The 228197-nt window shown below is 64.2% G+C and carries 202 protein-coding genes, 2 tRNA genes and 1 riboswitch; of the genes, 87 read left to right on the forward strand and 117 right to left on the reverse strand.

Features of this window, described 5'->3' with window-relative positions:
* Window positions 1–40: 40 nt before the first annotated feature.
* The 3 genes from BLT66_RS21150 to BLT66_RS21160 all read right to left on the reverse strand — a co-directional run bounded on the left by BLT66_RS21150 (window position 41) and on the right by BLT66_RS21160 (window position 2770).
* Complete coding sequence (locus BLT66_RS21150; RefSeq protein ID WP_092760904.1) at window positions 41–784, reverse strand: acetoacetate decarboxylase; 744 nt, start codon at window positions 782–784, stop codon at window positions 41–43.
* Between the two features lie 13 nt (window positions 785–797).
* Window positions 798–1568 (reverse strand): 3-hydroxybutyrate dehydrogenase, encoded by a 771-nt coding sequence (locus tag BLT66_RS21155; protein WP_092760906.1) that lies wholly within the window; start codon window positions 1566–1568, stop codon window positions 798–800.
* Window positions 1569–1702: 134 nt separating this feature from the next.
* A complete protein-coding gene (locus BLT66_RS21160; RefSeq protein ID WP_255407030.1) occupies window positions 1703–2770 on the reverse strand; it encodes a 3'-5' exonuclease in 1068 nt (355 codons plus the stop codon).
* Between the two features lie 231 nt (window positions 2771–3001).
* On the opposite strand from BLT66_RS21160, the gene BLT66_RS21165 reads away from it, so the two are divergent.
* Entirely contained in the window at window positions 3002–3970 is a 969-nt protein-coding gene (locus BLT66_RS21165; RefSeq protein ID WP_092760908.1) for a Bug family tripartite tricarboxylate transporter substrate binding protein, read from the forward strand.
* 12 nt (window positions 3971–3982) lie between these two features.
* Here the strand turns inward: BLT66_RS21165 and BLT66_RS21170 are convergent, their stop codons facing one another.
* The 5 genes from BLT66_RS21170 to BLT66_RS21190 form a co-directional block, all read right to left on the reverse strand.
* Window positions 3983–4654, reverse strand: a complete 672-nt coding sequence (locus tag BLT66_RS21170) for a methyl-accepting chemotaxis protein (RefSeq protein ID WP_092760910.1) — start codon at window positions 4652–4654, stop codon at window positions 3983–3985.
* 87 nt (window positions 4655–4741) lie between these two features.
* Window positions 4742–5728, reverse strand: coding sequence for an aldo/keto reductase (locus tag BLT66_RS21175; protein WP_092760912.1), 987 nt, complete (start codon window positions 5726–5728; stop codon window positions 4742–4744).
* 61 nt (window positions 5729–5789) lie between these two features.
* Window positions 5790–8873 (reverse strand): efflux RND transporter permease subunit, encoded by a 3084-nt coding sequence (locus BLT66_RS21180; RefSeq protein ID WP_092760914.1) that lies wholly within the window; start codon window positions 8871–8873, stop codon window positions 5790–5792.
* Window positions 8870–10099, reverse strand: a complete 1230-nt coding sequence (locus tag BLT66_RS21185) for an efflux RND transporter periplasmic adaptor subunit (RefSeq protein ID WP_176955127.1) — start codon at window positions 10097–10099, stop codon at window positions 8870–8872. Before BLT66_RS21185 ends, BLT66_RS21180 begins: the two co-directional genes overlap by 4 nt.
* Window positions 10096–10551, reverse strand: a complete 456-nt coding sequence (locus BLT66_RS21190; protein WP_092760918.1) for a MarR family winged helix-turn-helix transcriptional regulator — start codon at window positions 10549–10551, stop codon at window positions 10096–10098. Before BLT66_RS21190 ends, BLT66_RS21185 begins: the two co-directional genes overlap by 4 nt.
* A 338-nt stretch (window positions 10552–10889) precedes the next feature.
* Between BLT66_RS21190 and BLT66_RS21195 the strand changes: the two genes are divergently transcribed.
* The gene (locus BLT66_RS21195; protein ID WP_092760920.1) at window positions 10890–11291 is read left to right on the forward strand and encodes a hypothetical protein; all 402 of its coding nucleotides are present in this window, start codon (window positions 10890–10892) and stop codon (window positions 11289–11291) included.
* A gap of 108 nt (window positions 11292–11399) precedes the next feature.
* Window positions 11400–12068: a glutathione S-transferase gene (locus BLT66_RS21200; RefSeq protein WP_092760922.1), complete on the forward strand. Its 669-nt coding sequence runs from the start codon at window positions 11400–11402 to the stop codon at window positions 12066–12068.
* Window positions 12069–12085: 17 nt separating this feature from the next.
* On the opposite strand, the gene BLT66_RS21205 is transcribed toward BLT66_RS21200, so the two are convergent.
* The 8 genes from BLT66_RS21205 to BLT66_RS21240 form a co-directional block, all read right to left on the reverse strand.
* Window positions 12086–13045: a Gfo/Idh/MocA family oxidoreductase gene (locus BLT66_RS21205; protein ID WP_092760924.1), complete on the reverse strand. Its 960-nt coding sequence runs from the start codon at window positions 13043–13045 to the stop codon at window positions 12086–12088.
* Window positions 13045–13899, reverse strand: a complete 855-nt coding sequence (locus BLT66_RS21210) for a class III extradiol dioxygenase subunit beta (RefSeq protein WP_092760926.1) — start codon at window positions 13897–13899, stop codon at window positions 13045–13047. Before BLT66_RS21210 ends, BLT66_RS21205 begins: the two co-directional genes overlap by 1 nt.
* Before the next feature lies 1 nt (window position 13900).
* Window positions 13901–14344 carry a protocatechuate 4,5-dioxygenase subunit alpha gene (ligA, locus tag BLT66_RS21215; protein ID WP_092760928.1) on the reverse strand — a complete coding sequence of 148 codons (444 nt, stop codon included), beginning with the start codon at window positions 14342–14344 and terminating at the stop codon, window positions 13901–13903.
* A 1-nt stretch (window position 14345) separates the two neighbouring features.
* Window positions 14346–15251, reverse strand: coding sequence for an amidohydrolase family protein (locus BLT66_RS21220; RefSeq protein ID WP_092760930.1), 906 nt, complete (start codon window positions 15249–15251; stop codon window positions 14346–14348).
* 31 nt (window positions 15252–15282) lie between these two features.
* The gene (locus BLT66_RS21225) at window positions 15283–16269 is read right to left on the reverse strand and encodes a Bug family tripartite tricarboxylate transporter substrate binding protein (protein ID WP_092760932.1); all 987 of its coding nucleotides are present in this window, start codon (window positions 16267–16269) and stop codon (window positions 15283–15285) included.
* 100 nt (window positions 16270–16369) lie between these two features.
* Window positions 16370–17065, reverse strand: coding sequence for a 4-carboxy-4-hydroxy-2-oxoadipate aldolase/oxaloacetate decarboxylase (ligK, locus tag BLT66_RS21230; protein ID WP_092760934.1), 696 nt, complete (start codon window positions 17063–17065; stop codon window positions 16370–16372).
* Between the two features lie 20 nt (window positions 17066–17085).
* Entirely contained in the window at window positions 17086–18114 is a 1029-nt protein-coding gene (locus tag BLT66_RS21235) for an amidohydrolase family protein (protein ID WP_092761326.1), read from the reverse strand.
* A 36-nt stretch (window positions 18115–18150) separates the two neighbouring features.
* A complete protein-coding gene (locus BLT66_RS21240) occupies window positions 18151–18840 on the reverse strand; it encodes a substrate-binding domain-containing protein (RefSeq protein ID WP_176955128.1) in 690 nt (229 codons plus the stop codon).
* A 148-nt stretch (window positions 18841–18988) separates the two neighbouring features.
* On the opposite strand from BLT66_RS21240, the gene BLT66_RS21245 reads away from it, so the two are divergent.
* From BLT66_RS21245 to BLT66_RS21270, 6 genes are all read left to right on the forward strand, one after another.
* Window positions 18989–19894 carry a LysR substrate-binding domain-containing protein gene (locus tag BLT66_RS21245; RefSeq protein WP_092760938.1) on the forward strand — a complete coding sequence of 302 codons (906 nt, stop codon included), beginning with the start codon at window positions 18989–18991 and terminating at the stop codon, window positions 19892–19894.
* A 91-nt stretch (window positions 19895–19985) separates the two neighbouring features.
* Window positions 19986–20792, forward strand: coding sequence for a basic amino acid ABC transporter substrate-binding protein (locus BLT66_RS21250; protein ID WP_092760940.1), 807 nt, complete (start codon window positions 19986–19988; stop codon window positions 20790–20792).
* A 24-nt stretch (window positions 20793–20816) separates the two neighbouring features.
* The gene (locus BLT66_RS21255) at window positions 20817–21569 is read left to right on the forward strand and encodes an amino acid ABC transporter permease (protein ID WP_092760942.1); all 753 of its coding nucleotides are present in this window, start codon (window positions 20817–20819) and stop codon (window positions 21567–21569) included.
* 16 nt (window positions 21570–21585) lie between these two features.
* On the forward strand, window positions 21586–22560 hold the full coding sequence (gene mmuM / locus BLT66_RS21260; protein WP_092761328.1) for a homocysteine S-methyltransferase: 975 nt from the start codon (window positions 21586–21588) through the stop codon (window positions 22558–22560).
* Window positions 22557–23312, forward strand: a complete 756-nt coding sequence (locus BLT66_RS21265) for a hypothetical protein (protein WP_143029255.1) — start codon at window positions 22557–22559, stop codon at window positions 23310–23312. Before mmuM ends, BLT66_RS21265 begins: the two co-directional genes overlap by 4 nt.
* Window positions 23313–23377: 65 nt before the next feature.
* Window positions 23378–24478 (forward strand): DUF3616 domain-containing protein, encoded by a 1101-nt coding sequence (locus tag BLT66_RS21270; RefSeq protein ID WP_092760946.1) that lies wholly within the window; start codon window positions 23378–23380, stop codon window positions 24476–24478.
* Here the strand turns inward: BLT66_RS21270 and BLT66_RS21275 are convergent.
* The 3 genes from BLT66_RS21275 to BLT66_RS21285 form a co-directional block, all read right to left on the reverse strand.
* Window positions 24475–25026 (reverse strand): hypothetical protein, encoded by a 552-nt coding sequence (locus BLT66_RS21275; protein ID WP_092760948.1) that lies wholly within the window; start codon window positions 25024–25026, stop codon window positions 24475–24477. The genes BLT66_RS21270 and BLT66_RS21275 overlap by 4 nt on opposite strands.
* Before the next feature lie 10 nt (window positions 25027–25036).
* Window positions 25037–25819: a PEP-CTERM sorting domain-containing protein gene (locus BLT66_RS21280; protein WP_092760950.1), complete on the reverse strand. Its 783-nt coding sequence runs from the start codon at window positions 25817–25819 to the stop codon at window positions 25037–25039.
* A gap of 105 nt (window positions 25820–25924) precedes the next feature.
* Complete coding sequence (locus BLT66_RS21285; RefSeq protein ID WP_092760952.1) at window positions 25925–26734, reverse strand: IclR family transcriptional regulator; 810 nt, start codon at window positions 26732–26734, stop codon at window positions 25925–25927.
* Between the two features lie 233 nt (window positions 26735–26967).
* Between BLT66_RS21285 and BLT66_RS21290 the strand changes: the two genes are divergently transcribed.
* The 6 genes from BLT66_RS21290 to BLT66_RS21315 all read left to right on the forward strand — a co-directional run bounded on the left by BLT66_RS21290 (window position 26968) and on the right by BLT66_RS21315 (window position 33797).
* The gene (locus BLT66_RS21290) at window positions 26968–28530 is read left to right on the forward strand and encodes a sugar ABC transporter ATP-binding protein (RefSeq protein WP_092760954.1); all 1563 of its coding nucleotides are present in this window, start codon (window positions 26968–26970) and stop codon (window positions 28528–28530) included.
* Window positions 28531–28551: 21 nt separating this feature from the next.
* Window positions 28552–29547, forward strand: coding sequence for an ABC transporter permease (locus tag BLT66_RS21295; protein ID WP_092760956.1), 996 nt, complete (start codon window positions 28552–28554; stop codon window positions 29545–29547).
* 54 nt (window positions 29548–29601) lie between these two features.
* Window positions 29602–30549: an ABC transporter substrate-binding protein gene (locus BLT66_RS21300; RefSeq protein WP_092760958.1), complete on the forward strand. Its 948-nt coding sequence runs from the start codon at window positions 29602–29604 to the stop codon at window positions 30547–30549.
* 70 nt (window positions 30550–30619) lie between these two features.
* Complete coding sequence (locus BLT66_RS21305) at window positions 30620–31897, forward strand: L-fuconate dehydratase (protein ID WP_092760961.1); 1278 nt, start codon at window positions 30620–30622, stop codon at window positions 31895–31897.
* Window positions 31898–32133: 236 nt separating this feature from the next.
* Window positions 32134–33006, forward strand: coding sequence for an L-fucono-1,5-lactonase (locus BLT66_RS21310; RefSeq protein ID WP_092760963.1), 873 nt, complete (start codon window positions 32134–32136; stop codon window positions 33004–33006).
* A gap of 14 nt (window positions 33007–33020) precedes the next feature.
* On the forward strand, window positions 33021–33797 hold the full coding sequence (locus tag BLT66_RS21315; RefSeq protein WP_092760965.1) for an L-fucose dehydrogenase: 777 nt from the start codon (window positions 33021–33023) through the stop codon (window positions 33795–33797).
* Between the two features lie 82 nt (window positions 33798–33879).
* Here BLT66_RS21315 and BLT66_RS21320 read toward each other — a convergent pair whose 3' ends face one another.
* The 12 genes from BLT66_RS21320 to smc all read right to left on the reverse strand — a co-directional run bounded on the left by BLT66_RS21320 (window position 33880) and on the right by smc (window position 48479).
* Window positions 33880–34845: a dipeptidase gene (locus tag BLT66_RS21320; protein WP_092760968.1), complete on the reverse strand. Its 966-nt coding sequence runs from the start codon at window positions 34843–34845 to the stop codon at window positions 33880–33882.
* Window positions 34842–35609 (reverse strand): ABC transporter ATP-binding protein, encoded by a 768-nt coding sequence (locus tag BLT66_RS21325; protein ID WP_092760970.1) that lies wholly within the window; start codon window positions 35607–35609, stop codon window positions 34842–34844. Before BLT66_RS21325 ends, BLT66_RS21320 begins: the two co-directional genes overlap by 4 nt.
* Complete coding sequence (locus BLT66_RS21330) at window positions 35606–36445, reverse strand: ABC transporter ATP-binding protein (RefSeq protein ID WP_092760972.1); 840 nt, start codon at window positions 36443–36445, stop codon at window positions 35606–35608. Before BLT66_RS21330 ends, BLT66_RS21325 begins: the two co-directional genes overlap by 4 nt.
* The gene (nikC, locus tag BLT66_RS21335; protein ID WP_092760974.1) at window positions 36442–37356 is read right to left on the reverse strand and encodes a nickel transporter permease; all 915 of its coding nucleotides are present in this window, start codon (window positions 37354–37356) and stop codon (window positions 36442–36444) included. Before nikC ends, BLT66_RS21330 begins: the two co-directional genes overlap by 4 nt.
* Window positions 37353–38402 (reverse strand): ABC transporter permease, encoded by a 1050-nt coding sequence (locus tag BLT66_RS21340; protein ID WP_092761330.1) that lies wholly within the window; start codon window positions 38400–38402, stop codon window positions 37353–37355. Before BLT66_RS21340 ends, nikC begins: the two co-directional genes overlap by 4 nt.
* Window positions 38403–38425: 23 nt before the next feature.
* The gene (locus tag BLT66_RS21345; protein ID WP_092760976.1) at window positions 38426–40027 is read right to left on the reverse strand and encodes an ABC transporter substrate-binding protein; all 1602 of its coding nucleotides are present in this window, start codon (window positions 40025–40027) and stop codon (window positions 38426–38428) included.
* A gap of 75 nt (window positions 40028–40102) precedes the next feature.
* A complete protein-coding gene (gene ddpX, locus BLT66_RS21350) occupies window positions 40103–40669 on the reverse strand; it encodes a D-alanyl-D-alanine dipeptidase (RefSeq protein ID WP_092760978.1) in 567 nt (188 codons plus the stop codon).
* Window positions 40670–40788: 119 nt separating this feature from the next.
* Window positions 40789–41262 (reverse strand): hypothetical protein, encoded by a 474-nt coding sequence (locus BLT66_RS21355; RefSeq protein ID WP_092760980.1) that lies wholly within the window; start codon window positions 41260–41262, stop codon window positions 40789–40791.
* A gap of 24 nt (window positions 41263–41286) precedes the next feature.
* Window positions 41287–41826, reverse strand: coding sequence for a peptide deformylase (gene def, locus BLT66_RS21360; protein ID WP_092760983.1), 540 nt, complete (start codon window positions 41824–41826; stop codon window positions 41287–41289).
* Entirely contained in the window at window positions 41823–43913 is a 2091-nt protein-coding gene (gene ligA, locus BLT66_RS21365) for an NAD-dependent DNA ligase LigA (RefSeq protein WP_092760985.1), read from the reverse strand. The genes def and ligA (BLT66_RS21365) overlap by 4 nt, the downstream gene beginning before the upstream one ends.
* Window position 43914: 1 nt before the next feature.
* Window positions 43915–44955: a cell division protein ZipA C-terminal FtsZ-binding domain-containing protein gene (locus BLT66_RS21370; protein WP_092760987.1), complete on the reverse strand. Its 1041-nt coding sequence runs from the start codon at window positions 44953–44955 to the stop codon at window positions 43915–43917.
* Entirely contained in the window at window positions 44952–48479 is a 3528-nt protein-coding gene (smc, locus tag BLT66_RS21375; protein WP_092760989.1) for a chromosome segregation protein SMC, read from the reverse strand. Before smc ends, BLT66_RS21370 begins: the two co-directional genes overlap by 4 nt.
* A gap of 319 nt (window positions 48480–48798) precedes the next feature.
* Here smc and BLT66_RS21380 point away from each other — a divergent pair, with 319 nt between their 5' ends.
* The 4 genes from BLT66_RS21380 to BLT66_RS21395 all read left to right on the forward strand — a co-directional run bounded on the left by BLT66_RS21380 (window position 48799) and on the right by BLT66_RS21395 (window position 52865).
* Window positions 48799–49959 carry an AAA family ATPase gene (locus BLT66_RS21380; protein ID WP_092760991.1) on the forward strand — a complete coding sequence of 387 codons (1161 nt, stop codon included), beginning with the start codon at window positions 48799–48801 and terminating at the stop codon, window positions 49957–49959.
* 201 nt (window positions 49960–50160) lie between these two features.
* Window positions 50161–51177, forward strand: a complete 1017-nt coding sequence (tauA, locus tag BLT66_RS21385; protein WP_092760993.1) for a taurine ABC transporter substrate-binding protein — start codon at window positions 50161–50163, stop codon at window positions 51175–51177.
* Between the two features lie 9 nt (window positions 51178–51186).
* Window positions 51187–51978: a taurine ABC transporter ATP-binding protein gene (locus BLT66_RS21390; RefSeq protein ID WP_092760995.1), complete on the forward strand. Its 792-nt coding sequence runs from the start codon at window positions 51187–51189 to the stop codon at window positions 51976–51978.
* Window positions 51975–52865 carry an ABC transporter permease subunit gene (locus tag BLT66_RS21395; RefSeq protein WP_092760997.1) on the forward strand — a complete coding sequence of 297 codons (891 nt, stop codon included), beginning with the start codon at window positions 51975–51977 and terminating at the stop codon, window positions 52863–52865. Before BLT66_RS21390 ends, BLT66_RS21395 begins: the two co-directional genes overlap by 4 nt.
* A 50-nt stretch (window positions 52866–52915) precedes the next feature.
* On the opposite strand, the gene BLT66_RS21400 is transcribed toward BLT66_RS21395, so the two are convergent.
* Together BLT66_RS21400 and BLT66_RS21405 are read right to left on the reverse strand one after the other, a co-directional pair.
* On the reverse strand, window positions 52916–56077 hold the full coding sequence (locus BLT66_RS21400) for an efflux RND transporter permease subunit (RefSeq protein WP_092760999.1): 3162 nt from the start codon (window positions 56075–56077) through the stop codon (window positions 52916–52918).
* An 18-nt stretch (window positions 56078–56095) separates the two neighbouring features.
* The gene (locus BLT66_RS21405) at window positions 56096–57352 is read right to left on the reverse strand and encodes an efflux RND transporter periplasmic adaptor subunit (RefSeq protein ID WP_092761001.1); all 1257 of its coding nucleotides are present in this window, start codon (window positions 57350–57352) and stop codon (window positions 56096–56098) included.
* A gap of 213 nt (window positions 57353–57565) precedes the next feature.
* Here BLT66_RS21405 and BLT66_RS21410 point away from each other — a divergent pair, with 213 nt between their 5' ends.
* Window positions 57566–59125: a methyl-accepting chemotaxis protein gene (locus BLT66_RS21410; protein WP_176955129.1), complete on the forward strand. Its 1560-nt coding sequence runs from the start codon at window positions 57566–57568 to the stop codon at window positions 59123–59125.
* A gap of 24 nt (window positions 59126–59149) precedes the next feature.
* Here BLT66_RS21410 and BLT66_RS21415 read toward each other — a convergent pair whose 3' ends face one another.
* From BLT66_RS21415 to purL, 7 genes are all read right to left on the reverse strand, one after another.
* A complete protein-coding gene (locus BLT66_RS21415; protein WP_176955130.1) occupies window positions 59150–59875 on the reverse strand; it encodes an ABC transporter ATP-binding protein in 726 nt (241 codons plus the stop codon).
* On the reverse strand, window positions 59868–60671 hold the full coding sequence (locus BLT66_RS21420; RefSeq protein WP_092761005.1) for an ABC transporter ATP-binding protein: 804 nt from the start codon (window positions 60669–60671) through the stop codon (window positions 59868–59870). Before BLT66_RS21420 ends, BLT66_RS21415 begins: the two co-directional genes overlap by 8 nt.
* Window positions 60668–61651 (reverse strand): branched-chain amino acid ABC transporter permease, encoded by a 984-nt coding sequence (locus BLT66_RS21425; RefSeq protein ID WP_255407031.1) that lies wholly within the window; start codon window positions 61649–61651, stop codon window positions 60668–60670. The genes BLT66_RS21420 and BLT66_RS21425 overlap by 4 nt, the downstream gene beginning before the upstream one ends.
* Entirely contained in the window at window positions 61648–62520 is an 873-nt protein-coding gene (locus BLT66_RS21430; protein WP_092761009.1) for a branched-chain amino acid ABC transporter permease, read from the reverse strand. The genes BLT66_RS21425 and BLT66_RS21430 overlap by 4 nt, the downstream gene beginning before the upstream one ends.
* A 157-nt stretch (window positions 62521–62677) precedes the next feature.
* Window positions 62678–63850 (reverse strand): ABC transporter substrate-binding protein, encoded by a 1173-nt coding sequence (locus BLT66_RS21435; RefSeq protein ID WP_092761011.1) that lies wholly within the window; start codon window positions 63848–63850, stop codon window positions 62678–62680.
* A 205-nt stretch (window positions 63851–64055) separates the two neighbouring features.
* Window positions 64056–65693, reverse strand: a complete 1638-nt coding sequence (locus tag BLT66_RS27445) for a methyl-accepting chemotaxis protein (RefSeq protein ID WP_092761013.1) — start codon at window positions 65691–65693, stop codon at window positions 64056–64058.
* A gap of 202 nt (window positions 65694–65895) precedes the next feature.
* Window positions 65896–69933 carry a phosphoribosylformylglycinamidine synthase gene (gene purL, locus BLT66_RS21445; RefSeq protein ID WP_092761015.1) on the reverse strand — a complete coding sequence of 1346 codons (4038 nt, stop codon included), beginning with the start codon at window positions 69931–69933 and terminating at the stop codon, window positions 65896–65898.
* 85 nt (window positions 69934–70018) lie between these two features.
* Between purL and map the strand changes: the two genes are divergently transcribed.
* Together map and BLT66_RS21455 are read left to right on the forward strand one after the other, a co-directional pair.
* On the forward strand, window positions 70019–70834 hold the full coding sequence (map, locus tag BLT66_RS21450; RefSeq protein ID WP_092761017.1) for a type I methionyl aminopeptidase: 816 nt from the start codon (window positions 70019–70021) through the stop codon (window positions 70832–70834).
* A gap of 19 nt (window positions 70835–70853) precedes the next feature.
* The gene (locus BLT66_RS21455) at window positions 70854–73487 is read left to right on the forward strand and encodes a [protein-PII] uridylyltransferase (RefSeq protein ID WP_092761018.1); all 2634 of its coding nucleotides are present in this window, start codon (window positions 70854–70856) and stop codon (window positions 73485–73487) included.
* A gap of 24 nt (window positions 73488–73511) precedes the next feature.
* On the opposite strand, the gene BLT66_RS21460 is transcribed toward BLT66_RS21455, so the two are convergent.
* Window positions 73512–75944 (reverse strand): DUF3772 domain-containing protein, encoded by a 2433-nt coding sequence (locus BLT66_RS21460; protein WP_176955131.1) that lies wholly within the window; start codon window positions 75942–75944, stop codon window positions 73512–73514.
* Window positions 75945–76017: 73 nt separating this feature from the next.
* Window positions 76018–76094 (reverse strand) — tRNA-Pro (locus BLT66_RS21465).
* Between the two features lie 123 nt (window positions 76095–76217).
* Here BLT66_RS21465 and BLT66_RS21470 point away from each other — a divergent pair.
* Window positions 76218–76850 carry a LysE family translocator gene (locus tag BLT66_RS21470; protein WP_092761022.1) on the forward strand — a complete coding sequence of 211 codons (633 nt, stop codon included), beginning with the start codon at window positions 76218–76220 and terminating at the stop codon, window positions 76848–76850.
* A 59-nt stretch (window positions 76851–76909) separates the two neighbouring features.
* Here the strand turns inward: BLT66_RS21470 and BLT66_RS21475 are convergent, their stop codons facing one another.
* The 3 genes from BLT66_RS21475 to dinG form a co-directional block, all read right to left on the reverse strand.
* Window positions 76910–77971 carry a S1C family serine protease gene (locus BLT66_RS21475; protein WP_092761332.1) on the reverse strand — a complete coding sequence of 354 codons (1062 nt, stop codon included), beginning with the start codon at window positions 77969–77971 and terminating at the stop codon, window positions 76910–76912.
* Between the two features lie 76 nt (window positions 77972–78047).
* Window positions 78048–78935 carry a methylglyoxal synthase gene (locus tag BLT66_RS21480; RefSeq protein WP_218922641.1) on the reverse strand — a complete coding sequence of 296 codons (888 nt, stop codon included), beginning with the start codon at window positions 78933–78935 and terminating at the stop codon, window positions 78048–78050.
* Between the two features lie 27 nt (window positions 78936–78962).
* On the reverse strand, window positions 78963–81137 hold the full coding sequence (dinG, locus tag BLT66_RS21485) for an ATP-dependent DNA helicase DinG (RefSeq protein ID WP_092761024.1): 2175 nt from the start codon (window positions 81135–81137) through the stop codon (window positions 78963–78965).
* A gap of 504 nt (window positions 81138–81641) precedes the next feature.
* On the opposite strand from dinG, the gene BLT66_RS21490 reads away from it, so the two are divergent.
* Window positions 81642–83111: an ATP-binding cassette domain-containing protein gene (locus BLT66_RS21490; protein WP_218922642.1), complete on the forward strand. Its 1470-nt coding sequence runs from the start codon at window positions 81642–81644 to the stop codon at window positions 83109–83111.
* Between the two features lie 66 nt (window positions 83112–83177).
* Here BLT66_RS21490 and BLT66_RS21495 read toward each other — a convergent pair whose 3' ends face one another.
* Together BLT66_RS21495 and BLT66_RS21500 are read right to left on the reverse strand one after the other, a co-directional pair.
* The gene (locus BLT66_RS21495) at window positions 83178–85079 is read right to left on the reverse strand and encodes a phosphatase PAP2 family protein (RefSeq protein ID WP_092761338.1); all 1902 of its coding nucleotides are present in this window, start codon (window positions 85077–85079) and stop codon (window positions 83178–83180) included.
* A 165-nt stretch (window positions 85080–85244) separates the two neighbouring features.
* Window positions 85245–86021 carry an IclR family transcriptional regulator domain-containing protein gene (locus tag BLT66_RS21500; protein WP_092761026.1) on the reverse strand — a complete coding sequence of 259 codons (777 nt, stop codon included), beginning with the start codon at window positions 86019–86021 and terminating at the stop codon, window positions 85245–85247.
* A 123-nt stretch (window positions 86022–86144) separates the two neighbouring features.
* Between BLT66_RS21500 and pobA the strand changes: the two genes are divergently transcribed.
* The 4 genes from pobA (at window position 86145) to BLT66_RS21520 (ending at window position 90356) form a co-directional block, all read left to right on the forward strand.
* On the forward strand, window positions 86145–87332 hold the full coding sequence (gene pobA / locus BLT66_RS21505; RefSeq protein ID WP_092761028.1) for a 4-hydroxybenzoate 3-monooxygenase: 1188 nt from the start codon (window positions 86145–86147) through the stop codon (window positions 87330–87332).
* A 195-nt stretch (window positions 87333–87527) separates the two neighbouring features.
* Entirely contained in the window at window positions 87528–88166 is a 639-nt protein-coding gene (locus BLT66_RS21510; RefSeq protein WP_092761030.1) for a DUF1294 domain-containing protein, read from the forward strand.
* 127 nt (window positions 88167–88293) lie between these two features.
* Window positions 88294–88941: a hypothetical protein gene (locus BLT66_RS21515; RefSeq protein ID WP_092761032.1), complete on the forward strand. Its 648-nt coding sequence runs from the start codon at window positions 88294–88296 to the stop codon at window positions 88939–88941.
* Window positions 88926–90356: a S1 family peptidase gene (locus BLT66_RS21520; protein ID WP_092761033.1), complete on the forward strand. Its 1431-nt coding sequence runs from the start codon at window positions 88926–88928 to the stop codon at window positions 90354–90356. Before BLT66_RS21515 ends, BLT66_RS21520 begins: the two co-directional genes overlap by 16 nt.
* Before the next feature lie 85 nt (window positions 90357–90441).
* Here the strand turns inward: BLT66_RS21520 and BLT66_RS21525 are convergent, their stop codons facing one another.
* The gene (locus tag BLT66_RS21525) at window positions 90442–91395 is read right to left on the reverse strand and encodes a LysR family transcriptional regulator (protein WP_218922643.1); all 954 of its coding nucleotides are present in this window, start codon (window positions 91393–91395) and stop codon (window positions 90442–90444) included.
* 86 nt (window positions 91396–91481) lie between these two features.
* Between BLT66_RS21525 and BLT66_RS21530 the strand changes: the two genes are divergently transcribed.
* Window positions 91482–92351 (forward strand): DMT family transporter, encoded by an 870-nt coding sequence (locus tag BLT66_RS21530; protein ID WP_092761035.1) that lies wholly within the window; start codon window positions 91482–91484, stop codon window positions 92349–92351.
* A 136-nt stretch (window positions 92352–92487) separates the two neighbouring features.
* Here BLT66_RS21530 and BLT66_RS21535 read toward each other — a convergent pair whose 3' ends face one another.
* On the reverse strand, window positions 92488–94830 hold the full coding sequence (locus BLT66_RS21535; RefSeq protein ID WP_092761037.1) for a YgiQ family radical SAM protein: 2343 nt from the start codon (window positions 94828–94830) through the stop codon (window positions 92488–92490).
* A gap of 135 nt (window positions 94831–94965) precedes the next feature.
* Here BLT66_RS21535 and BLT66_RS21540 point away from each other — a divergent pair, with 135 nt between their 5' ends.
* Window positions 94966–96291, forward strand: coding sequence for an HD-GYP domain-containing protein (locus BLT66_RS21540; RefSeq protein WP_092761039.1), 1326 nt, complete (start codon window positions 94966–94968; stop codon window positions 96289–96291).
* Window positions 96292–96374: 83 nt separating this feature from the next.
* Here the strand turns inward: BLT66_RS21540 and BLT66_RS21545 are convergent, their stop codons facing one another.
* Window positions 96375–97535 carry an acyl-CoA dehydrogenase family protein gene (locus tag BLT66_RS21545; RefSeq protein WP_092761041.1) on the reverse strand — a complete coding sequence of 387 codons (1161 nt, stop codon included), beginning with the start codon at window positions 97533–97535 and terminating at the stop codon, window positions 96375–96377.
* A 173-nt stretch (window positions 97536–97708) separates the two neighbouring features.
* On the opposite strand from BLT66_RS21545, the gene BLT66_RS21550 reads away from it, so the two are divergent.
* Together BLT66_RS21550 and BLT66_RS21555 are read left to right on the forward strand one after the other, a co-directional pair.
* Complete coding sequence (locus BLT66_RS21550; RefSeq protein ID WP_092761043.1) at window positions 97709–98311, forward strand: chromate transporter; 603 nt, start codon at window positions 97709–97711, stop codon at window positions 98309–98311.
* On the forward strand, window positions 98308–98892 hold the full coding sequence (locus BLT66_RS21555) for a chromate transporter (RefSeq protein WP_092761045.1): 585 nt from the start codon (window positions 98308–98310) through the stop codon (window positions 98890–98892). Before BLT66_RS21550 ends, BLT66_RS21555 begins: the two co-directional genes overlap by 4 nt.
* 150 nt (window positions 98893–99042) lie before the next feature.
* Here the strand turns inward: BLT66_RS21555 and rlmB are convergent, their stop codons facing one another.
* Entirely contained in the window at window positions 99043–99777 is a 735-nt protein-coding gene (gene rlmB, locus BLT66_RS21560) for a 23S rRNA (guanosine(2251)-2'-O)-methyltransferase RlmB (RefSeq protein WP_092761342.1), read from the reverse strand.
* A 100-nt stretch (window positions 99778–99877) separates the two neighbouring features.
* Window positions 99878–100564: an ABC transporter ATP-binding protein gene (locus tag BLT66_RS21565; RefSeq protein ID WP_092761047.1), complete on the reverse strand. Its 687-nt coding sequence runs from the start codon at window positions 100562–100564 to the stop codon at window positions 99878–99880.
* 15 nt (window positions 100565–100579) lie between these two features.
* On the opposite strand from BLT66_RS21565, the gene BLT66_RS21570 reads away from it, so the two are divergent.
* Window positions 100580–101212 carry an arylesterase gene (locus BLT66_RS21570; RefSeq protein WP_092761049.1) on the forward strand — a complete coding sequence of 211 codons (633 nt, stop codon included), beginning with the start codon at window positions 100580–100582 and terminating at the stop codon, window positions 101210–101212.
* A gap of 37 nt (window positions 101213–101249) precedes the next feature.
* Here the strand turns inward: BLT66_RS21570 and BLT66_RS26860 are convergent, their stop codons facing one another.
* From BLT66_RS26860 to BLT66_RS21675, 22 genes are all read right to left on the reverse strand, one after another.
* Window positions 101250–101420: a hypothetical protein gene (locus BLT66_RS26860; protein WP_165830886.1), complete on the reverse strand. Its 171-nt coding sequence runs from the start codon at window positions 101418–101420 to the stop codon at window positions 101250–101252.
* A 68-nt stretch (window positions 101421–101488) separates the two neighbouring features.
* Window positions 101489–102700, reverse strand: a complete 1212-nt coding sequence (locus BLT66_RS21575; protein ID WP_092761051.1) for a PLP-dependent transferase — start codon at window positions 102698–102700, stop codon at window positions 101489–101491.
* Window positions 102701–102723: 23 nt separating this feature from the next.
* Window positions 102724–103248: a phosphoribosyltransferase gene (locus BLT66_RS21580; RefSeq protein ID WP_092761053.1), complete on the reverse strand. Its 525-nt coding sequence runs from the start codon at window positions 103246–103248 to the stop codon at window positions 102724–102726.
* Window positions 103249–103326: 78 nt separating this feature from the next.
* Complete coding sequence (locus BLT66_RS21585; protein WP_092761055.1) at window positions 103327–104670, reverse strand: adenylosuccinate synthase; 1344 nt, start codon at window positions 104668–104670, stop codon at window positions 103327–103329.
* A 13-nt stretch (window positions 104671–104683) separates the two neighbouring features.
* Complete coding sequence (locus BLT66_RS21590; RefSeq protein ID WP_092761057.1) at window positions 104684–105832, reverse strand: ATP phosphoribosyltransferase regulatory subunit; 1149 nt, start codon at window positions 105830–105832, stop codon at window positions 104684–104686.
* A 172-nt stretch (window positions 105833–106004) separates the two neighbouring features.
* The gene (locus BLT66_RS21595) at window positions 106005–106193 is read right to left on the reverse strand and encodes a DUF2065 domain-containing protein (protein WP_092761059.1); all 189 of its coding nucleotides are present in this window, start codon (window positions 106191–106193) and stop codon (window positions 106005–106007) included.
* Window positions 106194–106195: 2 nt separating this feature from the next.
* On the reverse strand, window positions 106196–107107 hold the full coding sequence (hflC, locus tag BLT66_RS21600; protein ID WP_092761061.1) for a protease modulator HflC: 912 nt from the start codon (window positions 107105–107107) through the stop codon (window positions 106196–106198).
* 9 nt (window positions 107108–107116) lie between these two features.
* Entirely contained in the window at window positions 107117–108496 is a 1380-nt protein-coding gene (gene hflK, locus BLT66_RS21605) for an FtsH protease activity modulator HflK (protein ID WP_092761063.1), read from the reverse strand.
* 41 nt (window positions 108497–108537) lie between these two features.
* Window positions 108538–109695 carry a GTPase HflX gene (hflX, locus tag BLT66_RS21610; protein WP_092761065.1) on the reverse strand — a complete coding sequence of 386 codons (1158 nt, stop codon included), beginning with the start codon at window positions 109693–109695 and terminating at the stop codon, window positions 108538–108540.
* Window positions 109696–109803: 108 nt separating this feature from the next.
* Window positions 109804–110058 carry an RNA chaperone Hfq gene (hfq, locus tag BLT66_RS21615; RefSeq protein ID WP_092761067.1) on the reverse strand — a complete coding sequence of 85 codons (255 nt, stop codon included), beginning with the start codon at window positions 110056–110058 and terminating at the stop codon, window positions 109804–109806.
* 105 nt (window positions 110059–110163) lie between these two features.
* Entirely contained in the window at window positions 110164–111504 is a 1341-nt protein-coding gene (der, locus tag BLT66_RS21620; RefSeq protein WP_092761069.1) for a ribosome biogenesis GTPase Der, read from the reverse strand.
* Window positions 111505–111534: 30 nt separating this feature from the next.
* Window positions 111535–112671: an outer membrane protein assembly factor BamB gene (bamB, locus tag BLT66_RS21625; protein ID WP_092761072.1), complete on the reverse strand. Its 1137-nt coding sequence runs from the start codon at window positions 112669–112671 to the stop codon at window positions 111535–111537.
* Window positions 112671–113369 (reverse strand): YfgM family protein, encoded by a 699-nt coding sequence (locus BLT66_RS21630; RefSeq protein WP_092761074.1) that lies wholly within the window; start codon window positions 113367–113369, stop codon window positions 112671–112673. Before BLT66_RS21630 ends, bamB begins: the two co-directional genes overlap by 1 nt.
* Window positions 113370–113382: 13 nt before the next feature.
* Complete coding sequence (gene hisS, locus BLT66_RS21635) at window positions 113383–114672, reverse strand: histidine--tRNA ligase (RefSeq protein WP_092761076.1); 1290 nt, start codon at window positions 114670–114672, stop codon at window positions 113383–113385.
* Between the two features lie 79 nt (window positions 114673–114751).
* Window positions 114752–116029, reverse strand: a complete 1278-nt coding sequence (ispG, locus tag BLT66_RS21640) for a flavodoxin-dependent (E)-4-hydroxy-3-methylbut-2-enyl-diphosphate synthase (RefSeq protein ID WP_255407033.1) — start codon at window positions 116027–116029, stop codon at window positions 114752–114754.
* Complete coding sequence (locus BLT66_RS21645; RefSeq protein ID WP_176955132.1) at window positions 116029–116910, reverse strand: helix-turn-helix domain-containing protein; 882 nt, start codon at window positions 116908–116910, stop codon at window positions 116029–116031. Before BLT66_RS21645 ends, ispG begins: the two co-directional genes overlap by 1 nt.
* The gene (gene pilW / locus BLT66_RS21650; RefSeq protein WP_092761080.1) at window positions 116903–117778 is read right to left on the reverse strand and encodes a type IV pilus biogenesis/stability protein PilW; all 876 of its coding nucleotides are present in this window, start codon (window positions 117776–117778) and stop codon (window positions 116903–116905) included. The genes BLT66_RS21645 and pilW overlap by 8 nt, the downstream gene beginning before the upstream one ends.
* A 3-nt stretch (window positions 117779–117781) precedes the next feature.
* Window positions 117782–118930, reverse strand: a complete 1149-nt coding sequence (gene rlmN, locus BLT66_RS21655; protein WP_092761082.1) for a dual-specificity RNA methyltransferase RlmN — start codon at window positions 118928–118930, stop codon at window positions 117782–117784.
* 18 nt (window positions 118931–118948) lie between these two features.
* Window positions 118949–119374, reverse strand: a complete 426-nt coding sequence (gene ndk, locus BLT66_RS21660; protein ID WP_092761084.1) for a nucleoside-diphosphate kinase — start codon at window positions 119372–119374, stop codon at window positions 118949–118951.
* Window positions 119375–119506: 132 nt separating this feature from the next.
* Window positions 119507–120844, reverse strand: a complete 1338-nt coding sequence (locus BLT66_RS21665) for a pseudouridine synthase (protein ID WP_092761086.1) — start codon at window positions 120842–120844, stop codon at window positions 119507–119509.
* 8 nt (window positions 120845–120852) lie between these two features.
* On the reverse strand, window positions 120853–121509 hold the full coding sequence (scpB, locus tag BLT66_RS21670; protein ID WP_092761088.1) for an SMC-Scp complex subunit ScpB: 657 nt from the start codon (window positions 121507–121509) through the stop codon (window positions 120853–120855).
* Window positions 121510–121642: 133 nt separating this feature from the next.
* Complete coding sequence (locus tag BLT66_RS21675; protein WP_092761346.1) at window positions 121643–122581, reverse strand: RluA family pseudouridine synthase; 939 nt, start codon at window positions 122579–122581, stop codon at window positions 121643–121645.
* Window positions 122582–122664: 83 nt separating this feature from the next.
* Between BLT66_RS21675 and BLT66_RS21680 the strand changes: the two genes are divergently transcribed.
* A complete protein-coding gene (locus tag BLT66_RS21680) occupies window positions 122665–123471 on the forward strand; it encodes an outer membrane protein assembly factor BamD (RefSeq protein WP_092761090.1) in 807 nt (268 codons plus the stop codon).
* Here the strand turns inward: BLT66_RS21680 and BLT66_RS21685 are convergent.
* Together BLT66_RS21685 and BLT66_RS21690 are read right to left on the reverse strand one after the other, a co-directional pair.
* Window positions 123440–125449 carry an ATP-dependent DNA helicase gene (locus BLT66_RS21685; protein WP_092761092.1) on the reverse strand — a complete coding sequence of 670 codons (2010 nt, stop codon included), beginning with the start codon at window positions 125447–125449 and terminating at the stop codon, window positions 123440–123442. The genes BLT66_RS21680 and BLT66_RS21685 overlap by 32 nt on opposite strands.
* Window positions 125449–125652, reverse strand: a complete 204-nt coding sequence (locus tag BLT66_RS21690; protein ID WP_092761094.1) for a YdcH family protein — start codon at window positions 125650–125652, stop codon at window positions 125449–125451. Before BLT66_RS21690 ends, BLT66_RS21685 begins: the two co-directional genes overlap by 1 nt.
* Before the next feature lie 128 nt (window positions 125653–125780).
* On the opposite strand from BLT66_RS21690, the gene BLT66_RS21695 reads away from it, so the two are divergent.
* The 5 genes from BLT66_RS21695 (at window position 125781) to BLT66_RS21715 (ending at window position 131662) form a co-directional block, all read left to right on the forward strand.
* Window positions 125781–126536 carry a PP2C family protein-serine/threonine phosphatase gene (locus tag BLT66_RS21695; protein ID WP_092761348.1) on the forward strand — a complete coding sequence of 252 codons (756 nt, stop codon included), beginning with the start codon at window positions 125781–125783 and terminating at the stop codon, window positions 126534–126536.
* 727 nt (window positions 126537–127263) lie between these two features.
* On the forward strand, window positions 127264–127851 hold the full coding sequence (locus tag BLT66_RS21700) for a GGDEF domain-containing protein (RefSeq protein ID WP_176955133.1): 588 nt from the start codon (window positions 127264–127266) through the stop codon (window positions 127849–127851).
* 142 nt (window positions 127852–127993) lie between these two features.
* On the forward strand, window positions 127994–129757 hold the full coding sequence (locus BLT66_RS21705; protein ID WP_176955134.1) for a sensor histidine kinase: 1764 nt from the start codon (window positions 127994–127996) through the stop codon (window positions 129755–129757).
* A gap of 143 nt (window positions 129758–129900) precedes the next feature.
* Window positions 129901–130311: a response regulator gene (locus BLT66_RS21710; RefSeq protein WP_092761100.1), complete on the forward strand. Its 411-nt coding sequence runs from the start codon at window positions 129901–129903 to the stop codon at window positions 130309–130311.
* 4 nt (window positions 130312–130315) lie between these two features.
* The gene (locus BLT66_RS21715) at window positions 130316–131662 is read left to right on the forward strand and encodes a sigma-54-dependent transcriptional regulator (RefSeq protein ID WP_092761102.1); all 1347 of its coding nucleotides are present in this window, start codon (window positions 130316–130318) and stop codon (window positions 131660–131662) included.
* A 59-nt stretch (window positions 131663–131721) separates the two neighbouring features.
* Here the strand turns inward: BLT66_RS21715 and BLT66_RS21720 are convergent.
* The 11 genes from BLT66_RS21720 to BLT66_RS21770 all read right to left on the reverse strand — a co-directional run bounded on the left by BLT66_RS21720 (window position 131722) and on the right by BLT66_RS21770 (window position 141070).
* A tRNA-Val gene (locus BLT66_RS21720) sits at window positions 131722–131796 on the reverse strand.
* Window positions 131797–131823: 27 nt separating this feature from the next.
* A complete protein-coding gene (gene dnaQ / locus BLT66_RS21725) occupies window positions 131824–132537 on the reverse strand; it encodes a DNA polymerase III subunit epsilon (RefSeq protein WP_092761104.1) in 714 nt (237 codons plus the stop codon).
* 58 nt (window positions 132538–132595) lie between these two features.
* Window positions 132596–132934, reverse strand: a complete 339-nt coding sequence (gene fdx, locus BLT66_RS21730) for an ISC system 2Fe-2S type ferredoxin (RefSeq protein ID WP_092761106.1) — start codon at window positions 132932–132934, stop codon at window positions 132596–132598.
* Window position 132935: 1 nt separating this feature from the next.
* Window positions 132936–134792: a Fe-S protein assembly chaperone HscA gene (gene hscA / locus BLT66_RS21735; RefSeq protein WP_092761108.1), complete on the reverse strand. Its 1857-nt coding sequence runs from the start codon at window positions 134790–134792 to the stop codon at window positions 132936–132938.
* Window positions 134793–134824: 32 nt separating this feature from the next.
* The gene (gene hscB, locus BLT66_RS21740) at window positions 134825–135352 is read right to left on the reverse strand and encodes a Fe-S protein assembly co-chaperone HscB (RefSeq protein WP_092761110.1); all 528 of its coding nucleotides are present in this window, start codon (window positions 135350–135352) and stop codon (window positions 134825–134827) included.
* Between the two features lie 62 nt (window positions 135353–135414).
* Window positions 135415–135738, reverse strand: a complete 324-nt coding sequence (iscA, locus tag BLT66_RS21745) for an iron-sulfur cluster assembly protein IscA (RefSeq protein ID WP_092761112.1) — start codon at window positions 135736–135738, stop codon at window positions 135415–135417.
* A gap of 1 nt (window position 135739) precedes the next feature.
* A complete protein-coding gene (gene iscU / locus BLT66_RS21750; RefSeq protein ID WP_092761114.1) occupies window positions 135740–136138 on the reverse strand; it encodes a Fe-S cluster assembly scaffold IscU in 399 nt (132 codons plus the stop codon).
* A gap of 23 nt (window positions 136139–136161) precedes the next feature.
* Window positions 136162–137382, reverse strand: coding sequence for an IscS subfamily cysteine desulfurase (locus tag BLT66_RS21755; RefSeq protein WP_092761117.1), 1221 nt, complete (start codon window positions 137380–137382; stop codon window positions 136162–136164).
* A gap of 85 nt (window positions 137383–137467) precedes the next feature.
* Window positions 137468–138004 (reverse strand): Fe-S cluster assembly transcriptional regulator IscR, encoded by a 537-nt coding sequence (iscR, locus tag BLT66_RS21760; RefSeq protein WP_092761350.1) that lies wholly within the window; start codon window positions 138002–138004, stop codon window positions 137468–137470.
* Between the two features lie 233 nt (window positions 138005–138237).
* A complete protein-coding gene (uvrB, locus tag BLT66_RS21765) occupies window positions 138238–140340 on the reverse strand; it encodes an excinuclease ABC subunit UvrB (RefSeq protein WP_092761119.1) in 2103 nt (700 codons plus the stop codon).
* A gap of 64 nt (window positions 140341–140404) precedes the next feature.
* Complete coding sequence (locus BLT66_RS21770) at window positions 140405–141070, reverse strand: ion channel (protein ID WP_092761352.1); 666 nt, start codon at window positions 141068–141070, stop codon at window positions 140405–140407.
* A 251-nt stretch (window positions 141071–141321) separates the two neighbouring features.
* Here BLT66_RS21770 and BLT66_RS21775 point away from each other — a divergent pair, with 251 nt between their 5' ends.
* Window positions 141322–142518 (forward strand): amino acid aminotransferase, encoded by a 1197-nt coding sequence (locus BLT66_RS21775; protein ID WP_092761122.1) that lies wholly within the window; start codon window positions 141322–141324, stop codon window positions 142516–142518.
* 84 nt (window positions 142519–142602) lie between these two features.
* Here the strand turns inward: BLT66_RS21775 and BLT66_RS21780 are convergent, their stop codons facing one another.
* Together BLT66_RS21780 and BLT66_RS21785 are read right to left on the reverse strand one after the other, a co-directional pair.
* Entirely contained in the window at window positions 142603–143250 is a 648-nt protein-coding gene (locus tag BLT66_RS21780) for a PEP-CTERM sorting domain-containing protein (protein ID WP_092761124.1), read from the reverse strand.
* A 73-nt stretch (window positions 143251–143323) separates the two neighbouring features.
* A complete protein-coding gene (locus BLT66_RS21785; protein WP_092761126.1) occupies window positions 143324–144991 on the reverse strand; it encodes an AbfB domain-containing protein in 1668 nt (555 codons plus the stop codon).
* Between the two features lie 295 nt (window positions 144992–145286).
* Between BLT66_RS21785 and BLT66_RS21790 the strand changes: the two genes are divergently transcribed.
* Complete coding sequence (locus BLT66_RS21790) at window positions 145287–146468, forward strand: low temperature requirement protein A (protein WP_218922644.1); 1182 nt, start codon at window positions 145287–145289, stop codon at window positions 146466–146468.
* 60 nt (window positions 146469–146528) lie between these two features.
* On the opposite strand, the gene BLT66_RS21795 is transcribed toward BLT66_RS21790, so the two are convergent.
* Complete coding sequence (locus tag BLT66_RS21795) at window positions 146529–147704, reverse strand: aminotransferase-like domain-containing protein (RefSeq protein ID WP_092761357.1); 1176 nt, start codon at window positions 147702–147704, stop codon at window positions 146529–146531.
* 214 nt (window positions 147705–147918) lie between these two features.
* Here BLT66_RS21795 and BLT66_RS21800 point away from each other — a divergent pair, with 214 nt between their 5' ends.
* The 3 genes from BLT66_RS21800 to BLT66_RS21810 all read left to right on the forward strand — a co-directional run bounded on the left by BLT66_RS21800 (window position 147919) and on the right by BLT66_RS21810 (window position 150798).
* Complete coding sequence (locus tag BLT66_RS21800) at window positions 147919–148725, forward strand: HDOD domain-containing protein (RefSeq protein ID WP_092761128.1); 807 nt, start codon at window positions 147919–147921, stop codon at window positions 148723–148725.
* Window positions 148726–149020: 295 nt separating this feature from the next.
* Entirely contained in the window at window positions 149021–149659 is a 639-nt protein-coding gene (gene nth, locus BLT66_RS21805; protein WP_092761130.1) for an endonuclease III, read from the forward strand.
* Window positions 149660–149661: 2 nt separating this feature from the next.
* The gene (locus BLT66_RS21810) at window positions 149662–150798 is read left to right on the forward strand and encodes a GGDEF domain-containing protein (RefSeq protein WP_092761132.1); all 1137 of its coding nucleotides are present in this window, start codon (window positions 149662–149664) and stop codon (window positions 150796–150798) included.
* A gap of 78 nt (window positions 150799–150876) precedes the next feature.
* On the opposite strand, the gene BLT66_RS21815 is transcribed toward BLT66_RS21810, so the two are convergent.
* From BLT66_RS21815 to cobT, 3 genes are all read right to left on the reverse strand, one after another.
* Window positions 150877–152397, reverse strand: a complete 1521-nt coding sequence (locus BLT66_RS21815) for a diguanylate cyclase (RefSeq protein WP_092761134.1) — start codon at window positions 152395–152397, stop codon at window positions 150877–150879.
* A 22-nt stretch (window positions 152398–152419) separates the two neighbouring features.
* Window positions 152420–154666, reverse strand: a complete 2247-nt coding sequence (locus BLT66_RS21820) for a sensor domain-containing protein (RefSeq protein WP_255407035.1) — start codon at window positions 154664–154666, stop codon at window positions 152420–152422.
* Between the two features lie 192 nt (window positions 154667–154858).
* The gene (cobT, locus tag BLT66_RS21825; protein ID WP_092761136.1) at window positions 154859–155893 is read right to left on the reverse strand and encodes a nicotinate-nucleotide--dimethylbenzimidazole phosphoribosyltransferase; all 1035 of its coding nucleotides are present in this window, start codon (window positions 155891–155893) and stop codon (window positions 154859–154861) included.
* A gap of 242 nt (window positions 155894–156135) precedes the next feature.
* Between cobT and BLT66_RS21830 the strand changes: the two genes are divergently transcribed.
* The 6 genes from BLT66_RS21830 (at window position 156136) to BLT66_RS21855 (ending at window position 161778) form a co-directional block, all read left to right on the forward strand.
* Window positions 156136–156906, forward strand: coding sequence for a lysine/arginine/ornithine ABC transporter substrate-binding protein (locus BLT66_RS21830; protein ID WP_092761138.1), 771 nt, complete (start codon window positions 156136–156138; stop codon window positions 156904–156906).
* A 103-nt stretch (window positions 156907–157009) separates the two neighbouring features.
* Window positions 157010–157696 carry an ABC transporter permease gene (locus BLT66_RS21835; RefSeq protein ID WP_092761140.1) on the forward strand — a complete coding sequence of 229 codons (687 nt, stop codon included), beginning with the start codon at window positions 157010–157012 and terminating at the stop codon, window positions 157694–157696.
* 10 nt (window positions 157697–157706) lie between these two features.
* Window positions 157707–158420, forward strand: coding sequence for an ABC transporter permease (locus tag BLT66_RS21840; protein ID WP_092761142.1), 714 nt, complete (start codon window positions 157707–157709; stop codon window positions 158418–158420).
* Window positions 158421–158434: 14 nt separating this feature from the next.
* On the forward strand, window positions 158435–159547 hold the full coding sequence (locus tag BLT66_RS21845) for a succinylglutamate desuccinylase/aspartoacylase family protein (protein ID WP_092761144.1): 1113 nt from the start codon (window positions 158435–158437) through the stop codon (window positions 159545–159547).
* Window positions 159548–159568: 21 nt separating this feature from the next.
* Window positions 159569–160345, forward strand: coding sequence for an ABC transporter ATP-binding protein (locus BLT66_RS21850; protein WP_092761146.1), 777 nt, complete (start codon window positions 159569–159571; stop codon window positions 160343–160345).
* A gap of 71 nt (window positions 160346–160416) precedes the next feature.
* Window positions 160417–161778: an esterase-like activity of phytase family protein gene (locus BLT66_RS21855; RefSeq protein WP_218922645.1), complete on the forward strand. Its 1362-nt coding sequence runs from the start codon at window positions 160417–160419 to the stop codon at window positions 161776–161778.
* A gap of 4 nt (window positions 161779–161782) precedes the next feature.
* On the opposite strand, the gene BLT66_RS21860 is transcribed toward BLT66_RS21855, so the two are convergent.
* Together BLT66_RS21860 and BLT66_RS21865 are read right to left on the reverse strand one after the other, a co-directional pair.
* Window positions 161783–164173 (reverse strand): putative bifunctional diguanylate cyclase/phosphodiesterase, encoded by a 2391-nt coding sequence (locus BLT66_RS21860; RefSeq protein ID WP_092761150.1) that lies wholly within the window; start codon window positions 164171–164173, stop codon window positions 161783–161785.
* 47 nt (window positions 164174–164220) lie between these two features.
* Window positions 164221–165681 (reverse strand): cobyric acid synthase, encoded by a 1461-nt coding sequence (locus BLT66_RS21865; RefSeq protein ID WP_255407036.1) that lies wholly within the window; start codon window positions 165679–165681, stop codon window positions 164221–164223.
* Between the two features lie 265 nt (window positions 165682–165946).
* Here BLT66_RS21865 and BLT66_RS21870 point away from each other — a divergent pair, with 265 nt between their 5' ends.
* Together BLT66_RS21870 and BLT66_RS21875 are read left to right on the forward strand one after the other, a co-directional pair.
* The gene (locus tag BLT66_RS21870) at window positions 165947–168154 is read left to right on the forward strand and encodes a phosphocholine-specific phospholipase C (protein WP_092761154.1); all 2208 of its coding nucleotides are present in this window, start codon (window positions 165947–165949) and stop codon (window positions 168152–168154) included.
* A gap of 41 nt (window positions 168155–168195) precedes the next feature.
* Window positions 168196–168849 (forward strand): choice-of-anchor R domain-containing protein, encoded by a 654-nt coding sequence (locus BLT66_RS21875; protein WP_092761156.1) that lies wholly within the window; start codon window positions 168196–168198, stop codon window positions 168847–168849.
* Here the strand turns inward: BLT66_RS21875 and BLT66_RS21880 are convergent.
* Together BLT66_RS21880 and BLT66_RS21885 are read right to left on the reverse strand one after the other, a co-directional pair.
* Entirely contained in the window at window positions 168846–169529 is a 684-nt protein-coding gene (locus BLT66_RS21880; protein ID WP_092761158.1) for a nucleoside/nucleotide kinase family protein, read from the reverse strand. The two genes, BLT66_RS21875 and BLT66_RS21880, sit on opposite strands and share 4 nt — an antisense overlap.
* A 9-nt stretch (window positions 169530–169538) precedes the next feature.
* The gene (locus BLT66_RS21885) at window positions 169539–170495 is read right to left on the reverse strand and encodes a TIGR01777 family oxidoreductase (RefSeq protein ID WP_176955135.1); all 957 of its coding nucleotides are present in this window, start codon (window positions 170493–170495) and stop codon (window positions 169539–169541) included.
* A 39-nt stretch (window positions 170496–170534) separates the two neighbouring features.
* Between BLT66_RS21885 and BLT66_RS21890 the strand changes: the two genes are divergently transcribed.
* From BLT66_RS21890 to BLT66_RS21910, 5 genes are all read left to right on the forward strand, one after another.
* Complete coding sequence (locus tag BLT66_RS21890; protein WP_092761162.1) at window positions 170535–171077, forward strand: DinB family protein; 543 nt, start codon at window positions 170535–170537, stop codon at window positions 171075–171077.
* 66 nt (window positions 171078–171143) lie between these two features.
* Window positions 171144–171965 carry a helix-turn-helix transcriptional regulator gene (locus BLT66_RS21895; RefSeq protein ID WP_092761164.1) on the forward strand — a complete coding sequence of 274 codons (822 nt, stop codon included), beginning with the start codon at window positions 171144–171146 and terminating at the stop codon, window positions 171963–171965.
* A 73-nt stretch (window positions 171966–172038) separates the two neighbouring features.
* The gene (locus tag BLT66_RS21900) at window positions 172039–172596 is read left to right on the forward strand and encodes a YbhB/YbcL family Raf kinase inhibitor-like protein (protein WP_092761166.1); all 558 of its coding nucleotides are present in this window, start codon (window positions 172039–172041) and stop codon (window positions 172594–172596) included.
* A 144-nt stretch (window positions 172597–172740) separates the two neighbouring features.
* Window positions 172741–173943, forward strand: a complete 1203-nt coding sequence (locus tag BLT66_RS21905; protein ID WP_092761168.1) for a YjgN family protein — start codon at window positions 172741–172743, stop codon at window positions 173941–173943.
* Window positions 173933–174997, forward strand: coding sequence for a M48 family metallopeptidase (locus BLT66_RS21910; RefSeq protein WP_176955136.1), 1065 nt, complete (start codon window positions 173933–173935; stop codon window positions 174995–174997). The genes BLT66_RS21905 and BLT66_RS21910 overlap by 11 nt, the downstream gene beginning before the upstream one ends.
* Before the next feature lie 72 nt (window positions 174998–175069).
* Here the strand turns inward: BLT66_RS21910 and BLT66_RS21915 are convergent, their stop codons facing one another.
* Window positions 175070–175987, reverse strand: a complete 918-nt coding sequence (locus BLT66_RS21915) for a LysR family transcriptional regulator (protein WP_092761361.1) — start codon at window positions 175985–175987, stop codon at window positions 175070–175072.
* A 101-nt stretch (window positions 175988–176088) separates the two neighbouring features.
* Between BLT66_RS21915 and metE the strand changes: the two genes are divergently transcribed.
* Entirely contained in the window at window positions 176089–178431 is a 2343-nt protein-coding gene (gene metE, locus BLT66_RS21920) for a 5-methyltetrahydropteroyltriglutamate--homocysteine S-methyltransferase (protein ID WP_092761172.1), read from the forward strand.
* A gap of 66 nt (window positions 178432–178497) precedes the next feature.
* Here metE and BLT66_RS21925 read toward each other — a convergent pair whose 3' ends face one another.
* On the reverse strand, window positions 178498–179367 hold the full coding sequence (locus tag BLT66_RS21925) for a LysR family transcriptional regulator (protein ID WP_092761174.1): 870 nt from the start codon (window positions 179365–179367) through the stop codon (window positions 178498–178500).
* Window positions 179368–179458: 91 nt separating this feature from the next.
* Here BLT66_RS21925 and BLT66_RS21930 point away from each other — a divergent pair, with 91 nt between their 5' ends.
* From BLT66_RS21930 to BLT66_RS21950, 5 genes are all read left to right on the forward strand, one after another.
* Window positions 179459–180391 carry a DMT family transporter gene (locus tag BLT66_RS21930; protein WP_143029256.1) on the forward strand — a complete coding sequence of 311 codons (933 nt, stop codon included), beginning with the start codon at window positions 179459–179461 and terminating at the stop codon, window positions 180389–180391.
* 166 nt (window positions 180392–180557) lie between these two features.
* On the forward strand, window positions 180558–180788 hold the full coding sequence (locus tag BLT66_RS21935) for a hypothetical protein (RefSeq protein ID WP_092761176.1): 231 nt from the start codon (window positions 180558–180560) through the stop codon (window positions 180786–180788).
* 180 nt (window positions 180789–180968) lie between these two features.
* Window positions 180969–181358, forward strand: a complete 390-nt coding sequence (locus BLT66_RS21940) for a VOC family protein (RefSeq protein WP_092761178.1) — start codon at window positions 180969–180971, stop codon at window positions 181356–181358.
* 216 nt (window positions 181359–181574) lie between these two features.
* The gene (locus BLT66_RS21945; RefSeq protein WP_092761180.1) at window positions 181575–181904 is read left to right on the forward strand and encodes a TfoX/Sxy family protein; all 330 of its coding nucleotides are present in this window, start codon (window positions 181575–181577) and stop codon (window positions 181902–181904) included.
* A 6-nt stretch (window positions 181905–181910) separates the two neighbouring features.
* Window positions 181911–182303: a VOC family protein gene (locus BLT66_RS21950; protein WP_092761182.1), complete on the forward strand. Its 393-nt coding sequence runs from the start codon at window positions 181911–181913 to the stop codon at window positions 182301–182303.
* Window positions 182304–182416: 113 nt separating this feature from the next.
* Here the strand turns inward: BLT66_RS21950 and BLT66_RS21955 are convergent, their stop codons facing one another.
* Window positions 182417–183319: a LysR substrate-binding domain-containing protein gene (locus BLT66_RS21955; RefSeq protein WP_092761184.1), complete on the reverse strand. Its 903-nt coding sequence runs from the start codon at window positions 183317–183319 to the stop codon at window positions 182417–182419.
* Between the two features lie 100 nt (window positions 183320–183419).
* Here BLT66_RS21955 and BLT66_RS21960 point away from each other — a divergent pair, with 100 nt between their 5' ends.
* The gene (locus BLT66_RS21960) at window positions 183420–184412 is read left to right on the forward strand and encodes a tripartite tricarboxylate transporter substrate-binding protein (protein WP_092761186.1); all 993 of its coding nucleotides are present in this window, start codon (window positions 183420–183422) and stop codon (window positions 184410–184412) included.
* Between the two features lie 27 nt (window positions 184413–184439).
* The gene (locus tag BLT66_RS21965; RefSeq protein WP_092761188.1) at window positions 184440–185528 is read left to right on the forward strand and encodes a tartrate dehydrogenase; all 1089 of its coding nucleotides are present in this window, start codon (window positions 184440–184442) and stop codon (window positions 185526–185528) included.
* 60 nt (window positions 185529–185588) lie between these two features.
* Here BLT66_RS21965 and BLT66_RS21970 read toward each other — a convergent pair whose 3' ends face one another.
* Complete coding sequence (locus BLT66_RS21970; protein ID WP_092761190.1) at window positions 185589–186512, reverse strand: LysR family transcriptional regulator; 924 nt, start codon at window positions 186510–186512, stop codon at window positions 185589–185591.
* A gap of 89 nt (window positions 186513–186601) precedes the next feature.
* On the opposite strand from BLT66_RS21970, the gene BLT66_RS21975 reads away from it, so the two are divergent.
* The 3 genes from BLT66_RS21975 (at window position 186602) to BLT66_RS21985 (ending at window position 190836) form a co-directional block, all read left to right on the forward strand.
* The gene (locus tag BLT66_RS21975; RefSeq protein WP_176955137.1) at window positions 186602–187627 is read left to right on the forward strand and encodes a Gfo/Idh/MocA family protein; all 1026 of its coding nucleotides are present in this window, start codon (window positions 186602–186604) and stop codon (window positions 187625–187627) included.
* A gap of 22 nt (window positions 187628–187649) precedes the next feature.
* Window positions 187650–188537, forward strand: coding sequence for a VOC family protein (locus tag BLT66_RS21980; RefSeq protein ID WP_092761194.1), 888 nt, complete (start codon window positions 187650–187652; stop codon window positions 188535–188537).
* A 79-nt stretch (window positions 188538–188616) separates the two neighbouring features.
* A complete protein-coding gene (locus BLT66_RS21985) occupies window positions 188617–190836 on the forward strand; it encodes a molybdopterin-dependent oxidoreductase (protein ID WP_092761196.1) in 2220 nt (739 codons plus the stop codon).
* A 20-nt stretch (window positions 190837–190856) separates the two neighbouring features.
* Here the strand turns inward: BLT66_RS21985 and BLT66_RS21990 are convergent, their stop codons facing one another.
* Entirely contained in the window at window positions 190857–191675 is an 819-nt protein-coding gene (locus BLT66_RS21990; protein WP_092761198.1) for an amidohydrolase family protein, read from the reverse strand.
* Between the two features lie 165 nt (window positions 191676–191840).
* Here BLT66_RS21990 and BLT66_RS21995 point away from each other — a divergent pair, with 165 nt between their 5' ends.
* From BLT66_RS21995 to BLT66_RS22050, 12 genes are all read left to right on the forward strand, one after another.
* Window positions 191841–192770 (forward strand): ketopantoate reductase family protein, encoded by a 930-nt coding sequence (locus BLT66_RS21995; protein WP_092761200.1) that lies wholly within the window; start codon window positions 191841–191843, stop codon window positions 192768–192770.
* 21 nt (window positions 192771–192791) lie between these two features.
* Window positions 192792–193196: a VOC family protein gene (locus BLT66_RS22000; RefSeq protein WP_092761202.1), complete on the forward strand. Its 405-nt coding sequence runs from the start codon at window positions 192792–192794 to the stop codon at window positions 193194–193196.
* Between the two features lie 9 nt (window positions 193197–193205).
* Window positions 193206–193685 (forward strand): MaoC family dehydratase, encoded by a 480-nt coding sequence (locus BLT66_RS22005; protein WP_092761204.1) that lies wholly within the window; start codon window positions 193206–193208, stop codon window positions 193683–193685.
* 56 nt (window positions 193686–193741) lie between these two features.
* Window positions 193742–194965: a CaiB/BaiF CoA transferase family protein gene (locus BLT66_RS22010; RefSeq protein ID WP_092761206.1), complete on the forward strand. Its 1224-nt coding sequence runs from the start codon at window positions 193742–193744 to the stop codon at window positions 194963–194965.
* The gene (aroE, locus tag BLT66_RS22015; protein WP_092761208.1) at window positions 194962–195777 is read left to right on the forward strand and encodes a shikimate dehydrogenase; all 816 of its coding nucleotides are present in this window, start codon (window positions 194962–194964) and stop codon (window positions 195775–195777) included. Before BLT66_RS22010 ends, aroE begins: the two co-directional genes overlap by 4 nt.
* 145 nt (window positions 195778–195922) lie before the next feature.
* On the forward strand, window positions 195923–196459 hold the full coding sequence (locus tag BLT66_RS22020; RefSeq protein ID WP_092761210.1) for a TRAP transporter small permease: 537 nt from the start codon (window positions 195923–195925) through the stop codon (window positions 196457–196459).
* Between the two features lie 21 nt (window positions 196460–196480).
* Window positions 196481–197758, forward strand: coding sequence for a TRAP transporter large permease subunit (locus tag BLT66_RS22025; protein WP_092761212.1), 1278 nt, complete (start codon window positions 196481–196483; stop codon window positions 197756–197758).
* Between the two features lie 88 nt (window positions 197759–197846).
* Complete coding sequence (locus tag BLT66_RS22030) at window positions 197847–198854, forward strand: TRAP transporter substrate-binding protein (protein WP_092761214.1); 1008 nt, start codon at window positions 197847–197849, stop codon at window positions 198852–198854.
* Window positions 198855–198940: 86 nt separating this feature from the next.
* Window positions 198941–199387, forward strand: coding sequence for a type II 3-dehydroquinate dehydratase (gene aroQ / locus BLT66_RS22035; protein ID WP_092761216.1), 447 nt, complete (start codon window positions 198941–198943; stop codon window positions 199385–199387).
* Window positions 199388–199459: 72 nt separating this feature from the next.
* The gene (locus BLT66_RS22040; RefSeq protein WP_092761218.1) at window positions 199460–200293 is read left to right on the forward strand and encodes a shikimate dehydrogenase family protein; all 834 of its coding nucleotides are present in this window, start codon (window positions 199460–199462) and stop codon (window positions 200291–200293) included.
* Between the two features lie 26 nt (window positions 200294–200319).
* The gene (locus tag BLT66_RS22045; RefSeq protein ID WP_092761220.1) at window positions 200320–201279 is read left to right on the forward strand and encodes an AEC family transporter; all 960 of its coding nucleotides are present in this window, start codon (window positions 200320–200322) and stop codon (window positions 201277–201279) included.
* Between the two features lie 221 nt (window positions 201280–201500).
* Window positions 201501–204560, forward strand: coding sequence for a transglycosylase domain-containing protein (locus BLT66_RS22050; RefSeq protein WP_092761222.1), 3060 nt, complete (start codon window positions 201501–201503; stop codon window positions 204558–204560).
* A gap of 49 nt (window positions 204561–204609) precedes the next feature.
* On the opposite strand, the gene BLT66_RS22055 is transcribed toward BLT66_RS22050, so the two are convergent.
* Window positions 204610–205620: an aldo/keto reductase gene (locus tag BLT66_RS22055; protein WP_092761224.1), complete on the reverse strand. Its 1011-nt coding sequence runs from the start codon at window positions 205618–205620 to the stop codon at window positions 204610–204612.
* A gap of 103 nt (window positions 205621–205723) precedes the next feature.
* Here BLT66_RS22055 and BLT66_RS22060 point away from each other — a divergent pair, with 103 nt between their 5' ends.
* The 3 genes from BLT66_RS22060 (at window position 205724) to BLT66_RS22070 (ending at window position 209951) form a co-directional block, all read left to right on the forward strand.
* Window positions 205724–206602: a LysR family transcriptional regulator gene (locus BLT66_RS22060; RefSeq protein ID WP_092761226.1), complete on the forward strand. Its 879-nt coding sequence runs from the start codon at window positions 205724–205726 to the stop codon at window positions 206600–206602.
* A gap of 149 nt (window positions 206603–206751) precedes the next feature.
* Window positions 206752–207564, forward strand: a complete 813-nt coding sequence (locus BLT66_RS22065; protein ID WP_092761228.1) for a class I SAM-dependent methyltransferase — start codon at window positions 206752–206754, stop codon at window positions 207562–207564.
* A gap of 425 nt (window positions 207565–207989) precedes the next feature.
* Window positions 207990–209951, forward strand: a complete 1962-nt coding sequence (locus BLT66_RS22070; RefSeq protein WP_143029257.1) for a TonB C-terminal domain-containing protein — start codon at window positions 207990–207992, stop codon at window positions 209949–209951.
* A gap of 11 nt (window positions 209952–209962) precedes the next feature.
* On the opposite strand, the gene BLT66_RS22075 is transcribed toward BLT66_RS22070, so the two are convergent.
* Window positions 209963–211414, reverse strand: a complete 1452-nt coding sequence (locus BLT66_RS22075) for a SulP family inorganic anion transporter (protein WP_092761232.1) — start codon at window positions 211412–211414, stop codon at window positions 209963–209965.
* Between the two features lie 229 nt (window positions 211415–211643).
* Window positions 211644–212567, reverse strand: coding sequence for a LysR family transcriptional regulator (locus tag BLT66_RS22080; protein WP_255407037.1), 924 nt, complete (start codon window positions 212565–212567; stop codon window positions 211644–211646).
* A 116-nt stretch (window positions 212568–212683) separates the two neighbouring features.
* Here BLT66_RS22080 and BLT66_RS22085 point away from each other — a divergent pair, with 116 nt between their 5' ends.
* A complete protein-coding gene (locus BLT66_RS22085; protein ID WP_092761236.1) occupies window positions 212684–213727 on the forward strand; it encodes a Gfo/Idh/MocA family protein in 1044 nt (347 codons plus the stop codon).
* A gap of 859 nt (window positions 213728–214586) precedes the next feature.
* Window positions 214587–214964 carry a VOC family protein gene (locus tag BLT66_RS22090; protein ID WP_092761238.1) on the forward strand — a complete coding sequence of 126 codons (378 nt, stop codon included), beginning with the start codon at window positions 214587–214589 and terminating at the stop codon, window positions 214962–214964.
* A gap of 8 nt (window positions 214965–214972) precedes the next feature.
* Here the strand turns inward: BLT66_RS22090 and BLT66_RS26540 are convergent, their stop codons facing one another.
* From BLT66_RS26540 to cobU, 9 genes are all read right to left on the reverse strand, one after another.
* Complete coding sequence (locus BLT66_RS26540) at window positions 214973–215170, reverse strand: hypothetical protein (RefSeq protein ID WP_143029258.1); 198 nt, start codon at window positions 215168–215170, stop codon at window positions 214973–214975.
* Window positions 215171–215285: 115 nt separating this feature from the next.
* A complete protein-coding gene (locus BLT66_RS22100; RefSeq protein ID WP_092761240.1) occupies window positions 215286–216242 on the reverse strand; it encodes an aminotransferase class I/II-fold pyridoxal phosphate-dependent enzyme in 957 nt (318 codons plus the stop codon).
* Window positions 216242–217183 carry an adenosylcobinamide-phosphate synthase CbiB gene (gene cbiB, locus BLT66_RS22105; protein ID WP_092761242.1) on the reverse strand — a complete coding sequence of 314 codons (942 nt, stop codon included), beginning with the start codon at window positions 217181–217183 and terminating at the stop codon, window positions 216242–216244. Before cbiB ends, BLT66_RS22100 begins: the two co-directional genes overlap by 1 nt.
* Window positions 217180–217608 carry a GNAT family acetyltransferase gene (locus BLT66_RS22110; protein WP_092761363.1) on the reverse strand — a complete coding sequence of 143 codons (429 nt, stop codon included), beginning with the start codon at window positions 217606–217608 and terminating at the stop codon, window positions 217180–217182. Before BLT66_RS22110 ends, cbiB begins: the two co-directional genes overlap by 4 nt.
* 17 nt (window positions 217609–217625) lie before the next feature.
* On the reverse strand, window positions 217626–218297 hold the full coding sequence (gene bluB, locus BLT66_RS22115; RefSeq protein ID WP_092761244.1) for a 5,6-dimethylbenzimidazole synthase: 672 nt from the start codon (window positions 218295–218297) through the stop codon (window positions 217626–217628).
* Window positions 218294–219061: an ABC transporter ATP-binding protein gene (locus BLT66_RS22120; RefSeq protein WP_092761246.1), complete on the reverse strand. Its 768-nt coding sequence runs from the start codon at window positions 219059–219061 to the stop codon at window positions 218294–218296. Before BLT66_RS22120 ends, bluB begins: the two co-directional genes overlap by 4 nt.
* On the reverse strand, window positions 219058–220053 hold the full coding sequence (locus tag BLT66_RS22125) for a FecCD family ABC transporter permease (RefSeq protein WP_255407038.1): 996 nt from the start codon (window positions 220051–220053) through the stop codon (window positions 219058–219060). The genes BLT66_RS22120 and BLT66_RS22125 overlap by 4 nt, the downstream gene beginning before the upstream one ends.
* Window positions 220050–220898, reverse strand: a complete 849-nt coding sequence (locus tag BLT66_RS22130) for an ABC transporter substrate-binding protein (RefSeq protein ID WP_092761248.1) — start codon at window positions 220896–220898, stop codon at window positions 220050–220052. Before BLT66_RS22130 ends, BLT66_RS22125 begins: the two co-directional genes overlap by 4 nt.
* Complete coding sequence (gene cobU, locus BLT66_RS22135) at window positions 220895–221461, reverse strand: bifunctional adenosylcobinamide kinase/adenosylcobinamide-phosphate guanylyltransferase (protein ID WP_255407039.1); 567 nt, start codon at window positions 221459–221461, stop codon at window positions 220895–220897. Before cobU ends, BLT66_RS22130 begins: the two co-directional genes overlap by 4 nt.
* Window positions 221462–221560: 99 nt before the next feature.
* Window positions 221561–221791: riboswitch (cobalamin riboswitch) on the reverse strand.
* Window positions 221792–221828: 37 nt separating this feature from the next.
* On the opposite strand from cobU, the gene BLT66_RS22140 reads away from it, so the two are divergent.
* Both BLT66_RS22140 and BLT66_RS22145 read left to right on the forward strand, forming a co-directional pair.
* Window positions 221829–222074 (forward strand): DUF904 domain-containing protein, encoded by a 246-nt coding sequence (locus BLT66_RS22140; protein WP_092761252.1) that lies wholly within the window; start codon window positions 221829–221831, stop codon window positions 222072–222074.
* Window positions 222071–222400 (forward strand): cell division protein ZapA, encoded by a 330-nt coding sequence (locus BLT66_RS22145; RefSeq protein ID WP_092761254.1) that lies wholly within the window; start codon window positions 222071–222073, stop codon window positions 222398–222400. Before BLT66_RS22140 ends, BLT66_RS22145 begins: the two co-directional genes overlap by 4 nt.
* Before the next feature lie 228 nt (window positions 222401–222628).
* On the opposite strand, the gene BLT66_RS22150 is transcribed toward BLT66_RS22145, so the two are convergent.
* The 3 genes from BLT66_RS22150 to BLT66_RS22160 all read right to left on the reverse strand — a co-directional run bounded on the left by BLT66_RS22150 (window position 222629) and on the right by BLT66_RS22160 (window position 228124).
* Window positions 222629–225052, reverse strand: coding sequence for a sensor domain-containing protein (locus BLT66_RS22150; RefSeq protein ID WP_092761256.1), 2424 nt, complete (start codon window positions 225050–225052; stop codon window positions 222629–222631).
* On the reverse strand, window positions 225049–226362 hold the full coding sequence (locus BLT66_RS22155) for an HD-GYP domain-containing protein (protein ID WP_092761258.1): 1314 nt from the start codon (window positions 226360–226362) through the stop codon (window positions 225049–225051). The genes BLT66_RS22150 and BLT66_RS22155 overlap by 4 nt, the downstream gene beginning before the upstream one ends.
* Window positions 226363–226573: 211 nt before the next feature.
* Entirely contained in the window at window positions 226574–228124 is a 1551-nt protein-coding gene (locus BLT66_RS22160) for a malonate--CoA ligase (protein WP_092761367.1), read from the reverse strand.
* Window positions 228125–228197: the final 73 nt, after the last annotated feature.

The raw sequence follows: 228197 nt of genomic DNA on the forward strand, positions 1-228197 counted from the left end.
AAGCATAGCTGCCAGCGCAGGTAGTACCTGCGCCAGCGGCCTATTTGGCTTCTAAGTAGTCGTACACCACCTCACCCATGCCCAGGGTCAGGTCGGCGATGAAGTGCGAGGCTGAAATCACCTCCAGCACCGGCAGTTTGGCCACGTCCACCGTCACATGCTGGAACAACTCCAGCGCGGCCGGGCCGGTCCAGGCGCCTTTGACCTGCACGTCCTCCAGCCGGTAACGCACCAGCTCCAAAATGCGCGGCGTGCCGTCCACGTGGGGGATGATCTTCAGCAGGTAGCTGGGCTCGACCAGGGCCTTGTGCACCGCGGCGCTGTCGGCCACCTTGTGCTTGTAACCCATGGTGCCGACCGCGCAGCGCAGGCTGCCGCAGTCCAGCGTGCCGACGATCACCTCGCCCTCGTGGCTGATCTTGGGACAGGCCAGCTTCTTGGGGAAACCCCATAGCTCGCGGCCGCCAGCGATAGGTGCGTCGTCGTCCAGGTACATGGAATGCACATAGCCGCCGGGCTGGCCCTCGTAGGTCACCGGAATCACCTGGCCGGACTCGGTGTAGTCACCAAAGCCGGTGGAGTCCGGCATGCGGATGAACTCGTACTTGACGATGTTGTCGGCTAGCTGCAGCGGCTCCGGCACCACGGCGCGCAAGGCATCCGGGTCGGTGCGGTAGCTGATGACGATGTATTCGCGGTTGTAGAAGCGGTATGGCGGGCGTGGAAAGGATGGGTTGGTCAACGGCATGGCGAATGCCGTTGCACGCACTTTGGCGATATCCATGGCGGCCCCGGGTTTACTGTGCCGTCCAGCCGCCGTCGTTGGCCCAGGCTACGCCGCGCACATTGTCGGCCGCCGGCGAGCAGAAGAACACGGCCAGGCCGCCCAGTTGCTCGGGCGTAGTGAACTGCAGCGAGGGCTCTTTCTCTTGCAGCAGCTCTTTGGTGGCCTGGGCCACGGGGATACCTTCCTTGGCCGAGCGGTCGTCGATCTGCTTTTGCACCAGTGGGGTCAGTACCCAGCCGGGGCAGATGGCGTTCACGGTAATGCCGGTAGTCGCGGTTTCTAGCGCCACTACCTTGGTCATGCCCACGATGCCGTGCTTGGCGGCCACATAGGCGACCTTTTGGGCCGAGCCGACCAGGCCGTGGGCCGAGGCGATGCTGATCACGCGGCCCCAGTTCTTGGCGCGCATGCCCGGGATCACCAAGCGCGTAGCGTGGAAGGCAGCACTGAGGTTGATGGCGATGATTGAGTCCCACTTTTCAATGGGGAATTCTTCGATCGGTGCCACGTACTGGATGCCGGCGTTGTTGACCAGAATGTCCACGCCGCCGAACTCGGCATTCGCGTAGTCGATCATGGTGGCGATCTCGGCGGGCTTGCTCATGTCGGCGCCGCTATACCCTACCTTGACACCCAGCGCCTCGACCTCGGCCTTGGGGCCGGCATGGTCGCCAAAGCCATTCAGGATGATGTTGGCGCCCTGCTTGGCGAGTTCCAGCGCAATGCCCAAACCAATACCGCTGGTAGAGCCGGTGACGAGTGCAGTTTTTCCGTTCAGCATAAGAAAAGTCCTGTAGTTGAGAGAAAGTAAGGTGAAGAAACTATAGTCTTTTGCCATGCGCCGGGCTGTAGGCGCCCGCCGCCTTTGCAATACTTCGCATGCGGCGTGCCAGGTCTTAAAAACGGCTCAAGGACCTACCCCAGTTGCCGCCAGCCCACCACGCCCGCCCGGCTGGAATAACGCACCTGGGCGTCCAGTGCCTCCACCTGGACGCGGGCTGCACGGCCGCGGTAGACCTGGTCCGCCAGCCAGTCGCATTCGGCCTGCAGCGCGGCCTCGTCGGCCAACCGGGTGTGCCACACCTTGTTAGCGGCGTCCCAGCGGTAGCCGCGGTCCTTCAGCAAGTCCTTGGCATCGAACGGGGCGCCAGTCGCCTGCAGCCGGTAGCGCGTGCCCCGGGCGGCTTCCAGCAAAGCGGCCAGGCCGGTCATGCCAGACTCAGGGAGCGGCGCCTGCAGCACGGCCAGCAGGGCGTGGCAGTCCATCTCGGCACGGTGGGCGTCGTAGAACCAGCCCAGTTCCAAGGCCAGGGCCGACAGCTTGGCCGACTCACGGCCTTGCTGCTTCCAGTCGATATCGGCAAACGAGCAGGCCCAGGCCTTGGTGGCAAATGCGGGCAGGCGGGCTTCGACAAACGGCCGGTCAAAGCCGGCGTTGTGCGCCACCACCAGATCCACGCCATCCAGCAGCTCGGCGATGCGCGCCAGGTCCAGCTGCTGGCCTTGCACCATGCTGTCGTCGATGCCGGTGATCTTGCGGGCGATGTCGGGGATGGGCTGGCCCGGGTCTTCCAGTCCGTCGTAGACCAGCACCTCGCCGCAGGCCAGGCCGGTGGTAGTGTCCACGTCGACGCGCAGCAAAGCCAGCTCGATGATCTTGTCGCGGCTGTGCTCCAGGCCGGTGGTTTCGGTGTCCAGCACCAGCAGGCGCACCACGCCCTGTGCCGGTACCGGGCCGAACTGCAGCTGCGGCACCAGGCGGCGCAGCACGCGGTAGTCGGGGTGGGCTTCGAGCTGCTGGGCCAGGGCCTCGAATGCGGGCACTGGTGCAACTACGGGCGCGGGTGCTGGCTCTGGCAACCGCTCGGCCACGGGCGGCACCGGCGGCGGGCTCACTTTGGCGGCGGTCTTGCGCGGCGCTTTGGCCGGTGGTGCGGGCGGTTCCGGCAGGTCGTCAAATCCCAATCCCAGTTGCTGCATCATGCGCGCGCCACTCCAGCCGTGCGCGGCTTCAAATCTGTATTCATGCCATCTCCCAATGAAGCGTCGATTGTCGGTGCAGATCGGTGCGACCTTGGCAATGCCTCAATCAATCACTTTTGGCGATGTTATTTCATCATTAAATATCGCTTTTCATCCGATGTAAGCCCTACCAGAATGGCGCCAGTTCGGCCCGGCTGCCGGGTCACAGCCCATCACTACATCGGAGACAACATGAAAAAATCTACCTGCATTACCTGGCTAGGCTTGGCCGCAAGCGCCCTGCTGGCCAGCAGCTCTGCCCTCGCCCAAGGCTACCCCGACAAACCGGTTCGCTTCGTCGTGCCCTGGCCGGCCGGCGGCGCTACCGACCAGGTAGCGCGGATTCTGGCCGTGCCGCTGTCGCAGTCGCTGGGCGTGCCGGTGGTGGTGGAAAACAAGGCCGGCGCCGGCGGCAATATCGGCACGCTGGCGGTGGCGCGCGAGAAGCCCGATGGCTACACCCTGCTGCTGGCCACCAGCTCCACCAATGCGGCCGGCCCCTACCTCTATGCCAAGCAAGGCTTCGACCCCGCGAAGGACTTCACCGCCGTGGTCCATCTGTGCGCGATTCCCAACATCATGGTGGTGCCCGCCAAGTCGCCGTGGAACAACCTGAAGGACGTGGTGGATGCCGCCCGCGCCGCCCCCGGCAAACTGACCTACGGCTCGGCCGGCATTGGCGGCTCGCAGCATCTGGCCGGCGCACAATTCAAGACCACGGCCGGTATCGACATCCAGCACATTGCCTACAAGGGCAGCGGCCCGGCAGCCCAGGATCTGATGGCCGGCCATATCGACATGATGCTGGACACCGGATCGCTGGGCAGCATCCGCGGCGGCCTACTCAAGCCGCTGGCGGTGGCGGCGTCCAAGCGCCTGGCGGTGCTGCCCAACGTGCCCACGTTCACCGAAGCCGGCATCCCCATGAATGCCTCGGCCTGGTACGGGGTGATGCTGCCGGCCAACGCGCCCGCCGAGGTGGTGGCGCGGCTGAACAAGGAGATCAACGCGATACTGCAAAAACCCGAGATCCGCCACAAGTTGCAGGAGATGGGCGCCGAAGTCGCCGGCGGCAGCGCCGACGAGTTCAACCGCTTTGCGCTGGCCGAGATCAAGCGCTACGAAGGCATCGTGCGCAGCTCCGGCGCGCCCAAGGAATAAACCTGCTCTGGCCTAGCTGCGGCCCGCCAACACGATGGCTTCGCGCGACAGGCCGTCGATGCGGCCGGTGATGCCGGTCAGCACATTCGCCACCACTGCAAACTCGCGGCCGAACTGGCCGGCGCGGGCGGCGATCACCAGTGCGTTGAAGCTCACCACCTTGGCTTCGCGGGCCACGCTCTGGATGTCGCTGACGATGCCGGTCAGCTCGCGCATCATGCTGTCGGACTTGGTCTTGCTGATTTCGTCGAACACCGTGGTGGCCTTGTTCAGGGCTTCCAGCACCTGGTCGGTGTGTTCGACCAATTCGGCGACGGCTGCGGCCTGGCGGTTGTCGCGCTGGGCGATGTAATCCAGTGCGGTGCGCACCATCTTGGTGAACAGCTGGATGGTGGCGCCAACGCCCTGCTCGCCCAGGTACACCGTATCCACCTTGCGGGCGCTGGGTGCGTCCATGGTCTTGGATACCTGCAACAAGGTCTGCTGGCTCTCAGAAAACAGGGCCAGCGAGCGCTGGGCGGCCTGCAGCTTGTCTTTGTCGCCTTGCGAGGCAAGCACAGTTTGCAGAATCATGCGCTGCGACAGCATGCGCTGGCGGGCCGCGAGATTGACGGTGGAAATGCCTGCAGCGGCGGACGGCGTGCTTGCCACAGACCGGGAACTGGAGTGGGTGCTTGAGTGCATAGGGCCTTCCTTGATTTCGCTAAAGGGAAATTCCCCTCACGTCAATGCAGCAAACCCTGTGCCATGCCGACCCACCCGGCCGCGGTTTCAGAACTCTTCGGTATCTACCTCGGATTGCGACTGGGCGTTGTAGCGCGCAGCGGTGATGGCACGCGGCTGCATCAGCGCATCCAGCCGGGCCAGTATCTCGGCCGGCAGCGCTACGTCGACGGCTTCCAGGTCTTCATCCAGATGGCTGCGGCTGGTAGTGCCGGGGATGGGAATCACGTGCTCGCCCTGGTGCAGCAGCCAGGCCAAGGCCAGCTGGGCCATACTGCAGCCGGCATCGCGGGCGATGGCGCCCAGGCCGTCCAGCAGGCGCAGGTTGGCTGCATAGTTGTCGGGGCTGAAGCGCGGCATGCCGCGGCGCACGTCTTTGGCGTCCAGCGTGGTCACATCGCGCAGCGTGCCGGTCAGGTAGCCGCGCGCTACCGGGCTGAAGGCGACAAAGGCCGTGCCCAGTTCCTTGCAGGCCTGCAGCACGGCGATTTCAGGATTGCGCGTCCACAGCGAGTATTCGGTTTGCAGCGCGGTGATGGGGTGCACCGCATGGGCTTTGCGCAGCGTACTGGCCGACACCTCAGACAGGCCAATGGTCTGGATCTTGCCCTGGCGCACCAGGTCGGACAGAGCGCCCACGCTGTCCTCGATGGGCACCGACTTGTCCCAGCGGTGGAGGTAGTACAGGTCGATCACGTCGGTGCGCAGGCGCTGCAAAGCCTCGTCGCAGGTGCGCTTGAGGGTGGCCGGGCGGCCGTCGATCACGCGCTTGCCGTCCACGCCGGTCATGCCGCATTTGCTGGCCAGGGTGAACTTGCGGCGGTGCTTGGACAGCACCTTGCCGACCAGCTCTTCGTTGGCGCCAAAGCCGTACAGCGCGGCGGTGTCGAACAGGGTCACGCCGCGGTCCAGCGCCTGCAACAGCACGGACTCGCCCTGCTCTGCCGTCACCGGTGCGCCATAAGCGTGGCTGAGGTTCATGCAGCCCAGGCCGATGGCCGAAACGCTGAACGGGCCGAGTTGTCGATTTTTCATAATAAAAAGTCCTTCTGGCGCTTATTCTATGAGCGCAAGCAGCTATCTATTTAATAGTAAATCAGGTCTCGGCAATTTCCGGCGTCAGCACCGGGCCCTTGCCGCTGAAGCGCTCCAACGCCAGATAGATCACCGGCGTAATGAACAGCGTGATCGCCTGCGAGAACACCAGCCCGCCGACCACCGCCAGGCCCAGCGGCTGGCGCAGCTCGGCACCGGCACCAATGCCCAGGGCGATGGGCAGTGCGCCCATCAGTGCAGCCAGCGTGGTCATCATGATGGGCCTGAAGCGCAGAATGCAGGCCTCGCGAATCGCCTGCGGCGGCGTCATGCCTTGGTGGCGCTGCGCCTCCAGCGCAAAGTCGATCATCATGATGGCGTTTTTCTTGACGATACCGATCAGCAGCACGATGCCGATGGTGGCGATCAAGGTCAGATCCTGGCCAAACAGCATCAGCGTGGCCAGAGCGCCTACCGCTGCCGACGGCAGACCGGCCAGGATGGTGATGGGGTGGATGTAGCTCTCGTACAGCACGCCCAGCAGCACATAGATCACCAGCAAAGCGGCAATCACCAGGATGGCCTGGCTACCCTGCGAGCTCTGGAACACCGCCGCATCGCCGCCGTAGCTGGTGATGATGGAATCGGGCAAGCCTATGGCCTGGCGCGCCTCGTCGATCTTGGCAGTAGCGTCGCCGAGCGCCGCGCCGGGCGCCAGGTTGAACGACACCGTCACCGCCTGCAACTGCCCCACGTGGTTGATCGAGGTGGCGCCCACCGTGCGCTCCACCGTGGTGAAGCTGGACAAGGGCACCAGCGCGCCGGTGCTGGAGCGCACATAGATGCCGCCCAGCGCACGCTCGTCCTGCTTGGCCTCGGGCGCGACTTCCATGATCACCTGGTAGCTGTCGGTGGGCAGGTAGATGGTCGACACCTGGCGCTCGCCGAAGGCGCTGAACAGCGCTGTGCGGATGGAGTCGACCGACACGCCCAGCGTGTTGGCCGCGTTGCGGTCGATCTTCAGCTGCGCCTGCAGGCCGCGCAGCTGCGAGTCGCTGGTGACATCGCGGAACAGCGGGTTGGTGCGCAGCTGCTCCTGCAGCTTGCTGGCCCAGGTATTGAGCTCGTCGGCCTTGATGCTTTGCAGGATGTACTGGTACTGCGCCTTGCTCTGGCGGCCACCCAGCTGCAGGTTTTGCACCGGCCGCATGAACAGGTTGATGCCGGCCACGGTGCGCACCTTGCGGCGCAGGCCTTCCATCACGTCCTTCATCTTTTGCCGCTGGTTGGCAGCCTTGAGGGTGATGAACATGCGGCCGGTGTTCTGCGCACCGCCGCCACCGTTGAACGAGCTGACGGCGGCGACATTCGGGTCGGCGCGCACCAACGCGGCCGCGGCCTCTTGCAGGCGCACCATTTCGGGGAACGAGGTGTCTTCCGAGGCTTCGGTGGTGACCTGGATCTGGCCTATGTCTTCTTCCGGGAAGAAGCCCTTGGGGATCACCATCACCAGCCACACCGTGGCCGCGAAGGTGGCGGCGGCCACCACCAGCACCACGTTGCGGTGCCGCAGCGACAGATCGAGCATGCGGGTATAGCCGGCCAGCAAGGCGTTGAAGCCCGTCTCGAATGAATGCACCAGCTTGCCCGGCGGCTTCTTGTGGCCTTCATCGCTGAGGAAGCGACTGGCCATCATCGGCACCAGGGTCAGCGACACAAAGGCCGACACCACGATGGACAAGCCCACCACCACCGCAAACTCGTGAAACAGCAAGCCGATCACGCCGGGCATGAAGAAGATGGGGATGAACACCGCGATCAGCGAGGTGGACATGGACACAATCGTGAAGCCCACCGCCCGCGAGCCGCGCAGCGCCGCCTGGAACGGCGGCTCGCCATGTTCGACGCGGCGGATGATTTCCTCCAGCACCACGATGGCGTCGTCCACCACCAGGCCTACGGCCAGGGTCAGGCCCAGCAGCGAGATGTTGTCCAGGCTGTAGTTCAGGCCCCAGAGCAGCGCCACCGCGCCGACCAGCGACACCGGCAGCGACAGCGCCGGAATCACCGTGGCCACAAAGCGGCGCAGGAACAAGAAGATCACCAGCACCACCAGCACCACGGTGCCCAGCAGGGTCAGCGACACATCGTGCAAGGCCTCGCGCACCGACAGCGAGCGGTCGTTGATGGGCGTCATGCGCACCGACTGCGGCATCTGCGCCTGCAAGGCTGGCAAGGCCGCGCGGATCGAGTCCACCACGCGCACGGTGTTGGCGCCGGGCTGGCGCTGGATGGCCAGGGTGATGGAATTCTCGCCATTGAAGGTGGCGAAGCTCTTCAGCGTTTCCAGGCTGTCTTCCACGCTGGCCACGTCACGCAGGCGCACCGGGTTGCCACCTTTGTTGCTGACGATCAGGTCGGCAAAGTCGGCCGCGTTGCGCAGCTGGCGGTTGGCTTGCAGCACCAGGGTCTGGCGCGGGCCGTCGAGCGTGCCCACCGGGGTGTTGACGTTGGCGGATTTGAGCGCGCTGCTCAGCTCGTCCAGTCCGATGTTGCGCACCGCCAGCTCTTGCGGCTTAACCCGCACCCGCACTGCATAGCGCTTGGCGCCAAAGATGTTGACCTGTGCCACGCCGTCAATGGTGGAAAAAGTGGGCGAGATCAGATGCTCGGCAAAGTCCTGCAGATCGGCCGGCGCCAGCGAGGGCGAGGTCATGGCCACCAGCAGCACCGGCGCATCGGCCGGGTTCACCTTGCGGTAGGACGGCGGATTCGTCATGTCCTGCGGCAAGGAGCGCTGGGCGCGCAGCAAGGCGGCCTGCACGTCCACCGCGGCGGCGTCGATGTCGCGGCCTTCGACGAACTCCAAGGTCAGCGAGGTGCTGCCCAGGGTGCTGGTGGAGCTGATGGTCTTCAGGCCCGGCACGGTCTGGAACTGCTTCTCCAGGATCAGCGCCACCGAGCTGGCCATGGTTTCCGGGTTCGCGCCGGGCAAGGATGCCGACACATTGATCACCGGCGTGTCGTAGCTGGGCAGTGCCGCCACCGGGATGCTGCGGTAGCCGATGACGCCGGCCAGCACGATGGCCAGGTTCAGCAGCACCGTCATCACCGGACGGCGGATGAAGATTTCAGAAAAGTTCATGGTGCCACCGGCTTGGATGCATCGCTACGGGCGGGACTGGACGCGGCGTCATGCGGTTCCTTGGCGTCTTTGCTTTCTTTCTTGCGCTCCACCACGCGGCTGCCGGGGCGCACGTTCTGTTTGCCGTCCAGGATGATGGCCTCGCCGGCCTTCACGCCGGAGACCGCCGCGTCATTGCCCTGTGCGTAAAGCAGCTTGATCGGCCGGGGGCTGGCCTTGCCGTCTTCCACCGCGTACACGATGGTGCCGCGCGCGCCCTGGATGATGGCCGCCTGCGGCACGATGATCGCGTCCTTGATGGTGCTGACGGTTTGCGACACCTCGACAAACGCGCCCGGCCAGAGCTTGCCGTCCGGGTTGGCGAACACCGCCTTGGCCTTGACCGAACCCGAGCTGGCATCCACCAGGTTGTCGACAAACTGCAGGCGGCCGTTGAACGTGCCACCGCCATCGGCCAGCTGGGCCGTCACCGCCGCGCCGCCGCCCTTGAGCGCGCCCAGGGCATCGGTCAGGTTGCGCTGCGGCAGGCTGAAACCCACGGCAATCGGGTCGAGCTGGGTGATGGTCACCAAGGTGGTGGTATTGGCCTGCACCGCGCTGCCAGCCGATACCGGCACCAGGCCCGCACGTCCAGCGTTCGGCGCGGTGATCCGCGAATACGACAGCGGCACCCGGGCCGCGTCGATGGCGGCCTGGTCGGCCGTCACGGTAGCGGCGGCGGCGTCCACGCTGGCCTGGGCCGTGTCTACCGCGCCCTGGGAAATGAAGTTCTGCGCCAGCAGTTGGCGGTTGCGTTCCAGCTGGCGCTTGGTGTCGGCCAGGGTGGCCGTGTCCTTGGCCAGCTGGGCCCGGGCCTTGGCCACGTTGGCCTCGTCGGTGCGCGCGTCCAGCGTGAACATCAGCTGCCCGGCTTTGACGAACTGCCCTTCCTCGATATGCACCTTGGCCACCACGCTGGTGACCTGGGCCTTTACATCCACGCTGGTCAGCGGCGTCACCGTGCCGGTGGCCTTGAGCACCACCGCCAAGTCACGCTGCTGGGCCGGCACGGTGCTGACCGTGACCGGCGGCGAGGCCGCAGAAGCCGGCGCTGCCGGGCCACTGGCCGCCCCCGCCGGCGTTGCCGTTGCCGTTGCCGTTGCCACATCGGATTTGCCGGAGCAGCCCCACAGACCAAGAGCGATCACGCCGCAGGCAAGATTCAGAAATAAAGGGTTGGTTTTCATCGTTGTGGTGTGTCGGATCGAAAAATGCGCCCCAATAGGGCCAAACCTGCTTGCAGGGATTGCAGCTCCTGCGATGTACATACGGCCAACGCCGTTTCCAGATCAGCCTGGGCGCGCTGCTGGATCTGCGCCAGCTGGGCCTGGCCCGCCGCCGTCGCCTGCAGCTGCGAACGCCGCCGGTCAAACGCTCCGGCCTGCGCCTGCACCAGCCCTGCCTTCACCAACCGGTCGGCCATGGCCGATGCGGTCGGCATGGTCACGCCCAGGAAGGCCGCAATCTCACTGATCGAACAGTCCGGCCTCTGGGCCACAAAGTTCAGGCAGCGGAACTGCGGTACCGACAAATGGTCGTACGCGCCGCGCCGCATGGCCAGGCGAATCGCGTCCATGGCCGCCGGAACGACGTCCATCACCATGGCAGCGTGCTGTTGGAGCGGCGTGGTGGCGGTCAAGGGCGTCAATCGGAAGGTCCAGATCGGTCAGGGGTGGGGTGTGCGCAGATACGGATATCGGCGCGCCAAGGCTTGTTGGGGCTAAAGCTTAGCCCAGCTAAGTGAAATCATAGGGCCAGGCAGGTACCGATTCGGGGTGCGGAGGCTGCCGCACAGTCGACGGGAGGTAAAGATATGCAAAAAGCCAACAAGTTCCAGCTGCCACGGCCTCTCAAGGACGATCCACCGCTGGTCGGCAGTGCAGCGAGTCCTACATCCAAACAGGGTCAATCCCCACAGACAACACGCGCGCCACGCGCAGTAATACAAGGAGACATCGATAACAACAAGGAGTCGACATGCAAAGCTTTGAACTCACGAGCCACATGCTCACCATGGGTGGCGCGTTCTACCCCACGGGTTATGTATTTGCCATGTTCCCCAGCCTGGAGGATGCGCAGCAGGTGGTGAAGCGACTGCCGACCGAAAAGCACGACAAACCCACCATGCTGCTGCCGGCCGAGGCCGTGCTGGGCCAGCTAGTCCATACCCTGGGCGCCGCCGACACCCCCCTGCCCTCGGTAGGCACAGAAGGCGCCACCGTACGCCAGTATGCCGAGCTGGCCAGCAAAGGCCATTGCGCGCTGATGGTCCACGCACCCAACGCCAAGGACACCGAAGCGGTGATGGAGGTGGTGCGGTCGGTTCCCTTTTCTTGCGCCCGCAAGTACCGCACGCTGGTGATTGAAGACCTGACCTGATGGCCTGCAACAGCAGCTCCGGCGGCCGTAGAAATTTAAGCCAAACAGGCCGCCGGCGCTTGTTGAACATGCGCATAATGCTGCATTATTTGTAGCAAATTACCAACCATGCTGACTGTCCACCATCTGAACAATTCCCGCTCCCAACGCGTACTCTGGCTGCTGGAAGAGCTGGAACTGCCCTACGAGATCGTGCGCTACCAGCGCGACGCACAGACCATGCTGGCACCGCCCAGCCTGCGCGCCATCCACCCGCTGGGCAAATCGCCGGTGGTCACCGATGGCGATGTGCTGCTGGCCGAATCCGGCGCGATTGTGGAAACCGTGATCGAACACTACGGCAACGGCCGCCTGGCCCCGGCCCTGGGCACGCCCGAGCGGCTGCGCTTTCGCTACTGGCTGCACTACGCCGAAGGCTCGGCCATGCCGCCGCTGCTGCTGAAGCTGGTGTTCGACAAGATCGAGAACACGCCCATGCCCTTCTTCGTCAAACCGATTGCCAAGGCGATTTCCGGCAAGGTCAAGCAAAGCTTCATCCTGCCGCAACTCACAACCCACCTGGACTTCATGGAAGCCGAGCTGGGCAAAAGCCTGTGGTTTGCCGGCGAGGAATTCAGCGGCGCCGACATCCAAATGAGCTTCCCCCTGGAAGCCGCGGCCGCGCGCGGCGGGCTGGACGTCAGCCGGCCCCAGCTGATGGCCTACCTGGCCCGCATATACGAACGGCCCGCCTACCAGCGGGCGCTGGCCAAGGGCGGGCCGTTCACACTGGGCTGACGCCCAGTCAAACTACATTAAGCAGCGTTCAGCTGCTGTTCGAGTCCGTGCAGCACGCGGTAGCACGGCAGCACCTTGGCGACGCTGCTGTTCGGCTCGCGGCCTTCACGGATGGCGGCGAAGAACTCGCGGTCTTGCAGCTCGATGCCGTTCATCGACACTGCCACCTGGCTCACGTCGATCTTTTCGTCCTTGCCGTTGTACAGGTCGTCGTAGCGCGCCAGGTAGGTCGCTGTATCGCCGATGTAGCGGAAGTAGGTGCCCAGCGGGCCATCGTTGTTGAAGCTCAAGGACAGGGTACAGATCGCGCCATTCGCCGCCTTCAACTGGATCGACATGTCCATCGCAATCCCCAGCGCTGGATGGATCGGGCCCTGGATGGCGTTGGCTTGCACGATGGGGCTGCCAGCCTGGTAGGCAAACAAATCGACCGTATGGGCTGCGTGGTGCCACAGCAAATGGTCGGTCCAGCTGCGGGCCTGCCCCAGCGCATTGGTATTGGTGCGGCGGAAGAAGTAGGTCTGCACATCCATCTGCTGGATGTTGAACTTGCCGGCCTTGATTTGGTTATGCACGTACTGGTGGCTGGGGTTGAAGCGGCGGGTATGGCCGACCATCGCCACCAGGCCGGACGTTGCGGCCACGGCGGCCACCTCTTCGGCACCGGCCAGGGTATCGGCCAGTGGAATCTCTACCTGCACGTGCTTGCCAGCGCGCAGGCATTGCAGGGTCTGGGCTGCGTGGATCTGCGTGGGGGTGCACAGGATGACGGCGTCTACCTCGGGCAGCGCCAGGCTTTCAGCCAGGTCGTCCGTGACGTGCTTGATGCCGTACTTGGCTGCGACTTCACGGGTTTTGTCCATGTCGCGGCCGATGACCGACACGGCTTCCACGCCGTCGATCAGCGCAATTGCGTCCAGGTGCTTGGTGCCAAAGGCGCCTGCGCCCGCCAGGGCGACTTTGATGGTTTTAGCCATTATTTGTTCTCCAAAATGAGGTGACCCACCGCCGTGTTCGACGCGGGTACATGGTAGAAGCGGTGCTTGACTTCGGGTGCTGGGCCACCGGCCACATCCGACATGGCGCCGCGGGCGATCAGCCACATCACCAGCTCGATGCCTTCAGAGCCGGCTTCGCGCACATAGTCGATGTGCGGCTGGTCGGCCTGGGCCGCGGGGTCGGCGATCAGGCGGTCGAGAAACTGGTTGTCGAAGTCCTTGTTGATCAGGCCTGCGCGCGCGCCCTGCAGCTGGTGGCTCATGCCGCCCGTGCCCCAGATCTGCACATTCAGCGGCTGGTCGAACGACTCGATGGCCTTGCGGATGGCCTTGCCCAGCTCGAAGCAGCGGCGTCCCGATGGCACGGGGTACTGCACCACGTTGACGGCAAACGGGATCACCGGGCAAGGCCAGGCTTCGGGTTGCCCGCACATCAGGCTCAAGGGCACGGTCAGGCCGTGGTCCACGTCCATCTTGTTGACGATGGTCAGGTCAAAGTCCTGCTGGATCACCGACTGGGCGATGTGCGCTGCCAGCTCGGGGTGGCCTATGACCTTGGGTACCGGGCGCGGACCCCAGCCTTCGTCGGCCGGCTGGTATTCGGCCGCGGTGCCGATGGCGAAGGTCGGGATCATGTCCAGGCTGAACGCGGTCGCATGGTCGTTGAAGACCAGAAAGATCAGGTCGGGCTTGTTGTCCTTCATCCATTGCTTGGACGGCTCGTAGCCGGCAAACAGCGGCTGCCAGTACGGCTCTTGGGTCTTGCCCAGGTCGATGGCCGCGCCGATGGCAGGGACGTGGGAGGTGTAAACGCTGGCGGTAATTTTGGCCATATTAATTATTCACTTTCTTGCCCGCACTTCCTTGCGGCTGGCGGTGGGCCTGGGCGTCGCCGTCTTCACCGACCACGCGGTTGCCTTCGGCCGAACGGCCCCCGGAGACCATCATGTTGCGGTATTCCTCTTCGGTCATGCCGGTCATGCTGCCGGCCATCTGCTGGAAGCTCAGGCCGTGGGTGGCACCGATCTTGGCCAGGAAGTAGATGTTGCCGCCCAGCGAGATGCAGCGGTTCAGGTCCATGTCGAGCACGGCCTGCTTCTGCGCTTCGCTCATCGGCCAGGTGTCCAAGTAGGCGCGCTGGTCGGCCTTGAACTTTTCGCGGTTCTCGGCCTTCATCAGCGACATGCAAAACTGGTTCAGGTGGTAGCCCATGCGGCTTTGCTCGGCATCGAAGATGGTGGTGCCGGGCACGTCCAGATACGGTTTGTCTAAAGACATTTCAGCTCCAGTACAAACGGGTTGGGTTGTCGACCAGCAGCTTGCGCTGCAGCTCGGCAGCCGGTGCGATCTGCGGGATGTAGTCCACCAGCAGGCCGTCGTCGGGCATATGGTCCTTCAGGTTCGGGTGCGGCCAGTCGGTGCCCCACAGCACGCGGTCGGGAAAGGTTTCCACCAGATGCTTGGCGAACGGCACCACGTCTTGGTAGGCGTGTTGTTCGCCGTTCAGGGCTTTGGGGCCAGACACGCTGAGGCGCTCGGGGCAGCTGACCTTGCTCCAGATATTGCTGTGCTCGCGCATCATCTTCACGAACAGGGCGAATTCGGGTCCGTCCACCGGCAGGCTGACATCGGGGCGGCCCATGTGGTCCACCACCACGGTGGTGGGCAGGCTGGTGAAGAAGTCGTAGTACTCGGGCAGATCGACCGCCTCGAAGTAAATCACCACATGCCAGCCCAGGGGCGCGATGCGTTTGGCGATCTCGGTGAGCACTTCCCGCGGCGTGGAGTCGGCCAGGCGTTTGACGAAATTGAAGCGCGTACCGCGCACACCGGCGGCGTGCATTTCCTGCAGCTCGGCGTCGGTCACCAGCTGGTTCACCGTGGCCACGCCCTTGGCCTTGCCGTTTGAGGCCTTCAGTGCATCCACCAGCGCGCGGTTATCGGTGCCGTGGCAGGTGGCCTGCACGATCACATTCTTGTCGAAGCCCAGGTGGTCGCGCAGGGCGAACAGCTGCTCCTTGGACGCATCGCACGGCGTGTACTTTCGCTCGGGCGCATACGGAAACTTGTCGCCGGGGCCGAACACATGGCAATGCGCATCCACCGCGCCTGCAGGCAGCTGGAAACGGGGTTTGCTGGGGCCGGTGTACCAGTCCAGCCAGCCAGGGGTTTTGGTGAATTCCATACGATTCTTTCTATTTGCTTAGGCGATGGATTTAATCCAGCGAGACGTTGGCTTTTTTGATGATCTCGGCGTAGCGCTTGGTCTCTGTCTGGATGTACTGGGCCAGCTGCTCGCGGGTCTGCACAAAGGGCTCGTAGCCAAAGGACAAAAACTTCTCTTTCACATCCGGCTCGGCCAGGGCTTTTTCGATGTCGCGCTTGATCTTGTCGGCCACGGCCGGTGGCAAGCCCTTGGGCGCGGCAATCGCGTTCCAGCCGCTGACTTCGAAGTTGGCGGGGCCGCCGGCTTCGGTCACGGTAGGCACATCGGGGTAGCCGGCCAGGCGCTTGGGCGCGGCCACGGCCAGGAAGCGCAGCTTGTTGGCGCGCAGCAGCGGGCCAGCGGTGGCGCTGGTGCCGAGGGCATAGGCCAGCTCGTTGGTGGCCACGGCGGTGTACAGCTGGGTGGTTTCCTTGTAGATCACGTGCTCCATCTTGGTACCAGCCACGGTGTCGAACAGCTCGGAACCCAGGTGCACGGGGTTGCCCACCGACCAGGAGCCGTAGTTCAGCTTGCCAGGATGGGCCTTGGCGTCGGCTACCAGGTCGCCGATCTTCTTGTACGGGCTGTCGTTGCCCACGGTGAAGAAGAAGTAGGTCTTGAACAGCGGCAGCAGCGTGTCGAAATCCTTGTCCACGTCGTAAGGCAGCTTCTTGAACAGGCTTTGGTAAGCGGTCAGGTGCACGAAGTCGAGCTGGATCAGGTCATGGCCGTCCTTGGCGCCGCGCTTGAAGGCATCGATGGCGATGAAGCCATTGCCGCCGGGGCGGTTTTCCACTACCACCGGCTGGCCCCAAGCGCGGGACAATTTATCGGCCACCAGGCGGGCCACGCCATCGGGGCCGCCGCCGACCGGGAACGGCGTGATGATGCGCACCGGCTTGGTGGGGAAGCTTTGCGCGCTGGCCAGGCCGGGCAGCAGCGCCGCCAGAGCGGCGAGGCCGAGAGTCAGGCCGAGGCGGCGGGTAATAGATGTCATCAAGAAGTCTCCGAGTGGTTATAGATAAACTGTCAATGCTATAAATTAAATAGCTGCCTGCGCTTGTTGAATAAGCGCCACAGGCCTTTTTCTTCTAAATTCAGTCGATGTACTTCAAGCCGGCTTTTTCCAGCGGTTCGCGCATCTTGTACATGTCCAGACCCAGCACACCGGCGGCCAGCTTGGCGCGCTTTTCGCCTTCGAAGCTTTCGCGGTGCTCGGCGGCGTCGGCCACCTGCGCAGCAATCGCGGCAGGCACGACGACCACGCCGTCCACATCGGCGATCACCACGTCACCGGGATTCACCACGGCGCCGGCACAGACGATCTGCACATTCACCGAGCCCAGCGTGGCCTTGATCGTGCCCTTGGAGTTGATGGCTTTGCTGAACACCGGGAAGCCCATTTTTTCGAGGTCGGCCACATCGCGCACGCCGCCGTCGATGATCAAGCCCTTGGCGCCGCGCGCCTGGAAGCTGGTGGCCAGCAGGTCGCCGAAGAAGCCGTCTTCGTTGTCGGTGGTACAGGCGGCCACGGCCACGTCGCCGGGCTGCAATTGCTCGGCCGCCACGTGCATCATCCAGTTGTCGCCGGGCTGCAGCAGCACGGTAACGGCCGTGCCGCAGATCTTGGCGCCGTTGTAGATCGGCCGCATATAGGGCTTCATCAGGCCGACGCGGCCCATGGCTTCGTGGATGGTGGCCACGCCGAGCTTGGACAGGCGCTCTACCGCAGCCTTGTCGGCGCGCACGATGTTGCGCTTGACGATGCCGAGGTTGTTCATAGGGACGCTCATAAAAATCTCCTGATTGGGTGTTATTGATTTTTGGCTTTGAGGGCTGCGTCCAGGCGCGGGAACACGCGGCGCGCATTGCCTTCGTAGATCTGGAAACGGTCGTCGTCGCTGAGGATCTTGCTGGCTTCGATGTAGCGCTTGGTGTCGTCGTAGTAGTTGCCGGTTTGCGGGTCGATACCGCGCACCGCGCCGATCATCTCGCTGGCAAACAGCACGTTCTTCACCGGGATCACGGTGTTCAACAGGTCGATACCGGGCTGGTGGTAGACGCAGGTGTCGAAGAAGATGTTGTTCAGCAAGTGCTCTTCCAGCAGCGGCTTCTTCAGCTCTTGCGCCAAACCGCGGAATCGCCCCCAGTGGTAAGGCACGGCGCCGCCGCCATGCGGAATTAGGAAGCGCAGCGTGGGGAAATCCTTGAACAGGTCGCTGGTCAGGCACTGCATGAAGGCCGTGGTGTCGGCGTTCAGGTAGTGGGCGCCGGTGGTGTGGAAGCAGGCGTTGCAGCTGGTACTGACATGGATCATGGCGGGGATGTCGTACTCGACCATCTTCTCGTAGATCGGGTACCAGGCCTTGTCGCTCAGCGGAGGCGAAGTCCAGTGGCCACCGCTGGGATCGGGGTTCAGGTTGATGCCGACGTTGCCGTATTCCTTGACGCACTTTTCCAGCTCGGGAATGCAGGTCGCAGGGTCCACGCCCGGGCTTTGCGGCAGCATGGCCGCGCCGATGAAGTTGTCGGGGAACAGCTGGGCCACGCGGTAGCAGAGCTCGTTGCAGATGGCCGCCCAGGTGCTGGACACATTGAAGTCGCCAATGTGGTGGGCCATGAAGCTGGCGCGCGGGCTGAAGATGGTCAGGTCGCTGCCGCGCTCTTTCATCAGGCGCAGCTGGTTGTTTTCAATCGTCTCGCGCAGCTCGTCGTCGCTGATCTTCAGGTCCGCCACTTTGGGCATGAGGGCCGGGTCTTTGATGCCGGCGATCTGCTGGTTGCGCCAGTTCTCCAGCGCCTTGGGCGCCGTGGTGTAGTGGCCGTGGCAGTCGATGATCAGAGGTTTTTTCATGCAATGTCTCCTGGTTTCAAGGTCTTAAATCGGGTCCATGCCCTGGCTGCGCTTGACGCCTGCCGCTTCGGGCGAATTCATGTAGTCCAACATAGCGCGCACGGCATCGGCCTGCAAGCTGCCGGTGGCCACCGCGGCTGAAAAGGTGGTGATGACCTGGATCGCCGGGGGCAGCGGCCCTAGCACGGTGATGCCGTCGAGGTTCAGCAATTCGCTTAGCTGCTGGAAGCCCAGCTCCACCTCGCCGCGCGCCACCAGCGTGCCGACCGGCACACCGGGCGGGGCTTGAACGATGCGGTCCCTGATTTCCTCGGCAATGCCCCAGCGTTCGAACAGCTTGGCCAGCGCCACGCCGCTGGGGCCGGTGGAGTAGCTGATGCTGCGCGCGGCGCGCACGGCGTCGCGCACGGCGTCTTCGCTCGCAATGTCAGGCCGGGGCGCACCAGCCCGCACTGCCACCGCCACGCCCGAGCGCACCAGGTCCACTTTGGAGCCGGCCTGCAGATGGCCGGCCGCCAGCAGCTTGTCGATGGCGTCCGACGCCAGAATCACTACATCAAAGGCTTCGCCTGCCTGCACCCGCTTGGCCGCGTCCACGCCGCCGACAGATTCGATGTCGACCCGAAAACCGGATCGCAACTGGAACCCCGCCACCAGTTCCGCCAGCAGCAGGCGCGTGGCCATGGAGGAAATACCTTTGATTACCGTAGTCATGCAAGTAAGGCGGCAGAGTTGAACATTGCCAGCATTGTGGCGACGCCCAGGCGCCCGGCCAAGCCTGCGCGGCCTCTATCAGATATTGCAAATCGGCATAATCACGAGAAAGGTATTCAATAAGTCATCCGTACGACACCCGTTCCCCATGAATCTGAAACAGCTCGAATACTTTGTGCGCGTGGCCGAACTGGGCAGCTTCACCCGTGCCTCGGTAGCCCTGAACATCGCCCAGCCAGCCCTCAGCCGCCAGATCCGCCTGCTGGAGGTGGAGCTGCGGCACAACCTGCTGGTGCGCAACGGCCGGGGTGCAGCGCCCACCGAAGCCGGTAAGCTGCTGCTGGAGCACGGTCGCGGCATCCTGCACCAGGTGGAACGCGCGCAGGAAGAGCTGGGCCGGGTCCGCGGCGGCCTAGCCGGCCGGGTGGCGATTGGCCTGCCCAGCAGCCTGGCGCGGGTGCTCACCGTGCCCTTGACCCGCGCATTCCGCCAGCAGTTGCCCGACGCCGCCCTGTCGATCCGCGAAGGCCTGTCGGTGGAGCTGCAGCGCTCGCTGGTGGCCGGCCAGCTCGACATTGCCGTGCTGTACAACGCCCAGGCGAACGCCGACATCGAGATTGCCCCGCTGATGACCGAAGAGCTGCTGCTGGTACAGGCGCGCCCGCCCGGCCTGCCAGAAGACCCGCCGCCCGGCCCCATCGCCCTGCACGAAGTGGCCCAGCTGCCGCTGGTGATCCCCAGCCGGCCCAACGCGATCCGCATGCATGTGGAAACCGAGATGGCGAATATCGGCTGCCGCCCGCGGGTGGTGCTGGAGATCGACGGCGTGGCCGCCATCCTGGACCTGGTGGCCGATGGCGCAGGCTGCGCCTTGCTGTCGCGCAACGCGGTGGCCAGCTCGATCCGGCCCTCGGCCTTCACCACCCGGGCGGTGGAACCGGCCCTGCACACCCAGGTGGCGCTGGCCACCAGCTCACTGCGGCCCAGCACGCTGACCCAGCAAGCCACGTTGGAGCTGATACGCCGCACCTTGGCGCCGGACGGCGGTGGATAAGGATATGCCTAAAAGTGGATTTGAACCCACGCATAATCCAGCCCTGCTTTATTCCCTACCCTCTACACACCGCGTTGCGCGGCCTCTTTCCATGCACCTCAAGCGCCATTTCCTCCTGTCCGTTGCCGCCCTGTCCGTGGGCGTATTGCTCAGCGCCTGCAACAAGCCCGCGTCCGAACCTGCTGCTGCCCCCGCCGCTCCCGCGCCAGCCGCCCGCGTGGTGACCGTCGGCACCGACCCGACCTACGCGCCCTTCGAGTTCCAGAACGAAAAGGGCGAAATCGTGGGCTTCGACATCGACGTGGTCCGCGCCGCGGCACAAAAAGCCGGCCTGGAAGTGAAGTTCGTCAGCACCCCCTGGGAAGGCGCGATCAACGCCCTGACCCAGGGCGACCGCGACCTGCTGGTATCGGCCATCACCATCACCGACGAACGCAAGCAAAGCATCGACTTCACCGAGCCTTACTTCGAAGCCAGCCAGCTGATTGCTGTATCCGCCAGCTCCACCGCCACCCAACTGGACGACCTGAAGAAAAGCAAGATCGGCGTACAGACCTCCACCACCGGCGAAGAAGTGGTGGTCAAGCTGCTGGGCAAGACCAACAGCAACATCAAACGCTTTGAATCCACGCCGCTGGCCCTGTCCGAGCTGGCCGCAGGCGGCGTCGACGCCGTGGTGGCCGACAACGGTGTGGTCAGCCACTACCTGGCCAACAATCCCAGCGCCAAGTTCAAGGCCTTGAGCGACCCCAGCTTCGCCCCCGAGTTCTATGGTCTGGCGCTGAAAAAAGGCAACACCGAACTGCAAGCCCTGCTGAACAAAGGCCTGGCCGACATCAAGGCCGATGGCAGCTACCAGAAAATCTACGACCAGTACTTCGCCCCCGCAGCCAAGTAAACCGGCATAGAAAAGGAGCACGCAGTGGTGTGGCGCTGGGACATTCTGGCCGGCTATGGCCCCCTGTTTGCGCAGGCCCTGTGGATGACGGTGCAGCTCACCGTGATCGCCACCGGGGCCGGCATGCTGCTGGGTGCGGCCATCGGCCTGGTCAATACCAATAGCCTGGCGCCCGCCGCCCCACCCTGGCCACTGGCCTGGGCGCTGAAGCTGCTGCGCCTGCTGGCCACGGCCTTCGTCACCTTTTTCCGCGGTACGCCGCTGTTCGTACAGATCCTGCTGGTGCACTTTGCGCTGATGCCGCTGCTGGTGCACCCCGACGATGGCTGGCTGCTGCGCGGCGAGCTGGCGCGCGAGTTCCGGCAGAACCACGGCGCCTTTTTGTCCGGTGCGCTGGCACTGACCCTGAATGCCGGCGCCTACATCTCCGAGATCTTCCGCGCCGGCATCCAGAGCATCCATGGCGGCCAGACCGCCGCCGCCCAAAGCCTGGGCATGACGCCCTGGCAGAGCATGCGCTACATCGTGCTGCCGCAGGCCTTTAGGCGCATGGTGCCGGCGCTGGTGAACGAAAGCGTGGCCCTGGTCAAAGACACCTCGCTGGTTTCGGCCATCGGCCTGCTGGAGCTGGCCATGGCCGCGCGCACCGTGGCCGGCGCCTATTCGCGCTACTGGGAGCCATATCTGGCGATCTCGGCCATGTACCTGGTGCTGACCTGGACTTTGTCGCGCCTGGCCAAAAAACTCGAAGTGCCCGAACATGCGCGCGGGCGCTGAACACTCTATCCACACCATGTCGCACAACACCTCTCCCCTAGACAACTTCTTTGCCCAGCGCCCGCTGGTGATTCTGGACGGCGCACTGGCGACCGAACTGGAACGCCGCGGCGCCGACCTGAACGATCCGCTGTGGTCAGCCAAGCTGCTGATCGAGCGGCCCGAGCTGATCCGCCAGGTGCACCTGGACTACTTCACCGCCGGTGCCGATGTGGCCACCACCTCCAGCTACCAGGCCACCTTCGAAGCCTTTGCCAAGCGCGGCTTCGACCACGCAGCATCGGCCCAGCTGATGCGCGACTCGGTGCGCCTGGCAGTCGAAGCGCGCGACGCGTTCTGGGCCGACCCGGCGCAGCGCGCAGGCCGCAAGCAACCCATCATTGCCGCCTCGGTCGGCCCCTACGGCGCGATGCTGGCCGACGGCTCGGAATACCGCGGCCACTACGGCCTGAGCGAAGAGGCGCTGATGGACTTCCACCGGCCGCGCCTACAGGTACTGGTCGAGTCCGGTGCCGACCTGCTGGCCTGCGAAACCATTCCCTGCCTGGCCGAAGCCCGGGCCATTGCCCGGCTGCTGCCCGAATTCCCCGGCGCCGCGGCCTGGATCAGCTTCTCCTGCCGCGACGGCCTGCACACCAGCCAGGGCGAGCTGCTGGCCGACTGCGTAGCCGCGCTGGAAGGCTTTGACCAGGTGGTGGCGGTCGGCGTCAACTGCACTGCGCCCGAGCACATTGCCTCACTGGTCGACCAGATGCATGCCCATACCCGCAAGCCCATCCTGGTCTACCCGAATTCCGGCGAACACTACGACGCCGCCCACAAGCAATGGCATGGCAACCCCAGCGCCTCGCACTTCGCCGAACAGGCACGCGGCTGGCACGCCCGCGGTGCGCGCCTGATCGGCGGCTGCTGCCGCACCGGGCCGGACGACATCGCCGCCGTGCGCCAGTGGGCCGCGGCCTCGTTGCCACCGTCCAACGCCAGCGCATGATCCTCTGGCGCCGCACGCTGCACACCGCCGCCCTGCTGGCGCTGGCAGGCTTGGCGGGCGCGGTGCAGGCCATCAGCTTCGAGCAGGTGCAGCGCATCAAAGCGCAAGAGGCCATTCCGCGCTGGAAGGTCGAAGCCCTGCGGGCCCAGGCCCTGCGCAACACCCCGCCCGATGCCGCCACGGCCAGCGCATGGCGCGCGCTGGATGCGCAAACCGACCCGCAGGTCGGCAAGGCCCCGCTGGAGCAAGTGGCCGCCGCCCGCAACGAAGACGAGCTGCTGACCAACGCCAGCTGGCTGCGCTGGCGCATCCTGTCCGAGAAAGCCGATGCGCGATTTTCCTTTGTCTACGCGGCCCAGCTGAGCCGCATGCGCGACGAGCAAGGCAATTTCGACCAGGAAGCCACGATCTTCTACTTCCACGCTAAGCTGGCTCTGACCCTGGACGGCATGCGCTGCAGCGACCGGACCAAGGCCGAACACCTGAGCACCTGGTACGCCCAGCAAAACGACCTGCAGGCCCTGGCGCAAAAGTCCAGCCGCATGCCGGCCGCCGAAAAATCCGCGGCCATCCTGGAAGCCATCGCCATCGAGGAAATGCTGGGCGAGCGCCCGCCCATGGGTTGGCTGTGCCCGCGCCGCGGTGCGGACGACAGCAGCGGCCCGGCCCGCTACCTGAGCGACACCGAGTGGCGCAAATACCGCGCCGACCAGCTGGAGCAGCTGACGCGCAACGCCATGCGCGATTTATAAAAAATAGGGCTCTAGCGCAGGTATATAGTGCGCCACCAGCTACCATATTTATAGCAAGCGTGACAATGCACACAGACTACCCCACCCTGCCCTCCTCCCTGCGCTGGCGCCCTGCCGCCATCGGCCTGGCCTGCAGCCTACTCTGGGCCCATGCCGGCGCACAAACCGCCCCCAGCCTCCAGCCCAGCAGCGGCCCCTGGGACAGCGGCGCCGGCTTCCATTTCGACCTGGGCAAGAAGAAGGCGCTGAAAACCCGCCAGTCGCTCAGCGGCCTGGCCTGCACGCTGAATGTCGCCCAGCAACGGATTTGCCTGGCGGCGTTTGACGAAGGCGTGGAAGCCCGCTTTGCCACCCTGGGCAAACAGGCGCTGATCCCCGATGCCGAACCGGTGCGCCTGCGCAGCGACGACGGCGAGCTGGACGCCGAAGGTGCCGCCACCGACGGCCAGATGGTCTACGTCACCGGCTCGCATTCGGCCAAACGCAATAGCTGCGACAGCAACCCTGACAGCCGCCACGTGCTGCGCTTCCGGCTGGACCCAACCACCGGCCGGGCGCTGCGCGCCGCCAACGGCAGCCTGGTGGATTACGCCGACACGCAAAACCTGTGGTCGGTGATGCAGGCCCAGCCCGGCCTGCAAGCCTATGTGGGCGAACGCAAATGCCTGGGCTCCGAAGGCACGGGGCAAAACGGCGTCAACATCGAAGGCCTGGCGCTGCAGAATGGCCGCCTGTACTTCGGCTTCCGCGGTCCGGCGCTGGACGGCACGGCCGGCGTGCTGGCGGTGGATGCCGACGCATTGTTCGGCGGCGGCGAGGTGCATGCCAGCCTGACGCCGCTGGCTGTCGGCCCGGGCCGCGGCATCCGCGACCTGGTGGCCGTCAAGACCGGCTTTCTGGTGCTGGCCGGCCCGGACGACAACGACGGGCACAAGAAGCGCAGCTGGACCATTTTCTGGTGGGACGGCCAGCACAGCGCCACAACCGCCACGCCCAAGCTGCTGGCGACGCTGGACCTGTCCAAGGTCATGCCGCGCGCCTGCGATAAAGAGCTTAAACCCGAGGCCATCACCGTGCTGGCCGAAACGCCCAAGGCCTACCAGGTGCTGGTGCTGTCGGACGGCATGTGCGACGGCGGGCCGCTGGCGTTCACGCTGCCGCGTTAGTAAGCAGTCAGCCGGCCATCGGCCAGCTGCAGGCTCAGGGTGCGCCCGCCGGCCGGCAGCAGTAGCAGGCGGCCATCGGTGGTCAGGCGCGGTTCGCCGGCCAGCCAGGCGCCCTGCACCGCATGCTGCGCCACCGTCTTGCGCGGCAGCTGCAATATGCCGACCAGCTCGTCAAAGTTGTAATGGGCGCGGCGCCGCCCCTGCGGGTCGAGCAGCAGCAGCGCATGGCGCGACGGCACGTTGATCCATTCGTCCAGCAGCACGACCTCGCCACTGTCGGCCACCACCGCGGTGCGAGGCCCTTGCTCGTGCGGCAAGGCCTGGCGCCAGAGCGGACGCCGCGCGCCCGCCGCCACGGCAAACAGCTCGGCCTGCGCGGTCTGCCCCTGGCTGGGCGACGACAGCACCAGCTCGAACGTTGCTGACGGCGAGGTAAACACGCGCTGCGCGGGCGGCAGTGAACGGGCATCGTTCATGGCAGGTGGTGCAGCCAGGGCTGGCAAGGTTGCCGCGGCAATCCACAGCAGCAGAGCACGACGGCTGGGCACAGGCCGGCTTTCAGGCACGACTGCGGCGCCGCCAAGCCAGCACCAGCAGGCCTGCCGCCAACAAGGCCAGGCTGGAGGGTTCGGGCACGTTGTTCAGCGCCACATCCTGCAGCAGGCTGCTGCGCTGGGCCAGGGCGATCTGGTCGGCGGGCAAAAAGTCGTAACCCAGGCCGTCGGGCGCAATATCGTTCAGCGAGCCCGGCACCAGACGGATATTGCCGCCGGCCATCAGGTAGTTGGGAACGGTGGAATGCGCATTGCTGCCGCCCAGACTGTTCGGCACCAGGCCCAGGTTGTGGCCCAGCTCATGGGCGATGGTGTCGATCCGGCCGATACCGCCGTTGAACGCGCTCACCAGGTCCATATCGATCGCCAGGCCGCCCACGCCGATCCAGCCTTCGCCGTAGGCAGTGCCGCCGTTGATCGAATGGACCAGGAACAGGTTCACCACCGTGCTGCTGAGGTTGCTGCCCGGCGTATAGGTCTGGCCCAGGTTGAACAGGCTGTTGCCCGCCAAATCGTTGATGGTGCTGAAGAATGTGCTGTTGATCTGCTGCACGAAGTTGAACAGCACGCTGATGCCAGCCTGGGCCCAGATCTTGTTGGTCTCGGTCGCAAAGTAGCTGTTGCCGGAGGGCCCGGTCGAGCTGCAGTTCTGGCCTGCGTCGTCACACAGTTGGTAGACCTGCACAGTCAAGGTCTGGGTCACAGGTATGGCCGTCGCCACGCCGGGCAGCAGCACCGCGCACGCCAGCACAGAGGCAGAAATCAGGCGCAAGAATTTGTTCGGCATGGCGTGTGTCTCCAAGGTGTCGGCGGTTTACTTTACTCCACGGCCGTTACAAGGCGACACATTCATCCCCCCTTTGGAGGATGTCCACAGGCTCGGGCGCCCTGCCTAGGCTTGCATCAGCGACAAGGCCCGCGCCGCCTCGAGCAAATAGGCCCGGGCGTCTTCTTCTGTGGGGCCGGCGTGCAGGTCGATGCGGCGGATATAGGGGCAGGTCAGGGCAGCCAAGGCATTGCCGTCCACACCCAGGATCGGGTACGAGATGTCCACCACGCCAAACGACTGCAAGCTGTTGCCCTGGCGGTAACCCTGCTGGCGCACGGTATGCAGCACGGCGGCCAGGTCAGCGCTGTTCATAAGCACTTCGCCGTCCAGAGAGGTGTGCTCGGCCAGCATGCGCTGGCTGCGTTCGGCGTCGCTGAAGGCCAGCAGCACATGGCCCGAGGCCGAGTCCAGCAAGCCTACGCGCGCACCCAGCCGGGTCGACATACCCCAGGCGCTCGGCCCGTTCACCTGGGCGGTGATCAACACGCTACCCCGGTCGTACACGCCCATGTGGCAGGACTGCTCGGCCCGGCTGGCAAACACATCCATCACCGGCAAGGCCTGCGACACCAGGCGGTTCAGCGGTGGATGCATGTGGGCCAGGGCGAACAGCTTCAGGCTCAGCGCATAGCGGTCGCCCGACAGCGAGCGCATCACGTACTGGCGCACCACCAGGCGCTCCAGCATGCGGTAGATCTCGCTGGCGCCGCGGCCCGTAGCCTTGACGATCTCCGCGCGGGTCAGGCCCTGCGGCTGACTGGCCAGCAGCTCCAGGATGTCCAGCCCCTTGTCGAGCGCCGGGGCGCGGTAGCGGTCGTCCGGCGCATCGGCGGCGGTACGCTGGGGGGCAGATGGAGCGGCGGGCTTGGTCATGGCAGGTCAAACAAGGAAAGATCAAAAAGGCGCGGAAATGGATGGAAGTTACACGCTGGGCGGGTGCGGCCTACAAGGGAAAGTACCAGCATCTGCTGCATCGAAACCCATTAACATGAATGTTCATATTTGAACACTTTGTTTGCTTATGAACAAAAAACATTCGCCGCCATTCTCACATCCGTTTTGATAGCCCCATGAACAGCACAGGTTTTGACAGCCCAGAAACACCGATGGCGGCCCCTCTTCCTTTGGCCTCTCCTTTGATTTCCATCACCCACCTGAGCAAGTCCTTTCCGGGCGTGCGGGCGCTGAACAACTGCCAGTTCGAACTGGCGGCCGGCGAGGTGCATGCGCTGATGGGCGAAAACGGCGCGGGCAAGTCCACGCTAATGAAGGTATTGGCCGGGGTCTATACCAAGGACGAGGGCGAGATCCGCATTGACGGTCAGGTGGTGAACATCCCCACCCCGCGCGCCGCTCAGGCCCTGGGCATCAGCATCATCCACCAGGAGCTGAACCTGATGAACCATCTGAGCGCCGCGCAGAACATCTTCATCGGCCGCGAGCCGCTGGGCCGCATGGGCCTGTTTGTCGACCAGGACAAGATGGCGGCCGACACGCAAAAGATTTTCGACCGGCTGCACCTGCAGCTGGACCCGCGCGTCGAGGTGGGCGAGCTGACGGTAGCCAAGCAGCAGATGGTGGAGATCGCCAAGGCGCTGTCGTTCAACTCGCGCGTGCTGATCATGGACGAGCCCACTGCCGCGCTGAACAACGCGGAGATCGACGACCTGTTCCGCATCATCCGCCAGCTAAAAGCCCATGGCGTGGGCATCGTCTACATCTCGCACAAGATGGACGAGCTGAAGGTGATCTCCGACCGCGTGACTGTGATGCGCGACGGCGAATACATCGCCACCGTGCCCACCGCCACCACCAGCATGGACACCATCATCGGCATGATGGTGGGCCGCGCGCTGGAGAGCAACGACAACCCGGCCCGCTATACCCATACCGACGACAGCCACGAGGTGATGCTGGAAGTCAAAGGCCTGAACCGCGGCCGCAGCATCAAGGACGTGAGCTTTAGCGTGCGCAAAGGCGAGATCCTGGGCTTTGCCGGCCTGATGGGCGCCGGCCGTACCGAGGTGGCGCGGGCCATCTTTGGCGCCGACGCGCTGGACTCGGGCGAGGTCTGGGTCAAGGGCCAGAAGGTGGCGATCAAGGCGCCGTCGGATGCAGTCAAGGTCGGCATCGGCTATTTGTCCGAAGACCGCAAGCGCTACGGTCTGGCCACGGGCATGGACGTGCAGTCCAACATCTTGCTAGCGAACCTGAAGAACTTTGTCTCCATGGGCTTTTGGCTCAAGCAGGATGCGATCGAGTCCGTGGCGCAGAAATATGTGACCCAACTGGGCATCAAGACACCGTCCATCTTCCAGCTGGCGCGCCTGCTGTCGGGCGGCAACCAGCAAAAAATCGTTATCGCCAAATGGCTGCTGCGCGACTGCGAAGTGCTGTTCTTCGACGAACCCACGCGCGGTATCGACGTGGGCGCCAAGAGCGAAATCTACAAGTTGCTCAACGCGCTGGCCGAACAAGGCCGGGCGATTGTGATGATCTCCAGCGAGCTACCCGAAGTGCTGCGCATGAGCCACCGCATCGTGGTGATGTGCGAAGGCCGGGTGACCGGCGAGCTGTCGGCCGCCGAAGCCACGCAAGAAAAGATCATGCAGTTCGCCACCCTGCGCGAGACCAGTGCCAATACCGCAGCCACCGCGACCACCCATTAAAAACCCCAAGAGACGCATCCCATGTCCGACCTCACGCCCATGCAACGCCTGAAGAACAAGCTGTTCAGCCAGAGCACCCGCCAGAAGCTGCTGGCTTTTGCCAGCCTGGTGGGGCTGATGGTGTTCTTCAGCGCCGCCTCGCCCAACTTCCTGCAGACCGACAACCTGGTCGGCATCCTGCAAGCCACGGCCGTGAACGGCGTGCTGGCGATTGCCTGCACCTTCGTCATCATCACCTCGGGCATCGATTTGTCGGTCGGCACGCTGATGACGTTCTGCGCGGTGATGGCCGGCGTCTTCATGACCTACTGGGGTCTGCCCATGTATGTGGGCGTTCTGGCGGCGATCCTGTTTGGCGCGCTGGCGGGCTGGGTGTCGGGCTTTCTGATCGCCAAGTTGAAGATCCCGCCCTTCATCGCCACGCTGGGCATGATGATGTTGCTCAAGGGCTTGTCGCTGGTGATCTCGGGCACCAAGCCGATCTACTTCAATGACACGCCGAATTTCAGCTACATCTCACAAGAGTCGTTCATCGGCTACTTCTTCCCCAGCCTGCCGATTCCGAACGCGGTGTTGATCCTGTTTGTGGTGGCCGTGGTGTCCAGCCTGATCCTGAACAAGACCATTTTGGGCAGCTATACCTTCGCACTGGGCAGCAACGAAGAGGCGGTGCGCCTGTCGGGTGTCAACGTAGACCGCTGGAAGATCATTATCTATTCACTGAACGGCGCGATCTGCGGCGTTGCCGGCCTGCTGATTGCCTCGCGCCTGAACTCGGCACAGCCGGCTTTGGGCCAGGGCTATGAGCTGGACGCGATTGCCGCCGTGGTGATTGGCGGCACCTCGCTCAGCGGCGGCGCGGGCACGATCTTGGGCACCATCATTGGCGCCTTCATCATGAGCGTGCTGACCAACGGGTTGCGCATCATGTCGGTCGCCCAGGAATGGCAGACCGTGATTACCGGGATCATCATCATTCTGGCGGTGTACGCCGATATTTTGAGGAGGCGCAAATAACGATAAAGCATTTCTCTCTTCACCCATCCAAGCAATACAAACAGGAGACATTCCATGGTTACGAAAAGAACATTACTCAGCACCCTTATCGCTCTCGGCTTATCGGCAGGTTTTGCAGGCAACAGCTTCGCCGCCGATGAAATCTATATTCCACTGGTTTCCAAAGGCTTCCAGCACCAGTTCTGGCAAGCCGTGAAATCCGGCGCCGACCAGGCCGCCAAAGACCTGAAGGTCAAGGTCACCTTCGAAGGTCCGGAAACCGAAGCCATGGTCGACAAGCAAATCGACATGCTGACCTCGGTGCTGGCCAAGAAACCCGCCGCCATTGGTTTTGCCGCGCTCGACAGCAAGGCCGCCATTCCGCTGCTGAAAAAGGCCCAGGCCGCTAAGATTCCAGTCGTGGCATTTGACTCGGGCGTGGACAGCGACATCCCCGTCACCACCGCCACCACCGACAACAAAGCCGCCGCCGCCCTGGCCGCCGACAAGATGGCCGAGCTGATCGGCAAAGCCGGTGAAGTCGCCCTGGTGGTACACGACCAGACCAGCCGCACCGGCGTGGACCGCCGCGATGGCTTTGTGGAACGCATCAAGTCCACCTATCCGAACATCAAGATCGTCAGCGTGCAGTACGGCGGCGGCGACCAGCTGAAGTCCACCGAAATCACCAAATCCATCCTGCAAGCGAACCCGAATATCAAAGGCATCTTCGGTGCCAATGAAGGCTCGGCCATCGGCGTGCTGAACGGCGCCAAGGAGATGAAGCGCACCATCGTCATCATCGGCTACGACTCGGGCAAACAGCAAAAAGACGCAGTGCGCAGCGGCGCCATGGCCGGCGCCATCACCCAGAACCCCGTGGGCATTGGCTACAAGACGGTGGAAGCTGCGGTCAAGGCGCTGAAGGGCGAAACCTTGCCGAAGATCATCGACACCGGTTTCTACTTCTACGACAAGTCGAACATGAACGATCCCAAGATCGCCGCCGTGCTGTACGACTAAGCACTCGCCGGTCCCCGGGGCACCTGGTGGTGCCTCGGGTTTTTCCTTCCCCCTTTTTTAGAGTATTTGCATGGCAGTCATCCAATCCCTGCGCGTCGTCGACTTGCGCTTCCCCACTTCGCAGCACCTGGACGGCTCGGACGCCATGAACCCCGACCCCGATTATTCGGCCGCCTATGTCATCCTGGAAACCGATCAGCCGGGTCTGAACGGCCACGGCCTGACCTTCACCATCGGCCGCGGCAACGACATCTGCTGTGCCGCCATCCTGGCGATGAAGCACCTGGTCATCGGCCTGGACCTGGACTGGATTGCCGCCGACATGGGCCGCTTCTGGCGCCACATCACCTCCGACAGCCAGCTGCGCTGGATCGGCCCGGACAAAGGCGCGATCCACCTGGCTACCGGCGCCGTCGTCAACGCCGTATGGGACCTGTGGGCCAAGTCGGTAGGCAAACCGGTATGGCAGCTGGTGGCCGAAATGAGTCCGGCCGAACTGGTGCGCTGCATCGACTTCCGCTACATCACCGACTGCATCACCCCCGACGAAGCACTGGCTCTGCTGACCGAGCGCGCCGCTGGCAAGGCCGAGCGCCTGGCCATCCTGCAGCGCGAGGGCTACCCTTGCTACACCACCTCGGCCGGCTGGCTAGGCTATGGCGACGAGAAGCTGCGCCGCCTCTGCCAGGAGGCGGTGGACGCGGGCTTCAACCACGTCAAACTCAAGGTGGGCCGCGACAAGGAAGACGACATCCGCCGCCTGCGCATTGCCCGCGAAGTGCTGGGCCCGAACCGCCAGCTGATGATCGACGCCAACCAGGTCTGGGACGTGGGCCAGGCCGTGGACTGGCTGAAAGACCTGGCCTTTGCCAAGCCCTGGTTCATCGAAGAGCCGACCAGCCCGGATGACATCGAAGGCCACCGCGTCATCCGCGAAAGCGTGGCGCCCATGCAGGTCGCCACCGGCGAGATGTGCCAAAACCGCATCATGTTCAAGCAGTTCATCATGCGCGGCGCCATCGACGTGGTGCAGATCGATTCCTGCCGCCTGGGTGGTGTGAACGAAATCCTGGCCGTCATGCTGATGGCCGCCAAATACAACTTGCCAGTGTGCCCGCACGCGGGCGGCGTGGGACTCTGCGAGTACGTGCAGCATCTGTCGATGATCGACTACCTGTGCATTGCCGGCACCCGAGAAGGACGGGTCATCGAATATGTGGACCACCTGCACGAACATTTCAAGGAGCCTTGCGTCATTAAAAACGCCGCCTACATGCCACCCACGGCCGCCGGTTTCTCCATCGAGATGCAGCCCGCTCGCCTGGTGCAATACGCCTTCAAGCCGTGATCCTAGATTCCGCAGTTGACCGCTTGTTATCACTTGGAACACCGTATGGTTATTGAATTTTGTGACCCTCTAGTTGCACACCTCTTGGGTGGACCACGCTATACATCCGATTGCACCACTGGCGCCGCGTCTGGCTTCGTTGCTCCGCCTTGCGGGCATGAGCCCGCTTCGTTGTCGCGCCTATCCAGCCACACCCCCAGCGGCACACTCGGACGTGTCCAACTACGGAATCTAGGATGATCCGCAAGATCGACAGCCACCAGCATTTCTGGCACTTTGATTCCAAGGCCTTTCCCTGGATAGGCCCGGGCATGGCGGTGCTGGCGCAGGACCGGGGGCCGGACGACTACGCCCCGGCCATGCAGGCCTGCGGTGTGAGCGGATCGATCGCAGTACAGGCCCGCACCGAGGCGGCCGAAACCGACTATTTGCTGGACCTGGCCGCCCGCCACGCCAGCATCGTCGGCGTGGTCGGCTGGGTTGATCTGGCCGACGACACCCTGCAGGCCCAGCTCGAAGCCTGGTCGCAGCAGCCCAAGCTGCGCGGTTTCCGGCACATCCTGCAAGACGAGCCCGATGTGGCGCAGGTGGTCAACAACCCGGCGTTCCGGCGTGGCGTCGCCGTACTGCAGCGCCAACAACTGGTTTACGACGTTCTGGTGTTCGCGCACCAGATGCCGCTGGTCATCGACTTCTGCCGCACCCACGACGCCCATTGGCTGGTGCTGGACCACCTGGGCAAGCCACCGCTCAAGCACCCCGAGCAAATGCCGCTGTGGGTGCAGTCGCTGAAGGCCCTGGCCGCCCTGCCCCACGTGGTGTGCAAGCTGTCCGGCCTGGTGACCGAAACCGCCTGGCCCTACCCCGGCGGCGGCCTGCCCGGCACAGTGCAGCAAAGCCTGTGGGACTGTTTTGACCAGGCGCTCGACGCCTTTGGCCCGGAGCGCCTGCTGTTCGGTTCCGACTGGCCGGTCTGCGAGCTGGCCGCGCCCTACCCCACGGTGGATCTGCTCGCACATACTTGGGCCAGCCAGCGACTCTCAGTTACAGAACAGACCGCCTTCTGGGCCGGCAACGCCATCCGTTACTACCAACTCCCCATTTCCTGAAAGACACCCACCCCATGGATCTGCATTTGAAAGACAAGGTCGTCGTCGTCACCGGTGGCGGCAGCGGCATAGGCGCGGCCATCTCGATGACACTGGCGCAAGAAGGCGCGATTCCCGTCATCCTTGGCAAGAGCGCGCTGACCCCCGAATTCAGCGCCCAGCTGGCTGCCGTGCAGCCGCAGTTCCAGTTCATCCAGTTGGAACTCGGCGATGAAGCCGCCTGCGGCGCCGCAGTGGCGCAGACCCTGGCGCGCTTCGGCCATATCGATGGCCTGGTGAACAACGCCGGCATCAACGACAACGTGGGCCTGGATGCAGGCCGTAACGCCTTCGTCGCCTCGCTGGAAAAGAACCTGATCCACTACTACGTGATGGCGCACTACTGCGTGCCACACCTGAAAGCCTCCAAGGGCGCCATCGTCAACGTATCGTCCAAGACTGCCCTTACCGGCCAGGGCGACACCAGCGGCTACACGGCGTCCAAGGGCGCGCAGCTATCGCTCACCCGTGAGTGGGCGGCATCGTTGCTGAAAGACGGCGTGCGCGTCAACGCGGTGATCCCCGCCGAGGTGATGACCCCCCTGTACGAGCGATGGATCTCCAGCTTCCCCAATGCCGAAGAAAAGCTGCTGAGCATCACCAGCAAGATCCCGCTGGGCCAGCGCATGACAACCTCGGAAGAGATCGCCCGCAGCACGGTGTTCTTGCTGTCCGATGCTTCCAGCCACACCACCGGCCAATGGATCTTTGTCGATGGTGGATACACGCACCTGGACCGTGCGCTGTCCTGAGCCAGATTTATAAAAAATAGGCCTGTAGCGCAGGTAATACCTGCGCTAGCAGCTATTTATTCTGTAGCAACTGGCAAATGGCTCACTGCCAAACTTGCCCGGCCACGCGCAGCATATTGCAGCCCATCACCAGCGCCGCATCGTCGGCTGACATGCCCACATCCTGCAGTGCCTGCGCCAGCAACTGCCAGGTTTCGACCGGGGTGTAGGTGGCGCGCATGATGGCGCGGTCGTAGCCGGCGGACTTGGGCCACCAGTAGCCGGGGTCGTAGTCGCCGGGCGGATTGTCGTTGAGTTCGGGCTGGTGGAAGCTGATGTCCAGCCCTATGCCCACGTGCTGCACGCCCACCAGGTCGGCCACATAGGCCGCATGGCGTGCCACGTCCTGCACCGTCGGCGCGGTATTGCCCAGGAAGAACGACACGCCCGACACGCAGACCACACCGCCGGTAGCCGCGCAGGCGCGGATCTGCTCGTCGGTGATGTTGCGGCCGTGTTCCACCAGCGCCAGCGGGTTCGCGTGGCTGAAGATCACCGGCTTGGCGGATGCGGCCATGATGTCCAGGCTGCAGCGTCGGCCGGTATGCGAGCAGTCCATCAGCATGCCGGCGGCATTAACCGCCTGCACCATGCGCACGCCTAGCGGGGTCAGGCCCCGCGCCACATCGTGGCAGCCGTCGGCCACACTGTTGTTGCGGTTGTAGGCAAAGTGGATCTGGCGCACACCTAAGGACGCATACAGCGCCACCATCTCGGGCTGCTCCAGCAAGGGCATCGCACCTTCCAGGTCGAAGCCGACGGCGATCTGCCCACCCGCCTTGGCCCGTTCGATATCGGCCACATGGTTGGCCAACAGATACTTTTCCGGCTGCGCGGCAATGCTGGCGCGGAAGCCGGCGATCACCGCCATCACCTGCTGCACCGGATTCATGTCCATGCCGACGTTGACCGACACATAGTCGACCCCAGCCGCACGCAGCCGGTCTATGGGTGCAAAACTGGCCTGCGGGTGCAATGGCAGGCAGGCGTGGGATTCCCAGTGGATCATGGTGTGGCTCCGTGTCTTTGAAAGCCGGTGGAGGCCTGCATCAGCTGGCGGGTATAGGGCTGGGCCACGCGGCTGGCCGCCAGGTCGGCAGAGGCCAACATCTCCACCGTCTGACCCCGCTGCATCACCATCAGGCGCTCGCACAAATGCGTTACCACCGCCAGATCGTGGCTGACCATAATGAAGCTTAAACCGCGGCGGGCCCTCAGGGTTTCCAGCAGGTTCAGCACCTCGGCTTGTACCGAGGCATCGAGCGCCGAGGTCGGCTCATCCAGCAGCAGAATCTGCGGCTCCAGGATCAGCGCACGGGCGATGGCGATGCGCTGGCGCTGCCCGCCCGACAGCTGGTGCGGATAGCGGAAGCGAAATCCCGTCCCCAGCCCCACCTCGTCCAGCGCCCGCTCGATGCGCTGCTGCTCGTCGCCCATGCCGTGGATAGCCAGCGGCTCGGCCAGCAGCCGGTCCACCGTATGGCGCGGGTGCAGCGAACCATAGGGGTCCTGGAACACCATCTGCACCAGGCGCCGAAACGGCTTGCTGCCAGGCAAGGGCTGCGGACCAGGCCCCAGCAGCTCGACCGTGCCCGACTCCCGCCGCGCCAGGCCGCAGATGGCCCGCAGCACCGTGGACTTGCCCGAGCCCGATTCACCGACGATGCCAAAGCTCTCGCCCGGCTGCACGCTGAACGAGGTATCGGCCACGGCCACAAAGCCATCAAAACTCACGCGCAGGCCTTGCACCTGCAAACCGATGGACTCGCTCATAGTGCCCACTCCGGTTGCCGGTCCAGAGTAGGCAAGGGATGCCGATTCGCACCCAACTGCGGCAGGCAGTTCAGCAGGCCCAGCGTGTACGGATGCTTGGCGTGGGCCAGGCCACCGGCGCTGAGTTCTTCGACCACCCGCCCCGCATACATCACCAGAATCCGGTCGCAAAAGGTGGACACCAGGCGCAGATCGTGTGACACAAAAATCAAGCCCATGCCGCGCTGCAGCACCAGCGCGTCCAGGATCGCCAGCACCTGCAGCTGCACGGTCACGTCGAGGGCAGAAGTCGGTTCGTCGGCGATCAGCAGGTCGGGATTGGCGATCAGCATCATGGCGATCATCGCGCGCTGGCCCATGCCGCCCGACACCTCGTGCGGATAGAGTTTGTAGACGCGTTCGGGGTTGTCGATCTGCACCTGATCCAGCGCAGCCAGCGCCTGTTTTTTGGCGTCGGCTTTGGATAGCTTGGTATGCGCACGCAGGGCTTCCACGATCTGGTCGCCGATGGTCATCACCGGGTTCAGCGAGAACTTCGGGTCTTGCAGCACCATGGCGATGCGCCCGCCGCGCAGCTCGCGCCGCTGCTTGGGTGGGCAGTTCAGCAAATCGATGCCGTTGAACGCCAGGCGCTTGGCCGTTACCCGGCCCTCGGGCGCCGTCAGGCCCAGGATGGCGCGGCCGGTCTGCGACTTGCCCGAGCCCGATTCGCCGACGATGCCCAGGCGCTCCTTGCCCAGGGTGAACGACACGCCGCGCACCACCTCGACCCAGCCGCCATCGCGGTTCGGAAACGCGACCCGCAGGTCGTCCACCACCAGCACCGGATCGCTCATTTGACACCTTTCGGATCGAGTGCATCGCGCAGGCCGTCGCCGACCAGATTGAAAGCCAGACTGACCAGGAAAATCGCCGCACCGGGCGCCGCCGCCACCCACCATTGGTCCAGCACATACTGCCGGCCATTGGCGATCATTGCGCCCCATTCGGGGGTCGGCGGCTGCGCGCCCAGGCCGAGGAAGCCCAGGCCTGCGGCGGTCAGGATGATGCCCGCCATGTCCAGCGTGACCCGCACGATCACGGAAGACAGGCACAGCGGCATGATGTGGTGCAGCACGATGCGCCAGGGCGAGGCGCCGATCAGCTGCACCGCGGCAATGTAGTCGGCCTGGCGGATGGTCAGGGTCTCGGCGCGTGCCATGCGTGCATACGGCGGCCAGGCGGTGATGGCGATGGCGATCACCGCGTTCTCGATCCCCGGGCCCAGCGCGGCGACAAAGGCCAGCGCCAGAATCAGTCGCGGAAAGGCCAGAAAGATGTCGGTGATGCGCATCAGCGCCGCATCCACCATGCCGCCCGCATAGCCGGCCACGGTACCGACCAGCAAGCCTATGGGCGCGGCCAGCACCGCCACCAGGATCACCACCATCAGGGTGATGCGCGAGCCATGGATGAGGCGCGACAGAATGTCCCGCCCCTGGTCGTCGGTGCCCAGCCAGAACTGGCCGGATGGCGGCAGCAGCCGGGTGGTGCGCAAGTCACCCACGGTGGGTGAATACGGCGCCAGCAGTGGCGCGAATATCGCCACCAACACCAGCACCGCCACGATCGCCAGGCCCAGCATCGCCAGGCGATTGCGCATGAAGATGCGCCAGGCGCCATAGGCCCGGCCCCAGGCGGCCTGGCGACGGGATGCAGGCCGGTCGCTCATCAGCCAGCTATGCAGGCTTGTGGAAGAAGATTTCATCGGATACGGGTGCGCGGGTCGAGCGTCTTGTAGAGCACGTCGGAGAGCAAGTTCAAGCCAATAAAAATCGAGCCCACCACGATGGTGCCGCCCAGCACCGCGTTCATGTCGGCGTTCTGCAGCGAATTGGTGATGTACAGGCCCAGGCCAGGCCAGGCGAACACGGTCTCTGTAAGCACCGAGCCCTCCAGCAAACCGGCATACGACAAAGTAATCACGGTGACCAACGGCACCATGGCATTGCGCAGCGCGTGGCGCCAGATAATGCGCGCCTCGCTCAGGCCCTTGGCGCGGGCGGCCACGATGTACTCCTGCGACAGCTCGTGCAGCATGAAGGAGCGCGTCATGCGGCTGATGTAGGCCAGCGAAAAGTAGCCTAGCAGCGAAGCCGGCAGGATCAGGTGCGACAGCACATTGCCGAACGCGTCCCACTGCCCGGCCATGGCCGCGTCCAGCAGCAGCAGGCCAGAGACATTGGCCAGGGTGTATTCATAGACCACGTCGATACGACCCGGCCCACCGACCCAGCCCAGCTTGGCGTAGAACAGCACCAAGCCCATCAGGCCCAGCCAAAAAATAGGCACCGAATAGCCCACCAGGCCCATCACCCGCACGATCTGGTCGACCACGCCGCCACGCCGCACTGCAGCCCATACGCCTAGCGGCACGCCAAAGCTCACACCGATCAGGATGCCCAGCGTGGCCAGCTCCAACGTGGCCGGAAAAGCCCGGCGTATGTCCTGCATTACCGGGTTGGCGCTAAGCACCGAGGTGCCGAAGTCGCCCTGCAGCACCTTGCCGAGGTAGATATAGAACTGCTGCCACAGCGGCTTGTTGAAGCCCATTTCCTCGCGCACCCTGGCCACCAGCTCGCCGGAGGCCCGGTCGCCGACGATGGCCAGCACCGGGTCTATGGGCATGACCCGGCCGATGAAGAAGGTGACGGCCAGCAGCCCCAGGTAGGTCAGCAGAATGACCACCAGGAAACGGGCCGTGGCCTGGCATGCGCGCCGCAGCCGGGCGGATCTGCGTCCGCCCGCGGGCATCTGGCTGGCGGGTGCCAAACCGGTCAGCGCTTGCTGACTTTGAACATGTACGTCGTGTCCGACGTCGAACCTATCTTCAGGCCCTCCACATTGCTGCGCTCGGCCGCCACCTCGGTCTGCTGGAACAGCATGATGAAGGGGCTGGTCTTGCGGAACTCGGCCTGCATTTCGTCGTACATGGCCTTGCGTTTGCCGGTGTCGCGCTCCAGCACGGCAGCATCGGCCTTGGCGTTCAGCTCGGGGACGATCCAGGCGTTACGCCAGGCCAGGGGCTTGGCTTTGGCCTCGTCGCTGTTGTCGGCGTTCTGCACAAAGGTGGCATTGGTGTGCGGATCCCAGTAGTCGGCGCCCCACTGGCCGATGAACATGTCGTGGGTGCGGGCGCGGTACTTGGTCAACACCTGCTTGCCATCGCCGGGGATGATTTCGATGTCAATGCCGGCGCGCTTGGCGGTCTGCTGGAAGGCCTCGGTAATGCCTTGCACGGGTTGCACGGTGCGCATGTCGATGGTGACCTTGAAACCGTTGGGCAAACCGGCCTTGACCAGCAAGGCCTTGGCCTTGTCCACGTCCAGCTTGTAGGGGTTGACGGTGCTGGCGCCCAGCAAACCGACGGCCATGAAGTTCTGGTGCACGATGCCGATGTTCTTGATCAGCGTGTCGCCAATCGCCGAATAGTCGACCAGCCATTTGAGTGCTTCGCGCACCTCGGGCTTGGCCAGGTTCGGGTTCTTCATGTTCATGCTGATGTAGTAGACCGTGCCCTTGGGCGCAGACACCATCTTCACGTCCTTGTTGGCGGCCAGCGCGGCAAGGTCTTGCGGCGCCAGATTGCGGGCAATGTCGGCATCGCCTTTTTCCAGCAGCAGGCGCTGGGTGGCCGACTCCTTGACGTGGCGGTAGATAACGCGGGCCAGCGGTGCCTTGGTGCCGTAGTAGTTGTCGTTGCGCTCCAGGGCCACGATTTCATTGGCCCGCCACTCGCGCAGCTTCAAGGGACCGGAGCCCGCATAGTTGGTCTTGAGCCAGGCGTAGCCCAGGTCGCCCGCCACTTCCTTGGACAGCACCAGCTTCTTGTCGACCACGGCCGCCACGTTGGCAGTCAGGCAGTTGGTCACGAAAGACGGCGCGTAGGCCTTGTCGGTTTCCATGGTCAAGGTCAGCGGGCCGGTCTGCTTGATCTTGTCCTTGACGTTGTCCTTGCTCAGCCCGAACTGGGTGAGGATGAAGGCTGGCGACTTGTCCAGCAGCACCGAGCGCTGCAGGCTGAACACCACGTCTTCAGCCGTCAGCGGATTGCCCGAAGCGAATTTCAAACCCGGTTTCACCTCGAAGCTATAGGTTTTGCCGTCGGGCGATACCGACCAGGACTTGGCAATATCGCCGACCAGCTTGGTCGGGTCCGACAGGTCCAGGCGCACCAGGCGGTCGTAGGTATTGCCCATCACCTCGCCGGCCGAAATCTCAAAGGCCTCTGCCGGGTCCATGGTGATGATGTCGTCGAACGCGAACGCCACCACCAAGGTGTCCTTGGGCGTGGCGGCCCAAGCCGTCCCCAGCATCAGGGTGGACGCTGCGGCTGCAACCAGTCCGCGGCGGGAAAGCAGAGGTGTCGAGAAACGCATCGGATATTCCTTTGGGTGTGAAACGGACAAAAACCTGAACCAGCTTACCGAATCCCATGCGTTGCAAGAACCATGCTAACCCTGTATAGACATCGGACCCAGATCGCCCAGCACCGCGCTGTCGATCAGGCCATAGTGCCCAGGCAGCGCGTAATGCCACCACTCATGGGCCAGGTGGGCAAAGCCCGCGTCTTCCATGATGCGCAGCAACAGCTGACGGTTCGCCTGCGCCTGTACAGACACCTCGGGGCTAAAGTGGTGCGAGGCGGTCGTCATGTCGTCGAAACCGGTGCCCATGTCCAGCTCTTCGCCCTGCGCATCCACCAGGGTCAGGTCCACCGCCGTGCCGCGCGTGTGGTTGGAGCCAATCGCCGGGTCGGCCACATAGGCTTGGTCGGGCGCGGTTTGCCACAGCAGCACCTGCGCCTCGTGCGGGCGGAAGGCATCAAAAATCTTCAGCCGGTAGCCAGCCTCGGCGGCCGCCAGCACCGCTTGGCGCAAGCAGGCTTCTGCATCGCGGTGCAGCAGGCAGTGGGCGCGGTCGTAGATCGGCCGGCCGGCAATATTGTTGGCCGTGGCATAAGCCAGGTCGAGCACCACCCCATGGGTTTCGGGGTGGACCGGCACGAGGGGATGGGGCATGGGTATCACAATTTATGGAAAACAGGGCTGTGGCGCATATAGTACATGCGCGTACAGCTAGCAACTTTATAGCAACACCAGGTACTACTGGTACCCGCGGAAATCACCCGGCTGATGCTTCAGGGCGCAGCGCTGGCGGGTACAGCCGGCGGCATGGCAAGCGCGGCGGGCTCTACGGGTGGCGGGCTGGGTGGCAAACGCAGATAGGCTGCGGCCTGGGTCGGGTCCAGGCCCCAGGTCATGCTGGCGGGGCTGGTTTCGCTGCTGCCATAAGCGTAGCCGCTGACCGGACTGACGGCGACAAAGCGCAGGCGCGCATCCACCCCGCCCGCGCAGTGCAGCACGATCTCGCCCTGGGTGGTCGAGCTGTAGCGCAGGTCGCCCACGCACAGCCGGTCGGCAGCCTGGGTCGATGCCAGCTGGAGCGTGCCGGTGCGGTCGGTGAACAGCGTGGCCCGCCCTTCGAACACCACGCCATCCACCACCGCATAGGCAGGCGCATTGGAGCCCATCCAGCCACGGGTCTTGGCGTCGATCTGGGCGCAGCCGGCCAGGGTCAGGGCGATCAGCAGGGTGGAGGCAAGGGCTTGCATGGCGGCGTCCGGGTTTTTGTAAGTTCAGTCGTCGTCGGCCGGGTCGAGGCCGGGGAACAGCACCTCGGTATAGCCGAGCTGCGTCAGGTCGCGCATGCGCGTGGGGTACAGCCTGCCGATCAGGTGGTCGCATTCGTGCTGCACCACGCGGGCGTGGAAGCCGTCCACCGTGCGGTCAATTGGGTCGCCATACTGGTCAAAGCCGGTGTATCGGATCTGCGACCAGCGCGGCACCAGGCCACGCAGGCCGGGCACCGACAGGCAGCCTTCCCAGTCATCTTCTGCCGCATTGCCGATGGGCGTGATCACCGGGTTGATCAGCACCGTAGGCGGTACGGTGGGCCGGTCCGGGTAGCGCGGATTTACGTCGCGGGTGCCAAACACCACCAACTGCAGATCCACCCCTATCTGTGGCGCCGCGAGACCCGCGCCATTCGCCGCGCGCATGGTGTCCAGCATGTCGGAAACCAGCAGGTGCAGCTCGTCGGTATCGAAAGCGGTGATGGGCTGGGCCACGCCCAGCAGGCGCGGATCGCCCATTTTGAGAATTTCATGAACCGTCATGCATCAACTCCTTGCGACAACAAGGCCAGCATCCCGGCCTCGTCCAACACGGTAACACCCAATGCCTGCGCCTTGTCCAGCTTGCTGCCAGCTTCCTCGCCGGCGACCACGTAATGGGTCTTCTTGCTGACTGAGCCGGCCACCTTGGCGCCAGCGGCTTCGAGCAGATCCTTGGCCTGGTCACGGCTCAGGGTGGGGAAGGTGCCGGTGAGCACAAAGGTCTGGCCGGCCAGTGGCTTGGGCGCCACGGCCGCCGGCTCGCCCTCTTCCCAGGTGATGCCACAGGCCCGCAGTTGTTCGACCACTTCGCGGTTGTGCGGCTGGTCGAAGAAGGTGCGGATCGCCAGCGCCACGATGGGGCCAACGTCGGCGACTTCCAGCAGCTGCTCGACGCTGGCGTCCATGATGCTGTCGAGCTTGCCGAAATGCCGGGCCAGCGCCTTGGCGGTGGATTCGCCCACGTGGCGGATACCTAAGCCGAACAGAAAGCGCGGCAGGGTCGTGTCCTTGGATTTCTCCAGCGCCGCCAGGATGTTCTTCGCCGATTTGTCGGCCATGCGGTCCAACTCGGACAGCGCCGTCAGACCGAGTTTGTATAGATCCGGCAAGGTGCGGATGATGCCGGCGTCGACCAGTTGCTCGACCAGCTTGTCGCCCAGACCTTCGATCTCCACGGCACGGCGGTGGGCGAAGTGCAGGATGGCTTCCTTGCGCTGCGCGGGGCAGAACAGGCCACCACTGCAGCGGTGGTTCATCTCGGTCTTCTCGCGCACCACGGCGCTGCCGCAGACCGGGCAGGTGCGCGGCATGCGGAAGTTGGGCACGTAGCTTGTGCGCGCCTTTTCAACAACCCCCACCACCTCGGGAATCACATCGCCAGCACGGCGCACGATGGCGGTATCGCCGACCCGCACGCGCTTGCGGCGCAGTTCGAACAGATTATGCAAAGTGGCATTGGTGACGGTCACGCCTCCAACGAAAATCGGCGCCAGCCGCGCCACAGGTGTGAGCTTGCCAGTGCGCCCCACCTGCACATCGATGCCGGTCACCGTGGTCAGCTGTTCCTGCGCAGGGTATTTGTGCGCCACGGCCCAGCGCGGTTCGCGTGACACAAAACCCAGCTGGCGCTGCAAGGCCAAGCTGTTGACCTTGTAGACCACGCCGTCGATGTCATAGGGCAACTGGTCGCGCGCGGCACCGGTTTGCTGGTGAAATGCTATCAATTCAGAAGCACCTTGCGCAATCTGCACCTGCGCTGCGACCGGAAAACCCCAAGATTTCACGGTCTGCAGCATGGCGTAATGGGTATCGAACACCGGCCCGCCCTGCTCCACCGGCGTCACCTCGCCCAGCCCATAGGCAAAAAACTTCAGCGGGCGCTTTTGGGCGATGCCCGGGTCCAGCTGGCGCACCGCGCCGGCGGCCGCATTGCGCGGGTTCACAAAGGTTTTCAGGCCGGCTTCGCGCTGGCGCTCGTTCAGCGCGTCGAAGTCGTCGCGCCGCATATAGACCTCGCCGCGCACTTCCAGCACCGGCGGAGCGTCACCCTGCAGGCGCAGCGGGATTTGCCGCATGGTGCGGATGTTCTGCGTCACGTCTTCGCCGTACTCGCCATCGCCGCGCGTAGCGGCTTGCACCAGCACGCCGCGCTCGTAGCGCAGGCTCATAGCCAGACCGTCGAACTTGGGTTCGGCCACGTATTCGACCGGCGCATCGCCCTCGGCCAGGCCCAGCTCCTTGCGGATGCGGGTATCGAAATTCAGCGCGCCGCTGGGCTCGGTATCGGTCTCGGTGCGGATGCTCAGCATGGGCACGGCATGTCGCACCGAGGCGAACTCGGGCAGCGGCTTGCCACCCACGCGCTGGGTCGGCGAATCGGCCGTCAGCAAGTCGGGGTGGGCTTCTTCCAGCGCCTGCAGCTCGCGGAACACGCGGTCGTACTCGGCATCCGGCACAGTAGGCGCATCCAGCACGTAGTAGCTGTGCGCCCAGCCGTTCAGCTGCTGGCGCAATGCTTCCATTTTGATAGCTTCTGGCGCAGGTGGAATCTGCGCTGCAGCACTAAAAAGCTCTAAATTTTCCGGCATATCAACTGAATAAACGTCGCGCCAATGCAGAGCCGGCCGCCAGTTCACGCGACTCCAGCGTGTCGTACAGCTGCTCCAACGAGGCGCCAATGCCGTCCAGCGCGTCGCGCTGCAGCGGGTAGCCGCGGTCGTCGGTCAGCGCGCCGTCCATGGCCTCGGCCAGCGCGGCGGCGGTATCGCGCATGCGCACAAATGGCTGCTCGGCGCGGTCCACCTGGGGCACGTCCAGGCTCAGGGTGACTTCGCGCAGCGCCGACTGGTCCAGGTCCTCGGCCAAAGCGGCTTGGGTGTCGAAGGCCAGGCCCAGAATCGGCGGCATGCCTGGCGTGCCGCTGGGCAAGACCATGCGGCCCGGGATCAGCGAGGGCACAAAGCCCAGCCGCGCCGCATGCTGCTGCACATAGCCGGGGCTCCAGGCGGCATGCACCGCGCGCAGGGTGAAGCCGAGCTGGGCGTCATGGTCGTTGGCGAACTGGTCCAGCTCGCGGCCGCGCGCGACTTCTTCGCGCATCTCGGGAAACTCAGGCAAGCCGTTGACCGCATCGGCAAACGCCTGGGTCTTGATCACAAACTCGGAGAACTCGATCTCGTTCAGCGCGCCGGTGCGGTTGGCCAGCTGCACACCGGCCTGGAACTGGGTGTAGCGCTGGCCGGCGGCTGGGGTTTCCCACTGGCCACTGGTGGCGTTCAAGCCTTCGATGGCAAACGGCTTGCTGCCGACGCGGCGGGTCGGCGGCATGCCGGCCAAGGCGGCGTCGCCCGATACCGGCTGCTCGACGGCGATAGCGGCCAGCACGTCGATCAGCGCGTCCATGCCGGGCTTGCGCTCGGGCACCGGCAGCGGCGGCAGGTCGTCGCCCTCGAAGGCCGGATCGCGGCGCTCCAGGTCGTCGGCGCTGGGCTCGGTCTGCACGCTGCTGGGCGGCAAGGGGTCGGGCTGCTTGGGAGCGTTTTTGCGGGCGGTCCAGGTGTTGTAGGCCACGACGGCGACCAATACCAGCCCGCCCCCCACGGCCAGACCCAGTTGGAGAGTGGTTGTCATGTTGCTTCGGCCATGGAAAGGGCCGACTCCATATCGACTGCCACGATGCGCGAAACGCCCTGCTCCTGCATGGTCACACCAATCAGTTGCTGGGCCATTTCCATGGCGATTTTGTTGTGGCTGATGAAAAGAAACTGGGTTTCGCGGCCCATGCTGGACACCAGTTTTGCGTAGCGTTCGGTGTTGGCGTCGTCCAGCGGCGCGTCCACTTCGTCCAGCAGGCAAAACGGTGCGGGGTTCAGCATGAAGATCGCAAACACCAGGGCGATGGCGGTCAGGGCTTTTTCGCCGCCCGACAGCAGGTGGATGGTCTGGTTCTTCTTGCCCGGCGGCTGGGCGATGACCTGCACGCCCGAATCCAGAATTTCGTCGCCGGTGATCACCAGGCGCGCATTGCCGCCGCCGAACAGCTCGGGGAACATCTTGCCGAAATGGCCGTTGACGATATTGAAGGTGCCCGACAGCAGCTCGCGGGTTTCGGCGTCGATCTTCTTGATCGCGTCTTCCAGCGTGGTCATCGCGTCCACCAGGTCGGCGGTCTGTGCGTCCAGGAACTGCTTGCGCTCGCGCGCCACCGTCAGCTCGTCGAGTGCGGCCAGATTGACGGCGCCCAGGGCGGTGATTTCGCGGTTCAGCCGGTCGATCTCGCTCTGCATGCCGTGCATGCGCACATCACCGTCGGCAATCGACTTGGCTATTTGCTCCAGATCGGCCTGGGCCTCGGCCAGCAGTTGGGTGAATTGCTCGGACCCCAGCCGCGCGGCCTGCTCTTTCAGCTGGAATTCAGTGATGCGCTGGCGCAGCGGCTCCAGCGCGCGCTCGTTCTGCATGCGGGCCTCGTCGCTGGCACGCAGGCGGATGGTCAGGTCGTCGTACTGGCTGCGCTGGGCGCCCAGCTCGGCTTCGCGCTCCAGCTTGGCCGCCAGCGCAGTTTGCAGGCCACCCTGGGCGGCGGCGTCGTTCAGGCGCGCCAGCTCGTCGACCGCGCGCTGCTGCTCGTCGGTCAGCGACAGGGTTTGCTGGGCCGCCATGTCGACCGAGCGCGTCAGCTCGGCGCGGCGCGCACCCAGGCTGCGCTGGGCAAACGCGGCTTCTTGCGCTTGACGCTCCAGGCTGCGCTGCTGCTCGCGGCATTCGGACAGCTTGCGCTGCACCTCGATGACACGCTCGTCCAGCTGGGCGTGGCGCTCCTGGCTGTCGGCCAGCTGCATGTCGAGTTCTTCGAAGCGGGCTTCGGCGTTGACCCTGCGCTCCTGCAGATCGTCCAGCTGGGCTTCGACCTCGGCCAGATCGCCTTCCAGCTGCTGGCTGCGCACGCGCGCCTGCTCGGCCAGTTGGCCGAGTCGCAGGGTTTCGACCTGCAGCGCATGGGCCTGGGTTTGCGCCTCGGTGGCCTCGCGCCGGGCCGTCACCAGGCGCTGCGAGGATTCGTTGTAGGCAGCCTCAGCACGCACCAGGGCGTAGCGGGTTTCCTCGTTGATCAGGGTCTGGGCGCGTAGCTGCTTTTCCAGATTTTCAATCTCTTGCGCGCGCGCCAGGAGGCCTGCCTGCTCGGAGTCCTGCGCGTAGAAGGCCACGCTGTGCAGGCCGACCGCGTGGCCGCTTTGCACATAGATCACCTCGCCCGGCTGCAGCTGGCTGCGCTGCAGCAGCGCGTCTTCAAAACTGGGCGCGGTAAAGCAGCCGTACAGCCAGTCGCCCAGCAGGGCGGCCAGGCCGGCATCGTTCAGGCGCAGCAAGTCGGCCAGGCGCGGCAGACTGCGCTGCGGCAAGGCGGCACCGGCCGGCGGAGGGCTGTAGAAGGCCAGCTTGGCGGGAGGCACGTCGCGGCCATCCAGGCCGGCGAAGGCGCGCACCATCTCCAGCCGCGAGACTTCGAGCGCGCCCATGCGTTCGCGCAAGGCGGCTTCCAAGGCGTTCTCCCAGCCCTGCTCGATGTGCAGCTTGCTCCACACGCCTTGCAGGCCTTCGAGGCCATGGCGGGTCAGCCAGGGCTTGAGCTTGCCGTCGGTCTTGACCTTTTCCTGCAGTGCCTTCAGCGCCTCCATGCGCGCCGACACATCGGCCTGGCGCGCAGATTCGGCGTTCACCGCCGCCTGCTTGGCGCGGCGCTCTTCGTCGAGTTGGGGCAGTTGCTCTTGCAGATCCTGCAGGCGCGCATCGGCCACGCTGGCGGCCTCGCTAGCCTCGTCCAGTTGGGCTTGTAGTTGCGACAGGCGCGCTTCGTCGGGCGCGGCCAGGGCTTTCTTGTCGACCAGCAGGCGTTCGCGGCGCTGGTCGAGCTGGCGGCTTTGCTCTTCGATGCTGCGCTGCTCGGCGGCCAGCACCTGGATCTGCTGCTGCACCTGGACCACGCCGCTGCGCTGCTCGTTGGCGGTGCGGCTGGCGCTTTGCAGCGCGTCTTCCAGATCGGGGATCTGCGCGGCCTGCTCTTCGACCTGGGCGGCCAGCAGCTCGGCTTTTTCTACGGCCTCGATGCCGGTGGCTTCCAGATTTTCCAGCTCGAAGTGCGCATCTTCCTGGCGCGTCGCCCACTGCTGGATTTGTTCTTTCAGGGTGTTCAGGCGCAGCTCGACCCGCTGCCGGCCTTCGACCACAAAGCGGATTTCGCCCTCAAGACGGCCCACTTCGGCGCTCGCCTCGTACAGCTTGCCCTGGGCGTGGTTCACCGCGTCGCCAGCGTCGTAGTGCGCCTGGCGGATAGTTTCCAGCTCGGCCTCGACATGGCGCAGGTCGGCGATGCGCGATTCCAGATCGTTCACCGCCTGGGCCGCGTCGGCCTTGACCTTGCTCTGGTCGGCCTCGCTGTCGACCTTCTTCAGGTACCAGAGCTGGTGCTGCTTCAGCGTGGCGCTGGCGTGCAGGCTGTTGTACTTGTGCGCGACCTCGGCCTGCTTTTCCAGCCGCTCCAAGTTGGCATTCAGCTCGCGCAGGATGTCTTCCACACGGGTCAGGTTCTCGCGCGTGTCGCTGAGGCGGTTCTCGGTCTCGCGGCGGCGTTCCTTGTATTTGGACACGCCCGCGGCCTCTTCCAGGAACAGGCGCAGCTCTTCGGGACGCGACTCAATGATGCGGCTGATGGTGCCCTGGCCGATGATGGCGTAGGCGCGCGGGCCCAGGCCGGTGCCCAGAAACACGTCTTGCACATCGCGCCGGCGGACAGGCTGGTTGTTGATGTAGTAGCTGCTGTTGCCGTCGCGGGTCAGCACGCGCTTGACGGCGATCTCGGCAAACTGGCCCCACTGGCCGCCGGCGCGGTGGTCGTTGTTCTCGAACACCAGCTCCACGCTGGCGCGGCTGGCCGGTTTGCGGGTGGTCGTGCCGTTGAAAATCACGTCCTGCATGGACTCGCCGCGCAGCTCGGAGGCCTTGCTCTCGCCCAGCACCCAGCGCACCGCATCCATGATGTTGGACTTGCCGCAGCCGTTCGGCCCGACCACGCCGACCAACTGCCCGGGCAGGTGGAAGGTGGTGGGTTCGGCAAAGGACTTAAAGCCCGCGAGCTTGATGGATTGGAGACGCACCGGAGGTTGACGTGGCTAATTCGTGATGGACACGTGATGGACTTTGATTTGAAACCGCTTTGTATGCAGCCCGCGGCCTGCGGGAAGCCGATTGAGTTTACCTGAGCCCCTGGGTGGCGGGCTTCTCCGCACAGACACAAAGCTATATTTTCAATAGCTGCTTACGCTGATTGAATCAGCGCCAGAGGCCGATTTTATGCCCAAGTTACAGGCTTGCCGCAAACACCGGCCTAGGCCGCACGCACAGCGCTTTATGGTCAAATTATTCCATCAGACATAAAATTACCTTCGTCAGAATAATTCTTCCATAAAAGCGAGCATGCCCATGGCCGAAGCCTTTACCTACCGCCGCACCGCCCTCGCCGCCAGCTACTGCGACGCGCTGGAGGGTCGCGGCATTCTGGACGCCACCTCCGGCCTGTTCCTGGCCGCGCCGCGGCGCACCGGCAAGTCCACCTTTCTGCGCGAGGACATGGTGCCCGAGATGCGCGCGCGCGGCTGGCAGACCCTGTATGTAGACCTGTGGTCGGACCGCAGCCGCGACCCGGCCGAGCTGATCATCGGCGTGGTGCGCGAAACCCTGGCCCAGCTGGACGGCCCAGTGCTCAAGGCCGCCAAAAGCGTGGGCCTGGACAAGCTGACCGTGCTCGGCACCTTGTCGCTGGACCTGGGCAAGATCGGCCAACCCGGCGGCGCCACCCTGGCCGACGCGCTGGAGCGGCTGCACGCCAAGAGCGGCAAGCCCCTGGTGCTGCTGGTCGACGAAGCCCAGCATGCGCTGTCCAGCGACGCCGGCACCCAGGCCATGTTCGCCCTAAAGGCCGCACGCGATCGGCTCAACCAAGGCACGGCCCGCCGCGGCCTGCACCTGGTGATGACCGGCTCGAACCGCGACAAACTCACCCACCTGGTGCTGCGCAAGAGCGAGCCGTTCTATGGCGCCGGCGTGACCCGCTTCCCGCTGCTGGACCGCGGCTTTGTCGAAGCCTATGCGGCTTGGCTGAACCCGCAGTTTGCCGACGGCAAGGCGTTTTCGGTCGCCACGCTGGAGCGGGCCTTCGAGCTGGTCGGGCGCCGGCCCGAGATGCTGAAGCGCGTAGTCGGCGAGGCCGTGGCCGACCTGGGCGGCGCGCAGGCGCTGGACGCGCTGATAGAGCGCAACGCCCAGCACATCCAGCACCGGGCCTGGCAGGAGTTCGCCTCCACCTACAACGGCCTGCCCGACCCGCAGAAAGCCGTGCTCGACGCCATCGCCCGCCTGTCGCCCGACTACACGCCGTTCGCCGAAGCCGCGCTGACCGCCTACCAGGCGGTACTGGGCAAGCCACTGAGCAACTCGGCCATCCAGGGCGCGCTGGATGCGCTGCGCGACAAAGAGCTGATCTGGCGCGCCGGCCGGGGCGACTATGCGTTCGAAGACGACGGCCTGCGCGCCTGGTACCTGGAGCAGCACCCGCAGCCGCCCGCGCTGGTGGACTGAGCGATCCGCGCTTGCTATGTATTCCATAGCTACTCGCGTAGGTAGAACATGCGCTAGTGGCCGATTTAGTCTTTGTTTTTTAACAACGTTATTCAAATATCGTATGTTGATTTTGTTCTATATCTGCATACCCGTCTAAACCTAAGATCCAGTCCAAGGCCGCCGTTTGCCGCGGCCGAACTGTATCCAGGAGCCCGACGCATGCAATTCGTAAAAAAACTCTTCGCTGCCGCCGCCATCGGCGCACTCGCGGTGGCCGCTGCCACATCGGCCTTTGCTGTCGATAAGAAAGTGGTGATCGGCTACCAGACCGACGCCCTGCCCTCGTCGGTCGGCATTGCCAACGGCGACTACGCCAAAACCACCGGCTACCAGATCGACTTCCGCCGCTTCAACTCGGGCGCCGACATCTTTGCCGCCATTGCCTCCGGTGATGTGCAGATCGGCTATGTGGGCTCCAGCCCCTATGCTGCCGCCACCTCGCGCGGCCTGGACGTGAAGGCGTTCTACGTCGCCTCGATCTCTGGCACCGACGAGGCGCTGGTGGTACGCAACGGCTCGGGCATCAACAGCCTGGCCGACCTGAAGGGCAAGAAGCTGGCCGCTGCGCCGGTGTCCACCGACCACTACCAGCTGCTGGCGCTGATCAAGAGCCAGGGCCTGACCGAAAAAGACGTGCAGGTCTTCGCCATTCCCCAGCCCGAGATCGTGGCGGCCTTCAACCGCGGCGACATCGACGGCGGCTTCGTCTGGGACCCGGCGCTGACCGAGCTGAAGAAAAACGGCAAGGTGCTGGTCACCTCGAAAGACGTGGCCGACAAGGGCGCACCGACCTTCTCCGCCTGGGTGGCCACCGGCGCGTTTGCCACGGAGCATCCTGAATTCCTGAAGTCCTTCTCCAGCGTGGTCGACAAATACACCACCTCGTTCACCAGCAACAAGGCCGCCTGGACGGCAGACAGCGAAAACACCAAGCTGCTGGCCAAGCTGCTCGGCGGCACCTCGGCCGACCAGGCCGCGGCGCTGCAAAACCTGTCGCTGCTGAGCCTGAACACCCAGGCTTCCGACGCCTGGCTGGGCGGTGGTGAAAAGTCTGGCGTCGCCAAGATCCTGAAGGAAACCTCGGTTTTCCTGAAGGAGCAAAAGAAGATTTCTGACGTGCTGCCCAGCTACGCACCGTTTGTGACGCCGGCCGCTGTGGTCGCACTGAAGAAGTAAGCGCTCCAGATGCTCCGCGTCCATAACGCCAGCGTATTTTTCGAAGCCCGCGACGGCCGGCCGGTCCAGGCCCTGGACCGGGTGTCGCTGGACATTCCGCAAGGCGGCTTTGTCGTGGCGCTGGGCACCTCGGGCTGCGGCAAGTCCACCCTGCTGAACGCCATGGCCGGCTTTCTGCCGCTGTCCGACGGCAGCATTACGCTGGATGGTCGCCCCGTTAGCGGGCCGGGCGCCGACCGCGGCGTAGTGTTCCAGAAGGACACGCTGCTGCCCTGGAAATCGGTGGCAGAGAACGTGGCCCTGGGTTTGCAGTTCGCCGGTGTCTCGCGCCGGGACCGGCGCGAGCGCGCGCTGGAGCTGCTGCGCCTGGTCGGCCTGCAGGACTTTGCCGATGCCGCGCCCTACGAGCTGTCGGGTGGCATGCGCCAGCGCGTGGGCCTGGCCCGGGCCCTGGCACCCAACCCTGACATTCTGCTGATGGACGAGCCATTTGGCGCGCTCGACAGCATGACCCGCGAGCAAATGCAGGAGCTGCTGGTGTCGGTCTGGGCGCGAACCGGCAAGCGGGTGTTTTTCATCACCCATTCGATCGAGGAAGCACTGTTTCTGGGCACCGAGCTGATCGTCATGTCGCCGCGGCCAGGCCGCATCGTGGCCCGCTTCCAGCTGGACTTTGTGCGCCGCTACGCGCGCGACGGCGATGCGCGGGCCATCAAGACATCGCCCGAATTTGCCCTGCTGCGCGAGGAAATCCGCGCCATCGTGCACCAATCTGAAACGCTGGAAGAAACCACCGTATGACCGAGCTGAGTATCCAGAGTATTGCCAACACCGCGGCCCTGCAAAGCCCGGCCCCCGAAGCCGCGCCGGCGCCAGCGCCCACCGCGCCGCGCCTGGTGAAGATGCGCAGCTTCGGCATCGGCGAGCATTCCACCGTGACGACCAGCGTCGCCACTGGCGCGGCGATTCTGCTGCTGTGGTGGGCCGTAGCCCAGTCCGGCAAGGTATCGCATTTGTTCCTGCCGACGCCGGCCGAAGTGCTGGCAGTGGCGAAGTCGATTCTGGAAGACGGCTACGCGAATGCCACGCTGTGGGAGCATGTGTCGGCCAGCCTGACGCGCATCCTGTCAGCCGCAGCCATCGCCATCGCGCTGGGCATCCCCATCGGGCTGTCCATGGGGCTGAACCGCTGGGCCAAGGGCATTTTCGACACGCCCATCGAGTTCTACTGGCCGCTGCCGCCGCTGGCATATCTGCCGCTGATGATCATCTGGCTGGGGATTGGCGAGACTTCGAAGATCGCGCTGCTGACGCTGGCGATGTTCGCGCCCATCGTGCTGTCGGCCCAAGCCGGCGTGCGCGCGCTGCCGCTGGAGCGGGTCAATGCCGCACTGTCGCTGGGCGCCAGCCGTTGGCAGCTTTTCAGCGCCATCGTGCTGCCCTCGGCCCTGCCCGAGATCCTGACCGGCATCCGCATCGCGCTGGGCGTGGGCTGGGGCACGCTGGTGGCCGCCGAGCTGATCGCCTCGACCCGCGGCATCGGCTACATGGTGATGTCGGCATCGCACTTTTTGGCGACCGACGCTGTGTTTGTCGGCATCGCGGTAATCGCCGTCTGCGCCTTTGCCTTCTCGTCCACCATGCGCCTGCTCGAAAGCTGGCTGGTGCCGTGGAAGGGCAAGTACTGAACGCTATTTTTTAAATAGCAGCTCGCGCAGGTAGTACCTGCGCCAGAGCCTTATTTTCCTAAAATTTCCGCACCCACGGGGTGCGTTGGCGCTTCCTGCGCCTCGGCGGTATTGGCACCGGGCACGCTGCTGCGCGCAAACAGCGAGTACATGACGGGCACCACGAACACGGTGAGCAAGGTGCCCAGCGACATGCCGCCGACGATCACCCAGCCGATTTGCTGCCGGCTCTCGGCACCGGCACCGGTGGCAATCGCCAGCGGCACCGCACCCAGCACCATGGCGCCGGTGGTCATCAAAATCGGCCGCAGGCGCTGCGAGGATGCCTGCACCAGCGCGTCGACCATGCTCTGGCCCTGCTCGCGCAGCTGGTTGGTGAACTCGACGATCAGAATGCCGTGCTTGGTAATCAGCCCCACCAGGGTGATCAGGCCAATCTGCGAATACACATTCAGCGAGCCGTCCGACCATTTAAGAGCCAGCAGCGCACCGATCATCGACAGTGGCACCGACAGCATGATCACCAGCGGGTCGATAAAGCTCTCGAACTGCGCGGCCAGCACCAGGAAGATGAACACCAGCGCCAGCACGAAGACGATGACCAGCGCGCCCTGCGAGTTGCGGAACTCGCGCGAGGTGCCGTTCAGGTCGGTGGTGTAGCCGGGTTGCAGCAATTTGTTGGCCGTGGCTTCCATGAACTTCAACGCCTCACCCAGCGCGTAGTCGGGCGCCAGATTGGCCGAAATGGTGGCCGAGCGGCGCTGGCCGAAGTGGTTCAGTTCGCGCGGCGACACATCTTCACGCACCTTGACCAGGGCCGACAGCGGAATCATGGTGTCGTTGCGGCCGCGCACATAGATGCCGGCAATGTCTTCGGGCGTGCTGCGGCCGCTGGCCACAGTCTGCACCACCACGTCGTACTGCTCGGCATCGCGCTTGTAGCGGGTCACATTGCGGCCGCCCAGCATGGTCTCAATCGCCTTGGCCACCACGTCGACGGCCACGCCCATGTCGGCGGCCTTCTCGCGGTCGATGTCGATGCGCAGCTCGGGCTTGTTCAGCCGCAGATCCACATCGGGCGCCAGGATGCCGGGGTTTTTGGCGATCTCGTCCATCATCTGGCGCACCACCTTGTTCAGGTTCTGGTAGCTGTCCGAGGTCTGGATCACGAAGTTGACCGGCCGCTCGCGGAAGCCCTGGCCCAGCGACGGCGGCGTGATGGGGAAAGCCGTCACACCCGGCAATCCGCTGAACTTGGGGCCCAGTTCACGGGCCAAATCCAAAGTGGTGCGCGAGCGCTGCTCCCAATCGGTGGTGCGGAAGATCACGCTGGCCTGCGACACCGTGGGGTTGCCGGCGGTGGTGAAGATGCGGTCGAACTCAGGATACGGCTTGCCGAGGGCTTCGATGGCCTTGGCATAGCGGTCGGTGTACTCCAGCGTGGCGCCATCGGGCGCGGTCACGTTGGCCAGGATGGTGCCGCGATCTTCGAGTGGCGACAGCTCCTGCTTCATGCTCGGATAGACAAAGTAGATGGCAGCCGCGCTGGCCAGCATCATGGCGATGACGATCCAGCGCGCCTGCAGCAGTACCCGCTTGATGGCCACGCCGGCGCCGCGCTGGTCCGCACCGGGCTGGTAGCCGGTGGCCACCAGCCAGCGGATCATCCGGCCATAGCCGTCCGAGATGCTGGTCAGCAACCGCTCCATGCCGCTGTCGAAGCGGTTCGGCTTGGGGTTGTGCTTAAGCAGCAGCGAACACATCATCGGTGTCAAGGTCAACGCCACAAATCCCGACACCACCACCGCACCGGCCAGGGCCAGCGCGAACTCGACAAACAGCCGGCCGGTGCGCCCTGGCGTGAAGGCCAGCGGCGCGTACACCGCCACCAGCGTAGCCGTCATGGTGACGATGGCAAAGCCGATTTCGCGCGCGCCCTTGATGGCAGCGGAGAACGGGTCCAGCCCTTCTTCGATGTGCCGGAAGATGTTTTCCAGCATGACGATGGCGTCGTCCACCACCAGGCCAATCGCCAGCACCAGGGCCAGCAGGGTCAGCGTGTTGATGCTGAAGCCGGCCAGCGACATCAGCGCAAACGTGCCGACCAAGCTGACCGGAATGGTGACGATGGGAATGATGGACGCACGCAAGGTGCGCAGGAACACAAAGATCACCAGGGCCACCAGCACCACGGCTTCCACAATGGTGCGGTAGACGTTCTTGACCGAGCGGTCGATGAACAGCGAGTTGTCGTTGGCCACGTCAATCTGCACGCCGGCGGGCAGGTCTAGCTGCAGCCGGGGCAGCATTTCGCGTACACCGGCCGACAGCGTCAGCGGATTGGCCGTGGCCTGGCGGATCACGCCGACGGCCACCGCATCGCGGCCGTTCAGCCGCACGGCCGAGCGCTCTTCGGCAGCCCCCTCCTGCACCCGGGCGACGTCGCGGATCTTCACCGGGAAGCCGTTCACGCTCTTGATGGTGATGTCGGCAAACTGCGCGGGCCGCACCAGGTCGGTTTGCGAGGTGACGCTGAACTCGCGCTGCTGCGACTCGATGCGTCCGCCCGGCACCTCCAGGTTGCTGCGCCGGATCGCGTCTTCCACATCCTGCGTGGTGAGTCGATAACCGGCCAGCTTGTTGGCGTCCAGCCAGACGCGCATCGCGTACTTGCGCTCGCCAAAAATCCGCACATCGGCCACGCCGGTGACGGTTTGCAGACGCGGCTTGGCCACGCGGTTGATCAGGTCGTTGATCTGCAACGGGCTCAAGGTGTCGCTGGAGAAGGCCAGGAACACCACCGGAAACGCATCGGCTTCGACCTTGGCAATCACCGGCTCGTCGATGGCCTGCGGCAGGCGGTTACGCACCCGGGCGGTGCGGTCACGCACCTCGGCGGCTGCGGCGTCAGCGTCCTTTTCCAAGCGGAAGCGCACCGAAATCTGGCTTTGCTCGGCACGGCTGATGGAGATGATCACGTCCACCGCGTCGATGCCGGCAATCGAGTCTTCCAGCGGCTTGCTGATCTGCGATTCGATCACTTCGGCCGAGGCGCCCGGATAGCGCACGGTCACGGTGACCACGGGCTCGTCGATCTTCGGGTATTCACGCACTGCCAGGCGGTTGAAGCTGACCGCGCCAACCAGCAGGATCAGCAACGACAGCACGGTGGCGAACACCGGGCGGCGGATGGAGGTTTCAGCGAGTTGCATGGCGTATGGACCCGGCCATCACGCGGGCTTGACCGCGCCCGCGGCCTGTGCCTGCAGGCAAGGATTGGGGCCGGCCAGGGCCTTGGCGGGCGCAGCAGTGGGGGTGGAGGCCTGGGCCACTTGTGGCGCAGATGCGGCCGACGCGGGCTGGGCCGCGGCTTTGCTCGCCAGGTCCACCACCCGCACCGTCGTACCGTCTTTTTGCAGCCGCTGCTGGCCGGCGGTGACCACACGGTCGCCCTCGTTCAGCCCTTCCAGAATCTCGACCTTGCCGGGGCGGCGCACGCCCACCTTGACCTCGGTGCGCTGGGTGACCAGAGCATCGGCCTCGGCGCCGGGCACCAGCTTCAGCACAAACTGTTTGCCGCCTTGCGGCACGATGGCTTCCTCGGGCACCACCAGCGCTTTCTCACGTTCGCCAAACACGGTGTTGACGCGGGCGAACATGCCCGGGCGCAGATGCATCTGGCGGTTGTCGATGCAGGCGCGCACACCTACGGAACGGCCATTGGCGTCAAGCAGCGGGTCGATGGCTTGCACGATGGCCACAAACTTGCGCCCTGGTAAGGCGTCGATATCGATGCTGGCGCGCTGGCCGCGCTGCAGCTTGGTCTGGAAGCGCTCGGGCAGGCGGAAGTCCACGTAAATGGCTTCCAGGTCTTCCAGGTTCACGATGTCGGCGCCGTCTTTCAGATAGTCACCCACGTTCACCACGCGGATACCGGCAATCGCATCGAAGGGCGCGACGATCTTCAAGCGCTCGGCGGTGGCGCGGGCCAGGGCCAGCTTGGCCTGCGCGACCTGCAGATTGGCGCCGCTCTCGTCTACCGAGCGCTGGCTGATGAAGTTTTGCGCCACCAGGTCCTGGTTGCGCTGGTGGTTGGCGGTGGCGATCGACAACTCGGCCTGGCTTTGCTGTACCTGGGCACGGGGCAGCTGGTCGTCAAACTGCACCAGCAGCTGGCCTTTGCGGACCCGCTCGCCATCGCGGAAATTCAGCGCCGTGATGCGCCCACTGACTTCAGGGCGCAGCACCACGCTCTGGCGCGAACGCAGGCTACCGACCGTCTGGCTGTCGTCCACGATGCGGGTGATGGCCACGGTGGCTGCTTCTACCGCCGGCGGACGGCTGGCGCCTGCCGGTGCCGACGCGCTGGAGGCCGCCGGAGCGACCTGCATCTGCGCCTGCGGGCCGCGCTGGAGCCACCAGGCGGTCGCAGATGCGACAAGAATGCCAACTACTGCCACCGCTGAGTACCTAATCTTCGAAGCCATGCAAACACCCAACCATAAAGGGATACACAATGAGTGTCGGAATGTAACAGGGCTGGTGTAGGCCCATGTGACTCCCGGCAATGCCATAGGGGCTTTCCAGTTTTACCCCGTTCTTTTTTCTTGTTACATCTGGATACTGGCACGCTTATTGATACCTGACCTTCAAGGCACCCGCCTGCGCACACCGAACCATTTGCAGAAACCACCACCGCCATGAATCCGCTCAACCGCTTTTCGATACGTTTTCGCTTGTATTTCAGCACCGCGTTCTCGCTGCTGCTGCTGGTGGCCGTGGGCCTTTTGGGCTATTGGGCCCTGGAATCTACCCGCAGCACGGTCAAGGTGCTGGTCGAGGAAAAGGTGCAAACCCTGACCGACATGAACGAGCTGCGCATCACGCTGGCCCAGGTACGGCGCAACGAGAAGGACATCATCATCAGCTTCAACAATGCCGTGGAGGTCGCCACGCTGCGCGAATCCTGGCAGAAGTCGCTGCAGAGCTTCAACAAGGGCCTGGTCGACCTGCGCCGTGCCCAGGGCTCGGACACCACCTATACCAAGATGCTAGACACCTCGCAAGCCGAGATCAAGGCCTATACCGAAGGCATGGGCCCGGTGCTGGCGCAGATTGAAGGCGCGCAGATCGACGGCTCGGTCGGCGGCGCCTACGCCGAGAAGCAAAAAGTCCATGTGGACGCCATCGACAAGCTGTTGCAGCAAGCCGCCACCACTTCCCGTGAAGAAATGCAGGCCGCACAGGCCGGCATTGACCAGCGCACCGTGCTGCTGTCGGGCGTGCAAATGGGCATCCTGGTGCTGGCCTTGCTGGTGCTGATACCGCTGACCTTCTTCAGCGTGCGCAGCCTGACCAAGTCGCTGGCCGAGGCCTGCGATGTGGCGGAGCAAATTGCCCAGGGTAATCTGTTCGTGCCGGTGCAGGCCCAGCAAAACGACGAAATCGGCCAGCTGGTCGGCGCCATGGGCCGCATGCAGACTTTCTTGCGCGAACTGGTTTCGCAGGTGCAGCTATCGGCACGCAACATCCACGCCTCCAGCACCGAGATCGCTGCCGGCAACCAAGACCTGAGCCACCGCACCGAGCACACGGCCGCCAACCTGGAAGAAACCGTGGCCTCCATGGCCGAGTTGACCGGCAATGTGCAGCAAAGCGCGGATGCCTCGCATGAAGCGAATCAAATGGCCCAGTCGGCCGCCCAGGTTGCTACACGCGGCGGCGAAGTGGTGTCGCAAGTGGTGGTCACCATGACCGAGATCAACGCCAGCTCCAAGAAGATTGCCGACATCATCAGCGTGATCGACAGCATTGCCTTCCAGACCAACATCCTGGCGCTGAACGCCGCGGTGGAAGCCGCGCGTGCGGGTGAACAAGGCCGCGGCTTTGCCGTGGTGGCCAGCGAAGTGCGGCTACTGGCCCAGCGCTCGGCACAGGCCGCCAAGGAAATCAGCAGCCTGATCAACACCTCGGTAGCCAAGGCCGACGAAGGCGCGCGTCTGGTGGCCCGCGCCGGCACCACCATGGACGATATTCTGGGCAGCGTGAAACAGGTGACGACCATCATCCGTACCCTGTCGACCCAGGCGGCGGGTCAAAGCAGCAGCATTGCCCAGATCAGCGAAGCCGTCGGCCAAGTGGACCAGATCACGCAGCAGAATTCGGCCCTGGTCGAAGAGTCCGCCGCAGCATCGGAATCGCTGCGCGAGCAGGCCAATCTGCTGGCCAACGCCGTCAGCCGGTTCAAGCTGGAAGCCTGAACGGGGCTTGATCCAGGCGCGCAGCTAGCGCGCCACGCCGAGGAGCTTGTTCAGCAGCTCGGGCTGCTGTTGCAGGCTCTCGGCCGTACCGGCATACACCACAGTGCCACGGTCCAATACGGCAGCGGTATCCGAGATGGCCAATATCGCCTGCGGATGCTGCTCCACGATGATGGCCGACAGGCCTTCTTCGCGGGTGATGCGACGTATCGCCCGCAGCAATTCCTGCACGATGATGGGCGCCAGGCCCTCGCAGGGCTCGTCCAGCAGCAACAGCGTCGGGTTCAGCACCAAAGCCCGGCCTAGCGCCAGCATCTGCTGTTCGCCACCCGATAGCTGGGTACCCAGGTTGGTTTTGCGTTCCGCCAGCCTAGGGAACAGGCTGTAGACGCGCTCGGGTGTCCAGGGGCTGGAGGCCCGCCCCGCACGGGCCGGCCGCTCCACCGCCGTCAGGTTTTCATGCACGGTCAAGGATTTGAAGATGTTGCGCTCTTGCGGCACCCAGCCTATGCCGACCGCCGCGCGCTCGTGCGAAGGCAGTTTATGCAGCGCCACACCGCCCAGGCTGATGCTGCCCGCATGCTGGCGGGTGGCGCCGGCCAGGGTATTGATCAGCGTGGTCTTGCCCGTGCCGTTGCGGCCCAGCAAGGCCAGGGTCTGGCCTTCGTCCAATGCCAGAGAAACTCCATTCAGCACCACGGCCTCGCCGTAGCCGGCACTCAGGCCCTGGATGCGCAATAGCTCAGCCATGGGCGAACCCTCCTGCTGCTGCATCGGCATGGGCGTCATCTCCGTGGCCGAGGTATACGGCCTTGACCTGCGGGTCGTTGGCGATGGTGTCTGGGTCGCCCTCGGTCAACACCGTGCCATTGACCAGCACTGTCATGCGCTTGGCGAAGCTGAAAACCAGATCCATATCATGCTCAATCAACAAAATCGACACCTCGGCCGGCAGGTCGGCCACGGTCTGCAGCAGCTCTTCACGCTCACCTGCAGGCACGCCGGCTACCGGCTCGTCCAGCAACAGTACCCGCGGCTCGCAGGCCAGGGCGATGGCAATCTCCAGCAGCCGGCGCTTGCCGTAGGCCAGCACCCGGGTTTCCTGGGCCATTACGCTGGTCAGATGGAACTGCTCCAGCAGTTGTTCGCAGCGCTGGGTGACATCCCGATTTGCGCCCAGCGCCTGCCACCATTTAGTACCCAGGCCGCGGTGTTGCGACACGGCCATGGTCAGCGTTTCCAGCGGCGTCAGCGTGTCAAACAACTGGTTGATCTGGAAGGTGCGCACCATGCCGCGGCGTACCCGCTGGTAAGGTGCGAGCTGGGTGATGTCTTGCCCCTCCAGCACGATACGGCCGGCCGTGGGCTGCAGCACGCCGGTCAGCAGATTGATCAGCGTCGTCTTGCCGGCACCATTCGGACCAATCAGTGCATGGCGCGCGCCCTTTTGCAGATGCAGGGTCACGTCGTTGGTGGCGGTAATGCCGCCAAACTTCATCACCAGGCCCTGGGCCGACAGCACGGTATCCGGGTTGTGGGCGCTCATGGCTGGCCTCCACGCGAGCGCGGCACGCGCCAGGTCCAGGGGCGCAGCAGGCGCTCGCGCCCTACCAGTACCAACACCACCAGAAACAGACCGATCCAGAAGGTCCAGTACTGCGGCGTAATGCTCGACAAAGCGTCCTGCATCAGCTTGAACACAATCGCCCCCAGCACGCCCCCGTACAGCCAGCCTACGCCGCCCACCACCAGGATCAGCATCACATCGGCCGAGCGGTGAAACTCAAACAGGTCAAGCGAGGCAAAGCCCGAAGTCTGTGCCAGCAAAGCCCCTGCCGCCCCCGCCATGCCTGCAGCAATGGTGTACACCACCACCAGACGCTGGCTGACCGGAATGCCAATCGCCATGGCACGCAAGCGATTGTCGCGTATGGCTTTGAGGGTGGCGCCAAACGGCGAATGCACCAGCCGTCGGGCCAGCACAAACAGCAGTAGCAACACGCTGAGCGAATACCAGGCCGCGGTACGCCCCATCAGGTCAAACTCGAACTGGCCCAGCACCGGCCCCAGCACCACGCCCTGCAGGCCGTCGGCGCCGCCGGTCAGCCAATCCAGCTTGTTGGCTAGCTCCATCAAAATCAGGCCCACGCCCAGGGTCACCATCAGGCGGGTCAGGTCGGTGCCGCGCAAAATGGTGGCACTGCACAGCGCCCCCAGCAGGGTGGCGGTCGCAATCCCCACAACCAGGCCCACCAAGGGGTCGGGCATGACGAACTTGGCCAACAAGGCCGCCGAATAGGCGCCCATGCCGAAGAACGCCGCATGTCCCAACGACACGATGCCCGTGTAGCCCAGGATCAGGTCCAGCGACAGCGCGAACAAGGCCACGATGGCGATCTCGTTGATGATCAGCGCATGGCTGGCCAGCAACCAGGGCGAGGCCAGGGCCAGCAGCCACAAGGCATATTCCCAGGGCTTCCAGCGGCCGCCTTTGAGCAGCAGGTTGTGCGCATCCGTGTCCATCATTTGCCTCCCCGGCGAACGAACAGGCCTTGGGGCCGCCAAATCAGAATCACGATCATCAGGCTGTAGACGATGAAGGCCCCCAGCTTGGGGATGTAGTACTTGCCCGCCACATCGGCAATGCCCAGCAGCAGCGCGGCCAGTAGCGGCCCGGTGATGCTGGAGGTGCCGCCCACGGCGACCACGATCAAGAAGTAAATCATGTACTTCAGCGGAAAGCTCGGGTCCAGCCCCAGCACCTCGGCCCCCAATGCGCCGCCCAGCCCGGCCAAGCCTGAGCCCACGGCGAAGGTGCTGAGAAACACCAGGTTCACATTGATGCCCAGGCCGGCCGCCACCCGCTGGTCGTCCACCGAGGCACGCAGCCGGCTGCCAAAGCGGGTACGCGCCAGCACATACTGCAGCGCCACCGTCAGCGCCGCGCACACCGCGATGATGAACAAGCGGTAATGGCCCATGCCCAGCATCCAAGCGCCCTCGCCGATCTCGGTGCGGCCCTTCAGCCATTCGGGCAGCTGGATGATCTGCTGGCTGGAGCCGATGAAGTAGTCAGCGCTGGCCACCGCCATGAAGGTCAGGCCGATGGAGAACAGCACCTGGTCCAGATGCGGCTTGTGGTACAGCGGGCGGTACAGCGTGCGCTCCAGCAGCCCACCCAGCAGGGCCGAGCCCAGGAAAGCCAGAGGCAGGCACAGCAGAAACGGCACACCCAGGCGCTGCATCAGCAGCACCGTGATGTAGCCGCCCACCATGGCAAAAGCACCGTGCGCCAGGTTGATGAAGTTCATCAGTCCCATGGTCACCGCCAGGCCAACCGCCAGGATGAACAACAGCATGCCGTAGGCAATGCCGTCAAAAAGAATGGTCAACATGCAATAGCCAATCTCTCAAATATCCGCAGGAATTCGAACCCGCCGGAGGCGCGACTGCTTTACCCAGAACAACCGCGGAACCGGCTTTGCCGGGCCGCCGGTTGTGCCCCCTGCAAGGGGGTGGGCGGAAAGTGCGAAGCACTGTAGCCTGGGGGTGTTACTTCGCTTTTCCTGGATCTTTCACGTCTTTGATGACCGCGAACTCGACGTTGTACAGCTGGCCGTTCTTGCGCTCCACCTTGCGCATGTAGATGTTTTGCACCACGTCGCGGGTTTGCGCGTCGATGAACATCGGGCCGCGCGGGCTTTCAAAAATCTGCCCCTTCATCGCCGCCAGCAAGGCATCGCCACCGCCCTGCCCTTTGGAGGCGCGCAGCGCTTCGTAAATTACCCGCATGCCGTCGTAGCCGCCCACGGCCATGAAGTTGGGGCGCAAGCCGCTATTGGCCTTGCCGAAGGCTTCGACAAACTTGGTGTTCAGGGCCGAAGGGTGGTCGGTCGAATAATGGTGCGCCGTCACCACGCCCAGGGCGCCGTCGCCCATGTCGTTCAGCTGGTCGTCGTCAGTCACGTCGCCGGTGCCGATCAGCTTGATGCCGGCCTTGTCCATGCCACGCTCCAGGAACTGCTTCATCACCGCCGCGCCCGCGCCCGAGGGCACGAACACGAACAGCGCATCGGGCTTCAAATCGCGTACTTTTTGCAAAAAGGGCGCGAAGTCCGGGCCGCGCAAAGGCACGCGCAGCGACTCCGGCACCTGGCCGCCGTTGAACTGGAAGCGCTCCTTGAAATACTTCTCGGCATCCAGCCCCGGGCCGTAGTCGCTGACCAGGGTGACCACGGTCTTGATGCCGTTCTTCGGCGCCCAATCGGCCATGCTGACTGCCGCCTGCGGCAAGGTAAAGCTGGTGCGCACGATATAGGGCGAAGCCTGGGTAATGCTGCTGGTGGCAGCGGCCATCACCACCTGGGGCGTCTTGGACTGGGTGGCAATCGGCGCTGTGGCCAAGGCCGAGGGCGTGATGCCAAAGCCGGCCAGCACATTCACCTTGTCGTTGACCACCAGCTCCTGCGCCAGGCGTTTGGTGACATCGGGAATGCTGGTGTCGTCCTTGACGATCAGCTGGATTTTCTTGCCGGCAACCGTGTCGCCGTTCTGCGCCATGTAAAGCTTGGCGGCCGCTTCGATCTGCCGCCCAGTCGAGGCCTGCTGCCCGGTCATGGGCAGGATCAGCCCGATCTTGAAAACATTCTCTTGCGCTATGGAATACGTAGCACCCATCGCAGTAATGGCGAGCACGCTAGCCCGCAGAAAGAAGCGTTTTTGCATTTTTGTCTCCTGATGGATGGTCGGATCTCAGATTCTTATAACCGGCAGCCTACAACCGCCCCGCGACTGCGAGTTACCAGTGCGGTACGAGTGTAAGCGTGTGAAACAAGAAATGAATCCCCACCGGCCATACCCCTCAACTAAGGCTATCCCGCTTGCGCAAAGCAACGGGTAGACGTAAGGGGCTACGGCGCGCCCTCAAACTTCAAGAGTAGGCCATCGTCAAGCCGCGCACGGGCGTGGCGGTTGCGACCACCGCCGTCGGTGCCGGGTCGGCACCCAGCGTAAACACCGACACCACCTGCACCAGGTCGCTGGCCTGGCCCTTCAGGCCGCTGGCGGCGGCGGCCATTTGCTCGACCAGTGCGGCGTTCTGCTGGTTCACCTGGTCCATCTGGGTCACGGCTTCGCCGATCTGCGAGACGCCGGTGCTTTGCTCGGAACTGGCGGTGCTGATCTCGCCCATGATCTCGGTCACCTTGCGGATGCTGCCCACCACTTCAGCCATGGTACTGCCGGCCTGGTCGACCAGGGACACACCCTGCTCCACCCGCTGCACGCTGGCGGCAATCAACAGCTTGATCTCCTTCGCGGCGTCGGCCGAGCGGCTGGCCAAAGAGCGTACTTCCGATGCCACCACCGCAAAGCCGCGGCCCTGCTCGCCGGCCCGCGCCGCTTCCACGGCGGCATTCAAGGCCAGGATATTGGTCTGGAAAGCAATGCCGTCGATCACGCTGATGATGTCGGCAATCTTGCGCGACGACTGGTTGATGCCCTGCATGGTGTCGACCACCTTGCCCACCACCTCGCCGCCGCGGATGGCCACTGCCGAGGCGCTCAGCGCCAGCTGGTTCGCACTGCGCGCACTGTCGGCATTCTGTTTGACGGTGGCGCTCAGCTCTTCCATCGAAGCCGCGGTTTGCTCGAGGGCGCTGGCCTGGTGCTCGGTGCGTGCGCTCAGGTCGTGGTTGCCCTGGGCAATTTCTGAGCTGGCCGTGGCTACGCCGTCGGCACCCTGGCGGATGGACTGCACGATCTGCGTCAGCGAGGCCTGCATGCGCGCCATCGCAAACACCACGCTGCGCTCATCGCCGGGCCGCAGCTGCACCACGCTGCTCAGATCGGCCTGGCTGATCGACGTAGCCAAAGCCGCCACCTCGGCCGGTTGCCCGCCCAGCTGGCGCAGCAGGTGCCGGCTGATCAGCCAGGCCAGGGCGATCGACAACAGCACCGACGCCACGGTGACCCCGGCCAGCACCAGATTGGCCTGCACCACCGCCTGCCGGCCTCGGGCCTTGTCTTGCTCCGCCTGGTTCAGCTGGTCCTGCCAAAGCTTTTGCAGCGCTTGGTACGCGGCCTGGTAGACCTGCTGGCTCGGACCGTCGAAGAAGTCGCTGGCCTCCATGGCCCGCTCGCCCTCGGCGCCGGCGGCGGAATTCGACATCTGGAAGAAGGTGCCGCGCAGCGCATGGAACTTGCCGATCGCCGTCGCCAGATTGGCCTGCAGCGCCGGGTCGGCCTGGGCACCGCTGCTGGCCTTGTAGCGGGCCAGTGCGGCATCCAGCTCTTTGACCGCAGCTTTCACCACCACCTCTTCGCGGTCCTTCGAGGGCATGTTCAGCGCTGCCAGGTGCTTGAGCTCGGAGATGCGCACCAGTTGCAGTTTGTCATTTGCCTCACCCAGCGCGGTGAGCGCCGGCAAGGTGGTGTCGACCAGCGATTCGAAATCCTGGTGCATGGCCGCCATGCGGCTCCAGGCCGTGACGGCCAGCACCAGTACCAAAACCACCACCATGCCAAAAGCCAAGCCCAACTGACGCCCCACACTGATTCTCGAAAGCATGATTGATTGCACCTAGAAATAGATACATCAGCTTACATTTCACCCGCTTCCACGACCGATACCGGCTCGCCGATTGCTGATACGAAAGCGGCGAGCCGCATGGGGGAATGCCCTAGGCCCACATGCCAGACGCAAAAAAACCGCAGAGCCGGTGACGACCCTGCGGCGGATGGAGACCGTAGTCAGCCTCTTGGAGCGGCGCTTAGCCCAGCCAGCGGCGCGCGTTGTGCCAGAGCTGCATCCAGGGGCTGAAGCTGCTGACATCGCCGCTGGTCCAGCTCTTTTGCACGTTGCGGAACACGCGCTCTGGGTGCGGCATCATCGCGGTGAAGCGGCCGTCGGCCGTCGTCACTGCGGTCAAACCGCCGGCGCTGCCGTTCGGGTTGAACGGATAGGCTTCGGTGGCCACACCGTGGTTATCGGTGAAGCGCATTGCAGCAATCGCCTTGGTCGCGTCGCCGCGGTAGGCAAAGTTGGCATAGCCCTCGCCATGCGCCACGGCAATCGGCATGCGGCTGCCGGCCATGCCTTGCAGGAACACGCTGGGCGATTCCAGGATTTCCACCATCGACAGCCGCGCTTCAAAGCGCTCGCTGCGGTTGGTGGTGAAGCGCGGCCAGGCCTGCGCGCCGGGGATGATGTCGGCCAGCTCGGCAAACATCTGGCAGCCATTGCAGACGCCCAGCGCCAGCGTGTCCTGGCGGGCGAAGAAGGCCTTGAACTCTGCGGCCAGCACCGGGTTGAAAGTGATGCTGCGCGCCCAGCCTATGCCGGCGCCCAAGGTGTCGCCGTAGCTGAAGCCACCGCACGCCACCACGGCCTGCATGTCCTGCAGATGCACCCTGCCGGTTTGCAGATCGGTCATGTGCACGTCAAAGGCTTCGAAACCGGCCTCCGAAAAGGCGTAGGCCATCTCGGTATGCGAATTCACGCCCTGCTCGCGCAGCACAGCGACTTTCGGACGGGTCAGCTTCAAGGCCGGTGCTGCTACTGTTTTCGTAGCCACTGGCGCAGACAGTGCCTGCGCCAGAGCACTGTTTGGCTCTATAAATACATGCAAGCCCGGGTCGTTGGCCGCACCAGCTGCCGCATGCTCGGCATCGGCACAGGCCGGGTTGTCGCGCTGCTGGCAGATCTGCCAGCTGACGCTGTCCCAGACCTGGTGCAAGTCGGCAAGCTTGGCGCTGAACACGGCCTTGGCATCGCGCCAGACCTGGACTTCGCCGACACCGGCGCTGATTGCGCTGTCGGCGGGACGGGTCTTGCCCACGATGTGGCTGTGCTTGCCCAGGCCGTGCGCGCGCAGGGTCTGCACCACGGCGTCGCGGTCGGCGGTGCGCACTTGCAGCAGCACGCCCAGTTCTTCGTTGAACAGTGCCTTCAAGGTCAATTCTTCGCGGCGTGCGCCGACCTGGCCCGCCCAGTTCTTGCTGTCGCCCACGTCCATGCGGCTGTCGCTGATGCCGTCGCCTTCGGTGACCAGCAGATCCACATTCAGCGCCACGCCGACATGGCCGGCAAAGGCCATTTCGCAGGCAGCCGCGAACAGGCCGCCATCGCTGCGGTCGTGATAAGCCAGGATTTGCGGGCGCGCGGCGTTGACGGCATTGACCAGGTTGACCAGGTCTTGCGCGTCGTCCAGATCCGGCACGGCGTCGCCCACCTGGTTCAGGGTCTGCGCCAGGATGCTGCCGCCCATGCGGTTCTGGCCCTTGCCCAGGTCGACCAGGATCAAGGTCGTGTCTTCGGTCGCATTCAGCTGCGGCGTCAAGGTGCCACGCACATCGGGCAGGCTGGCGAAGGCGGTGACGATCAGGCTGACCGGCGAAGTCACCTTTTTCTTGTCATTCGCGTCGGTCCACTGCGTGCGCATCGACAGGCTGTCCTTGCCCACCGGGATCGAGATGCCCAGCGCCGGGCACAGCTCCATGCCGACGGCCTTGACCGTGGCGTACAGCGCGGCGTCTTCGCCGGGTTCGCCGCAGGCGGCCATCCAGTTGGCCGACAGCTTGACGCGTGGCAGCTCGAACGGCGCGGCCAGCAGATTGGTGATGGCTTCAGCTACGGCCATACGGCCCGACGCGGGGGCGTTGACGGCGGCCAGCGGCGTACGCTCGCCCAGCGCCATCGCCTCGCCGGCAAAGCCCTTGTAGTCGGCCAGGGTCACGGCGCAATCCGCCACCGGCACCTGCCAGGGGCCGACCATCTGGTCGCGGTGGCTCATGCCGCCCACGGTGCGGTCGCCGATGGTGATCAGGAAACGCTTGCTGGCGACGGTGGGGTGGGCCAGCACGGCGATGGCGGCTTTCTGCAGCTCCACGCCGGTCAGCTCCACCGGCGCAAAGGTGCGCGCCACGGTCTTCACATCACGGTGCATCTTGGGCGGCTTGCCCAAGAGCACATTCATCGGCATATCGACCGGGCTGGCGGCAGCCTCATCGGCCACGATCAGTTGGCGCTCTTCGGTGGCCACACCGACGACCGAGAACGGGCAGCGCTCACGTTCGCACAGTGCGGTGAAAGCTTCCAGCGAATCCGGTGCAATGGCCATCACATAGCGTTCCTGGCTCTCGTTGCACCAGATTTCCTTGGGGCTCATGCCGCTTTCTTCCAGCGGCACGGCCCGCAGGTCGAAGCGTGCGCCCCGGCCGGCATCATTCGTCAGCTCGGGGAAGGCATTGCTCAGGCCGCCGGCGCCCACGTCGTGGATCGCCAGGATGGGGTTCTTGTCGCCTTGCATCCAGCACTGGTTGATGACTTCTTGCGCCCGGCGTTCGATTTCCGGGTTGCCGCGCTGCACCGAGTCAAAGTCCAGCGACGCGGCATTCGCGCCGGTGGCCATCGAGCTGGCCGCACTGCCGCCCATGCCGATACGCATGCCTGGGCCGCCCAGCTGCACCAGCAGCGAACCGGCGGGGAATTCGATCTTGTGGGTTTGCGTGGCATCGATGGTGCCGAGTCCGCCGGCGATCATGATGGGCTTGTGGTAGCCGCGGCGGATGCTGTCCACGTCGGAGGTGACGGTCTGCTCGTATTCGCGGAAGTAGCCCAGCAGATTGGGCCGGCCAAATTCGTTGTTGAAGGCCGCGCCACCCAGCGGGCCCTCGACCATGATTTGCAGCGGGCTGGCGATGTGCTCGGGCTTGCCGATGGACACGTCGCCGTCTTGCGGCCAAAGCTTGGAGACGGTGAAGCCGGTCAAACCTGCCTTGGGCTTGGAGCCGCGTCCCGTCGCGCCCTCGTCGCGGATCTCGCCGCCAGCGCCGGTGGAGGCGCCGGGGAATGGCGAAATGGCGGTCGGATGGTTATGGGTTTCGACCTTCATCAGCACATGGTGCTGGGCGCTACTCTTTTCATAGCTGCTCGCGCTGGTAGTACCTGCGCCAGATGCCGATTTGGCTAAAAATCGCTCGATCTCGAAGCCTTCCATCACCGAGGCATTGTCCGAGTACGCCACCACGCTGTGCTGTGGCGCCAGCTGGTGGGTGTTGCGGATCATGCCGAACAGGCTTTTCGGTTGCGCCACGCCGTCGATGGTGAACTCGGCGTTAAAAATCTTGTGGCGGCAGTGCTCGCTGTTCGCCTGGGCGAACATCATCAGCTCCACGTCGCTGGGGTTGCGCTTCAAGGTAGTGAAGGCGTTGACCAGGTAGTCGATCTCGTCGTCGGCCAGGGCCAGGCCGAATTCGGTGTTGGCAGCATCCAGGGCGGCACGGCCGCCGCCCAACACGTCGACCTGGGCCAGGGGCGCAGCTTCCAACGAGGTGAACAGCTCTTGCGCCTGGCTGCGGTCCAGCATGGCGCTTTCGGTCATGCGGTCGTGCAGCAGGTCGGCCACCTGGGCCAGTTGCTCCGCGGACAACACGGTTTTGCCCAGCAGCGGCTGCTTGACCGCCAAACGGTATTCAACGAAACGCTCGACCCGGCGCACCGCCAGGCCGCAGTTATGGGCGATGTCGGTGGCCTTGGAGGCCCAGGGCGACACGGTGCCAAAGCGCGGGGTGACCACCAGCAGCGGGCCTTCGGCCGGGCCAGCATAGGGGTCGCCATAGGTCAGCAGGCCGTCCAATTGGGACTTGACGGCGTCCGTCAGGGGCGCATCGCTGGCCACCAGATGCACAAAACGCGCAGCCACGCCGCTGATCTTGTCGTGGATGGCTTGCAGCCGGGGAAGAATTTGCTGGATACGGAAGTCGCTGAGGGCATTGCCGCCCTCAAACTGGGAAATGTGCAAGGTCACGTTGGCGGCCTGGGTTGGGGAAGTTAGCCTTCGATTTTAACGGCACGGTCAACGCGCACCTGCCGCATCTAGGATAATTACGACCATGACTATCACCTACAAAGACGCAGACGGCATCGCAGGCATGCGCGTCGCGGGCCGCCTGGCATCCGAAGTGCTCGATTACCTGACACCCCATGTGGTGCCGGGCGTCACCACCAACCAGCTCGACAAGCTGGCCCACGACTACATCACCCAGGTGCAAGGCGGCATACCCGCGCCCTTGAACTACACCGGCGGCGGCAATATCCCCTACCCCAAGTCGATCTGCACCTCGGTGAACCACCAGGTCTGCCACGGCATCCCGAACGACAAGCCGCTGAAAAAAGGCGACAGCGTGAACATCGACGTGACCGTCATCAAGGACGGTTGGCACGGTGACACCAGCCGCATGTTCATTGCCGGCGAAGGTTCTATTCTGGCCAAGCGCTTGGCGGCGCTGACCTACGACGCGATGTGGCATGGAATCAAGATGGTCAAGCCTGGCATCCATCTGGGCGATATCGGCCACGCCATCCAACGCTTTGCCGAGAGCAATGGCTTCAGCGTGGTGCGCGAGTTCTGCGGCCACGGCATTGGCCGGGTGTTCCACGAAGAGCCCCAGGTGCTGCACTACGGCCGCCCGGGTACGCTGGAAATGCTGAAACCCGGCATGACCTTCACCATCGAGCCGATGATCAATGCCGGCAAGAAGGAAATCAAGGAAGGCCCGGAAAAAGACGGCTGGAGCATCGTCACCAAGGACCATTCGCTGTCCGCCCAGTGGGAGCACACGGTGCTGGTCACCGAAACCGGCTACGAGGTACTGACCGTGTCTGCCGGCAGCCCGCCGATCCCAGCCTTTGTGCCGGCCCAAGCCTGAAGCGCGCAAGCCTCTTTAGATGAGCGATGTCCAGGCGCTGCGGGCGCATTACCTGCACGAGAAGTCGTTGCTGCTGCAAGCTGTGCGCGACAGCGGCGCCAGCACCCGCGGCGTACGCAAAGCACTGCAAGACCTGTCGCAACTCAGCGATGCGACGCTGCGCAGCCTGTGGACGCTGTCGGGCTTCACCGCCTCGTTCGCCCTGCTGGCGGTGGGCGGGTTTGGCCGCGGTGAACTGTTCCCGCACTCCGACATCGACGTGCTGCTGCTGTTGCCCGAAGGCGTGTCGCCCGAGCTGGACCCGGCGCTGAAGGCGCGCATCGAAGGCTTTATCGGCAACTGCTGGGACACCGGGCTGGAAATCGGCTCCAGCGTGCGCACGTTAGAGGAATGCATCGCCGAGGCGTCCAAGGACGTGACGGTGCAGACCTCGCTGATAGAGTCGCGCCTGGTCACTGGCGATGCCCGGCTGTTTGCCGAATTCTCGACACGCCTGTCCACCGCCTTCGACCCGCGCACCTTCTTCGTGGCCAAGACCCTGGAGATGCGCCAGCGCCACAACAAGTTCGAAAACACGCCTTACGCGCTAGAGCCCAACTGCAAAGAGTCGCCTGGCGGGCTGCGCGACCTGCAGACCATTCTGTGGGTGGCCAAGGCTGCCAAGCTGGGCAAGAGCTGGGACGACCTGGTGCGCAGCGGCATCGCCACGCCGCACGAGGCCAAGCAGCTCAAGCGCAACGAATCCCTGCTGTGCCTGATCCGCGCGCGCCTGCACCTGATAGCCCAGCGCCGCGAAGACCGGCTGGTGTTCGACCTGCAAACCGCGGTAGCCGAGTCGTTTGGCTACCAGACCGTGTCCGATGACGAAACCGGCCTGCCGGTGCGCTCCAGCGAAGCACTGATGCGCCGCTACTACTGGGCCGCCAAGGCGGTCTGCCAGTTGAACCAGATCATGCTGCTCAACATCGAGGAACGGCTCAACCCCTCGACCCATACCCTGCGCCCGATCAACGAACGCTTCTTTGAAAAAGCCGGGATGATCGAGGTCAGCAGCGACGACCTGTACCACCGGCATCCGCACGCGATTCTCGAAACCTTTTTGCTGTACCAGACCACGGCCGGCCTGCACGGCCTGTCGGCTCGCACGCTGCGTGCGCTGTACAGCGCCCGGGGCCTGATGACGGCCAAGTTCCGCAACGACCCGGTAAACCGCGCAACCTTTTTAGGCATCCTGCAGCAGCCGGCCGGCATCACCCACGCACTGCGGCTGATGAACGACACCTCGGTGTTGGGCCGCTACCTCTGGGTGTTCCGGCGCATCGTCGGGCAAATGCAGCACGACCTGTTCCACGTCTACACCGTGGACCAGCACATCCTGATGGTGCTGCGCAATGTGCGCCGCTTCTTCATGGCCGAGCATGCGCACGAATACCCTGCGTGCTCGCAGCTGGGCGCGGGTTGGGACAAGCCCTGGATTCTGTTTGTGGCCGCGCTGTTCCATGACATCGCCAAAGGCCGAGGCGGCGACCATTCGGACCTGGGCGCGCTGGAAGTGCGGCGCTTCTGCAGCCAGCACGGCATCGGCCGCGAAGACAGCAAGCTCATCGAATTCCTGGTGAACGAGCACCTGACCATGAGCCGCGTGGCCCAGAAGGCCGACCTCAGCGACCCGGACGTCATTGCCGACTTTGCCAAGCGCGTCGGCAACGAACGCTACCTAACTGCGCTCTACCTGCTGACCGTAGCCGATATCCGCGGCACCAGCCCCAAGGTCTGGAACGCCTGGAAGGGCAAGCTGCTGGAAGACCTATACCGCTACACCATCCGCGCCCTGGGTGGCCGCGCCCCCGACCCCGGCGCCGAGATCGAAGCCCGCAAGCGCGAGGCGCTGGTGATGCTGGCGCTGCACGCCCAGCCCTTCGAATCGCACAAAGCCCTGTGGAGCACGCTGGACGTCGGTTACTTCATGCGACATGACGCGGCCGATATTGCCTGGCACACCCGCCAGCTGTCGCGCCACATCTCACTGAACGCGGCGCAGGCGGCCAGCAACACCGCCGAAGCCAAGCCGGTGAAGCCCATCGTGCGGGCCCGCTTGTCGCCGGTGGGCGAAGGGCTGCAGGTGATGGTCTACACCCCCGACCAGCCCGATCTGTTTGCGCGCATCTGCGGCTTTTTCGACCAGGCGGGCTTCAGCATCGTCGATGCCAAGGTGCATACCGCCGGCAACGGCTATGCACTGGATACCTTCCAGGTCGTTACCGCCATGCTGCCCGAGCACTACCGCGAACTCACCAGCATGGTTGAAAACGACCTCGACCACACGCTGGCCCAGCAAGGCCCGCTGCCTACGCCGAGCCGCGGCCGGGTTTCGCGCCGGGTCAAGAGCTTCCCCATCGCCCCGCGGGTCGACCTGCGGCCGGACGAAAAAGCCCAGCGCTGGCTGCTCAGCATCTCGGCCAGCGACCGTGCCGGCCTGCTCTACCTGGTAGCCCGGGTGCTGGCCAAGCACAACCTGAGCGTGCAGCTGGCCAAGGTCACCACCCTGGGCGAGCGGGTGGAAGATAGCTTTCTGGTGCAAGGCCCGGAGCTGCAGTACAACCGCAAGCAGATCGAGATCGAGACAGAGCTGCTGCAGGCCCTGGCGGCCTGAAGCGGATTACGTCGCTTACGCGATTTAAGCGGTAAACGGCGGCTCGGGCGGCGGCTGCACCTTGTCGGCCACGCTGGGGCTGCTCAGCAGGTCCACCGGGCCGTCCTGGCGCAGCAGCATGGTCGATGGGTGCGACATCGGTAGCTTAGCCTCGCGCAAGCGCTTCAGCACCTCGAACAGCACGTCGCTGCGCACACCATAGGCCATGCGCGGCGAGCCCACATAGGCCGTGGCATTGAACACCAGTTTGCCGTTGTCGATGCCGTCCAGCGCCACACTGGGCGCGGGAGCAGACTGCACCTCGGCATGGTCCCTAAACGCCCCCAGCAGCAGGTCGTACACCTGCTGCACATCGGTATCCAGCGGCATCGGCAGCTTGATCTGCACCAGGCCCTGTGGGCTCGCGTGGGTGATGTTGCGCACGGTCTTGGTGATGAACTCGGAATTGGGCACGATGACGGTCGAGCGGTCGCTCATCTGAATCTCGGTGGCGCGCACATTGATGCGGCGGATATCGCCCTCCACCGTGCCCAGCACCACCCAGTCGCCCACCTTCACCGGCCGCTCGGCCAGCAAGATCAGGCCGGACACAAAGTTCTGCACCACCGCCTGCAGGCCAAAGCCGATACCCACCGACAGCGCACTGGCCACCCAGGCCACGCGTTCCAGCCCTATACCCACGGCCGACATCGCCAGCGCCACCACCAGCACCCCGCCGCCGTAGCCAAACAAGGTGCTGGCCGACATCTGCATGCCCGCGTCCAGGCTGGTGGTGGGCAGGAAATGCCCTTCCAGCCAGCGCTTCAGCAACCGCACTAGCAGCAGGCCCAGCACCAACACCGACAGTGCCAGCAGTACCGCTGCCGGTCGCACCTGCACCTCGCCGATGGCCAGGCCGTCGCCGAACAAGGTGGCTCGGTGCAGCAGCTCGGGCGGGCCATCGCCAAACGGCGACAACACCAACACCAGCGCCACCAGGGCCACCAGCGCGCGCCCAATGCCCGATACCAGCACCGCCAGTTGGTCGCGCATACGCCAGCTGCCTGGCGTGGGAGTGGAATCGGGCGCCGAGGCCAGCCAGCCCATGCACATATCGTCGATCAGCAGCACCAGCAGATAGGCGGTGCCGGAGACGATGGCAAACCATGCCACCTGGCGCACCACGAAGCCCCCGAGGGCCACATAACCCAGCAACAGGCCGATCACGCTGCCGGCCAGCGCCAGCCAGACCAGCAGCGCCACCACGCTGAGCCATAGCGGGCGCGACGGCATCTTGGCCGAATCCGGCTCATTGGCCGACAGGCGGCGCAGGCGCTCGGCGCGCAGCACGCCCATCACCATGGTCAAGCCCAGGGCCAGCGCCAGAATGCAGTTCAGCGCCACCGTGGTCGCCAGGCTGGCGTTCACCAGCGCATACAGGCGTTCGGCCAGCCAGCCGGCCACCGTCACCAGCGCCATCACCAGGGGGAAACGGCCCATGCCGCTGGCCACTGCATCCGGCAGCGGTGGCAGCCGCCAGGTCGGCCGGTCGGGTGACAGCAGCGTCCGCCCCAGTCCGGCCACGTAGCCACCAAAACAGGCCAGGCCCACGCTGCTGACCAAGAGCGTGTGCGGCAGCGCCGACAAATCGCTACTCCATTCCAGACCCTGTTGCAGCACCAGCGCAATGGCGCCCCAGGCCAGCACCGACAGCGCGATGCGCAGCACCGCAAACAAGGAGCGGCGCAGCCGGCCAGCGGGCACGCGGGTGGCCACCAGGTGCATCGCACCCGCGGCGAGCTTGCGGCGCACCAGCACCACCGCACACAAAGCCACAGCCATGCCCAGCCACACACCGACCGACGCTTTGAGCAAGGCACGCCACAGCTCACCCAGCAGCCCGCCCAGGCGGCCGGCATCGGCTGCAAAGTTGTCGCGCAACTCTGACCAGAACGGTGGCGCCAGGATCGACGCGGTGCGCGCGCCCAGCTCGGCCTGGAACTGCGAGCGCCGCAGGGTGGAAATTTGCGCCGCCACCTGCTCGCCCTCCACCGCCAGCAGCCGCGCCAGCTTGACCTGGGCATCCAGCGCGTTGCGGCTCTTGTCCAGCTGGGTGCGCAAGGTGGCGATGTCCGGGGCTTCCTTTTTATCGGTGGGCGGCGTGCCCAGTTCAGCCAGCCGGGCCTGCACGCTGTCCAGTTGCGGCGCCAGCTGGTCGGCCACTTCCTGGGCCTGGACCTGGGCGGCCAGCGCGGTGCCGCGCCAGGCCAACAGATCCAGCCCGGGCGTGGGATTTGCCAGGCCCTTTTGCATGGTCTCGATCTGCTGGCGCAGTTGGTCCAGCGTATCGTCGGGATTGGGGGGTTGTGCCAGCACCGCTTGCCAGCCCATGGCCAGGCACAGCAGCAGCCCGGCCAAGAATCGAGTCCACAGGCCTCTGGCGCTGATCTGTAAACCGTGTGTAGCTATCAATTGCATAGTATGTGTACCTGCGAACGCCCATGAAAAAAGCCGCCAAGAGCGAACTCTTGGCGGCTTTAACTTCATTTAATGGTCGGGGCGAAAGGATTCGAACCTTCGACCCTCTGGTCCCAAACCAGATGCGCTACCAGGCTGCGCTACGCCCCGACAAGCCTCAGATTCTACAACGACTTTTGGCGTTATTTGGCCGCACCTGAATTTAATTCGCCGCAGGCCTCAATTAACATGGTGGATCCCTGCCGCTGCCACCTGTTTGAAAGCCCCCCCTAAATGACCTTGTCCACCTACCTGCTGTATCTGGCCGCCGTAGCCGTGCTGGTGCTGTCGCCCGGCCCCACCATGCTGATGTGCATCACCCGCGCGCTGCAGCACGGCTGGGCGCGTGGCGTGGTGTCGGGCGCCGGCAGCATCACGTCGGCGCTGGGCATCATGCTGCTGTCAGCGCTCGGCCTGGGCGCGGTGCTGGCGGCATCGGAAACCGCGTTCACCGTGCTCAAAGTCTGCGGCGCCGCCTATTTGATCTACCTGGGTGTCAAGACCTGGCGCAGCCCGGCTGTGGCCTTCAGGCCCGGCAGCACTGCCAGCAGCACGCTGCCCAGCCTGCGCGCCTGCTATGTGCAAGGCCTGATGGTCGGGGCCAGCAACCCCAAAGCGCTGCTGTTCTTTGCCGCGTTCTTCCCGCAGTTTCTGGACCCGGCTGCGGCCTGGGGCCCGCAGATGGCGGTGCTGGCCGCGACCTTCATGGCAATGGAAATGTCGGTGCTGACGCTGTGCTCGGTGGGTACGGCGCGGATTGCACCGTTCCTGGCGTCCAGCGCCCATGTGCACTGGATCAACCGCATCTGCGGCGGCCTGTTTGCCGCCATGGGGGGCATCTTGCTGACGGTGCGCCGGCACGCCTGATTGCTATCGATTAACTAGCTGCTCGCGCAAGCAACACCTGCGCTGCAGCCCTTAAATCTTTAAATTCCCGCCGGCTTCTGCATGGTGTTCATACGGTCCACCGGCTTGAGCACGATGGTCTTCAGGTCGGCGCCCTGCAGCACGGTGAGCGAGACATCGGCATCCGGCTGGGACCGGTCCCAGAGCTTTTTGTAGAAGCCCTCCAGCGTGCTGACCTTGGCGCCGTCCACCGCCAGCACCACATCGCCGGGCTGCAGGCCGGCCTGCTCGGCCGGGCTCTCCTTGCTGACGCGTACGATCTGCACCCGGCCCGCCTGGTCGCTGGAGGTCAGCCCCACCCAGGGCCGGTGGCTTTGCTGGCTGCTGCCGGTCTTCTGCATCTCAGCCAATATGGGCTTGAGCAGGTCTACCGGCACGAACATATTGCCGGGCAGGCGCGGGTTGCGGCCCAGCGCGTCGCCCACCAGCAGGCTGCCAATGCCCATCAGCTCGCCTTTCTGGTTGAACACGCCAGCGCCCGAATGGTTGCTGACTGGCGGGCTGGTGAAGATCGCGCTGTCGATGTGGTACTCCCAGTAGCCGGAAAAAGCCCGCTTGCTGACCAGTTGGGTCATGTTCACATCGCCATCGTCGCCATCGGCCTGGGGGCCGGTCGATGCCATCAGCGGCTCGCCGGTATCCACGTCCTTCAGGCTGCCCAGGGCCACCGGCTGGATGCCGCGCAGCGGCAAGATCGGCCGGATCAGGCCAAAGCCGGTCGCCAGGTCATAGGCCACAGCCTGCGCCGGCAGGGTCTTGTTGTCCTGGGTCACCACCTGGATGCTCTGCGCTTCCATCACCAGATAGCCAATCGTCACGATCAAACCGTCAGGCCCGATCACCACGCCCGAGCCGCTGCGCTGCACGCCCAGGGTTTCGGCAGATCGCGCACCCTCGGCCACGCTGACCCGCACGCCGACCACCGCGGCATTCGCCCGGGTCAAGGCATCCATGGTGGACTGCACGGGCGCGTCCAGCGCCTTGGAGGGTGCCGCCCAGGCCACGCCGCAGAAGCCGGCCACACACAGCAGCGCTGAGCGCAAGAAGAACCCACGTGAATACAGGCGTGTAGCGGCGTGCATGGCGTACTCCTTGGCGGGCAACAGCCCTGCCAAGAAGAATGCGCCTAAATGAAACCGGACACAAGAGCGGGGGTATTCAGGCGGCCGCCACCCGCCCCAAAGCCTCAGCCCAGCGCCAGGCCATGGCCGGGGAATTCATGCAGGTGGTGCGGTCGCTGGCGCTGCAGACGGCGCGCTCCATCAACTGGATGTCGGCCTCGTGCTGGCGCGCCACGTGCGGGTCTTCGAAAAAGATCACCTTCTGGCAGCTGCCATCGAGCACCCTTTCGGCAATCTGCGCATCGCCGCCCAGCGGGCCGCTGCGGTAGGGCGTGACCCAGGGCTGGTCGCTGGGCCAGCCGCGGCTCCAGGCCATCTGGTTCAGCAGGCCGCCGGTGGTGCCGGTGGCCACCCGCTCCTGGTAGCGCGACAGCAGCTCGAAATGGGTGCCGGCAAACTCGACCATCTGGGTCTTCAGCGCATCGTGGGCGATCAGGGCCGCCACCTGCTGCGGCATGGCCTGCAGCAAGGCCGCGCCCGGCGCCTGGGCGCTGGCCAGCCCGGCCTGCAGGCCTTCGATCTGCAGCCATTCCAGCGCCGCGGCCTCGGTGGCCAGAAACGGCTTGCCGTGGATCACGCATTGGCGCTTGAGCGCCTGGGCTTCGGGGAACAGCGAGGACGGATCGACCGGGTCGATCAGAAAGATCACCCCGTCCAGCGCCTGGCCGGGCTGCACACCGCCAACAATGTGCGACACCAGCCGCGTCAAGCCGCCGGAATGGCCGTTCGGGTAGCGCACCAGGCCCGGAAACTTGTCCAGCAGGCCGTAGCGCTGCACCGCGTCATAGGTGCCGCCCACGGCGTGCAAACCCAGGCCCAGGGCCCGCACCGCCGGCTCGGCCGCCTGCAGCCAGCGCAGCAAACCACTGTCGGAACCCTGGCGGTGCAGGCGGTGGGCGATGAGTCCATAGCGAATGGCGGGCATAGCTGTCTCCTCCGGTATTTTTGTAATTTATGCGAGCACGCGTCCCTGCGGGTCCTTGCGCAACCGGGCGAACGGCGGCAAGCCTTGCAGCAGGCGCTGGCCGTAGCTGGTGTCGCTCAGTCTGCGGTCATAGCAGTAGACAAAGGACTTGTCGGTCTCGGTGCGGATGGCCCGGCCGGCCCACTGGGCCAGCTTGATGGCGGTGGCCGGCACCACCAGCTCGGAGAACGGGTCGCGGCCCACGCCGCGCAGCCATTCGGCGCGCGACTCGCCCACCGGGTCGTCGGGCGAGGCGAACGGCAGCTTGGCGATGAACACGGTTTCGCACAGCTGGCCCGGCAGGTCCAGACCTTCGCCGAAGCTCTGCATACCGAAGACGATGGACACCTCGCCGGCCTGCACGCGGTCGCGGTGCTGCTGTATCAAACGGATGCGCGGCAGGTCGCCCTGCACCAGCACCTTGGCGCGCAGCGCGTCCGGCAGGGCCAGCACCGCCTGGCGCATCTGGTCGCGGGAGGTGAACAGGCACAGCGCGCCGTGCTGCACATCGGCCAGGTCGCGCACCAGGGCCAGCACCATCTCGGAGGTGAAGGCGCTGGCATTGCGCGGGTCAGCCAGGGTCTGCACGGTGACGAACTGGCCCTGGGTCGCGTAGTCGAAGGGGCTGGCCACCTCCAGCGTGGTGGTGGCCTCGTCGTCCTTCAGGCCGGTCTCGCGCAAAAAGAAATCAAACTCGCCGCAGCTGGTCAGCGTGGCGGACGTGACCACCGCCGCCCGCACCCCGGACCACAGCTGGTGCCGCAGGGTGGAGCCCGGCAGGATAGGGCTGGCGTAGGCCTTGATCTGCACCCGGCCATCGACCTCGGCCAGGGTGAACCATTTGGCAGCCGGCGGCCGCGCGGGTGCGGGGGGCGGCGGGCTTTCCTGCAGCAGCAGCTGGGCCGTGGCGTGCACCGCCTCCAGCCGCGGCGACAGCATGCCCAGCTGGGCGTACAGCACCGACAGGCGCCGCGCCTCGTTGGGCGCGTCCTTCATCTCGGCGCGCAAGGCCTTGGCGATGTCGTTCAGCACACCCAGAAAACTCTCGGCCATTACGCTGACCATACCCAGCGGCTCGACCAGCATCAGCGGCAGCTCGCCCTTGGGCAGGCGCACGCGCGGCGGGCCGTAAGCGCTGCTGGGCTCGCGCAGCACCGGCGCGTACAGCTCGGCCAGGCTCTTGGCGATGTCTTCCAGGGTTTGCTTGAGCTGCGAGGCATAGCGCCCCACGTCGGCCACCTCGGACACGCCCATCAGGCTGCCGATGCGCTTGGCCCGGCTGGCCAGGGTGTCGATCCAGCCCAGGCGGCTCAGGTCCATGGAGGTGGAGAACTTGTCCAGCGCCACGGCCGGCAGGTGGTGGCCTTCGTCCAGGATCAGCAGGCAGTTGTCCAGCTCGGGCAAGGTGCGCGTGCCCAGGGTGGACAGCAGCAGGTCGTGGTTGGCCACGATCACCTGGGCGCCGACCAGCTCCTTGCGCTTTTCAAAATAAGTGCAGCCGTTGAAGGCCGGGCAGTGCTTGCCGGTGCAGCTGCTGGCCTCGGCGGCGATGGGCTGCCAGATGTCGGCATCGGGCTGCTGCGCCAGGTTGTCGCGGTCGCCGTCCCAGGCGGCGCTGGCCAGCTCGCGCGCCAGGCCGGCGTACTGCAGCATGCGGGCTTCTTCGTCGTGGCGTACAAACGGCGCACCAGCGGCGGCCAGCTCGTCGGCAAACATATCGTCGTCGTCCGCGCCGCCCTCGCCCGCCAGCCGCGCCAACTTCAGCTTGCAGACATAGCGGCCGCGCCCCTTGGCCAGGCCGAAGCGAAAAGGCTCGTCCATCAGCGCCGCCAGCGCGGGCAAATCCTTGGTCACCAGCTGCTCCTGCAACGCCACAGTGGCGGTGGAGATCAGCACCCGGGTCTTGCGCGCCAGGGCCACGGCAATCGCCGGTGCGCAGTAGGCCAGCGACTTGCCGACGCCGGTGCCGGCCTGGATCACCGCGATGGAGCGCAGCGGCTTGTCGTCTTCGTTCTCCATCTTGCCCAGGGTGGCTTCGCTGAAGGTCTGCGCGACGCGTTCGGCCATCAGCCGCTGGCCCGGGCGGCTGCGGAAACCGCCCGCGGCACTGACCACCTTGTCGAAGGCATCAAGGGCGGACCGGGCGGTGTGTTCGGGAGACATGGATAAAGAAATGCTGGATGGGCTTACAGTTTAACGGAGCGGCGAAAACCATAAGAAATCAGCCTCTAGCGCTTATTAAACCTGCGCAAGAAGCTATCAAAACTGCAGCAACGCCTTGGGCACCCGGGCAAATACCGGGCAGAAAAAAACCCGCCAGGGCGGGTTTCTTCCAAAGTCCATCCAAGAATTACTTGGCAACCGACTTCTTAGCTGGCTTTTTGCTGTGTTTCTTTTTGGTCATGGTGTTCTTTCGTGGATGAAAAAATGGAAACGTCTGGCATTCCATTCGCACGGCCTGCCGACCCCTTTAGAACGCTGCACTGAACGCCGGGTTGACAGGTTTTGAGAAAACTCCCCACCCTGCGGCCAACAAGTTCTACTGGGTAAAGATTCTAAGTGCGCCGGTAAGCACACCAGGCCCCAAAGCCAGCTTTACCAAACAGTAACACGGCGCCTGCCGGGGTGAATTGGCCTGACAGCACGCATGTACCATCGCCCACCTCTATGCATGCTCTGCCCTCTTCCCGTTCTTCGCGCCCGGCCCTGCCGCCCTACCGCAACCGCGACTTCCTGCGCTTCATGCTGTGCCCGCCGCTGTTCTGGATGCTGCTGTTCCTGGTGGCCGAGGCTGCGCTGGCGGCCACTACCACCTGGCTGATCATCGACGCCAGCCGCGACGTGGTGGACAAGGTGTTTCTGGTGTCCGACTTCGCCTGGATCGTCGGCGTGCAATCGGCCTCCTATGTGCTGGGTGCCAGCAGCTGGATTTTTGCCGAGCGCGCCGGCTTTGGCGCCTTTGGCCGCTACATGCTGCGCTTTGCCCGCGACAACCGGCACCAGGCTGCGCTGCTGGCCGACAAGGCGCAGCGCGAGCAGGTCGAGCCGTTCTTGACCAACGAAGCCTTCCACATCTTCTTCGAGCTGGTGTACGAGCTGGAGGCGGACCTGAAGCTGCTGTTCGGCCTGCTGTTCAACGCCGCCGTGCTGGGCGTGGCCATCGACGCCGGCCTGCCACTGGTCTACGCCGCGGTATTTGTGGCGCTGCTGGCACTGCAGATGCTGGTGCGCAAGCCGGTGGCCGCCGTCTACCTGGCGCACCAGCGCAGCACCAACCGCATGACGGCGCAAACCTACAGCGCCTGGGACAACATCTTCAGCGGCAACCGCTACAACTTCCGGCTTTGGCACCACGGCTTCAAGACCCGGCTGCGCGATGCGCTGGCGGCGCAGATCCGTGCCATCCTGGCCCGCGAAGGCCTGGCCACCTTGCACGGCATCGTCTCGCTGGCGGCGCTGTTCAGCTACCTGGCCTGGGTGGCGGGCGACAACGCCGGCAACACCGCCCTGCTGGTGGCGCTGGCCGCCACCTTGCCACGGCAAATCGCCCTGTCCAGTGACATGCACGACCTGGCCTCGGGCTGGAACGACCTGGCCGCCGTGTGGACGCGCATCGGCGGCGCCTGCAATGCGATGCGCCCGGCGCCCGACGCCGGCTTTCTGCAGCGCATAGGCTACGACGCGCTGCGGCTGCAGTGGGCTGGCGACCGGGATGCCCAGCCCTGCACCAGCCTGGACGAAGCGCTGGCCATCGTTGACGCCCAGCCCAGTGGCCGGCTGCAGGTGCGCGGCGGCAATGGCTCGGGCAAATCCACCCTGCTAGCGGCGCTGAAAACCCGCCTCGGCCACCAGGCTTTTTACTGGCCGACGCAGGACAAGCTGGCGTTTGCGTTTGCCGGCGCCCAGCCGGTGGATGACGATGAAGAAGACGAAGAAGCCCCTGCCACCAGTGGCTTCTCGTCTGGTGAGCGCCAGCTGCGGGCGCTGCAGGAAATCAGTCTGAAAACCCAGGCCCGCGTCTACCTGCTGGACGAGTGGGACGCGAACCTGGACGCCCGCAACCGGGCGGCCGCCGAAGCGCTGGTGCAACAGCTGGCGGCGCGCGCCGTGGTGGTGGAAATTTCACACCGGGCCTGACAAGCTGGCGCTATCTCTTTCATAGCTGCTAGCGCAGGCAGTACCTTCGCCACAGGCTGATTTCTCTTAAACCTTGGCGTCCAGGCGGATCGACACACCAGACCGGCTGTAGATCGGTGTGACCTTGAAGCCATCAACGCTGACGCTGGCAAACGTGCCGGTGCGGCCGGTGCAGCTGATGAGGGTCAGCACATCGCCCACGGCCGGGGTGTAGCCGGACTGGAGCTGCACTTTCAGCGCGCCGCCCAGAGCCGCCACGCCGGCCACCGCGATGCGGCCCTGCTCACCAGCGCCCAGCGTCAGTTGCAAATTACCGCCGGCCAGCTGGGTGTAGCTGCCGTTCAGCGCCAGCTTGCCGCCGCTCCAGCCGACAAAGGTGCCCGCGCTGTTGTACACATCGCCCTGGCCCAGTGCCTTGGCGGACGCCGCTTCCAGCGTACCGGCGTCGATCTGGGTGCCACCGGTCCAGCTGTTGCTGCCGGCCAGGCGCAGGCTGCCGCTGCCCTGCTTGGTCAGCTTGCCGGCGCCACTGATGTCGTTGCGCCAGGTGTCCAGCGCGTGGTAGCTCTTCTTGCTGGCGTCCATGGCCACGGCGACGTTGCCGTTGAACACTCCATAGCCTTCGGAAGCAGCAAACAGGTTCAGCCGGCCCCAGCCTTCGGCGTCGTCCAGCAGCGGGTAGCCGGAGGCAATGGAGGTGGTCTTCAGCACCACCCGGCGCTGCTCGGCGCTCAGGTAGGGCAAGCGGGTTTCCAGCAGCACCTCGGCGCCCTTGGGCACGCTGGGCACGGCGGTGGTGGCGTTGATCTGGGTGAAGCCGTAGGTCAGGCGCTGGGCGTAGCTGGCCTGGTTGGCGGCGCGGTCGGCGTAGGCGTCAGTGGCGGTGCTGGCGGCATGGGCGACGCTGTAGAACGTGTCGTCGTTGCTGCCGGTCTGAGCCTGCAGATAGCTGTGCGCCTGGGTGACGGCTGCGGCCTTGGCCGCGGCGTTGGCGCTGTCGTTCAGGATGGCGGCCGCCAGGGCGGTGGCCAGGGTGCGGCCGCCCATCACGTCCATCGGCGAATGCATGCCGGCGACGATGCGGTTGTCGCCGATGTCGGAGGCGCGGGTCAGGATTTCCTGGAAGCGCTCGGGTACCGCATAGGCCATGGCCCAGGCCGCCAGGTAGGCCGCATTGGTATGGCCGCTGGTGAAACCGCCGTCGGTGGCCGGCGTGCTGCTGCGCACCGGCAGCAAGGTCGGCACCAGGGCTACGCTGGAGCTGTAGATGGGGAAGCCCAGGCTATCCACTGCGCCAGTGTCCTGCACCACGCTGGCATTCGTCATGCGCCAGGGGCGCGGGTACTGGAAGAAGTTCTTGCTCGGCGTGGTCGACGAAAAGTTGCCGCGCAGCAGGTTCACCAGGCTCACCACACTGCCCAGGCTGGAGGATGTAGTGCCGCCGCCAGTGCCGGCTTCGGTATAGGCCACGCTGGTGGCATTGGCCGGGATGCTGGTGATGGTGGTGGTCGCCCCCGCCCCTGTGTAGTACGGCGCGGCCAGCGGGCCCAGGCCGTCGATCACGCTGTAGTTCTGGTTGCGGCGGTCAATGTAGTAAGCGGTGTCGGCCTGCGCGGATGTGCGGCTGGCGCTGAGGTTGGCCACGTACTGGATGTTGCGGCTAAGTACCGGCAGGCCCTTGGCGGTGGGCGCGCCGTTGTTCCAGGCGCTGCCGGTGGTCCAGAGTTCGTTGAACGGCGCCAGCAAGGCCAGGCCGGCGTTGGTGGCGGTCGTTGTGTTGGCGCTGATATTGGTCTTGTAGCTATCGACAAACGCGGCCACCGATGGCGCCGGTGCGGCATCGACAAAGCCGGGGTCGGCGGGCGCGGATGGCACTGAGGGTTCGCTGTCGCCACCACCGCAGGCGCTGAGTGCGCTGCAGACGGCCAGGACCAGGGGAAGCACCGGGAAACGGATCGCAGAAGACATGAAAAAGATGGGGCGCACAGCCCAGGGCAAAAGAAGCTGCGGACTGTAGGCAGCGTCCATGGCGGTTTGATGACATGTCAGACATCGTGCGACAGACTGCTATCTATTTCGCAGCTGCTTGCGCAGGTGGAATATGCGCTAGCGGCCGATTTCTTCTAAACCGCCTTACAGCAAAGGCTGCAGTTCCCTGGCGGCATCCAGCAGCAGCGGCAGCAGATCGCGCTGCATCGCCTGCTGCTCGAGACGCTGCGGCGTGGTCACCACGTTCAGCGCAGCCACCGTCTTGCCCTGCAGATTGCGCAGCGGGATCGCCAGGGCGTGCACGCCGAGTTCGTGCTCCTCGCTGGCGACGCAGAAGTCGTCGGCCCGCACCTGCTCGATCACCGCGCGGAAAGCCTTGGGCTCGGTGACCGTGTGGGCCGTCAGCCGCGGCAGGCTGCGGTTCTTCATCCAGGCGTTAAAGCTGGCCTTGGTCTCGGCCGCCAGCAGCACCCGGCCGGTGGAGGTGGCGTGGGCCGGCAGCCGCGCGCCCAGGTGCAGGCCGTAGGCCAGCACGCGCAAAGGGCCGCCGCTGCGGTCGTTACCACTGCGGGCGACGATCACCACCTCATCGCCATCGCGCACCACCGCCGAGAACGACTCCAGGGTTTGTGCCGCCAGGCGGTTCAGCGTGGGCTGCAGCACCCGCGGCAGCTGGGCCGAGGCCAGGTAACTGCCGGAGAAGCGCAGCACCTTGGCCGCCAGCCAGAAGTAGCTGCCGTCGGTGTCCAGATAGCCCAAGTGCGCGAGGGTCAGCAGATGCCGCCGCGCCGCGGCCCGCGTCAGCCCCGCGCGCTGGGCTGCCAGGGTGGCGTTCAGGCGCTGGCGTTCGGTGTCGAAACTTTCCAGCACCGCCATGCCCTTGGCCATGCCTTCGATGAGATCAGCTTTCTGAATGTCCATTCCGGCCTCATTTTGCGCGGTGATCGCACAAGCAGGCCGATCATCGCACAAAGACGGTGCTTCCCACTGGTAAGCCGCGGCGCCCCGACCTAAGCTAGAAGCATATTTCAGGAGACACACCCCATGCGTACCCAGGTTGCCATCATCGGCGCCGGCCCATCCGGCCTGCTGCTCGGCCAGTTGCTGCACAAGGCCGGCATCGACAACATCATCATCGAGCGCCAAAGCCCCGACTACGTGCTGGGCCGCATCCGCGCGGGCATCCTGGAACAGACCACGGTCGACATGCTGCACGAGGCCGGCATGGGCCACCGGGTACAGACCGAAGGCGTGGTGCACCACAGCATCGAGCTGGTGTTCTCCGGCGTGCGCCATGCGATCGACGTGCATGGCCTGACGAATGGCAAGGTGGTCACCGCCTACGGCCAGACCGAAGTGACCCGAGATCTGATGGATGCGCGCAGCGAAGCCGGCCTGAGCACCGTCTACCAGGCAGCGAATGTCAGCGTGCACGACTTCGACAGCCAACACCCCAAAGTGCGCTACCAGAAGGACGGCCAGAACTTCGAGCTGGAATGCGACTTCATCGCCGGCTGCGACGGCTTCCACGGCGTGTGCCGCGCCAGCGTGCCGGATGGCGCGATCACCGAATACGAAAAGGTCTACCCGTTTGGCTGGCTGGGCGTGCTGGCCGATGTGCCGCCGGTGTCGCCGCATTCCATCGTCTACGGCAACAGCGAACGCGGCTTTTCACTGTGCTCGATGCGCAGCCTGACGCGCAGCCGCTACTACGTGCAGTGCCCGCTGGACGACAAGGTCGAAGCCTGGAGCGACCAGCGCTTCTGGGACGAGCTGCGCAGCCGGCTCGACCCGGAGCTGGCCGAACGCATCGTCACCGGCCCGACGCTGGAGAAAAGCATCGCCCCGCTGCGCAGCTTTGTGGCCGAGCCCATGCGCTTCGGCCGCATGTTCCTGGCCGGCGACGCCGCCCACATCGTGCCACCCACCGGCGCCAAGGGCCTGAACCTGGCGGCCAGCGACGTCAAGTATTTGTCCAGCGCCTTCATCGAGTTCTATGCCGAAAAAAGCGCCGCCGGCATCGACACCTATTCGCAGCGCGCCCTGGCCCGCATCTGGAAGGCCGAGCGCTTCTCCTGGTGGCTGACCTCGCTGATGCACAAGTTCCCCGACACCGGCGCCTTCGGCCAGCGCATGCAGGAAGCCGAGCTGGAATACCTGGTGAACTCCACCGCCGCCTCCACCGTATTGGCCGAAAACTATGTGGGGCTGCCGCTGAATCTGGGGCGCTGAAGGCGTTGATTAAAGTGTTGATTAAAGATTAGGCAGCGCAAGCTTTAGCCTTTCAAAACAAGCACTTAGCCAGCCCATACAGATAGCGTACAGAGTTACCCCCAAAGTTATCCAGTGCAAACGGGGAGAACTTTGGCGCTCTGCCTCCAATGCCAAAATAAGCCCTGTCACACCACCGCAGCACAGGGCGCATCGATGCAGAAGCAGGGAACCATCCAACGCTGGGACGCCACACGCGGCTTCGGCTTCATCCGCAGCCCGCAGACCCCGGCCGACATCTTTTTCCACATCAAGGACTACCGCGGCGCGGCCGCTCCGCGTGAAGGCGAAGCCGTGTGGTTTGAAGAAATTACCGTGAGCGGCAAAGGGCCGCGTGCCATGGCGGTCCGCACGGCAACCACGCCTGCCCAAGCAACTCCGCAGCGTCCGCGGCGGCCCGCGCCACGTCCTAACGTTCACCGCACAGATTCCAACCCGGCATTTTTTGCGCTGCTGACCCTGGGCTGGATCGGCCTGCTGGCCTGGGGCGTCTGGGCGCAGCGCCTGCCGCTGTGGACATTGGGTGCAGCGGTAGCGGTGAACCTGGCCACCTTCTTCGCCTACTGGACCGACAAACATGCGGCCCGCACTCGGCAGTGGCGCACCAAGGAAGACACTTTGCATCTGTTCAGCCTGCTCGGTGGCTGGCCCGGCGCCGGCGTGGCCCAGGCCATCCTGCGGCATAAGTCGTCCAAGGCCGCGTTCCAGGCGACCTACTGGGTGACGGTGCTGACGCATTGCGCGGCGCTGGCCGGCTGGTTGTTCTGGCTGCAACCGCGCATGCTATTGAATTAATAGCTGCTAGCGCAGGTGGTATCTGCGCCAGCGGCCTGTTTTTCTTTAAGCCACCTAGCACAAGCCCAGCTAGACAGCGCCATCCCCCTCTGCCACCATATGCACCACCTTTCAAAGGACGGTGCATATGGTGGCAGCGCAGATATTCTCTGGTGTTGGCATAGGACTGCTGCTGGGCCTGCTGCTCGGCTTGTCGTCGTCGCCGGTCGTTGGCCTGGTGGTGGGGGCGCTGGCGGCGTTGATCGCGTCCTTCGTCGGCCTGCGCATCCAAAGCAAGGAAAGCGCCGACGCCTCTGCCGATGCCGGCAGCCCCGCGCAACGCAAGCTGGCCGCCCTGCGTGCCGGCGGCTTCGGCCTGACCTGCGTGGTCGGCCTGCTCTGCGGCATCTACCTGCGCACCCACGACAGCCTGTCGCCAGCACCCGTGCCGCCCAAGCAGCAGATGGAAGAACTGCTGGCCCTGGGCTTCAGCGCCGCAGAAGCCCGTACCCTGGTCGTGCAGCGCCTGTGGGGGCCACTGCCCGGCAACACCAAACCGGCGGACAGCCCGGCCTTGTTGCACAGCTCCAGCCTGTTTGCGGGCAACAGCGACCTGTGTGAACGCGCCAGCATGCAGCGCTTCCAGAGCCTGGACAGCGCCATCGCCGCGTACCAGGCGATGGGCGCGTCGGAACTGGAGCGGATCGCCAAGGCCATCAACCAGCAGCCCGGCGACGATAAAACCCGCGTGGCCTTGTGGAGCAGTGTGCTGGGAGCCCTATGCACCGGGCGCTAGCCAGCATCGCGCTGCTAGGCCTGCTCTGCATGCCTGGCAGTGCCGGTGCGCAGATGGCCGAGGTGTTCAAACGCACGAGCGAATCGCTGCTGAAAATCGAAGCCGGCAACAACGCCGCCTCGGGCTTCATCTGGAGCGACTCGGCGCATGCGGTCACGGCCTTGCACGTGGTCGACGGCCAGCAGCGCATCGTGGCGCACTACGTGGGGGCCGACGGCAAGATCGTGGCCTCGACCACCGCCGTGGTCGAAAAGGTGTTGAAGGAATCCGACCTGGTACTGCTGCGGCTGCAGACACCGCAGAACCGCAAGCCGCTGGCGTTGAACCTGGCGCCACCGGCCGTCAAGCAGTCCTTCGATGCGCTGGGTTTTCCGCTGAATATCGCCGGCTACAGCAGCACCGAGGTGAAGCTGCGCTTCGGCGGCAACCAGCTGCGGACGATTCTGCCGCCCAAGGTGCTGCGCGAGATCACCGACTACCCCAGCACCAGCATCGAGATCCTGAACCTCGAAGGCAACCTGGTGCCAGGCCTGTCGGGCGCGCCCATTATGGATGCCGAAGGCCGGGTGATCGGCATTGTGGACGGCGGCCTGGAGAACGGCGCGGTCGGCATCAGCTGGGGCATTCCGGCCAGCCATCTGCAGCTGCTGGCCCAGTCGAATGTCAGCAAACTGCCCGGCTCCACCCGCAATGCGGCCCTGTTTGCGGCCGACCTGCAGGCCGATGTGGCCCCCACGCAGGCCCTAGGCGCGTTCGGCCTGACCAAGCTGCGCAGCCGCACCTACCAGCAGCTGGCGGCCACCGCCGACGACCAGCTGGGCCTGGCCCAGCTGACCCAGATGTTCCAGATGTTCAACCCCAATGCATTCCGCTACGACATCTACCAGGACCTGGTGTCCGGCGCCACCGTGGTGGTGCCCGAGGGCGCGCAGTTGGCGCAGCAGGGCAACTTCATCGTCGTACGCACCGACGACGCCAGAATGTCGATGAAGATCCAGCTGAAAAGCGTGTCTAACCCACAGCAGGCCATCGCCCAAGCCCAGGTGTTTGAGCAGCAGCTGCTGGAGCCCGGCAATGGCGTGGCAGTGCTGCCCGACCCGGCGTGGACCTATCTGCAGGCCATGCAGCGCTTTGGTGTGACCACGATCCGCAAAGCCTGGAACCGCGCGGTCTACCGCAACGGCATGCTGCAGACCGACCGGTATTACTTCGAAACCCTGGCCACCAACGGCAAAAGCCTATTGGGTGTGGCCGCGGCCAACAACGACAGCAGCTATGCGACGAACCAGATGGAAGTCGCCTGCATGCAAGGCCTGGCCGATGCACGCTGCGCGGCGCTGGTCCGCTCGCGCGAGACCTGGGCGCGGATGGTGTTGGGCGTGCAGTTCTCCAGCTTCCCGGTGCAGCAGTTCTAGGGCGTGTCATCCATCAATCTCCCTGCAGTTGCTGGCGTGAGCGATAGAAACACCATCTCCTCTCGGCTTTGGTGGGTGAAACGCCCTAGTCCAGCTCTGCTTGGACTGCGGCGGTGATGTCGTCTACAAACAAGCGCGTTTTGGCGGGCACCAATCGCCCTGGGGGCATCACTGCGTAGATCCCTCCTCCGCCCGATCCTTGCCACTCGGTCAGTATCTGAACCAGTGAGCCCTCTCGCACGGCAACATGGGCCAGCCAGTCCGGTGTGAGGACTATGCCTGCACCTGCAATCGCGGCCTGCAACAGTGACTCTGAGTTGTCGGCCGACAGTGAACTGGCAGGCCTGACGGTTCGCTGCTGCCCATCACGCTTCAGAACCCAATCTGGCCAACTGGCATAGTGGATGAAACCCAGGCAAGCATGCTGCTCCAGATCGCCCGGATCCTGGGGTTCACCGTGCGCGACGAGGTAGGACGGCGCGGCGTACAGCAAGGTGCGAAACGAAGCAATGTGGCGTGCGATGAGTGAACTGTCGCGCAGCACACCCACACGGATCGCCACGTCGAATCCTTCTGCGACGACATCGACATAGCGGTCTGAAAAGCGAGCGTCAATCCGAATCTTGGGGTGCTCTTGGAGAAAGGCGGGGAAACGCGGCGCAATCAGTCGCCTTCCGAACGTGACCGGCAGCGAGATGCGCAGCAACCCCTGTGGGCTCGACGCGAAGTTGCTCGCCTCTTGGCTCGCGCTTTCCAGCCCGTCAAGCAGCGCGCGAATCCGCTGGTAGTACAGCGCCCCCACCTCTGTCAGTGCGATTTTGCGGGTGGTGCGCGACAAGAGGCGAACGCCCAGTCGTTCCTCCAGTTGCCCCATCCGGCGCGAAACAATCGTGGCGTCACGCCTGATGACTTTTGCCGCCCCGGTGAAGCTGCTCGCTTCTACCACTGCGACGAAAGTGGAGAGCTCATCGAGACTCATCCCTGGCAGCGATTCCTGCATTTTTTGCATGACATTAATTCTCCGATGGCCGATTGTCATTTGTGAGTGCAGTGATAGTCTAAGACGCTCATGCCCATGCCGACAAATGGGCAACTTCCAAGCACGCGAACCACCCACTTCATCCCATGTCACTCGAACGCATCGCTCCTGGCCTATTTGCCTTCCTCTGGTCTACAGGCTGGATCGCCGCGAAATTCGGTGCGGGAGTCGCTGGCCCCATGGTGTTCTTGAGCCTGCGGTTCAGCGCTGCCGCCGTGCTGATGCTCTTGCTCTGCCGGCTTCAACGCGTCCCATTCCCACGCGATCTTCGGCTGATGGCTGTGTCCATGCTCTCTGGCGTGCTGCTGCACGGGCTCTATTTGGGAGCGGTGTGGTGGGCCATCGCCCAAGGCGTTCCTGCCGGGCTTTCAGGCGTGATTGCAGCCGTGCAGCCGTTGCTCACGGCCATTCTTGCCGTGCATCTGATCGGAGAGCGGCTCAGTCGCCGCCAGAAGACTGGACTGCTCATAGGATTCGCAGGGGTAGCGGTGGCCATTGCCCCCAGAATTCTTGCGGCGAGCGTCGCCAGCATCGCTGCATGGGCCATCCTCATCAATGTCCTGGGGATGATCTCCGTCAGCTACGGGACCATCTACCAAAAGAAAAAGCTTGGTGGCCACGACCTGCGTGTTGTCGTGACCTACCAATACCTAGGCGCATTGTTCGTCACCTTGCCACTCTCATTTCTGTTGGACACCTGGACGATCGACTTTGGCTGGGTGTTCTGGTCCGTCCTGGCGTGGTCGGTCTTGGCCAGTTCCATCGTCGGCATTCTTCTGCTCCTGTATCTGTTGCGCCAGGGGCAGGCATCCCGCGCGGCCGCGCTGGTCTACCTGGTCCCCGCGCTGACCGCCTTGCAGGCGTTGATCGCCTTTGGCGAAGTTCCCAACGTGCCCATGGTGATCGGGGCTGCAATCACCATTTTTGGTGTTTACCTGACCAATCGAGCGGCCTGAACTACCTTGTCCTGCCTGACCAGGCTGCAGGGGGATTGGATGACGACACGCCCTAGGCACCAGTCGGAATGCTATTGAAACCATAGCTACTGGTGCAGGACCTACCTGCACCAGAGCCCTATTTCACTTAAATTCCCTAGCGAACCTTGCGTGAAGGCTTGTTGACCGGCGACTTGCCCGAACCGTTGTCGCGCGGCGGCAGGCCGGTGTGCTGGGTCAGCAAACGGCCCTTGGTCACCGGCGAGGACTTGGTGGTCACGGTAGTCGAGTTCTTCTTGCGCGCGCTCTCGTAGCCGCCATCGGTCATCGGCTGGTAGGTCGGGATCAGGTGGTGCTTGCCGTTGCCGATCAGGTCGGCCCGGCCCATGGTCTTCAGCGCATCGCGCAGCAGTGGCCAGTTGTTCGCATCGTGGTAGCGCAAGAAGGCCTTGTGCAGCCGGCGGCGCCGGTCGCCGCGCACGATGTCCACGCTTTCGCTGTCACGGGTGATCTTGCGCAGCGGGTTCTTGCCGCTGTGGTACATCGTGGTCGCGGTGGCCATCGGCGACGGGTAGAAGGTCTGCACCTGGTCGGCGCGGAAGCCATTCTTCTTCAGCCACAGCGCCAGGTTCATCATGTCTTCGTCGCTGGTGCCGGGATGCGCGGCGATGAAGTACGGAATCAGGTACTGCTTCTTGCCAGCTTCCAGGCTGAACTTCTCGAACAAGGTTTTGAACTTGTCGTAGCTACCGATGCCGGGCTTCATCATCTTGGTCAGCGGACCCTGCTCGGTGTGCTCGGGCGCGATCTTCAGGTAGCCGCCGACGTGGTGGGTCACCAGCTCTTTCACGTACTCGGGGCTTTGCACGGCCAGGTCGTAGCGCAGGCCGGAGCCGATCAGTATCTTCTTGATGCCCTTGAGCGCGCGGGCGCGGCGGTAGATCTTGATCAGCGGATCGTGGTTCGTGCCCAGGTTCGAGCAGATGCCGGGGTAGACGCAACTGGGCTTGCGGCACGCGGCCTCGATCTCGGGGCTCTTGCAGCCGAGGCGGTACATATTCGCCGTCGGGCCGCCCAGGTCGGAGATGGTGCCGGTGAAGCCCTTCACCTTGTCGCGGATGTCTTCGACTTCCTTGATGATCGACTCTTCCGAGCGGCTCTGGATGATGCGGCCCTCGTGCTCGGTGATCGAGCAAAAGGTGCAGCCGCCGAAACAGCCGCGCATGATGTTCACGCTGAAGCGGATCATTTCCCAGGCGGGAATCTTGGTGGCGCCGTCATGGCTGCCGTTCTCGTCGGCGTAGGCGGGATGCGGGCTGCGCGCATACGGCAGGTCGAACACCGTGTCCATCTCGGCCGTAGTCAGCGGGATCGGCGGCGGGTTGATCCACACGTCGCGGGCGGTCACGCCTTCGCCATGCGCCTGCACTAGCGCGCGGGCGTTGCCGGGGTTGGTTTCCAGATGCAGCACGCGATTCGCGTGGGCGTAGAGCACGGGGTCGGCCTTGACCTGCTCGTACGACGGCAAACGGATCACCGAACGCTCGCGTGGCGGCACCTTGATCTTGGCGAGTTCGCGCGCTTGCGAACGGGCCAAGGCGTCGCCCAGCGAGGGGCTCATCTTGACCACGGCTTCGGCCGGCACACCCTGCGGATTGGCGTCGTCCTTGGAGCAGCTGGCGCCCTGCTCTGCCGCCTGCTCCGACGTGGTCTGGTAGGGGTTGATGTGCGACTCGACGCGGCCCGGCGCATCCACCGAGGTCGAGTTGATCTCGATCCAGTCGCGGCCGGTCGGGTCATCGCTACGGCGGATGAAGGCCGTGCCACGCACATCGGTGATGCTTTGGACGGGTTCTTTGGCAGCGAGTCGGTGGGCCACTTCAACGATGGCCCGCTCGGCATTGCCGTACAGCAGCAGATCGCACTTGGCATCCACCACCACGCTGCGGCGCACCTTGTCGGACCAGTAGTCGTAATGCGCGATGCGGCGCAGCGAGCCTTCGATGCCGCCCAGGACGATGGGCACGTCCTTGTAGGCTTCGCGGCAGCGCTGGCTGTAGACGATGGCCGCGCGGTCGGGGCGCTTGCCGCCGATGTCGCCGGGGGTGTAGGCGTCGTCACTGCGGATCTTGCGGTCCGCGGTGTAGCGGTTGATCATCGAATCCATGTTGCCCGACGTGACGCCGAAGAACAGGTTGGGTTTGCCCAGCGCCTTGAACGGGTCGGCGCTTTGCCAGTCCGGCTGGGCGATGATGCCGACGCGAAAGCCCTGCATCTCCAGCATGCGGCCGATTACCGACATGCCGAAGCTCGGGTGGTCCACATAGGCATCGCCGGTGACGATGATCACGTCGCAGCTGTCCCAGCCCAGTTTGTCCATCTCGGCGCGGCTCATCGGCAGGAATTTGGACGTGCCAAAACGGGCCGCCCAGTACTTGCGGTAGCTGGTCAGCGGCTTGGCGGCGCGCGCGAAAAAGGAAACGTCAACCGGGGCGTTCATTCAGGAGCTTTGTGGGGATTAACCCGCGATTTTAAGGCTTGGGGCCCGTTTGCGCACCTGGGCGTGCTTATCTCCCTGTGAAACGCCCGGCAGCAGCACCCGAAAAGCCCAAATGGCTGTGTTAAAAATCCGTACATGGCCGATAGCGCACCCGATACTCCGTACTTCGCCCAGGCCGTCGGCCGGCTTGGCGACCAGCGGGCGATGCGGACCACGCAGCCGGTGTACGGCGCCCAGGGCATCAAGATCCTGGACAAGGGCGCCAAGCTGAACACCCGGCTGTACGAACGCCTGGTGCAGCACCATCCGTCCACCACGCTGGAGGACGCGATCGAGATCGAATCCGCCGTGTCCGGCAAGAACCTGCGCGCCCTGGCCGAAACGCTGCTGGACGGCTCGCCGGTCTTTGTCCGCATGGCTGAAAAGCCGGCCGACCGCAAGCTGCTGCTCGACTGCCTGGAGGCCGTTCCGCTGCCCCCGGCCGTGGTGTTCCAGCTGACCGTGCTGCACGATGTGCAGCCCGAGCTGTTCCGCTACCTGGTGGCCTCGGCACTCACCGCGGTATGGCTGGGCAACGGCCCGCTGGCTGTGCGTCACGACCTGGTGATGCTGGCCGCCGCCGGCCTGCTACACAACCTGGGCATGATGCACATCGACCCGGTGCTGCTGCAGCCTGGCGCCCAGATCAGCCGGGAACAGCGGCGCCAGCTGTATTCGCACCCGCTGGTGTCGGTGCTGCTGCTGGAGCGCCACCACGAATACACGGCCGACATGCTGCGCGCCATCCGCGAGCACCACGAGGTGCTGGACGGCTCGGGCTACCCTGGCGGGCTGGCCGGAAGCGCCATCAGCCCCTGGGGCCGGATTCTGTCGCTGGCCCAGGTGGTGGCAGCCCTGGTCAAACCCGGCCGCAGCCACGCCTTGCTGCGGGTATCGGTGCTGCTGCGGACCAACCGCCACCGTTTCGACCCGGCCCTGGTCGACCGCCTGCTGCCGCTGCTGCAGCAACTGGCCGGGGAGACTGCGGACCAGGGCGGCATCGACAACCGGGTCAGCGACCCGGTCGGCCAGCTGAACCGCATCCACCAGGCGCTGCTGGCCTGGCCGGCCAGCCTGGCGCAGGACGCGCAATGGCCGGCCGCGCGGCGCAGCGGCATGCTGTCCATCGGCGAGCGCTGCGCGCGCATCCTGCGCACCCTGGTCGAGTCAGGCGTGTCGTCCGAGCAGATGAACCTGCTGGACCAGGACGCCATCACAGGCCCGCTGGCCGACGAGCTGTCCCTGGTCACCCACGAGCTGGCCTGGCAGCTGCAGGCGCTGGAACGCGAGGCGCGGCGCCGCTGGCGGCTGGCTCCAGGCGAGCAACTGCCCGCAGCGCTGGCGCAGTGGATAGAAACCGTAGAACACATCTGCGCCGGCCTGGCCAGCCCAGAAGGCACGGCGGCAGGCACCGAGAAATAGGCGTCCGAAATTTATAAAAATAATGGTGCTCGCGCTTATTACACCAGCGCTAGCAGCTATTTTTTATATAGCAAACCTACAACTTACGCGCCCAGGCCCATGGACCGCGTAATCACTTCCTTCATGATTTCATTCGTGCCACCGTAGATGCGCTGCACCCGGGCGTCAGCATAGGCACGGGTGATCGGGTATTCCCACATGAAGCCGTAGCCGCCGAAGAGCTGCACGCATTCGTCCATCACCTTGCATTGCAGGTCGGTGGTCCAGTACTTGGCCATGCTGGCGGTGGCGGTGTCCAGCCGGTCCTGCAGCAGCAGCTCGGTGCAGCGGTCGATGAACACCTGGGCCACCTGCACCTCGGTCTGCAGCTCGGCCAGGGTGAAGCGGGTGTTCTGGAAGCTGGCCACCGGCTGACCGAACACCTTGCGCTCCTTCACATAGGCCACGGTCCAGTCGATGGCCGCCTGGGCCGCGGCCACGGCGGTGATGGCGATCTGCAGGCGCTCCCAGGGCAGCTGCTCCATCAGGCAGACAAAGCCCTTGTTTTCGTGCGACCGCCCGCCCAGCAGCTGATCGGCCGGCAGGCGCACGTTGTCGAAAAACAGCTCGGCCGTATCCTGTGCCTTCATACCCAGCTTCTTCAGCCGCTTGCCCACGGTAAAACCGGGCATGCCGCGCTCGACCAGGAACAGGCTGGTGCCCTTGGCGCCGGCGGTGGGGTTGGTCTTGGCCACCACTACCACCAGGTCGGCGTGCCAGCCGTTGGTAATGAAGGTCTTGCTGCCGTTCAGCCGGTAGCTGCCGTCGGCCTGCTTGATCGCGGTGGACTGTATGCCCTGCAGATCGGAGCCGGCGGCCGGCTCGCTCATGGCAATCGCGCCCACCATGGCGCCGCTGGCCATCTGCGGCAGGTACTTTTGCTTTTGCGGCTCGGTGGCGTAGTGCAGCAGATACGGGGCAACGATCTCGCTGTGCAGGCTGTAGCCTATGCCGGTCACGCCGACCCGCGCCAACTCTTCGATCTGCACCACCGAATACAGCTTGTCGGCCCCGGCGCCGCCAAATTCCTCGGGCATCGACGGGCACAGGAAACCGTTGGCGCCGGCCGCGTTCCATACCGCCCGGTCCACATAGCCCTGCTCTTCCCAGGCCGCATGGAAGGGGACGATTTCCTTGGCCACAAATCGGCGAAAGCTATCGCGGAAGGCTTCGTGCTCGGGGCTGAAAAGAGTGCGTTCAATCATGGCGAATAGCGAATGGCTCCCAGGATGGTTTCCAACAGGTGGTCGGCACACAGCCGGTAGGCTGGCGCTGCAATGTACTGCAGCACCCGGCGCGCCAGGCCCACCATTTCCCTCAAATAGGGGATGAATCCGCGAGCCGGCAAGGCCGCCAGAGCGCTGGCGATAATGCACGCATGCCGTCCCACACCGCCCCCTCCGCGCCGCCGGCGCCCTCCTCCCCGCTGCGCGCCCAGCCCAAGTCACCCACCGATCTGTTCGTGTCCTTTACCCTGCTGGCCCTGCAGGGTTTTGGCGGCGTGCTGGCCGTGGTGCAGCGCGAACTGGTGGAGAAAAAGCGCTGGATGACGAGCGAAGAATTCGTCGAGGACTGGGCCGTCGCGCAGATCATGCCGGGGCCGAACGTGGTCAATCTGTCGGTGATGATTGGCGACCGCTACTTCGGCCTGCGCGGCGCGCTGGCGGCATTGGCCGGCATGCTGACCTTTCCGCTGCTGGGCGTGCTGGCGCTGGCCCTGGTCTACGCCCAGTTTGCCGACAACCCGGCCGTCGCCGGTGCGTTGCGCGGCATGGGTGCGGTGGCCGCCGGCCTGATCGCCGCCACCGGCCTGCGCCTGATGCGCGCGGTGCGCCACCATGTGCTGGGGATTGCGCTGTGCGTGCTGCTGGGCGCGCTGTGCTTTGCCGCCATCGCCCTGCTGCACTGGCCGCTGTTTTACATCCTGCTCGTCCTGGGCGGCATGGCCTGTGTGCTGACCTACCGGAAGTTGCCCGCATGAACGGGCTGCACAGCATCGTGATGGGCGCGGCGGACTGGTTCCAGCTGTTCTGGCATTTCATCTCGCTATCGCTGCTGGCCGTGGGCGGCGCCATCACGGCGGTACCCGACATGCACCGCTACCTGGTCGACCAGCAGCACTGGCTGAGCGAAGAGCAGTTCAATGCCTCGATCGCCATCGCCCAGGCCGCGCCCGGGCCGAATGTGCTGTTCATCGCCCTGATGGGCTGGAACGTGGGGCTGAACGCCGGCGGCTACGCGCTGGCCTTGCTGGGCATGGCCTGCACCATGTCCGGCATTCTGCTGCCCAGCACCGTGCTGACTTGGCTGTCGGTGCGCTGGGGCCACCGCAACCGCGAAATGCGCGCAGTGCGGGCCTTCAAGCAGGGCATGGCGCCCATCGTGATCGCACTGATGCTGGCCACCAGCTGGCTGCTGTCCAACGCCCAGCACGGGCCGCACGGCGACTGGCCGCTGTGGCTGCTCACCGGGGTCAGTGCGATGGTGGTCTGGCGCACCAAGCTGCACCTGCTGTGGCTGCTGGGCTTTGGCGCGTTACTGGGTGCACTGGGCTGGGTGTGATAGGGCTAACCCGGGGCCGGCAGCAAAGTTGTTAACTGCTGAAATAACAGGCAGTGCAAGGTTTACCCTTATAAATCAAGGGTTTACCCTCGGAATACAGCACTAATTCAGAGTTATCCCCAAAGTTATCCAGTGCGGACGGGGAGAACTTTACAGCCGCTGACGCAGGGCCTCGTACAGGCAGACGCCGCTGGCCACTGACACGTTCAGGCTTTCCACCGCACCGGCCATCGGGATGCCAACCAGCTCGTCGCAGGTCTTGCGCGTCAGCTGGCGCATGCCGTCGCCTTCGTTGCCCAGCACCAGGGCCACCGGGCCCTTCAGATCGACCTGGTACAGGGTTTTGGGCGCGTTGTCGCTGGTGCCTATGCACCAGATGCTGCGCTCCTTGAGCTCGCCCAGGGTGCGCGCCAGATTCGTCACCATGAAGTACGGAACCGTCTCGGCCGCGCCGCTGGCCACCTTGGCCACGGTGGCGTTGATGCCGGCTGCATGGTCCTTGGGGGCGATCACCGCATGCGCGCCAGCGCCGTCGGCTACGCGCAGGCAGGCGCCCAGGTTGTGCGGATCGGTCACGCCGTCCAGCACCAGCAGCAGCGCGGGCGTGGTCAGGCTGTCGAGCAGGTCGTCCAGCGAATGCACTTGCGGAATATGTTCCACCCGTGCAGCCACGCCCTGGTGGCCGTGGCTGCCGCAGAGCTTGGCCAGGCGCATGCTGTCGCCTTCGATCAGGCGGGCACCGGCCTCGTTGGCCTTTTCCAGGAACTGGCGCATGCGCGCGTCGCGCCGGGTCGGCTCGTAATAGATTTCGATGATGGATTGCGGCGCGGTTTTCAGGCGCACGCCCACGGCATGGAAGCCGAAGAGAACTTTAGGGGAAGACATGGGGAGATTATCGACGCTGGCGGGCTGGCCACGCACCACTACAGTATTGATAGCTGCCAGCGCAGGCAGTATCTGCGCCAGAGCCCTATTTTCTTTAAATTCAGGCGTGGGCGATCTGGCCGGCTTCGATAGTGATGCGGCGCTCGCACTGGGCGGCGATACCCCGGTCGTGGGTGACCAGCACCAGGGTTGTGCCCTGCTCGCGGTTCAGCTCGAACATCAGCTCCATCACCTTCTCGCCGGTGGCAAAGTCCAGGCTGCCGGTGGGCTCGTCGGCCAGCAGCACTGCCGGCTGGACCACGAAGGCGCGCGCCAGGGCCACGCGCTGCTGCTCGCCACCGCTGAGCAGCTTGGGGTAATGGCCGAGCCGCTGGCCCAGGCCCACGCGGGTCAGCATCTCGGTGGCAGCCTTGCGCGCGTCCTTGCGGTCGGCCAGCTCCAGCGGCAGCATCACGTTTTCCAAAGCCGTCAGATTGCCCATCAGCTGGAAGCTCTGGAACACAAAACCCAGCTTTTGCGCACGCACCGCAGCACGCTGGTCTTCGCTGAGGGCAAAAATATCCTGCCCGGCCAGGCGAACTGTTCCCTGCGTCGGCGTATCCAAGCCTGCAATGATGGACAGCAGCGTGCTTTTGCCGGAACCTGACGCACCGACGATGGCCACAGTCTCCCTGGCCGCCAGTGAGAAATCGATATCACGCAAAATGGTGAGGGTTCCGGTGGAATCGGTGACCGATTTGGAGACGTGCTCCACAGAAATGACCGCACCGTTGGACAGAGTTGGCATGAAAGGCTTTGAGTTTTGAAACGTAGACACTTTATCGCGGCTGCGGCCCTGGTCCTGGCCGTGGGGTCATCCGGGGCGCAAGCCGCCGCCCCAGCCAGCATTCTGGTGGTCGGCGACAGCCTGAGCGCCGAGTATGGACTGGCCCGCGGCACTGGCTGGGTCGCCCTGCTGGAAAAACGCCTGGCAGCAGAGAAAATCAGCGCCACGGTGCACAACGCAAGCATCAGCGGCGACACCACCTCGGGTGGCCGAGCCCGGCTGGCGCCGCTGCTGAGCAGCGTGAAGCCCAGCCTGGTGGTGATCGAACTCGGTGGCAATGACGCCTTGCGCGGCCTGCCCTTGCAGTCCACCGAGGACAACCTGCGCCAGATGACCGAAGCCGCGCAAAAAGCCGGCGCCAAGGTGCTGCTGGTCGGCATGCAGGTACCGCCAAACTACGGACGCGACTATGCCGAACGCTTTAGTGGCCTGTTTGCCAAGGTTGCCAAGGGGGAGAAAGCGGCGTTGGTGCCGTTCTTGCTGAAAGGCGTGGCGGATGCGCCAGACCCGGTGCAGCTGTTCCAGCCGGACCGCATCCACCCCAAGGCGGAAGCGCATCCCACGTTGCTGAACAACGTGTGGCCGGAGCTGAAGAAGCTATTGAAGTAATAAGCAAAAGCCGGGCATGACCGCCCGGCCGTGAACATCAGGATTCGGTAGGGGCAGCGGGAGGCTGGCCGTCTGCCGGATTGCCGCCGTCGTCTTGCGCCGGATCATCATGCTTGCGCTCGCTTTTGGCTTTGAGCTTGTCTTCCTTCTTCTTTTTCTTGGCCAGCTCTTTTTGGCGTTTTTCGTATCCGTAATTTGGTGTTGCCAAGGTCGTCTTCTTTCAAATGGTGAGCTGAGGACTTACCCAGCGCCCGGGTAAGTCATGGAGCTGTCACTTTAACAGCTTGGCGTGAGTTGCAGCAGTGCCTGCGCCAAGTCGGCCTGCAGGTCGGCCACGGCTTCCAGGCCGACCGCAAACCGCACCAGCGTGCCCTGCGCCAGATGCGCGGGCCAGGGCTTGCGCATGCGGGCCAGGTCATAGGGCACGACCAGGCTCATCGGGCCACCCCAGCTATAGCCCAGCTTGAATAGCTGCAAGGCATCGCAGAACGCATCCACCTGCGCCGTGCTGTAGCGCGCGTCCAGCACCACGCTGAACAGGCCGGCCGCCGCATCCGCGGGCCCGCACAGCGCCTGCCAGTGCGCGTGGCCGGGCGCATCGGGCAGCGCGGGGTGTAAGACCTGGGCGAATTCAGGGCGCTGGGTGCACCAGTGGGCCAAGCTGCGGGTGGCGGCATCGTGGGCCCGGTAGCGCAACGCCATGCTGGGCAGCGAACGCAGCACCAGCTCGGCCTCGTTGCCGGCCACGCCCAGGCCCAGGTGCATATGGGTGCGCTGAATCTTGCGGTGCAGCGCCGGGTCGCGGGTGATGGCGCTGCCCATCAGCACATCGCCGCCGCCGCTCGGGTATTTGGTCAAGGCATGGACCGAGATGTCCACGCCCAGGGCCGGGCTGGTACCGGGCAGCAGGTCGAACGGGTTGAAGGCCAGACCTGCGCCCCAGGTGTTGTCCAGCGCACAGGCCACGCCGCGCGCCTGGCAGATGCGCACCAGGGCCGGCAGGTCGGGAAACTCCAGCGTCACCGAACCGGCGGCCTCGACCCAGACCAGGCGGGTGCGGTCGGTGATCTTGGCGGCAAGGTCGGCCGGGTCCATGGGGTTGTAGACCTGGGTGTGGATGCCCCAACGCGCCAGTTCACCGTCGGCCAGCGCCTGGTTCGGCCCGTAGACGTTGTCGGGCAGCAGCATGCTGTCACCCGTGCCCAGCAAGGCCAGGGCTACATTGGCGATCGCCGCCAGCCCACTGGGCAGCAGCACGCAATAACGGCCGCCTTCCAGCGTGCACAGGCGCTCTTCCAGGGTGTAGGTGGTGGGTGTGCCGTGCAGCCCGTAGGTAAAGGCCGACTTGTCTTTCCATTCGCGCGTGCGCATGGCGGCGACATTCGGAAAGACCACCGTGGAGGCCTTGAACACCCCCGGCTGCGGCGCCACAAACTCGTTAGGCGGCTGGTACGGGTGGTGGATCAGCTGGGTCGTAATACTGGACATTGCGGAAACGGGTCAGCCGCGGCTTACAGCTTCCACTTTTCCATCAGCTGCGCCGGGCGCATCGCGTCGTAGCCTTCGAAAGGCTGGTGGATCCAGGGGTTGGTCGGTAAAAACTCCACCGAGTAATCAGGGGTGAAGATCGACACGGCCTTGGTCCAGATCACCGCGCTGCGCAGCTCGGTGATGGGCTTGTAATTGCTCTTCAGCTGCTCGATCACAGCGCGCAAGGTGTGGCCGGTGTCGGCCAGGTCGTCGACCAACAAAACCTTGCCGGCGATTTCGCCCTTGGGCGTGGTGATAAAGCGCGCGATGTCCAGCGCGCCTTGCTTGGTGCCGGCTTCGGCGCGGTACGAGCTGGTCGACATGATGGCCAAAGGCTTGTCAAAAATGCGCGACAGCACGTCACCGGGGCGCAGGCCGCCACGGGCCAGGCACAGAATCGTGTCGAACTCCCAGCCCGACTGATGCACCTTCAAAGCCAGTTTCTCAATCAGGCTGTGGTACTCGTCATAACTGACGTACAGGTGTTTGCCGTCTTCCGTCAACATGGGGTTTACTCCTGAAATAATAGCTACTCGCATAGGCACTGGTTGCGGTAAGTGCCTATTCTTTATATAAAACTGGGCTTACGCGGCCCGGTAAGGATGGCGCATCATGATGGTGTGGTCGCGGTCCGGGCTGGTGGACACCATGGCGATCGGCACACCGGTGACTTGCTCGATACGGTTCAGGTAGCGGCGCGCGTTCTCGGGCAGCTTGTTGATATCGGTCACACCTACGGTCGAATCGGTCCAGCCGTCAATGGCTTCGTACACCGGCACACAGCGGGCGATGTCGTCGGCGCCCATCGGCAGGATGTCGACCAACTCGCCGTCCAGCATGTAGCCGGTGCAGAGCTGCAACACATCGATGCCGTCCAGCACGTCAAGCTTGGTGATGCACAGGCCGCTCAGGCCGTTCACCTGGGCGCTGCGCTTCAGCAAGGCGGCATCGAACCAGCCACAACGGCGGCTGCGGCCGGTGGTCACGCCCTTCTCGGCACCCACGGTGCTCATGTGGTAACCAGGGGTGCCAGGCTTTTCCCAATCGAGTTCGGTGGGGAACGGGCCGCCACCGACGCGGGTGCAATAGGCCTTGGTGATGCCGAGTACGTAGTGCAGCATGCCCGGACCAACGCCGGCGCCGGCTGCAGCATTGCCGGCCACGCAGTTGCTGGAGGTGACATACGGGTAGGTGCCGTGGTCCACGTCGAGCAAAGTGCCTTGGGCGCCTTCGAACAGCAGATTGGCGCCAGCGGCATGGGCGTCATTGAGTTCGCGCGATACGTCGGCCATCATGGGCTTGAGCAGCTCGGCGTGGCGCATGGATTCGGCGTACACCGTATCGAAGTCGATGGCCGTCGCATGCAGGAACTGGGTCAGCACAAAGTTGTGCAGCTCCAACAGCTCGCGCAGCTTGGTGGCGAAGCGCTCGGGATACTTCAAGTCCTGCACGCGCAGCGCGCGGCGGGCAATCTTGTCTTCATAGGCCGGGCCGATACCGCGGCCGGTGGTGCCGATCTTCTCGGTGCCGCCCTTTTCACGCAGCGCTTCACGGGCGATGTCGATGGCCGCGTGGAACGGCAGGATCAAGGGGCAGGCTTCGCTGATGCGCAGGCGCGAACGCACTTCCACACCGGCTTTTTCCAGGCCCTCGATTTCTTCAAACAGCTTGGCCGCCGACAGTACTACACCGTTGCCGATGTAGCACTTGACACCGGCGCGCATGATGCCGCTGGGGATCAGGTGCAAGGCCGTCTTGACGCCGTTGATGACCAGCGTATGGCCGGCGTTGTGGCCGCCTTGGAAGCGCACCACGCCCTGGGCGCTCTCGGTGAGCCAGTCGACCAGCTTGCCTTTGCCTTCATCGCCCCACTGCGTGCCAACGACGACGACGTTGCGACCAGGAACCAGATTTGTTTGGGTGTTCATCTCAGGAATTTTCTTAAATAACTTGCACGACCCACTGCCCGCCAACGGGCTGGAGCACGCGGTCGCAATGGAACTCATCAACTTCACTCTCGTGGCCTGGCAACACGCAGACCACGGTTTCACCTTGCGCCCGCAGGGTCGCAATGGCCGCACGCAAATCGGCCGCATGGCCCCAGGGTGCACGGATGGCCGCACGCAGCGGACGTGGTCCCACTGCAGCAACGACTTGTTTCAGGTCCAGGCTAAAGCCCACGGCCGGGCGGTTGCGGCCGAACACCGCCCCCACCTCGTCGTAGCGCCCACCGCGCAACAAGGCATCGCCGGCGCCTTGCGCATAGATCACAAAGCGCGCGCCGCTGTAGTAGGCGTAGCCGCGCAGATCCGCCAGGTCGAAACTGACCGGGGTGTCGCCCAGTTGGGCTGCCAGCCATTGCAAGTCGCGCAGCGCGGCTTGGATGGCGGGCAAAGCCGGCAGCAAGCGTTCGGCTTCTTGCAATATCTTGGCATCGCCATACAGCTGCACCAGCGCCAGCAAGCCGTCGCGCGAAACCGCGGGCAAGTCTGCGCAAAGTACGGCCAGCTCAGTCGCATCTTTGTTCGCCAGCGCGGCATGGATACGGGCCAGATCGCCAGGCTTCAGAACCACATCTGCCAGCAGCGCATGGGCAATGCGGGCATCGCTCATGTCGACTGCCAGGCCTTGCACCTGGGCTGCGCGCAGGCAGTCGAGCGACAGTTGCAGGATTTCCAGATCGGCTTCCAGCCCCGCATGGCCATAGATCTCAGCGCCCAGCTGCAGCGGCTCGCGGGTGGCGTGCGGCCGGTCGGGCCGGGTATGCACCACCGGGCCGCAATAGCACAGGCGTGTCACACCTTGGCGGTTCAGCAAATGGGCATCGATACGGGCGACCTGGGGCGTGGTGTCGGCTCGCAAGCCCATCATGCGGCCAGAGAGCTGATCGACCAGCTTGAAGGTTTGCAAGTCCAGGGCTTCACCGTTACCGGTGAGCAAGGATTCCAGATGCTCCAGCAACGGCGGCATGACCAGTTCATAGCCATAGCCACGGGCAGCGTCAAGCAATTCGCGACGCAGTTCTTCGATGTGCCGAGCCTCGGAAGGCAGAACATCGGCAATGTGATCCGGCAGGACCCAAGCAGACATGGAGTTTTGGGAGGCTGTTAAAAAAGAGATTTTACCGGGCTCGCAAGCCGAGTTCTAAACGCTGCCCGGTTCTTCCCGGAAATACCGCGGAACTGGCCCGGCCGGGCACTGGCATGAGCCCCTGCAAGGAGGCAGGCGCTGCCTCGCAATCGACAAGCCGGAGGCGTTGGTGTTAACCGACCATCCAGAGCAGCAGTAGCCCGGCAACGATGCTGCACAGGCCGAAGAAACGCAATTGCCCGTCCTGCAGCGCCAGCATCTGCTGGAACATGCGCCGCCAACGGGTTGGCGATAGAAAGGGCAATAGCCCCTCTACCACCAGCACCAAGGCCAACGCGGCCCAGAGGCTATAGCCGTCCAAGATTACTTCTTGGCAGAAGGCGCAGCCGCGGCGCCACCAGCACCGCTACCCCGCATGGCTTTGAAGAAATCCGAAGATGGATCCAACACCATCACATCGTTCTTCTTATTGAAGCTGAGCTTGTAGGCATCCAGGCTACGGTAGAACTGGGCGAACTGCGGGTCCTTGCCAAACGAATCGGCGTACAGGCGCGAGGCCTCAGCATCGCCCTCACCCTTGATCTTTTGTGCATCACGGTAGGCGTTGGCAATCGTCACTTCACGTTGCTTGTCGGCATCGGCGCGGATCTTTTCGCCCTCGGCCGCACCGGTAGAGCGCAGCTCGTTGGCCACGCGTTTACGCTCGGCCTCCATACGGCGGTATACCGACTCGGTGATCGCTTCCACATAGTCGACGCGGGTAATCCGCACATCGACCACATCCACGCCCCAAGGCTTGGCACCGCGCACAGCTTCCAGTACTTCGCGCTTCACATCGGCCATCAAGGCTTCGCGCTTGAGCGACAGCAGTTCTTTTACCGTTCGTTTGTTGACCTCTTCCTGGAACGCATTGCGCACCACCCGGTTCAACTGGTTGGCACCGGCGTTTTCATCCAGGCCGACGTTGCGGATGTATTCCGAAGGGGCCGTGATGCGCCAGCGCACATACCAGTCGATCACCACACGCTGCTTCTCGGCAGTGAGCATGGGCTCGGCATCGGTACTGTCCAGCGTCAACAGGCGTTTGTCGAGGTAGCTGACATTCTGAAAAGGTGGCGGCAGCTTGAAGCTCAGACCGGGCTCGGTGATCACTTCCTTGATCTGGCCCAACGCATAGACCACGCCAAACTGGCGCTGGTCCACCACAAACAACATGGAGCTCAGCAGCGCAAGCACTACCAGCAAGGACGACGCAATAAAACCAACTCTGTTCAAAGTATTCTCCTAGCGTACATCGCGGTCGCGTGAGCGCGAGTTATCACGCGTGCGGGCATCATTGGACAAGGCCGCGGGTGCCACCGGCACCACGGGATTGGCGGCAGGCGCTTCGGCAGCTGCGCCACTGTTGGCTGTCTGGCCTGACATCTGCATGATTTTGTCCAGCGGCAGGTAGAGCAAATTGGAACCCTGGCGCGAATCCACCAAGACCTTGGTGACGTTGCCGTACACCTGCTGCATGGTGTCCAGGTACATGCGGTCGCGTGTCACCTGGGGTGCCTTCTGGTACTCGGTCAGCACCGAGCGAAAGCGCTGCGCATCACCGTCGGCCTGGGCCACGATTCGGGCTTTGTAGGCTTCAGATTCTTCTTTGAGACGTGATGCCGAACCTACGGCGCGCGGCACCACATCATTGGCGTATGCCTGGGCATCGTTCTTGGCGCGCTCGCGCTCCTGGCCAGCTTTCAGCACATCGTCAAACGCGGCCTGAACTTGCTCGGGCGGACGCACACCGCTTTGCTGCATGTTGATGCCCACCACCTCGATACCGACGTTGTAGCGGTCCAGAATGGTTTGCATCAGGGTGCGTACGCGTGGGCCAATTTGGTCGCGCTCATCGGCCAGGGCCGAATCCATCTTCATCTTGCCGACCACTTCACGCACTGCGGTTTCAGCGGCCTGCACCACGGCGCCGGTTGGGTCTTTGCTTTCAAACAAGAAGGCGCGCGCATCGCTCAGGCGGTATTGCACGGCAAACTTGATTTCCACGATGTTTTCGTCTTCGGTCAGCATGGCCGACTCACGCAGGCCTGTGGCCTTGATGACGGCATCGCGCCCCACATCCACCGAACGGATCTGGGTCACAAACACCAGCTCGTGGCGCTGGATCGGGTACGGCAGACGCCAGTTGAAACCTGCGCCTACCGTCGATTTGTACTTGCCGAACTGGGTGATCACGGCCTGCTGGCCTTCTTGCACGATGAAGAAGCCGGTACCCAGCCAGATCAGTGCCACTACCGCGGCAATCAGGCCCATGCCAATGCCGGCGCTCTTCATGTCAGGCTGGAACCCGCCACCCGCACCGCCGCCGTTGGAACCACCATTGCCGCGCTGTCCAGGCTTGTTGCTACCGAACAGTCCACTCAGCTTGCGGTTGAAGTCACGCCACAACTCGTCCAGATCCGGCGGCCCCTGGTTCGGCCCTTGGCCGCGGTTAGGCGTGTTTCTGTTGGGCTCATTGGAGCGATCGCCCTCGGGCTTCTGCGCACCGTCGGATTCCGACTTGTTGTCGTCACCGCGACCCCAACGGGGATCGTTCAAATTGAACATGCCCCGGATACGACCCGGCAATGCGGCCAGATTAAAGGCCCGTAAATTGAGATTCATTCGCTCAAGTCTCTTGGTTGTCATGCATGTATTGTGCCCAATCAGGCACCAGCTTCATTCCATTCCGGTAATTGCATAAGGGCATTCTCGTTCGGCGTTTTGGCCAATGCCAGCTCTGCCAACTTCTGCCGCAATGCAGGCAATCCCTCTCCGGTTTGGGCACTCAGGAAAATACGCGGTACGGGCTGGCCATCCACCTCGAACATATCTTGCAGTTGCAGCGGCCAACGCGCTTTATCAAGAGCATCCAGCTTATTAAATACCAGCAGCTGCGGCACGGCGTCCGCACCGATCTCGCGCAGCACCAGAGCCACTTCGGCCATTTGCTCGGGGAAATTCGGATTCGACGCATCCACCACATGCAGCAGCAAATCGGCATCTGCCGCTTCCTGTAAGGTGGCGCGGAAGGCATCGACCAGGCCGTGCGGCAGGTCGCGGATGAACCCCACGGTATCCGACAGCGACACCGAGCGCCCGCCGCCTTCATGATCACCCAGATACAGCTGGCGCGTGGTGGTATCCAGCGTGGCAAACAGCTGGTCAGCGGTATAGGCCCGGGCCTTCACCAAGGCATTGAACAGCGTGGACTTGCCGGCGTTGGTATAGCCGACGAGTGAAATGGTGAATGCATCGCGGCGCGAACGCTGGCGTCGCTGGGTGCTGCGCTGACGCACTACCTTCTGCAAGCGCTCTTTGGTACGTTTGATCGATTCACCCAGCATGCGGCGATCGAGCTCGATTTGCTTCTCACCCGGGCCGCCGCGCATACCGATACCACCGCTTTGCCGTTCCAAGTGCGACCAGCGCCGAACCAGGCGGGTGCTCAGATACTGCAGGCGAGCCAGTTCAACCTGCAACTTGCCTTCGTGGCTGCGCGCGCGCTGGGCAAAGATGGTCAGGATCAGCATGGTCCGGTCGTTGACCGGTAGCTCGCAATGGCGCTCCAGGTTGCGCTGCTGCGCGGGACTCAGACTTTGGTCGAACAGGATTTCGGTGGCGCCATGCATTTGGGCCAGCAGCTTGATTTCGTCGGCCTTGCCGCTGCCAACAAACAGCGCGGCATCAGGCGCCTGGCGCTTGCAGGTGATGCGCGCCACGACCCGCATGCCAGCGGTATCGGCCAGCAGGCCTAGCTCTTCGAGCTCTTTATCAAAATGGGGAGTGCCGAGATCTACGCCAACCAAAACGGCCAGCGGCATGTCAGGAGTATCGGAAGAACTCAAATCAAAAACAGGTAAGGGGAAAATGCACTAATGGGCCGAACACCGTTGCGAGTGTTCGGCCCACCAGAGGAGAAGCGTACCGGTTCAAGCCGCCGCGTCTACCGCCGCCGCATCGTCGGCAGCCGAGAAATTGACTGCGCGGCCGGGAACGATGGTGGAGATCGCGTGCTTGTAGACCATTTGGGTCACGGTATTGCGCAACAGCACAACATATTGGTCAAAAGACTCAATCTGGCCCTGGAGCTTAATGCCGTTGACGAGATAAATCGACACAGGCACATGCTCACGGCGCAAGGTATTGAGAAACGGGTCTTGAAGAAGCTGCCCTTTATTGCTCACGATATTCTCCGTGTTGTGAAGATGTTAAAGAAGGTTGGACCTTACCACAGCGCTTCGCACAATCAGGGTTTAGCCGGGGTAAGTCCCCACCAAATATGTTGAGACTCAATCGTCTTTGTCAGCGTAAGGGTTGGCTGCCGACTTCATCTGGATGCGCAAAGGTGTGCCCGTGAGGTTGAAAGCCTTGCGGAAACGCCCTTCCAGAAAGCGCTTATAGGCCTCGGTCACATGCTCCAGCGAGTTGCCGTGGATGATGATGACCGGCGGGTTCATACCGCCCTGGTGGGCGTAACGCAGCTTGGGGCGGAACATGCCGGCGCGCTGCGGGCTCTGGAAAGCCGTGGCTTCCAGCAGCAAACGCGTGAGCACCGGGGTAGACATCTTGCACATCGCCGCCTGGTGGGCTTGCAGGATCGAAGCCCACAACGGACCCAACCCCTGGCGCTTGATGGCCGAGATGTAGTGCATGGAGGCAAACTTCAGGAAGGCCAGGCGGGTTTCGATGGATCTCATCACCAACTGGCGCTGGTAGGCGTCCACCGCATCCCATTTGTTGATCGCCAGCACCACCGAACGGCCGCTTTCCAGGATGTAGCCCGCAATATGCGCGTCCTGGTCGGTCACGCCCTGGGTGGCATCGATCAACAGCAGCACGACGTGGCAGGTCTCGATCGCCTGCAGCGTCTTCACCACCGAGAACTTCTCGATGGCTTCAAAAACCTTGCCCTTACGGCGCAGGCCAGCGGTGTCGATCAGCTCGAACTTGTGGCCGTTCCGCTCGAACGGCACACTGATGGCGTCGCGGGTGGTGCCGGGCATATCGAAGGCGACCAGGCGCTCTTCGCCCAACCAGGTGTTGATCAGCGTCGACTTACCCACATTCGGGCGCCCGGCCACGGCCAGCTTGGTCACGCCGATGTCTACACCCTCTTCGTCGTCTTCCGGTTCGGCCAGATTCAGTGGCGCCAGCGCCAGATCCACCAGGTCACGGATGCCCTGGCCGTGTGCCGCCGAAATCGGATACACCTCGCCCAAACCGAGCTCGTAGAAATCCACCAACTGGTGGCCTTCCTTCATACCTTCGGCCTTGTTGGCCGTCAAGATGCAAGGCTTGCCCAGGCGGCGCAGGTATTTGGCGATGTCGTGGTCCTGGGCCGACAAGCCGCCCCGGGCATCGACCACAAAAATCACCACATCGGCCTCGGCCACGGCCTGGCGGGTCTGCTTGGCCATTTCCTTGTAGATGCCGCTATCGGCATCCGGCTCGAAGCCACCGGTATCGATAACGATGTATTCGTGCTTGCCCTGGCGGCCATTGCCGTAGTGGCGGTCACGGGTGAGCCCGGCAAAGTCCGCCACGATCGCATCGCGCGACTTGGTGAGGCGGTTGAACAGGGTGGATTTGCCCACATTGGGGCGACCGACTAAGGCCAAAACTGGTTTCATAGGATGGCGCAGATCGGCTGACGCATAGAGTTATTCAGGCTGGAAGCCGTAGATGCCACCGTTGTGGGTCACGACGACCACGGTGTCACCCGCCAGCACGGGAGCAGTCACGATAGCGGAGCCATCGGTGGCCATACGGGTCAGCGGGCTCCCGTCTTCGCGGGACAGGAAATGTACCAGACCCGTGCCATCGCCCACGGCGACCGAGCGGCCCACGGCCAAGGGCGCCGACAGACTGCGGTAGCGCAGGCGCTCGGAAACCCAGGCCTGCTCGCCATTTTCACGGCGCCAGGCGATGACCTTGCCATCGCTTTCGGTGCCGAACACCATTTGCTCGTTGCCATGCACGCCTTCGGACGCCTGCGCGGGTTTGGTCCACAACAGACGGCCACGCGCCGCATCCACACAGCCCACGGCCGACAGGAAGGCGCGGGCGCACACTACGTCACCGACGCGGCTGACGCGGCCGACCAGGTCCACCAGGCGCTCCACGTCATTGGTGCCGCGTGGCGCGGCAATCGGGGCTTCCCAGCGGGTGCTGCCATTCGTTGGGTTCATGCCGACCAGGCGGCCGGACACGCCGGACACCAGGGTATCGCCAACCGCCAACAAGACGCTGGACTGGCCCAACACCAGGGCTTCGCCGGTACGCTGTTGGTTCCACAGCTTGCGCCCGGTTTGCCCGTCAAAGGCGCTGACCGAACGGTCTGCCGCCAACACGAACACCCGGCCGCCGGCCACCAGCGGTGCGGTATAGGCTTGCGCGCCGAGCCGTTGGCGCCACAGCACTTTGCCGGATTCCAATGCAATGACTTCGTTGTCGCGGGTCACCACGGCCGTGACCTTGCCATCGCTGCCCACGCCTGCCGACAAAGGCGCGCCGACGGCGGTACGCCACAGCTCGCGGCCGGTGCGGGCATCCAGAGCCAGCACGGTGCCATTGCCGGTGGCCAGCGCCACCGTGCCGCCATTGACGTTCACCTCCAGCGGAAAGCCGACTTCGCCCAGCTTGGCCGTCCAGGCCTGGCGCACGCCCAGCAGGGCGACGTTGGCCGGCAGATCCGCCGGCTTGGGCTTGTCAGGAGTGCTGGAGCAGGCGGCCAGGGCCGCTACCAAAAGAATAGCTGCTGTCGCACGCAATGTATGCGCTAGAGGCGTTTTTTGCATTATTTTTTGACTTCTACAGTAACGGGGCTGGCGACGGTAACCACAGGGGCCGCAGGACGCGGATCGACACCCAGGCTGTTGAGCTTGACTTCCACGATGCGCTGGTAATCGTCCTGCGCGTCCAGGCCTTTGTAGGCGATCTGGTACTGGGCGATGGCATCGGCCTTCTTGTCTTGCAATGCGTAAACGTCGCCCTTGCGGTCGGCCACCAGGGGTTCGAATTCCTTGCCGAAGCTGCCGGACAACAGCTTCAGGGCTTCGTCATACGACTTGGCTTCCAGCAGCACGCCCGCCAGGCGCAGGCGCGCCACGGCCTGGTAGCCCTCGTCGGAAGATTGGTCGGCCACCCAGGTCAACGCGGCCTTGGCGGCATCGACATTGCCTTTTTCAAACAGGGTTTTGGCTGCCAGCAGACCGGCTTGCTGGGCAAAGGTGGTGCGGCCGTACTTGTCCTTCATGTCGGAGAAAGCGCGCTCCACCTTGGCCACGTCGCCGGCCTTGCTGGCGCGGTCCACCTCGTCATACAGGGCGGCGGCTTGTGCGGCCTGGCTGCGCTGCCAGTACTGGTAGCCGTTCCAGCCGGCAAAACCGGCCAGCACCACGATCAGAATCCAGGTAATCAGGTTGCCGAAACGGTTCCAGAATGCTTTGAGCTCGTCAAGCTGTTCTTGTTCTTCAAGGTCGAGGTGGTTTGCCATAAGGTTCTAAGAGTCAAGCGTTCGATTGTAGGGTCGGCGCCCAGGTAGCCACATCGGCCAGGGACTGGGTGGTTTGCGCCCCGCTGCCGTCGCGCAGGGATTTGACGGTGACCTGGTTTTGCGCCAGTTCGTCGGCGCCAAAAATCAGGGCGAACCGGGCTCCGCTGCCGTCGGCCTTCTTCAGCTGCGACTTCATGCTGCCCATGCCTTCGCCGGCGCCGGCGTGCATTTGCACCTGTATGCCGGCACGGCGCAGGGTTTGCAGGGTTTGCATAGCCGCCGGCAAGGCCGCGGCATCGGGCACGACCGCATAGGCGTCGGCCGCCAGAGCCGGCAGCTCGGCGCCCTGCTCCTTGATCAGCTCCAGCACACGCTCTATGCCCATGCCCCAGCCGACGGCCGGGGTTGGCTTGCCGCCCAGCAGCTCAAACAGGCCATCGTAGCGGCCGCCGCCGCACAAGGTACCCTGCGCGCCCAGCTCGTCGGTGATGAATTCGAACACCGTGTGGCTGTAGTAATCCAAACCACGCACCAGGCGCGGATTCACGGTCCATTTAACGCCGCAGCCGGTCAGCAGGGTCTGCACCGTGTCCAGATGCTTGAGTGAGGCTTCGCCCAGGTAGCTGAGCAGCTGTGGCGCGCCCTGCACCATGGCCTGCATCGCGGGGTTCTTGGTGTCCAGGATGCGCAGCGGGTTGGTCAGCAGGCGGCGCTGGGCATCGGTGTCCAGCAGCTCGCGGTGCTGTTCGAAGTAGGCGATCAGCGCGGCGCGGTGGGCCTGGCGCTCGGCCGGCACACCCAGGCTGTTCAGCTCGACGCGCACATTGCGCAGGCCCAGATTGGCAAACAACTCGCTGGCCAGCAGCATGATTTCGGCGTCGACCTCGGGGCCGGAGAAACCCAAGGCCTCCACGCCCAGTTGGTAGAACTGGCGGTAACGGCCGCGCTGGGGCCGCTCGTGGCGGAACATCGGGCCCATGTAATACAGGCGCTTGCCGCCGTCATAGGTAAGGTTGTGCTGGATCGCTGCACGCACTACGCCGGGCGTGTTTTCAGGGCGCAGGGTCAGCTGTTCGCCGTTCAGCCGGTCTTCGAAGGAGTACATCTCCTTCTCGACGATGTCGGTGGTCTCGCCGGTGCCGCGCACGAACAAGGCCGTGGGTTCGACGATGGGCGTGCGGATCATGCGGTAGGCCGAGCGCGCCATCAGCGTGCGCACCTTGTCTTCTAGCCATTCCCAACGCGCAGAGTCGGGCGGCAGTATGTCGTTCATGCCTTTGACGGCAGTGAGTTTGTCAGCCATAAATCCAATTACTATTATTTTGATAGCTACTTGCGCATACTAAATATGCGCCAGAGGCCGATTTGATGCCCAAATTTGGCTACGCGGTCACATGCGCGCCAAAGCGCTTGGCGATGTAGTTTTCGACGATCACCTGGAATTCCTGGGCAATGTTGTCGCCGCGCAGGGTCACGCTTTTTTCACCGTCGATGTACACCGGCGCGGCCGGCGCTTCGCCGGTGCCGGGCAGGCTGATGCCGATGTCGGCGTGCTTGCTCTCGCCCGGGCCGTTGACGATGCAGCCCATCACGGCCACTTTCATGGCCTCCACGCCCGGATACTGCTTACGCCAAACCGGCATCTGCGCGCGCAGGAAGTCGTCAATCTGCTTAGTCAGTTCCTGGAACGTAGTGCTGGTAGTGCGGCCACAGCCCGGGCAGGCGGTGACGCTGGGCACAAAGCTGCGCAGGCCCAGGGCCTGCAGGATTTCCGACGCCACCACGACTTCTTGGGTACGCGCTTCGCCGGGCTGCGGCGTCAGCGAAACCCGGATGGTGTCGCCAATGCCTTCTTGCAGCAACACGGCCAGGGCGGCGCTGGAGGCCACCGTGCCCTTGGTGCCCATGCCGGCTTCGGTCAGGCCCAGGTGCAGCGCATAGCGGCAGCGCTGCGACAGCGCGCGGTAGACCGAGATCAGGTCCTGCACGCCACTGACCTTGCAGGACAGAATGATTTGCTCGGGCGGCAGACCCATGGACTCGGCCAGCCGGGCTGATTCCACGGCGGAGGTGATCAACGCCTGGTACATCACCGGTTTGGCGTCCCAGGGCACGGCACGGCGGCTGTTTTCGTCCATCAGGCCGGCCAGTAGCTCCTGGTCCAGGCTGCCCCAATTGACGCCGATGCGCACGGCCTTGTTCCAGCGCACCGCGGCTTCGATCATCTGGCCGAACTGGCGATCGCGCTTGTCACCCTTGCCCACATTGCCGGGGTTGATGCGGTACTTGGACAGGGCCTCGGCGCAGGCCGGGAACTCGGTCAACAGGCGGTGGCCGTTGTAATGGAAGTCGCCGACCAGCGGCACGTCGATGCCCATGCGGTCCAGCTGTTCGCGGATATAGGGCACCGCTTGGGCGGCTTCGGGCGTGTTGACGGTGATGCGCACCATCTCCGAGCCGGCCAGGGCCAGCTCTTTCACCTGGATGGCGGTGCCGATGGCATCCACCGTGTCGGTATTGGTCATGGACTGCACGCGCACCGGGGCGTCGCCGCCCACGGTCACATCGCGCGCACCCCAGCGCACATGGGCCTGGTAGCTATTGCGCACGCGGGGGGCGGCGGCATCCACCGGGGTCAGGAAGTCCATTGCGTCGTCCATCATTTCACCTCGAAACGGGCCACGTGGTCTTTGGCAAAAGGCAGCATGTCGAAAGGCTGGCCACGCACCTGCAGCTGCACCGCATCGACCCGGCCGACCACCACCGCCAACGGCAAGGTACCGGCCACTTCGACCACCTCACCCGGGGCCAGAATACGGCCCAGCGAGACGACGCCCTTGGCATCGGTTACCTTGACCCAGGATTCGGCCTTGGCGGTCAGCACCGCAGCAGCAGCCGACACGGCCACCGGCGCACTGGCCGCCACCACGGCAGGAGCAAGCACCGGCGCAGAAGCCACCGCAGCGGGTGCCGCAGGCACAGCCGAGACGGGTTCGGCCAGCGGCACCGAGGCGTCTGGCGCAGGCATGGCGGCCACAGGCCCATCCGCCACCTCGCCACCGGGCGCCAAGACTGCAGTTGGTTCGGGCGCCTGGGGCCACAGGGCCACGGCTACAGCGCCCAGCAACAGAGCCGCAACCGCCAGCACGGCCGGGTTCCGCAGCTGCGAGCGGAACGAGAGGCGCGGGCCGGAGCCCGGCGGGCGAAACGGTGTGTTCATGGCCGGGGCTTCGGCGCCCAGACGCGATGCGCCAGTGGGCGGCAGATGTTCAAGCACCGGTGCGGGATCGATCTTTAGGTTGCGGCACACGCTGGCGGCCAAGGCGCGCGCAAAGGTCAGGTCGGGCAACAAATCCATGCGGCCAGCCTCCAGCGCCTCCAGTTTGGACACCGGCACCTTGAGCGATACGGCCAAGGCCGCAACGTGCAAGCCCGTCGCCTCACGCGCCTGGCGCAAATATTGTCCGGCCTGCACAGCGGAATTCACTGCATCCGACGCCGGTTGCAGCGCCCCACCCTCCAGCCCCACTGGCTCACTCATCAAATGCACCTCTTTCATAGGCCGCCAATTCACGCGATTGGCCATAGCGTTTTCTCAATTGTTCTACCAACTGCTGCATGGCCTCGCGGTTTTCCATGCGGCGCTCGACCTTGATGCCCAGCCACAGGGACTCGGCGTTGGCCAGTTCGGAATTATTCAACCGGCGGATGTAGAACTGGGCGCGCAGCCATTCGCCGCGCTGGTACAGCAGGGTCGCCAAGTTGTAGCCGGTGATCGGGTTGCCTGCATCCAGCTCGTAGGAACGCGACAAATTACGTTCCGCCTCGGGCAGCAGGCCGGCGCGTTGCTGGCACAGGCCTTGGGCCATCAGGGTCTTGGCCCGGCCGCCATAGGTGGGGTTGGCCAGCGCCTGCTCGAACATCTGTATCGATTCAGGGTAGCGGCCCTGCTGGCACATGAGCCAACCGTAGTTGTGCAAGGTATTGGGTTCGCGGGGATTCAGGGCCATGGCACGGCGGAAGCTGTCTTCGGCCAGACGCATGTCGTTGAGGCGCAGGTAGATCAGGCCGCGCAAATTGAAAGCATCCGCAAAAGACGGGTCCACCGCCAGCGCCTGTTTCAGCTCGTCCAAAGCCACTGTGGTCTGGCCTTGTTCAAAATAAGCCACCGCCAGCTGCATGCGGGTGCGGGCACGCTTGCGGGCCTCGGGCTCGTCAGACTCGGTGAGCAACTCGCCTTGTGCAATCGGTGCAGTCACCTGCCGCGGCGTCGGCGTGCTATTTGTCGTGGCGCTGGAAGACGAAGTCGTGGTTGTGGTGGTCGTCGTAGTACAGCCCTGCAGCCAGGCCAGCACCGACACACAGGCGAACAAACGAACCAACGCACCGATGTGCAGAAAATTTTGCATGCCTCAAGCCCCTTTGGATACTTCGACCACTGGCGGAACCTGCGCCATCATCACAATGCGTTGCTGGGCCATGCGCTTGACCACCTGGGTGCGGTCTTTCACATCACCGGCCAGCTGACCACACGCAGCATCGATATCGTCACCGCGGGTCTTGCGCACCGTGGTCACAATGCCCGCATCACTCAGCATCTTGGCGAACGCCGTCACCCGGGCCATGGGCGAACGCAGCAAGCCCGATGCGGGAAAGGGGTTGAATGGAATCAGGTTGAACTTGCACCATACGCCGGGCCGGCGGTGCTGCTGCACCAGGGCAATCAGTTGCTGGGCATGCTCGGGCTGGTCATTCACACCATCGAGCATGCAGTATTCAAAGGTAATGAAATCGCGTGGCGCGTTGGCCAGATAGCGGTTACACGACTCCAGCAACTCGGCCAGCGGATATTTCTTGTTCAACGGCACCAGGTTGTCGCGCAGCGGGTCGTTGGGTGCGTGTAGGGAGACCGCCAAGGCGACCGGGCAATCCTGGCCCAGGCGGTCGATCATGGGCACCACGCCCGAGGTGGATACGGTGACCCGGCGGCGCGACAGGCCGTAGCCATGGTCATCCAGCATGACCTTGAGGGCTGGCACCAGCGCGTTGTAATTCTGCAAGGGCTCGCCCATGCCCATCATCACCACATTGGAAATGACGCGGTCCGGGGTATTGAGGTGCTTACGTAGAAAGTGTTCGGCAAACCAGAGCTGCGCAAGAATTTCACCGGTGGTGAGGTTGCGGCTGAAACCTTGGTGGCCGGTAGAACAAAAGCGGCAGCCGACTGCGCAACCCGCCTGGGACGAGATACACAGCGTGCCACGGTCGTCTTCGGGAATGAAAACCGCTTCCACGGCATTGCCATCGCCCACATCGAACAACCATTTGATGGTGCCATCGGCAGACTCATGCTGGCTGATGATGGGCAAGCCCTGCACATGGGCACTGGTGGCGAGCTTGCCACGCAAGGACTTGGCCAGATCACTCATCTGGTCAAACTCGGTGGCGCCGCGTTGGTGGATCCAGCGGAACAGCTGGGTGGCGCGGAAGCGCTTCTCACCGAGCCGTTCGCAAAACGCGGCCAAGCCGTCGAGGTCAAATTCGAGCAGGTTGGCCGTCATTGCATACCAGCGCTGGATTTAGCGGGAGTAAACGTTCAGACCGGCGAAGAAGAAAGCGATTTCTTCCTTGGCGGTTTCAGCAGCGTCAGAGCCGTGCACAGCGTTGGCGTCGATGCTGTCAGCGAAGTCAGCACGGATGGTGCCGGCGTCAGCCTTCTTGGGATCGGTTGCGCCCATCAGGTCGCGGTTCTTCAGAATCGCGTTTTCGCCTTCCAGCGCCTGGATCATGACGGGGCCGGACACCATGAAATCGACCAGATCCTTGAAGAAAGGACGGGCTTTGTGCACAGCGTAGAAAGCTTCGGCTTCGCCGCGCGACAGATGGGCCATGCGTGCAGCGATGACCTTCAGGCCAGCAGCTTCAAAACGGGCGTAGATTTGGCCGATAACGTTCTTGGCAACGGCGTCGGGCTTGATGATGGAGAGAGTGCGTTCGATAGCCATAATTTTTTCCTGAAAATTCTGAAATTGGGATTTTTTGAAATTTTGCCAACTAAGCAAAGCCTGCGAGTTTAACCCGGCAGCATGTCCACTTTGCGAACAGGCCCGTAGTCACGGGCGATTGGCGCTATTCTTTTAACGGCTGCGCCCACCACTGCGGCGCTGCCCGCCGTTACCGCCACCGCCAGAACCACCGCCACGCCGTGGTCCGCCCTGGTTCGATTCTTTGCGCTGGCGGGTGAAGCTATCGGCACCAATGTAGCCAAAAGCGGTTTTCATGGGATCGGGCTGGGCGCCGCCAGGCGCGCGGTCCGCCGGGTCTTTGCGACCTTGGCCACGGCCTTTGCCGCCAATCTGGTTGGTGACCAGAGGGTTGGGGCCGGCAGGCGCGTTGACACCCGATGGACGGGGACCGCGGCCACCCGTATTGCGGCCACCACGGGTACGGTTAGGCGCCGGCCGGACATCGGCAGGGTTGGACGGGCGGCGGCTTGGGGCGCGTGCCTGGCGCGGAACCTCGTCAAACTCACTCGCTGGGGCCTTGTTGGCCGCCTGCACCAGGGCCTGAATATCGCGCTCATCCAACTCCATCCATCCACCGCGCTTGAGACCGCGTGGCAACAGCATGGCGCCGTAGCGGATGCGGATCAGACGGCTGACCGCATGGCCCACCGCCTCCAGCATGCGCCGGACCTCACGGTTGCGCCCTTCGGAGATAGTTACGCGGTACCAGCAATTGGAGCCCTCGCCACCACCGTCTTCGATGCTGCCAAAGGATGCCATGCCATCATCCAGCTGGACGCCGTCGAGCAAACGCTGCTTTTCTTCCTTGCTCAGCGCACCCAGTACCCGCACCGCGTATTCACGCTCCAGCCCGAAACGCGGATGCATGAGCTGGTTGGCCAATTCGCCCGAGCTGGTAAACAGCAGCAGGCCTTCGGTATTCAGATCCAGTCGACCTACCGACTGCCATTTGCCTTGGTACAGCTTGGGCAAGCGGCGGAATACGGTGGGCCGGTTCTGCGGATCGTCATTGGTAACCACCTCGCCCACGGGCTTGTGGTATGCAATCACACGTGCCGGCGGTGGGTCGATGCGGAAACGCACGGGCTTGCCGTTCACCTTGACCGAGTCGCCAAACTGGACGCGTTGGCCAATGTGGGCAGGTTCGTTGTTGACCGAAATCCGGCCTTCCAGAATAAGTTGCTCCATCTCCAGCCGAGAACCCATGCCCGCCTGTGCCAACACCTTGTGCAGCTTGGGGCTTTCCGCCTGGGGCGCGAGTACACGCTTCAAGGGCGCCAGATCGGCTATTTCTTCGTCGGCATCGAACTGCCCAGACACCACATCCAGGAAACGGTTCACGGAATCACCCTCAGCGGCCGGACCAGGGGACGGGGGGATCGACAGCCCAGCATCGGCTTGGTCATCGGGCGCAACAAGCGGAGCAGGATCAATAGGGGTGTTATGCATGGGGTGGCCTAGTTAGCTAGCGGGGAATCACCGGTCTCGGTAGATGCCTCAGGTGAAATGGGTGGAATATCGGGTGAATCAGGCGCCGAAGTATCTGCAAGCGGAGCAGGATCTTCCAGCTGGGTCAAGGAAGCCAGCAGCTCAGCGCGCTGGACCGGGTCATCCGCCAGCGGCAGCTGGTCCAGCGAAGACAGGCCCAAATCGTCCAAAAACTGGCGGGTCGTAGCAAACAAGGCAGGGCGCCCCACGGTTTCGCGGTGGCCGATCACCTCAATCCAACCCCGATCTTCCAGTTGTTTGATGATCATGGCACTGATGGTGACGCCACGGATCTCTTCCATGTCGCCCCGCGTCGCCGGCTGGCGGTAAGCGATGATCGCCAAGGTTTCCAAAGTGGCGCGGCTGTAGCGTGGCGGCTTTTCAGGATGCAGACGGTCCAGGTACTCGCGCATTTCGGGGCGGCTTTGAAAGCGCCAGCCCGTGGCCACGTTGACCAGCTCGACACTGCGCTGGGCCCAGTCGTTTTGCAAGTCCAACAACAAGGACTTCACCGTGTCGGCACCCAAGGCATCCTGGAACAGCACGCGCATATCGCGCACAGGCAAGGGCTGCGGTGAACATATCAGCGCAGCTTCGAGGACGCGTTTGGCCTCTGCCGTATTCATGGTGTGGACTATCCCGGAAAAAGCGCCTTCAGCGGCGCGAAATCGACAGCGTGGGGTTTAAAGTGCAGCCAGCCCCAAGGGGTGTCGCAAAACCAGCGAGCGTCAGAACTACTGCCTGAGCCTCAAAACGCTTTCATCCATTGTAACTGAGGCCCCATAACGCCAGTGACTGGCGCATATCATCGGGCAAAGGTGCATGAAAACGCAAGGCAGCGCCGGTCATGGGATGCACAAATTCCAGCTGCGTCGCATGCAGCGCCTGCCGGGTCAAACCAACAGCAGGCGAGCCACCATACAAAACATCGCCGACCAAGGAATGTCCCGTCGACGCCATGTGGACCCGGATCTGGTGGGTACGCCCCGTATGCAAGGTACACCGCACAAAACAGCCCTGGTCGAAATTCTGCAGCAGCGCGATATCGGTCCGTGCGGCTTTTCCCGCATGCAGGTTCAAATCGACAGCTGCCATGCGCAAACGATTTCGCGGATCACGGCCAATCGGCAGCTCGACGCTGCGGGTTGCCGGTCCCTGCCAAGGCTTGTGCGCCAGCGCCAGGTATTGGCGGCTGACTTCGCGCGCAGCAATCAAGGCGACCAAGGCATCCATGGTGGCCCGGGTCCGCGCCACCACCATCAAGCCACTGGTGTCCTTGTCGAGCCTATGCACGATACCGGCACGGGGCAGCAATTGGGCCTGCACATCACGCGCCAGCAGGCCATTGAGCAATGTGCCACTCCAGTTGCCAGGCGCAGGATGCACCACCAAGCCCGCAGGCTTATGAATCACCCGCAAATACTCATCCTCGAACACCACATCCAGCGCCATTGCCTCTGGCTTAAACGCCTGGCTTTGCAGCGTGGGACGCAGCTCGATGCTGCCTGTGTCGCCTAAGCGCACTTTGGCAGAAGGCTTGCAAACCTGCTTTCCCTGCAGGGTCACCGCGCCGGATTCAATCAACTGCTGCAGGTAGTTACGAGAAAACTCCGGCACCAACTCGACCAGCGCACGGTCCAGCCGCGCGCCATGCTGTGCCTCGGGAATAAACAGCGGGCGAAGCTCGGACTCCACCATGTCGACGGCACTTTCCACCGCCTCTTCTGCCACAAGGTCGGTCGATATAATCAAATTGCTTAGTTTCAAGAAAGTAGCCAGTGATGTTGCGCTCTAGATTATCGGTGTTCCCCAGCTTGTGGATGGCCAGTTTGGCCGTCGTTTTATCGGCTTGCTCGACTGTGGCCGAAGACAAAACAGTCAATTGGAGCCCCAACAAAATTTATTCAGAGGCAAAAGACGAGCTCAATGCCGGCGCCTACGACAAGGCCGCCGGCTTGTTCGAGAAACTGGAAGGGCGCGCTGCAGGCACACCACTGGCACAGCAAGCCCAGCTTGAAAAGGCTTATGCACACTACAAGTCAGGCGATAAAGCCCAGGCTCTGGCCACGCTGGACCGCTTTCTCAAGCTACACCCCGCCAGCCCCGCACTGGACTACGCGCTCTACCTGAAGGGTGTGGTGAATTTCAACGAGGACCTCGGGATGTTCTCGTTCATAACCCGCCAGGACCTGTCGGAACGTGACCAGAAAGCGGCCAAGGAGTCGTTCGAAGCATTCAAGGAATTGAGCACGCGCTTCCCTGACTCACGCTACACCCCTGACGCGGTGTTGCGCATGACCTATATCGTCAACTCCTTGGCGCAGTACGAAGTGCATGTTGCGCGCTACTACTACACCCGCGGGGCCTATGTAGCAGCTATCAACCGTGCACAGGCCGCGTTGACCGATTACAGCAATGTGCCGGCGCTTGAAGAGGCTCTGTACATCATGGTGAAGTCTTATGAAGCTTTGGGCATGACACAGCTGCGTGACGATACCCAACGGGTACTGGCGCAAAACTACCCGCAAAGTGAATATGTCAGCCGAGGCTTCAAAGCTAAGGACTCGCCATGGTGGAAGCTGTGGTGAGCGCGCGCAGGTGCGCCAAGGCCAGCTGAAATTCGACTTCTGTCTTTAGCACCCGCATCGGCGGCAAGGCAGAACGCAAGCGTTTACCGTACCCCATCGTAACCAGGCGGGTGTCGCAGACCACCAGCATGCCCTGGTCTGATTCGTGCCTAATCAGGCGGCCGGCTCCCTGTTTTAGAGCGACTGCCGCTTCAGGCACAAAGTAGTCCATAAACGGACTACCTCCCAGGGACTCTATACGCCGGGTGCGCGCTTCCACCACAGGATCATTAGGCGGTGGAAACGGCAGCTTATCGATGATCACCATCTGCAAGCTGTCACCCGGCACATCCACACCCTCCCAAAAAGAGGCAGATGCCACCAGCACACAACCCGGCAAGCCATTGGACGCGCCTAGGCGAAGGCGCTCCATCAGCTGACGCTTTGGCCATTGCCCCTGCACCAATACTTCGATAAGCGGGTCGTCGGCAAAAGCGGCCTGCAAACTATCGCCAATCGCCCGCAAAGCCCGCAATGTGGTTGTGAGCACCATGGTGCGCCCTCCTAGATTGCGCACCGCCTCGGCCGCGAACACCGCAACCTGCGCGCTATGCGTTGGGTCATTGGGCTTGGGCAGCTGGCGCGGCACGTACAAAGTAGCTTGCGCAGCGTAATCAAACGGACTGTCAACGCGTAAACATATGGCGTCGGGCAGACCGCAGCGCTCGGTAAACCAGGTCAAACCTTCATCATCACCCAAGGTTGCCGAAGTGAACACCCAGGACTTGGAGGATGCAGATTCACTGCCATCCAGCAAACGGGTTTGTACTGCGCTCGCGATGTCCAGGGGTGATTCTGTAAGACGCAGTTGCGCCCCCACATCCAGCCAACGCACCGACTCTGGTGCACACGGATGGGCAAACTGCTGTGTGCGCTCAGCCAGTGCAACGGCCCGTTCGTGCAATCGCACGAAGTCTGGCGCCAGCTCGGTCACCGTATCCAAAGCCGATATAGCCTGCCGCAAGGACGCCGCCACATCGACCATGGCCTCATCCCATAGATCTTCAGACACGCCATCGGGCGCTGCGCCAGCCCAGCGTAACTTGGTACCCGCTGGCATGGAGCCCAACACCAGACGCAATTCGCGCGTGGCCCGCTCCAAAGCAAAAACCACATCTTGCCAAGCCACCAGGCCACGCGCCTGCTGCAGCCCTGCCGCCAGCACGTCTCGCCCAAAATCCAGCAGTTGCCCCGTACCGAGATGGTTACCCAAGAACTGCACACCAGTTTCGTTGAACTGGTGCGCCTCGTCGAAAATCGCGATCCGCGCGCTAGGAAGCAGCTCGGCCATGCCCGACTCACGCACCGCCAAGTCGGCAAAGAACACATGGTGGTTGATCACCACCACATCGGCAGCCAATGCCTCCCGGCGCGCCAAATTCACGTGGCAGGCTCGGAACTGAGGGCACTGCGCCCCCAGGCAGTTTTCACGCGTGGATGTAACCAGTGGCAGCAGGGAAGATCGTTCGTCCAGATCAGAAAGCTCGGCCAAATCCCCTGTTCGGGTGGACTGCGACCACCGCTCAATTTGGGCCAGTATCGGTAGTACTGCCGCAGCCAAAGGCGTACCCATGCGGGCCTGCCCCATCCTGTGCAGGCACAAGTAGCTGCCACGCCCCTTGAGCAAGGCGGTACGCAACACCAGACCCAAGGCCTGCAGCAGCCCAGGCAAGTCCCGTCCAAACAACTGGTCTTGCAATGTTTTGGTGGCAGTGGATAGCAACACCCGCTCGCCACTCAGCAGTGCAGGCACCAGATAGGCAAATGTCTTACCGACGCCTGTACCCGCCTCAACCACCAGTACACCGCCCTCCTCCACGGTACGGGCAACCGCCAGCGCCATGTCCAGCTGCCCTTGTCGCGGGGCGAACTGTGGCGTCGTCCGAGCCAAGGCCCCGAGCGGAGAAAACGCTTCAGCGACCTGGCGCTGCAAATCCATCAGGCGGGCTCTTTGGGATCAAGCGCAATTTCCAGGCGAGAAATCCTGTCACGCAATGCCAAACGCCGCTTCTTCAGACGCTGCAGCATGAGCTCGTCCAAGGGCATATGCTCGACCAACCGGTCTATGGTGGCATCCAGATCTGCATGCTCCATGCGTAGCTCTATCAAATGGCGTTCTGGTGAGTGGAGGTTGACGTTCAAGGCAGCAATCTGTGGCGAAGGGGGCCGTCTTGCCCCGTAGATGACGGGATAATGCGGATATTCAAATGGGTGTTCGCATTATCCGCGGACACGTTCCCTGCGCCAACTACCCAACGAAGCATCTCACCATGACTCCAGGTTTCAGGATTACGGCTTCTACCGGACTACACAAGGGTGATCGGGAGTACCAACAGGACCAATTGATCCTGTTAAGCCATGCCCGAGTGACTGGCTGTGTGCTCGGCGTCATTGCCGATGGCATGGGTGGACGCAGCGGCGGACGCAAAGCATCCGACCAGGTCATGATGACGGCCAAGCAACTGTTTGAGCGCTTCGACCCCTATGCCGACGATGCGACGGCCATGCTTAAACATATCGTCGCGGAGGCGCATCTGGTCATCAAGCTAACTGCGATTTCCGCCGAGGAGGAGCCCCATAGCACTGCGGCTCTGTTCCTCATCATGCCCACAGGGCAATGCTATTGGGCCCACACGGGCGACTCACGCATTTACCACTACCACAAAGACAAGCTGCTGAAACGCACGCTGGACCACTCTTACGTGCAAACCTTGGTGGAGCGCGGGGAAATCACCGCGGAAGAGGCCAATAGCCACCCCGACTCCAACATCCTTCTGGGCTGCCTGGGCACCGAAGCCGACCCACCCATCGACGTACACATGCAGCCGCAACTGCAAGCCGGCGACGCGATTATGGCCTGCAGCGACGGGGTATGGCATTACTTCACCGAAACCGAATTGGGCGCGGTGCTGTCGGGTATGTCGGCCCGGGATGCTACGGGGTTTTTAATCGAAAAGGCCCGGTCCAGGGCACGTGGCACTGGCGACAACCTGTCGCTGATCGTGATCAATATCTCCGAGCTTTAAGCGGCCGCCGCAGCCGCGGCAGATCGTTCAACGAAACAGCTTGAACCCGGGCAGTTGGCCCCGGGCCGCCTGCTCACCCGCGTCCAGCTGTCGGTCTTCACCGACAGTGCAACCCCATGATTCCATTGGGATTTTTGCTTCGCCTGGCAAAGCATGTCGGTGAAAGCAGACAAGTTGCACCTGGAAAAACACATTACGCCTTTGATTTCATTGCATATTTTCATTGGCACGCATCTTGAGAAGTAAAGCCCATCTGGCAAAGGCTTAAAGCTTTCAAACGGCATTTTCACAATATGAGCCACCCATGCCAGACCTGGAGCGATAGCTCCTTTTGTTAGAGCATGCAGGTCTAAGGGCCCGCGTATTTCAAGAACAGGTGTGTGAGATGTTGATTGTTTTAAACCTCGTGGTCGTGGCATTGGTTTTTGTCTTGGTACTGGCGATTGCCGCTGCGGCCTCCCCGCCGCCCACATCCTCTACCTCGTCAAGCCTATTACGAAGCTCGCAACAGTCTGGCAGCCGGTCCGGGGAGGAAGTCCCTCCAGCGCATGACTCCCCGCTGGTCATCGCAGCAGGCTTGCAGTAGGCCATGCTGGCCGAGCCAAGCTGGCCCACAGGCACGCATACTTGGGCGGATAGCATGAAAAATTGGCGCTATGCGGACAGCAGCACGCCGCATGCTCCCAGCATCAACAAACATGGTGTTTTTGGCCACCGGGAAACTGACATGCCAGACACCGTGCAGCTGGAGAAACTCGTAGCCCAACGCACAGCGGAGCTGGAAGAAATCATTGCGCAATTGCGCAACCGCCAGCAGCAGTTGGAAGCCCAACTCCACCATGACGAATTGACGGGGCTGGCCAATCGCAAGTTGCTACAAGACCGCTTCCATTGCGCAATGGAGCGGGCCAAACGCAACGGTGATTGCTTTGCGGTCCTGATGGTCGATCTGGACGGGTTCAAGGCCATCAACGACCACTACGGGCACGCGGCTGGCGACACGGTTCTGGTGGCGGTGGCCCGCCGCCTGCAGGCCTCGGTGCGAACTTGCGACACAGTGGCGCGGCTTGGCGGCGATGAGTTTGTGCTGCTGGTAGAAGCCGTCCGCGATGCCAAGGAAGTAGCCTTGGTCAGCCGCAAATTGACACGCATCTTGTCTCAAACCATTCAGCTGGACTGCGGCACCGCGGTATCGGTGGGCGCCAGCATCGGGCTGGCTCTATACCCGGGGGACGGACCGGACTTCGCACACGTGCTGTGTGTTGCCGACCGGGCCATGTACAGCTGCAAGAACACCCACAGGATGCGACTGTAAAACCATGCCGATCGCCAAACAACCAGTCCAGCGCCGCATAATGCTTTCCAGTGGAAATCGCCGACTTGCCGTGGGCAAGCCGTTCGCTGCAACAGTGATCACCCCAGTCACCCGCACTCCTACCGAGCACCCATCCGCCGCCATGCTCTCTGACGCTGACCTGCACACCCAGCTCAAACTGCTGCAACAGCAGCACCAGGCCTTGCAAGCAGACTATCGGGATTTGCAGGCCGAAAAGCAAAAACAGGAAACCTCCGCCGACCTCTGGCTCAAGCAACGCACGCGTGAACTGCAAGCCGAAGCACTGGAGCAAAAAAAGGCCGAAACACTTCAACGGGTGTTCTACCGTATTGCCGAGCGCGCTGCAGCAGATTTGTCGTTCTACGACTTCCTGCATTCCGTCCATAGCTTGCTGGGTGAATTGCTGTATGCCAAGAATTGCTACGTCTGCCTGTACGACGCGCAAAAAAACCTGAAGGACTTTCCCTACTACGTGGACGAACGCGATGGCGACACTCTTCAGCGCAGCAACGTACCCTATCGCCGCGGCTTGACAGAATTCGTGCTGAGCACAGCCCGCCCCCAAATCATCAACGCCAAGCGGCTCCAGGTCTTGCAAGCGTCCGGCGAAGTGACCGAAGGCAGCGGCGACATGAGCTTCTCCAGCTGGCTGGGTGTACCCATGCACATCCGTGGAGTTGTGGGCGGCATCCTGGCCGTACAGGGCTATGAGCCTGGCATTGAGTACAGCGCCTCCGATGCAGACATTCTTTCCTTCGTGGCCAACCATGTCAGCAGCGCAATTGAGCGCTACCAGGCTTTGGACGAGCTGCGTAAGTCCGAGGAACGCTACCGCACCGTGATCGAAAACGTAGGCGTCGGCGTGGTAGTCATACAGGACAGCCGCATGGTATTTGCCAACCCCAGTCTGGTGCGCATCGTGGGCCATCCGCTCGACTATCTGCTATCTAACCCCTTTACAGCCGCAGTACACCCCGAAGATGTGCCCGCCATGCTGGACCGGCACCAGCGTCGGCTGCGCGGAGAAAATGTGGAGTCGTTTTACGGCTTTCGGGTCATCACCCAGCAAGGCGAAGTGCGCTCCCTGGAGCTGTCGGCCGTCAAGATCGAATGGAGCAAACGCGACGCCACCCTGCTCTTCGTGGTAGACGCCACGGCACGCCTGCAGGCCGAGCAGACGCAGCGCCTGACTTTGCAAAAGCAGTCAGAGCTCAACGACATGAAGTCGCGCTTCATTTCTGTAGCTTCTCACGAGTTCCGCACACCTCTAGCAATCATCCTCTCCTCAGCAGAACTGCTCAAATACTACGGCGACCGCTTGCCAGAAGCCGAAAAATCCGAGGTCATCGGCACCATCGAGAATGGTGTGCAGCGGATGACGCGCATGCTCGACCGGGTGCTATTGCTGGGCAAGGCAGAAGCGCAAATGCTGGAATTCCAACCCCGCGAACTCAACCTCGCAGCACTGTGCAGGAGCATGGTGGAGGACGCCCGCACCCAACAGCCTAAAGCCCCGTGCAGTATGGAAACCCACTTCACCGACATGCCGGCCGCCGGCCTGTTCGACGAAAAGCTGCTGCGCCACATATTTGGCAACCTTCTGTCGAATGCCATCAAATACTCACCGCAGGGCGGCACGGTCAGCTTTCGCGTCTTCCCACAAGACCAACATATGGTGTTTGAAGTGGCGGACCAAGGCATAGGCATTCCCGCCGAAGAAATCCCCCATCTGTTCGAACCCTTCCACCGCGCCAGCAATGTGGGCGACATCCAGGGCACCGGCCTGGGCTTGGCGATCGTCAAAAATGCCGTGGACTTGCACAAAGGCAGCATCCAAGTCAGCAGCTCTGCGCAACATGGCACCTGCTTCTCAATCCGGATTTAAGGCTAAGGCGACGTAATCCGCCTCAAAGGCGCGCTATAAAATGAAACCGAGAAAGCAAGCATGGCGTGAGTAACGACGTTGAGCGACTACGGAAACGCCAGCACAGCCATTTTTCGTAGTCCATCTACACGCCCGGGGGAAGCATGGCGCGCATTCTGGTGATTGAAGACGAGGCTCCGATCCGCGGAAACCTGCTGCGCTTCATCCGGCTTGAAGGCTACGAAGCCGTAGAAGCCACGGATGGGCGCTCCGGCCTGCTGGCCGTACACGACCAACTGCCGGATTTGATTTTTTGCGACGTGATGATGCCCCAATTGAATGGCCTGGACCTGCTTGCTGCCATCCAGCGGGCACCGGCACTACGGCATATTCCGCTGATTTTTCTTTCGGCCAGTGCAGAACCAGAGTTGCTTGACGAAGCCCTGCGCCGTGGCGCCAGTGGCTACCTGACCAAACCCTTCAACTTCACGCAGCTGCGGGCGGTCCTGCAACAGCATCTACCACTTAGAGCGGCCGCTGGTAGCGCGCAGCCGACCAAGCTCGCGCTCGACTGAACATATGGCGCGCATCCTGATTGTGGACGACGACCCGGCCCTACTGCGGCTGCTGTCGCTGCGCCTGCACTACGAGGGACATACTGCCATAGAAGCCAGCAGCGGCATGCTGGCCCTGGCCAAACTGGACCTTGAGCTGCCGGACATGGTGATTACCGACCTGCGCATGCCCGGCATGGACGGGCTCGAACTCTTTGAAGCCGTGCACCGGCGCTATCCCCTGCTTCCAGTGTTGATGCTGACCGCCAACGGCACCATTCCCGACGTGGTGAAAGCCATGCAAAGAGGTGTGTTTGGCTACGTCACAAAGCCGTTTGAGGGCGTAGACCTGATGCGCGAAGTAGAACGGGCGCTGGCCGTGTCATCGGCATTGGGTGCCGACATGCCTGCCGACGGCAAGGGCGAGTCCTGGCGCGAAGCCATCGTCACGCGCAGCCCGCGCATGGAAAAACTGCTGGCCGAGGCACGCCTGATGGCCCAAAGCGATGCGTCGGTGCTGATCCATGGCGAAAGCGGCACTGGCAAAGAGCTGCTGGCGCGTGCTCTGCATGCGTCCAGCGCGCGCCGCCAGGAGCCGCTGGTGGCGGTGAACTGCGGGGCCATTCCTGAAAACCTGGTCGAATCCGAGCTGTTTGGCCACACCAAGGGCGCATTCACCGGCGCGGTGCGCGACAGCGTGGGGCTGTTTACCAGCGCCCACCGTGGCACGATCTTTCTGGACGAAATTGCCGACTTACCACTGGCCATGCAGGTCAAACTGCTGCGCGTGCTGCAGGAGCGCGAGGTCCGCCCGGTGGGCGCCGCCAAGTCGCACAAAGTGGATGTAAGGGTGATCTCCGCCTCCAACCGCCGGCTCGAAGACGAAGTGGCCGCCGGCCGCTTCCGCGAAGACCTGTTCTACCGCCTGAATGTGGTCAGCCTAACGCTGCCGCCGCTGGCCGAGCGCCGCGAAGACATCGCCCTGCTGGCCAACCATTTTATGCGCACCCTGTCACAACGCTATGCCAAAACCATCAGCGCTTTCGCGCCCGGCGGGCTGGAGCAGCTCAGCACCGCACCCTGGCCGGGCAATGTGCGCCAGCTGCAGAACGTGGTCGAAAAATGTGTGGTGCTGTGCACTGGGTCGCTGATTGCCGCCTCCCTGGTGCAGAACGCGCTGACCAGCCAGGGCGCCGAGCTCCTGCCGCTGGATGAGGCGCGCAAAGAATTCGAGCGCAGCTATCTGACGCAGCTGCTGAAGATCACCAACGGCAACGTGGCCCAGGCGGCCAAGCTGGCCAAACGCAACCGTACGGATTTCTATGCGCTGCTGGCGCGGCACGAGATCGAATCGGCACGCTTCAAAACCTGAAGCAACAACCCTGTGGGCAACAAAAAAGCCGATAAGTCTTGGACTTATCGGCTTTGATTTGGTGGGCGATGCAAGTTTCGAACTTGCGACCCCTGCAGTGTGAATGCAGTGCTCTACCCCTGAGCTAATCGCCCTGAATTCGTTATCAGGTAAGCCTCAAATTATACAACATTATTTTCGTGATTTCGCCAAACCGTTTTACCGCCGCTGGATTTATCGAGTTGCTTCAATAGATCCAGATGCGCTACGGTTTCGTCCTCTCCCGCCAGTAGCACGGGCAGCACAAAACCGGACAAATCCATTTGCGGCACGGCCGCGACCGATGTGTCCTCGTCGCCCACATCGATCAGCAGCGCATCCTGGCCGCGCGTCAGGTTGATGTAGACCTTGGCCAGCAGCTCGGCATCCAGCAAAGCGCCGTGCTTGTCACGCACCGTACGGTCCACTTCCAGCCGGTCGCACAAGGCGTCCAGCGAATTGCGCTTGCCCGGATACAGCTCCTTGGCCATGGCGAGGGTGTCGACCACCCCACTGACAAAGTTCTTCAGCGGCGGCTTGCCCAGGCGCTCAAGTTCCTTGTTCAGGAAGCCGACGTCGAACGCCGCGTTGTGGATGATGATCTCGGCATCGGCGCAGAAGGCCAGAAACTCGTCGGCAATCTCTGCAAACTTGGGCTTGTCGCGCAAGAACTCGGTGGTGATGCCGTGCACCCGCAGCGCGTCTTCGTGGCTGTCGCGCTCGGGGTTGATGTACTGGTGGAAGTGGTTGCCGGTGAGCTTGCGGTGCAGCAGCTCGACGCAACCGATTTCCAGGATGCGGTCGCCACCCGTCGCCGACAGGCCGGTGGTTTCGGTATCGAGAATGATCTGGCGCATAAACTATCTTTTTAATAGCTGCTCGTGCAGGCAGTACCTGCGCTAACGGCCCATTTCATCAATGATTCTCTTTGGCGTGGTTGATGGTGTACTTGGGGATCTCCACCGTCACATTCTGCTGTGCCAGCAAGGCCTGGCAACCCAGGCGCGACTGGGGCTCCAGACCCCAGGCACGGTCCAGCAGGTCTTCTTCGTTCTCGTCCAGCTCGCCCAGCGACTGGAAGCCCTCGCGCACGATGACGTGGCAGGTGGTGCAGGCACAGCTCATGTCGCAGGCGTGCTCGATGTTGATGTGGTTGTCCAGCATGGCTTCGCAAATCGAGGTGCCGGCCGGCGCGCTAATTTCGGCACCTTGCGGGCAGTATTCGGGATGGGGGAGTATTTTGATGACGGGCATATCAGATCGTGGCTATGTTCTTACCGGACAGGGCATGTTGGATGCCCCGGTTCATGCGCGCGGCGGCAAAGGATTCGGTGCCGTCGGCCAGACGCTTGGTGGCGGCTTCGACCAGCTTGGCATCGGTGAGGGATTTGGCTTGCAGCAGCTCGGCCCGCAAGGCGTCGACCTCGGCACGCTCGGCGGCAGACAGTAGGTCGCCGTCGGCATCCAACGCGCTCTGGGTGGCCAGCAGCATACGGTCGGCATCAACGCGGGCTTCGACCAGGGCGCGGGCCTGCATGTCCTGGGCGGCGGTGCTGAAGCTGTCTTGCAACATCTGGGCGATCTGTTCGTCGCTCAGGCCGTAGGACGGCTTGACCGTGATCTGCGCTTCCACGCCACTGCCCTGCTCTTTCGCGGCCACGCTCAGCAGGCCGTCGGCATCGACAGTGAAGGTGACGCGGATGCGCGCTGCACCGGCGGCCATCGGCGGAATGCCGCGCAGCTCGAAGCGCGCCAGGCTGCGGCAGTCGGCGACCAGATCGCGCTCGCCCTGCACCACGTGCAGCGCCAGCGCCGTCTGGCCGTCTTGGTAGGTGGTGAAGTCCTGCGCCATGGCGGTGGGGATGGTCTGGTTGCGCGGCACGATGCGCTCGACCAGGCCGCCCATGGTTTCTATGCCCAGCGACAACGGAATCACGTCCAGCAGCAGCAGGTCTTCAGCGCCGCTGTTGCCAGCCAGCTGGTTGGCCTGGATGGCGGCGCCCAGCGCAACCACTTCGTCGGGGTTCAAGTTGGTCAACGGCGGACGACCAAAGAATGCGGCCACCGCCTGCTGCACCTGCGGCATGCGGGTCGAGCCGCCGACCATCACCGTGCCCTGCACTTCGTCGACGCCCAACTTGGCATCACGCAGTGCCTTGCGCACGGCGGCCATGGTGCGGGCCGTCAACGGGGCCGTGGCGGCTTCGAAGTCGGATTTCTTTACGTCAAATCGCAGGTTCCCGCTGGATAGATCTGCGCTGATAGCTACAACATCTGTAGCAGACAAGGCTTCCTTGCAAGCCCGGGCTGCGGTTTGCAGCGCCACTTTGTCGGACGCAGTGGCGGCCTGCTGGCCGGTCTGCGCAAGCACCCAGTCGGCCAAGGCGCGGTCATAGTCGTCGCCGCCCAGGGCCGCGTCACCACCGGTAGCGATGACCTCGAACACGCCCTGGCTCAGGCGCAATATCGAAATATCGAAGGTGCCACCGCCCAGGTCGTAGACCGCGTAAATGCCTTCGCTGGCGTTGTCCAGGCCGTAGGCGATGGCGGCCGCTGTCGGTTCGTTGATCAGGCGCAGCACGTTCAGGCCGGCGAGATGCGCCGCGTCCTTGGTGGCCTGGCGCTGGGCTTCGTCGAAGTAGGCGGGCACGGTGATCACCGCACCGTACACATCGTCGTTGAAGCTGTCTTCGGCCCGGAAGCGCAAGGTCGCCAAAATCTCGGCGCTCACTTCGACAGGCGATTTATCGCCGTGCACGGTCTGCAGGCCGACCATGCCGGGTTTGTCGATGAACACGTAGGGCAGTTTTTCGCGCTGGGCGATGTCGGCCAGGCCGCGGCCCATGAAGCGCTTGACCGAGGCGATGGTGTTCTCGGGATCGCTGGCCTGGGCGGCCAGGGCATCAAAGCCGATCTGGCGCTTGTCGCCCGCCAGGTAACGCACCACGCTGGGCAGGATCACGCGCCCCTGCTCATCGGGCAGGCACACGGCCTCGCCGCTGCGCACGGTGGCGACCAGCGAATGGGTGGTGCCCAGGTCGATGCCCACGGCATGGCGCCGCTGGTGCGGGTCGGGCGACTGGCCGGGTTCGGAAATTTGAAGAAGCGCCATCGGGGGTTTTCAGTAGTTCTAGGGGCTAATTGTCACAGCAGGGCGGTACCCATTGCGTCGAGGCGGTCGTCCACGTCGCGGGCAAAGCGCTCGATGAACATCAGGGCGCGCACTTGCTGCGCCGCCTGCGCGTAGTCGCGGTCCACGTCCAGCAGGCGCGCGCATTCGGCCAGGCTGTCACGCCGGGCCTGCAGCACTTCGGTATTCAGCGCCTCCAGGGCCGCCGAGCTGTCGGCATCGTCCAGGGCCTCGCGCCACTCCATTTGCTGCATCAGAAAGGCTTTGGGCATGGCCGTGTTGTTCTCGGCCTGGATGCCGGCGCCATGCAGCTCGCACAGGTAGGCAGCGCGCTTCAGCGGATCTTTCAACCTGGCCCAGGCTTCGTTGATGCGCACCGACCACTGCATGGCCACGCGCTGCGCGGCGCCGGCCTGGGCCGCAAACCGGTCCGGATGCGCCTCGCGCTGCAGCGCCTGCCAGCGCGCCTGCATGGCCGCATGGTCCTGCGCAAACTGCACGGGGATCTCAAACAGCTCGAAGTCGTTGGATTGGAGGTTCATAGGTGCCAAGAAAAAACCGCCAGCACACAGGGCGCGGGCGGTTGGTGTTCGGAGTGCTGCCGTTAGATCCGGAAGCTTTCTCCGCAGCCACATTTGTCCCGCTCGTTCGGGTTCTCGAACTTGAAGCCTTCGTTCAGGCCTTCACGCACAAAGTCGAGCTGGGTGCCGTCGATATAGGCCAGGCTCTTGGGATCGACCAGCACCTTGACGCCATGGCCTTCAAAGACGATGTCTTCCGGCGCCAGCTCGTCCACATATTCAAGCTTGTAGGCCAGACCCGAACAGCCGGTGGTCTTGACACCCAGACGCACGCCCACACCCTTGCCACGTTTGGCCAGGTAGCGGGTCACGTGCCGGGCGGCGGCCTCTGTCAACGTCACAGCCATGTTAGTGGACCTGGGCGGCTCCGTGTTTTTGCTTGTAGTCAAGCACTGCGGCCTTGATGGCGTCTTCGGCCAGGATGGAGCAGTGGATCTTGACCGGCGGCAGCGCCAGTTCTTCGGCAATCTGGCTGTTCTTCAGCGCCGCCGCTTCGTCCAGGGTCTTGCCCTTGACCCATTCGGTCACCAGCGAGCTGGAGGCAATCGCCGAGCCGCAGCCGTAGGTCTTAAAGCGCGCGTCTTCGATCACGCCGGTAACCGGGTTGACCTTGATCTGCAGCTTCATCACGTCGCCGCAAGCCGGTGCGCCGACCATGCCGGTGCCCACGCTGTCGTCGCCTTTTTCAAATGAACCCACGTTGCGCGGGTTCTCGTAGTGGTCTACCACTTTTTCGGAATAAGCCATGGTGTTTACCTCTTCAATTCAAATCAGTGCGCCGACCATTGGATGGTGCTGATGTCGATGCCATCTTGGTACATTTCCCACAAAGGGCTCAGGTCGCGCAGCTTGGCCACGTTGACCTTGATGGTATCGACCGCGTAGTCAATGTCGGCTTCGGTGGTCCAGCGACCAATCGTCATGCGCAGGCTGCTGTGGGCCAGCTCGTCGCTGCGGCCCAGGGCGCGCAGCACATAGCTGGGCTCCAGGCTGGCCGAGGTGCAAGCCGAACCACTGGAAACGGCCAGGCCCTTGATGCCCATGATCAGCGACTCGCCTTCGACGTAGTTGAAGCTCATGTTCAGGTTGTGCGGCACGCGTTGGGTTTCGTGGCCGTTGATGAAAACCTGTTCCACGTCTTTCAGGCCGGCCAGCATGCGGTCGTGCAAAGCCTGGATACGGACGTTTTCGACGGCCATTTCTTCCTTGGCGATACGGTAGGCCTCGCCCATGCCGACGATCTGGTGCGTGGGCAAGGTGCCGGAACGCATACCGCGCTCGTGGCCACCGCCGTGCATTTGCGCTTCCAGGCGGATGCGTGGCTTGCGGCGCACGAACAGCGCACCTATGCCTTTGGGGCCGTAGGTTTTGTGCGAAGTCAGGCTCATCAGATCCACCGGCATGGTGGAAATATCAAACGCGACGCGGCCGGTGGCTTGCGCTGCGTCCGAATGGAAGATCACGCCTTTTTCACGGCAGATCGCACCGATGGCGGCAATGTCCTGGATCACGCCGATTTCGTTGTTCACGTACATCACGCTGGCCAGAATCGTGTCGGGGCGGATGGCCGCCTTGAAGACTTCCAGATCGACCAGGCCGTCGGCCTGTACGTCCAGATAAGTCACTTCAAAACCTTGGCGCTCGAGTTCACGGCAGGTGTCGAGCACGGCTTTGTGCTCGGTCTTGACCGTGATGATGTGCTTGCCCTTGGTCTTGTAGAAATGCGCGGCGCCTTTGAGCGCCAGGTTGTTGGACTCGGTAGCACCCGAAGTCCAGACGATTTCACGCGGGTCGGCACCTATCAGTGCTGCAACCTGCTCGCGGGCTTTTTCAACTGCGGCTTCCGCCTCCCAGCCCCATGCATGGCTGCGGGACGCAGGGTTGCCGAAGTGCTCGCGCAACCAGGGAATCATCGCATCCACCACCCGCTCGTCGCAGGGGTTGGTGGCGCTGTAGTCCATGTAAATGGGGAAATGGGGGGTGGTGTCCATTGGCTAGCTCTCAAAAATCTCGGTGAAGGCTGGCTTTAAAAAAGCGCTATTAAGAAATTACTATTTGGCAAACACGTTGCAGTCATTACGACTTGGCAAACACGTTGCCAAGGGCGAAAACCGAATTCGGCCCGGTAATGCGCATTGGCTTCACGACCGGCATGCTGGAGATCGCACGCTTGACCATGGGCTTGCTTTCGATCTGCACGCCCTTGGCGAGCTGTTCGTCGACCAGCTTTTGCAGGCTGACGGAATCCAGAAACTCGACCATGCGGGTGTTCAGCGATGCCCACAGATCATGGGTCATGCAACGGCCGGCTTCGCCCAGGCAGTTTTCTTTGCCGCCGCACTGGGTGGCATCGATAGGTTCGTCCACCGACACGATGATGTCAGCAACAGTGATCTCGGCTGCCTTGCGGCCCAAGGTGTAACCGCCGCCAGGGCCACGGGTGGATTCGACCAGATCGTGGCGGCGCAATTTGCCGAACAACTGTTCGAGGTAAGACAGGGAAATCTGCTGGCGCTGGCTGATAGCGGCCAGCGTGACGGGGCCATTGTTTTGGCGCAAGGCCAGATCAATCATGGCGGTGACCGCAAAACGGCCTTTGGTGGTGAGTCGCATCGCAAGCTCCTTCTGGTTGGCTGTACTGGTTGTGAACATCGGGCCGAAACTGCGTTTCAACAGACCCCGGCACCCTTTTCCTCCAGCTTGCAACCGCTTTAATCACGATTGCGCGCCCTCAACTGCTGGTTTTTCTTTATTGACACAACGATTATAGCAGAGAAGCCCATCAAATCCGTCGGGTAACGATACCAATCAGTCACATTTAGAACGGTAGGTTTTTTGATAGCGCGTTACAGCACCACGTTGTCGTGGCCCGAGGCGCCGAAAGCCTGGGTTTTCAGCAGCGCCAGCTGGTCGCGGACCCGGGCGGCCTTCTCGAACTCCAGGTTCCGCGCATGCTCCAGCATGAGCTTTTCCAGGCGTTTGATTTCGCGGGCAATGTCTTTCTCGCCCATGTCCTCCACCTTGGCGCGCTGGATCGCGTCCTGTTCCAGTTTCTCGGCCTCACGGCCTGATTTCTCGCTGTACACACCATCGATCAGGTCTTTCACCTGCTTGACGATGCTGCGCGGCGTGATGCCCTGGGCCAGGTTGTGCGCAATCTGCTTGGTCCGACGTCGCTCGGTTTCGTCGATCGCCTTGCGCATCGAATCGGTGACCTTGTCGGCATAGAGGATGGCCCGGCCATTTAAGTTCCGCGCAGCCCGGCCAATTGTCTGGATCAGCGAACGCTCGGAGCGTAAAAAGCCTTCCTTGTCGGCGTCCAGGATCGCCACCAGCGACACCTCGGGCACGTCCAGCCCTTCGCGCAGCAGGTTGATACCCACCAGCACGTCGAACGCGCCCAGGCGCAGATCGCGCAGGATTTCCACCCGCTCCACCGTGTCCACATCGCTATGCAGGTAGCGCACCTTGACGCCGTTTTCGGTCAGGTAGTCGGTCAGCTGCTCGGCCATGCGCTTGGTCAGGGTGGTGATGAAAACCCGCTCGTTCTTCTCGACGCGGATACGGATCTCCTGCAGCACATCGTCGACCTGGTGGGTGGCGGGCCGCACTTCGACCTGCGGATCGACCAGGCCGGTGGGCCGCACCAGCTGCTCAACCACCTGGCCGGTGTGCTCCTTTTCCCAGTTACCCGGCGTGGCCGTGACGAACACCGCCTGGCGCATCTTGGTCTCGAATTCTTCAAACTTCAGCGGCCGGTTGTCCAGCGCGCTGGGCAGGCGAAAGCCATATTCCACCAGGGTGGTCTTGCGCGCCCTGTCGCCGTTGTACATGCCGCCGAACTGGCCGATCAGGATGTGGCTTTCATCCAGGAACATCACCGCATCCTTGGGCAGGTAGTCGGTCAGCGTAGACGGCGGCTCGCCCGGCAAGGCCGCGCTCAGATGCCGGGTGTAGTTCTCGATGCCCTTGCAGTGGCCGATCTCGGTCAGCATTTCCAAATCAAACCGGGTGCGCTGCTCGAGCCGCTGGGCCTCCACCAGCTTGCCCATGCCGACCAGCTCCTTCAGCCGGTCCGACAGCTCCATCTTGATGGTCTCCACCGCCGCCAGCACCTTGTCGCGCGGCGTCACGTAATGGCTGCTGGGATACACAGTGAAGCGCGGAATCTTCTGCCGGATACGACCGGTCAGCGGGTCGAACAGCTGCAGGGTTTCGACCTCGTCGTCGAACAGCTCGATGCGGATCGCCAGCTCGGAATGCTCGGCCGGGAACACATCAATCGTGTCGCCGCGCACGCGGAACTTGCCGCGGCTGAATTCCACGTCGTTGCGCTGGTACTGCATGCGGATCAGCTGGGCGATCACGTCACGCTGGCCCATCTTGTCGCCGGTGCGCAGCGTCATCACCATCCGGTGGTAGCTCTCGGGCTCGCCGATACCGTAGATGGCCGACACCGTGGCCACGATCACCACGTCGCGCCGCTCCATCACACTCTTGGTACAGCTCAGGCGCATCTGCTCGATGTGCTCGTTGATGGCCGAGTCTTTCTCGATGAACAGGTCGCGCTGCGGCACATAGGCCTCGGGCTGGTAGTAGTCGTAGTAGCTGACGAAGTACTCGACCGCGTTGTTCGGGAAGAACTCGCGGAACTCGCTGTACAACTGGGCGGCGAGGGTCTTGTTCGGCGCGAACACGATGGCCGGCCGGCCCAGGCGGGCGATCACATTGGCCATGGTGTAGGTCTTGCCCGAACCGGTCACGCCCAGCAGGGTCTGGAACACCTCGCCATCGTTTACGCCCTCGACCAGTTGGCGGATCGCCTCGGGCTGGTCGCCGGCCGGCGGGTACGGCATGAACAGCTCGAACGGAGAATCGGGGAAGTGGATGAATTCGCCGGCCGGCTGCTCGGGAGAGGTGGACGGATACAGGGACACGGTTTCAGTCATGGGGCGCAGACTCCAAATCGACGGGATAGCGGCAGAAAACCCGATACTGTATAGGAATACAGGTTTACTTGTGCGACAGCAGGGTCAAACCAATCAGACGCGACACCACCGCCGCCAGGTAAATCACCCCGGTGAACATCTCCAGGCTGGCCAGCGCGCGCGCATGCGGGGTGATGGGGATCACATCGCCAATGCCGGTGCTAGACAGCAGCGCAAAGCTCAGGAACATCAGCTCGGTCCAGCTGCGCGGGTCGCTGGCGTTCACCGCGGCCGCAAAGCAGCCGGGCTGCAGGGCCTGGGTCAGCACAAACAGATAGGTAAACGCCCAGGCCAGCAAGGTGAAGGTGGCACCGGCGGCAAACAGTTCGTCGGTGGTCGCGCGGTGGTCCTCCAGCATGTAGGCGATCAGGCAAAAGGCGGCGTAAAAATAGAACACCGCCTCCAACGCCGCCGACCAGGGCAGCAGCTCTGGCATGCCGAACAAGGCCTGCAGCGCCAGCAGCACGATCGCCGGCAAGCCGATACAGATGCTGACCCAGAGCAGGCCCGGCGTGCGCCGCACCATGCGGGTGGTGATGCCCAGCACCACAATGCCAAAGGCACCAAAACCGATACGCCCGGCCTCGGTGTTTTCAATAAATGGATAGAGCACCATGCCCAGCAGCTGCACCATGAGCAGGATCGCGGACGGGTGGCGGCGGGTGGTGATGTAGAGACGCAAATAACGCATGGCGCGATTGTCCGGCAAGCCAGCCACCACATAGCTGGGCCGCCCCCAAAATACATGCCGAATCGGCAGTTCACGCATATTCTGCTTGCGCAAGCAGCTATCAAAAAAATAGTATTTCGCCTGCACCCAACATGGTTTCATGCATTTCCAGCAGCCGGGCTGCCTGCTGCGGCGGCTAAAATTCCAGGTTGCCCGGGTGCGCTTTGCTGCGCCGGGCGCCCTCTTCCAGACCAACTCCATAGGACTTTTCCATGTCATTGTTCACCGCCGTCGAAATGGCACCGCGCGACCCGATCCTGGGCCTGAACGAGCAATTCAACGCCGACACCAACCCCAATAAAGTGAACCTGGGCGTGGGCGTGTACTTCGACGACAACGGAAAGCTGCCCCTGCTGGCCTGCGTGCAAGCCGTGGAAAAGCAAATGACCGACGCCCCCAAGCCCCGCGGCTACCTGCCGATCGACGGCGTGGCGGCCTATGACTCGGCCGTCAAAGGCCTGGTCTTCGGTGCCGATTCCGAACCCGTCACATCCGGCCGCGCGGTCACCGTGCAAGGCATTGGCGGCACCGGCGGCCTGAAGATTGGCGCCGACTTCCTGAAGAAGCTGAACCCCAGCGCCAAGGTGCTGATCAGCGACCCCAGCTGGGAAAACCACCGCGCGCTGTTCCAGAACGCCGGCTTCGAAGTCGACAGCTATGCCTACTACGACGCGGCCAAGCGCGGCGTCAACTTCGAAGGCATGCTGGCCTCGCTGAACGCCGCCGCTGCCGGCACCATCGTGGTGCTGCACGCCTGCTGCCATAACCCCACCGGCTACGACATCACCGCCGCCGAATGGGACCAAGTGGTCGCCGTGGTCAAGGCCCGCAACCTGACCCCCTTCCTCGATATGGCCTACCAAGGCTTCGGCTACGGCATTAAAGAAGACGGCGCCGTGATCGGCAAGTTCGTCGCCGCCGGCCTGAGCTTTTTGGTGTCTACCTCGTTCAGCAAGAGCTTCAGCCTGTACGGCGAACGCGTGGGCGCACTGAGCGTGCTGTGCACCGACAAGGAAGAAGCCGGCCGCGTGCTGAGCCAGCTGAAGATCTGCATCCGCACCAACTACAGCAACCCGCAAATCCACGGCGCCACCGTCGTGGCCACGGTGCTGAACACCCCCGAGCTGCGTGCCCAGTGGGAAAGCGAACTGGCCGAAATGCGCGTGCGCATCAAGGCCATGCGCCAAAAGCTGGTCGACGGCCTGAAGGCTGCTGGCGTCCAGCAAGACATGTCCTTCATCACCAGCCAGATCGGCATGTTCAGCTACTCCGGCCTGAGCAAGGACCAGATGGTGCGCCTGCGCAACGAGTTCGGCGTCTACGGCACCGACACCGGCCGCATGTGCGTGGCCGCGCTGAACAGCAAGAACATCGACTACGTCTGCGCGTCCATCGCCAAGGTGGTTTAAACACCCCATCCCCGGCGTGAGGCCGGGGTTTGCTATTCAATCAATAGCTGCTAGCGCATACAACATATGCGCTAGCAGCTTTTTTTATGCCCGATCTTCCTGCTGGGCCTTGCGCCGGGCCGTCCAGCCCAGCATGCCCAGGCCGACCAGGGTCAGGGCCAGGGTGCCGGGTTCGGGCACGGCTTTGACTTCGAAGTCGGCGCCAGCAACGAACAGGCCGGTAATGGTGAACGACTTGATGATGGCGCCAGACTCCTGGAAGCCCAGAAACTGCCCCGAGTTCAGGCTGCCGTCGGTCAAAAAGCTGAACTGCAGCGCATCCAGCAGCACATTGTTCGCGTCATAGGCGGCGATGGCCGCTGTACTGTCGCTCGGTGCCCAATTGAAGAAGCCGCCAAAGCCCGACACCGCCGTGTCGAAGGTGAAGGTCATGGTGGTGGTCGTGTCGTCATTGGTGGCCACCATGGTCTTGTCGGAATTCCAGTCGCCGTTGCCGTCAAAGCCGTAGCCATCGGTATTGCCGAACATGGAATTGGCGCCCGTGCTGGTCCAGGTGATGCCGGGCACCAGCTGCAACGGGCCGTTGCCGCGGTAGATGTTGTTGATAGGCATCGTCAGCTGTGTGCCTCCCACCAAAGAAGTCACCGGCACGGCCGATGCCGTCACCGGCAAGCCCAAGGCGCCGGCTACCAGGCAGGCTGCGCCCACGCAACGGGAAATTGTGTTTTTCATAGTCTCAACCCAGGAAATAAAAAAAGTCCGGTGCCCGCCCGCAGACGGGCACCGGTGGGAGAAAAGCCTGCGCCTACTGGGTTTCCAGCGTGAAGGACGCGTCTATCTTTTGCTGGCTATTGCCGGTGCTGGGCAGGCCCAGCAACTGGTAGGCCATGTGGCGCAGGTACAGCGTGGTGTTGCCGTACCACTGCAGCGACACCATGTTGGCATCGCCGTTCAAAGCCGGCACCTTGCGGAAGGTGGCGTCGCTCTTGAAGGTGCTGCTGTCCACATACGGGTCGACCCAGGTCAGGTTCTTCTTGTCGGCGCTGGCGATCCAGCCCAGGCCGTAGCCGCGGTTCGCCTGGGTCAGGCTGCCGCCAGTCGGCCAGCGGGTCGGGTTGGCGCTGTCGATGCGCAAATAGCGGCCGGCAAAACCGGTGGCCTCGAACGACACCAGATTCGGGTCGGTCGGGTCGGCCAGGCCGGGCACGGCCTTCCATTTGAAGTCGGCCGGCAGCTGGCCGTTGGCGGTGTCATTCAGCTGGGTGATCATGCCGTGGAACCACGCGTGGGCCACGTAAAACGGCGTGCCGCCTTCGGAATATGTGGTCTTGATGCGGGTGCTGACGGGGGTCACGGTCACGCCGTAGTGCGCCTTCAGCGCATCCAGCTGGGCCTGGGTGACGCGCACGGTGTTCGCATGGCGTACGCCTTCGGGCAGCTTGAAGTCCACGCCATTGGTCAGCTTGGTCCAGGTCGCCGGGTCGGAGTCCAGGTTGGTGGTGGTCCAGCAGCCAAACACGCCGCCATTGCCGTAGTAGTCGGCGTACATGTACCAACGCTCCTGGCCCGGCACCTTGATGACCAGTGGGCCTTCGGTGCCCTGCATCACGCTCTGGTTGGCGCCGCGCGTCAGGTAGTTGGGCGAGATGCGGGTGAACGAGCCCGCCAGCAGGCCGGCGCCGGAAGACTTGGCGACCTGGATGTCCTTGCCGCTGCCGGTTTCGTCCTTGTAGAACAGATAGTTGCGGTTATTGAACGGTACGACGGTAGCGTCGATCTCGTCGTAACCGGGGTCGAACAACACCTCGGGCACCGGGTTCACCAGGGTGTTGAAGTCCTTGGTGTAGCTCACATAGGTGCGGCCGCGGTCGGCATTGCCCGACCAGACGATGGCGTACTTGCGGCGGTCCGGGTCGTAATAGGATTCGGGTGCCCAGGCGTGCGGCTTGGTGTTGCTGCCCAGCGCAGTGGCCATGGTCAGGAAGCGCGGGTTGGTAAAGGTGATCAGGTCGGTCGAGTCGGCCACGAAGATGCGCGAACTCGGCCGGTTCCAGTAGTTGGAGTCGTTGACCGCCAGGGTCCAGTCGGTGGCGATGTAGACGAACTTGCCGTCGTTCTTGCGCAGAATGTAAGGGTCGCGGATATGGCCGGAGCCGGCGATGCCCTGGATGGTGGTGGGCGCCTGGTACACCGGTTTGCCATCATTCAGACCGGTCCAGTTCAGGCCGTCGGTGCTGAAAGCCAGGTGGAGGGAATCGTTCGGCAGGTCTTGGTTGGGACCAAAGTAGCTCATCACCCAGGCCACGGAGTTGTCGGGGCTGGTGTCGGGAGGAATGTCGCCGGAGCCGGCGGTTGCCGTCAGCTCGGTCGAGGTAGCGGTCAGCGCGTCGGAGCCGCCGCCGCAGCCGCCCAGCAGCAAGGCCGAGGCGAAAAATACCGTGCTGGCCTGCGCCAGCTTTTTGAAGAATGCCATGGTGTTAGGTGCTTTCTTGTTTGCTATCGATGTACGTCCTTTGTTGAAAATGGGTTTAGGGCTGGGTGAATTCCCGCCCGCTCAAAACGACCGCCAGAGTTGCTCCAGGGTTTGCCATGTTGTCTGTCTCCTTTTGTTTTTTGTCGCGTGCCAGCCTGTATGCAAATGGCCGGCCGCTGCGGCATCCTAGGGAAACTTGCCATATATATCCAATATAGATTGGCAGATATTCAATGCCAAAATCAGCATTGGTGGATACCCTTTGCCCACCATTCCCCACCGACAAGGAGCCTGCATGCACACCGTTTTCGCCCCCCGCCGCAGCCTGCTGCGCAACCGTGGCCAGCACGACAGCGGCAAGGTCGAGATGGTCGAACTGTTCTTCGACCTGGTGTTCGTGTTTGCGATCACCCAGCTGTCCCACACCCTGCTGGCCGACCTGGGCCCGGCAAATGCGCTCCGCGTTGGCCTGATGCTGGTGGCGGTGTGGTGGGTGTGGATCTTTACCTCCTGGGTGACCAACTGGCTTGACCCGAACCGCCCCTCGGTACGCGCCTGTCTGCTGGTGTTGATGCTGGCCGGGCTGGTGCTGTCGGCCTCGGTGCCGCAGGCCTTTGGCGACAAGGGTTGGGCATTTGCCCTGGCCTATGCCGGCATGCAGGTCGGCCGCACCCTGTTCATGCTGTGGGCGCTGCGCGGCCAGCCTTTGGATAGCGTGCGCAACTTTCAGCGCATTCTGGTGTGGCTGGTTTCGTCCGGTGCGCTCTGGCTGATCGGTGGCGGGGCCGAGGGGCCTGCGCGCCTGGCCTGGTGGGGCTTGGCGCTGGCCATCGAGCTGCTGGGGCCGGCGCTGTTCTTCTGGGTGCCGGGCCTGGGCCGGTCGCGCATCCAGGACTGGAATGTGGACGGCAACCACATGGCCGAGCGCTGCGCGCTGTTCGTCATCATCGCGCTGGGCGAGTCGCTGCTGGTCAGCGGCGCCACCTTTGCCGGCCAGCCCTGGAACAGCGCCACGGCGCTGCCGTTTCTGGTTTCGTTCGTAGGTACGGTGGCGATGTGGTGGCTGTACTTTGCGGTCGGTGCCGAACATGCGCACCACCGCATCGTCCATGCCGAGGACCCGGGCCGCCAGGCGCGCATCGCCTACACCTATCTGCACGTGCTGATCGTGGCCGGTGTGATCGTCTGCGCCGTCGCCGACGAACTGGTGCTCGCGCACCCCGACCATGCCGACACCGCCGGCATCGCCGCCATCCTGGGCGGGCCAGCGCTTTATTTGCTGGGTACAGCGCTGTTCAAGTGGGTCACCAACACCCGCCGCCTGCCGCCGCTGTCGCACCTGGTCGGCCTGGGTCTGCTGGCGGTGTTGGTGGTACCCGCCCTGCAGCACACGCTGAGCGCGCTGGGGCTGGCAGCGGGCGGCGCAGCCGTGCTGTGGCTGGTGGCAGTGTGGGAATCTATCGCACTGAAAAAATAAGGTGAAACAAGCCTCCAGCGCTTATTTCACCTGCGCTAGCAGCTACATAAATAGTAGCAATTAAAGCGCCTGGCCGAGCCGGGCGATGCCTTCTTCGATCTTCTCCACACCCACGGTGGCAAAGCTCAGGCGCAGGGTGGACTTGTCGGCATCGTGCGCGAAGAACGGTGCGCCGGGCACAAAGGCCACCAGCTTCTCGATCGCGCGCTTGGCGAACGCGCTGGCGTCGCGGCCTTCGGTCAGCTTGGCCCAGAAGAACATGCCGCCCTGCGGCGCATTGAAGGTGATGGCGCCACCCAGCTCGCGCTGCAGCGACTCGGCCATCACGCGGGCGCGCTCGGCGTAGACCTTGCGCACCACGGCCAATGTGCCGTCTAGGCGGTTCAGCGTCAGGTAATGGGCGGCCGTGGCCTGGGTCAGGTTGCTGGTGTGGGCGTCGCTGAACTGCTTGCACATGGTGGCGTTGGCCAGCAGCGCGGGTGGGGCAATCATCCAGCCCACGCGCAGGCCGGGGCTCAAAATCTTGCTCATCGAGCCGCAGTGGGCCAGCCAGTCGCGGCTGCCGGGCACATCGGCGCTCAGGGCCAGGATGCTGGGCGGTGGCGGCTGGTCGAAATACAGCTCGCCATACGGGTCGTCTTCGACCACCAGGGTGCGGGTGCGCACGGCGATGTCCAGGATGCGCTTGCGCCGCTCCAGGCTCAGGGTGGCGCCGCTGGGGTTGCCGAAGGTGGGGATCAAATAGACCAGCTTGGGCTTGTGCTCGTCGATCAGCTTTTCCAGCGCGTCCACGTCCACGCCATTGGCGTCGATGGGGGCGCTGATCACCTGCGCGCCGTACAGGCGAAAGCACTGGATGGTAGCCAGGAAGGTCGGGCCTTCGACGATCACCTTGTCGCCGGGGTTGATCATGGTCTTGCCGATCAGGTCCAAAGCCTGCTGGCTGCCGGTGGTGACTATCAGGCCGTCGGGTGCCACGCTCACGCCCTTGTTGCCCATGAACTTGCTGAGCTGTTCGCGCAGCGGGTTAAAGCCCTCGGTAGCGCCGTATTGCAGCACCGGGCCGGGGTTGTTGGCCAGCACGGCAGCGGTGGATGCGGCGATGCCTTCCACGTCGAACAGCGCCGGGTCGGGGAAGCCGCCGGCAAAGCTGATGATGCCGGGCGTACCCAGCAATTTGAAGAGTTCGCGGATGGCCGAGGTTTCGACGTTCTGGAGGCGGTCGGCAAATGGCAAGGACGGCAGGGACATGGTGGTTTCTCGCTTTCTGGCCCCCATTGTCGCCAATGTCGTGCGCAGGATTCCTGCGGCCAACAGCAAATTTTATGGTTGCACCCGACCTGGGTTGCAAAGGTTTTCAGCAAGCGCTCAAAACCCTGTAAATCGTACAGAATGTCTACGTATGTAAACCCACACCGAATCCCCCACCACCAACCTCAGGACGCGCTCTATGCCAGATATTTCGGTATTTTTCCAATCCGTCAAACTGCCCGTCATGTCCGAGGTCGCGCATTTGCTGATCCGCACCTTGAACGACGAGAACGCCTCCGGCCCGCAGGTGGCCGCCATCATTGCCAAGGATTCGGCGCTCACTGCCAAGCTCTTGCGCCTGGCCAACAGCGCCAGCTTCGGCCTGAGCCGCCATGTCAGCACAGTGGACGACGCGATCAGCCTGGTCGGCATGGGCCGGGTGCGCACCCTGGGCCTGGCCGCATCCATGGGCGACGCGTTTCCGGTGGTCGACGGGCTGGACCGCGGCGAGTTCTGGCGCAGCTGCATGGTCAGCGCCGGCTATTCACAATGGCTGTCGGCCCATCTGGGCATGGACGGCAGCCAGGCCTGGCTGGCCAGCATGATGGTGCGACTGGGCGAGCTGATGATTGCCCAGGCCCAGCCCAGCAGCCTGCAAGAGATTGAAAAACTGCCGCACCAGCCCGGCGGCCGCTGGGAGCGCGAACAGCGCATCACCGGCTTCAGCGAAGGCCAGATCACCGCCGAGCTGGCCCGGCGCTGGAACTTCCCGGCCGAGATCGTGCGTGCGCTCGACACCTCGTCCGACCCGATGGCGGCCAAGCCATTCAACCGGCTCGGCGGCATCGTCCACTTGTCGATGCTGCTGGCCGACATGCCGGCCGGCGGGCCTGAGATGCTGGACGCCTTGCCCACCGACGTGGTGCACGCCCTGCAGCTGAATCCCGAGTGGATGCGCGCCAAGTTCCCGGCGCCCGATTCCTTCATCGACATTTCCAATCTGTAAGAGCCTGTTCACAGTCTATTTGGGGCCGCGCAGTTGCCTTTTCGGGATGGGCTGGTAGGCGCAGCGTGCAGCCAATAGCCCGGCTATTGGCAAGCGGTGCAACACCCCAGACCGCCCGAAAAGGCAGCTGCCCTGCGGGTTGGGGAGAAATCGGGCGATTTGTCCGCCATCCCCTTTGTATGGGCAGGGAGCCCATGCTGCAGGTGCTGACAGCCAACTCATCCCGATTGCTCCCCAACGCGACCCCCAATAGACCGTGAACAGGCTCTAACTGGCGCTGCGGTGTAATGGAGGTATGAACCGCGAAAACATAGTTGGATTTTTTGCCACCCTCCAAGCCGCCAACCCGATGCCGGTGACCGAGCTCGAATACACCAGCGTGTTCGAGCTGCTGACCGCCGTGCTGCTGTCGGCCCAGGCCACCGATGTGGGCGTCAACAAGGCCACGCGCCGCCTGTTCCCGGTGGCCAACACGCCGCAGGCGATTCTGGACCTGGGGCTGGACGGGCTGGAAAGCTACATCAAGACCATAGGCCTGTACCACAGCAAGTCCAAGCACCTGCTGCAGACCTGCGAGATGCTGGTCCGCCTGCATGGCGGCCAGGTGCCGCGCACCCGCGAAGCCCTGGAAGCCCTGCCCGGTGTGGGCCGCAAGACCGCCAACGTGGTGCTGAACGTGGCCTTTGGCGAGCCCACCATGGCAGTGGACACGCATATCTTCCGCCTGGGCAACCGCACCGGACTGGCCCCCGGCAAGACCCCGCTGGATGTGGAGCGGGGCCTGCTCAAGCGTATACCGCCAGCCTACATGGTGGACGCCCACCACTGGCTGATCCTGCATGGCCGCTACATCTGCCAGGCGCGCAAGCCGCTGTGCTGGCAGTGCGCGGTGGCGCGCTACTGCGACTATCAGCCCAAGACCGCCGCGCCCTGAGCATGCTGGGGATCGATCCACGTTCCATCGTCCTGCTAGCGGGGGCGATGGGTTTGCTGATGTCGCTGGTGCTGTTTGTGTTGCGGCGCAACTATCCGCCCACCATCCAGGGCCTGGGCGAATGGGCGGCCGGGCCGTTTCTGTGCTTCATCTCGACCCTGCTGTTTGGCGCGCGCGGGCTGATCCCCGACTTCGTCTCGGCCGTCATCGGCAATCTGTTTCTGCTCAGCGGCTCGGCGCTGTTCTACATCGGCAGCCAGCGCTTCCACCGCCAGCCCACCTCCTTGCGGCTGTGGGGCGGGTTGATCGTGGCGTCGGCGCCGGTGTTTGCCTGGTTCGTGCTGGTGCAGCCGAATTACGTGGCACGCCTGGTGGTGTTCACCAGCCTGATGGTCTGCCTGTTCTTCAGCCATGCCCGGCTGCTGTTCAAGCACGGGGCCGACCACATCTTCACCCAACTGACCGGCGGAGTGCTGTTGCTGCAAACCGGCTTTCTACTGCTGCGCCTGGTGACCATCCCGATAGACCCCCATACGCAGGGCATATTCGACGAATCGCCGTTCCAGGTTATCTACGTCGTGGCCTATGCGATGTGCGTGCTGCTGCTGTCGATTGGCGTGGTACTGATGGCATCCGAACGGATGCGCAGCGAGTTTGAATACCTGGCCACCCATGACCCACTGACCGCCTGCCTGACCCGTCGCGCGCTGATCGCCGCCTGTGAACAGGAGCTGGAGCGCAGCCGCCGCCACGGCCACCCGCTGGCGCTGATGATGCTGGACCTGGATCACTTCAAAAACATCAACGACACGCATGGCCATCTGGTCGGCGACCGGGTGCTGGTGGACTTTGCCGACAGGGTGGGCCAGCAACTGCGCCTGCCCGACCGGCTGGGCCGCTTTGGTGGCGAAGAGTTTGTGGTGCTGCTGCCCGAGACCAGGCTGGACAACGCGCTGCATGTGGCCGAGCGCATCCGGCACAGCCTGGGCCAGAGCACCGGCCTGCCGGTCTGCACCGCCAGCATCGGCATCACCACACCGCACAGCGACACGGATACGGTGGACCACCTATTGGCGCGGGCCGACCAGGCGCTGTACCGCGCCAAACATCTGGGGCGGGACCGGGTGGAAAGCAGCTGAGCTGAAGATTTATACAAAAACACCCGTTAGCGCAATCTGTTCCTACGCTAGCAGCTATTGACTCAATAGCAAATCGGTTTACAACGGAGCCCGGGTCGACGGGCTTTTGTCGGTCACATCCAGCAGCAGCAACAGCATCCAGCCGTCGCTGTACGAGGTTTCGCTGGCGCGGTACCAGCGACCATCGCAGGTATCCACCAAGAAGTTGCGCTGCGGCTGGCTGCGCCGCTTGGCATCGGCGGCACGCAGCCAGGCTTCGATGTCGTCGGACACCACGTTCGGGCCGACCCGCTGCGCATGGCAGTGGCGGATGATGTCGCCAAAACTTACCGCGTCGCGCGGCACAGCAAACAAGGTCAAGAAAGCCGGGTTAGCCACGGCCAGCCGGTCCGACGGGTCGAACAGCGCCAGTGGCACATCGCCCATGTCCAGGCCCGACAGCAGCTGCGCCACTTTCAGCGGGTCGCCCAGCATGCGGAATGTGCTGTAGGACGGCTGCGCCGGCGGGGCCTCCAGCGGCCCGGGCACGGTAGCCGCCGACTGGTCGCCCAGCACCACCACGCAGTCCCGCCCCAGGTGCTTGGCGCGGTACAGCATCTGGTCGGCCAGGCGCAGCCAGGCTTCGACGCTGGGCACGTCGGCGGTGAGCTCGGCCACGCCAAAACTGGCGGTCACCAGGGCCTCTTCCAGCAAGGGCTGCTCGTGCAGGTCGCGGCGCAGCCGGTCTAGTACCTCGCGCGCAGCGGCGGCCGAGGTCAGCGGCAGCAGCACGCCAAACTCCTCGCCGCCGTAGCGGCCGCAGACATCGGTTTCGCGCAACACCCGGTTCAGTGCAGCGGAGAACCGGCGTATCGCCTCGTCGCCCGCCGCATGGCCGTGCAGATCGTTAATGCGCTTGAAGTAATCGAGGTCGGCCAGCACCAGCACCGCGGCTTCGCCGTGGCGGCGAAAGCGCACGAACTCGGCCCGCACCAGCCGTTCCCAGTGGGTGCGGTTGAACAGGCCCGACAGGCCGTCGTGCTGGCTCTGGTGGCGCAGCTCCAGGCTTTGCTTCTTCAGGCGGTGGATGGCTTTGCGGGCGATGTAGCTGATCAGGATGGGCTGGCAGATCATCAGCGGCAGGCAGGCCAGCACGGTCGGCAGGGTGGACGCAGGCTGCCAGTGCCAGCCAAACACGGCGATGCCCAGCAGCACGCCAGCCAACTGCCAGAGCAGGCCGCGCGCCAGCAGCCGGCCCCCACCGCCGGCCATGCTGTCCATGCTCAGCAGGCTGACGGTGAGCACGCAGGGCAGCAGGTTGAACTGCATGGACACCATCCATATGCCGCCCAGAAAGTGGTCGGCCAGCAGGTTGCGGCGCTCGGCCTCGCGCGGATTGGCGGCACGCCGCGCCAGCCACCAGCCGATCTGCGGGCCGACAAAGCAATGCAGGACCGGCCCGATCCAGTACCACATCGGCGATTGGTTCTGCAGCAGTACCGCAGCCGTCATCACAAAGCCCAGGGCCAGCCCGGCCATGCGCGACAAATAGCTGCGCCGCGCAAAATTCCGGTGGTTTTGCAGTACCTCTTGCGACAGCTCGGAGCTTAGTTCGGCCATGGTGACAGACCGGCGTGGCGCATCACTGTGCGGCGGCCAGGCGCGCGGCCAGCCACGGCTCCAACTCGGCCGCCGGCAGCGGCCGGGCAAACAGATAGCCCTGCAGCACCGGGCAGCCGCGCGCGATCAGAAAGTCGGCCTGCAGCTGGGTTTCCACGCCCTCGGCCACCACCACCAGGCGCAGGCCATCGCCAATGCGCAGCACGGTATTGGTCAAAGCCTGGGCAGCAGGGCTGTCGGCCAGGTCCTGCACAAAGCTTTTGTCCAGCTTGAGCTCGTGGATAGGCAGGCGGTGCAGGTAGCCGAGCGAGGAATAGCCGGTGCCGAAGTCGTCCAGCGACAGCCGGACCCCCAGGGCATGCACCGCCTCGATGGTGGCCAGCACGCTGCGGCCGCTGTCCATCACCACGCTTTCGGTCATCTCCAGCACCAGATCGCTGGGTTGCAGGCCATGGCTGCGCAGCAAGTCGGCCACCAGCGTGGGCAAGGCCGGGTTCTGGAAATTGCGTGCCGATAAATTCACCGCCACCTGGGGCACGGCCACGCCGCGCCGGCGCCAGTCGGCCATCTGCCGGCAGGCTTCGGCCAAGGCCCAATGGCCGAGCTCGTCGATCAGGCCGCATTCCTCGGCCAGCGGAATGAACTGGGCCGGCGACACCGGCCCCAGCCGCGGGTGGGTCCAGCGGGCCAGGGCTTCCACGCCGTACAGCGAGCGGCAACCCGCGCCACTGACCTGGGGCTGGTAATGCAGGTGCAGGCCGCCGTCGCGCAAGGCGTTGCGCAGCGCATCTTCCAGCGCCACCCGTTCCTGGGTGATGCGGTTCATGTCGTCGTTGAAGAAGCGCAGGCAGCCCCGGCCATCGCGCTTGGCCTGGTGCATGGCCTGGTCGGCATGGTTGAGCAAGGCATCGAAGTCCAGCCCGTCATCGGGGAAAACGGCCACGCCGATGCTGGCATTCGGATACACGGTGCCGCCGGCGAGCGGTACCGGCTCGGCAATCGCCAGTAACAGGCGTTCGGCGGCGGTGGCTGCCTGCTCGTTAGAGCACTGCTGCAGCACGACCACAAACTCGTCACCGGCCTGGCGCGCCACCAGGTCCCGGCTGCCTACGCCCAGGCCCAACCGGCGGGCGATCTCGCGCAGCAGCTCATCTCCCGCGCCGTGGCCTTGTGCATCGTTGACCTGCTTGAAGCGGTCGATGTTGATGAACAGCACGGCCAGCGGCGTCTGGGTGCGCCGGGCGTCGGCCAGCGCGCGCTCGGCCTGGGTGCACAGCAGCTTGCGGTTGGGCAGGCTGGTCAGAGCGTCGTAATAGGCCAGGTGGTGGATGTGGGCACGCGACTCTTCGCGCTCCATGGCCAGCGCGCACAGGTGCAGGCTGACGTCGATCAGGCGCTGGTGCAGCGCGTCGGGGCCGCGCTGGCTGCGGTAGTAAAAAGCAAAGGTGCCCAGCACCCGGCCGTCGCGCGCCATGATCGGGCTGGACCAGCAGGCCACAAAGCCCAGCGGCAGGATCAGATGCTTGTATGGCGCCCACAGCGGGTCGGTGGCGATATCGGTCACCAGCACCGCCTCGCCGCGCCAGGCCGCGGTGCCGCAGGAGCCTGTCACAGGACCGATGGCCAGGCCGTCCAGCGCGTCCGAATACAGCTTGGGCAGGCTGGGCGCGGCCAGCGGGCGCAGGCGCCCTTCCGCGTCCACCCGAAGGATGGACGCGGCCACCTCGGGCGCGATGCGTTCCACCTCACGGCAGACCAGCTCCATCAGTTCAGGCATGGGCAGCTCTTGCACCATGGCGTGCAGCAATTTGTACTGCAGCACCTCGTGCATCTTGGTCTGGGTGATGTCGGCCAGCACGCCGACCACCCCGTTGAAGCGGCCTTGCGCGTCGAACAAGGGGTTGGCCACGATGGACACCCACAGCGGCCGGCCAGACTTGGTATAGAGCAAGACCTCGGCCCGCCCGCCACCGGGCTGCTGCAGGTCGCGCTTGATGCGTTCCACCACCTGAACATCGGTGTGCGGGCCGGACAAGGTGGCGCTGACAGTGCGGCCCAGAACCTCGTCCAGGGTGTAGCCAAACATGCTGGTGAAGCCGGCGTTGGCGTAGACGATGCGGGTATCGGGCCCACCGACGATGAAGGCGTTGTCGCTCTGGTTCACCACCTGCAGCAGCTGCTGCATCGGGTCTTGCTGCGCAAGGGCCACCGGAGCGCCCGCCTGGTTGGCATCCGGATCAACAGCAGCCAACGGACAAGGCTTATTCATGGGCTCGGCAGGCAAAGAATGTAAATCTAGTCTACCAGCCCGTTTACAAAAATGCGTGCTGCCGACAAACGCCATACCGCAGGGAAACCCTTGTGGCAAGGCGATTAAATTTCACAAACAAATATAGCCTCTAGCGCAGATACAACCTGCGCAGACAGCTATTTATTCAATAGCAATCGCCGCCAGCCAGGTTCAGCTGGACGCTGCATCGCTCTGCGATACGCCGGCCGAGGCAAAGCTGGCCATGTCGCGCAGCACCAGGCAGGCCGATTGCAGCAGCGGCCAGGCCAGTGCAGCGCCCGAACCCTCGCCCAGCCGCAGGCCCAGATCGAGCAGTGGCTGCGCCCCTAAGTGGTGCAGCATCAGGGCATGGCCGCGCTCGCCCGAGCTGTGGGCAAATACGCAGCGTTGCAGCACCAGCGGCTGTAACGCATGCGCCACCAATACCACCGCGCTGGCGATGAAGCCGTCCACCACCACCACCCGGTTTTCCTGGGCAGCCTGCAGCACTGCGCCCAGCATGGTGGCCATCTCGAATCCGCCAAAAGCCTCCATCGCCTCCAGCGGATCGGTCACACCCGCATGCCGCTCCAGCACCTGGGCCAGCACCGCAATCTTGCGCTGCAGGCCGGCATCGTCCAGCCCGGTGCCCACACCGGTGCAGTCGGCAATCTCCAGCCCGGTCAGGCGCGCCATCAGCAGCGACGCGGCCGAGGTATTGCCAATGCCCATTTCGCCGAGCAGCAAGACATTGCCCGGCAGGCTTTTGACCACCGCCCGGCCCTGTGCAACGGCCCGTTCGCATTCGAAGGCGCTCATCGCAGGCTGCTCCAGCGCATCGGCCGTACCGTAAGCCACCTTGTAATCCAGCAAGCCGGGTCGCGGCGCAAAGTCATGGCGCACGCCGCAGTCCACCACCGTCAGGTCAATGCCATGCTGCCGGGCCAAAACGCTGACACAGGCGCCGCCGGCCAGAAAGTTCTCCACCATCTGCCAGGTCACGTCGCTGGGATAGGCCGACACGCCGCGGGCTGCCAGGCCATGGTCGCCGGCAAACACCACCAGTTGGGGCTGCTGCAGCTCGGGCGACTCGCTGCCCAGGATCTCGCCCAGTTGCAGAGCCAGGGTCTCCAGGCGGCCGAGCGCCCCCAGGGGTTTGGTCTTCTGGTCCAGCTTGTTTTGCAGGGCTTGGCTTAAGGTGGAATGGGACAGGTCGGACAAAGGCATGGGGCGGGCTCGTGATAGGAACAAGGGGAAACAAGGGGAACAAGGGGGAAAAGTCCCGGACATTACAGCAAACAAACATCCTGTATGCCGCTGGTATGGGACTTGCGTTACGCTGTTAGTGGCCGTTAAGGGCAAACACCAGCAAAAGTGCACCACTTTGGAGCCTAGAATTTGAAGGCTCAAAGGTGTTCAGCTACTCTTCTTTTTGACCACCGTAATAACAGGATTAACAGGAAATATTGATGAAAAAAATCGTTTTGACTCTCGCACTCAGCGCGTTGTCGGTTGCGGCTCTGGCCCAAGGTAAAGACCTCAAGGTCGCCATCGACCCGACCTACGAACCCTTCACCTTCAAAACCGCCGACGGCAAACCCACCGGCTTTGACGTGGACATCGCCAGCGCGCTGTGCGAACAAATCAAACGCAAATGCGTGTTTGTCGAACAGGTCTGGGACAGCATGATCCCCGGCCTGCAAGCCAAGAAATACGACGCCATCATCAGCTCGATGTCGATCACCGAAGACCGCCTGAAGGTGGTGGACTTCACCGACAAGTACTACAACACCCCCTCCAAGATCATCATCAAGAACGACATCAAGTTCAGCGATGTGGCTTCCCTCAAGGGCAAGAAGATCGGCGTCTTGAAGGGCAGCACCCAAGAGAAGTACGCAAACGGCGAACTGAAGAAAGTCGGCGTAGTCGTCACCCCCTACGAAGCCCAGGACCAGGTCTATCTGGATATCAAGTCGGGTCGCTTGGACGGCACCGTGGCCGACATCGTAGAAGTCACCGGCGGCTTCCTGAGCAAGCCCGAAGGCAAGGACTACGTGGCAGTCGGCCCAGAGCTGTACATCCCCAAGTACTTTGGCGGCGGTGCCGGTGTAGCCATCCGCAAGGGCGACAAGGCCTTGAAGGATGAGCTGAACGCTGCCATCAAGACCATCCGTTCCAACGGCACCTACAAGACCATCAACGACAAATACTTCAAAATGGACGTCTACGGCACCAAGTAAGCTGTAGTCTCAAAGCCGTGGTTGGAGCGCACCGGTATATTGCCGGCAGCGGCCACCACGGCTTGTTCTTTTGTTTGTCCTTTTCCTTCCGGAAGCTTTTGCCTTGTCTGATTACTACTGGTCGATTCTTCACGGCGCAGGCCTGACAGTCGGAGTCTCCCTGGCCGCGCTGGTGGTCTCGGTGCTGCTGGGCCTGCTGGGCGCAGCCGCCAAGCTCTCGGGACGCCCGGTGCTGGTGATCCCCGCCACCCTGTACACCACCGTGATCCGCGGCATCCCCGATCTGGTCTTGATGCTGCTGGTGTTCTACGGCGGCACGATTGGCGTGAATGCCCTGCTGGAGATGGCCGGCAGCGAGGCGACGCTGGACCTGAACCCGTTCTTTGCCGGTGTCCTGACCCTGGGCTTCATCTACGGCGCCTACATGACCGAGACTTTCCGCGGCGCCATCATGGCGATTCCGCGCGGCCAGTTCGAGGCGGCTGCCGCCTTTGGCATGGGTCCTAAGCAGGCGTTTCTGCGCATTACCGCACCGCAGATGGTGCGCTACGCCCTGCCCGGCTTTACCAATAACTGGCTGGTGCTGATCAAGGCCACGGCCCTGGTGAGCCTGATCGGCCTGCAGGAGATGACCTATCTGGCCAAGCAGGCCAGTGCGGCCACCCGTTCGCCGTTTGCCTTCCTGCTGTTTGCGGGTGGGCTGTTCCTGGTCTACACCTGGGTGTCGCTGCAGGTGCTGCGCAAGCTCAATGAGCGCTATAGCCTCGGTACCAAGAGGATTACGCTATGAGGGCTGCACGATGAATTGGGAAGTCATATTCCGGGCCGAGAGCCTGGCGATGTTCGGCGAAGGCATCTTGACCACCTTGTGGCTGCTGTGCGCCTCGGTGGCGATTGGTGCGGTGCTGGCCTTGCTGTTTGCGCTGGCGCTGACGAGCAACAGCGCCTTCTTGCGCCGGGTGGTGGGTGCCTATACCTTTGTGATCCGCGGCACGCCGCTGCTGATCCAGGTGTATCTGATTTACTACGGCCTGGCCCAGCTGGACTGGATCCAGGCGCGTTGGGACACGATCTGGCCGTGGATGTACTTCAAGGACGCGTTCTTCTGTGCCCTGCTGGCGTTTGCGCTGAACACTGCCGGCTATACCGCCGAGATGCTGGCCGGCGCCATCCGCGAGACCAATGCGGGCGAGATCGAGGCGGCCCAGTCGTTTGGCATGGGCCGCTTCAAGATCCTGGCCCGGGTGGTTTTGCCCAGCGCCATCCGGCGCACCCTGCCGGCCTATAGCAACGAGGTGGTGATGATGCTGCAGAGCACCAGCCTGGCCAGTGCGGTGCCGGGGCTGCTGGATGTGACGGCAGCAGCCAGCCGCATTTATTCGGACTTTTACCTGCCGTTCGAGGCGTACTTGTTTGCCGCCGCCATCTACCTGGTCGGCACTTTTGCGCTGATCGCCATGTTCCGGCTGGCCGAGCGGCATTTCTTGGCTTATTTGGCTCCGCGTAAACATTGACACAGATTGAACCTATGCAGCGTACCGACCATGTACTGCGCAGCCAAAGCCTGGGCAGCCAGAAAATCCTTACCAGCCTCCACTTCGGCACCGCCGGTGCCCGGCCCAAGGTGTATATCCAGGCCAGCCTGCATGCCGAGGAATTGCCCGGCATGCTGGCCGCACACCACCTGCGCCGCATGCTGGAGCAGGCCGAGGCCCGGGGCCAGATCCAGGGCGAAATCATCCTGGTGCCCATGGCCAACCCCATCGGCCTGGCCCAGCGTGTGGACAACAAGCCCATGGGCCGGTTCGACCTGAACACCTCGGAAAACTTCAACCGCCACTACCCCGACTTCTGTGCCGCCGTGCTGCCGCAGGTGCAGGAAAAAATGGGCGCCGATGCCGAGGCCAATGTGCGAACAGTGCGCCAGGCCGTAGCCACCTACCTGCGCGATTGGGAGCCCGCCACCGAGCTCGCCAGCCAGCGCAAGCAGCTGGTCAGCCTGGCCTATGACGCCGACGTGGTGCTGGACCTGCACTGCGACTGCGAAGCCGTGATGCACCTCTACACCGAGGCGCCGTGCTGGCCCACATTCGAGCCGCTGGCGCGCCTGCTGGGCGCCCAGGCCGTTCTGCTGGCCAAGAACTCGGGCGGCCTGTCGTTCGACGAATCCCTGTCCGGCCTATGGTGGCAGCTGGCCGACAAGCTCGGCATCGCACTGCCCCAGGCTTGCTGCAGCACCACGGTGGAACTGCGCGGCGAAGCCGACGTCAGCCATGCCTACGCCAAGGCCGATGCCAGCGCCATCCTGGCCTACCTGCAGCATTTGGGTGTGGTCGGCGGAACCGCCCCGATCCTGCCCGAATTGGCTTGCGCGGCCACGCCCTTGGCGGGCGCGCAGTGTGTCAAATCCCCGGTGCCCGGCGTGCTGGTGTTTGCAGCCAAGCCCGGCGACCGCCTGGCCCTGGGTGAACTGGTAGCCGAGGTGATAGACCCGGTGAACGGCACGGTACACGCGCTGCGCGCCGAGGTGCCCGGCGTGCTGTACGCCCGCACCACCGAGCGCTATGCCACCCCCGGTGACGACCTGGCCAATATCGCGGGCAGCGTGCCGTTCCGTACCGGCAACCTGCTGGGCGCCTGAATTTTTTGAAATGACTTTGCTATGACCACCAAGCCCCTGAAACTCCAGGCCATCGACATCCACAAGAAGTTCGGCTCCAACGAGGTGCTCAAAGGCGTGTCGCTCGAAGCCCGCGCCGGCGACGTGATCAGCATCATCGGCAGCTCGGGCTCGGGCAAGAGCACCTTTCTGCGCTGCATGAACCTGCTGGAAAAGCCAAATGCCGGGCGCATCGTCGTCGCCGGTGAAGAGCTGAAACTGGTGGCCGACAAGAATGGCGAGCTGGTGGCTGCCGAGGCCAAGCAGTTGCAGCGCATGCGCACCAAGCTGGCCATGGTGTTCCAGCATTTCAACCTGTGGGCGCATATGACGGTGCTGCAAAACATCATCGAAGCCCCCATCCATGTACTCGGTGTGTCCAAAGACGAAGCGATTGAACGCGCCCGCAAGTATTTAAAGCTGGTCGACCTGCAGGGCAAGGAAGACAGCTACCCGGCCCACATGAGCGGCGGCCAGCAGCAACGCGTGGCGATTGCCCGTGCCCTGGCCATCGAGCCCGAGGTGATGCTGTTCGACGAACCCACCAGCGCGCTCGACCCCGAGCTGGTATCCGAGGTGCTGAAGGTAATGCAGACCCTGGCCCAGGAAGGCCGGACCATGGTGGTGGTGACCCACGAGATGGGCTTTGCCCGCGAAGTGGCCAACCACCTGGTGTTTCTGCACAAGGGCTGCATCGAAGAGCAAGGCGTGCCGCGCGAGGTGCTGAGCCAGCCGAAGAGCGTGCGGCTGCAGCAGTTCTTGTCGGGTAGCTTGAAGTAGGCTTCTGCGTCGTCACGGCGCTGACATTTTCACAGCGCAAACTGATGGGTTTGCCACCCAGGAAACCGCCCGTGAAAACCATCCTCTCCGCGATTGCGGCAGCCACCGCCCTACTGGCCAGCGCTGTCTGCGCCCAGCCCGTCTTCGTCAACGGCCTGGCCATCCCAGGCAACACGCTGGATGCCACCGGCGTGCCGGGCGCCAACCAGGGCCGGGTCGGTTTTTTCTCCGACATTTATTTCGATCCGCAGGGCAACACCTGGTGGGGTCTATCCGACCGCGGACCCGGCGGTGGCCTGATCGACTATGCAACCCGGGTACAGCGCTTCACGCTGGATATAGACCCGGCAAGCGGCGCGATTGCGAACTTCCGGGTCGCACAAACCGTGCTGTTCACCGATGCCCAAGGCAAACCCTTCAATGGCCTGGCGCCGAACCCGGCGAACCAGCGCGGTCTGGCTTTGGACCCGGAAGGCTTTGTGGTGCACCCGCGCAGCGGCAACTTCCTGGTGTCGGATGAATACGGGCCGTCGCTTTACGAGTTCAATGCCAGCGGCCAGTTTGTGCGCGCCTTTGCCACCCCCGCCAACCTGCTGCCGCGCAACACCACCAATGGTCACATCAACCATGGCGACGATGCCGACAACAACGCGGGCAAGCGGCATAACCGCGGCTTTGAAGGCCTGGCGATCAGCCCCGACGGTGCGTTTGCCTACGCCATGATGCAAAGCCCAATGCTGGACGAAGGCGGCAGCAAGGACGGCCGCTTTGCGCGCATCGTCAAGTTCGACACCGCCAGCGGACAAGCCGTCGCGCAGTACGCTTACCTGATGGACCGCGCGGGCCAGGGCCAAGGCGTCTCTTCCCTGGTGGCTATCAACGGCACGGACTTCTGGGTGCTGGAACGCAACAACCGCGGCGTAGGCGCGGGCGCCACCCTGGCCAGCCCCGACAAAAGCGTGTACCGCGTCAGCCTGGGCGGCGCCAGCGATGTGTCCAACACCGCACTGCCCGCCAACGGCAGCACACTACCAGCCGGTGTGGTGCCCGCCAGCAAGGGCCCCAAAATCATCGACCTGGCAGCCAACACCCTGCCTGCGCTGGGCAACAAGTCACCTGAAAAATGGGAAGGCCTGGCCATCGGCCCCCAGCTGGCGAACGGCCGCTATCTGGTGCTGGCAGGCACCGACAACGACTACAGCGTGACGCAAACCGGCTCGGGCGAGCAGTTCGACGTGTACTTCAAGATGGACGCCGCCGACCCCTTGGCCGCCTCCATCCAATGCCCGCTGGACAAAACCACCGGCTGCAGCTTCACCACCGGTGGCGCAGCCGCTACCCTGGTCGACGGCTACGTCTTGCTGCCCGGCGTGCTGCATGCGTACACCGCATCGGCTGCAGACCTGGCCGGCTACCAGCGGCCCGCGCGCTAAAGCTTCAGGCCACCAGCCCTGGCGGTGGCGCCACCAGCCAGCCCGCAATGAAGCTACGGGTCTGCAGGGCATCCATGGGCTTGGCGATCAGGTAGCCCTGGGCCTGCAGGCAACCGATGCGGCGCAAGGTCTCGCGCTGGGCCAGGGTCTCCACGCCCTCGGCCGTGGTTTCCAGCTGCAATGCCTGGGCCAGCTGGATGATGGCTTGCACGATGGCCACTGCGCTGCTGTCGCCCGCAGGGCTGTCCATCAGACTGACGAAGGATCGGTCGATCTTCAGCTTGTCGAGCGGAAAGTTGCGCAGATACGAGAGCGACGAATAGCCGGTGCCGAAGTCGTCCAGCGCCACCCGCACGCCCTGGCTACGCAGCGCGTGCAGCACCTGCAGCGCGGCCTGGCTGTCGCGCATCAGCGTGGACTCGGTGATCTCCAGCTCCAGTCGCTCACAGGCCAGGCCGCTGTGCTGCAGCGCATCCTGCAAGGTGTGCAGCACATCGGCATTGCCAAACTGCACGGCCGACAGGTTCACCGCCACCCGCAGATGGGCCGGCCAGTGCATCGCATCCAGGCAGGCCTGGCGCATCACCCAGGCGCCCAGGGGCACGATCAAACCGCTTTCTTCGGCCAGGCTGATGAACTCCAGCGGAGATACCAGGCCGCGCACCGGGTGCTGCCAGCGCACCAGCGCCTCAAAGCCCAGCAGCGCGCCGCTGGCCAGCTCCATCTGCGGCTGGTAGTGCAGCACGAACTCACCCCGCTGCAAGGCCAGGCCCAGGTCGCTCAGCAAGCCCAGCTTGTGCCGGGCCCGCACATCCATCGCAGGATCAAAAAACCGCAGCGTGTGCCGGCCTGCGGCCTTGGCCGCGTACAAGGCCATGTCGCTGACCTTGAGCAGCTGCTCGGCACTGCCGGCGTCGGTCGGCGCAAAGCCCACGCCGATACTGGCATGCACCTCGATGCTGTGGTTGTCCACCCGCCAGGGCTGTGCCAGCGCGGCCTGCAGCTGGGCGCCGTAGCGCTCGGCCTGCCCACGCGATAAGCGGCCGGGAACGATCAGCGCGAACTCATCGCCGCCCAAGCGGGCCAGCAGCGCATCGGCCGCTACCTGCGCCGACAAGCGCCGGGCCACCTCTTGCAGCAGCTGGTCGCCCACCGCATGGCCCAGTGAATCGTTGACGGTTTTGAAATTGTCCAGGTCCAGCAGCAGCAAGCTGCAGGGCGTCACCGCCTGGCCCGGGGCAAAGTACCCGGCCAGGCGCTGGCCGAACTGGTGGCGGTTCGCCAGCCCGGTCAAGGTGTCCACATGGGCCAGGCGCTGCATTTCCAGCTCGCGCTGGCGTACCGCGGTGATGTTCGAGCCCACGCCGCGCCAGCCCTGATGCAGGCCGGCCGCATCCCGCAGCGGCTTGGCCGTCAACGACCACCACTGGGGTTGGCCCGCCACCTGCGCAGGCACCACCAGATCCCGAAACGGCGCGTCCTGCGCCAGGCAGGCCGCCAGGCCCGCCAGCATCTCCGCCTGGTCGTTGGTCAGCAGCGGGTGCATGGAGGCCAGCAAGTCCAGCAGCGAACGCCCCTGCAGCGCGGCCGGCGCCACGCCCATGGCCTCAGCCAAGCGCACGGACACATGGCGCAGGCAAGCCTGGCGGTCGGTTTCCCACAGCCAGTCGCTGGCGTTGGCCTCAAAGTCATTCAGCAGCAAGCCCACCAATTGCTTCTGCTGCTCGATTTCCGTCTCGGCCTTGAGCCCGGCCAAAAACACCCGCGCGCTCACCAGCACCGTGGCCACCACCACCACGGTGTACACGCCCAGCAGCCCCAGGAGATAGGTGTAGACCAGCTCGTGGCGGGTTGCAAAGATGATGGCCACCCCCGTGCACATGGTTAGCCCCCAGGCGATGCCCGCCAGAGGCAGGCAGGCACACATCCAGCTGCCCATGGCGATAAAGGCGGCCAACACCGCCGTCAGCAACAGCCGCTCGCCGCTGTCGGCCACCCCAAACAGATAGCCTCCCATCGCCGCAAAACAAGCTGCCGCAGCCGCGATCAGCAGCGCAAATGCACGCAGCGTGCGGATGGAGACGGGGGTGGACGCAGCCATGGGTTTGCGCTGCTGCCATAGCCCGAAGTTGATGGCGGCCAGTATCCAGATCGCCAGGGTCAAACCCAGCAAAACGCCATGGTCGGCTTTGTTCCAGAAGATGGCGCACAGCGCCAGCGCGGTCACCGCGTTGCCCGAGCTGCTCATGGGCAGCTGGCGCAGCACCGCATGGTATTGGCGGCCGCGGTAGCGGGCGGCCTGCTCGGCTGTGGCCGCAGGGTCGCGCCAGCAGCCCACCAGAGCTTGCTGCAGCTGGCGCCAGGCACGGCTTGCGGCGCCGCCGGGCGTCAGCATATGCACTCCATCGCGGCCACAGTTTGCAAGACCATGGCGCAGTGTAATCAGCTGCGTTGCACCAGCGAAGCCAAGAATCCGGGTGAAAAATGCGCCTCGGCGAAGTCGGCCAGGCCGTCGAATACCGTGTCCAACGTTGGCACCGTGGCGCCAAACAGCGCGTGCAGCACCGCCGGGTCTTCCAGCAGGCCGTGCAGGTACAGGCCCAGCACATTGCCGGCCGCGTTCTGCCAGCCCAAGCCGTCGGGCAACACGGCGCGCGCCACATCGCCAGCCCGGGCCATGGCCGCATGCTGCTGGGTCTGGCCATGGTGGATCTCATAACCGGCCACGGCCACCCCGGCCAGCGCCGCCCACGGCCCGGCCATGCCGGCGGCAAACACTGCCTGCTTGTGCTGCACCGTCTTCGTCAATTCGAACTGGGTGACCAGCGGCAGCAGGCCCAGGCCGGGCGCGTTGCCATCGATGCCATGGGTGTCGATCAGCGCCTCGCCCAGCATTTGCAGGCCGCCGCAGATGCCCAGCACCGCCCCGCCCTGCGCCGCATGCTGGCAGATCGCCGCATCCAGGCCCTGCTGGCGCAGCCAGGCCAGGTCGCCGCTGGTGTGCTTGGAGCCGGGCAGGATGATGGTGTCGACCCCGGCCAGTGCAGCCGGGCTCCGCGCCCACACCAGGCGCACGCCGGGCATGTTCTTCAGATGCTGAAATTCATCCAGATTGCTGATGCGCGGGTAGGCCACGATGGCCACGGTGCGTGTCACCACGCCGGTGGCCTGCGAGCGGTCGTCAAACACGCCGTCCTCCTCGGGCAGGCCGTGCCGCCACCACATCGGCAAGGTGGCCACGGTGGGCACGCCGGTCAGCGCCTGCAGCTGCTCGGGGCCGGGGGACAGCAAGGCCGCATTGCCGCGGAACTTGTTCAGCACAAAGCCGCGCAGCAAGGCCCGGTCGGCCTCGGGCAGCAAGGCCCAGGTGCCGTACAAATGGGCGAACGCGCCGCCGCGGTCGATGTCGGTGACCAGCAGGCAGCGGGCATCGGCATGGCGGGCCACACGCATATTGACGATGTCGCTGCTGCTGAGGTTGATCTCGGCCGGCGAGCCCGCGCCTTCGATCACCAACACATCGTTCTCGGCGCGCAGCGCGTCCAGCGACTCGGCGATCACCGGCCAGACCTTGGCGCTGCGGCTGCGCCAGTCCATGCCCGTCAGTTCGGCGCTGACCTCGCCCAGCAAAACGACTTGGCTATGGGTGTCGCGCTCGGGCTTGAGCAGCAGCGGGTTCATGCGCACCTCGGGCACGGCGCGCGCGGCCAAGGCCTGGAAGTACTGGGCGCTGCCAATCTCGCCACCGGCAACCACCCGCGCGTTATTGCTCATGTTCTGCGCCTTGAACGGCGCGACCTTGAGTCCCTGGCGGGCGTAGTGGCGGCACAGCGCGGTGGTCAGCCAGCTCTTGCCGGCGCCACTGGTGGTGCCCAGCACCATGGTGCAAACGGCGAGGGTCATGCGGCAAATTGCTTCATACAACAGCTGAAATTTATAAGAAACAGGCCTGCATCGCAGGTAATACCTGCGCGACAAGCTCTCAATTAGATAGCATCTACTGGCGAGATGCCTTCTGGATGATAGCCACAGAAGAACCAGCTTTACACAGGCCCATGCGCACTTCGAGCCTCTGGCGGACGGGCAGACACAAATGTGTAACACCTGCGGCAGAAGATGGCCGTCTACCTGACGGGCCCACGCCAGGACCACAAGAAGGACCACCCCCATGACTTCGATCGACCGCCGTTCCCTGCTCCGCGGCGCCGCCGCTGCAGGGCTGACCACCGTGCTGCCCGACGCCATCAAGAACGCCTTGGCCATCCCCGCCAACAGCGTCACCGGCACCATCCAGGACGTACAGCACATCGTGGTGCTGATGCAGGAGAACCGCTCTTTCGACCACTACTTCGGCACGCTGCGCGGCGTGCGCGGCTTCAGCGATCCGCGGGCCGTGCGCCTCTACGGCTCGGGCAACTCGGTGTTCCAGCAGCCCAATGTGAATGCAGCCGGCGTGACGCAAAGCCCGGCCACTCTGCTGCCGTTCCGCCCGGCCGGCGCCGACCTGGGCCTGGCATTTCTGGCCGACCTGGCACATTCATGGAAGGACGCCCACGGCGCCTGGAACAACGGCCTCTACGACAAGTGGATTCCGAACAAGACCAGCAAGACCATGAGCTACCTGCAGCGCTCGGACATCCCCTACTACTTCTCGCTGGCCGATGCCTTCACTGTGTGCGATGCCTACCACTGCTCGATCATGGCATCGACCGACCCCAACCGCTACTACCTGTGGACCGGCTGGGCCGGCCAGAACGGCACGCTGACACCGGACGGCAACGCCACCGGCAGCACCCCCGGCAACGTGGCCCTGGCCAGCAATGGCAACGGCGTGCCGCCCTACGGCCCGGTGGTAACGAATGCCGAAGCCGGCTACAACTGGCGCACCTACCCCGAGCGCCTGCAGAGCGCCGGCGTGACCTGGAAGATCTACCAGGACATCGGCGTGGGCCTGACCGCCGATGGCTACTGGGGTTGGACCGGCCAGCCCTACATCGGCAACTACGGCGACAACTCGCTGCTCTACTTCAAGCAATACCAAAACGCCGTGCCCGGCGATCCGCTGTATGACCGCGCCCGCGTCGGCACCAATATCTACAACAACGGCGCGTTCAACAACGGCGCGCTGTTTGACCAGCTGCGCAGCGACGTGCTAAACAACACCCTGCCCCAGGTATCGTGGATCGCAGCGCCAGAGGCCTATACCGAACACCCGAACTGGCCGACCAACTACGGCGCCTGGTATGTGAACAACGTACTGGCCGCGCTGACCGCCAACCCCGCCGTCTGGGCCAGCACCGTGCTGATCATCTGCTACGACGAGAACGACGGCTTCTTCGACCACGTGGTGCCGCCCACCCCGCCGATGACGGCGGCCCAGGGCAAGTCCACCGTCAGCACCGCCAACGAGATCTACCCCGGCAACGGCACCGCCAGCTACCCCGCCGGCCCCTACGGCCTGGGCGCCCGCGTGCCCATGCTGGTGGTATCGCCCTGGAGCAAGGGCGGCTGGGTCAACTCGCAGGTGTTCGACCACACCTCCATCGTGCAGTTCATCGAAAAATGCTTTGGCGTGGTCGAGCCGAACATCACCCCATGGCGCCGTACCGTCTGCGGCGATCTGAGCTCGACCCTGGACTTCTCGATCGCCAGCGGCGGAGCCTCGCGCCTGCCCAGCACCAACGCCTATGTGCCACCCGCCTCCGACGTGAGCAGCGGCAAGACCTATCCGGACCTGGCCGTCACGCCACCGGCCAACCAGACCATGCCGTTGCAGGAAGCCGGCGCCCGCCTGGCCCGCGCCCTGCCCTACCAGCTGCAGGCCCAGGGCGTTGCCAACGCAGCCAGCCAGACCTTTGGCATCAGCTTCAGCAATACCGGCAGTGCCGGCGCCTGGTTCCATGTGCGCACCGCCAACAGCTCGGTGGCCGGCGGCGGCACCGGCCCCTGGGGCTATACGGTGGAAGCCGGTAAGAGCGTGTCCGACACCTGGCTGCCGAAGAGCGGCTCCAGCGCCTATGACCTGGCGGTCTACGGGCCGAACGGCTTCTTCCGCAAGTTCGCCGGCAGCATCGGCGGCGCGGCGGCGAATCTGGCGGTGCAGACCGTGTATGACACCATCGGCGGCGGCATCTCGCTGATCGTCACCAACCTGGGCACCGCAGCCACCACGGTCACCGTGGCCGACCAGTACATGCGCAACGCCTCGCACCAGACCCTCGCTCCGGGCGCCAGCTATCGATCCGACTGGACGCTGCAGACCAGCTCGCGCTGGTACGACCTGCTGGTGACGGCCAGCACCGACGCCAACTTTGTCTGCCAATGCGCGGGCCATGTGGAAACCGGCAAGCACGGCGTCAGTGATCCGCTGCTCTGAGCCCCCAACCTATTCCTACCTATTCACTGCCAGGAAATACCATGTTCTCCAAGCTCCCCACATTCCTCCGCACCGCCCTGCTGTCGGCCAGCGCCTGCGTGCTGCTCGCAGCCATACCCGCAGCCCAGGCCGGCGTGGTCTACAGCAACCTGGACGCCGCGCAAAGCGGCTCGGACGCGGTGTACGGCAACGGCCCGCTAGCCAACTCCTTCACCACCGGCGCGAGCGGCGGCACGCTGAACGCCATCCAGGCGCTGCTGATGAACCTGGGGCCGGACATCGTCTCGGACGTCCAGGTGAACCTGCTGTCCAGCAGCAGCGGCGCACCGGGCAGCACGCTGGCCGCGTTCAACAGCCTGTCCAGCGCGGGCATTTCGTCTGCGGGCTTTGCGGCCTACAGCTTCTCGCTGGCCTCGGGCTACAACCTGGCCGCCAACACCACCTACTGGATCGAAGTCATCGCCGCCGATGTGAACGCCATCCAGTGGTCGTACTCTTCCGACCTGTCCGGCGTGGGCGTGGCCGGGGAGTCGTCGTACAGCGCGGCGTTTGGCGTCAGTCCGAATGCACAGGCCGCGGCCGACGGCTTTGGCCCCTACCAGATGGCGGTGGAATTGCCCGAACCTGGCTCGTTCGCCCTGGTCGGCCTGGGCCTGGCCGGCGTGCTGGTGGTGCGCCGGCGCAAGCAAAGCTAAGTTTGCAGCGGGACGGACTGCACCAGTCCGTCGGCCCGCGCCCGGCTGTGCAGCACGATATCGGCGTTCAGCTGGTCGTTCTGCGCCACCCGGTTCTGCGCCTGGGCCACGCTGAAGCCCCAGGCCGCCTGGTGCCGTGCGACCAGGCGCTGCAGCGCCAATTCCATGGGCACGTCCAGGTACCAGCAGGTATCGAACAAGCCGTCCAGATTCCAGCCGTGTTCGCGGTGCAGCAGGTACAGGCCTTCGACCAGCACCAGCCGGGTGCTGGGCGGCACCCATACCGCGTTCTCCACCGGGTCGCCCACGCTGTGCTCGAACTCGGGCCAGGGCACAGCAGCTGCATCAGCAGTCAAAGGCGCGTCGCGCAGCGCCCGGATGCGGGTCGCCAGCCCGGCTGCATCAAATGTCCAGGGGGAGCCGCGCCGGGCCAGCGCCGCGGCCGGGTCGGGCATTTGCGCCAGCGCAGTGCGCGGCAGGTGAAAGCCGTCCATGCCCAGCGCCAGCATGCTGCCCGGCCCAGCCTGGGCGTTGACGGCGTCGGCCAGCTGGGTGGCGATGGTGCTCTTGCCGGAACCTGGCAGGCCAACAAGGCCGACCACGGTACGGCGCTGCGGGTGGGTGTGCAGCCGGTCCAGCAGCTGCTGCACCGGCTGGGTAATCAGAGAGGGATGTGTCATCCCCAGAATTTACCCGCGCCGCTGCTCGATATCGCGCAGCGCGGCCTCGAAATGTTCAAACCTAAAGCGGTAGCCCTCGCCCAGCAGGCGTTGCGGCACCACGCGCTGGCCTTCGGTCAGCAGGCTGGCCTGGTCACCCAGCAGCATGTCGAGCAAGGCCGCGGGCACCGGCAGCGCCACCACGCAGCGCAGCACCGTGCCGGCGATCTGGGTGAATTCGCTGTGGGTGATGGGCAGCGGCGCGGTCAGGTTGTAGGCGCCGCTGGGCAGCGCGTCGGGCGTGGTGTGCAGCCGGGCCAGCAGCAGGCCGACCACGCCGACCACATCGTCCAGATGCACCCAGCTGAACACCTGGTCGCCACGCCCCATCTGCACACCCACACCGAAGCGGAACGGCTGCAGCATCTTGGGCAAAGCTCCCTGCTCGCCCAGCACCACGCCCAGGCGCAGGGTGGCCACCGCCACGCCATGCGAAGCCATGCGCTGCGCGGCCTGCTCCCAGCGCTGGCACAGTTCGGACATGAAGATGGGCTGGTCGGACGCGTCTTCGCCCAGTGCCGTCGGGTCGCCAGGCGGCTGGGTGCCGTAGTAGCCGATGGCCGAGGCCGACAGCAGCAAGCGCGGCTTGTACTGCGCGCGCGCCACCCAGTTCACCAGGGCCTGGGTCACACCACTGCGGCTGGCGTGCAGCACCTGCTTGCGCGCCGGGGTCCAGCGCGGCCCCAGCACCGGTTCGCCCGAAAAATTGAGGATGGCGTCGAACACCTCGTCCGGCGCCAGTGCGTCCAGGCTGGTCACGGCGCGCACCGTCTGCCCATACAAGCGCTCGGCCTTGGCCGCATCGCGCACCCACAGCGTGGGGCGGTGGCCCTGGGACAGCAGCATCTGGCACAAGGCCTGGCCCAAAAAGCCGGTGCCACCGGTAACGAGCACCTTGTAACTGGGCGGAACACTGGATGTAGGCATAAGTGGGAATGCTTTCACGAACCATGGCACCATGGCAGGATGGACAACCCATTTTCTGCCAACTATCGCTTTCTCGCCCTTTATAACCGCTGGCTTAACCAGCGTGTGTACACAGCGTGCGAACAACTGCCTGAAGCCGCCCGCCAGCAAGATCTGGGCGCCTTCTTCGGCTCTATCCAGCACACGCTGAACCACCTGATGGTGGGCGACCAGATCTGGCTGCAGCGCTTCATCGCCACCGGCGCCGCGCACGGCGTGGACTTTAGCGCGCTGACCGCGGTGGTCGACCTGCCGCCGGGCTGCACACTGGATACACAACTTTACCCAGACTGGGCCAGCCTCAAGGCCCGGCGCGAAGCATTGGACACGGCCATCGAAAGCTGGCTGGCCCAAGCCCCCGACGACATGGCCAGCTGGACCATGGCCTACACCAGCATGCAAGGCGCACCGCGCCAGCACCCGATGTGGCAGGCGCTGACGCACTTCTTCAACCACCAGACCCACCACCGCGGCCAGGTGAGCACGCTGCTGGCCCAGCAAGGTGTAGACCTGGGCGTGACGGACTTGATCGCCCTGGTGTAGATTTATAAAAAATAGGGCTCTGGCGCATGTAAAACCTGCGGCAGCAGCTACGAATTAAATAGCAACATGTCCGCCCAGCCCCAAACCCAGCATTACCCCGACCCGCAAGCCATAGGCGCAGCCTGCCAGATCCACGCGCGGGTGGCGCACCGCGTCGCCACGCTGACCCTGCACGCCGACCTGCTGGTCTGGGTGCAATCCGGCAGCAAGACCGTGCACCACGCGCGCGGCAGCCACCGCTGCCATGCCGGCCAGCTGCTGATGCTGGCCAAGGACAGCGTCTGGGACGTGGTGAACGATCCCGCTCCCCAGCCCCGCTACCTGGCCTGCGTGCTGCAGATCGACCCCGAGATGGCGGCCGACTTCCACCAGCGCTACCCGGCCCTGGCCGGCAACGCCCGCCCGGTGCTGGCCCAGGTGCTGGCGGTGGACGACACCCTGGGCCCATCGCTGCAGGCCGCAGCCGATGCGCTGTCCGGCAGCAGCCCGCTGTCGCCCACGCTGCAGCGCCACCGGGTCACCGAAGTGCTGCTGATGCTGGCCGAGCGCGGCTGGGTCTTCCCACCCAATAGCCAGCTGAGCAGCGCCGACCGCGTGCGCCGCGTGGTCGCCGGGCGCCTGCATGCCGACTGGAACGCCGAGGCCGTGGCCCAGGCCCTGCACACCAGCCCCAGCACCCTGGCGCGCCAGCTGGCCAAGGAAGGCAGCAGCATTGCCGCCACCGTGCGCGAAGCCCGGTTAGAGACCGCGCTCGGCATGCTGCAGACCAGCGAACTGCCGGTGGGCGAGATCGCCCAGCACTGCGGCTACGCGTCGCACAGCCGCTTCGGCGCGGCCTTCAAATCGCGCTTCGGCTTTGTGCCCTCGCTGTTGCGCGAAACGGCATAAGGGCTGCACGGTTCGGGCTAAACACTTCTGCGGCTTCGCGCGACAGTAGAGCCTTGTTTTCACAAGGAGTTATATGTTCCCCCGCCTGTTCACCCGCGCCGCCATAGCCGCTGTATTGCTCACCAGCCTGGCCGCCCAGGCCGATACCTTCACCCTTACCAGCCCGGATGTCGCCGAAGGCCGCAGCCTGAGCGAAGCCCAGGTATTCCAGGGCTTCGGCTGCAGCGGCGGCAACCAGTCGCCGGCCCTGCAATGGCAGGGTGTACCCGCCGGCACGCAGAGCTTGGCGTTAACGGTGTACGACCCCGACGCGCCCACCGGCTCCGGCTGGTGGCACTGGGTGGTCTACAACCTGCCGGCCAACACCTCTAGCCTGCCGGCCCAGGCCGGCAGCGGCAAGGGCGGGATGCCCGCGGGCGCGGTGCAGGGCCGCACCGACTACGGCACGACCGGCTTCGGCGGCGCCTGCCCGCCCCCCGGCGACAAGCCGCACCGCTACATATTCACGCTGCACGCGCTGAAAGTGCCGCGCATCGACCTTCCCGCCGACGCCAGCGCGGCCCTGGTCGGCTACATGCTGAATGCCAACAGCCTGGCGCAGACACGGTTGACGGCGCTGTACGGGCGCTGAGGACCGCACGGGCTGGCATCGCCCCCATTTCGATAGCAGCTCGAGCAGGTGTGAACTGCGCCAGAGCCTGCTTTGATATGTAAAAAGAAATGTAAATACCGTGTCGCAACGCGTTACATTGGGTTCTCCAACGCGATTTTTCAAATGATCCAAGCGCCAGAATCCAGCTTCACATCCGACGTCGACCCGCAGCCCAAAAGCCTGGCCCCGGCTCAGCCCATCCAGCACAAGCTACACATCGCCTTCACCGGCTCGGGCAGCGAATACTTCCGCATCTGGATCGTCAATCTGCTGCTAACCTTGGTGACGATAGGTCTGTATTACCCCTGGGCGAAGGTGCGGCGCCTGCGCTACTTTTACGGCAACACGCTGGTGGAAGGCGCTGCGCTGGATTTCCACGGCAACCCGAAGAAGATGCTCAGAGGCACGCTGCTGGTGGCCCTGCTCTTTGGCATGTATTCGGTGGCAGGCTACTTCTCGAATACCACTAGCCTAGCGGCCTTGGTGCTGCTGGTGGCCGTCATGCCCGCGCTGCTGCGCGCCTCGCTGCAATTCCGACTGGCCCATACCAGCTGGCGCGGCCTGCGCTTTCACTTCAACGGAAACGTAGTCGATGCATACCAAGCCATGTTGCCGATGTATCTGCCCAGCGTTTTAATCGTTGGGCTGATCACCGTGACCCCTGGCCTGGAGGAAGGAAAAGAACCGAGCTGGTTCTGGTGGGCCTTTTTATCCATAGCGGCACTGACCGCTTTGATATCTCCCTGGTCTTTCGCAAAGTTCAAACAGTACCAGCACAACCACTACAGATTTGCTCACCTGCAAACCCGGCTCACGACGACGCCAGGCAGCTTCTACAAGCTGAGCCTGAAAATTATTGGAATGGTTTTCCTCGTTTTGATATTCGCGCTAGTGCTCATCCTTGTTGGAGCTTTCATTGTTTCGTTCAAACCCAAGGTAGACCTCCGCGCCGTGACACGCGCATGGTTAGATTTTTTACCCATCGTTGCAGCGCTGTCTGCCATGGTCTTCGTCCAGCCTTACGCCATCGCCCGCACGCAAAACCTGGTGTGGAACCACACCGGCAATCAGGACCTGCAGTTTCAAAGCGATTTGCGCTTCAAACCGATGTTCTGGCTGACCCTGAAAAACTGGCTGCTGGTGTTGCTCACGCTCGGCTTTTACTGGCCGTTTGCCGCGGTGGCCATTGCGCGTATACGGCTTGAGGCCGCAAGCATCGTCACCCATATAGACCCGGACACTCTGCTCGGCCAGCCTGCCGGCAGCGGCAGCGCGGCGGTGGGTGATGCAGCAGGAGACATACTGGGCATAGATTTTGGGCTCTGACGTGCAGGCCCACTACTTTGACGGCATCCATGCCCGAGCCCATCCGGTCACGCTGCAGGTGGCCGATGGCGCATTGCACATCCTGGGCGAGGGTATCCAGCGCAGCATTGCCCTGACTGGCGTGCGCTGGCCGGAGCGTACCCGCCATGGCATGCGGGTGACGCAGCTGTCAGAAGGCGGCGAATTGCACTGTGCAAACTCGGCCGCCTGGGATGCCTGGAGCCGGCAGCAAGGTCTGTCCGAATCGGTGACAGTGCGTTTGCAACAAAGCTGGCGTGGTGTGCTCGCCTGCCTGCTTGCACTACTGGCCCTGCTGGGCGCGCTGCACACCTGGGGTCTACCCCTGGCCGCACAGGCATCGCTGCTGGTGCTGCCGCACAGCGTGGACGTCAGCCTGGGCGAAGCCACCCTGCACGCGGTAGACGCGCAGCTGATGCGTCCTAGCCAGTTGCCGGTGGCCGAAAAAGCGCGCGTGCAAGCCGCTTTTGCCCAGGCCGTGGCCCATCTTCCCGCAAACGATGTACCCGATTGGCAACTGGTGTTCCGCGCCAGCCGCATCGGCCCGAACGCGCTGGCCCTGCCGGGCGGCACCATCATCATGACCGACGAACTGGTATATCTGTTGGAACGCGATACCGATGTGCTGACTGCCGTACTGGGCCACGAGCTGGGCCATCTGCAGCACCGCGACGGCGTGCGCATGCTGGTGCAGACCACGCTGCTGGGCACCGTGGGCTCGCTGCTGCTGGGCGACTTCAGCAGCCTGTTGGCGGGAACCACCGCCCTGCTGGGCCAGGCCCATTACTCGCGCAGTGCCGAGCACGAGGCCGACATCGCCGCAGTCCGCTTGCTGCAAGCCGCAGGCATACCGCCGGCCAGCATGGTCACGCTGTTCGACAAGCTGAGCGCCGTCCGCAAGCTAAAGAAGAAGGCGACGGATGGCGATACGACGGACGGGGACGACACGGACAGCTGGCTGGGCATTGCCTTCGCCTCCCACCCTGCCGATGCGGAGCGGGTGCGCTTCTTTCAGCAAGCCGCAGTCAGGCCCTGAGATGTATAAGAAACATGCCGCTGGCGCAGACAATACCTGCGCCAAAAGCTATTTAATCCATAGCAAACCCCATCACAACAGCGCAATCCCCTTCAGACTCAGAAAGCAGCTCTCGCGGGTGATCTGCACGAAGTCTTCCAGATACGGCTTGGCGCCCTTGCCGCTGGCAGCAAACAGCCGTCCGGTCAGCCCCTGCGGCCCGACCGGACGGGCGGCGACATAGCCTCGGTCCAGATAGCCCTGCACCGCCCACAGCGGCAAGGCGGCCACCCCCCGACCGCTGGCCACCAGCTGCAGCATGGCGATGGTCAGCTCGGTGGTGCGGCGGGCCACGCGTACGCCGGCGGGTTCCAGCACTTGGCGCACGATGTCCAGCATCTCGTCGGGCACCGGGTAGGTGATGAGTGTCTGGTCGGCAAAGTCCTCGGCCACCAGATACGGCTTGGCCGCCAGCGGGTGCGTGTGGGCCAGCAACGCGCGGATCTCGAAACTGAACAGCGGGTGGTAGTCCACCGCCTCGGCTTCGTCCAGCTCGGAGACGATGGCCACGTCGGCGCGGTTCTGGTGGATTAACCCGATGGGGTCGGCATGGAAGCCGGAGACGATGTCCAGCTCGACCTCGGGCCAGCGGTGCCGAAAGGCGTCCATCGCCGGCATCAGCCAGTCAAAGCAGGTATGGCATTCGACCGCGATGCGCAGCTGGCCGGTCTGGCCGTCGAGCAGGCGCGCCACATCGCGCTCGGCCTCTGCTATTTGCGGCAGCAGCGTGTCGGCCAGCGCCAGCAGCCGCAGGCCAGCGGCGCTGAACTGCGGCGGCACCGATTTGCGCTCGAACAGCGGCGCGCCATAGCGGTCTTCCAGCAGCTTGATCTGGTGCGATAGCGCCGACTGCGTGAGGTTCAACAGCTGCGCGGCGCGCACCAGGCTGCCGGCATCGCGCAGAGCCACCAGGGTGCGCAGATGGCGGAATTCAAGCGGCGACTGCACCATGAGCATCTTTCACGTTAATCAACAAAAACTTTCGTTTGAATAATAAACGAGATTCCCGGACCATCGCTGTCTTACACATTGCACTCACAAGGACAGCAGACATGGCCCGCACGCACACCTCCCTCCACACCCTGGGCTTCCCTCGTATGGGCGCCCAGCGCGAGCTGAAGTTCGCACTGGAAAGCCATTGGCGCGGCGACAGCACGGCCGCCGAACTCGAAACCGTGGGGGCCGATTTGCGGGCTCGACACTGGGCACTGCAGCGCGATGCCGGGTTGGACTTCGTCACCGTCGGCGACTTCGCCTTCTACGACCATGTGGCGAACCACATCCAGCTGCTGGGCTGCGAGCCCGCCCGCTTCGGCTTCAGCGGACAAGAGCCTGAGCTGGCCCGCTATTTCGCCATGGCCCGCGGCGTGAATGCCGGGCATGACCACAGCGCCGATTGCGGCTGCGGAACAACCACCACCCAGGGCCAGCCGGCGCTGGAGATGACCAAGTGGTTCGATACCAACTACCACTACCTGGTGCCCGAGTTCTCGGCGGCCACGCAGTTCCAGACCGCCTCCGAGCGCCTGTTCGATGAAGTCGCGCAAGCCAAACAGGCCGGCCACGCGGTCAAGGCCGTACTACTGGGGCCGCTGAGTTTTCTGTGGCTGGGCAAGGAGAAGCAAGCCGGATTCGATCGGCTCTCGCTGCTCGACAGCCTGGTGCCGGTGTACGAGTCCATCCTGGCCCGCCTGAAGGCCGCCGGCGCCGACTGGGTGCAGATCGACGAGCCCATCCTCGGCCTGGACCTGCCCGATAGCTGGCGCCACGCCTTCGAACCGGCCTACTGGCAGCTGGCGCGTAGCGGAGCCCAGCTGCTGCTGGCCACCTACTTCTCTCCCCTGCAGGAGAACCTGCGCCTGGCCTGCCAGTTGCCGGTGGCCGGCCTGCATGTGGATGCAGTGCGCGCACCCGAAGAACTGGTCGGCGTGACCGACTGGCTACCGGCGCACAAAGTGCTGTCGGTCGGCATTGTGGATGGCCGCAACATCTGGCGTAACGATCTGGACGCCGCATTGGCCCGCCTGCGCCCGGTCGCCGACAAGCACCTGGGCCCGCTGTGGCTGGCGCCGTCGTGCTCGCTGTTGCATGTGCCGTACAGCTTGGCGCAGGAAGACCGGCTTGATCCGGAAATCAAATCCTGGCTGGCCGGCGCAGTAGAAAAGCTGGCCGAGCTGCAAACGCTGCAGGCCGCGCTGGACGGGCAGAACCCCACCGTCGCCCTGGCCGCCAGCCGCGTCGCCTGCGCATCGCGCCGTACCAGCCCCCGCGTGCACCGCGCCGATGTGGCCCTGCGCCTGGCCCGCGCCACGGCCGACGACGACCGCCGCAATTCCGTATTCGCGCAACGCCAGACCGTACAGCGCGACAGGTTGAAGCTGCCGCTGCTGCCCACTACCACCATCGGCTCGTTCCCGCAAACCAGCGAGATCCGCGCCGCCCGCGCCGCCTTCAAGCGCGGCACGCTGGACGCCGCCCACTACCAAGCCAAGATGGAAGCCGAGATCACGCTGGCCGTGCGCCAGCAGGAAGCCCTGGGCCTGGACGTGCTGGTGCACGGCGAGGCCGAGCGCAACGACATGGTCGAGTACTTTGGCGAGCAGCTGGACGGCTTTGCGTTTACCGCGAATGGCTGGGTCCAGTCCTACGGCTCGCGCTGCGTCAAGCCGCCGATCATCTTTGGCGATGTGGCCCGCCCGGCAGCGATGACGGTGGACTGGACCGTGTACGCCCAGAGCCTGACGCCGCGGCCCATGAAAGGCATGCTCACCGGCCCGATCACCATCCTGCAATGGTCGTTCGTGCGCGACGACCAGCCGCGCAGCACCACCGCCCACCAGATCGCATGGGCCATCCGCGACGAGGTAGTGGACCTGGAGCGCGCCGGCATCGCCATCATCCAGATCGACGAAGCCGCCATCCGCGAAGGCCTGCCGCTGCGCCGCGCCGGCTGGAAGCCCTACCTGGACTGGGCCACGCGCGCCTTCCGCACCACGGCCAGCGGCGTGCGCGACGACACGCAGATCCACACCCATATGTGCTATGCCGAGTTCAACGACATCCTGCCCGAGATCGCCGCGATGGACGCCGACGTGATCACGATTGAGACCAGCCGCTCCGGCATGGAACTGCTGCAGGGCTTTGGCGATTTCAATTACCCGAACGACATCGGCCCGGGGGTCTACGACATCCATTCGCCGCGCGTGCCAACGGTGGATGCGATGGTGCAGCTGGTGCGCAAAGCCGCCGACGTGGTGCCGGCCGAGCGGCTCTGGGTGAACCCCGACTGCGGCCTGAAAACCCGCGACTGGGCCGAGACGCAGACCGCGCTGGGGAATATGGTGCAGGCGGCACAGCAGCTGCGGCGGGAGCTGGTGGCGGCTTTATTTTCATAGATAAAAATGACCTCTAGCGTATATTCCACTTGCACGAGAAGCTATGAAAAACAGAGCAAGCAACGACTAGCGGGTCGCCAAGGTCCGCTGCATCTGCTCGTACATCGCGTCCACCGCGGCGGAGCGCTGCGAGGCTTTGCTGCGCAGCACGGCAACATCCATGGCGCCCAGGGCGGGCAGCTCGTACTCCGCCGGCAGGTTTTGCAGAATCTGCAGGCCGGCGGGCACGCTGCAACGCGTCAGCACCGCGACGGCGACGCCGCTGTCCACGGCGGCCAGCTGGCCCGCCAAACTGGAGCTGTGGTAGACGATGCGGTAGGCGCGGCGCTTGGCGGCCAGCGCGTTCAGGGTGGCGGTGCGGGCCATACTGCCGGCCTCGTACACCGCAATCGGCAAAGGGTCGCGCCGCCAGGCTTCGTACTGCGCTGCACCCACCCACACCAGCGGCTCCTGGAACAAAAACTGGCCGCGCTGCGGCTTGTCGCGGGAGACCAGCGCCAGGTCCAGCTCGCCTCGCTGCACGCGGGGGATGAGCGAGGTCGATTGCTCGCAGGTCAGCTCGATTTCCACCCCCGCATAGCGGCTGGCGAAGCTGCGCAGCACGGGGGTCAGATAGGTGGCCGCGTAGTCGTCGGGCACGCCCAGCCGCACCCGCCCGGCCAACTGGGGGCCGAACAACGCGGTCTGCGTCTCGGCTTGCAAGGCCAGCATGCGGCGCGCGTAGGTCAGCAGCTCGGCGCCGGCCGGGGTGAGCTCCATGTGCCGCGGGCCGCGCAGCAATACGGCACGGCCCAGGGCGGCTTCCAGCTTCTTCAGCTGCATGCTCACCGCCGACTGCGAACGGTGCACCAGCGGAGCCGCGGCGGACAAGGACCCGGCATCCACCACCGCCACAAACGAGCGCAGCCAGTCGATCTGAAAGTCGGGATAGTTCATATGCGCATACGCCTCATACATTCGTTAATCGAATAGTAACTGTAAAAACTATGCGCTTTACACATTGCGTGCGGTCCAGCAGCATGACGGCATGCACAACCCCACAGCCCTCGCCCTGCCGCTCAGCCCCGCCAGCCCTTCCCTGCGTGAACGCCAAGGGCAGTGGCTGCTGATTGCCGGCGGCGTGCTGCTGGGCACGATTGGCGTGTTTGTAGAAGAAGCCGGCCAGCACCCGCTGACCACGGTGTGGTTTCGCTGCGTATTTGGCGCTCTGGCCTTGCTGCTGTGGGGCGCGGGCAGCGGCCGTTTGCGCGAGCTGCGCCTGCACGGCCGCAGCGGGTGGGTGGCGGCCCTGACCGGCGGCTTGATGGTGCTGAACTGGGTACTGTTCTTTGCCGCCATTGCGCGCACCTCCATCGGCGTGGCCACGGTGGTGTTCCACATCCAGCCGATCTGGGTGATGATTTTGGGCGCCTGGCTGCTGCGCGAAACGGTTTCTGCACGCCAGTGGGCGGCCACACTGGTCGCCCTGTGCGGCTTGGCGCTGACCACCGGCCTGTTGAACGACATCGCGTGGCCCCATAACGCGGGCGACGGCTATCTGCTGGGCCTGCTGATGTGCGTGGGCGGTTCCCTCAGCTACGCCGCCGTGACCCTGATTGCCAAGACCGAGCGCCGGCTGACGCCTTTCGCGCTGGCCTGGTGGCAATGCGCGGTCGGCGTGCTGATTCTGGCCTGGGTGCCCGCGGTGTACGGCTGGCCTACCAGCGGGTCAAGCTGGGCCTGGCTTGCGGGCCTGGGCGTGATCCACACCGGCCTGGCCTATGCGATTCTGTTTACCGGCATGGCCCGGCTGGCGATAGGAAAGATCGCGGTGCTGCAATTCGTCTACCCGCTGGCGGCAGTCGTGGTGGACTGGCTGGTCTACGGGCGGACGCTGCAAACAGTCCAGCTCGGCGGTGTGGCGCTGATGGCGCTGGCGCTGTGGACCATCCGCAAGTCCCCAACGGCCGCACCAAAATGACTGCGGGCGATGCCGCGTAAACGCTATGCACGCTTACCCGTACAGCCCCAAGAAGCCCGAGTTTTTGCAAAATAGTGCCTCACGGCCACACCACAGTCGCCCTACATTCGTGTAACGCAAAGTAAGCAGCTACCGCAGCTGCCCCGCGCCAACGAAGGAGACGGTCATGGTCACACCCCGCAGCGTATTCTCGATGGGCTTCAGCACAACCTCGCTGCTGGGACTGGTGCTGGTCGTCCTAAAGCTCAGCCACGTAATAACCTGGTCCTGGTGGTGGGTCTCCGTACCGTTCTGGGGGTTGCAGGCCTTGTTCGCCGCTTCCCTGGCACTGGCAGCGCTGGTCGGCTTGCTGGCCGGCATCTTCAGCACCGAAGCCGACAGCGGCCACCAGGCCTGAGCCCTACCCCTTGGCCCGGTCGCTGCACCGGCCCCGCATAGAACGCCAACGCCGGAAAGTACGCAACCGGTACGGCGCGTTAATCCTGATTGCCTTGTCCCCGCCCAGCGCAGAAACTGAAGGCCGGCTTCATTTTTGCGCCAGCGCCGGGCCGTGAACAGGCCCTCAGGAGACTCAGGCATGTCCATCGAACTCGACCACACCATTGTTCCGTCGCGCCACAAGGCCGCGTCGGCCCGCATCCTGGGCGAGCTGCTGGACGTGCCCTGGGCAGAGAGCGGACTGGGGCCGTTCTCGCCGGTGTATGTGAATGACGGCCTGACGCTGGACTTCATCGACACCGACGAAGCGTTTCCAATCTACCACTTCTGCTTCCGCGTCAGTCCGGCCAAGTTTGACGCCATCCTGGCGCGCATCCAGGCGGCTGGCATTTCCTACCGCAGCAATGTGCGCGGGCCGATGGACATGCAGGTCAACACCGACTACGGCGGCCGCCTGGTCTACTGGAACGAGCCCGACGGCCACCAGTGGGAAATACTCACGGTCAGCTACGCACGCCAAAGGAGTTAGACCAAATAGTGCTCTAGCGCTTATTTCACGTGCGGTAGAAGCTCTCAAAATAAGAGCATGCGAGCATCCTCCATATCGTGGACAGAAGTCGCTGGCAGAGCCGGCAGTTGGTGCGCCAGCGGCTACAGTGGTTTCCCCGTTCATCGCCGGAGCACCTATGGTTTTCAGTGATTTTTTGCCTGCGTTGGCCCACCGGATAGACCTTCAGGAAACCCCATGAGCGCCAGCGCCGAATTCGTCAGCCATGTGCGCGAGCTGCTGGCGCCGATTGGCCCCTTGGGCGGCGGACGCTTCTTTGGCGGGCACGCAATCAAGCACCACGGCAACCAGTTCGCCATGGTCATGGGCAACACCTTGTACTTTCGGGTCAGCGAGGGGTCGCTACCCGACTTTGAAAAGCGCGGGTGCCAGCCGTTTACCTACAGCACCAAGAACGGCATCGTCCAGGTGCGCAAATACTATGCGGCGCCGGACGACCTGCTGGACGACCCGCGCGAGCTGGTCTCCTGGGCCCGCCACGCCATCCACGCTGCGCAAGAAAGCTAACCCTCCATGAAATTCGGCTACACCATCATCTACGTGCCGGAGGTCGACGCCTCGCTCAGCTTTTTCGAAAAAGCCTTTGGCTTTGGCCGCCGCTTCTTCCACGAATCGGGCGACTACGGCGAACTCGACACCGGCGCAACCACCCTCGCCTTCGCCTCCCTCGCCCTGGGCCACATGCACTTCCCCCAGGGCTTTGTAGCGGCCCACGCATCGGCCCAGCCGCTGGGCATGGAGGTGGCGTTTGTGACTGCCGACGTGGCGCAAGCCCACGCCAACGCGCTAGCCGTCGGCGCCACCGAAGTCTGCGCACCCGAAACCAAGCCCTGGGGCCAGACCGTGTCCTATGTGCGCTGCCCGGACGGCACGCTGGTCGAGCTGTGCAGCCCGATGGGGGTGTAAGTTGAAATGCTATTGAAACAATAGCTTCTTGCGCTTATTTTGCCTGCGCCAGAGGCACTTTTTATCCGGATCCTACTCACTGCATATCGATAAACGGCCCGGCCCCTGCGGTGTCAACTCCCCAGGGTGCGGAATGCCTGCTGCAGAAACTCCACGCACACCCGAACCTTTGCAGAATTGCCTAAGCGCGTGGGGTATACGGCCCACACGTTGGCCTCTTGCCGGTAGCCAGGCAGCACCTGAACCAAGTGGCCGTCGCGGATCAGCGGGCCTACCTGCCAGATCGATCGCAACACGATACCCAATCCTTCCACCGCCCACTGCACGGCGATCTCGCCATTGTTGGTGGACATAGGGCCGGTGACTTTGGCGGTTTCCACACCGCCACCTGCGTTCAACCTCCAGACGCCAAACGGGTGGTCGCGCTCGCGGATCACCACGCAGTCGTGCGTGCCCAAATCCGCCAAACTAGATGGCGTGCCACGCCGCTGCAGATAAGCTGGTGAAGCGCACAAGACACGGTGGTTGGCAGCGAGCCGGGTGGCGATGAACTGCGGTGCAATGACATCGCCGACCCGCACGTCGAGGTCAAAACCGTCACCCGCGATGTCAATCAAATGGTCGAAGAGTTCCAGCCGAACGGCCACTGTGGGATGGCTGAACGCCATGCGCGCCAGCACAGGTGCCACGATCTGGCGACCGAAGCCAAAACTGCTGCTCACGCGCAGCAGACCCCGCGGAGCCCGGCGCGCCGCGGACACCTCTTCCACCAGGCTGTCCATGTCGTCCAGCACCCGCTGCGCCCACACGAACACACGTTCACCCTCTTCGGTGACCGTCACTTTGCGGGTGGTGCGGTGCAGTAGCTTGGTGGCCAGCAGTTGCTCTAGCAGGCGAATGCGCTTGGTCACGTAGGCAGGCGATACGCCCAGCTCCAGCGCAGCGGCACGAAAGCTGGCTTTGCGTGCCACGACGGCATAGACCCGTAGGTCTTCAACAGGGGGGATTTTGTTCATGAAACGTGCACTATTGATTCACTAATTCGCCCATAGTAATCCAAATCATGAACACCTAACATGGGCAAACCCGTTCAAGAAAACCAACCCGGAAACGCCCATGAAAACATCGCACCGCTGGCTTCCAGCAACACTCGCCGCATTCGCAGTGGCGGCCATTCCAGCTCTGGCAATCGCGCAAGCCGCTTGGCCGGACAAACCCATAACGCTGGTAGTGCCCTACGCCGCGGGGGGGCCCACCGACGTGGGTGCCCGCCTCATCGCGCTGCCCATGGGCAAGTCACTGGGTAAGCCCATCATTGTTGAAAACACGGTGGGTGCAGGGGGTACGCTGGGCACGGCACGGGTGGCCCGGGCCGCGCCCAACGGCTACACCATCCTGATGCACCACCTGGGCATGTCCACAGCCCCTGCGCTCTACAAAAAGCTGCCGTTCGATCCCCTGAAGGATTTTGAGTACGTGGGCCAGGTAATGGACGTGCCTATGACCTTGCTGTCCCGCAAGGATTTTCCGGCGAACAATTTCGCTGAATTGCTCGCCTACGTGAGGTTGAACAAGGAAAAAGTCACCATCGCAAACGCAGGCCCTGGCGCGGTTTCGCAACTTTGCGGACTGTTGCTCGAACACCAGATGGGGGTCACGCTAACCCAGGTGCCCTACAAAGGATCGGCGCCGGCGCTGAATGACCTGATGGGTGGGCAAGTCGATCTGTTGTGCGACCAGACCACCCAGACGGTTCCCGTGGTCAAGGATGGCAGCCGCGTCAAGGTTTTTGGCGTCACCACGGCCAAACGGCTTCCGGCGCTACCGAATGTACCAACGCTTGACGAGCAAGGGCTCAAGGGCTTTGAGGTGCTCGTATGGAACGGCATTTATGCGCCGAAGGGAACACCGAAGCCCATTCTGGACAAACTGAATGACGCGCTCAGGGCGGCTGTACAAGACGACGACGTGAAGAAGCGCCTGGGCGAACTCAGCGTCGACCTGGTGCCGCTGAACAAGGCCACACCCGCATCCTTGCGCGCACAACTGGAAGCCGAATCAACCCGCTGGTCCAAAACACTCCGGGCCGCCGGCGTGGAGGCCGAATAGCACCCCATCCATGACAAGGAGATATCCATGACCCGCACACTCAGCATCGCACTCATCCCCGGTGACGGCATCGGCCAGGAGGTCATGCCCGAGGGCGTGCGCGTGCTGCAAGCCGCCGCCCACCGATTCGGCCTGGCGCTGAACTTCACGCCCATAGCCTGGGCCAGCTGCGCCTACTACCAACAGCACGGCCAGATGATGCCGGACGACTGGAAAGCCCAGCTCCAGGGCATGGATGCCATCTACTTCGGTGCCGTGGGCTGGCCGGACACCGTGCCCGACCACATCTCGCTATGGGGTTCGCTGCTCAAGTTCCGCCGCGAATTCGACCAGTACATCAACCTGCGGCCCGTGCGCCTGTTCGAAGGCGTGCCCTGCCCGCTGGTCGGCCGCAAGCCCGGCGACATCGACTTCTATGTGGTGCGCGAGAACACCGAGGGCGAATACACCAACCTCGGCGGCATCATGTACGAGGGCACCGAGCGCGAAATCGTGGTGCAAGAAACGGTGATGAGCCGCCATGGTGCCGACCGGGTGCTGAAGTACGCCTTTGAACTGGCGCAGTCGCGCGCGCGCAAGCACCTGACGGTAGCCACCAAGAGCAACGGCATCGCCATCAGCATGCCCTGGTGGGACAGCCGCGCCGACGCAGTGGGCCAAGCCTACCCCAGCGTACACACCGACAAGCAGCACATCGACATTCTCACGGCACGCTTTGTGTTGCAACCACAGCGGTTTGACGTGGTGGTGGCAAGCAACCTTTTTGGCGACATCCTGTCGGACCTGGGCCCGGCCTGCACCGGCACCATTGGCTTGGCGCCGTCGGCCAACCTCAATCCCGAGCGCAATTTCCCATCGTTGTTCGAGCCCGTGCATGGCTCCGCGCCGGACATCTTCGGCCAGGGCATTGCGAACCCGATTGCGATGATCTGGTCGGGTGCGCTCATGCTTGATTTCCTGGGCTGCAAACCCGCGCACGATGCGATTGTCAAAGCCATCGAAGAAGTGCTGGTAGCCGGCCCGCTGACCCGCGACCTGGGTGGCGAGGCATCCACCGCACAGCTTGGAAAAGCCATCGCCGACGCCGTAGCGAAACCTGGCAGTGACGCTATCTAAAAAATAGCTACCCACTCAGGTGAAATAAGCGCCAGCGGCACTTTTCTCTTAGTCCCCCACTCACCGCACATCCATAAACAGCTCCGCGCACACTCCGCGCAACCAGCGGTTCGCCGGGTCGTGGTGGTACCGCGCATACCAGTACTGCTTGACGGTGAACGGCGGTATCGGCAGCGGGCACACCAGTACCCGCAGGCCGGCCGCCTGGGCCAGGGTTTCGCCGATATGGCGCGGCAAGGTGGCGACCAAGTCGTTGTCGGCCAGGATGGCGGCCAGGCCCAGAAAGCCCGGCAGCTCCAGCAGCACGCGGCGCTCCACGCCCAGGGCTTTGAGGGTGCTGTCCAACAGCTGGTAGCCGGTGCCCGAGACGATGCCGATGTGCGCCTCGGCCAAATAATCCTGCAAAGTAAATGTGTTGCCGATGCGCGGATGGCGGGCGTTGCACAGGCAGATCCAGTCCTGGCCGAACAGGCTTTGCTGGTAAAAGCCCGCCTCCTGCCCGGCCTCGAGTCCGCGCACCAGGCCTAGGGCCAGATCGGCCTCGCCGGACTGCAGCGCGGGCACCAGGCTGGCGTCTATGGTGGCAGCCTCCAGCCGCACCTGTGGCGCCAGCGCGCGCACATGCGAAAACAAGCGGGGTAACAGGGTGACGTGGCTGGCATCGGTCATGAAGATGCGGAACTCGCGCCGCGACTGCGCCGGGTCAAACACCACCTCGGACTCGGACAAGCGGCGCAGGCCAACGAGTACCTCGCGCACCGTGGCGATCAGGCCGTCGGTGCGTGGCGTGGGCTGCATGCCCTCGGGCGTGCGCACAAACAGCGGGTCGTTGAACTGGGTACGTAGCCGGCCTAGCCAGATGCTGACCGTGGGCTGGCTCTGGCCCAATTGCTCGGCCGACTTGGTGACGCTGCGCGTGGTGTAGAGCAGGTCCAGCAGGCGCAGCAGCTTGGGTTCGAGCAGGGTGGGATCGGTGTCAGCCATAAAAAATCTAAATGCTGGTTATTGCAGGCATTGCCTTTGCAGTATAGGCAGGCCAGCCTACGATGGCACCACACACCAGAGGAGACTCCATGCCAAACACCATTCGCTGGGGCGTGCTCGGCGCCGCCGCCATCGCCACCGAACGCACCATGCCCGCGCTGAACCTGGCGCCCAGCGCAACCCTGCTGGCCCTGGCCTCGCGCGACGCGGCCAAAGGCGAGGCGGTGGCACAGGCACTCAATATCCCGCGCGTCTATAACAGCTACGACGCCTTGCTGGCCGACCCGGAGATCGACGCGGTCTACGTGCCGCTGCCGAACCAGCTGCACTTCGACTGGTCGGTGCGCGCGCTCGAAGCCGGCAAGCATGTGCTGTGCGAAAAGCCACTGTGCCTGACGGCCGCGCAGGTGCAGCAGCTGTGCGCGGTGCGCGACCGCACCGGCAAGCACATCGAAGAAGGCTTTGGCTTTCGCAACCATCCGCAATGGACCAAGCTGCAGGAGCTGATTAACGGCAACGCCATCGGCCCGGTGCGCGCAGTACACGCCACCATGGCCAAGCAGTTCTACAACCCCGCCGATGTGCGGAATCAGCTGGACGCAGGTGGCGGCGCGCTGTACGACATGGGCTCGTACACCATCAGCGCCTGCAACCTGGTGTTCCAGCGCCCGCCGGAACGCGTGGTGGCCACGCTGGACCGCGACCCGGTATTCGGCACCGACCGCCTGAGCAGCGCGCTGCTGGACTACGGCGACAGCCATGCGGCCATCACCGTCGCCACCCAGGCCGGGCCGAACGGCTGGGGTTCGCACCAGCAGCTGTCGGTACTGGGCGGCACGGGCTGGTTGCGCTGCGACTTTCCATTCGCCCAGGCCCGGCCCAGCGCCTGCGAAATCGCCCTGGGAGATACCAGCAGCGTGGGCTACCAGCCGAGCCAGCGCTTCCACTTCGAGCCGGTCAACCAGTACCAGCTGCAAGTCGAACGCTTCTCGCGGCTGCTGCTCGGCGACCCGGTGGCCAGCTGGCCCATCGAAGACGCATTGGGCACGCTGCGCACCCTGGAAGCCTTGTTTGCATCGGCCCGCACGGGCTGCTGGCAGACGCTGCCAAAATAAGCCTCCCCCAACCGCACCCGCCATGACAACTCTCTTTAACCGCGCCACCGAAGACGTGGGCAATATCGTCGAATTCGGCCACGTGAATCTGCGTGTGGCCAATCAGCAGCAGGCCCTGGTGTTCTACGCCATGGGCCTGGGCCTGACCCGCGACCCCTACCAGCGCATCGGCATCGAGAACGCCTGGATGAACATCGGCACCTGTCAATTCCACCTGCCGGTAGGCAAGGCCGAGGTGCTGCGCGGCGTGGTCGGCCTGGTGATGCCCGACATGGATGCCCTGGCCGAGCGGCTGGCCCGCATCGCCCCGCTACTCAAAGACACACGCTTCAGCTTCACGCAGCACGCCAGCCATGTGGACGCCACCTGCCCCTGGGGCAACCGCATCCGCGTGCATGCCCCCGACCGCGCGCGCTTCGGCCCGCTGCTGCTGGGCATGCCGTATGTAGAGGTGGACTGTGCGCCCGGCACGGCGGCTGGCATCGCCCGCTTCTACACCGAGCTGCTGGGCGCGCCCGGCAGCCTGGGCGAAGACGCGGCCGGCGTGTTCGCCCGCATCCCCATGGGGCTGTACGAAGGCCTGGTGTTCCGCGAAACCGCGCGCCCCCTGCCCGCCTACGACGGCCACCATGTACAGATCAGCGTGGCCGACTTCTCCGACCCCTACCAGCGCCTGCTGGCACGTGGCCTGGTCACCGAAGAAAGCAGCCAGAGCCAGTACCGCTTCCAGGACATCGTCGACCTGGACAGCGGCCGCGTGCTGGCCACGCTGGAGCACGAGGTGCGCAGCATGCGGCACCCGTCCTACGCCCGCCCGCTGGTCAACCGCAATATCGCCAACCATGGCGACGCCTACATGCCCGGCCACGAGAACGCGGCCTGGCGCATGCCGCCTGATCAAGCTATGTAACGCCCCTGTCTCCTGCGCGATGGACAGCGGCGCCGTCCGGTGCGCCAATACCGTTCCCTGCAGCGCAACGAGACACGCCATGCCCACCACCGTTCACCACCGTATCTGCCCTTTGTGCGAAGCCTGCTGTGGGCTGGAGCTGCAGGTGGAGGACGGCAAGGTACAAAGCATCCGCGGCCACGCGCAGGACTTCTTCAGCGCCGGCTACATCTGCCCCAAGGGCGTGGCGCTGAAAGACCTGCACGAAGACCCGGACCGCCTGCGCACCCCGCTGATCAAGCGCCAGGGCGTATTCGTCGAAGCCAGCTGGGACGAGGCCTGGGCCGAAATCGCCCAGCGGCTGCCGCCCCTGCTGCAAACCCACGGCCGCGACAGCCTGGGCCTGGCCGTGGGCAACCCGGCCGCACACAAAATCGGCCTGCTGCTTTACTTCGCCCGGCTGGCGCGGGCGGCGGGCACGCGCAATGTATTCACCGCCACCACGCTAGACCAGATGCCGCGCCAGCTGGTCAGCGGCCTGCTGTTCGGCCACTGGATGAGCGTGCCGGTGCCCGACATCAGCCGCTGCGACTTCCTGCTGGTGCTGGGCGCCAACCCGCTGGCCAGCAACGGCAGCATGTGGACCGTGCCCGACTTCAAAACCAAGGCCAAAGCCCTGCAGGCGCGGGGCGGCCAGCTGGTGGTAGTAGACCCGCGCCGCAGCGAAACCGCCGCCATGGCCGACGCCCACCATTTCATCCGACCCGGCGCCGATGCCTTCCTGTTGGCCGGCATGGTGCGCACCCTGTTTGACGAGCAGCTGGTACGGCCCGGCCGCCTAGCGGAACTCACCCAGGGCATGGCCGAAGTCGAGGCCGCCATCCAGCCCTTCAGCGCGGAGGCCGTGGCCGCGCGCTGCGGCATCGCGGCCCCCACCATCCGCCAGTTGGCGCGCAGCCTGGCGCAGACCAAGCGCGCCTGCGTCTATGGCCGCATCGGCACCTGCACCCAGCGCTATGGCACGCTGGCCAGTTGGCTGATCGATGTGCTCAACCTGCTTACCGGCCACCTGGACCAGCCCGGTGGCGCCATGTTCCCCAAGGCGCCGGCCTTCGCCGCCAACACGCTCGGCCCGGCCGGCCGGGGCAAAGGCGTGCGTACCGGGCGCCACCGCAGCCGCGTCAGCCAGGCGCCCGAAGTCATGGGCGAGCTGCCCATGGGCTGCCTGGCCGAAGAGATCGACACCCCGGGCGCCGGGCAGATCCGGGCGCTCATCACCGTGGCCACCAACCCGGTGCTGTCGACGCCCAACGGCGCGCGGCTGGCGCAGGGGCTGGAGCAGCTCGACTTCATGGTCAGCCTGGACGCCTACCTGAACGAAACCACGCGCCATGCCGACGTGATACTGCCCGCTCCCTCGCCGCTGGAAGACAGCCACTACGACTTGGCATTCAGCCAGCTCTCGTGGCGCAACCAGGCCCGCTACAGCGCGCCGGTGTTCCCCCGCGCGCCGCAGCAGCCCGAGGAGTGGGAAACCCTGCTGCGGCTGGCGGCCATCCTGCAAGGCCAGGGCGCGTGCACCAGCGCCGCCGAACTCACCGCCGTGGACGATGCGCTGCTGGCCAGCGAGTTGCAGCGGCAGTTCGGCGCGCAGGCCGCCACCGCACAGCAAAGCCTGCAACCCCACCAAGGCCCCGACCGGCTGCTAGACCTGGCCCTGCGCTCCGGCCCTTATGGCGATGACCGGGGCCCCGAAGGCCTGACCCTGGCCAAGCTGCAAGCCAGCCCCGGTGGTATCGACCTAGGCCCGCTGGCGCCGCGCCTGCCCGAGCTGCTGCGCACGGCCAGCGGCTACATTGAACTCGCCCACCCCGATCTGCTGGCCGATCTGGCGCACGCCGCTGCCGACCTGGCGCAACCAGCGCCAGAGATGGTGCTGATTGGCCGGCGCGACCTGCGCTCCAACAACAGCTGGATGCACAACCTGCCGCTGCTGGCCAAGGGGCCGGAGCGCTGCACCGCCCTGGTCCACCCCAGCGACGCCCAGCGCCTGGGCCTGAGCGACGGCGGCCTGGCCCACATCAGCAACCCGGCCGGCACCCGCAGCATCAGTGCCCCGGTGCGCATCAGCGCCGACATGATGCCCGGCGTGCTGAGCCTGCCGCACGGCTGGGGCCACGACCTGCCCGGCGCCCAGCTGCAGGTGGCCGCCCAGCGCCCCGGCGTCAACTTCAATAGCCTGCTGGACGAAAACCTGCGCGACCCGCTGTCGGGCAACGCGGTGCTGAGCGGGGTGGCAGTGGTGGTGACGGCGGGGTAGAACCAGCCGCCCACCGCAATTTATGCCCCGAAGCCGAACAGGCGCCGCGGCGTATCCCACAGAATCGCCTGGCGCGCGGCGGCGTCGGGTACCAGCTGCTCGAACAGCGCGAACAGCGGGCCGTAGTCGATGCGCTCGGGCGCGCGCAGAAACGGCCAGTCGGAGGCCCAGACCAGCGCCTGCGGCGTATAGGCCTGCAGCAAGGCCTGCACGAACGGCCAGGCATCGGTATGCGGAAACGGCAGCCTGGAGCTTTTCACCAAGCTGGACAGCTTGACCACCGCGCGGCCGGTTTCGGCCAGGCCCAGCAAGGCCTGGAAGCCAGCCTGCCCTAGGCCGGCCTGCGGATGGGGCCGGCCCAGGTGGTCGAACAGCAGGCGCGCGCCGCTGTCCACCAGCAAAGGCTGCAAGGCCAGCAGCTCGTCGAACTGCACCTGCACCTGGGCCCACATATCCAGCTGGCGCAGGCGCTCCAGCAGCGGCGCCGCATTGCGGTAGTAGTCCACGCCCAGCAAGGCCACATTCAGCGTCACGCCGACCACGCCCGCGACCTTGAGGTCTTGCAGCTCGGCCAGGCTGGCGTCGTTGCGCACCACGGCCACGCCCTTGTAGCGGCCCGCGCCCTGGGCCAGCGCGTCCAGCAGACAGCGGTTGTCAAAGCCATAGCCGGAGTTCGGGCCGACGATCAGCGCGTGCTGCACACCGTGCGCGTCCAGCACCTGGCCGAGCAGCGCGGTGGTGCCGATCTCGGCGCCGGCGGGCTTGTAGAAATTGTCTTCCGGGTAGGGAAAGCGGGTGGGATCAAAGACGTGCACATGGCAGTCGATCTTGGCTTGCATGGCGGTGGTTCCTGGAGGTTTTGCATGGATTGTCGATGCGGAAAACGCTATCCAACTCATTGCATATAGCAATGCTACGTATTGCACGCATTGCATTTACAGCATGGATCACCAAATCTACGATCCGTCCCCATAGCTGCCCGCGGGGCTGCAGAGGAGACGGATTTGAAGATTTGCGTATTAGGCGCGGGCGCCCTGGGCTGTGCGATCGGCGGCGTGCTGACCGAAGACGGGCACGAGGTATGGCTGGTCAACCGCGGCCAGGCCCATGTCGACGCCATGCGGCAAGCCGGCCTGACCCTGCGGGAGAACGGTGTAGACCGCCAGGTGGCGGTACATGCCGCCACCCGCTGCCAGGACATAGGCGGCACAGTGGACCTGGTCATCGTGCTGGTCAAGTCCTTTCACACCCGTGAGGCGATTGAATCGGCCCGCTGCATCGTTGGGCCGCACACCGTCGTGTTGTCGCTGCAAAACGGCCTGGGCCACGAAGACGTGCTGGCCGAAGTCGTCGGCCGCGAACATGTGCTGGCCGGCAAGACCTACGCCGGCGGCGTGATGCTGGCGCCCGGCCAGGTGCTGGTCGGCACCCAGGGCAAGGAAACCCTGATCGGCGAGCTCGACGGCGCGCTGTCCGAGCGCGTGCAGGCCATCGCCGCCGCCTTCAACCATGCCGGCTTGGCCACTACCGTCAGCGACAACATCCTGGGCACCATGTGGGACAAGCTGCTGGTCAACGTGGCCACTGGCGCGCTCAGCGGCATTACCGGCCTGCCCTACGGCGATCTGTACGCCGTGCCCGAAGTCGAAGCCTGCGCCGTGGCGGCTGTGGCCGAGGCCATGGCCGTCGCCCAGGCGGCCGGCATCCAGCTGACGACCACCGAGCCGCACCAGGCCTGGGTCAAGGCCGCCGACGGCCTGCCCAACGCATTCAAGGCGTCGATGCTGCAAAGCCTGGAAAAAGGCTCGGCCACCGAGATCGACTACGTAAACGGCGCCGTGGTGCGCTGGGGTGCCAAGCATGGCGTCCCTACGCCCGTCAACCAGGCATTAGTCGCCTGCATCAAGGGCATAGAACGCCGCCTGCCCCGCTAACCGTCAACCAGAGACACATCCATGGCCTACACCCAGAAATCCTACGTAGAGCACGTCGCCGTGCGCGTCAAAGACATCCAGTGGCACATCAACTTCTTCTATGAAGTACTGGGCATGGACGTGCGCGAAATCGACGGCCCGACCGACGCCCCCAACCAGTACTGGACCCTTGGCGGCATGCAGCTGATGAGCAGCCCCGGTTTCGAAGCCCCGCCCAGCAATGACGCCGGCTGGCTCGCGCATCTGGGGATCATGGTGCAAGACCTGCCCGGTGCGCTGGAGGCCGCCAAAAGCTGGGGCGTCAAGCAACTGCCCCAAGGCAGCAACTGGCTGCAGTTGCCCGACGGCCTGGCGATCGAGCTGATCCAGGCCAGCGGCACATCCGTGGCCGACGTACTCGCCATCAACCCCCGCGCAAAACTCTGAGGCAACCCCATGATCATCCCCAGCTTCAACTTCCAGACCCCCGAAAAATACTGGGACGACGCCCAGGTCGGCGACAGCTGCACCAGCCCCAGCTACCTGGTGACCGGCGAGCGCATCGACGCCTATGCCGAACTGACAGGCGACTACACCCCGGTGCATGTGGACGAGGCCTACGCCAACGCATCCCACTTCGGCTGCCGCGTGGCCCACGGGCTGATGGGCCAGTCGGTGGCCGACGGCCTGAAGACGCAGAGCGAATACCGCTTTCTGCCCGGCATGTCGCTGGGCTGGACCTGGGACTTCTTGCTGCCGATCAAGATTGGCGACGAGCTGCGCGTGCGCTTCCAGGTTGGCAGCATGCGCGCCAGCAAGAGCAAGCCCGGCTGGGGCATTGTGGTGCTGCCATCCGAGCTGCTGAACCAGCACGACCAGGTGGTGCAAAAGGGCGAACACCGCCTGATGGTGCCGCGCCGTCCCGGCAGCTTCTAAAACTACAAATTTCATAGCTAGCTGCGCAGGTACTGCCTGCGCCAGAAGGACATTTCATGCCTAAAAACACCCAAGCCCAGCCGCTCGCCGGCATCCGTGTTGTCGACTACAGCCACTTCCTCGCCGGCCCCTACCTGAGCCGCTGCCTGGCGGCCATGGGCGCGGAAGTCATCAAGGTCGAGCGGCCCAAGGCCGGCGACGCCGGCCGTGCCCACGCTTATTTCATCCAGGGCCAGAGCGGCTACTTTCTGCAGCAGAACATGGGCAAGCAAGGCCTCTGCATCAACCTGAAAGACCCGCGCGGCCTGGCGCTGATGCACAAGCTGACCGACAGCGCCGATGTGTTCGTCGAGAACTACCGCCCCGGCGCGCTGACCAAGCTGGGCCTGGGCTTTGAGGAGCTGTCGGAACGCAACCCCGGCCTGGTGTATTGCTCGATCTCGGCCTACGGCCACACCGGGCCAGACGCGCACCGGGCAGGATTTGGCCTGATAGCAGAGGCCAAGAGCGGCATCATGGCCATGGTCGGCTCGCCCGGCGAAGCGCCGCCGCTGCTGCGGGTGTCGCTGGGCGATATGTACACGGGCATCCACGGCGTGGCCTCGGTCTGCGCGGCGCTGCTGGGCCGGGTCAAGTCGGGCAAGGGCCAGCATATTGATCTGTCGCTGTACGACTGCCTGGTGTCCATGCACGACTACGCGGTGCAGTGCTACACCCTGTCGGGTGGCAAGGACATCCCGGTGCAGACCGGCCACGACATGCCGCAAAGCACGCTGTACGGCGTGTTCAGCGCCAGCGACGGCTACCTGGTGATCGCCGCGCAGGTCGACGATGCCTGGAAGCGCTTTGCCTTGCTGATCGGCGGCGAGGCGCTGGCGGGCGATACCCGCTTCCATACATCGGCCGGACGCAACGAGAACCGCGTTGAAATTCTGGCCCTGGCCAAGGCCTGGGTCGGTGCCCGCAGCGTGGCCGAGGTGCTGGCCGCACTGGACGCCATCGACGTGCCGAGTGCCAAGGTGCAGAACATCGAAGAAGTGTTGAACGACCCGCAGATCCAGGCCCGCAATATGGTGCTGGAGCAGCAGCACCCGGTGCTGGGCGCGATACGCATGCCGAACCTGCCGTTCAATTTCTCTGGCTGCGACAGCCCGGTGCCCAGCGTGGCGCCAACCATGGGCCAGCACAACCGGCAGATCGCCGGCGCGCTGGGCTACAGCGATACCGAGATTGACGCGCTGCTGGAAGCCGGCGTGCTGTACACCTCGGAGGCCATATGACCGATAAGTACGCCGTCATAGGCAACCCCATAGGCCACAGCAAATCGCCGTTGATCCACGGCCAGTTCGCCGAAACCACGGCTCAGGACCTGCTCTACACCGCCATCGAAGGCCCGCTGGACGGCTTTGCCGCGGCGGTGGATGCGTTCCGCGCCGCGGGCGGGCTGGGGCTGAACATCACCACGCCATTCAAGCTGGATGCGTTTCGCTACGCCACCGACCTGAGCGAGCGAGCCCGCCGTGCCGGTGCAGTGAATGCCATGAAGTTCGAGGGCGAGCGCGCTTACGCGGACAACTTCGACGGCGTGGGCCTGGTGCGCGACATCGTGCACAACCTGGGCTGCCCGCTGCAAGGCCAGCGCGTCTTGCTGCTGGGTGCCGGCGGCGCGGTGCGCGGCGCGCTGCTGCCCTTCATGGAACAGCACCCGGCCCGGCTGGTGCTGGCCAACCGCACCCCGGAAAAAGCCCGCGAGCTGGCAGCGACCATAGCCGGCCCGATCAGCGCCTGCAGCTATGCCGAGCTGGCCGACCAGCAGTTCGACCTGGTGGTCAACGCCACCTCGGCCAGTCTGCGCGCCGAGCTGCCACCAGTGCCCGCCAGCGTGTTTTCCCAGGCCCGCCTGGCCTATGAATTGGCTTACGGTAAAGGCCTGACACCGTTTTTGCGGCTCGCGCAGAACGCGGGCGTGGCCCAGCTGGCCGACGGTGTGGGCATGCTGGCCGAGCAGGCCGCCGAGGCCTTTGCCTGGTGGCGCGGCGTACGGCCGGCGACCCGCGACGTCATCGACCAGCTGACGATTCCGCTGGTGTAAACACCGCACCGGTATAGGCGGCCGCAGGTATTCAATTTTGAAATATCAGCTAGCTTGAATTTCGACTCTTGATATAGGGAAACCCCTGAACTCCACAAAGTAACTGGTTAGTACATTAAATAACGAATTTCTAGGAGACAAGTTCATGCTTCAAAAATTGCTAGACGGCTACTGCCGATTGCTGTCGGTGCTGATGGCCGTAGCCCTGGCCTTGATGGTGCTGCTGGTGTTCACCAATGTGGTGATGCGCTACGCCTTCAACTCCGGCATCACCGTGTCCGAGGAGCTGTCGCGCTGGCTGTTTGTCTGGGTGACCTTCCTGGGTGCCATCGTTGCCATGCACGAAGGCGCGCACCTGGGTACCGACATGCTGGTGTCGCGCCTGTCGGTGGCTGGCAAGCGCTTCTGCCTGGTGGTCGGGCATGCACTGATGCTGTTCATCTGCTGGCTGCTGTTCAAGGGTTCGCTGGAGCAGGTCAAGGTCAACTGGGATTCCACCAGCGCCGCCATGGAAGTCTCCATGGGCATCTTCTACGCCTGCGGCATGGTGTGTGCCGTGTCGGGTGCGGTGATTCTGCTGAACCACCTGTGGCGCCTGGTGAAGGGCGAGCTGTCGGACGACGAGCTGATCGGCATCCGCGAGTCCGAAGAAGAGCCGATCGACGTGCCCAAGCCCCTGTAAACCCCAGCGAAGTTTTCAACCATGACTATTGCCGTTTTCCTGGGCTCCCTGCTCGCCGCCATGGCGCTGGGCATCCCTATCGCTTTCTCCCTGCTGCTCTGCGGTGTCGCCCTGATGTGGCACATGAACATGTTCGACGCCCAGATCCTGGCGCAGAACATCATGGAAGGCGCAAACAGCTTTCCGTTGCTGGCCGTGCCCTTCTTCATGCTGGCCGGCGAGGTGATGAACACCGGCGGCCTGTCCCGCCGCATCGTCGACTTCGCGCTGGCGCTGGTCGGCCACATCCGCGGCGGCCTGGGCTATGTGACGATTGTGGCGGCCTGCATCTTGTCGGCCCTGTCGGGCTCGGCCGTTGCCGACGCGGCGGCCCTGACCGCGCTGCTGCTGCCCATGATGGTGAAAGCCGGCCACGACAAGGCACGCAGCGGCGGCCTGATCGCAGCCTGCGGCGTGATCGGCCCGATCATCCCGCCGTCCATCGGCTTTGTGATCTTCGGCGTGGCCGCCAATGTGTCGATCACCAAGCTGTTCCTGGCCGGCATCTTCCCGGGCATCCTGCTGGCCGCCGGCCTGTGGGCCACCTGGTGGTGGACCACGCGTAGCGAAAAGCTGGAGCCACCACCGCGCAAGTCGACCGCAGAAGTAATGCTGGCCTTCCGCAAGGCCGGCTGGGCGCTGACCCTGCCGCTGCTGATTTTGTTCGGCCTGCGCTTCGGCCTGTTCACACCCACCGAAGCCGCCGTGGTGGCTGCCGTGTTCGCCCTGTTCGTGGCCGGTGTGATCTACCGCGAACTCACCTGGAGCACCCTGTACGGCACCTTTGTGGCCGCTGCCAAAACCACCGCGGTGGTGATGTTCCTGGTGGCTGCGGCCATGGTCTCGGCCTGGCTGATCACGGTGGCCCAGCTGCCGGCCCAGGTGGTCGACCTGCTGAGCCCGCTGCTGGGCAGCCCTACCCTGCTGCTGATGGCCATCATGCTGCTGGTGATGGTGGTTGGTACCGCCATGGACATGACGCCCACCATCCTGATCCTGACGCCCGTGCTGATGCCCCTGGTGAAAGCCGCTGGTATCGACCCGGTGTACTTCGGCGTGCTGTTCATCATCAACAACTCCATCGGCCTGGTGACGCCACCGGTCGGCACGGTGCTGAACGTGGTGGCCGGCGTGGGCCGGATGAAGATGGACGACGTGACCCGCGGCGTGATGCCTTTCATGATCGTGCAGTTCATCGTGATGTTCCTGATGGTGCTGTTCCCGCAAATCATCATGTGGCCGGCCCGCCTGCTGTACTGATACCGCCTTGTTTTCGAAGCGGGGCGTGTCTGGTACGCCATGCCCTGCATCCCCCCATTTGCGTACTGTGTAATTTCAGGAGACAAGCATGAAACGTCTGATGATCAAGACTCTGGTGGCCGCTGCCGCCGTGGCCGCCTTCGGCATGGCTGGCGCACAGGACATCAAGGAGCACACGCTCAAGATCGGCCTCAACGGCCCGGAAAACCACCCTGCCGCAGCCGGCATGAAGAAGTTTGCCGAACTGGTTGCAGCCAAGTCCGGCGGCAAGATCAAGGCCAACCTGTTCTTCAACGGCAGCCTGGGCAGCGACCAGGCCGTGGTCTCGTCCATGAAGGGCGGCACGATTGAAATGGCGGTCATGAACACCGGCATCCTGGCCAGCGAAGTGAAGGAAGTTGCGATATTCGACTTCCCCTTCCTGTTCGCCAACGAGAAGGAATCGGACGCCATCGTCGACGGCCCGGTCGGCAAGAAGATGCACGCCCTGCTGGAGCAAAAAGGCCTGGTCGGCCTGGCCTACTGGGAACTCGGCTACCGCCAGATCACCAACAGCAAGCGCCCACTGAACAAGGTGGAAGACATCGAAGGCCTGAAGCTGCGCGTGATCCCCAACCCGATCAACGTCGCCTGGGTCAAGGCCCTGGGCGCCAACCCCACGCCCATGCCCTTCCCCGAGGTCTATGGTGGCCTGGAGCAAAAAGCCATTGACGGCCAGGAAAACCCGATCAGCGTGATCGCCGCCAACAAGTTCTGGGAAGTGCAGAAGAACATCGCCCTGACCAACCACCAGTACAACCCGCAATCGGTGATCTTCAGCAAGAAGGTCTGGGACACACTGACAGCAGCCGAGAAGAAGATCATCGACGACGCGGCCGACGAAGCCACCCAGTACCAGCGCCAGCAGGCCCGCGCCGCCGTAGCGACCAACCTCGAGCTGCTGAAGAAGAACGGCATGACCGTGACCCAGTTCTCGCCCGCCGAAGTCGCCAAGCTGCGCGACAAGATGAAGCCGGTGATTGCCCAGTTCACCGCCAGCGTGGGTGAAGCCACGGTCAACGAAGTCACGGCCGAACTGGCCAAGCTGCGCAAGTAACGACCCAGGCTCAAAATAGGGCTTGTCGGCCCGGCCGCTGCGCCGGGCCTTTGACACAACCCCATCTACCCAAGGAAACCACCTCCATGAAAATCCTCATGCTGCACGGCATCAACCACAACATGTTTGGCAAGCGCGACCCCAAGCAGTACGGCACCATCACGCTGGACGAAATCAACGCCAGCCTGGTGGCACTGGGCAAAGAGCTGGGCACCGAGGTGGAGGCCTACCAAACCAATGGCGAAGGCGATATGTGCGAACGCATCCACCAGGCCTATGCCGACGGCGTGGACGCGGTGCTGATCAACGCCGGCGCCTGGACCCACTACAGCTACGGCATCCGCGATGCGCTGGCCATCCTGACCTGCCCGGTGGTGGAAATCCACATGTCCAACATCCACGCCCGCGAAGCCTTCCGCCACGTGTCGGTGTTCGCCGAAATCGTCAAGGGCCAGATCTGCGGCTTTGGCGTAGACAGCTACCTGCTGGGCCTGCGCGCCGGCGTGTCGGCCGCCCAAGCTGCCAAGGCATAAGCTACACAATTAATAGCTGCCAGCGCTTATTGAATATGCGCTAGAGGCACTTTTCATTTCACAGGACCCTCCGTGATTACAGGCAACACCGAACTCATCGCCCACATCGGCTTCCCCACCCACGCCTTCAAGGCACCGATGATTTACAACCCCTACTTCGACCAGGCCGGCATCGATGCCGTGGTCGTACCCATGGGTTGCAAGGCCGAAGACTACCCGGCATTTCTGCGCTCGGTGTTCAGCCTGGCCAACATCCGCGGCGCGCTGATCACCATGCCGCACAAGGTCACCACCGCCGGCCTGCTGGACGAGGTTTCGCCCACCGCCCAGATCGCCGGCGCCTGCAACGCGGTGCGCCGCAATGCCGACGGCAAGCTGGTCGGCGACATGTTCGACGGCGAGGGCTTTGTGCGCGGCGTGCAGCGCAAGGGCTTGCAGCTCCAGGGCATACGCGCAGTGGTGGTGGGCTGCGGCGGCGTAGGCTCGGCGATTGCCGCCTCGCTGGCGGCGGCCGGCGTCGGCACGCTGCGCCTGTATGACGCCTACGGCCCGTCGATGGACGGCCTGGCCGGGCGCTTACGCCAGCACTACCCGGCGCTGGTGGTGGAAACCGGCTCGAATGACCCGGCCGACTGCGACCTGGTGGTCAACGCCACGCCCATGGGCATGAACGACGGCGACCCGCTGCCCATGGACGTGTCCCGCATCGCCCCCAGCGCCTTCGTCGGCGAAGTGGTGATGAAGGCCGAAACCACCGCCTTCCTGGCCGCCGCCCAGGCGCGCGGCTGCCGGGTGCAGGTGGGCACCGACATGCTGTTCGAGCAAATCCCGGCCTACCTCGAGTTCTTCGGCCTGCCAACCACCACGCCCGAGGTTCTGCGCTCCGTCGCTACGCTGAAGTATTAACAGTACGGCAGGTAGACGGCCCCACGATGCTCCAGATACTGGCAATCACCACCCCCATCTACCTGATCATCGCCGCGGGCTATCTGGCCGTACGCTGCGGGCTGTTCGCCAAGCCCGAAATGCGCGTACTGGGCCGCTTCGTCATCAACTTCTGCACGCCGGCGCTGATCTTCCGCGCGCTGTCGCAGCGTTCGCTGGGCGAGGTGTTGAACGCGCCATTTCTGCTGGCCTATGCGCTGGGTTCACTGGCGGTGCTGTTCGGCGCCATCGCCTATGTGCGCCGGGTGCGCCGCCAGCCGCTGACCCCGGCCGCCATACAGGGCCTGGGCATGTCGGCATCGAACAGCGCCTTTATCGGCTACCCCATCGTGCAGCAGCTGATCGGGCCGCCCGCAGGGGTGGCGCTGGCGCTGTGCATGGTCGTGGAAAACCTGCTGATCCTGCCGCTGGCCCTGGCACTGGCCGACCGCGGCGACAACCGCCATGGCGCGGGCCAGCGCTGGCACCAGGTGCTGGCCGAGTCCTTCAAAGGCCTGCTGAAGAACCCGATGATCGTGGCCATCGTGGCCGGCTTTTGCTTTGCACTGCTGGGCCTGCAGCTGCCCGAGGTGCTGGCCCGCACGGTGCAGATCGTCGCCACCGCGGCCAGCCCCATATCCTTGTTTGTGATTGGCGGCACCCTGGTCGGCTTGCAGCTGTCCGGCGTGCGGCGGGACATGGCGACCATCAGCTTTGGCAAGCTGGTATTGCACCCGCTGGCGGTGTTGGCCGTGCTGTTGCTGCTGCCGCCCATAGACCCCGCGCTGCGCGTGGCGGCGGTCGTGTTTGCCAGCGTGCCCATGCTCAGCATCTACCCGGTGGTGGCGCAGAAGTACCACCTCGAAGGCCTGACCGCCGCCGCCCTGCTGGTGACCACGGTGGCCTCCTTTCTGTCCATCAGCCTGCTGCTCTGGGCCTTGCATGCGCTGCTGGGCTGGACGCCATAAGAAAATAAGCCAAACAAGGCTGCAGCGCATATTCCATCTGCGCAAGACGCTTCTAATTCAATAGCATCAACCGGCTGCCAGCTGGCCTTTCTCCGCCCTGTGCATGGCTATTTAACAACAGCCCATCGAAGTAGTGCGGTCCCACACGGCAGCCGGGCGTTTTTCACACAAACTCAGGATAGGCTTGCTACCAAGTGAATAAATGGGGGTGGGTGGTGCGTATGCGGCAGAAATGGGTTTCAGGGGTGATTAGATTTCGGTATATCGCCGCCGTTGTGCTGCTAGCGCTGCTGGTGGCGGCCGGGATGCTGGTCGCGCAGGAGATGCGCACGTCGGCCCACCAGGCCCGGTTTTTTGCCGAACTGGCCCGCAAGGCCACGTTTGAGCTCAACACCGGCCCCAGCCCGTCGATCCGCTTCCCGCAGAGTGCGCCCTATGACGACCGGCTCGGCTATGCGCAGCTGCCCGGCTATCTGAAAAAGCTCCAAACCCGCGACTTCGAGATCGCCCAGCAGGCGCGCATCTCCCCCACCATGGCCACCATCGTGGACGACGGCTACTACGCCCCGTATGCCGAGAAAACCCAGGGCGGCCTGCGCGTGCTGGACCGGCACAACACGCCGCTGTTCCAGGAGTGCTATCCGCAGCGCGTGTTCGAGCGCTTTGACGACATCGCGCCCATCCTGGTCGACAGCTTGCTGTTCATCGAAAACCGCGAGCTGCTCGACCCCGACCAGCCCAAGCGCAACCCGGCGGTCGAATGGGACCGGCTGGCCAATGCGGTGCTGGTCAAGGCCGAAAGCAGCCTCACCGGCACGGCACGCACGCCCGGCGGCAGCACCCTGGCCACCCAGATCGAGAAGTACCGCCACTCGTCCGAGGGCCGCACCTCCAGCATCCAGGACAAGCTGCGGCAGATGGTCTCGGCCGCCCTGCGCGCCTACCAGCAAGGTGAAGACACCAGCGCGGTGCGGCGCCAGATCGTGCTGGCCTATATGAACACCATGCCGCTGTCGGCCAAGGCCGGCTTTGGCGAGGTGCATGGCATGGGCGACGGCCTGTGGGTCTGGTACGGGCAGGACTTCCAGCAGGTCAACCGCCTGCTGAAAACCGTGACCGAGCCCGAGGCCCAGATCTCCGTACAGGCCGAGCAGGCCCAGCTGTACAAGCAGGCGCTGAGCCTGCTGATCTCGCAGCGCCGCCCGTCCTACTACTTTGACGCCGACGAGGCCGAGCTGGACCAGCTGACCAACAGCCATCTGCGCCTGCTGGGCAGCGCCGGCGTAATCAGCCCCGCGCTGCGCGATGCAGCCTTGCAGGCCCAGCTGCACCGGCGCGCCCAGAAGGTGCCGACCGAAGCCGTGTCCTTCGTCACCCAAAAAGCTGCCAACGCGGTGCGCACCCACCTGTCCAGCCTGCTCGGCAACAACCGCCTGTACGACCTGGACCGGCTGGACCTGAGCGCCGCCAGCACCCTGGACGCACCTGTGCAAGCCGCCGTCACCCAGCTGCTGCGCGACCTGCGCGAACCCGAAAGCGCCAAGGCCGCCGGGCTGAACGCCAAGCAGCTGCTGGACCGCGGTGACCCCGCCAAGGTGGTGTACAGCTTCACCCTGTACGAGCGCGGCGCCGACGCCAACCTGCTGCGCGTGCAGACCGACAACTACGACCAGCCGCTGAACATCAACGAAGGCACCAAGCTGGACCTCGGCTCCACCGCCAAGCTGCGCACCCTGATCACCTACCTCGACATCATCGACAAGCTGCACCAACGCCTGTCCACCCAGGACGCTAAAGAGCTGCGCGCGCTCAGCGTGGACCGGCAAGACGTACTGACCCGCTGGGCCGCCGATTACCTGGCCAGCACCCAGGACCGCAGCCTGGCCAAGATGCTGGACGCGGCGCTAGAGCGGCAGTATTCGGCCAACAACGCCGAAGGCTTCATGACCGGCGGCGGCCTGCACCATTTCGACAACTTCAACCGCGACGACAACGCACGGGTGATGTCGGTGCGCAACGGCCTGCGCAATTCGGTGAACCTGGTGTTCATCCGCCTGATGCGCGACATCGTGCACCACTACATGTTCCTCACGCCTGGCTCGTCGGCCAAGCTGCTGCAAGATGCCGACGACCCGCGCCGCGCCGCCTACCTGACCCGCTTTGCCGACCGCGAAGGCCAGGTCTTCATGCGCCGCTTCCTGGTCAAGTACCAGGGCAAGACCGCCGAGCAAGCCGAAGACGTGCTGCTGGGCAGCGTGCGCCCCACCGCCTCGCGGCTGGCGGCCATCTACCGCACGATTGCGCCCGAGGCCTCGCTGGAGCAGTTCTCGGCCTTCGTCACCGACCACCTGCCCGACGGCCTGGACCCGACCGAGCCTCGGCTGGCCAAGCTCTACGCCCAGTACGCACCCGAGCAGATGTCGCTGGCCGACCGAGGCTACCTGGCCAGTGTGCACCCGCTGGAACTCTGGCTGGTCGGCTACCTGCGCCAGCACCCGGGCGCCAGCCAGACGCAGGTGATGGAGGCCAGCGTGGCCGAGCGGCAGACGGTCTATGCCTGGCTGTTCTCCACCCACCGCAAGCAGGCGCAGGACAAACGCATCCTCGGCCTGCTGGAGGGCGAAGGCTTTCTGGAAATCCATCGCCAGTGGGCGCAGATGGGCTACCCGTTTGAAACGCTGGTGCCCTCCTACGCCACGGCGCTAGGCGCCTCGGCCGACCGTCCGGCCGCACTGGCCGAAATGATGGGCATTTTGGTCAACGGCGGCCTGCGCAAGCCCAACACCCGCATAGAGTCGCTGCACTTTGCCGCCGCCACGCCGTATGAAACCCGGCTGCAGTACAAGGCCGGCAAGGCCGAACAGGTGCTGGCCCCCGAAGTCGCCCAGGCCGCGCTCGGCGCGGTGCGCCGGGTGGTGGACGAAGGCACGGCGGTACGGGTCAAAAACGCGTTCCTGCGGCCCGACGGCAGCAGCTTCCCGGTAGGCGGCAAAACCGGCACCGGCGACCAGCGCTTCGACACCTACGGCGCCGGCGGCAAGTTGCTGCAGTCGCGGGTGGTGAACCGGTCTGCCACCTTTGTCTTCAACATCGACGAGCGCTTCTTCGGCACCATCATCGCCTACGTGCCCGGCGCCCAGGCCGCCGGCTACGACTTCACCAGCGCCCTGCCGGTGCAGCTGCTGAAGGTGCTGGCGCCGCAGCTCACGCCCTTGCTGGTAGGTGGCGATGCGGCGCCGCCAGCGGCCCCGAGCGGGGCAGCGTGCGGGGGCAAAGGCTGAGCGGCTCAGGCCTGGTGCGCTACCTATCGTAGACGGCACTCATCCAGGCTCAGGACGCCGCTTCCGGCACATTGGTCCCCATCCCCTCGGGCAGCAGCAGCGTGATCTCGGCCAGCTCCTGTGGACTCAAGCGGAAGTCTGCCGCCCCGATCAGGCCATCGACCTGCCCGGACCGCCGCGCGCCCACGATGGCCCCTGTGACGGCCGACTGCCGTAACACCCAGGCGATGGCCACCGCGGCAGGCGTCAGCCCATGCCTTTGCCCAATGCTGCGCAGTGTCTCCACCAGTGCGAGGTTGCGCGTCAACCGGGGTTCCTGGTAGTCCGGGCTGCGGGTCTTGCGCCAGTCGTCGTCGGGCAGGCTGGCAATGCGCGCGCGGTTCATGGCGCCCGTCAGCAGGCCCGACTGCAACGTGGAGTAGGCAATGACACCGATCCCCGCCTGCTCGCAAAACGGCAAGATGTCGTTTTCGACCTCCCGCATCAGCGCCGAGTACGGTGGTTGCAGCGAGGCAATGGCAGTCACCGCCTGCGCCCGCCGGATCTGCGCCACGTTGAAATTGGACACACCGATGGCCCGGATCTTCCCCTGGTCGCGCGCCTTGGCCAGCACCGCCAACGCAGCCTCGATGCGGTCGTCCGGGCCGCCCGGCGGGAAGGCCGGCCAGTGGATCTGGTAGAGGTCGATGGTCTGGACCTGCAGGCGGCGCAGGCTGTCTTCGATCTCCTGCAGCAAGGATTCGGGGGCCAGCGAGTGGGAGATTTTCTTGGTGCTGCGATCCCACACCAGGCTGCCCTTGGTGAACACCAGCGGACGGCGCGACGCCGGCACCCGGCGTAACAGCTGGCCGACGACTTCTTCGGCATGGCCCAGGCCGTAAACGGCGGCGGTATCGATCCAGTTCACGCCGCGCTCTACGGCATATTCCAGTGCGGCCAGGCTGTCGGCATCGTCCTGCGCACCCCAGCCAAACTCCCAGCCCGGGCCGGCAATGGCCCAGGTGCCCAGCCCGATGGGCGAGATCGTGAAATCGGCATTGCCGAGTCGTTTCTGTTGCATGGCTCAAACTTCCTTCAATAACGGACCGCCAGTGTCTTGCCCCACATAACAATTGATAAGCCGTGTTATGTTTGTTGAACCACTGAGCCAATTTCATCAAAGAATGCCCGATTTACACGAACTGGATAGCTTTGCGGCGGTCGCCCGCCACCGCAGTTTCCGCAAGGCGGCGGAAGAACGCGGGGTGTCGGCCTCCGCATTGAGCCACGCCCTGCGCGGCCTGGAAGAACGGCTAGGCCTGCGCTTGCTCAACCGCACCACGCGCAGCGTGACGCCCACCGAGGCGGGCGAACTCTTGCTGGCACGGCTGGCTCCGGCCTTGCGCGAGGTGGCCGATGCGCTGGTGGATTTGACCGCCATGCAGCAAGTACCCAGCGGTACCTTGCGGCTGAATGTGCCCAGGCCAGCCGCCCGCCTAGTGCTGGCCCCCCTGCTGGCCCGTTTCGTCGCGGCCTATCCGCGTATCCAGGTCGAGGTGGTGACCGACGACCGCCTCACCGACATCGTGGACAGCGGGTTCGACGCAGGCATCCGCTTCGGCGAAAGCCTGGCCGGCGACATGGTGGCAGTGCCTATCGGCGCGCCGCAACGCTTCGTGACCGTGGCGGCACCGGGCTACCTGGCCACCCACGGCACACCGCAGGTGCCGCGCGATCTGCTCGGACACGCGTGTATCGGCAGGCGCTTTCCCAGCGGCAACCTGTATGCATGGGAACTGCAGGCCGACGGCCAGGCCCTGTCCCTCAGCGTCGAGGGGCCGCTGGTTTTTGACGACGATGCGCTGATGATCCAGGCTGCGTGCGATGGTGCGGGTGTCGCGTATGTCTACGAGTCGCAGGTCCGTGACGAACTGCTGGCGGGCCGGCTGGTCGCCGTATTGGATGCGTGGAGTGCGCCGCCCAGCCGGTTCTTTTTGTACTACCCCAGTCGGCGGCATCTGCCTTCGGCGTTGAGAAGCTTTGTGGATTTCATACGCAACTGATACTTAAAAAATATGGAGGAAATAGGCCTCCAGCGCATATTCCATCTGCGCGAGCCGCTCTTAATTTAAGAGCAAATCCTGAGCTATGCCGTCGTTGACGAGCCCGGCCTACAGGGCCACCATAGCCCACGGGCTTTGCAGGAGGTGCCATGGCCGAGAGCGACAAGGTGTTTGCGGGTGCTATCCCCAAGTTCTACGACACGCTGATGGTCCCGCTGATCTTCGGGGCCTATGCCGCCGACACGGCGGCGCTTGTCGCCAGCTTCTCGCCCGGCGCGGTGCTGGAAACGGCGGCCGGCAGCGGCGTGGTCACCCGGGCGCTAGCGCCCCAGCTCCGCGCCGACGCGCGCTACGTGGTGACCGACCTGAACCAGCCCATGCTCGACTACGCCGCCAGCCGCCAAGGGTTTGACAGCCGCATCGCGTGGCAGCAGGCCGACGCGCTCGCCCTGCCCTTCGACGATGCATCTTTCGACGTGGTGTGCTGCCAGTTTGGCGCCATGTTTTTCCCCAACCGGGTCACCGGCTACGCCGAGGCGCGCCGCGTGCTGCGGCCCGGCGGGCGCTTTGTCTTCAGCGTCTGGGACCGCATCGAAGAAAACGCCTTTGCCGACGACGTCACCCAGGCCGTAGCCACGGTGTTTCCGCACGACCCGCCGCGCTTTCTGGCCCGCACGCCGCACGGCTACCACGATGTTGCAGTGATACGCGCCGACCTGGGCCGCGCCGGGTTCAGCGACATCACCATCGACACACGCCAGAAGCTGAGCCACGCGCCCTCGGCACGCGACGCCGCCACCGCCTACTGCCAAGGGACGCCGCTGCGCAGCGAAATCGAGGCGCGCGACGCCAGCCTGCTGCAGCTCGCCACGGACCGCGCCACCGAGGCCATCGCCAGCCGCCATGGCGATGGCCCGGTGGCCGGCAAAATCCAGGCGCACGTGATCGTGGCGTCGGGCTAGCGAAGTCCCGCAGTCCCCGGCAGCGGCTACATTCGTAGCTGCACCAAATTCCCCGGCAGTCTGCGTACGGCTGCCGGACCACCCCGCACGTGTCAACCGAAGCAATACCTGTCCCAACCGATAGCCCGTGGCTGAGCCAGCGCATGCGCCCTGCGCGCGAGCGGCTGTCGCTGGGTTTTGTGTTATCTGTGCTGTTCCACGCGCTGCTGTTGAGCCTGACGTTGGGTGGCGACGAGATCGGGCTTCCGGGCTTCGGCTTTCCCTGGCAGGAACGACGCGGCGAGGTGCCGGAGCTGCGCGTTGTGCTCGAACCGGCGCCGGCCGCGACCGCCGAGCCATCACAAAACGCAACCGCAGGTCCACCTGCGTCCGGTAGCCCGAAGCCGGCGCCATCCACGGCGGCTGCGGCCCCGGCGGGAACGCCATTGCGTGCCGATCCGCCCGGCGAGCCCGCGCCGCCACAGGACTCCGAGCCTGCGGCCATAGCATCGAACCCGCCCGATGGGATGACCTGGATAGCGCCACCCACCGATGCCGAGCAGCGCCAAGCCGAACGTGAGGAGGCGGCTAGGCTGAAGACGGCCCTACAGGAAGCGAAGCGGATCGAAACGGCGCGCCTGGACGCTGAGCGGCAAGCGGCGGCAGAAGCCTTGCGGGCACAGGCGGCGCAACGGGAAGCCGAGCGGCAGGAAGCCGCCAAGGCGGCGCGCATCGAAGCCGAACGCCAGGAGGCGGCCTTGGTCGAGACGACCCGGCTGGAGGCAGCACGAAAGGAAGTCGCCCGCCAAGAAGCGGCACGCGCCGAGGCCGCACGTCTGGAGCTTGAACAGCAGGAGGCCAGGCGGCAACTTGTCGCCCGGCAAGACGCCGCACGCCAGGAAGCGAACCTGGTCGAGGCGGCTCGGCTGGAGACGTTAAGGCAAGAGGCGATTCGCCAAGAAGCAGCCCGGGCCGATGCCGCGCGCTTGGAGGTCGAACGCCAGGAAGCCACCCGGCTGCTGACAGCGCGGCAAGAGGCAGCCCAGCAGGAGGCCGCTCGCCAGACAGCGGTACGGGCCGAGGCCAGCCGCCAGGAAGCAGCGCGGGCCGAGGCTGCGCGGCAAGAAGCCGAGCGCCAGGAAGCCGCAAAGCAGGCGGCAGCCAAACAGGAAGCGGTGCGGCAAGATGCCGCGCGCCAGGAGGCGGCACGGGTCGAAGCGGCTAAGCAAGAAGCGGCTCGGCAAGAAGCCTTGCAGGCCCAGGCTGCCAGGCTGGAAGCCGATAAACAGGAAGCCGCCAAGGCGGCACGCTTGGAGGCTGAACGCCAGGAAGCCTTGCGCCAAAACACCGCCCGCCAAGAAGCGGCGCGGGCCGAGGCCACACGACAGGAAGCCGAACGCCAGGAAGCTGCGAAGCGATTGGCGGCACGGCAAGAGGCCGCCCGCCAGGAGACCGCCAAACAAGAAGCCGCACGGGCCCAGGCCACCCGCGAGGAGCTTGCACGCCAGGAGGCTGCGCGCCAGCAAGCCGCACGCACCGAAGCCGCCCGTTTGGAGGCCGAACGCCAGGAGGCCACCCGGCAAGCCGCGGCGAAGCAAGAAGAGGCACGGCAGGAAGCGGCACGACAAGCCGCGGCGCAGCAGGATGCCGCCCGCCAAGCGGCAGCGAGGGCAGACGCCGCACGCCAGGAAGCAGCGCGTGCCAGCGCTGCACGGCAGGAAGCCGAACGCCAGGAAGCGGCGGCACAGGCACAGGCACAGGCACAGGCACAGGCACAGGCACAGGCAGCGGCACGGCAAGAGGCAGGACGGCAAGAAGCCGAACGCCTTGAGGCCGCAAAGCAGGCGGCAGCCCATCAAGAGGCTGCGCGGCAAGACGCTGGCCGCCAGGAGGCAGCACGGGTCGAAGCCGCGCGGCTAGACGCTGTGCGGGTGGCGACGGAGCAACGCGAAGAACGGCTCAAGGCGATAGGACGGCAGCTGAACGAAGAAGCAGATCGGCGAGCCGCCGCAGTTGCGGCGCGCCCCTCCCCCACGCTGCCCTCGTCATGGAGCAGCGCCCGCCGCGGCCGGATCTTTGGGCGCAGCGATACCAACGAGGAAATGGTCCGCTACGCCGAAGCCTGGAGCCGGAAGATCGAGCTCAACATGACCTTTGACGCAATCCGCGAAGCCGCCAAGCAGCCGCATACCGATCCCCTGGTAATGGTGGCCGTGCGCAGCGATGGCTCGGTGGAGTCGGTGAGCTTCGTGCGCTCCAGCGGCGTGCCGGCCCTCGACGAAGCGATACGCAGCGTCATACAAAGCCAGGCGGGCTACCCGCCGTTCCAACCCGCCCTGGCCCGCGAATTCGACGTGATCGAGATCCGCCGCAGCTGGCACTTCGATATGGCGATCCGCTTGTACTGAATCGACGCCGCTTACTCGACGCCGAAGTCCAGCCGCGACACCAGCGCTTGGCTTTGGGCATTCAGTCCCAGCACCTCCACAGTACTGCCGTGCTTGCGCAGCCTCTGGCAGATCTTGTCCAAGGCGGTGACCGAGGTGATGTCCCAGAAGTGCGCCTGGCTCAGTTCGATGGTGACGGGCCGGCCTTCCACCTCACGCACATCGAATGCATCAACCAAGAGGTCTGCCGAGGCAAAGAAGACTTGCCCGGAAACCCGGTAGACGAGTGCGTCCACGCCAGTTTTCTCCACCGTCAGAAGCTGCGAAACCTTGAAGGTAAAAAAGACGCCGCTCAACAGCACGCCGACTGCGACGCCGGCCGCGAGATTGTCGGTGACCACCGTCACCGCGACCGTGGCCAGCATGACGACGCTAGACAGCCTGGGATGGCGCAAAACAGCGCCCGCTGAACGCCAATCCAAGGTGGAAGCAGAGACCATCACCATGATGGCCACCAGCGCGGCAACCGGCACTTGCGACACCCAGGGCTTGAGCAACACCATCAGGATCAACAGAAATGCGCCCGCGAACAGGGTCGACAACCGGCCTCGGCCGCCGTAGCGCACATTGCTCACGGTCTGGCCAATCATGCCGCAGCCCGCGATGCCGCCGAACAGGCTGGCTGTGAGGTTGGCCATGCCCAGCCCGCTGCACTCCCGGTTTTTGGAGCTGGGGGTGTCCGTCAATTCGTCCACCACGCTGGCCGTCATCATGGATTCGAGCAGTCCGACCATCGCGATGGCAAACGCCGGCAGCGCGATGAGCCGCAAGGTTTCCAAGGAAAAAGGAACCGAGGGCAAGGCAAAAACCGGTAAGGCGTCGGGCAGCAAGCCCAGGTCAGCAACCGTCTTCAAAGGCAGTTGCCACCAGTGCGCGACCAGAGTCAGCACCACAATGCAGACCAGCGGCGAAGGCACTGCCGTGGTGATCCTGGGCAGTCCATAAATCAGCAGCAGACCCAGCCCGACCATGGCCCAGGTAGCGGCGTTGGCGCCTAGGAGGTGCGGCATTTGCGCCCAGAAGATCAGAATCGCCAGTGCGTTCACAAAGCCGGTGCGCACCGAGGCCGACACAAACCGCATCAGCACGCCGAGCCGCAGCCAGCCAAACAGCATTTGCATGGCGCCCGCCAGCAAGCCGGCCGCAAACAGGTATTGCACACCATGCGCATGCACCAGCGGCGCCGCGACCAAGGCGACCGAACCCGCCGCAGCCGACACCATCGCCGGCCGGCCCCCTGCGAAAGCAATCACGATACTGATGATGAAAGAGGCGAACAGCCCCACTGCCGGATCGACCCCGGCGACAAAAGAAAAGGCGATCACCTCCGGTATCAGGGCGAACGTGGCCACCGCACCGGCCATCAGTTCGCGCGGAATGCTGGGAGCCCACTGGGCCCGGAAAAGGTGTAGATATTTGGACATGGCAACTGGCTCCCGGCCGGGAGCACCTACAAGCGCGTGAACGGGGAGGATGGGGAAAACCAGTCTCCCCTACCCGGTGAAAAGAAAGACGCTCGCGCCTTCTTACGGCGGCGTCAGGCGAACGGCCTGATTGCCTAGGGCATGCATCCTGCGTGATGCGGGCGACTGCAGCTACACAACCTCATGGCAAAAATTGTAAGGGACGGGTGCGAGCCTGCGGGTGCACGCCTCACTCCACCACCGTATCCAGCGCAAACGCCCCTTGGGTCAGCTCCTGCACCAGAAAATCCACGCAGACCTTCAGCTTGGCCGAATTACCCAACCGGGTGGCCGTGACGGCCCAAACATTCGCCTGCTGGTGGTAGGCCGGTAGCACCCGCTGCATGCTGCCGTCTTTGAGCCGGGCCGCCACGTCCCAGCTGGACAGCAGCACGATGCCGTGGCCGTCTACCGCCCAGTTGTGCACTGCGTCGCTGTGGTTCGAGCCCAGGGTGCTGGTGACCTTGACCGATTCCACGCCCTGCGGCCCTTCCAGCCGCCACACGCCGTAGGCCTGGTCACGGTCGCGAAACAGCAGGCAGTCGTGCTGGGCCAGGTCGGCCAGGGTTTTGGGCATGCCGCGGCGCGCCAGATAGCTGGGCGCCGCACACAGCACGCGCACGCTGCGAGCGACGGGATGGGCCACCAGATACGGCTCGCTGATATCACCGACGCGGATGTCGATATCGAAGCCTTCGCCCAGCACGTCGACGCGCCGGTCCACCAGCTCCAGCCAGATGTCCAGCTCCGGGTACTGCAGCTTGAGCCGCGCCAGGATGTGGCCCACATGGTTGCGGCCCAGGCGCAGGCTGGTGCTGATGCGCAGCGTGCCCGACGGCGTGGCCCGCGTGCGCCCGACCTCCTGGGTCAGGCTGTCGGCCGTGTCCAGCACCTTGCGGGCCCAGAGCAGCGCCGTCTCGCCCTCGTCGGTAATCGACACCCGGCGCGTCGTGCGGTGGAACAGCGCCAGCCCCAAGGCCTTCTCCAGCCCGGCCACGCGCTTGCTGACGTAGGCAGGCGAAATCCCCAGCTCTACAGCGGCCGCATTGAAGCTGCTGCGCCGGGCCACGCAGCAGAACACCCGCAGGTCGATCAGTTCCCATTGCGTATTCACCACTGCGTACTCACCCTTTATTGTTCACCATTGGCTAATTGTGAATCATCCTTAACGCTGATTACAAATAGATTGGTTGTCAGTACGATGCCGCACCGCATGCATAAAGAGACACCATGACACCGCTAAAAATTGCCGTTGCCGGCGCGGGCTACATCGGCCTGGCCCATATCGAAGTGCTGGCCCGCAGCCGCCGCTGCAGCCTCTCGGCCATCGTCGACCCCTCCCCTGGTGCGGCAGCCATTGCTACTCGGGCCGGCGTGCCCCTGTACACCTCGCTGGACGACCTGCTCGCAGCCGGCAAGCCCGACGGCATCATCCTGGCCACGCCCAACCATCTGCATGTACCGCAAGCTTTGCAATGCATCGCCGCCGGCCTGCCGGTGCTACTGGAAAAACCCGTGGCCCCCACCCTGGCCGAAGGTGAGCAACTGCTGAAAGTGGTGGAAGAAACCGGCGCCAAGCTGCTGATCGGCCACCACCGCGCGCACAGCCCCATCATGGCCAAGGCCAAGGAGGTGGTGGCCTCGGGCCAGCTTGGCAAGCTAGTCACGGTGATGGGCAGCGCCACCTTTTTCAAGCCCGACCAGTACTTTGCCGATGGCCCCTGGCGCACCCAGATCGGCGGCGGGCCGATCCTGCTGAACATGGTCCACGAGGTGCACAACCTGCGCATGCTGTGCGGGGAGATCACCGCGGTGCAGGCCTTTGCCAGCAACGCCACCCGCGGCTTCGCGGTGGAAGACACGGTGGCCATCAACCTGCGCTTTGCGAATGGCGTGCTCGGCAGTTTCATGCTGTCCGACACCGCCGCCTGCCCGCGCAGCTGGGAGCAGACCAGCCAGGAAAACAAGGCCTATGCCACGTATGCCGACGAAGACTGCTACGTGATCGCCGGCACCAACGGCAGCCTGTCCGTACCCACCATGCGGCTGAAAACCTACCCGCGGCCGGAAGACCGTTCTTGGTGGAAAGAGTTCGAATCCGGCGTCGTCGGCATGGTGCGCGACGACCCGCTGAAGCACCAGATCAACCACTTCGCCGATGTGATCGAAGGCAAGGCGCAACCGCTGGTCAGCACTCGCGACGGGGTACAGAACCTGCGGGTGACGGAGGCGATTGCCGAGGCGGCCCGGACTGGGTTGGTGGTGCAGATTTGAATGGCCTGGGCTCGTAACCGATTAGATTGATTTGCTATAGAAATAGCAGCTGATTACGCTGGTATCAACTGTGCTAGCGGTCGATTTGGTTTAAATTTTTGGATTGGATTGGTGCTGCCCGCATCCCCGGCCGGGTGTGCGCCCGGCAGCGCAGTCACCTTTCTTTGCTTCGCCAAAGAAACGTAACCCAAAGAAAGGCGAGCCGAAGTCGTCGTCCCTGCGCTGCGCTCCGGGCACGCTGCGTTGCTCGGTCTGTGCGAGGTCCCGCTCGAACTCGGCCTACGGCCTCAAACAGTCGCGGGCCCTGATCCGCCCAGCCCTGCGCTACTCGCCGACGCCACACGGCGTAGGATCGGACAGCCAAACAGCCAAACAGCCAACAACCAATACCCAGCCCGGCTACGCCGGGCTGCAACCGCCTCGCGCCCTAGGCGCGATGTGGCGCTGCGCGCCACCGATCCCGATCCCCGGGGTCCCCCTCTGTATGCGCCGAGGAGCACAGCTTTGGGCGGATCAGGGCTGGCGTTGTTTGAGCCGCAGGCGAGTTTAGCCAGACCCCGCCCAAAGCGAGCACCGCAGGTTTCCGCAGCGCCAGCGGAGGACGCAGACAGTGGGGGTGGCCTTTTCTTTGGTTACTTTCTTTTGGCCACGCAAAAGAAAGTGACTGCGCCGCCGGGTGCACTACCCGGCCAGGGATCGCACCGACGCCAGGAGCGCAAGCAGCTACGGAAACAGAGCACTCTCAGCCTCCGTCTTTTGAGGAAAAAGTGATCCCGCCTTGCAAATCCAAAAAGTTGCGCAACGCTATAGTGCCCTTCTCATGAGGCCACGCGCGGTCCCACACACTTCTGGAGAACCCATGTTTGACCATGTGAAATTCGGGGTCAGTGACTATGCAGCGAGCAAAGCGTTCTTCCTCAAATCACTCGAACCGCACGGTGTAGTGATTGCCTCCGAGGGACCGCCGACCTACGGTGTCGAGCTATGCCAGCCCGACGGCAAGTCTTCATTGTGTTTGTTCGAAACCCAGGAGAAACCAGCGCATCTCCACGTGGCATTCGCGGCCAAGAATCGCCAGCAAGTCGAGGCTTTCTATCGGGCGGCGCTGGATGCAGGTGGCACAGACAATGGTGCACCGGGTCTGCGCCCGCACTACCACGCGAACTACTATGCCGCCTTCGTCATTGGTCCAGACGGGCACAACATCGAAGTGGTGTGCAACGAACCAGAGGCTTGAATCTTTCTTCAGTCCAGCGGCTTCTCCTCGGTTGGCACGGGTGCCGCCTCGTCGGGAACCTTGGGCGTGTCGGATGCATGGTGTTCCATGTGGGTCTTCTTGCCAGGCTGGGGCGTCTGGTCGGCGCCGGGCGCCAGCTCTTCGCCGCGGTGCTTCTTCTCTTGCCGCACTTTTTTGTCGTGCGCAACGTTTCTAGGATCGGTCATAGGTCTTTCAGTAGTTGACTGACCATGTTGGCAGCAAACTTTTCTGCTCGGGTAGGACAAACCGCCGTTGCACAACGGAGCAAGGCCCGAATGCCAAGACGCGATGGGCACAACCCTAGCCCGCTGAAGCCAATGCATCCTGCGCCAACGGCGGCAACACGCCCAGGCGCACATAGCCCGGCAAGCCAAAAGACGTGGCGTCGCGCAGCTTGATGCCGCGGGCGCGCAGGTGCTGCAGGCGCTGGGGCAAGTCATCTCCGCTGGGGCGGGCGCAAAAGAAATTAGCGTCACTGGGCAAGCACTCCCAACCCAAGGTGCGGCACAGAATGAGCTGCCGCGCCTTCCATTCGCGCAGCGTCACCAGGCTCTGCGCCAGCCACTGCTGGCTGGTCGGTTCGCACCAAGCCTGCAGCAGCGCCACGCCGTGCGCGCCGACCGGCCAAGACGGGCACAGCGCCCGCAGCGCCGCGGTGTCCGCACCCAGTGGCGCTATCGCATAGGCAGCGCGGATGCCGGTCAACCCCAAGGCCTTGTTCGGCGTCCACATCTGCCAAACGCGATCGGTCTGCGCGGCGTCCAGACTCGCCCTGCCCTCCAGCCGCAGCGGCGCGTAGGCGCAGTCCAGCACCAGCTGCTGGTCGGCCCGCAAGCTGTCGACCAACGCCGGCAAGCCCGCATGGGCCTGGCCCAAGGGGCTGGACGGCTCGCAGGCCCACAGCAGTTGGGCCTGCTCTGCCTCAGCGGGGGCCAGGCCCCAGGCTTGCGCGGCCTGCAGGTAGTCGCCGTAATGGTGCGGCGGCAGATACACGCGCTGGCGCTGGTGCGCGGCGCTGATGCGGTGGATGAACTCGCTGGCACTGGCGGCCAGCACGATGCGCCGCGCGTCCACGCCATGGAAGGCCGCCAGCTGTTCTTTCAAAGCGGTGTACTGCGGGTTTGGATAGCGCGTGGCGTCGGCCTGCTGCACGGCGACCAAGGCGTGCGGGCATGGGCCGCAGGCGTTGCTGTTGGTGGAGAAATCGAACTGCGGCACGCCCAGTGCGTCCGGTCCACCGTGGACAGGTGCGTACATCATTTTGCTATCAAAACCAGAGCTACCAGCGCAACCAGAATAAGCGACAGCAGCGTATTTCTTGCATAACGTATGGCCCGCACGGTATCCATGGCCTCGGGCACGCGGCCATCGCGGTTCAAGATGTAGACACCGGGCTTGCCGAGTCGCACATCCAACACCAGGGCCATCGCTGCCATCGGCCAACCGCTGTTCGGCGACGGTGTTAAACGGGCTTCGCGCAACAATGCCCAGCCCCGCCCGCTACCGGCCACGGCCAGCAGCAACACGGCCGTGATGCGCGCGGGTAGCCAGGACAGCAGATCGTCGGCCCAAGCCGCCCATTTGCCCGCCCATTCCCAGATCCGGCCATTGCGCTCGCCACGGTAGCCCCACATCGCATCGGCGGTGTTCGCAAAGCGGTACAGCGCCGCGCCCGGCAGGCCGAACAGCACGAACCAGAAGATGGGCGCCACGACCGAATCATTCAGGTTCTCGGCCAGCGATTCGATGGCGCTCTCGCGCACCTGGCCTTCGGTGAGCGCGGCCACATCGCGGCTCACCAGCCAGGCCAGGCGCTGGCGGCCGGCATCCAGCGATTCGCCCAGCGCCGCTTCGACCGCCTGCACTTCGCGCTGAAGCATGGCCCAGGCCAGCAAGGGCTTCAGCGCCAGGCCCAGCAGCAGCGCAGTCAGCAACACCGGCAACTGCAGCAACGCATATTGCAGCCACCACGCCGCTACACAAACAATAGCTGCCCCCGCAGACCAAGCAAGCGCCCCGAGCACAAAAGCCTTGAAATCCGGGTCGCGGGCCGCCTGCGTGGGCGCAGCGCGCTGGCCCACCCAGCCCAGGTAGTTACCTATCCACACCACCGGGTGCCAGCGGGCGCGCGGCTCGCCCAGCCAGACGTCGACGACCAACGCCAACAGCAGGGCAGCGGCAGCGACGGCCCAGTTCAAGCGGCCGGCCCGTCGGGTATCAGCCGCTTGCCCAGGCTCAAGGCTTCGTCCTGCGCGTAGCCCAGATGGCGGTAGAAATCCAGCACAGCGGTGTTGCTGGAGCGCACCTGCAGGTTCAGCTTGGGGCAACCCAGGGCCAGCAACAGTTGTTCGATGTAGGCCATCAGCGCCGCGCCATGGCCCTGGCCGCGCCGCCCGGACTGCACCGCCAGGTAATTGACCCAGCCGCGATGCCCGTCGTAGCCGGCCATGGCGCTGGCGACCAGCTGGCCATCGACTTCGCCGACCAAAAACAGCTCGCGCTGCACCAGCAGCTTGCGCGCAATGTCCTTGTGCGGGTCGTTCCAGGGGCGGGTCAGGCCGCAGGCTTGCCAGAGGGCGACAACGGCGGCTTCATCGGATTCTTGGTAGCTTCGAATGTGCATGGTGGGCGTATTTTCAATCAGCAAGGGGCCGTGAATAGCGTCGATGCCTGGCCCCACTGGTCGTCGAACACCAGCTCGGCCAGGGCGGCGCGGCGCGCCCATTGTTCCTGCTCCAGCATCGGGCGGTCGTAGAACTGTGCCACCGGCCCCAGGCACAGCAGGCCGATGACCTCGGCGCCGGCCGGCAGGCCCAGCACACCGGCCACCACCTGTGGATCGAACAGCGAGACCCAGCCCATGCCCAGGCCTTCGGCGCGCGCCGCCAGCCACAGGTTCTGGATCGCGCAGGAGGCGGATGCCAGGTCCATCTGCGGCAAGGTGCGGCGGCCAAAGATATGCTTCTCGCGGCCATCGGGCAGCACCACGGCCAGCACCTCGGCCGCGTCCAGCAGGCCTTGCACCTTGAGGCGCATGAAGTCGTCTTGGCGCTCGCCCAGGGCTTCTGCCGTCAGCATGCGCTCGGCCTCGACCACGCCATGCAGCTGGCGGCGCTGGGCCAGTTGCGTGATGCGGATGAAGCGCCAGGGCTGCATGAAGCCGACGCTGGGGCCATGGTGCGCGGCCATTAGCAGGCGCCGCAGCAGCTCGGGCTCGACCTCGCCACCGTTGAAATGCCGCATGTCGCGCCGCTCGAAGATCGCGCGGTAGACGGCGTTGCGCTCGGGGGCGCTAAAGGCGTGGTCGTTCATATTTTGGGTAGCGCAATCCATTGATGGGATACGCGCTGGATCGTGATGCGTTGGTCAAACACCTGCTCCAGCGCGCGGTGCGTCGCCGGGTCGGCACACAGGCCTGCATGGCGCACCCGGCCCTGGGCCAGCACCAACAGGTCGTCGGCCTGCAGCGCGATCGACACCTCGTGCAGCACGCTGACCACCGTGCGGCCGCGGGCCACCAGGTCGCGTACCAGCAGCAGCCAGTCGGTCTGGTGCGGCGGGTCGAGGTTCGCCAGCGGTTCGTCCATCAGCAGGACAGGCGCCTGCACCGCCAGCGCCCGCGCCAGCAGCACGCGCTGGCGCTCGCCACCGGACAGCTGGCCGAGAGCGCGATCCCGCCAGTCCCAGGCCTGGGTGGAACGCAATGCCTGCTCGACCGCCGCATGGTCGGCCGCGGTCGGCGCGGCCAGCCAGGCGCGGTGCGGCAGACGGCCCAGCATGGCCACGTCCCAGACCGTCAGGTCGTCAGCGCTGGCCTCGCCCTGCCCCAGCCAGGCCAGGGTTTGCGCACGCTGCCGGTTGGGGAGCGAAGCCAACGGCCGCCCCTGCAATTCGACGTTGCCGGTGAATGGCAGCAGGCCGGCCAGCACCTTCAGCAGAGTCGATTTACCGGCACCGTTCGGGCCGACGATGCTGGTCCAGCGGCCGGTACCGAAGTTCGCATCGATGCCATGCAATATGGGGTTTTTTGACAGGCTGGCGCAGACATTACCTGCGCGGAGCGCTATGTTTGTCATAGCAAACCTCCGCCACGCTTGTGCATGCGCCACAGCAGATAGCTGCCGCCTAGCACCGCGGTCAGCACGCCCACCGGCAGCTCCTGCGGCGCCAGCAGCCAGCGCGCCAGGATGTCGGCCGCCATCAGCAGCACGCCGCCAGCCAGGCTGGACAGGAAGATCAGCCGGCTGTGCGTGGTCTTGACCAGCGAGCGCGCCAAATGCGGCGCGGCCAGGCCGACGAAGGCAATCATGCCGGTCTGCGCCACGGCCGTGCCGGTGGCCAGGGCCAGCACCAGAATCAAGATTGCACGCATGCGCGGCAGCGGCAGGCCCAGGCTTTGGGCCGTGGCCTCGCCCAGGGTCAGGCCGTCTAGCACATGGCCCAGCGCCCAGGCCACGGTCACGCACAAAAGCCAGACACAGGCCATCAGCGCGCAGGCGGTCCAGCCGACAAAGCTGGTGCTGCCCAGGTTGAAGCCCTGCATCGCGCTGAGGATATCGGGCGAGGCCAGCGTCACCAGGTCCTTGGCCGCGCCCAGCACCACGCCGACGATGACGCCGGCCAGCAGCAAGCGCAGCGTGTGCTGCACGCTATTCGCCAGCAGCAAAGTCAGCAGCACGCCGCCAACCGCGCCGGCAAACGCAGCGCCGGTCAAACCCACACGCACCAGCCAGACGGTAGCGAACGGCGATACGCCCAACAGCACCAAAGCCATGGCCATGGCCAGCGAAGCACCGGAGGCACTGCCCAGCAGATACGGGTCGGCCAGCGGGTTGCGGAACAGGCCTTGCGCCACCGCGCCTGCCAGGCCCAGCAAGGCACCCGCCAGCCAGGCTCCCAGGGTGCGCGGCAGGCGGATATCCAGCAGGATCTGCAGCGCCACCGCGTCATGCCGCGCGGCCAGCAGGCCTTCAAAGCCGGTGCTGCCGATGCTGGCGCCGACCGCCAGCAAGGCCAGGGCCAGCAGTAACAAGCCGATGGCCAGCAGCCCAGGGCGCCGGGCTGTCACGGGGCTTTGTCCTGCAGACAGGCGGCCATGGTGCGCGCGGCTTCGGCCATGCGCGGCCCGGGGCGCACCAGGGTGTCCGACTGGGCGGTGGTGAACACGCAAATGCGCTTTTCGCGGATCGCGCGGATACCGGCCCAGCCGGGGCGCTGCTCCAGCCCCAGTGCGTTGCGGTCGCCCACCATGATCAGGTCGGGGTTGGCGCGCACCACGAATTCCGGGTTCAGCTTGGGGAACGGGCCGAGCGCGGGCGGCACAATGTTCTTCACGCCGAGCCGGGCCATGGTTTCGCCGATGAAGGAAGTGCTGCCGGCCGCGTACGGCGCGGAATTCACCTCGAAGTAGACGCGCGTGTTTTTCACCTTGACCGGCAGCGACTGGGCCGCGGCCGACACGGCGGCGTCGATGTTGCGCCAGATGCGGGCAGAGTCCGCCACCTCCAGCAGCTGCCCGAGCTTGCCCAGCACGCGCTGCACGTCCTTATAGGTCTTGGGCTCCAGCGCCACCACCTTGATGCCCAGCGCCTCCAGTCGCGCACTGGCGCGCGAGGCGGTAGCCAGCAGCACCACGTCCGGACGCAGGGCGACGATGGCCTCGATGTTCGGGTCCAGCCCGCCGCCCACCTGGGGCAGAGTGCGCACGCTGTCGGGGAAGTTGGAATAGCGGTCCACCGCCACCAGCCGCGCGCACTGGCCGAGTTCGCAAACGCTCTCGGTCAGCGAGGGCAGCAGGCTGACGATGCGATGCGGCGTCTGGACGAAGCTGACACTGGCGCCGCGGTCGTCGGTGAGCTGCAGCGCCTGCGCGGGCAGCACGGCCAGCAAACATATCCAGACGAACAGCTTCATGCCGGGTCTTTTAAAGTCAAAGGCAAACCCGCCGCCATCAGCGTGACCCGCTGGCAGCGTTGGGCGACTTGCTGGTTCAGGCTGCCCAGCGCGTCGACAAAGGCGCGTACCTCGCGGCCCATCGGGATCACGCCCAGGCCGATCTCATTGCCGACCAGCACCAGTGGGCCGGGCGCGGCGCTGATTGCTTCCAAAAATATAGCTACTACCGCAGGATCTGCCTGCGCTGGAGGGCTATTTTCCGTAAATTCTGCGGGCATCAGCAGGTTCGTCAACCACAGCGTCAGGCAGTCGACCACCACCAGCGTATCGGGCAGGCTGTGCTGCTGGATGGTCTGGGCCAGCTGCAGCGGCTCTTCCACCGTCAGCATGCCGGGCACGCGCTCGGCCCGGTCGCTTTGGTGCCGGGCGATGCGCGCGCGCATCTCGTCGTCCCAGGGCTGTGCAGTGGCGATGAAGACGGCGCGGTGGTCAGTCGACGCGGCCAGCCAGGCGGCAGCCAGTTGCTCGGCACGGCGCGACTTGCCGCTTTTCTGGCCGCCGAGTATCAGTTCGCTGGTCATGGTGTTCAGAACTTGTAGCGCTATAGCGCAAATAGGCCCGCACCGGCGTCCCCGCCAGCGCATGAGCGTCAAGACGGCGCGCCGGGGTGGAACCCCAACGCATGCCGTCACCGTGTTGGCCGGTATCCGGGCTGGCGGAAACTCCTACCGTCTTCCCAGGCGTGTGTTCGGTAACACCCAGTGACTGATTGGCAGGAGGCGAATCCAGGGACTCATCCGTTTGACCGTTGCGGGGGCAGCGCAGGCTCGGAGGTTTGCGGCCTCCTCCTGCTTCCCGTTGAACTGCGCCGTGTGAACCACGCCGCGAGCACCAACGCGCGAATTTTACGATGGGGGGCTGCACACTAGTCACTAGAATCGGTGGCTTATGGCTACCCCCACCCAAATTGATCAAATTGCAGAGCGCACCGAACGCCTGCTGGTGCGCTACCGCGAGCTGCAGCGCACCAACAAGTTGCTGACCGAACAGGTCTCGTCGCTGGAGCAGGAGCGCGATTCGCTGAAGTCGCGCCTGGGTGCGGCCCGTGCCCGTATCGACGCACTGCTGGAGCGCCTGCCCGACGCCGGCCCGCCTCCGGCGGTACGCGCAGCCCCCCGCAAGGACACGCCATGAAGCAGCTGGAAGTACAAATCCTCGGTCAAAGCTATTTGCTGGGCTGCCCCGAAGGCGGCGAGGCCCGCTTGCTGGACGCCGTGAAAATGGTGGACACGGCCATGTGCGCGATCCGCGACGGCGGCAAGATCAAGGCCCGCGACCGCATCGCCGTGCTGGCCGCACTGAACCTGGCCTTCGACCTGTCGGACCGCGACCGGGCACCCCCACCCCGCCCCGCGCCCCCGCAGAGCGCCGCCACTGCATCGTCCGACAGCGACCCGGTGCTGGCCGGCCTGATTGAGCAGTTGGACCAGGCTTTAAGCCAGGACGGACAGCTGATTTAATTTAGAATAGGTCCGTCTGCGGTGCATGCCGGGCTTTATATTTCCTTGAACCAATGCTCTATGAGCCCGGGCCTGGAATATCCCCTGGGGAGCGTGATCATCTCGCGTTAGATGAACCCAACTCCAGGGTGACCTAGCCCACCTGAACCCCGGTTCAGGATGCCGGTCCGGTGGCATTCGCAGACACCTAATTCCCCCTCTCCCCCCACACAAACCGCTACCAACCGCTCAGCTCGGTTCCGCGTAGCGGCCCATGGCCAGGCCGATGACGTTTTCCAGGTCTTCGCTGGGCACGCCGGGAGAGCACAAGAACCCCTGGTACTGGTCGCAGTGCATGCGCTGCAACAGATCGCGCTGGGCGGTGGTTTCCACGCCTTCGGCAATCACGGTGAGCTTCAGGGCCCGGCCCATCTGGATGATGGCGCTGACAATCGCTTGGTCGCTCTCGTCCGCCGGCAGGCCGCGGATAAAGGACCGGTCGATCTTCAGCTTGCTGATGGGAAACTTCTTCAAGTAGGCTAGGCTGGAGTAGCCGGTGCCAAAGTCGTCAATCGACAGCACCACGCCGAGTGCCGCCAGGGCCTGCAGTCGCGTCAGCGCTTCGTCGGCATCCTGCACCAGGATAGATTCGGTCAGCTCCAGCTCTAATGAGGCCGGGTCCAGTCCAGAATTCTGCAAGGCCGATGCCACGCGGTCCACAAAGTCGGCCTGCTGGAACTGCAGCGACGACACGTTCACCGACACCGTGCGGGCATAGCCTTGGCCCTGCCATACCGCGGCCTGGCGCACGGCCTCGTTTAACACCCAGGCACCGATGGTGACGATGTAGCCCGACTCCTCGGCCAGCGGAATGAAATTGGCCGGCGGCACCGAACCCAGCTCCACATCGAACCAGCGGATCAGCGCCTCCACGCCCAGCACCACCCCGGTGTTCAGGCACACCTGGGGCTGGTAGTACAGCCGGAATCGCCCGCCCTCCATCGCCTGGCGCATGCGGTGCTCCATCTTCATGCGCGACAGCAGGGCTACATTCATCTGCGGCTGGTAGAAGCGGAAATTGCCCCGGCCCCGCTCCTTGACGCGGTTCATCGCCGTGTCGGCCGACTTGATCATGTCGTCCAAAGTTCGGCCGTCGGCGGGGAACATGGCGACACCGATGCTGCAGCCCACCGAGAAGTCCACGTCGTCCAGGTGGAACGGCTGCTCCAGACTCTGCAGCACACGCTGGGCCACCATCTTGGCGCCCTCGGCATCCGCCTGGTGCACATACATCACGAACTCGTCGCCGCCCAGGCGGCACAAGGTGTCGACCTGGCGCAGGCAGCCCAGCAGGCGCTGGCCCACTTCGACCAGTACCCGGTCGCCAAACAGATGGCCGAGCGAATCGTTGATGTTCTTGAAGCGGTCGAGGTCGATGAACAGAATGGCGAATTCACCGCCATCGCGGTCGGCCAGGCGCAGCGCAAAGTCGACGCGCTGCGACAGCATCAGGCGGTTTGGCAGTCCAGTCAGCACATCGCTGTAGGCCAGCTGTTCGATGCGCTCGTGGCTGGCCTTTTTCTCGGTCAGATCCTTGAAGAAACCTATGCTCTGCGTGACCTGGCCCTGGCCATCGCGCAGCGCCACCCAGGACAAATGCACCACACAGCTGCTGCCGTCGCCGCGCTGGTGCAGGGCCTCGCCATCCCAGTGCCCTTCGCGCTGCCAGCCCAGCTGGACCCGGCTGAACAGCGGCGTGCCGTCCACATCCTTGAACAAATCCGGGGTCATCTGCCCCAGCAAGCGCTGCTCGGGGCTGCGGCTGAGCCGCTCGCAGCCGGGATTGACAGCCACCACATGGTGCTGCGCATCGGCGATGAAGATCGCATCCAGGCTGGACTCGAACACCTTGCCCGCCAGCTGCAGCTGGGCCTCGGACTCGACGCGCTCGGTGATGTCCCGAAACGAATACACCCGGCCAATCGCCCGCCCCTGGCTGATCTGCGGCCGGGTCACGCGTTCCAGAATCCGCCCGTTGTGCAGCATCAGGGTGTCCGTGCCCTGGTACAACGGGGTGGTGGTGATGTGCTCCATGCGCCGCCGGTAGGCCGCTGTGTGCACGACGGCCTGCGCCATGTGGGCGTACAAGGCCTGGTCGTTGTGGGCGATACGCAGGGTGGGCGGCAAGTCCCACAGCTCGGCAAAACGGCGGTTGCATACCGTGACCACGCCGGCCAGGCTGCAGGCCAGAATCCCATCCACGGTGGACTCCAGCGTGGCCTGCATTTCGGCCAGTACCAGCTCCAGCCGGTCTTCGACCTGGCGCAGCGGAGTCAGATCGCGCAGGTTCACCACATAGATCTGCTGGCCGCCGTCCAGGCGCAAGGGGCTGACCCGGCGCTCGACCTGCAGGCTGCTGCCGTCACCACGCAGCACCCGGGTCTCGGAGCCTATGCCTTGCGCATGACCGGTCGCCACGTCATCCCAGAAATACAGGTCTTCGGGTGCGGGCGTCAAATTGGTGACGGCCTGGCCGATCAGGGCATCGCGCGGCATGCCCAGTAGCTGCTCTGCCGCAGCGTTCACAGCCAGAATGCACAAATCACTCGGTGCAACTATCCATATTGCATCGGGTAGACCTTCAATCAATTCTCCCAACAATGTGGGAATCATCCCGCGGCCCCAGGCCTGTCGGAACCGGCCACCCGCTCAAAAAAGTAGGCCACCCGCTGGCGCGGCGAAAGATAGTCTTGCACCGCCCGCGGCAGCTGCGATGGTTTCAGGCTGCGCCGTATGCCCAGCTCGGGTGCGTGTTCCAGGTCCACCATCAGGGCTTCTTCGCGGGGCACGGCCACGTCGTAGACGATCACATAGGGCTTCAAGGGCCGGGTCGAATTGACCGACACCACCATCGCATAGCCGTCGTTGACCAGCTGCACCACCGAGCCCGGCGGATACACGCCCATCATGCGGATGAAGGCACCCAGCGTTGCGGTATCGAAGCGCGCTTTCATCTGCGCAAAAATCATCGACAAGGCTTCGTGCGGCGTCATGGCGTTGACCAGCCGCGGCGGGTTGCACAGATTGTCGTAACGGTTCACCAGGGCCAGTATCTTGCCGCTGGCCGACAGGTTGGAGCCCATCAAGCCCGAAGGAAAGCCGCTGCCGTCGCTCAGCTCATGGTGCTGGGCAATCGCCCGCAGCACGTCTTCCGACACCCCCATGCGCCGGCAAATCACCAGGCTGTGTTCTACATGCTCCTGGTACACCAGCAATTCCGATGCGGAAAACCCCGGGTCCTGGTAGCGCAGGCGCTCTGCCAACTGGGTCTTGCCCAGGTCGTGCAGCAATGCTGCCAATCCCAGCTCGGCCAAGGCGGTTGCGGGCAAGCCCAAGGCCTTGCCCAGCAGCAGCGAGATCACCATCACATTCACAGGATGCACGGCGCTGCGCTCACCCATGGCTTCGGACAAAAGGCGGATCGCCGACTCGCCTTCGGCCAGCAGATCATCCACGCAGCCGGTGACCATGGCCAGGCTTTCATCGCGCATCTGGGTGGGCCGCAGGCTGGACTGGTCGACCACGCGGCGGTACTGCTGGGTGGCTTCGCAAAAGCGCCGTTCGCACACGGCCAGGCTGCGCTGCTGTGCGGCCAGCCGCTCGCGGCGCTGGGCCCGCAGCAGGTCGGACTCGCTGACAACCGGCGGTTGCGACGCGGCAGGAGTGGAGCCACTGGTTCGCGCATGGGCCACTTCAGGCTCATCTTGGGCCAGCACCCCGGCATCTTGTGGGGTATCGCTCTGGTCAGGGAAGTAACGCACCTGGGTGATTCCCAACGAGAGAATCGTCTTGATCTGGTCGTCCGAAACAATCTTGAAGCTGCCCTTGGGAAAAGGGTGGTCCATCCAGCCTAGATCCAGCTGGATGAACAGACCACGCCGCAGCTGGGCTACATCAATCCAGACAGGTGCACGGTCTCCCATGGTTCAGGCGTAAGCTACTAGAGTTTGCATGCGATCATTATGCCGTCAACGAGTCACATTCTGTTACGAAGTGTGAGGTAGTTCATCAGAAAACCCGGCTGTTACAGCGTGTAAAGTTTTTATGCCGCGCATGGGCGCAGAGCCCATCCGACACATGCTGTTGCGGGATGTAACTACCTTATCGGCAATCACCGGTGCAACTCAAGACGGATTACCCGAACATTCCCTGGAATTGGGTGCGCAGCAGATTCTTCTGCACCTTGCCCATGGCATTGCGTGGCAAGGCGTCCACCACGGCGCAGTGCTTGGGTATCTTGAAGTTGGCCAACTGGGTTTTCAGATGCGCCAGAATCTGTACGGCATCCAACGGCGCACCACCCTGGGCGATCACCACCGCTACCCCTACTTCGCCGAAATCGGGATGCGGCACGCCCACCACCGCACTCTCGGCCACGCCGGGCAGGTCGTTGATCACGGATTCGATCTCAGCCGGATAGACGTTGTAGCCGCCGCTGATAATCAGGTCTTTGCTACGGCCCACAATGGTGACATAACCGCGCGCGTCCACCAGCCCCAGGTCGCCGGTCTTGAAGAATCCGTCGGCCGTGAACTCTTCGGCAGTTTTCTCAGGCATGCGCCAATAGCCTTTGAACACATTGGCACCTTGCACCTGGATACCGCCGATTTCGCCCGTCGGCAGCGCTTGGCCTGCATCGTCCACCACCCGCAATTGCACGCCCGGCAAAGGGAAGCCTACCGTGCCGCCGCGGCGCTCGCCGTCCGCCGGCAGATAGGGGTTGGAGGTCAGCATGGCGGTCTCGCTCATGCCGTAGCGCTCCAAGATGGTGTGGCCCGTACGCTCCTGCCAGGTTTTGAAAGTTTCGATCAGCAAGGGCGCAGAACCAGCAATGAACAAGCGCATATTGCGCACCGCCTGTGGCGTCAGCCCCGGCTCTTGCAACAGACGCACATACAAGGTGGGCACGCCCATGAACACCGTGGCCTCGGGCAGCTTTTCAATCACTTTGCGCGGGTCGAATTTGGCCATCCACAGCATCTTGCTGCCGTTCAATAGCGCCCCATGGATGGCTACAAACAGCCCATGCACATGGAAGATCGGCAAGACATGCATGAGCACGTCGCCGGGCACCCAGCCCCAGTATTCCTTCAAGGTGCGCGCGTTGCTCAGCAGGTTGCCGTGCGTCAGCATGGCCCCCTTGCTGCGGCCCGTAGTGCCACTGGTATACAGGATGGCAGCCAGATCGTCTGCGCCCAGCGGCACCACCGCATGCTGGTCGCTGTGGTGGGCCGCACGGTCCAGCAAAGAGCCGGTGCGGTCATCGTTGAGGGTAAAAACATACTGGCAGCCCGCCATGAAGGCGATTTTGCTGACCCAACCAAAGTTGGCGCTGCTGCACACCACCACCGCCGGTTCGGCATTGCCGATGAAGTAACTGATCTCGCCCGACTGGTAAGCGGTATTGAACGGCAAGAACACATAGCCCGCGCGCAGCGCAGCCAGGTACAACAGCATGGCTTCGACGGACTTCTCCACCTGCACCGCGATGCGGGCACCCAGGGGCAAACCCAGCGAAAGCAATAAATTGGCCAGCATGGCGCTGCCGCGCTCCAGGTCCTGCCAGGAATACAAAAGCGGCTGGCCCTGTGCGTCCGTGGTTTCTACCGCGGTGGCGTTCAAGTCGGCGGGAAACGCCGCGCGCAGGGCGGCAAACAAATTGTGGTTGGCGTGGGCTTCGGTCATGGTGGGCAAATCAAAATTCAGCGGGAGTGTATGGGCTCTTGCACCCTACCCGCCAAAACCGCCACTGAACCCC

Source organism: Rhodoferax sp. OV413 (assembly GCF_900104385.1).
GTDB lineage: Bacteria > Pseudomonadota > Gammaproteobacteria > Burkholderiales > Burkholderiaceae_C > Rhodoferax_B.

What these genes read in the sequence shown, in the direction of transcription:
- BLT66_RS21955 (WP_092761184.1), bottom strand. Translation starts at nt 183,319, where the DNA reads ATGAACAAAATCCCCCCTGTTGAAGACCTACGGGTCTATGCCGTCGTG.
- BLT66_RS22055 (WP_092761224.1), bottom strand. Translation starts at nt 205,620, where the DNA reads ATGCAACAGAAACGACTCGGCAATGCCGATTTCACGATCTCGCCCATC.
- BLT66_RS21950 (WP_092761182.1), top strand. Translation starts at nt 181,911, where the DNA reads ATGAAATTCGGCTACACCATCATCTACGTGCCGGAGGTCGACGCCTCG.
- BLT66_RS21490 (WP_218922642.1), top strand. Translation starts at nt 81,642, where the DNA reads ATGCATGCTCTGCCCTCTTCCCGTTCTTCGCGCCCGGCCCTGCCGCCC.
- iscA (WP_092761112.1), bottom strand. Translation starts at nt 135,738, where the DNA reads ATGGCTGTGACGTTGACAGAGGCCGCCGCCCGGCACGTGACCCGCTAC.
- BLT66_RS21905 (WP_092761168.1), top strand. Translation starts at nt 172,741, where the DNA reads ATGATCCAAGCGCCAGAATCCAGCTTCACATCCGACGTCGACCCGCAG.
- BLT66_RS21320 (WP_092760968.1), bottom strand. Translation starts at nt 34,845, where the DNA reads ATGATCCACTGGGAATCCCACGCCTGCCTGCCATTGCACCCGCAGGCC.
- rlmN (WP_092761082.1), bottom strand. Translation starts at nt 118,930, where the DNA reads ATGACGGCCAACCTGCTCGAATTTGACCTCGACGGCTTGGCCGCGTTT.
- BLT66_RS21415 (WP_176955130.1), bottom strand. Translation starts at nt 59,875, where the DNA reads ATGGCTGAGCTATTGCGCATCCAGGGCCTGAGTGCCGGCTACGGCGAG.
- BLT66_RS21925 (WP_092761174.1), bottom strand. Translation starts at nt 179,367, where the DNA reads ATGAACTATCCCGACTTTCAGATCGACTGGCTGCGCTCGTTTGTGGCG.
- BLT66_RS21475 (WP_092761332.1), bottom strand. Translation starts at nt 77,971, where the DNA reads ATGCACGCCGCTACACGCCTGTATTCACGTGGGTTCTTCTTGCGCTCA.
- BLT66_RS21310 (WP_092760963.1), top strand. Translation starts at nt 32,134, where the DNA reads ATGATCCGCAAGATCGACAGCCACCAGCATTTCTGGCACTTTGATTCC.
- iscU (WP_092761114.1), bottom strand. Translation starts at nt 136,138, where the DNA reads ATGGCTTATTCCGAAAAAGTGGTAGACCACTACGAGAACCCGCGCAAC.
- BLT66_RS21390 (WP_092760995.1), top strand. Translation starts at nt 51,187, where the DNA reads ATGCTCCGCGTCCATAACGCCAGCGTATTTTTCGAAGCCCGCGACGGC.
- BLT66_RS21470 (WP_092761022.1), top strand. Translation starts at nt 76,218, where the DNA reads ATGACCTTGTCCACCTACCTGCTGTATCTGGCCGCCGTAGCCGTGCTG.
- BLT66_RS21510 (WP_092761030.1), top strand. Translation starts at nt 87,528, where the DNA reads ATGCAGAAGCAGGGAACCATCCAACGCTGGGACGCCACACGCGGCTTC.
- BLT66_RS21430 (WP_092761009.1), bottom strand. Translation starts at nt 62,520, where the DNA reads ATGTTGACCATTCTTTTTGACGGCATTGCCTACGGCATGCTGTTGTTC.
- BLT66_RS21590 (WP_092761057.1), bottom strand. Translation starts at nt 105,832, where the DNA reads ATGTCTGCTTGGGTCCTGCCGGATCACATTGCCGATGTTCTGCCTTCC.
- BLT66_RS21205 (WP_092760924.1), bottom strand. Translation starts at nt 13,045, where the DNA reads ATGGCTAAAACCATCAAAGTCGCCCTGGCGGGCGCAGGCGCCTTTGGC.
- iscR (WP_092761350.1), bottom strand. Translation starts at nt 138,004, where the DNA reads ATGCGACTCACCACCAAAGGCCGTTTTGCGGTCACCGCCATGATTGAT.
- BLT66_RS22065 (WP_092761228.1), top strand. Translation starts at nt 206,752, where the DNA reads ATGGCCGAGAGCGACAAGGTGTTTGCGGGTGCTATCCCCAAGTTCTAC.
- hscB (WP_092761110.1), bottom strand. Translation starts at nt 135,352, where the DNA reads ATGAACCTCCAATCCAACGACTTCGAGCTGTTTGAGATCCCCGTGCAG.
- BLT66_RS21290 (WP_092760954.1), top strand. Translation starts at nt 26,968, where the DNA reads ATGGCGGCCCCTCTTCCTTTGGCCTCTCCTTTGATTTCCATCACCCAC.
- BLT66_RS22000 (WP_092761202.1), top strand. Translation starts at nt 192,792, where the DNA reads ATGGCCTACACCCAGAAATCCTACGTAGAGCACGTCGCCGTGCGCGTC.
- def (WP_092760983.1), bottom strand. Translation starts at nt 41,826, where the DNA reads ATGACGGTTCATGAAATTCTCAAAATGGGCGATCCGCGCCTGCTGGGC.
- BLT66_RS21410 (WP_176955129.1), top strand. Translation starts at nt 57,566, where the DNA reads ATGAATCCGCTCAACCGCTTTTCGATACGTTTTCGCTTGTATTTCAGC.
- BLT66_RS21800 (WP_092761128.1), top strand. Translation starts at nt 147,919, where the DNA reads ATGCCAGATATTTCGGTATTTTTCCAATCCGTCAAACTGCCCGTCATG.
- BLT66_RS21240 (WP_176955128.1), bottom strand. Translation starts at nt 18,840, where the DNA reads ATGACTACGGTAATCAAAGGTATTTCCTCCATGGCCACGCGCCTGCTG.
- BLT66_RS21300 (WP_092760958.1), top strand. Translation starts at nt 29,602, where the DNA reads ATGGTTACGAAAAGAACATTACTCAGCACCCTTATCGCTCTCGGCTTA.
- BLT66_RS21710 (WP_092761100.1), top strand. Translation starts at nt 129,901, where the DNA reads ATGGCGCGCATTCTGGTGATTGAAGACGAGGCTCCGATCCGCGGAAAC.
- BLT66_RS21200 (WP_092760922.1), top strand. Translation starts at nt 11,400, where the DNA reads ATGCTGACTGTCCACCATCTGAACAATTCCCGCTCCCAACGCGTACTC.
- BLT66_RS21850 (WP_092761146.1), top strand. Translation starts at nt 159,569, where the DNA reads ATGACCACCAAGCCCCTGAAACTCCAGGCCATCGACATCCACAAGAAG.
- BLT66_RS21700 (WP_176955133.1), top strand. Translation starts at nt 127,264, where the DNA reads ATGCCAGACACCGTGCAGCTGGAGAAACTCGTAGCCCAACGCACAGCG.
- BLT66_RS21285 (WP_092760952.1), bottom strand. Translation starts at nt 26,734, where the DNA reads ATGACCAAGCCCGCCGCTCCATCTGCCCCCCAGCGTACCGCCGCCGAT.
- BLT66_RS21815 (WP_092761134.1), bottom strand. Translation starts at nt 152,397, where the DNA reads ATGGCCGAACTAAGCTCCGAGCTGTCGCAAGAGGTACTGCAAAACCAC.
- tauA (WP_092760993.1), top strand. Translation starts at nt 50,161, where the DNA reads ATGCAATTCGTAAAAAAACTCTTCGCTGCCGCCGCCATCGGCGCACTC.
- BLT66_RS22150 (WP_092761256.1), bottom strand. Translation starts at nt 225,052, where the DNA reads ATGATTCCCACATTGTTGGGAGAATTGATTGAAGGTCTACCCGATGCA.
- BLT66_RS21280 (WP_092760950.1), bottom strand. Translation starts at nt 25,819, where the DNA reads ATGCCGAACAAATTCTTGCGCCTGATTTCTGCCTCTGTGCTGGCGTGC.
- uvrB (WP_092761119.1), bottom strand. Translation starts at nt 140,340, where the DNA reads ATGACTGAAACCGTGTCCCTGTATCCGTCCACCTCTCCCGAGCAGCCG.
- BLT66_RS21990 (WP_092761198.1), bottom strand. Translation starts at nt 191,675, where the DNA reads ATGCAAGCCAAGATCGACTGCCATGTGCACGTCTTTGATCCCACCCGC.
- BLT66_RS21295 (WP_092760956.1), top strand. Translation starts at nt 28,552, where the DNA reads ATGTCCGACCTCACGCCCATGCAACGCCTGAAGAACAAGCTGTTCAGC.
- BLT66_RS21395 (WP_092760997.1), top strand. Translation starts at nt 51,975, where the DNA reads ATGACCGAGCTGAGTATCCAGAGTATTGCCAACACCGCGGCCCTGCAA.
- ispG (WP_255407033.1), bottom strand. Translation starts at nt 116,029, where the DNA reads ATGGACGACGCAATGGACTTCCTGACCCCGGTGGATGCCGCCGCCCCC.
- BLT66_RS21370 (WP_092760987.1), bottom strand. Translation starts at nt 44,955, where the DNA reads ATGACAACCACTCTCCAACTGGGTCTGGCCGTGGGGGGCGGGCTGGTA.
- BLT66_RS22060 (WP_092761226.1), top strand. Translation starts at nt 205,724, where the DNA reads ATGCCCGATTTACACGAACTGGATAGCTTTGCGGCGGTCGCCCGCCAC.
- BLT66_RS21860 (WP_092761150.1), bottom strand. Translation starts at nt 164,173, where the DNA reads ATGCTGACGCCCGGCGGCGCCGCAAGCCGTGCCTGGCGCCAGCTGCAG.
- BLT66_RS21185 (WP_176955127.1), bottom strand. Translation starts at nt 10,099, where the DNA reads ATGAAAACCAACCCTTTATTTCTGAATCTTGCCTGCGGCGTGATCGCT.
- BLT66_RS22020 (WP_092761210.1), top strand. Translation starts at nt 195,923, where the DNA reads ATGCTTCAAAAATTGCTAGACGGCTACTGCCGATTGCTGTCGGTGCTG.
- metE (WP_092761172.1), top strand. Translation starts at nt 176,089, where the DNA reads ATGGCCCGCACGCACACCTCCCTCCACACCCTGGGCTTCCCTCGTATG.
- BLT66_RS21530 (WP_092761035.1), top strand. Translation starts at nt 91,482, where the DNA reads ATGTCACTCGAACGCATCGCTCCTGGCCTATTTGCCTTCCTCTGGTCT.
- cobU (WP_255407039.1), bottom strand. Translation starts at nt 221,461, where the DNA reads ATGACCAGCGAACTGATACTCGGCGGCCAGAAAAGCGGCAAGTCGCGC.
- BLT66_RS22090 (WP_092761238.1), top strand. Translation starts at nt 214,587, where the DNA reads ATGTTTGACCATGTGAAATTCGGGGTCAGTGACTATGCAGCGAGCAAA.
- ndk (WP_092761084.1), bottom strand. Translation starts at nt 119,374, where the DNA reads ATGGCTATCGAACGCACTCTCTCCATCATCAAGCCCGACGCCGTTGCC.
- BLT66_RS21250 (WP_092760940.1), top strand. Translation starts at nt 19,986, where the DNA reads ATGCACCTCAAGCGCCATTTCCTCCTGTCCGTTGCCGCCCTGTCCGTG.
- BLT66_RS21930 (WP_143029256.1), top strand. Translation starts at nt 179,459, where the DNA reads ATGCACAACCCCACAGCCCTCGCCCTGCCGCTCAGCCCCGCCAGCCCT.
- BLT66_RS21695 (WP_092761348.1), top strand. Translation starts at nt 125,781, where the DNA reads ATGACTCCAGGTTTCAGGATTACGGCTTCTACCGGACTACACAAGGGT.
- BLT66_RS21775 (WP_092761122.1), top strand. Translation starts at nt 141,322, where the DNA reads ATGTCATTGTTCACCGCCGTCGAAATGGCACCGCGCGACCCGATCCTG.
- rlmB (WP_092761342.1), bottom strand. Translation starts at nt 99,777, where the DNA reads ATGTCTTCCCCTAAAGTTCTCTTCGGCTTCCATGCCGTGGGCGTGCGC.
- BLT66_RS22050 (WP_092761222.1), top strand. Translation starts at nt 201,501, where the DNA reads ATGCGGCAGAAATGGGTTTCAGGGGTGATTAGATTTCGGTATATCGCC.
- map (WP_092761017.1), top strand. Translation starts at nt 70,019, where the DNA reads ATGACTATCACCTACAAAGACGCAGACGGCATCGCAGGCATGCGCGTC.
- BLT66_RS27445 (WP_092761013.1), bottom strand. Translation starts at nt 65,693, where the DNA reads ATGCTTTCGAGAATCAGTGTGGGGCGTCAGTTGGGCTTGGCTTTTGGC.
- BLT66_RS22085 (WP_092761236.1), top strand. Translation starts at nt 212,684, where the DNA reads ATGACACCGCTAAAAATTGCCGTTGCCGGCGCGGGCTACATCGGCCTG.
- BLT66_RS22120 (WP_092761246.1), bottom strand. Translation starts at nt 219,061, where the DNA reads ATGACAAACATAGCGCTCCGCGCAGGTAATGTCTGCGCCAGCCTGTCA.
- BLT66_RS21575 (WP_092761051.1), bottom strand. Translation starts at nt 102,700, where the DNA reads ATGTCCAGTATTACGACCCAGCTGATCCACCACCCGTACCAGCCGCCT.
- BLT66_RS21630 (WP_092761074.1), bottom strand. Translation starts at nt 113,369, where the DNA reads ATGGCAAACCACCTCGACCTTGAAGAACAAGAACAGCTTGACGAGCTC.
- BLT66_RS21685 (WP_092761092.1), bottom strand. Translation starts at nt 125,449, where the DNA reads ATGGATTTGCAGCGCCAGGTCGCTGAAGCGTTTTCTCCGCTCGGGGCC.
- BLT66_RS21220 (WP_092760930.1), bottom strand. Translation starts at nt 15,251, where the DNA reads ATGGAATTCACCAAAACCCCTGGCTGGCTGGACTGGTACACCGGCCCC.
- BLT66_RS21165 (WP_092760908.1), top strand. Translation starts at nt 3,002, where the DNA reads ATGAAAAAATCTACCTGCATTACCTGGCTAGGCTTGGCCGCAAGCGCC.
- BLT66_RS21865 (WP_255407036.1), bottom strand. Translation starts at nt 165,681, where the DNA reads ATGACCCTCGCCGTTTGCACCATGGTGCTGGGCACCACCAGTGGCGCC.
- BLT66_RS21330 (WP_092760972.1), bottom strand. Translation starts at nt 36,445, where the DNA reads ATGAGCGATCCGGTGCTGGTGGTGGACGACCTGCGGGTCGCGTTTCCG.
- BLT66_RS22145 (WP_092761254.1), top strand. Translation starts at nt 222,071, where the DNA reads ATGAAGCAGCTGGAAGTACAAATCCTCGGTCAAAGCTATTTGCTGGGC.
- BLT66_RS21715 (WP_092761102.1), top strand. Translation starts at nt 130,316, where the DNA reads ATGGCGCGCATCCTGATTGTGGACGACGACCCGGCCCTACTGCGGCTG.
- mmuM (WP_092761328.1), top strand. Translation starts at nt 21,586, where the DNA reads ATGTCGCACAACACCTCTCCCCTAGACAACTTCTTTGCCCAGCGCCCG.
- BLT66_RS22010 (WP_092761206.1), top strand. Translation starts at nt 193,742, where the DNA reads ATGCCTAAAAACACCCAAGCCCAGCCGCTCGCCGGCATCCGTGTTGTC.
- ligA (WP_092760928.1), bottom strand. Translation starts at nt 14,344, where the DNA reads ATGTCTTTAGACAAACCGTATCTGGACGTGCCCGGCACCACCATCTTC.
- cobT (WP_092761136.1), bottom strand. Translation starts at nt 155,893, where the DNA reads ATGCCTTTGTCCGACCTGTCCCATTCCACCTTAAGCCAAGCCCTGCAA.
- BLT66_RS21680 (WP_092761090.1), top strand. Translation starts at nt 122,665, where the DNA reads ATGTTGCGCTCTAGATTATCGGTGTTCCCCAGCTTGTGGATGGCCAGT.
- BLT66_RS21495 (WP_092761338.1), bottom strand. Translation starts at nt 85,079, where the DNA reads ATGTCTTCTGCGATCCGTTTCCCGGTGCTTCCCCTGGTCCTGGCCGTC.
- BLT66_RS21265 (WP_143029255.1), top strand. Translation starts at nt 22,557, where the DNA reads ATGATCCTCTGGCGCCGCACGCTGCACACCGCCGCCCTGCTGGCGCTG.
- BLT66_RS21945 (WP_092761180.1), top strand. Translation starts at nt 181,575, where the DNA reads ATGAGCGCCAGCGCCGAATTCGTCAGCCATGTGCGCGAGCTGCTGGCG.
- BLT66_RS21405 (WP_092761001.1), bottom strand. Translation starts at nt 57,352, where the DNA reads ATGGCTTCGAAGATTAGGTACTCAGCGGTGGCAGTAGTTGGCATTCTT.
- BLT66_RS22155 (WP_092761258.1), bottom strand. Translation starts at nt 226,362, where the DNA reads ATGGGAGACCGTGCACCTGTCTGGATTGATGTAGCCCAGCTGCGGCGT.
- BLT66_RS21965 (WP_092761188.1), top strand. Translation starts at nt 184,440, where the DNA reads ATGACCCGCACACTCAGCATCGCACTCATCCCCGGTGACGGCATCGGC.
- BLT66_RS21160 (WP_255407030.1), bottom strand. Translation starts at nt 2,770, where the DNA reads ATGATGCAGCAACTGGGATTGGGATTTGACGACCTGCCGGAACCGCCC.
- hflK (WP_092761063.1), bottom strand. Translation starts at nt 108,496, where the DNA reads ATGAATCTCAATTTACGGGCCTTTAATCTGGCCGCATTGCCGGGTCGT.
- BLT66_RS21935 (WP_092761176.1), top strand. Translation starts at nt 180,558, where the DNA reads ATGGTCACACCCCGCAGCGTATTCTCGATGGGCTTCAGCACAACCTCG.
- BLT66_RS22075 (WP_092761232.1), bottom strand. Translation starts at nt 211,414, where the DNA reads ATGTCCAAATATCTACACCTTTTCCGGGCCCAGTGGGCTCCCAGCATT.
- BLT66_RS21785 (WP_092761126.1), bottom strand. Translation starts at nt 144,991, where the DNA reads ATGGCATTCTTCAAAAAGCTGGCGCAGGCCAGCACGGTATTTTTCGCC.
- BLT66_RS21425 (WP_255407031.1), bottom strand. Translation starts at nt 61,651, where the DNA reads ATGATGGACACGGATGCGCACAACCTGCTGCTCAAAGGCGGCCGCTGG.
- BLT66_RS21345 (WP_092760976.1), bottom strand. Translation starts at nt 40,027, where the DNA reads ATGCGTTTCTCGACACCTCTGCTTTCCCGCCGCGGACTGGTTGCAGCC.
- BLT66_RS21890 (WP_092761162.1), top strand. Translation starts at nt 170,535, where the DNA reads ATGGACAACCCATTTTCTGCCAACTATCGCTTTCTCGCCCTTTATAAC.
- fdx (WP_092761106.1), bottom strand. Translation starts at nt 132,934, where the DNA reads ATGCCCGTCATCAAAATACTCCCCCATCCCGAATACTGCCCGCAAGGT.
- BLT66_RS22160 (WP_092761367.1), bottom strand. Translation starts at nt 228,124, where the DNA reads ATGACCGAAGCCCACGCCAACCACAATTTGTTTGCCGCCCTGCGCGCG.
- BLT66_RS21880 (WP_092761158.1), bottom strand. Translation starts at nt 169,529, where the DNA reads ATGACACATCCCTCTCTGATTACCCAGCCGGTGCAGCAGCTGCTGGAC.
- BLT66_RS21550 (WP_092761043.1), top strand. Translation starts at nt 97,709, where the DNA reads ATGCCGTCCCACACCGCCCCCTCCGCGCCGCCGGCGCCCTCCTCCCCG.
- BLT66_RS22140 (WP_092761252.1), top strand. Translation starts at nt 221,829, where the DNA reads ATGGCTACCCCCACCCAAATTGATCAAATTGCAGAGCGCACCGAACGC.
- BLT66_RS21480 (WP_218922641.1), bottom strand. Translation starts at nt 78,935, where the DNA reads ATGCCCGCCATTCGCTATGGACTCATCGCCCACCGCCTGCACCGCCAG.
- pilW (WP_092761080.1), bottom strand. Translation starts at nt 117,778, where the DNA reads ATGCAAAATTTTCTGCACATCGGTGCGTTGGTTCGTTTGTTCGCCTGT.
- BLT66_RS21780 (WP_092761124.1), bottom strand. Translation starts at nt 143,250, where the DNA reads ATGAAAAACACAATTTCCCGTTGCGTGGGCGCAGCCTGCCTGGTAGCC.
- BLT66_RS21210 (WP_092760926.1), bottom strand. Translation starts at nt 13,899, where the DNA reads ATGGCCAAAATTACCGCCAGCGTTTACACCTCCCACGTCCCTGCCATC.
- BLT66_RS21875 (WP_092761156.1), top strand. Translation starts at nt 168,196, where the DNA reads ATGTTCTCCAAGCTCCCCACATTCCTCCGCACCGCCCTGCTGTCGGCC.
- BLT66_RS22130 (WP_092761248.1), bottom strand. Translation starts at nt 220,898, where the DNA reads ATGAAGCTGTTCGTCTGGATATGTTTGCTGGCCGTGCTGCCCGCGCAG.
- BLT66_RS21460 (WP_176955131.1), bottom strand. Translation starts at nt 75,944, where the DNA reads ATGCAATTGATAGCTACACACGGTTTACAGATCAGCGCCAGAGGCCTG.
- BLT66_RS21565 (WP_092761047.1), bottom strand. Translation starts at nt 100,564, where the DNA reads ATGCCAACTCTGTCCAACGGTGCGGTCATTTCTGTGGAGCACGTCTCC.
- BLT66_RS21940 (WP_092761178.1), top strand. Translation starts at nt 180,969, where the DNA reads ATGTCCATCGAACTCGACCACACCATTGTTCCGTCGCGCCACAAGGCC.
- BLT66_RS21155 (WP_092760906.1), bottom strand. Translation starts at nt 1,568, where the DNA reads ATGCTGAACGGAAAAACTGCACTCGTCACCGGCTCTACCAGCGGTATT.
- dinG (WP_092761024.1), bottom strand. Translation starts at nt 81,137, where the DNA reads ATGTCTCCCGAACACACCGCCCGGTCCGCCCTTGATGCCTTCGACAAG.
- BLT66_RS21810 (WP_092761132.1), top strand. Translation starts at nt 149,662, where the DNA reads ATGCTGGGGATCGATCCACGTTCCATCGTCCTGCTAGCGGGGGCGATG.
- ddpX (WP_092760978.1), bottom strand. Translation starts at nt 40,669, where the DNA reads ATGCCCCATCCCCTCGTGCCGGTCCACCCCGAAACCCATGGGGTGGTG.
- BLT66_RS21580 (WP_092761053.1), bottom strand. Translation starts at nt 103,248, where the DNA reads ATGTTGACGGAAGACGGCAAACACCTGTACGTCAGTTATGACGAGTAC.
- BLT66_RS21675 (WP_092761346.1), bottom strand. Translation starts at nt 122,581, where the DNA reads ATGGTGGAGTCCGAGCTTCGCCCGCTGTTTATTCCCGAGGCACAGCAT.
- BLT66_RS21900 (WP_092761166.1), top strand. Translation starts at nt 172,039, where the DNA reads ATGTTCCCCCGCCTGTTCACCCGCGCCGCCATAGCCGCTGTATTGCTC.
- BLT66_RS21585 (WP_092761055.1), bottom strand. Translation starts at nt 104,670, where the DNA reads ATGAACACCCAAACAAATCTGGTTCCTGGTCGCAACGTCGTCGTCGTT.
- ligA (WP_092760985.1), bottom strand. Translation starts at nt 43,913, where the DNA reads ATGCCGGAAAATTTAGAGCTTTTTAGTGCTGCAGCGCAGATTCCACCT.
- BLT66_RS21830 (WP_092761138.1), top strand. Translation starts at nt 156,136, where the DNA reads ATGAAAAAAATCGTTTTGACTCTCGCACTCAGCGCGTTGTCGGTTGCG.
- BLT66_RS21180 (WP_092760914.1), bottom strand. Translation starts at nt 8,873, where the DNA reads ATGAACTTTTCTGAAATCTTCATCCGCCGTCCGGTGATGACGGTGCTG.
- BLT66_RS21270 (WP_092760946.1), top strand. Translation starts at nt 23,378, where the DNA reads ATGCACACAGACTACCCCACCCTGCCCTCCTCCCTGCGCTGGCGCCCT.
- BLT66_RS21845 (WP_092761144.1), top strand. Translation starts at nt 158,435, where the DNA reads ATGCAGCGTACCGACCATGTACTGCGCAGCCAAAGCCTGGGCAGCCAG.
- BLT66_RS22025 (WP_092761212.1), top strand. Translation starts at nt 196,481, where the DNA reads ATGACTATTGCCGTTTTCCTGGGCTCCCTGCTCGCCGCCATGGCGCTG.
- BLT66_RS21980 (WP_092761194.1), top strand. Translation starts at nt 187,650, where the DNA reads ATGACAACTCTCTTTAACCGCGCCACCGAAGACGTGGGCAATATCGTC.
- BLT66_RS21970 (WP_092761190.1), bottom strand. Translation starts at nt 186,512, where the DNA reads ATGGCTGACACCGATCCCACCCTGCTCGAACCCAAGCTGCTGCGCCTG.
- nth (WP_092761130.1), top strand. Translation starts at nt 149,021, where the DNA reads ATGAACCGCGAAAACATAGTTGGATTTTTTGCCACCCTCCAAGCCGCC.
- hscA (WP_092761108.1), bottom strand. Translation starts at nt 134,792, where the DNA reads ATGGCGCTTCTTCAAATTTCCGAACCCGGCCAGTCGCCCGACCCGCAC.
- BLT66_RS21355 (WP_092760980.1), bottom strand. Translation starts at nt 41,262, where the DNA reads ATGCAAGCCCTTGCCTCCACCCTGCTGATCGCCCTGACCCTGGCCGGC.
- BLT66_RS22005 (WP_092761204.1), top strand. Translation starts at nt 193,206, where the DNA reads ATGATCATCCCCAGCTTCAACTTCCAGACCCCCGAAAAATACTGGGAC.
- BLT66_RS21170 (WP_092760910.1), bottom strand. Translation starts at nt 4,654, where the DNA reads ATGCACTCAAGCACCCACTCCAGTTCCCGGTCTGTGGCAAGCACGCCG.
- BLT66_RS21340 (WP_092761330.1), bottom strand. Translation starts at nt 38,402, where the DNA reads ATGCCCGCGGGCGGACGCAGATCCGCCCGGCTGCGGCGCGCATGCCAG.
- BLT66_RS21870 (WP_092761154.1), top strand. Translation starts at nt 165,947, where the DNA reads ATGACTTCGATCGACCGCCGTTCCCTGCTCCGCGGCGCCGCCGCTGCA.
- bluB (WP_092761244.1), bottom strand. Translation starts at nt 218,297, where the DNA reads ATGAACGACCACGCCTTTAGCGCCCCCGAGCGCAACGCCGTCTACCGC.
- BLT66_RS21885 (WP_176955135.1), bottom strand. Translation starts at nt 170,495, where the DNA reads ATGCCTACATCCAGTGTTCCGCCCAGTTACAAGGTGCTCGTTACCGGT.
- BLT66_RS21895 (WP_092761164.1), top strand. Translation starts at nt 171,144, where the DNA reads ATGTCCGCCCAGCCCCAAACCCAGCATTACCCCGACCCGCAAGCCATA.
- BLT66_RS21820 (WP_255407035.1), bottom strand. Translation starts at nt 154,666, where the DNA reads ATGAATAAGCCTTGTCCGTTGGCTGCTGTTGATCCGGATGCCAACCAG.
- BLT66_RS21540 (WP_092761039.1), top strand. Translation starts at nt 94,966, where the DNA reads ATGGCCGATAGCGCACCCGATACTCCGTACTTCGCCCAGGCCGTCGGC.
- BLT66_RS21435 (WP_092761011.1), bottom strand. Translation starts at nt 63,850, where the DNA reads ATGCAAAAACGCTTCTTTCTGCGGGCTAGCGTGCTCGCCATTACTGCG.
- BLT66_RS21535 (WP_092761037.1), bottom strand. Translation starts at nt 94,830, where the DNA reads ATGAACGCCCCGGTTGACGTTTCCTTTTTCGCGCGCGCCGCCAAGCCG.
- BLT66_RS22045 (WP_092761220.1), top strand. Translation starts at nt 200,320, where the DNA reads ATGCTCCAGATACTGGCAATCACCACCCCCATCTACCTGATCATCGCC.
- BLT66_RS22030 (WP_092761214.1), top strand. Translation starts at nt 197,847, where the DNA reads ATGAAACGTCTGATGATCAAGACTCTGGTGGCCGCTGCCGCCGTGGCC.
- BLT66_RS21645 (WP_176955132.1), bottom strand. Translation starts at nt 116,910, where the DNA reads ATGAGTGAGCCAGTGGGGCTGGAGGGTGGGGCGCTGCAACCGGCGTCG.
- BLT66_RS21195 (WP_092760920.1), top strand. Translation starts at nt 10,890, where the DNA reads ATGCAAAGCTTTGAACTCACGAGCCACATGCTCACCATGGGTGGCGCG.
- BLT66_RS21150 (WP_092760904.1), bottom strand. Translation starts at nt 784, where the DNA reads ATGGATATCGCCAAAGTGCGTGCAACGGCATTCGCCATGCCGTTGACC.
- BLT66_RS21420 (WP_092761005.1), bottom strand. Translation starts at nt 60,671, where the DNA reads ATGAGCGCCCACAACCCGGATACCGTGCTGTCGGCCCAGGGCCTGGTG.
- BLT66_RS21315 (WP_092760965.1), top strand. Translation starts at nt 33,021, where the DNA reads ATGGATCTGCATTTGAAAGACAAGGTCGTCGTCGTCACCGGTGGCGGC.
- der (WP_092761069.1), bottom strand. Translation starts at nt 111,504, where the DNA reads ATGAAACCAGTTTTGGCCTTAGTCGGTCGCCCCAATGTGGGCAAATCC.
- BLT66_RS21840 (WP_092761142.1), top strand. Translation starts at nt 157,707, where the DNA reads ATGAATTGGGAAGTCATATTCCGGGCCGAGAGCCTGGCGATGTTCGGC.
- BLT66_RS21975 (WP_176955137.1), top strand. Translation starts at nt 186,602, where the DNA reads ATGCCAAACACCATTCGCTGGGGCGTGCTCGGCGCCGCCGCCATCGCC.
- BLT66_RS21500 (WP_092761026.1), bottom strand. Translation starts at nt 86,021, where the DNA reads ATGGACATTCAGAAAGCTGATCTCATCGAAGGCATGGCCAAGGGCATG.
- BLT66_RS21400 (WP_092760999.1), bottom strand. Translation starts at nt 56,077, where the DNA reads ATGCAACTCGCTGAAACCTCCATCCGCCGCCCGGTGTTCGCCACCGTG.
- hflX (WP_092761065.1), bottom strand. Translation starts at nt 109,695, where the DNA reads ATGCCGCTGGCCGTTTTGGTTGGCGTAGATCTCGGCACTCCCCATTTT.
- dnaQ (WP_092761104.1), bottom strand. Translation starts at nt 132,537, where the DNA reads ATGCGCCAGATCATTCTCGATACCGAAACCACCGGCCTGTCGGCGACG.
- nikC (WP_092760974.1), bottom strand. Translation starts at nt 37,356, where the DNA reads ATGAAATCTTCTTCCACAAGCCTGCATAGCTGGCTGATGAGCGACCGG.
- BLT66_RS21520 (WP_092761033.1), top strand. Translation starts at nt 88,926, where the DNA reads ATGCACCGGGCGCTAGCCAGCATCGCGCTGCTAGGCCTGCTCTGCATG.
- BLT66_RS21790 (WP_218922644.1), top strand. Translation starts at nt 145,287, where the DNA reads ATGCACACCGTTTTCGCCCCCCGCCGCAGCCTGCTGCGCAACCGTGGC.
- BLT66_RS21985 (WP_092761196.1), top strand. Translation starts at nt 188,617, where the DNA reads ATGCCCACCACCGTTCACCACCGTATCTGCCCTTTGTGCGAAGCCTGC.
- BLT66_RS21915 (WP_092761361.1), bottom strand. Translation starts at nt 175,987, where the DNA reads ATGGTGCAGTCGCCGCTTGAATTCCGCCATCTGCGCACCCTGGTGGCT.
- aroE (WP_092761208.1), top strand. Translation starts at nt 194,962, where the DNA reads ATGACCGATAAGTACGCCGTCATAGGCAACCCCATAGGCCACAGCAAA.
- scpB (WP_092761088.1), bottom strand. Translation starts at nt 121,509, where the DNA reads ATGAATACGGCAGAGGCCAAACGCGTCCTCGAAGCTGCGCTGATATGT.
- BLT66_RS22100 (WP_092761240.1), bottom strand. Translation starts at nt 216,242, where the DNA reads ATGTACGCACCTGTCCACGGTGGACCGGACGCACTGGGCGTGCCGCAG.
- bamB (WP_092761072.1), bottom strand. Translation starts at nt 112,671, where the DNA reads ATGCAAAAAACGCCTCTAGCGCATACATTGCGTGCGACAGCAGCTATT.
- BLT66_RS21325 (WP_092760970.1), bottom strand. Translation starts at nt 35,609, where the DNA reads ATGAGCGAGTCCATCGGTTTGCAGGTGCAAGGCCTGCGCGTGAGTTTT.
- BLT66_RS21525 (WP_218922643.1), bottom strand. Translation starts at nt 91,395, where the DNA reads ATGACAATCGGCCATCGGAGAATTAATGTCATGCAAAAAATGCAGGAA.
- BLT66_RS21380 (WP_092760991.1), top strand. Translation starts at nt 48,799, where the DNA reads ATGCCCATGGCCGAAGCCTTTACCTACCGCCGCACCGCCCTCGCCGCC.
- BLT66_RS22110 (WP_092761363.1), bottom strand. Translation starts at nt 217,608, where the DNA reads ATGCACATTCGAAGCTACCAAGAATCCGATGAAGCCGCCGTTGTCGCC.
- aroQ (WP_092761216.1), top strand. Translation starts at nt 198,941, where the DNA reads ATGAAAATCCTCATGCTGCACGGCATCAACCACAACATGTTTGGCAAG.
- BLT66_RS21305 (WP_092760961.1), top strand. Translation starts at nt 30,620, where the DNA reads ATGGCAGTCATCCAATCCCTGCGCGTCGTCGACTTGCGCTTCCCCACT.
- BLT66_RS21455 (WP_092761018.1), top strand. Translation starts at nt 70,854, where the DNA reads ATGAGCGATGTCCAGGCGCTGCGGGCGCATTACCTGCACGAGAAGTCG.
- BLT66_RS21755 (WP_092761117.1), bottom strand. Translation starts at nt 137,382, where the DNA reads ATGGACACCACCCCCCATTTCCCCATTTACATGGACTACAGCGCCACC.
- pobA (WP_092761028.1), top strand. Translation starts at nt 86,145, where the DNA reads ATGCGTACCCAGGTTGCCATCATCGGCGCCGGCCCATCCGGCCTGCTG.
- BLT66_RS21175 (WP_092760912.1), bottom strand. Translation starts at nt 5,728, where the DNA reads ATGAAAAATCGACAACTCGGCCCGTTCAGCGTTTCGGCCATCGGCCTG.
- BLT66_RS21665 (WP_092761086.1), bottom strand. Translation starts at nt 120,844, where the DNA reads ATGCATAACACCCCTATTGATCCTGCTCCGCTTGTTGCGCCCGATGAC.
- BLT66_RS21225 (WP_092760932.1), bottom strand. Translation starts at nt 16,269, where the DNA reads ATGACATCTATTACCCGCCGCCTCGGCCTGACTCTCGGCCTCGCCGCT.
- BLT66_RS21245 (WP_092760938.1), top strand. Translation starts at nt 18,989, where the DNA reads ATGAATCTGAAACAGCTCGAATACTTTGTGCGCGTGGCCGAACTGGGC.
- BLT66_RS21515 (WP_092761032.1), top strand. Translation starts at nt 88,294, where the DNA reads ATGGTGGCAGCGCAGATATTCTCTGGTGTTGGCATAGGACTGCTGCTG.
- hisS (WP_092761076.1), bottom strand. Translation starts at nt 114,672, where the DNA reads ATGGCTGACAAACTCACTGCCGTCAAAGGCATGAACGACATACTGCCG.
- BLT66_RS21960 (WP_092761186.1), top strand. Translation starts at nt 183,420, where the DNA reads ATGAAAACATCGCACCGCTGGCTTCCAGCAACACTCGCCGCATTCGCA.
- ligK (WP_092760934.1), bottom strand. Translation starts at nt 17,065, where the DNA reads ATGAGCGTCCCTATGAACAACCTCGGCATCGTCAAGCGCAACATCGTG.
- BLT66_RS21555 (WP_092761045.1), top strand. Translation starts at nt 98,308, where the DNA reads ATGAACGGGCTGCACAGCATCGTGATGGGCGCGGCGGACTGGTTCCAG.
- BLT66_RS21705 (WP_176955134.1), top strand. Translation starts at nt 127,994, where the DNA reads ATGCTCTCTGACGCTGACCTGCACACCCAGCTCAAACTGCTGCAACAG.
- BLT66_RS26540 (WP_143029258.1), bottom strand. Translation starts at nt 215,170, where the DNA reads ATGACCGATCCTAGAAACGTTGCGCACGACAAAAAAGTGCGGCAAGAG.
- BLT66_RS21545 (WP_092761041.1), bottom strand. Translation starts at nt 97,535, where the DNA reads ATGATTGAACGCACTCTTTTCAGCCCCGAGCACGAAGCCTTCCGCGAT.
- BLT66_RS21770 (WP_092761352.1), bottom strand. Translation starts at nt 141,070, where the DNA reads ATGCGTTATTTGCGTCTCTACATCACCACCCGCCGCCACCCGTCCGCG.